Source organism: Clostridium sp. FP1 (assembly GCF_011065975.2).
GTDB lineage: Bacteria > Bacillota > Clostridia > Clostridiales > Clostridiaceae > Clostridium_AD > Clostridium_AD tagluense.
In genome coordinates, this window is sequence record NZ_JAAMNJ020000001.1 from 2,446,858 (window position 1) to 2,677,543 (window position 230,686).

201 protein-coding genes, 1 tRNA gene, 1 rRNA gene, 3 pseudogenes, 3 riboswitches and 3 other annotated features (2 of these 212 running past the window's edge) are annotated in these 230,686 nt (G+C 30.8%); of the genes and pseudogenes, 161 read left to right on the plus strand and 45 right to left on the minus strand.

What is annotated here, in order from left to right; translation table 11 throughout:
* From aroC to G9F70_RS11810, 4 genes are all read left to right on the plus strand, one after another.
* A protein-coding gene (aroC, locus tag G9F70_RS11790) for a chorismate synthase (protein ID WP_164946861.1) crosses the window boundary here: on the plus strand, positions 1-404 show its end. Its footprint begins 667 nt before the window's first position; only the last 404 of its 1,071 coding nucleotides appear in the window; its start codon lies off the left edge, out of view; its stop codon occupies positions 402-404.
* Between the two features lie 58 nt (positions 405-462).
* A complete protein-coding gene (locus G9F70_RS11800) occupies positions 463-1,245 on the plus strand; it encodes a chorismate mutase (RefSeq protein ID WP_164946860.1) in 783 nt (260 codons plus the stop codon).
* A gap of 11 nt (positions 1,246-1,256) precedes the next feature.
* Positions 1,257-1,682, plus strand: a complete 426-nt coding sequence (gene aroQ / locus G9F70_RS11805; RefSeq protein ID WP_164946859.1) for a type II 3-dehydroquinate dehydratase — start codon at positions 1,257-1,259, stop codon at positions 1,680-1,682.
* Positions 1,683-1,744: 62 nt separating this feature from the next.
* Complete coding sequence (locus G9F70_RS11810) at positions 1,745-2,605, plus strand: mechanosensitive ion channel domain-containing protein (protein WP_164946858.1); 861 nt, start codon at positions 1,745-1,747, stop codon at positions 2,603-2,605.
* A 136-nt stretch (positions 2,606-2,741) separates the two neighbouring features.
* Here G9F70_RS11810 and G9F70_RS11815 read toward each other — a convergent pair whose 3' ends face one another.
* Complete coding sequence (locus G9F70_RS11815) at positions 2,742-2,978, minus strand: hypothetical protein (protein WP_224617533.1); 237 nt, start codon at positions 2,976-2,978, stop codon at positions 2,742-2,744.
* Positions 2,979-3,031: 53 nt separating this feature from the next.
* Positions 3,032-3,847 (minus strand): transposase, encoded by an 816-nt coding sequence (locus G9F70_RS11820; RefSeq protein ID WP_224617534.1) that lies wholly within the window; start codon positions 3,845-3,847, stop codon positions 3,032-3,034.
* A gap of 576 nt (positions 3,848-4,423) precedes the next feature.
* Here G9F70_RS11820 and arcA point away from each other — a divergent pair.
* The 11 genes from arcA to G9F70_RS11875 all read left to right on the plus strand — a co-directional run bounded on the left by arcA (position 4,424) and on the right by G9F70_RS11875 (position 14,772).
* A complete protein-coding gene (arcA, locus tag G9F70_RS11825) occupies positions 4,424-5,647 on the plus strand; it encodes an arginine deiminase (RefSeq protein WP_224617425.1) in 1,224 nt (407 codons plus the stop codon).
* Positions 5,648-5,680: 33 nt separating this feature from the next.
* Positions 5,681-6,682: an ornithine carbamoyltransferase gene (gene argF / locus G9F70_RS11830; protein ID WP_224617794.1), complete on the plus strand. Its 1,002-nt coding sequence runs from the start codon at positions 5,681-5,683 to the stop codon at positions 6,680-6,682.
* A gap of 102 nt (positions 6,683-6,784) precedes the next feature.
* Positions 6,785-8,197, plus strand: a complete 1,413-nt coding sequence (locus tag G9F70_RS11835) for a basic amino acid/polyamine antiporter (protein WP_164948039.1) — start codon at positions 6,785-6,787, stop codon at positions 8,195-8,197.
* A gap of 84 nt (positions 8,198-8,281) precedes the next feature.
* Complete coding sequence (arcC, locus tag G9F70_RS11840; RefSeq protein WP_224617535.1) at positions 8,282-9,232, plus strand: carbamate kinase; 951 nt, start codon at positions 8,282-8,284, stop codon at positions 9,230-9,232.
* Positions 9,233-9,387: 155 nt separating this feature from the next.
* A riboswitch (cobalamin riboswitch) is annotated at positions 9,388-9,568 on the plus strand.
* Positions 9,569-9,729: 161 nt separating this feature from the next.
* Positions 9,730-10,290, plus strand: a complete 561-nt coding sequence (cobU, locus tag G9F70_RS11845) for a bifunctional adenosylcobinamide kinase/adenosylcobinamide-phosphate guanylyltransferase (protein WP_164947997.1) — start codon at positions 9,730-9,732, stop codon at positions 10,288-10,290.
* 80 nt (positions 10,291-10,370) lie between these two features.
* Positions 10,371-11,318: an ABC transporter substrate-binding protein gene (locus tag G9F70_RS11850; protein ID WP_164947996.1), complete on the plus strand. Its 948-nt coding sequence runs from the start codon at positions 10,371-10,373 to the stop codon at positions 11,316-11,318.
* A gap of 16 nt (positions 11,319-11,334) precedes the next feature.
* Complete coding sequence (locus G9F70_RS11855; protein WP_164947995.1) at positions 11,335-12,387, plus strand: FecCD family ABC transporter permease; 1,053 nt, start codon at positions 11,335-11,337, stop codon at positions 12,385-12,387.
* 1 nt (position 12,388) lies between these two features.
* Positions 12,389-13,153: a heme ABC transporter ATP-binding protein gene (locus G9F70_RS11860; RefSeq protein ID WP_164947994.1), complete on the plus strand. Its 765-nt coding sequence runs from the start codon at positions 12,389-12,391 to the stop codon at positions 13,151-13,153.
* Positions 13,154-13,275: 122 nt separating this feature from the next.
* The gene (locus tag G9F70_RS11865; RefSeq protein WP_164947993.1) at positions 13,276-13,668 is read left to right on the plus strand and encodes a bacteriohemerythrin; all 393 of its coding nucleotides are present in this window, start codon (positions 13,276-13,278) and stop codon (positions 13,666-13,668) included.
* Between the two features lie 242 nt (positions 13,669-13,910).
* Entirely contained in the window at positions 13,911-14,333 is a 423-nt protein-coding gene (locus G9F70_RS11870) for a MarR family winged helix-turn-helix transcriptional regulator (protein ID WP_164947992.1), read from the plus strand.
* A gap of 82 nt (positions 14,334-14,415) precedes the next feature.
* Complete coding sequence (locus G9F70_RS11875) at positions 14,416-14,772, plus strand: carboxymuconolactone decarboxylase family protein (RefSeq protein ID WP_164947991.1); 357 nt, start codon at positions 14,416-14,418, stop codon at positions 14,770-14,772.
* A 274-nt stretch (positions 14,773-15,046) separates the two neighbouring features.
* Here G9F70_RS11875 and tnpA (G9F70_RS11880) read toward each other — a convergent pair whose 3' ends face one another.
* Entirely contained in the window at positions 15,047-15,520 is a 474-nt protein-coding gene (tnpA, locus tag G9F70_RS11880; protein ID WP_224617364.1) for an IS200/IS605 family transposase, read from the minus strand.
* A gap of 63 nt (positions 15,521-15,583) precedes the next feature.
* Here tnpA (G9F70_RS11880) and lpdA point away from each other — a divergent pair, with 63 nt between their 5' ends.
* The 11 genes and pseudogenes from lpdA to hisE all read left to right on the plus strand — a co-directional run bounded on the left by lpdA (position 15,584) and on the right by hisE (position 24,482).
* Complete coding sequence (gene lpdA, locus G9F70_RS11885) at positions 15,584-17,293, plus strand: dihydrolipoyl dehydrogenase (RefSeq protein WP_164947772.1); 1,710 nt, start codon at positions 15,584-15,586, stop codon at positions 17,291-17,293.
* Between the two features lie 185 nt (positions 17,294-17,478).
* A complete protein-coding gene (gene pdxS, locus G9F70_RS11890; RefSeq protein WP_164947773.1) occupies positions 17,479-18,348 on the plus strand; it encodes a pyridoxal 5'-phosphate synthase lyase subunit PdxS in 870 nt (289 codons plus the stop codon).
* A gap of 2 nt (positions 18,349-18,350) precedes the next feature.
* Positions 18,351-18,917, plus strand: a complete 567-nt coding sequence (pdxT, locus tag G9F70_RS11895; RefSeq protein WP_164947774.1) for a pyridoxal 5'-phosphate synthase glutaminase subunit PdxT — start codon at positions 18,351-18,353, stop codon at positions 18,915-18,917.
* A gap of 444 nt (positions 18,918-19,361) precedes the next feature.
* Positions 19,362-19,889 (plus strand): annotated as a pseudogene (locus G9F70_RS11900) (histidinol dehydrogenase); the annotation flags it as partial.
* Complete coding sequence (gene hisC, locus G9F70_RS11905) at positions 19,886-20,947, plus strand: histidinol-phosphate transaminase (RefSeq protein WP_164947776.1); 1,062 nt, start codon at positions 19,886-19,888, stop codon at positions 20,945-20,947. The pseudogene G9F70_RS11900 and the gene hisC, both read left to right, overlap by 4 nt.
* Positions 20,948-20,986: 39 nt before the next feature.
* The gene (gene hisB, locus G9F70_RS11910) at positions 20,987-21,583 is read left to right on the plus strand and encodes an imidazoleglycerol-phosphate dehydratase HisB (RefSeq protein ID WP_164947777.1); all 597 of its coding nucleotides are present in this window, start codon (positions 20,987-20,989) and stop codon (positions 21,581-21,583) included.
* Positions 21,584-21,593: 10 nt separating this feature from the next.
* Positions 21,594-22,196, plus strand: a complete 603-nt coding sequence (gene hisH / locus G9F70_RS11915; RefSeq protein WP_164947778.1) for an imidazole glycerol phosphate synthase subunit HisH — start codon at positions 21,594-21,596, stop codon at positions 22,194-22,196.
* Positions 22,196-22,927, plus strand: coding sequence for a 1-(5-phosphoribosyl)-5-[(5-phosphoribosylamino)methylideneamino]imidazole-4-carboxamide isomerase (hisA, locus tag G9F70_RS11920; RefSeq protein WP_164947779.1), 732 nt, complete (start codon positions 22,196-22,198; stop codon positions 22,925-22,927). The genes hisH and hisA overlap by 1 nt, the downstream gene beginning before the upstream one ends.
* The gene (hisF, locus tag G9F70_RS11925; protein ID WP_164947780.1) at positions 22,917-23,678 is read left to right on the plus strand and encodes an imidazole glycerol phosphate synthase subunit HisF; all 762 of its coding nucleotides are present in this window, start codon (positions 22,917-22,919) and stop codon (positions 23,676-23,678) included. The genes hisA and hisF overlap by 11 nt, the downstream gene beginning before the upstream one ends.
* A 79-nt stretch (positions 23,679-23,757) precedes the next feature.
* A complete protein-coding gene (gene hisI / locus G9F70_RS11930) occupies positions 23,758-24,087 on the plus strand; it encodes a phosphoribosyl-AMP cyclohydrolase (protein WP_164947781.1) in 330 nt (109 codons plus the stop codon).
* Between the two features lie 59 nt (positions 24,088-24,146).
* Positions 24,147-24,482: a phosphoribosyl-ATP diphosphatase gene (gene hisE / locus G9F70_RS11935; protein WP_164947782.1), complete on the plus strand. Its 336-nt coding sequence runs from the start codon at positions 24,147-24,149 to the stop codon at positions 24,480-24,482.
* 65 nt (positions 24,483-24,547) lie between these two features.
* Here the strand turns inward: hisE and G9F70_RS11940 are convergent, their stop codons facing one another.
* A complete protein-coding gene (locus tag G9F70_RS11940) occupies positions 24,548-24,835 on the minus strand; it encodes an RNA polymerase sigma factor (RefSeq protein ID WP_164947783.1) in 288 nt (95 codons plus the stop codon).
* A gap of 307 nt (positions 24,836-25,142) precedes the next feature.
* Here G9F70_RS11940 and htpG point away from each other — a divergent pair, with 307 nt between their 5' ends.
* The 7 genes and pseudogenes from htpG (at position 25,143) to G9F70_RS11980 (ending at position 32,223) form a co-directional block, all read left to right on the plus strand.
* The gene (gene htpG / locus G9F70_RS11945; protein WP_164947784.1) at positions 25,143-27,023 is read left to right on the plus strand and encodes a molecular chaperone HtpG; all 1,881 of its coding nucleotides are present in this window, start codon (positions 25,143-25,145) and stop codon (positions 27,021-27,023) included.
* A gap of 305 nt (positions 27,024-27,328) precedes the next feature.
* Positions 27,329-27,582, plus strand: a pseudogene (locus G9F70_RS11955) (HAD family hydrolase); the annotation flags it as partial.
* A 720-nt stretch (positions 27,583-28,302) separates the two neighbouring features.
* Positions 28,303-30,024, plus strand: coding sequence for a ribosomal protection-like ABC-F family protein (gene abc-f, locus G9F70_RS11960; protein WP_164947785.1), 1,722 nt, complete (start codon positions 28,303-28,305; stop codon positions 30,022-30,024).
* A complete protein-coding gene (locus G9F70_RS11965) occupies positions 30,021-30,194 on the plus strand; it encodes a hypothetical protein (protein WP_164947786.1) in 174 nt (57 codons plus the stop codon). The genes abc-f and G9F70_RS11965 overlap by 4 nt, the downstream gene beginning before the upstream one ends.
* A 148-nt stretch (positions 30,195-30,342) precedes the next feature.
* Positions 30,343-31,566 (plus strand): transposase, encoded by a 1,224-nt coding sequence (locus tag G9F70_RS11970; protein WP_224617359.1) that lies wholly within the window; start codon positions 30,343-30,345, stop codon positions 31,564-31,566.
* Positions 31,535-31,789, plus strand: coding sequence for a hypothetical protein (locus G9F70_RS11975; RefSeq protein WP_224617360.1), 255 nt, complete (start codon positions 31,535-31,537; stop codon positions 31,787-31,789). The genes G9F70_RS11970 and G9F70_RS11975 overlap by 32 nt, the downstream gene beginning before the upstream one ends.
* A 101-nt stretch (positions 31,790-31,890) precedes the next feature.
* The gene (locus G9F70_RS11980) at positions 31,891-32,223 is read left to right on the plus strand and encodes an FMN-binding protein (RefSeq protein WP_224617540.1); all 333 of its coding nucleotides are present in this window, start codon (positions 31,891-31,893) and stop codon (positions 32,221-32,223) included.
* Positions 32,224-32,236: 13 nt separating this feature from the next.
* On the opposite strand, the gene G9F70_RS11985 is transcribed toward G9F70_RS11980, so the two are convergent.
* Entirely contained in the window at positions 32,237-32,566 is a 330-nt protein-coding gene (locus G9F70_RS11985) for a winged helix-turn-helix transcriptional regulator (RefSeq protein WP_164947924.1), read from the minus strand.
* Between the two features lie 251 nt (positions 32,567-32,817).
* Here G9F70_RS11985 and G9F70_RS11990 point away from each other — a divergent pair, with 251 nt between their 5' ends.
* Together G9F70_RS11990 and G9F70_RS11995 are read left to right on the plus strand one after the other, a co-directional pair.
* Positions 32,818-33,102, plus strand: coding sequence for a putative quinol monooxygenase (locus G9F70_RS11990; RefSeq protein WP_164947932.1), 285 nt, complete (start codon positions 32,818-32,820; stop codon positions 33,100-33,102).
* Between the two features lie 16 nt (positions 33,103-33,118).
* Positions 33,119-33,754 carry a flavodoxin family protein gene (locus G9F70_RS11995; protein WP_164947925.1) on the plus strand — a complete coding sequence of 212 codons (636 nt, stop codon included), beginning with the start codon at positions 33,119-33,121 and terminating at the stop codon, positions 33,752-33,754.
* Positions 33,755-33,865: 111 nt separating this feature from the next.
* On the opposite strand, the gene G9F70_RS12000 is transcribed toward G9F70_RS11995, so the two are convergent.
* Entirely contained in the window at positions 33,866-35,014 is a 1,149-nt protein-coding gene (locus tag G9F70_RS12000; RefSeq protein ID WP_164947926.1) for a double-cubane-cluster-containing anaerobic reductase, read from the minus strand.
* Between the two features lie 389 nt (positions 35,015-35,403).
* Between G9F70_RS12000 and G9F70_RS12005 the strand changes: the two genes are divergently transcribed.
* From G9F70_RS12005 to G9F70_RS27000, 4 genes are all read left to right on the plus strand, one after another.
* Entirely contained in the window at positions 35,404-36,267 is an 864-nt protein-coding gene (locus G9F70_RS12005; protein WP_164947927.1) for a response regulator, read from the plus strand.
* The gene (locus tag G9F70_RS12010) at positions 36,258-36,716 is read left to right on the plus strand and encodes a chemotaxis protein CheX (protein WP_164947928.1); all 459 of its coding nucleotides are present in this window, start codon (positions 36,258-36,260) and stop codon (positions 36,714-36,716) included. Before G9F70_RS12005 ends, G9F70_RS12010 begins: the two co-directional genes overlap by 10 nt.
* A 368-nt stretch (positions 36,717-37,084) precedes the next feature.
* A complete protein-coding gene (locus tag G9F70_RS12015) occupies positions 37,085-38,860 on the plus strand; it encodes a methyl-accepting chemotaxis protein (RefSeq protein WP_164947929.1) in 1,776 nt (591 codons plus the stop codon).
* Positions 38,861-38,942: 82 nt separating this feature from the next.
* A complete protein-coding gene (locus G9F70_RS27000) occupies positions 38,943-39,077 on the plus strand; it encodes a hypothetical protein (protein WP_263484306.1) in 135 nt (44 codons plus the stop codon).
* A 32-nt stretch (positions 39,078-39,109) separates the two neighbouring features.
* On the opposite strand, the gene hydE is transcribed toward G9F70_RS27000, so the two are convergent.
* Positions 39,110-40,165, minus strand: a complete 1,056-nt coding sequence (gene hydE, locus G9F70_RS12020; RefSeq protein WP_164947930.1) for a [FeFe] hydrogenase H-cluster radical SAM maturase HydE — start codon at positions 40,163-40,165, stop codon at positions 39,110-39,112.
* 326 nt (positions 40,166-40,491) lie between these two features.
* On the opposite strand from hydE, the gene G9F70_RS12025 reads away from it, so the two are divergent.
* The 3 genes from G9F70_RS12025 (at position 40,492) to G9F70_RS12035 (ending at position 43,503) form a co-directional block, all read left to right on the plus strand.
* A complete protein-coding gene (locus tag G9F70_RS12025) occupies positions 40,492-40,722 on the plus strand; it encodes a glutaredoxin family protein (protein ID WP_164947931.1) in 231 nt (76 codons plus the stop codon).
* 450 nt (positions 40,723-41,172) lie between these two features.
* Positions 41,173-42,705 (plus strand): 16S ribosomal RNA (locus tag G9F70_RS12030).
* A 300-nt stretch (positions 42,706-43,005) separates the two neighbouring features.
* Entirely contained in the window at positions 43,006-43,503 is a 498-nt protein-coding gene (locus G9F70_RS12035) for a dihydrofolate reductase (protein WP_164946366.1), read from the plus strand.
* A gap of 71 nt (positions 43,504-43,574) precedes the next feature.
* Here the strand turns inward: G9F70_RS12035 and G9F70_RS12040 are convergent, their stop codons facing one another.
* A complete protein-coding gene (locus G9F70_RS12040) occupies positions 43,575-44,192 on the minus strand; it encodes a cell wall hydrolase (RefSeq protein WP_411956001.1) in 618 nt (205 codons plus the stop codon).
* A 153-nt stretch (positions 44,193-44,345) separates the two neighbouring features.
* Positions 44,346-44,473: riboswitch (cyclic di-AMP (ydaO/yuaA leader) on the minus strand.
* A 233-nt stretch (positions 44,474-44,706) separates the two neighbouring features.
* Here G9F70_RS12040 and G9F70_RS12045 point away from each other — a divergent pair.
* The 7 genes from G9F70_RS12045 to G9F70_RS12070 all read left to right on the plus strand — a co-directional run bounded on the left by G9F70_RS12045 (position 44,707) and on the right by G9F70_RS12070 (position 49,569).
* Complete coding sequence (locus tag G9F70_RS12045; RefSeq protein WP_202882645.1) at positions 44,707-45,321, plus strand: FAD-dependent oxidoreductase; 615 nt, start codon at positions 44,707-44,709, stop codon at positions 45,319-45,321.
* Positions 45,322-45,358: 37 nt separating this feature from the next.
* Positions 45,359-45,979 (plus strand): FAD-dependent oxidoreductase, encoded by a 621-nt coding sequence (locus tag G9F70_RS27305; protein ID WP_318011015.1) that lies wholly within the window; start codon positions 45,359-45,361, stop codon positions 45,977-45,979.
* 53 nt (positions 45,980-46,032) lie between these two features.
* Positions 46,033-46,482, plus strand: coding sequence for a MarR family winged helix-turn-helix transcriptional regulator (locus G9F70_RS12055; protein ID WP_202882647.1), 450 nt, complete (start codon positions 46,033-46,035; stop codon positions 46,480-46,482).
* Positions 46,483-46,533: 51 nt separating this feature from the next.
* Entirely contained in the window at positions 46,534-46,827 is a 294-nt protein-coding gene (locus tag G9F70_RS27010) for a hypothetical protein (RefSeq protein ID WP_263484307.1), read from the plus strand.
* On the plus strand, positions 46,803-46,871 hold the full coding sequence (locus tag G9F70_RS27495; protein ID WP_411956018.1) for a hypothetical protein: 69 nt from the start codon (positions 46,803-46,805) through the stop codon (positions 46,869-46,871). The genes G9F70_RS27010 and G9F70_RS27495 overlap by 25 nt, the downstream gene beginning before the upstream one ends.
* A 168-nt stretch (positions 46,872-47,039) precedes the next feature.
* Positions 47,040-47,180: a hypothetical protein gene (locus tag G9F70_RS12065; RefSeq protein ID WP_164946368.1), complete on the plus strand. Its 141-nt coding sequence runs from the start codon at positions 47,040-47,042 to the stop codon at positions 47,178-47,180.
* 391 nt (positions 47,181-47,571) lie between these two features.
* Positions 47,572-49,569 carry a methyl-accepting chemotaxis protein gene (locus G9F70_RS12070; RefSeq protein ID WP_164946369.1) on the plus strand — a complete coding sequence of 666 codons (1,998 nt, stop codon included), beginning with the start codon at positions 47,572-47,574 and terminating at the stop codon, positions 49,567-49,569.
* A gap of 150 nt (positions 49,570-49,719) precedes the next feature.
* Here the strand turns inward: G9F70_RS12070 and G9F70_RS12075 are convergent, their stop codons facing one another.
* The 3 genes from G9F70_RS12075 to G9F70_RS12085 form a co-directional block, all read right to left on the minus strand.
* Entirely contained in the window at positions 49,720-50,007 is a 288-nt protein-coding gene (locus G9F70_RS12075) for an ABC transporter substrate-binding protein (RefSeq protein ID WP_164946370.1), read from the minus strand.
* Between the two features lie 93 nt (positions 50,008-50,100).
* Entirely contained in the window at positions 50,101-50,613 is a 513-nt protein-coding gene (locus tag G9F70_RS12080) for a tryptophan transporter (RefSeq protein ID WP_164946371.1), read from the minus strand.
* Positions 50,614-50,747: 134 nt separating this feature from the next.
* Positions 50,748-50,996: a binding site (T-box leader), on the minus strand.
* Between the two features lie 90 nt (positions 50,997-51,086).
* Entirely contained in the window at positions 51,087-51,671 is a 585-nt protein-coding gene (locus G9F70_RS12085; protein WP_224617541.1) for a hypothetical protein, read from the minus strand.
* 42 nt (positions 51,672-51,713) lie between these two features.
* Here G9F70_RS12085 and G9F70_RS12090 point away from each other — a divergent pair, with 42 nt between their 5' ends.
* Both G9F70_RS12090 and G9F70_RS12095 read left to right on the plus strand, forming a co-directional pair.
* Complete coding sequence (locus G9F70_RS12090) at positions 51,714-51,986, plus strand: hypothetical protein (protein WP_164946373.1); 273 nt, start codon at positions 51,714-51,716, stop codon at positions 51,984-51,986.
* A 239-nt stretch (positions 51,987-52,225) separates the two neighbouring features.
* Positions 52,226-52,645, plus strand: coding sequence for a hypothetical protein (locus G9F70_RS12095; protein ID WP_164946374.1), 420 nt, complete (start codon positions 52,226-52,228; stop codon positions 52,643-52,645).
* Between the two features lie 117 nt (positions 52,646-52,762).
* Here the strand turns inward: G9F70_RS12095 and G9F70_RS12100 are convergent, their stop codons facing one another.
* Positions 52,763-54,019 (minus strand): ammonium transporter, encoded by a 1,257-nt coding sequence (locus G9F70_RS12100; RefSeq protein WP_164946375.1) that lies wholly within the window; start codon positions 54,017-54,019, stop codon positions 52,763-52,765.
* A gap of 403 nt (positions 54,020-54,422) precedes the next feature.
* Positions 54,423-54,701, plus strand: a binding site (T-box leader).
* A 61-nt stretch (positions 54,702-54,762) separates the two neighbouring features.
* Here G9F70_RS12100 and tyrS point away from each other — a divergent pair.
* Positions 54,763-55,986, plus strand: coding sequence for a tyrosine--tRNA ligase (gene tyrS, locus G9F70_RS12105; RefSeq protein WP_164946376.1), 1,224 nt, complete (start codon positions 54,763-54,765; stop codon positions 55,984-55,986).
* Positions 55,987-56,150: 164 nt separating this feature from the next.
* Entirely contained in the window at positions 56,151-58,169 is a 2,019-nt protein-coding gene (locus tag G9F70_RS12110; RefSeq protein WP_164946377.1) for a methyl-accepting chemotaxis protein, read from the plus strand.
* Positions 58,170-58,325: 156 nt separating this feature from the next.
* Here the strand turns inward: G9F70_RS12110 and uvsE are convergent, their stop codons facing one another.
* Positions 58,326-59,288 carry a UV DNA damage repair endonuclease UvsE gene (gene uvsE / locus G9F70_RS12115; protein WP_164946378.1) on the minus strand — a complete coding sequence of 321 codons (963 nt, stop codon included), beginning with the start codon at positions 59,286-59,288 and terminating at the stop codon, positions 58,326-58,328.
* Positions 59,289-59,967: 679 nt separating this feature from the next.
* Here uvsE and G9F70_RS12120 point away from each other — a divergent pair.
* A complete protein-coding gene (locus tag G9F70_RS12120) occupies positions 59,968-60,189 on the plus strand; it encodes a YdbC family protein (protein ID WP_164946379.1) in 222 nt (73 codons plus the stop codon).
* Between the two features lie 445 nt (positions 60,190-60,634).
* Positions 60,635-63,217, plus strand: a complete 2,583-nt coding sequence (gene adhE / locus G9F70_RS12125) for a bifunctional acetaldehyde-CoA/alcohol dehydrogenase (RefSeq protein WP_164946380.1) — start codon at positions 60,635-60,637, stop codon at positions 63,215-63,217.
* Positions 63,218-63,392: 175 nt separating this feature from the next.
* Here the strand turns inward: adhE and G9F70_RS12130 are convergent, their stop codons facing one another.
* From G9F70_RS12130 to G9F70_RS12140, 3 genes are all read right to left on the minus strand, one after another.
* The gene (locus tag G9F70_RS12130) at positions 63,393-64,721 is read right to left on the minus strand and encodes a sensor histidine kinase (RefSeq protein WP_202017972.1); all 1,329 of its coding nucleotides are present in this window, start codon (positions 64,719-64,721) and stop codon (positions 63,393-63,395) included.
* A gap of 166 nt (positions 64,722-64,887) precedes the next feature.
* Positions 64,888-65,571: a response regulator transcription factor gene (locus G9F70_RS12135; protein WP_164946381.1), complete on the minus strand. Its 684-nt coding sequence runs from the start codon at positions 65,569-65,571 to the stop codon at positions 64,888-64,890.
* A 200-nt stretch (positions 65,572-65,771) separates the two neighbouring features.
* Positions 65,772-66,233: a DUF4342 domain-containing protein gene (locus tag G9F70_RS12140; protein ID WP_164946382.1), complete on the minus strand. Its 462-nt coding sequence runs from the start codon at positions 66,231-66,233 to the stop codon at positions 65,772-65,774.
* 175 nt (positions 66,234-66,408) lie between these two features.
* Here G9F70_RS12140 and G9F70_RS12145 point away from each other — a divergent pair, with 175 nt between their 5' ends.
* From G9F70_RS12145 to G9F70_RS12155, 3 genes are all read left to right on the plus strand, one after another.
* Entirely contained in the window at positions 66,409-67,470 is a 1,062-nt protein-coding gene (locus G9F70_RS12145) for a CdaR family transcriptional regulator (protein WP_164946383.1), read from the plus strand.
* A gap of 160 nt (positions 67,471-67,630) precedes the next feature.
* Positions 67,631-68,881 (plus strand): GntP family permease, encoded by a 1,251-nt coding sequence (locus G9F70_RS12150; protein WP_164946384.1) that lies wholly within the window; start codon positions 67,631-67,633, stop codon positions 68,879-68,881.
* 79 nt (positions 68,882-68,960) lie between these two features.
* On the plus strand, positions 68,961-70,094 hold the full coding sequence (locus tag G9F70_RS12155) for a glycerate kinase (protein ID WP_164946385.1): 1,134 nt from the start codon (positions 68,961-68,963) through the stop codon (positions 70,092-70,094).
* A 100-nt stretch (positions 70,095-70,194) separates the two neighbouring features.
* Here the strand turns inward: G9F70_RS12155 and G9F70_RS12160 are convergent, their stop codons facing one another.
* The gene (locus tag G9F70_RS12160; RefSeq protein WP_164946386.1) at positions 70,195-70,767 is read right to left on the minus strand and encodes a DNA-3-methyladenine glycosylase I; all 573 of its coding nucleotides are present in this window, start codon (positions 70,765-70,767) and stop codon (positions 70,195-70,197) included.
* Between the two features lie 418 nt (positions 70,768-71,185).
* Here G9F70_RS12160 and G9F70_RS12165 point away from each other — a divergent pair, with 418 nt between their 5' ends.
* The 3 genes from G9F70_RS12165 to G9F70_RS12175 all read left to right on the plus strand — a co-directional run bounded on the left by G9F70_RS12165 (position 71,186) and on the right by G9F70_RS12175 (position 74,003).
* On the plus strand, positions 71,186-71,557 hold the full coding sequence (locus G9F70_RS12165) for a hypothetical protein (RefSeq protein ID WP_164946387.1): 372 nt from the start codon (positions 71,186-71,188) through the stop codon (positions 71,555-71,557).
* A gap of 210 nt (positions 71,558-71,767) precedes the next feature.
* Positions 71,768-73,213, plus strand: coding sequence for a DEAD/DEAH box helicase (locus G9F70_RS12170; protein WP_164946388.1), 1,446 nt, complete (start codon positions 71,768-71,770; stop codon positions 73,211-73,213).
* A gap of 463 nt (positions 73,214-73,676) precedes the next feature.
* Positions 73,677-74,003 carry a hypothetical protein gene (locus G9F70_RS12175; protein ID WP_125000585.1) on the plus strand — a complete coding sequence of 109 codons (327 nt, stop codon included), beginning with the start codon at positions 73,677-73,679 and terminating at the stop codon, positions 74,001-74,003.
* A gap of 74 nt (positions 74,004-74,077) precedes the next feature.
* Here the strand turns inward: G9F70_RS12175 and G9F70_RS12180 are convergent, their stop codons facing one another.
* Positions 74,078-74,776, minus strand: coding sequence for a cyclic nucleotide-binding domain-containing protein (locus tag G9F70_RS12180; RefSeq protein ID WP_164946389.1), 699 nt, complete (start codon positions 74,774-74,776; stop codon positions 74,078-74,080).
* 191 nt (positions 74,777-74,967) lie between these two features.
* Between G9F70_RS12180 and G9F70_RS12185 the strand changes: the two genes are divergently transcribed.
* The 8 genes from G9F70_RS12185 to G9F70_RS12220 all read left to right on the plus strand — a co-directional run bounded on the left by G9F70_RS12185 (position 74,968) and on the right by G9F70_RS12220 (position 81,745).
* A complete protein-coding gene (locus tag G9F70_RS12185) occupies positions 74,968-75,390 on the plus strand; it encodes a DMT family transporter (protein WP_164946390.1) in 423 nt (140 codons plus the stop codon).
* 16 nt (positions 75,391-75,406) lie between these two features.
* On the plus strand, positions 75,407-75,859 hold the full coding sequence (locus G9F70_RS12190; RefSeq protein ID WP_164946391.1) for a DMT family transporter: 453 nt from the start codon (positions 75,407-75,409) through the stop codon (positions 75,857-75,859).
* A 146-nt stretch (positions 75,860-76,005) separates the two neighbouring features.
* A complete protein-coding gene (locus G9F70_RS12195; RefSeq protein ID WP_164946392.1) occupies positions 76,006-77,208 on the plus strand; it encodes a MerR family transcriptional regulator in 1,203 nt (400 codons plus the stop codon).
* 122 nt (positions 77,209-77,330) lie between these two features.
* On the plus strand, positions 77,331-78,515 hold the full coding sequence (locus tag G9F70_RS12200; protein WP_164946393.1) for a DegT/DnrJ/EryC1/StrS family aminotransferase: 1,185 nt from the start codon (positions 77,331-77,333) through the stop codon (positions 78,513-78,515).
* 33 nt (positions 78,516-78,548) lie between these two features.
* Positions 78,549-79,670, plus strand: a complete 1,122-nt coding sequence (locus G9F70_RS12205; RefSeq protein ID WP_164946394.1) for a DegT/DnrJ/EryC1/StrS family aminotransferase — start codon at positions 78,549-78,551, stop codon at positions 79,668-79,670.
* Positions 79,671-80,097: 427 nt separating this feature from the next.
* Positions 80,098-80,802, plus strand: a complete 705-nt coding sequence (locus G9F70_RS12210; protein ID WP_164946395.1) for an epoxyqueuosine reductase — start codon at positions 80,098-80,100, stop codon at positions 80,800-80,802.
* Between the two features lie 111 nt (positions 80,803-80,913).
* On the plus strand, positions 80,914-81,120 hold the full coding sequence (locus G9F70_RS12215) for a hypothetical protein (protein WP_164946396.1): 207 nt from the start codon (positions 80,914-80,916) through the stop codon (positions 81,118-81,120).
* 346 nt (positions 81,121-81,466) lie between these two features.
* Positions 81,467-81,745 carry a CD3324 family protein gene (locus G9F70_RS12220; protein ID WP_164946397.1) on the plus strand — a complete coding sequence of 93 codons (279 nt, stop codon included), beginning with the start codon at positions 81,467-81,469 and terminating at the stop codon, positions 81,743-81,745.
* Between the two features lie 193 nt (positions 81,746-81,938).
* Here G9F70_RS12220 and G9F70_RS12225 read toward each other — a convergent pair whose 3' ends face one another.
* On the minus strand, positions 81,939-82,121 hold the full coding sequence (locus G9F70_RS12225; RefSeq protein ID WP_164946398.1) for a hypothetical protein: 183 nt from the start codon (positions 82,119-82,121) through the stop codon (positions 81,939-81,941).
* A 343-nt stretch (positions 82,122-82,464) separates the two neighbouring features.
* On the opposite strand from G9F70_RS12225, the gene G9F70_RS12230 reads away from it, so the two are divergent.
* The 13 genes from G9F70_RS12230 to G9F70_RS12290 all read left to right on the plus strand — a co-directional run bounded on the left by G9F70_RS12230 (position 82,465) and on the right by G9F70_RS12290 (position 99,537).
* Positions 82,465-82,776: a PadR family transcriptional regulator gene (locus G9F70_RS12230; RefSeq protein ID WP_164946399.1), complete on the plus strand. Its 312-nt coding sequence runs from the start codon at positions 82,465-82,467 to the stop codon at positions 82,774-82,776.
* Positions 82,777-82,792: 16 nt separating this feature from the next.
* Positions 82,793-83,386: an HAAS signaling domain-containing protein gene (locus G9F70_RS12235; protein WP_164946400.1), complete on the plus strand. Its 594-nt coding sequence runs from the start codon at positions 82,793-82,795 to the stop codon at positions 83,384-83,386.
* A complete protein-coding gene (locus G9F70_RS12240; protein WP_164946401.1) occupies positions 83,373-84,326 on the plus strand; it encodes a DUF4097 family beta strand repeat-containing protein in 954 nt (317 codons plus the stop codon). Before G9F70_RS12235 ends, G9F70_RS12240 begins: the two co-directional genes overlap by 14 nt.
* 153 nt (positions 84,327-84,479) lie before the next feature.
* Positions 84,480-86,000, plus strand: coding sequence for a hypothetical protein (locus G9F70_RS12245; RefSeq protein WP_164946402.1), 1,521 nt, complete (start codon positions 84,480-84,482; stop codon positions 85,998-86,000).
* 202 nt (positions 86,001-86,202) lie between these two features.
* A complete protein-coding gene (locus G9F70_RS12250) occupies positions 86,203-87,936 on the plus strand; it encodes a S8 family peptidase (RefSeq protein WP_164946403.1) in 1,734 nt (577 codons plus the stop codon).
* A 121-nt stretch (positions 87,937-88,057) separates the two neighbouring features.
* Complete coding sequence (locus tag G9F70_RS12255) at positions 88,058-89,230, plus strand: MalY/PatB family protein (RefSeq protein WP_164946404.1); 1,173 nt, start codon at positions 88,058-88,060, stop codon at positions 89,228-89,230.
* Positions 89,231-89,273: 43 nt separating this feature from the next.
* Positions 89,274-90,281: a Wadjet anti-phage system protein JetD domain-containing protein gene (locus tag G9F70_RS12260; protein ID WP_164946405.1), complete on the plus strand. Its 1,008-nt coding sequence runs from the start codon at positions 89,274-89,276 to the stop codon at positions 90,279-90,281.
* A gap of 26 nt (positions 90,282-90,307) precedes the next feature.
* Positions 90,308-91,924, plus strand: a complete 1,617-nt coding sequence (locus G9F70_RS12265) for a hypothetical protein (protein WP_164946406.1) — start codon at positions 90,308-90,310, stop codon at positions 91,922-91,924.
* A 12-nt stretch (positions 91,925-91,936) separates the two neighbouring features.
* Positions 91,937-92,653: a DUF6063 family protein gene (locus G9F70_RS12270; protein ID WP_164946407.1), complete on the plus strand. Its 717-nt coding sequence runs from the start codon at positions 91,937-91,939 to the stop codon at positions 92,651-92,653.
* Positions 92,646-97,046, plus strand: a complete 4,401-nt coding sequence (locus G9F70_RS12275) for a hypothetical protein (RefSeq protein ID WP_164946408.1) — start codon at positions 92,646-92,648, stop codon at positions 97,044-97,046. The genes G9F70_RS12270 and G9F70_RS12275 overlap by 8 nt, the downstream gene beginning before the upstream one ends.
* A 170-nt stretch (positions 97,047-97,216) precedes the next feature.
* Positions 97,217-98,212 carry a S66 peptidase family protein gene (locus G9F70_RS12280; protein ID WP_164946409.1) on the plus strand — a complete coding sequence of 332 codons (996 nt, stop codon included), beginning with the start codon at positions 97,217-97,219 and terminating at the stop codon, positions 98,210-98,212.
* Between the two features lie 48 nt (positions 98,213-98,260).
* Entirely contained in the window at positions 98,261-99,076 is an 816-nt protein-coding gene (locus G9F70_RS12285; RefSeq protein WP_164946410.1) for a class I SAM-dependent methyltransferase, read from the plus strand.
* A gap of 236 nt (positions 99,077-99,312) precedes the next feature.
* Positions 99,313-99,537, plus strand: coding sequence for a hypothetical protein (locus tag G9F70_RS12290; protein ID WP_164946411.1), 225 nt, complete (start codon positions 99,313-99,315; stop codon positions 99,535-99,537).
* Positions 99,538-99,571: 34 nt separating this feature from the next.
* Here G9F70_RS12290 and G9F70_RS12295 read toward each other — a convergent pair whose 3' ends face one another.
* On the minus strand, positions 99,572-99,982 hold the full coding sequence (locus G9F70_RS12295; protein WP_164946412.1) for a hypothetical protein: 411 nt from the start codon (positions 99,980-99,982) through the stop codon (positions 99,572-99,574).
* Positions 99,983-100,133: 151 nt separating this feature from the next.
* Between G9F70_RS12295 and G9F70_RS12300 the strand changes: the two genes are divergently transcribed.
* From G9F70_RS12300 to G9F70_RS12355, 12 genes are all read left to right on the plus strand, one after another.
* Positions 100,134-100,415, plus strand: coding sequence for a hypothetical protein (locus G9F70_RS12300; RefSeq protein WP_164946413.1), 282 nt, complete (start codon positions 100,134-100,136; stop codon positions 100,413-100,415).
* A gap of 494 nt (positions 100,416-100,909) precedes the next feature.
* Positions 100,910-101,944, plus strand: coding sequence for a hypothetical protein (locus G9F70_RS12305; protein WP_164946414.1), 1,035 nt, complete (start codon positions 100,910-100,912; stop codon positions 101,942-101,944).
* A 39-nt stretch (positions 101,945-101,983) separates the two neighbouring features.
* Positions 101,984-103,156 (plus strand): hypothetical protein, encoded by a 1,173-nt coding sequence (locus tag G9F70_RS12310; RefSeq protein ID WP_164946415.1) that lies wholly within the window; start codon positions 101,984-101,986, stop codon positions 103,154-103,156.
* 12 nt (positions 103,157-103,168) lie between these two features.
* Positions 103,169-105,856, plus strand: a complete 2,688-nt coding sequence (locus G9F70_RS12315; RefSeq protein WP_164946416.1) for a hypothetical protein — start codon at positions 103,169-103,171, stop codon at positions 105,854-105,856.
* A 31-nt stretch (positions 105,857-105,887) separates the two neighbouring features.
* On the plus strand, positions 105,888-106,853 hold the full coding sequence (locus G9F70_RS12320; protein WP_164946417.1) for a hypothetical protein: 966 nt from the start codon (positions 105,888-105,890) through the stop codon (positions 106,851-106,853).
* 44 nt (positions 106,854-106,897) lie between these two features.
* On the plus strand, positions 106,898-108,664 hold the full coding sequence (locus G9F70_RS12325; protein ID WP_164946418.1) for a vWA domain-containing protein: 1,767 nt from the start codon (positions 106,898-106,900) through the stop codon (positions 108,662-108,664).
* 44 nt (positions 108,665-108,708) lie between these two features.
* Positions 108,709-112,113 carry a tubulin-like doman-containing protein gene (locus tag G9F70_RS12330; RefSeq protein ID WP_164946419.1) on the plus strand — a complete coding sequence of 1,135 codons (3,405 nt, stop codon included), beginning with the start codon at positions 108,709-108,711 and terminating at the stop codon, positions 112,111-112,113.
* 42 nt (positions 112,114-112,155) lie between these two features.
* A complete protein-coding gene (locus tag G9F70_RS12335) occupies positions 112,156-114,501 on the plus strand; it encodes a hypothetical protein (protein WP_164946420.1) in 2,346 nt (781 codons plus the stop codon).
* A gap of 21 nt (positions 114,502-114,522) precedes the next feature.
* Positions 114,523-115,797, plus strand: coding sequence for a vWA domain-containing protein (locus G9F70_RS12340; RefSeq protein ID WP_164946421.1), 1,275 nt, complete (start codon positions 114,523-114,525; stop codon positions 115,795-115,797).
* An 82-nt stretch (positions 115,798-115,879) separates the two neighbouring features.
* Positions 115,880-116,518 (plus strand): hypothetical protein, encoded by a 639-nt coding sequence (locus tag G9F70_RS12345; protein WP_164946422.1) that lies wholly within the window; start codon positions 115,880-115,882, stop codon positions 116,516-116,518.
* A 67-nt stretch (positions 116,519-116,585) separates the two neighbouring features.
* Positions 116,586-117,866, plus strand: a complete 1,281-nt coding sequence (locus G9F70_RS12350; protein WP_164946423.1) for a TRAFAC clade GTPase domain-containing protein — start codon at positions 116,586-116,588, stop codon at positions 117,864-117,866.
* 4 nt (positions 117,867-117,870) lie between these two features.
* Positions 117,871-119,631 carry a hypothetical protein gene (locus G9F70_RS12355; protein ID WP_164946424.1) on the plus strand — a complete coding sequence of 587 codons (1,761 nt, stop codon included), beginning with the start codon at positions 117,871-117,873 and terminating at the stop codon, positions 119,629-119,631.
* A gap of 107 nt (positions 119,632-119,738) precedes the next feature.
* Here the strand turns inward: G9F70_RS12355 and G9F70_RS12360 are convergent, their stop codons facing one another.
* Positions 119,739-123,299, minus strand: a complete 3,561-nt coding sequence (locus G9F70_RS12360) for a S8 family serine peptidase (protein WP_164946425.1) — start codon at positions 123,297-123,299, stop codon at positions 119,739-119,741.
* A gap of 224 nt (positions 123,300-123,523) precedes the next feature.
* Between G9F70_RS12360 and G9F70_RS12365 the strand changes: the two genes are divergently transcribed.
* The gene (locus G9F70_RS12365; RefSeq protein WP_164946426.1) at positions 123,524-123,982 is read left to right on the plus strand and encodes a GNAT family N-acetyltransferase; all 459 of its coding nucleotides are present in this window, start codon (positions 123,524-123,526) and stop codon (positions 123,980-123,982) included.
* Between the two features lie 15 nt (positions 123,983-123,997).
* Here the strand turns inward: G9F70_RS12365 and G9F70_RS12370 are convergent, their stop codons facing one another.
* Positions 123,998-125,389 carry a transposase gene (locus G9F70_RS12370; protein ID WP_224617544.1) on the minus strand — a complete coding sequence of 464 codons (1,392 nt, stop codon included), beginning with the start codon at positions 125,387-125,389 and terminating at the stop codon, positions 123,998-124,000.
* A 396-nt stretch (positions 125,390-125,785) separates the two neighbouring features.
* The gene (pdaA, locus tag G9F70_RS12375; RefSeq protein ID WP_224617546.1) at positions 125,786-126,700 is read right to left on the minus strand and encodes a delta-lactam-biosynthetic de-N-acetylase; all 915 of its coding nucleotides are present in this window, start codon (positions 126,698-126,700) and stop codon (positions 125,786-125,788) included.
* A gap of 208 nt (positions 126,701-126,908) precedes the next feature.
* Here pdaA and G9F70_RS12380 point away from each other — a divergent pair, with 208 nt between their 5' ends.
* Together G9F70_RS12380 and yfcE are read left to right on the plus strand one after the other, a co-directional pair.
* Complete coding sequence (locus G9F70_RS12380; RefSeq protein ID WP_164947086.1) at positions 126,909-128,411, plus strand: LexA family protein; 1,503 nt, start codon at positions 126,909-126,911, stop codon at positions 128,409-128,411.
* Positions 128,412-128,435: 24 nt separating this feature from the next.
* Positions 128,436-128,978: a phosphodiesterase gene (gene yfcE, locus G9F70_RS12385; protein ID WP_164947085.1), complete on the plus strand. Its 543-nt coding sequence runs from the start codon at positions 128,436-128,438 to the stop codon at positions 128,976-128,978.
* 58 nt (positions 128,979-129,036) lie between these two features.
* On the opposite strand, the gene G9F70_RS12390 is transcribed toward yfcE, so the two are convergent.
* Positions 129,037-130,275, minus strand: a complete 1,239-nt coding sequence (locus tag G9F70_RS12390; RefSeq protein WP_164947084.1) for an MDR family MFS transporter — start codon at positions 130,273-130,275, stop codon at positions 129,037-129,039.
* 171 nt (positions 130,276-130,446) lie between these two features.
* Complete coding sequence (locus G9F70_RS12395; protein WP_164951122.1) at positions 130,447-131,265, minus strand: hypothetical protein; 819 nt, start codon at positions 131,263-131,265, stop codon at positions 130,447-130,449.
* Positions 131,266-131,598: 333 nt separating this feature from the next.
* Between G9F70_RS12395 and G9F70_RS12400 the strand changes: the two genes are divergently transcribed.
* Complete coding sequence (locus G9F70_RS12400) at positions 131,599-132,456, plus strand: DegV family protein (RefSeq protein WP_164947082.1); 858 nt, start codon at positions 131,599-131,601, stop codon at positions 132,454-132,456.
* Positions 132,457-132,512: 56 nt separating this feature from the next.
* On the opposite strand, the gene G9F70_RS12405 is transcribed toward G9F70_RS12400, so the two are convergent.
* Complete coding sequence (locus G9F70_RS12405) at positions 132,513-133,406, minus strand: FUSC family protein (RefSeq protein WP_164947081.1); 894 nt, start codon at positions 133,404-133,406, stop codon at positions 132,513-132,515.
* Positions 133,407-134,081: 675 nt separating this feature from the next.
* Between G9F70_RS12405 and G9F70_RS12410 the strand changes: the two genes are divergently transcribed.
* Entirely contained in the window at positions 134,082-135,128 is a 1,047-nt protein-coding gene (locus G9F70_RS12410; RefSeq protein WP_164947080.1) for a carbamoyl phosphate synthase small subunit, read from the plus strand.
* Between the two features lie 102 nt (positions 135,129-135,230).
* Positions 135,231-138,437, plus strand: a complete 3,207-nt coding sequence (gene carB / locus G9F70_RS12415; protein WP_164947079.1) for a carbamoyl-phosphate synthase large subunit — start codon at positions 135,231-135,233, stop codon at positions 138,435-138,437.
* A 93-nt stretch (positions 138,438-138,530) separates the two neighbouring features.
* Here the strand turns inward: carB and G9F70_RS12420 are convergent, their stop codons facing one another.
* A complete protein-coding gene (locus G9F70_RS12420; protein WP_164947078.1) occupies positions 138,531-139,241 on the minus strand; it encodes a 4'-phosphopantetheinyl transferase family protein in 711 nt (236 codons plus the stop codon).
* A gap of 314 nt (positions 139,242-139,555) precedes the next feature.
* On the opposite strand from G9F70_RS12420, the gene G9F70_RS12425 reads away from it, so the two are divergent.
* From G9F70_RS12425 to G9F70_RS12460, 8 genes are all read left to right on the plus strand, one after another.
* The gene (locus tag G9F70_RS12425; RefSeq protein ID WP_164947077.1) at positions 139,556-147,067 is read left to right on the plus strand and encodes a non-ribosomal peptide synthetase; all 7,512 of its coding nucleotides are present in this window, start codon (positions 139,556-139,558) and stop codon (positions 147,065-147,067) included.
* Between the two features lie 558 nt (positions 147,068-147,625).
* Positions 147,626-148,417: an ABC transporter substrate-binding protein gene (locus G9F70_RS12430; protein ID WP_164947076.1), complete on the plus strand. Its 792-nt coding sequence runs from the start codon at positions 147,626-147,628 to the stop codon at positions 148,415-148,417.
* A gap of 14 nt (positions 148,418-148,431) precedes the next feature.
* Entirely contained in the window at positions 148,432-149,079 is a 648-nt protein-coding gene (locus tag G9F70_RS12435) for an amino acid ABC transporter permease (RefSeq protein WP_125000735.1), read from the plus strand.
* Between the two features lie 15 nt (positions 149,080-149,094).
* Positions 149,095-149,826 carry an amino acid ABC transporter ATP-binding protein gene (locus G9F70_RS12440; RefSeq protein WP_125000738.1) on the plus strand — a complete coding sequence of 244 codons (732 nt, stop codon included), beginning with the start codon at positions 149,095-149,097 and terminating at the stop codon, positions 149,824-149,826.
* Positions 149,827-149,890: 64 nt separating this feature from the next.
* Complete coding sequence (locus G9F70_RS12445; protein WP_164947087.1) at positions 149,891-151,093, plus strand: argininosuccinate synthase; 1,203 nt, start codon at positions 149,891-149,893, stop codon at positions 151,091-151,093.
* Positions 151,094-151,135: 42 nt separating this feature from the next.
* A complete protein-coding gene (gene argH / locus G9F70_RS12450) occupies positions 151,136-152,452 on the plus strand; it encodes an argininosuccinate lyase (protein WP_164947074.1) in 1,317 nt (438 codons plus the stop codon).
* 368 nt (positions 152,453-152,820) lie between these two features.
* Complete coding sequence (locus G9F70_RS12455) at positions 152,821-153,174, plus strand: response regulator (RefSeq protein WP_164947073.1); 354 nt, start codon at positions 152,821-152,823, stop codon at positions 153,172-153,174.
* 16 nt (positions 153,175-153,190) lie between these two features.
* On the plus strand, positions 153,191-153,586 hold the full coding sequence (locus tag G9F70_RS12460) for a response regulator (protein ID WP_164947072.1): 396 nt from the start codon (positions 153,191-153,193) through the stop codon (positions 153,584-153,586).
* A gap of 194 nt (positions 153,587-153,780) precedes the next feature.
* On the opposite strand, the gene G9F70_RS12465 is transcribed toward G9F70_RS12460, so the two are convergent.
* Positions 153,781-154,905 carry a hybrid sensor histidine kinase/response regulator gene (locus G9F70_RS12465; protein ID WP_164947071.1) on the minus strand — a complete coding sequence of 375 codons (1,125 nt, stop codon included), beginning with the start codon at positions 154,903-154,905 and terminating at the stop codon, positions 153,781-153,783.
* A 242-nt stretch (positions 154,906-155,147) separates the two neighbouring features.
* Entirely contained in the window at positions 155,148-156,008 is an 861-nt protein-coding gene (locus tag G9F70_RS12470) for an SDR family oxidoreductase (RefSeq protein ID WP_164947070.1), read from the minus strand.
* 298 nt (positions 156,009-156,306) lie between these two features.
* On the opposite strand from G9F70_RS12470, the gene G9F70_RS12475 reads away from it, so the two are divergent.
* On the plus strand, positions 156,307-161,145 hold the full coding sequence (locus G9F70_RS12475; protein WP_164947069.1) for a S8 family serine peptidase: 4,839 nt from the start codon (positions 156,307-156,309) through the stop codon (positions 161,143-161,145).
* Positions 161,146-161,265: 120 nt separating this feature from the next.
* On the opposite strand, the gene G9F70_RS12480 is transcribed toward G9F70_RS12475, so the two are convergent.
* On the minus strand, positions 161,266-162,276 hold the full coding sequence (locus G9F70_RS12480) for a patatin-like phospholipase family protein (protein ID WP_164947068.1): 1,011 nt from the start codon (positions 162,274-162,276) through the stop codon (positions 161,266-161,268).
* A 136-nt stretch (positions 162,277-162,412) separates the two neighbouring features.
* Between G9F70_RS12480 and G9F70_RS12485 the strand changes: the two genes are divergently transcribed.
* The 11 genes from G9F70_RS12485 (at position 162,413) to G9F70_RS12535 (ending at position 175,309) form a co-directional block, all read left to right on the plus strand.
* Positions 162,413-162,712 (plus strand): hypothetical protein, encoded by a 300-nt coding sequence (locus G9F70_RS12485; protein WP_164947067.1) that lies wholly within the window; start codon positions 162,413-162,415, stop codon positions 162,710-162,712.
* Positions 162,713-162,789: 77 nt separating this feature from the next.
* Positions 162,790-162,897, plus strand: a riboswitch (TPP riboswitch).
* Between the two features lie 133 nt (positions 162,898-163,030).
* Positions 163,031-163,321, plus strand: coding sequence for an MTH1187 family thiamine-binding protein (locus G9F70_RS12490; RefSeq protein WP_164947066.1), 291 nt, complete (start codon positions 163,031-163,033; stop codon positions 163,319-163,321).
* Positions 163,293-164,069, plus strand: a complete 777-nt coding sequence (locus G9F70_RS12495) for an ABC transporter permease (protein WP_164947065.1) — start codon at positions 163,293-163,295, stop codon at positions 164,067-164,069. Before G9F70_RS12490 ends, G9F70_RS12495 begins: the two co-directional genes overlap by 29 nt.
* Positions 164,070-164,106: 37 nt before the next feature.
* Positions 164,107-165,111, plus strand: a complete 1,005-nt coding sequence (locus tag G9F70_RS12500; protein WP_125000768.1) for an ABC transporter substrate-binding protein — start codon at positions 164,107-164,109, stop codon at positions 165,109-165,111.
* Positions 165,092-165,847, plus strand: a complete 756-nt coding sequence (locus G9F70_RS12505) for an ABC transporter ATP-binding protein (RefSeq protein ID WP_164947064.1) — start codon at positions 165,092-165,094, stop codon at positions 165,845-165,847. The genes G9F70_RS12500 and G9F70_RS12505 overlap by 20 nt, the downstream gene beginning before the upstream one ends.
* A 213-nt stretch (positions 165,848-166,060) precedes the next feature.
* Positions 166,061-167,818 carry a helicase-related protein gene (locus tag G9F70_RS12510; protein ID WP_164947063.1) on the plus strand — a complete coding sequence of 586 codons (1,758 nt, stop codon included), beginning with the start codon at positions 166,061-166,063 and terminating at the stop codon, positions 167,816-167,818.
* 167 nt (positions 167,819-167,985) lie between these two features.
* Positions 167,986-168,168: an alpha/beta-type small acid-soluble spore protein gene (locus G9F70_RS12515; RefSeq protein ID WP_164947062.1), complete on the plus strand. Its 183-nt coding sequence runs from the start codon at positions 167,986-167,988 to the stop codon at positions 168,166-168,168.
* Between the two features lie 164 nt (positions 168,169-168,332).
* Positions 168,333-168,407, plus strand: a tRNA-Glu gene (locus G9F70_RS12520).
* 1,091 nt (positions 168,408-169,498) lie between these two features.
* Positions 169,499-170,047: a hypothetical protein gene (locus G9F70_RS12525; RefSeq protein WP_164947984.1), complete on the plus strand. Its 549-nt coding sequence runs from the start codon at positions 169,499-169,501 to the stop codon at positions 170,045-170,047.
* A 118-nt stretch (positions 170,048-170,165) separates the two neighbouring features.
* A complete protein-coding gene (locus G9F70_RS12530; protein ID WP_164947983.1) occupies positions 170,166-170,639 on the plus strand; it encodes a hypothetical protein in 474 nt (157 codons plus the stop codon).
* 398 nt (positions 170,640-171,037) lie between these two features.
* Entirely contained in the window at positions 171,038-175,309 is a 4,272-nt protein-coding gene (locus tag G9F70_RS12535) for a hypothetical protein (protein ID WP_164947982.1), read from the plus strand.
* 490 nt (positions 175,310-175,799) lie between these two features.
* On the opposite strand, the gene G9F70_RS12540 is transcribed toward G9F70_RS12535, so the two are convergent.
* From G9F70_RS12540 to G9F70_RS12555, 4 genes are all read right to left on the minus strand, one after another.
* Positions 175,800-176,993: an IS91 family transposase gene (locus G9F70_RS12540; RefSeq protein ID WP_224617502.1), complete on the minus strand. Its 1,194-nt coding sequence runs from the start codon at positions 176,991-176,993 to the stop codon at positions 175,800-175,802.
* Positions 176,986-177,834, minus strand: a complete 849-nt coding sequence (locus tag G9F70_RS12545) for a site-specific integrase (protein WP_220322476.1) — start codon at positions 177,832-177,834, stop codon at positions 176,986-176,988. The genes G9F70_RS12540 and G9F70_RS12545 overlap by 8 nt, the downstream gene beginning before the upstream one ends.
* 1,115 nt (positions 177,835-178,949) lie before the next feature.
* A complete protein-coding gene (locus tag G9F70_RS12550; protein WP_164947545.1) occupies positions 178,950-180,110 on the minus strand; it encodes an IS91 family transposase in 1,161 nt (386 codons plus the stop codon).
* Entirely contained in the window at positions 180,103-180,978 is an 876-nt protein-coding gene (locus tag G9F70_RS12555) for a tyrosine-type recombinase/integrase (protein ID WP_164947544.1), read from the minus strand. Before G9F70_RS12555 ends, G9F70_RS12550 begins: the two co-directional genes overlap by 8 nt.
* 297 nt (positions 180,979-181,275) lie before the next feature.
* Between G9F70_RS12555 and G9F70_RS12560 the strand changes: the two genes are divergently transcribed.
* A complete protein-coding gene (locus tag G9F70_RS12560; protein WP_164947543.1) occupies positions 181,276-182,088 on the plus strand; it encodes a creatininase family protein in 813 nt (270 codons plus the stop codon).
* Between the two features lie 81 nt (positions 182,089-182,169).
* On the opposite strand, the gene G9F70_RS12565 is transcribed toward G9F70_RS12560, so the two are convergent.
* Positions 182,170-182,748: an L-2-amino-thiazoline-4-carboxylic acid hydrolase gene (locus G9F70_RS12565; protein WP_164947542.1), complete on the minus strand. Its 579-nt coding sequence runs from the start codon at positions 182,746-182,748 to the stop codon at positions 182,170-182,172.
* Between the two features lie 1,028 nt (positions 182,749-183,776).
* Between G9F70_RS12565 and G9F70_RS12570 the strand changes: the two genes are divergently transcribed.
* The 6 genes and pseudogenes from G9F70_RS12570 to G9F70_RS12595 all read left to right on the plus strand — a co-directional run bounded on the left by G9F70_RS12570 (position 183,777) and on the right by G9F70_RS12595 (position 188,668).
* A complete protein-coding gene (locus tag G9F70_RS12570) occupies positions 183,777-184,292 on the plus strand; it encodes a 2'-5' RNA ligase family protein (protein WP_164947541.1) in 516 nt (171 codons plus the stop codon).
* A gap of 133 nt (positions 184,293-184,425) precedes the next feature.
* Positions 184,426-184,689 carry a hypothetical protein gene (locus G9F70_RS12575; protein WP_164947540.1) on the plus strand — a complete coding sequence of 88 codons (264 nt, stop codon included), beginning with the start codon at positions 184,426-184,428 and terminating at the stop codon, positions 184,687-184,689.
* A 590-nt stretch (positions 184,690-185,279) separates the two neighbouring features.
* Positions 185,280-186,314 (plus strand): two pore domain potassium channel family protein, encoded by a 1,035-nt coding sequence (locus G9F70_RS12580; RefSeq protein WP_164947539.1) that lies wholly within the window; start codon positions 185,280-185,282, stop codon positions 186,312-186,314.
* A gap of 519 nt (positions 186,315-186,833) precedes the next feature.
* A pseudogene (locus G9F70_RS12585) lies at positions 186,834-186,917 on the plus strand (peptide deformylase); the annotation flags it as partial.
* Positions 186,918-187,098: 181 nt separating this feature from the next.
* Positions 187,099-187,359, plus strand: a complete 261-nt coding sequence (locus G9F70_RS12590; RefSeq protein ID WP_164947538.1) for a hypothetical protein — start codon at positions 187,099-187,101, stop codon at positions 187,357-187,359.
* A gap of 202 nt (positions 187,360-187,561) precedes the next feature.
* Positions 187,562-188,668, plus strand: a complete 1,107-nt coding sequence (locus tag G9F70_RS12595; protein WP_164947537.1) for an alkaline phosphatase family protein — start codon at positions 187,562-187,564, stop codon at positions 188,666-188,668.
* 463 nt (positions 188,669-189,131) lie between these two features.
* On the opposite strand, the gene G9F70_RS12600 is transcribed toward G9F70_RS12595, so the two are convergent.
* The 6 genes from G9F70_RS12600 to G9F70_RS12625 all read right to left on the minus strand — a co-directional run bounded on the left by G9F70_RS12600 (position 189,132) and on the right by G9F70_RS12625 (position 197,252).
* Positions 189,132-190,931 (minus strand): ABC transporter ATP-binding protein, encoded by a 1,800-nt coding sequence (locus G9F70_RS12600; RefSeq protein WP_164947536.1) that lies wholly within the window; start codon positions 190,929-190,931, stop codon positions 189,132-189,134.
* Positions 190,870-192,624 (minus strand): ABC transporter ATP-binding protein, encoded by a 1,755-nt coding sequence (locus G9F70_RS12605; RefSeq protein WP_164947535.1) that lies wholly within the window; start codon positions 192,622-192,624, stop codon positions 190,870-190,872. Before G9F70_RS12605 ends, G9F70_RS12600 begins: the two co-directional genes overlap by 62 nt.
* 33 nt (positions 192,625-192,657) lie before the next feature.
* Complete coding sequence (locus tag G9F70_RS12610; RefSeq protein WP_224617548.1) at positions 192,658-193,680, minus strand: LacI family DNA-binding transcriptional regulator; 1,023 nt, start codon at positions 193,678-193,680, stop codon at positions 192,658-192,660.
* 203 nt (positions 193,681-193,883) lie between these two features.
* A complete protein-coding gene (locus G9F70_RS12615) occupies positions 193,884-194,414 on the minus strand; it encodes an amidase domain-containing protein (RefSeq protein ID WP_164947534.1) in 531 nt (176 codons plus the stop codon).
* 73 nt (positions 194,415-194,487) lie between these two features.
* Complete coding sequence (locus tag G9F70_RS12620; RefSeq protein WP_164947533.1) at positions 194,488-195,822, minus strand: metallopeptidase TldD-related protein; 1,335 nt, start codon at positions 195,820-195,822, stop codon at positions 194,488-194,490.
* Positions 195,822-197,252, minus strand: a complete 1,431-nt coding sequence (locus tag G9F70_RS12625) for a TldD/PmbA family protein (RefSeq protein ID WP_164947532.1) — start codon at positions 197,250-197,252, stop codon at positions 195,822-195,824. The genes G9F70_RS12620 and G9F70_RS12625 overlap by 1 nt, the downstream gene beginning before the upstream one ends.
* A 344-nt stretch (positions 197,253-197,596) precedes the next feature.
* Positions 197,597-197,851 (plus strand) — a binding site (T-box leader).
* Between the two features lie 209 nt (positions 197,852-198,060).
* On the opposite strand from G9F70_RS12625, the gene G9F70_RS12630 reads away from it, so the two are divergent.
* The gene (locus tag G9F70_RS12630) at positions 198,061-198,867 is read left to right on the plus strand and encodes a class I SAM-dependent methyltransferase (RefSeq protein ID WP_164947531.1); all 807 of its coding nucleotides are present in this window, start codon (positions 198,061-198,063) and stop codon (positions 198,865-198,867) included.
* Between the two features lie 257 nt (positions 198,868-199,124).
* On the opposite strand, the gene G9F70_RS12635 is transcribed toward G9F70_RS12630, so the two are convergent.
* Positions 199,125-200,093: a sensor histidine kinase gene (locus tag G9F70_RS12635; protein WP_224617549.1), complete on the minus strand. Its 969-nt coding sequence runs from the start codon at positions 200,091-200,093 to the stop codon at positions 199,125-199,127.
* 264 nt (positions 200,094-200,357) lie between these two features.
* On the opposite strand from G9F70_RS12635, the gene G9F70_RS12640 reads away from it, so the two are divergent.
* The 4 genes from G9F70_RS12640 to G9F70_RS12655 all read left to right on the plus strand — a co-directional run bounded on the left by G9F70_RS12640 (position 200,358) and on the right by G9F70_RS12655 (position 203,454).
* A complete protein-coding gene (locus G9F70_RS12640) occupies positions 200,358-200,945 on the plus strand; it encodes a DUF6431 domain-containing protein (protein WP_224617393.1) in 588 nt (195 codons plus the stop codon).
* A 106-nt stretch (positions 200,946-201,051) separates the two neighbouring features.
* Positions 201,052-202,311 carry a DDE-type integrase/transposase/recombinase gene (locus tag G9F70_RS12645; RefSeq protein ID WP_220323210.1) on the plus strand — a complete coding sequence of 420 codons (1,260 nt, stop codon included), beginning with the start codon at positions 201,052-201,054 and terminating at the stop codon, positions 202,309-202,311.
* The gene (locus G9F70_RS12650; protein ID WP_164948101.1) at positions 202,304-203,107 is read left to right on the plus strand and encodes an ExeA family protein; all 804 of its coding nucleotides are present in this window, start codon (positions 202,304-202,306) and stop codon (positions 203,105-203,107) included. Before G9F70_RS12645 ends, G9F70_RS12650 begins: the two co-directional genes overlap by 8 nt.
* Positions 203,108-203,136: 29 nt before the next feature.
* A complete protein-coding gene (locus G9F70_RS12655) occupies positions 203,137-203,454 on the plus strand; it encodes a DUF6618 family protein (protein ID WP_164948100.1) in 318 nt (105 codons plus the stop codon).
* A 161-nt stretch (positions 203,455-203,615) separates the two neighbouring features.
* On the opposite strand, the gene G9F70_RS12660 is transcribed toward G9F70_RS12655, so the two are convergent.
* The 3 genes from G9F70_RS12660 to G9F70_RS12670 all read right to left on the minus strand — a co-directional run bounded on the left by G9F70_RS12660 (position 203,616) and on the right by G9F70_RS12670 (position 205,311).
* Positions 203,616-204,053 (minus strand): hypothetical protein, encoded by a 438-nt coding sequence (locus G9F70_RS12660; protein WP_164947831.1) that lies wholly within the window; start codon positions 204,051-204,053, stop codon positions 203,616-203,618.
* A complete protein-coding gene (locus G9F70_RS12665) occupies positions 204,044-204,703 on the minus strand; it encodes a response regulator transcription factor (RefSeq protein WP_164947832.1) in 660 nt (219 codons plus the stop codon). Before G9F70_RS12665 ends, G9F70_RS12660 begins: the two co-directional genes overlap by 10 nt.
* 95 nt (positions 204,704-204,798) lie before the next feature.
* A complete protein-coding gene (locus G9F70_RS12670; protein WP_164947833.1) occupies positions 204,799-205,311 on the minus strand; it encodes a NisI/SpaI family lantibiotic immunity lipoprotein in 513 nt (170 codons plus the stop codon).
* A gap of 651 nt (positions 205,312-205,962) precedes the next feature.
* On the opposite strand from G9F70_RS12670, the gene G9F70_RS12675 reads away from it, so the two are divergent.
* The 29 genes from G9F70_RS12675 to G9F70_RS12815 form a co-directional block, all read left to right on the plus strand.
* The gene (locus tag G9F70_RS12675) at positions 205,963-206,856 is read left to right on the plus strand and encodes a hypothetical protein (RefSeq protein WP_164947834.1); all 894 of its coding nucleotides are present in this window, start codon (positions 205,963-205,965) and stop codon (positions 206,854-206,856) included.
* Positions 206,857-207,347: 491 nt separating this feature from the next.
* Complete coding sequence (gene rsgA / locus G9F70_RS12680) at positions 207,348-208,439, plus strand: ribosome small subunit-dependent GTPase A (protein WP_164947835.1); 1,092 nt, start codon at positions 207,348-207,350, stop codon at positions 208,437-208,439.
* Positions 208,433-209,416, plus strand: a complete 984-nt coding sequence (locus tag G9F70_RS12685) for a phosphotransferase enzyme family protein (protein ID WP_164947836.1) — start codon at positions 208,433-208,435, stop codon at positions 209,414-209,416. Before rsgA ends, G9F70_RS12685 begins: the two co-directional genes overlap by 7 nt.
* Before the next feature lie 501 nt (positions 209,417-209,917).
* The gene (locus tag G9F70_RS12690) at positions 209,918-210,130 is read left to right on the plus strand and encodes a hypothetical protein (RefSeq protein ID WP_164947837.1); all 213 of its coding nucleotides are present in this window, start codon (positions 209,918-209,920) and stop codon (positions 210,128-210,130) included.
* Between the two features lie 844 nt (positions 210,131-210,974).
* Positions 210,975-211,481: a DUF2500 family protein gene (locus G9F70_RS12695; RefSeq protein WP_164947838.1), complete on the plus strand. Its 507-nt coding sequence runs from the start codon at positions 210,975-210,977 to the stop codon at positions 211,479-211,481.
* A gap of 411 nt (positions 211,482-211,892) precedes the next feature.
* Positions 211,893-212,765: a carbon-nitrogen hydrolase family protein gene (locus G9F70_RS12700; protein WP_263484314.1), complete on the plus strand. Its 873-nt coding sequence runs from the start codon at positions 211,893-211,895 to the stop codon at positions 212,763-212,765.
* A gap of 245 nt (positions 212,766-213,010) precedes the next feature.
* Positions 213,011-213,637: an HD domain-containing protein gene (locus tag G9F70_RS12705; RefSeq protein WP_164947839.1), complete on the plus strand. Its 627-nt coding sequence runs from the start codon at positions 213,011-213,013 to the stop codon at positions 213,635-213,637.
* A 752-nt stretch (positions 213,638-214,389) separates the two neighbouring features.
* Positions 214,390-214,650: a TfoX/Sxy family protein gene (locus G9F70_RS12710; RefSeq protein WP_164947840.1), complete on the plus strand. Its 261-nt coding sequence runs from the start codon at positions 214,390-214,392 to the stop codon at positions 214,648-214,650.
* A 27-nt stretch (positions 214,651-214,677) separates the two neighbouring features.
* Positions 214,678-214,962, plus strand: a complete 285-nt coding sequence (locus G9F70_RS12715) for a hypothetical protein (protein ID WP_224617551.1) — start codon at positions 214,678-214,680, stop codon at positions 214,960-214,962.
* A gap of 51 nt (positions 214,963-215,013) precedes the next feature.
* Positions 215,014-215,184: a hypothetical protein gene (locus tag G9F70_RS12720; protein WP_224617552.1), complete on the plus strand. Its 171-nt coding sequence runs from the start codon at positions 215,014-215,016 to the stop codon at positions 215,182-215,184.
* An 83-nt stretch (positions 215,185-215,267) separates the two neighbouring features.
* The gene (locus G9F70_RS12725; protein ID WP_164947841.1) at positions 215,268-215,771 is read left to right on the plus strand and encodes a kinase; all 504 of its coding nucleotides are present in this window, start codon (positions 215,268-215,270) and stop codon (positions 215,769-215,771) included.
* A gap of 87 nt (positions 215,772-215,858) precedes the next feature.
* Positions 215,859-216,017, plus strand: a complete 159-nt coding sequence (locus G9F70_RS12730) for a hypothetical protein (RefSeq protein WP_411956002.1) — start codon at positions 215,859-215,861, stop codon at positions 216,015-216,017.
* A gap of 282 nt (positions 216,018-216,299) precedes the next feature.
* On the plus strand, positions 216,300-216,842 hold the full coding sequence (locus G9F70_RS12735) for a chloramphenicol phosphotransferase CPT family protein (RefSeq protein WP_164947842.1): 543 nt from the start codon (positions 216,300-216,302) through the stop codon (positions 216,840-216,842).
* Positions 216,833-217,015, plus strand: coding sequence for a hypothetical protein (locus G9F70_RS12740; RefSeq protein ID WP_164947843.1), 183 nt, complete (start codon positions 216,833-216,835; stop codon positions 217,013-217,015). Before G9F70_RS12735 ends, G9F70_RS12740 begins: the two co-directional genes overlap by 10 nt.
* A 245-nt stretch (positions 217,016-217,260) precedes the next feature.
* The gene (gene tnpA, locus G9F70_RS12745) at positions 217,261-217,587 is read left to right on the plus strand and encodes an IS66 family insertion sequence element accessory protein TnpA (RefSeq protein ID WP_164948085.1); all 327 of its coding nucleotides are present in this window, start codon (positions 217,261-217,263) and stop codon (positions 217,585-217,587) included.
* Positions 217,581-217,931, plus strand: a complete 351-nt coding sequence (gene tnpB, locus G9F70_RS12750) for an IS66 family insertion sequence element accessory protein TnpB (RefSeq protein ID WP_164948086.1) — start codon at positions 217,581-217,583, stop codon at positions 217,929-217,931. The genes tnpA (G9F70_RS12745) and tnpB overlap by 7 nt, the downstream gene beginning before the upstream one ends.
* A gap of 88 nt (positions 217,932-218,019) precedes the next feature.
* Positions 218,020-219,648 (plus strand): IS66 family transposase, encoded by a 1,629-nt coding sequence (gene tnpC / locus G9F70_RS12755; protein ID WP_164948087.1) that lies wholly within the window; start codon positions 218,020-218,022, stop codon positions 219,646-219,648.
* Positions 219,649-219,805: 157 nt separating this feature from the next.
* Positions 219,806-220,339, plus strand: coding sequence for a GNAT family N-acetyltransferase (locus tag G9F70_RS12760; RefSeq protein WP_164948061.1), 534 nt, complete (start codon positions 219,806-219,808; stop codon positions 220,337-220,339).
* A gap of 207 nt (positions 220,340-220,546) precedes the next feature.
* Complete coding sequence (locus tag G9F70_RS12765; RefSeq protein WP_164948060.1) at positions 220,547-220,690, plus strand: hypothetical protein; 144 nt, start codon at positions 220,547-220,549, stop codon at positions 220,688-220,690.
* A gap of 55 nt (positions 220,691-220,745) precedes the next feature.
* Positions 220,746-221,054, plus strand: coding sequence for a DUF2268 domain-containing putative Zn-dependent protease (locus G9F70_RS12770; RefSeq protein WP_164948059.1), 309 nt, complete (start codon positions 220,746-220,748; stop codon positions 221,052-221,054).
* A gap of 467 nt (positions 221,055-221,521) precedes the next feature.
* The gene (locus G9F70_RS12775) at positions 221,522-222,190 is read left to right on the plus strand and encodes a class I SAM-dependent methyltransferase (RefSeq protein WP_164948058.1); all 669 of its coding nucleotides are present in this window, start codon (positions 221,522-221,524) and stop codon (positions 222,188-222,190) included.
* Between the two features lie 246 nt (positions 222,191-222,436).
* Positions 222,437-222,793, plus strand: coding sequence for a DUF2500 family protein (locus G9F70_RS12780; protein WP_164948057.1), 357 nt, complete (start codon positions 222,437-222,439; stop codon positions 222,791-222,793).
* A gap of 502 nt (positions 222,794-223,295) precedes the next feature.
* Entirely contained in the window at positions 223,296-224,687 is a 1,392-nt protein-coding gene (locus G9F70_RS12785) for a transposase (protein WP_164948120.1), read from the plus strand.
* Positions 224,688-224,814: 127 nt separating this feature from the next.
* Positions 224,815-225,576, plus strand: coding sequence for a GNAT family N-acetyltransferase (locus tag G9F70_RS12790; RefSeq protein ID WP_164947273.1), 762 nt, complete (start codon positions 224,815-224,817; stop codon positions 225,574-225,576).
* A gap of 366 nt (positions 225,577-225,942) precedes the next feature.
* Complete coding sequence (locus tag G9F70_RS12795) at positions 225,943-226,485, plus strand: chloramphenicol phosphotransferase CPT family protein (RefSeq protein ID WP_164947274.1); 543 nt, start codon at positions 225,943-225,945, stop codon at positions 226,483-226,485.
* A gap of 213 nt (positions 226,486-226,698) precedes the next feature.
* Complete coding sequence (locus tag G9F70_RS12800; RefSeq protein ID WP_164947275.1) at positions 226,699-227,256, plus strand: GNAT family N-acetyltransferase; 558 nt, start codon at positions 226,699-226,701, stop codon at positions 227,254-227,256.
* A 334-nt stretch (positions 227,257-227,590) separates the two neighbouring features.
* Positions 227,591-228,124, plus strand: coding sequence for a GNAT family N-acetyltransferase (locus G9F70_RS12805; RefSeq protein WP_164947276.1), 534 nt, complete (start codon positions 227,591-227,593; stop codon positions 228,122-228,124).
* 694 nt (positions 228,125-228,818) lie between these two features.
* Positions 228,819-229,646 (plus strand): sugar phosphate isomerase/epimerase family protein, encoded by an 828-nt coding sequence (locus tag G9F70_RS12810; protein ID WP_164947277.1) that lies wholly within the window; start codon positions 228,819-228,821, stop codon positions 229,644-229,646.
* A 683-nt stretch (positions 229,647-230,329) separates the two neighbouring features.
* Positions 230,330-230,686, plus strand: partial view of an MFS transporter gene (locus tag G9F70_RS12815; protein WP_318011016.1) — the beginning only. The gene runs 678 nt beyond the window's last position; 357 of the gene's 1,035 nt are visible here — the first part of the coding sequence; the start codon lies at positions 230,330-230,332; its stop codon lies off the right edge, out of view.

Below are 230,686 nucleotides of genomic sequence, written 5' to 3' on the forward strand. Positions count from 1 at the left end.
GTGGACTTGGCGAACCATTTTTTGATTCTATAGAGAGTAATTTAGCTCAATTACTATTTTCTGTTCCAGCAGTAAAGGGTGTAGAATTTGGTAGTGGCTTTGATATAACGAAGCTTCGAGGAAGTAAGGCTAATGATCTGCCTTACATGAATAAAGGCGGTGTTGCAACGAAAACTAACAATAATGGTGGAATAAATGGAGGCATTTCTAATGGGATGCCCATAGTATTTAGAGTTGCAATGAAACCAACTCCTTCCATAGCTAAGCTTCAAAGTACTATTGATATGGACACCTTCGAGGATTCAGAAGTATCGATTACAGGTAGGCATGACCCTTGTATAGTTTTAAGAGCACTACCAGTAATTGAAGCCTGCGCTGCAATGAGCATTTTAGATTTTATATAATATTACAGCTTCGTCGAGGATAAGTAGTGCGAAGGTGATGATTTAAGGATGTGGTTTAATGAGTAATGTAGATAATTTTGATATAAATGATTTGAGAAATGAAATTGATAAAATCGATGCGAGCCTTCTCTCCCTATTTGAAAATCGTATGGAGTTAGTTCTAAAGATAGGTGAATATAAAAAGAAAAACAATATGGAAATTTTAAATGGAGCTAGAGAAGAAGCGGTTATAAAGAAGAACTTAGATCTAGTTAAAAATAGTAATTTACATTTAGAAGTAGAGGAATTCTTTAAAGCTGTTATGGAAATAAGCAGAGGCCTTCAAAACAAAAATCACAGGAGGAAAAATATAGTTTTAATTGGGATGCCTGGATCAGGTAAAAGTACAATTGGGGAAATACTTGCAGAAAAATTAGGCATGAGTTTCCTAGACATAGACACATACATTGAAAAGAGTACAAATCTTAAGATTACTGAAATATTTAAAAATGGGGAGGATTTGTTCAGAGACATAGAAGCTAAGGCAGTTTTGGAAGTATCAGAAAGAGTCCCAGCAGTTATTTCAACTGGTGGTGGGGTAATTAAGAGATATGATAATATTAAAAGTCTTAAGAAAAATGGAATTATAATTTACATCAATCGACCTATTAAAAACATAGTAGGGGATATAGAGGTTAAGACTCGTCCTTTACTTTCAAAGGATCCATCTCAGCTTTACTTAATCTTTGAGGAGAGAGGGCCCTTGTATAAAAAATATTGTGATTATGAAATTATGAATATTAGTAACACTTATGATGTAGTTAATAATATTATAGAGATATATGCAGAAAATAATAAATAAGAGGTGCGGTTATGAAGGTATTAATAATTAATGGTCCGAACTTAAACTTTCTTGGAATAAGGGAAAGGGGCGTGTACGGAAACACAACTTACGAAGAAATGTGTAGTTATCTCTATAAAGAGGCTAAAAAACTTCAGGTTCCTATTGATATTGTTCAAAGCAATATCGAAGGTGAAATAATAAACTTCATACAGGATGCTTACGATAAGTACGATGGAATAATCATTAATGCTGGAGCATACACCCATTATAGCATTGCAATATTTGATGCTATAAAATCAGTTTCTATAAATACTATAGAGGTTCATCTTAGTAATATCTATGCAAGGGAAGAATTTAGACAAAAATCAGTAACTGCGCCAGCCTGCATAGGCCAAATTTGTGGCTTTGGTAAATATGGTTACGTTATGGCTTTAAACGCTTTATTACAAAAATAGTGACAATGGACTAACTTGAATTCTGTGTATAGTTAAAATTATTATAAAGGAGGGGAAAGCCTATGGCTGGATTTTTATTGGAGATTGGTTTGAAGTTTCAAACTGTTAGTGTTTTGATAAGGCTAATAATAACTTTAGCATTAATAATTATATTTCATTTAGTTAAAAAAGGTATCTGCTCATTTGTTGATAAATCCAAGTTTTACTCTAAGGATATAATAAAATATAAAAAGACAACTTCATTATTTATAAATATTTTATCAGTTATGGTCATTATACCAATATGGATGTATGAGTCTAAAGATATACTGACTTTTTTGGGGATTTTCTCAGCTGGGCTAGCCTTTGCCTTTCGTGATGTTGTAGCTAGTTTTCTAGGGTGGGTAATAATTAATACTCAAAAGCCTTTTGCAATTGGTGATAGAATAAAGATCGGGAAAAGTCTTGGTGACGTATTAGCAGTGGATTGGTTTTATACCACTATAATTGAAGTTATTGAAAATGACAACAAAACTTATGGACAAAGTACGGGAAGAATTACCCATATACCAAACATAATACTGCTCACTGAAGAACTTATAAATGAGACTAACTCCTTCCCGTTTACTTGGAATGAGATTGAAATAAACCTTAGCCTTAGCAGCAATCGGAAAAAAGCTAAAGAGATATTAGTAACTATTGCTAATGATAAAGTGGGAGATATAGAACAAGAAGCAAAGGAGGCACTAAGTATAGCCTCAAAAACTCTTCCAATTTATTATGAAAACCTTTCTCACACAATATACACTTCTATAGAAGAGGGAAGAGTGTGTTTAAGTTTAAGGTTTATTTGCAAGGCGCGAAATTTTAGAAATTTAGAACATGCCATAGTAGAGGATATTTTAGATGAGTTTTCTAAAAATGAAGATATAGAATTATTATAATTAAAGGTCAGTGGCGCTATCTAGCTACGAACCTTTAATTCTGCTTGTATATTATTATTGTTAATAATACATATTCAAAGAACAAAATCTCCCTACGGTCGAGTATTAAAGTGATGCTCCATTAAATAGTGTAGCATCACCTCTTAATTATCATATCCGAATCACATTTTATACACATAACAATAGGGCTACCACTCTTCTTGTCAAATTCCTCAGGTGTATAACATTCAAACGCAACAAATTCAGGTACTTCTTCTTCATATCCACACTTCTTACATTTAAAAAGTATCATTTTATCGGGTTTCCCTATATCAAATGGTATCTTCTTTTCATTATATAGGAAACAGCTTGCGGAAGCCGCTGTGGATAACATTTATACTCGACCGTAGGGAGAATTTGTTCTTCATTTTAATTTTAAAAATCTTTTTAATACGTTCCCATATCATAAATATACCCATACTTTCTGTGCCAAATTTGGAATAACTCCATTAGCTGACCGCATTTTGAACATTTTCCAGGATCTTTAGAAAAATTAATAATCATTAATTCTCTATACTTCATTTTTCTTATTTCCTTTTTCCAATTTATTTTTAGTGTGCACTGAATTGCTTTAAGACCACTTTTTATGTATTGCAATAAGCCAAAACATTTTCTAATCTTTATACTTATACTTCCAGCATATACTCCGTATAATCTAACCATCTTAAAATATTTAGGCGAGATATGCATTAATAGCTTGCCTATAAACACTTGTGCTGTAACTGTTTCTTCTACTCTCTCATTAGTTTCATGGCTCTTATACCAAAACGTTACATTTTTCCCATCATAGCTAAGTATTCTATATTCTGCTATCGCAGGTCTTGCTAAGTATCTACCTATATATCTTGCTGCACCTCTTGCACTTTTCATTCTTGATTTGGCATTTATATAAAAACCATTAGGATAATCTTTGAACATTTTTAAGTACTCTGCTTTTTTCTCTGGGTTTTTACTAATCATATAATTTATTAATTTGTACTGCCATACCTTTCTAAAATACTCATAGTCGAAGAATTCCATATCCTTAACTTCATTACCCCTTGTTTTTATTTCTGGAACCAATGCATGCACATGTGGGTTAAACCCTATGTTCCTTCCAAATGTATGCACTACAGAAATGGTTTTATAAGCAATTGTAGCCCAGATGACCATCTCTACATATCTAAAATTATTTACCACAGGTATTTTAAATGATTCAGCCACGAAGGAAAATGGCGATAATTGTATTACTACTAAATCCGGACCAGAAAAATAGATAGATGAAAAAAATGTATGTAAATGATCATGAATAATAAAAACAAATTTTTATTATAACTTTTTTTAAGAATTTTCAGATAAAATATTATGTACAATTTGTTAATAAAAAATATTATCAATGATTTTAATTCAATATAATGGAACAAAATGAGTTAACATACAGACGCATACTTAATAACATAACCCTATTCAAGTTTTGACAAGATAATATTATGCATTTAGAGGTATAAACATTCAAAAAAAAAATTTGTGAATATTTATACTCTATTTTTTCTTTTATACATGATAAGTTAGAACATCGTGAATATATATACAAACATTGCTAAATTCTTAGTTTGCAAACGTTAACATACAGAGTATTCTAGAGAAAAGCAGAGCTTAGTGCAAGAATCAAGTGCTAAATTAATAGTTATGCTGATAAGGAAGATATATATGCATTTATGGCAAAATACTCTATTTTACTAATAAAATCCTACCCATTATAATGATGGCATCAACAAAAACAAAGGGGAGGCAGTTTGAATGAAATCATTTATAAATGTAACTTCTGAAATAGGAAAACTTAATAAAGTAATGCTACATAGACCTGGGAGAGAGATAGAAAACTTAGTACCGGAGCTTCTTGAAAGATTACTTTTTGATGATATTCCTTATTTAGAAGTAGCAAGAAAAGAGCATGATATATTTGCAAAAATATTAAAAGAAAATGATGTGGAGGTTCTTTATTTAGAAGAACTTGCTACTGAGGCCTTAAATGATGATAAAGTAAAAAAAATATTTATACAACAGTTTTTACAAGAAAGCCATATTAGTAATAAAGAGATATACGAATCCCTTTATACATATTTAATATCAAAGCCTACAAGCGAAATGATTGATATACTTATGGCTGGAGTTAGAAAAAATGAGATAGATGTTAAGGGAATGCATTCGCTTAGAGGATTAATATCAAATCAATATCCTTTCTACTTAGACCCTATGCCTAATCTTTACTTTACAAGAGATCCAGGTGCTTCAATTGGAAATGGTATTACAATAAATACTATGCAAACTGAAGCTAGAAGGCGCGAGACATTGTTCCTTAAATTTATTCATGAATATCATAAATCTTTTAAACAATATGAAGTACCACTTTGGTACGACAGAAACCTTCCTAATAATATTGAAGGTGGGGACGAGCTTGTATTATCTGCCACAACTCTTGCAGTAGGATGTAGTCAAAGAACTTCACCTGAGGCTATAGAAGTGGTAGCAAAGAATTTGTTTGCGAAACATGCTTCTTTCGAAAAAGTATTAGTGTTGGAGATTCCAGCTTGTAGAGCATTTATGCATCTTGATACTGTATTTACTATGGTTGACTATGATAAATTTACAATACATCCAGCTATAGAAGGACCCCTTAATGTTTTTGAAATTACAAAAGGTGTTAATGGAGAATTGCATATTAAACAATCGAAAGATGTACTGGGAAATATATTAAAATCTGCATTAAAGGTACCTTCAGTTGAATTAATAAGATGCGGTGGTGGTGACTCTATTATAGCAGCAAGAGAACAATGGAATGATGGATCAAACACTCTCGCTATTGCACCAGGGAAGGTTATAACTTATGAACGAAATTATGTTACAAATGAAATTTTATCAAAACGTGGTATAACGGTCTTAACAATGCCAAGTGCTGAACTTTCGAGAGGAAGAGGCGGTCCAAGATGTATGAGTATGCCTCTAAATAGAGATAACTTATAAAAACAAAAAATAACAAAATATTAGGAGGAATTTATTATGTTTAACTTAAGAAACAGAAACTTTTTAACTTTGATGGACTTTACTCCAAAGGAAATAAACTACTTTTTAGATTTAGCTAGAGATTTAAAAAGAGCTAAGTATGCAGGTACAGAACAGCAGACATTAAAAGGTAAAAACATTGCGCTAATATTTGAAAAAACTTCTACAAGAACAAGATGTGCTTTTGAAGTAGGTGCACTAGACCAAGGGGCACATGTAACTTATCTTGGACCTACAGGAACTCAAATTGGTAAAAAGGAATCTGTAGCAGATACAGCAAGAGTTCTTGGAAGAATGTATGATGGAATAGAATATAGAGGATATGGACAAGAAGTAGTAGAAGAATTAGCTAAATATGCAGGAGTGCCAGTTTGGAATGGGCTGACTACTGAAGATCACCCTACTCAAATTCTTGCTGACTTTTTAACTATTAAAGAACATTTTTCTAAACCATTAAATGAAATCAAATTTGTTTATGCTGGTGATGGAAGAAATAATATGGCAAATGCCCTTATGATAGGAGCTGCCAAGATGGGTATGGACTTTAGAATAGTTGCTCCAAATTCATTGTTTCCTGAAGATGCACTAGTTAATAAATGTAGAGAAGTAGCCAGTGGTACAGGAGCAAAAATCACTATTACGAGTGATGTAGCGCAGGGAGTAAAAGATGCAGATGTTATATACACTGACGTTTGGGTATCAATGGGAGAAGCAGATGAAGTTTGGGAACAAAGGATTAGTATATTAAAACCATATCAAGTTAATAAAGAAATGATGAAATTAACCGGTAATAAAGATACTAAATTTATGCACTGTCTGCCAGCATATCATGATTTAAAAACTGGAGTTGGTAGAGAGGTATTTAAAAAATTTGGAATGAATGGTGTTGAAGTTACAGATGAAGTATTTGAAAGTGAGGCTTCAATGGTATTTGATGAAGCAGAAAACAGAATGCATACAATCAAAGCAGTTATGGTTGCTACACTTGGAAACTAGCCTAAAATAATTTATAAATATAAAGTTAATTGGTGAGGGTAATATTATTGCCCTCACCAATTTAAAATATAGCTACTGTAGTAAGCGAAAGGAGATTACAAAATGGAAAAGGATAATGATAAAAAATTAGGCTTGTCTCTACTAGTCGCTCTTGGAGTTGGATCCATGATTGGTGGAGGAATATTTAATAGTCCAACTGATCTTATAGGTAAGGCAAACCCTCAAGCAACAATTATTGCTTGGATAATTGGTGGACTTGGTGTAGCATTTTTAGCACTAGTATTTCAATTGCTTGCAAATAAAAGACCAGAGCTTACAGGTGGAATATTTACTTATGCAAAAGAAGGCTTTGGAGAATTTGTTGGGTTCAATTCAGCCTGGGGATATTGGTTAAGTGCTTGGCTTGGAAATGTTGCATTTTTTATTCTTATATTTAAAACTTTTAATAGTTTAGTCGGTGACGTGAAACCTATAGTATCATTTATATTAGCATCAGCACTATTATGGGTAATTCATTATGTACAAATGCGTGGAGTTAAAAGCGCTGGAATAATAAACGCAATTGCCACAGTTGCAAAACTCATTCCATTATTAATGGTAATTGTATTTGGGCTGGCAATATTCAAATCTGGAACTTTCAATGTAGAAAATTGGAAAACAGTGTTAGCGGCCACTGGAAATTCTACTACATTGTTCTTGCAAGTTAAAGGCGCAATGGGTACAATTTTGTGGTGTTTTATTGGTATTGAAGCTGCAACAGTACTATCTGAGAGGGCAAAATCTCAAAAGATTGTTGGAACGGCTACAATAATAAGTTTAATTATAACTTTAGTTCTTTACATACTGGTTTCAACAACAGCTATGGGAGTAATTCCAGCTGAAACTCTTATTAATTCAGCCACACCTTTAGCAGATATGCTATCCCTTACTGTACTTGGCAGTTTTGGAGCTATAATTGTTAAAGTTGGTTTAATAATTTCACTTGTAGGCTGCTTAATTAGCTGGGTTATGCTTGCAGCGGAAATTCCTTATGTTGCGGCAAAAGGTGGCACAATGCCGAAATGGTTTATGAAACAAAATGACAATGGTGCTGCAATAAATTCATTACTACTAACTGATGCATTAACTCAAATATTTTTACTTTCGCTACTTTTACCAGTACTTCAGTCTGCCTATGGTAATGTATTTTTAATTTCTACAACCTGTATTTTAATTCCATATTTACTTTCATCATTATATGCAGTTAAGGTTTCATTAGCAGATGGTCTAGGAGCTAAAGATAAGATAGTTTCTATATTAGCTTGTGTCTATTCGATATATGTGATTTATGCAGTAGGAATAAATTATCTAGGAGCAGCAGTAATACTGTATGCAGTTGGTATATTTGTATTTATAAAGGCTAAGAAAGAAAAGAACGAACCTATTAGTTCAAATGAGAAAATAGCAATGGCTGCGATTATTGTAGTGGCAATCTTAATGATTATACTGCTATCAATTGGTAAAATTAAACTTTAGGTGTAATTTCAATAAAATCTTATAAAATATAAAAGCTGTTAAATAAAATATATTTACTAGCTTAACATAAAAGGAGAGATAAATATGGCAAGAATAGTAATAGCACTTGGTGGAAATGCCCTTCAAGCAAATCCTAAGGATACTACAGCAGAAGCGCAGTTAGTAACTGCAAGACAAACTTCTGGAGCTATTGTAGATTTAATTGAAGAGGGGCATGAGGTAATTGTTGCTCATGGTAATGGACCTCAAGTAGGTCAACTTATAGCTACTTATGAAGCAGCCGCTTCAATGAATGAAAATAGCCCAATAATGCCTTTTCCTGAATGTGGAGCTATGAGTCAAGGTTATATAGGTTATCATCTACAACAAAGCATTAGGGCAGAGATGAGAAAAAGAGGGATAAATAAGGAAGTCGCAACAGTAGTTACTCAAGTAATAGTAGACCCTAATGATCAAGGATTTAAGAATCCAACTAAACCAGTAGGTTCTTTCTTTACAGAGCAGCAAGCGAAGAAACTAATGACTGAAAAAGGATATATAATGAAGGAAGATTCAAATAGAGGCTGGAGACGTGTAGTGGCTTCACCACTTCCAATGGCCATAGTTGAAGAACCTATTATAAAAACATTAGTTGAAGCTGGACATGTTGTTATAACTGTTGGTGGAGGTGGTATACCTGTAATTGACACAGGAAATGGAACACTTGAAGGAGTACCAGCAGTAATAGATAAGGATTTTGCTTCTTGTAAAATAGCAGAATTATTAAATGCTGATGCATTGGTTGTACTTACAGCAGTTGAACAGGTTGCTATTAACTTTGGAAGGCCTAATCAAAAGAATCTTTCAAGTATAACAGTAAAAGAAGCTAAAACTTATATCGAAGAAGGACATTTTGCTCCTGGTTCAATGCTTCCTAAAATAAAAGCAGCTCTTAGCTTTGTTGAAGCAAAAGAAGGTAGAAAAGCAATTATAACATCCCTTGAGAAAGCTAGGGAAGCGATAGGTGGAACAGCTGGAACAGTAATAATAAATTAATAGTGTTTAAATGTAAGTCATAAGCTGAAAATGCTTATGACTTATATTTAACTTTTTTGACGGTTTTATAACCAGTTTAAGTTGATGCAAAGGTATAATGAGTTTCTATTGCTTTAATATTTTTTTGATGTTACAATTATTATTGTAAATTTATAAATTAAATATTAGCTATAGGTGCTCTGTAACAAGGGGTAAAAGGAAAAGTGGTTAAAGACCACTGCAGCCCGCCGCTACTGTATTAGAGGATGAAATCCAAAAAACCATTGGGAAACTGAGAAGGTTGGAGAGTAAGATGACGCTAAAGCCAGTAAACCTGCCTAAATGCTCACGATTTTAGTCTTCGGGGGGAGGATGAAAGATGCATAATTTAACAATAATATTGGGTAATCCAATAGGTGAAAAAAATTAATTGCATTATTCCACATCCATGAGGTGTGGTTTTTTTATTTGCTATTTTTTTACTTATGGATTTATCACTAAATTAATAAGGAGATAATATGAAAAACATTGTACTTGTAACAGGTGGTGCAAGGAGCGGGAAAAGTACCTATGCAGAGAAGTTAGCTAAAGAAGAAAAGGCGGGTGTACTTTATATCGCAACTTCAATTCCATTTGATGATGAAATGAAGGATAGAGTGAAAAAGCATAAAGAAAGAAGACCATCTAATTGGCATACTTTTGAAGGCTATAAGAATTTAAAACAGGTATTTTATAATGAAGAAATACACTTTGATACGATTTTATTAGATTGTATAACAATAATGGTTACAAATCTTATGTTTGATATTTCAGGGGATAAATTTGATGATCTTAATGCTGAGGCTATAGATAGTATGGAAAAAGAAATTCTACAAGAAGTAGCTGATTTTCTTTGCGAAGCTGAAAAAAGTACAAAAACAGTAATTATTGTAACTAATGAAATTGGAGCAGGAATTGTACCAGAATATAAAATGGCAAGGGTCTTTCGCGATATTGCAGGTAGAGTAAATCAGTATATAGCATCCAGGGCGCAGAGCGTTCACTTGGTGGTTTGTGGAATTCCAATTAAAATTAAATAAGTAATTATAAAATCAAAATTTATGGAGGCTAAACAATTAATAATTGTTTAGTGCCCCTAAGGAATACTAGGAGGAAATTTATGTTTAAGAAAAAAAGTATAATAAATATAGTTTTAGCTATTTTTGTTTGTTTTGCGTTTAGTGCATGTGGTAACAAGGGTGCAAGCAACAAGGAGCCGAATATTACTAAAAAGGAAGCTGTAGGTGTGGTATATCCTATAAAAGTAGTAGATTCATATAATAGAACAGTTACCATTGAAAAAGAACCTAAAAGAATTATTACAATTGCACCAAATATAACAGAGGGAGTATATGCCCTTGGCAAAGGTGGAAATCTAGTTGGTAGAAGTGATTACGATGATTATCCAACTGAGACCCTTAAGGTATCCTCTGTTGGTAGTTTATTAAAACCCAATATAGAGAAAATTGTTGAATTAAAACCTGATGTAGTTATTGCATCAACTCATTTTGATAAGGCCGTTGTTAAAAAATTAGAAACTCTTAATATAAAAGTTATAGTACTTTATGGTGAAGAAAGTTTTGCTGGTGTATATGATACAATGTCAAAGCTTGGACAGGTTGTAAATGCTAGTGGAAAAGCACAGTCAATAATATCAGATATGAAAAAGAAGGTTGCAGATATAACGAGTAAGGTAGCAAATGCTAAGAAGCCAGCAGTTTATTATGTAGCAGGTTTCGGTAAAAGTGGAGATTTCACTGCAGGGAAAGATACCTTTATAGGTAATATGATAGAAATAGCTGGTGGTAAAAACGCTGCAGATGATGCAATTGGTTGGAAATACAGTGTAGAAAAGCTTGTAGAAAAGAATCCTGATGTGCTAATATGTTCTAAGTTCTTTGATACAAAAAAAGGTATAGAAGCTACTAATGGTTACAAAGATTTGAAAGCAGTTAAAAATGGGAAATTATTGGAGATTGATGAAAATACTATTGTTAGGCAGGGACCAAGACTTGCAGAGGGGCTAGAATCAATGGCTAAACTAATACATCCTGAACTTTTCAAATAAAAGGGGTTGCACTACCATGACATTTATAGAAAATAAGAGTTATTATAAAAGAGTTTTTACAGTAGGGGTATTTTTACTTATAATTGTGATGATTGCTGCGGCAAATTTCGGAGTGGCAGATATTTCTTTTAAACAGACAGCTTTAATTATAATAAGTAAAATTCCAATAGTAAATAACTTTGTATCCACAGATGGAATTAAGTCCACATCAATAACCATATTATTGAATTTAAGACTCCCTAGAATACTTTTAGCTTGTTTAGTAGGATCAGCACTTTCAGTGGTTGGTACTTCTTTTCAAGGGATTTTTAAGAATCCAATGGCGGACCCATTTGTTTTAGGAGTTTCGTCAGGAGCAGCACTTGGAGCCACTATAACCATGGTTTTTCTTAAAGAAACTCATTTTTTTGGAATGAGCATGGTAGCATTAACTGCGTTTATAGGAGCTATAATAACTACTTTTTTAGTTTATAATATTGCGAGAGTTGGTACAAAAGTTCCAGTGGCCACACTTCTTCTCGCAGGTATTGCTATGAATTATTTATTATCTTCTATAATTTCATTAATGATGACCTTTAACAGCGATAATATTGAACAAATAGTTATGTGGACCATGGGTAGTTTTTCTACAGCAGGTTGGAATGAGGTGATTCTACTATCTATAGTAGTAGTTCCCTCAATATTGTTTATATCTACATTTTCAAGAGATCTTAATATCATGCTCCTTGGTGAAGATAGTGCAAGAAGTCTTGGTATAGATGTAAATGGATTTAAAAAGTACATATTTGTAATAAGTACACTAATGGTGGCAGCAGTTGTATCTGTAAGTGGAATAATTGGATTTGTAGGACTTATAGTGCCTCATGCTATTAGAATGATTTTTGGATCTGATAATAGAGTAGTTATACCATTTTCTGCACTTGGAGGAGCTATATTTTTAATAATTTGTGATACGCTTGCAAGGGTAGTAGTGCCTCCGTCTGAAATACCAGTCGGAATTATAACCTCAATTTTTGGAGTTCCATTTTTTATATATCTATTATATAGAACAAAGAAGAAGGCGGTATAAATTGATAGAGATAAATAACGTATGCTTTTCCTTTGAAAAGGAAGTATTAAAGAATATTAATGTAAATATTGAAAGAGGAAAATTTTATACCATCCTAGGACCAAATGGATCAGGTAAAACTACTCTTTTAAGGATACTATCAAAATCTCTCCCTATGGAAAAAGGTGAGATTTATATTGATGAAGTGGATTTAACCCAAATAAAACCAAAGGTGCTAGCAAAGGAAATGGCTGTAGTGCCACAAAGCACAGAAATTGAATTTGATTTTTCAGTACAAGATATAGTTCTTATGGGAAGAACTCCTCATATTTCTAGATTTTGCTCAGAAAGTGAAAAAGACATAAAAATAGCTATGAATGCTATGAAAATAACCAACACTTGGGAGCTTAGAAATAAAAGCATAAATGCGCTTAGTGGTGGAGAAAAACAACGAGTTGTTGTGGCAAGAGCAATTGCTCAAGAAACAGGAATAATTCTTCTAGATGAGCCTATTTCTCACCTAGACATTCATCACCAAATTGAAATAATGAATCAATTAAAAGAACTAAATCAAAATAAAAACATAACGATTATTGCAGTGCTTCATGATTTGAATTTAGCAGCTGCATATTGTGATCATATGATACTAATGCATAATTGCGGAGTCTACAAAGATGGAATCCCAGAGGAAGTATTAACTGAAGATATAATTAAAAAAGTTTATGGATTAGATGTCTATATAACCAAAAATCCTAAAACAGGAAAAACTTTTATTATGCCTTTTTAATATAAAAACAGTATGTAAAAATATAAATCAATATGGAAATTATTGTTGTAAAACGAATTTAAATAAAGTAATATAAGTTATGAGAGTAAATTACAATCAATTTAATTGGAGGAGATTAATAAATGTTTGAAATGAAAGAAAAATATAAAACCGGTATTCTACTTATTGATACCGAGCATGAAAAACTTTTTGAAATAGGTGAAAGAGCCTATCAATTATTAAAAAGTCCATATAATATGGATAAATATGATAAAATAGTGGAAGTAATTGAAGAACTAAAAGCGTATACAGTTTATCATTTTAAAGATGAAGAAAAGTATATGGAGAGTATAAATTATAAAAGATTATTCACTCAAAAAATAGACCATGCAAATTTTATTAAAAAAATATATGAAGTAAATTTAAGTAAAGTTGATGAAAATCAAGATGAGGCTATAATGAAAATATTAACTTTTTTAAATGATTGGCTGATTAATCATATATTAGAGAAAGATTTACTTATACCAGGAAGATAGAAATTTTTAAAGATATTTACAATGTTATAATGAATTTAAAAAAGAGAATCAATAATTGATTCTCTTTTTTGTACATCAAAATATCATAATTTAAAATTTTAATATTTTGTAAGGTATACATTAAGAAAAAAAATATATAAGAAAAGTTATTATGTCAAAGGTATATATAAATTGATAAAAAATAATAAATCTTATATAATAATACTAAGAGAATATTCGATTATAAAAAGTAGGAGGCTATAATGTTTGATATTGAATCATGTGTGTGTTTTATAAATAACAAGACATCTAAAAAAATGGCGGATATGTTTAATGAAAGATTAATTCCGTTTGGTGTAACCAGAGTTCAGTGGATGGCCATGTATTATCTATTAAAATACGGAGATATGAATCAAAAGGACTTAGGAGAAAGAATGGACATTAAAGAGTCTACTGTGGCTAGGCTTTTAGATAGAATGGAAACAGAGGATTTAATTGTAAGAACTCAAGCCAAGGAAGATAGAAGAATTAAATATATTAAACTTACCCAAAAGGGTAGGGAGAAAATTGAAGAGCTTTTAGAAGAAGGGAAAAAAATGAGCGAGTTTTTTTCAAAGGGAATTACAGAAGAAGAAACGGAAGTATTTAAAAGAGTGCTCCAAAAATTCATGAAAAATATTAGTTAAATTTTTATCAGGTGTATTGCAATTGCTTCAAATACTTGCTATACTAATCATTAGTATAACAAGTATTAGAGGAGGTAATATTATGGCTAAAAATGTTAGAGAAATGTTAAATGATTTTATGGGTGGTTTAGAAACAGTAGGACAAACTAATGGAGAACATGTAGGGGCATTTATGAACTTACTTGGTACTACATATAAACCAGGTGCGTTAGATACAAAGACTAAGGAATTAATCAGCATCGGTATTGGCACCTACAGCCGCTGTGAATACTGCATAGTATTCCATGTTTATAAAGCATTTGAGGCAGGTGCAACAGCAGAAGAAATAATGGAAGCAGCTATGGTTTCGGTTGCCTTTGGTGGTGGGCCTTCAATGGCTTATAGTGTAACTTTACTTAAGGATTCTATTGAAGAATTCAAAAACGATTTTAATAAATAACATAAACAAAGCAGCTATGATGCAGGATTAATAAGGCACGTTAGCTGCTTTATTTATTATAGTTAAAAGGAGTGAAAAAAATGAATATAGAGGTTAAGATAGAAAAATCTATAAATAAAAATAATGAAACAAAAATAACTAAAATTTTAGTCAGGACCACCCGTATAACGGGTGGCTTGTTCTAGCCCTATAAGGGCATGTTACTGGCTACGTCTAAAGACATACTGAAAGTTCTGCCAACCGCATACCTTTACATACAACCCCTAAAGGGGTATTATTTTTTGTATTTATTTACTGGCTCACCCGTAAACGGGTCCATATATTCTTTTAAACTTATCTGCTCACATACAATATCTTCTTGAAGTTGGTTTTTTATATATTCTTCTATTGCATTTTTGTTTCTTCCTACTGTATCTACATAATATCCTTTACACCAAAATTGTCTATTCCCATACTTATACTTCAAATTTGCATGTCTATCAAATATCATCAATGAACTTTTACCTTTTAAATATCCCATAAATTGTGACACACTTAATTTGGGTGGTATACTTACAAGCATATGTATATGATCCTTGCATGCGTTTGCTTCTAATATTTCTACACCCTTATATTCACATAGCTTTCTCAATATTTGTCCTATGTCTGATTTTATTTTCCCATATATTATTTGTCTTCTATATTTGGGTGCAAAGACAATATGGTATTTACAATTCCATTTACTATGTGCTAAACTTTGATTGTCCATTTGGATTTTTCCCCTTTGACTTGGTTGTGGTTGGCAAACCTACTTCCATTTTATCAAAGGGGGTTGTTTTTTTCTACATATAGCTATAAGCTTTTTAGAACCACAGGCATAGCCCGTGGTATTCTTTCATTAAAAAAAGTAGGAGACTGTGTCAAGGTAAATGATGAGATATTCGAAGTGGAAAGCGGAAAGGGTGTTAGTACTGTTACTTCGAAAGTACAGGGAATTATTGAGAGCATTAATGTAGAGGAAGGAGATTCAGTTAGTGTAGGTAAGGTATTAGCGCAAATAAATGGAGAACAAGCCGCCAAAACGGGAAATACTAACCCTAAAACATTTAACTACTTTCAAAATTTAATTAAGCCAGCAAAACTCGGAATGGAAAGTGATATTACAATAATTGGTGGTGGGCCAGGAGGATATGTAGCTGCAATTCAAGCTGCTAAATTAGGCGCAAAGGTTATATTGATAGAAAAAGAGAAACTGGGTGGAACTTGTTTAAACTGGGGATGCATCCCTACTAAAACACTGGTTAGATCTGCGCAGGTTTTCGATACACTGAAAAGGGCTGAGGAATTTGGATGTTATGCTGAAAACATTGGAATTAGAATGGAAAAGGTTATTGATAGAAAAAATAAAGTTGTTGCAGAACTGGTTCAAGGTATTCAGTATTTAATGAATAAAAACAATATAAAGATTATAAATGGAACTGCTGAAATTGTTGATAAGGAAACTATACTAGCCAAAAGTACTACACAAGAAATTACTATTAAAACAAAAAATATTATTATTGCTACAGGTTCAAAATCATCAGTAGTACCTATTGTGGGTATTGAAAATAAAAATGTAATTGATAGCAATGATGCCTTGTCGCTTATGGAAGTTCCAAAGAAACTGGTAATTGTAGGTGGCGGGGTCATTGGTATGGAGTTTGCCTATATTTATGCTAGCTTTGGTGCGGAGGTTTCAGTGGTGGAATTTATGAATCAATGCCTTATAAGCTGTGATGAAGATATATGCGAAGAAAATAAAAAAAGTGCAGCAAAAAAAGGAATTAAGATATATACTACTGCAAAGGTAGAAGAAATTTGTGAAGCTGAGAATAATGAATGCATAGTTCATTTTATACAAGACGGTAAAGATAAATATATATCAGCAAATAAAGTGCTTTTATCTGTAGGAAGAACTCCGTATATAGAGGGACTTGGATTAGAAAGGGCAGGAATAGAATTAAACAATAATAAAAAAGGAATTAAGGTTAATTCGAAAATGCAGACTAATGTTTCAAATATATATGCTATTGGAGATGTAACAAATATTATATTACTTGCTCATGCGGCCTCTCACCAAGGAGTTGTAGCTGCAAAAAATATAATGGGTAAGCCTTGTGATATGGATTATACAGTAGTTCCTAGCGCAATTTTCACAGAACCTGAAATTGCCATGGTGGGTATAGGGGAAAAAGCAGCAAAGCTTCAGGGAATAGAAGTAGAAGTAGGCAAATTCTCATTTTCAGCTAATGGAAAAGCACTATCCTATGGAGAAAGCGATGGCTTTATTAAAATTATAAGGGATAAAAATACACAGAGATTAATTGGTGCAAGTATTGTTGGGCTGCATGCTACAGATTTAATTGCAGAGCTTACTCTAGCCATTAAAAATAACTTAAGTGCAGAAGCAATAACTGAAACTATACATGCTCATCCTACTACATCGGAGGTAATTCACGAAGTTGCCCTGTCTTTAGAAGGTGGGGCCATCCATTTTGCATAATAATGGAATTAACTGGCATAATAATACCATTAATTTTTGACAATTGGTACAATCTGATTGCTTGTATTTAGGCCTTTAGGGAGGGATTGATAATCACTCTATTTAAAGTGTATGGGTACATTTTGAATATATCATAGACATATGTTATACTTTGCCTTATAAATAATATTTAGGGAGGTTTTATTATGGAAAGATATGAACTTAATAAAAATTTGGCTCAAATGTTAAAAGGCGGAGTAATTATGGACGTGGTGAATGTGGAGCAGGCAATAATTGCAGAAAGGGCTGGCGCTTGCGCTGTAATGGCACTAGAACGAGTTCCTTCAGATATTAGAAAGCAAGGTGGCGTGGCTAGAATGTCTGACCCTAAAATGATTAAAGAAATAAAGGCAGCGGTAACTATTCCAGTAATGGCTAAAGGTAGGATAGGCCATTTTGTTGAAGCGCAAATTCTGCAGGAAATAGGAGTAGATTTTATAGATGAAAGTGAAGTTTTGACTCCAGCAGATGAACAATATCATATAAATAAGAGTGATTTTAAGGTTCCTTATGTTTGTGGAGCGAGAAATTTAGGAGAGGCACTAAGGAGAATTTCTGAAGGTGCTGCAATGATAAGAACAAAAGGTGAAGCCGGCACAGGAAATGTAGTAGAAGCTGTTAGGCACATGAGATGTATTATGGATGATATTAGAAAAGTGAAAAATGCTCCAAAAGAAGAGTTAATGACTCTAGCTAAAGACATGGGAGCACCAATTCATTTAATCCAATATGTATGGGAAAATGGTAAACTTCCTGTAGTAAATTTTGCAGCAGGTGGAATAGCAACGCCAGCGGATGCAGCACTCATGATGCAACTTGGCGCAGAAGGAGTTTTTGTAGGTTCAGGAATTTTTAAAGCAGAGAATCCTGAAGCGGTAGCAAAAGCTATAGTACTCGCAACCACCTATTACAATGATCCTAAGGTTATAGCAGAAGTTTCAGAAAATCTAGGACAAGCAATGGATGGACTAGAATTAAGTGAAATTAAAGAGAGATATTCGGAAAGAGGCTGGTAAGATTGAAAATTGGAGTTTTAGCACTTCAAGGTGGTGTGATAGAGCATATAAACCACATAAACCACCTTGGACATGAAGGCGTAGAGATTAAGAAACTTGAAGATTTTAAAGATTTACGAGGAATCATTTTACCCGGTGGCGAGAGCACAACCATTGGAAAACTTTTAAGGGAAAGAAATATGTTTATATTTTTAAGAGAAAAAATCATTTCAGGATTTCCAGTGTGGGGAACTTGTGCGGGAATGATACTACTTGCTAAACATATTGAGGAATCTTCCAGTGGTCATCTTAAAGTTATGGATATAAAGGTAAAAAGAAATGCTTACGGTAGCCAACTTGCTAGTTTTAAAAAAAATGTTATAATCAATGAGATTTCAAGTGAGCCAATACCATTAATTTTTATTAGAGCACCATTAATTACAGAAGTTTTTGAGGATGTTAAAACAATATGTACTGTTGATGATAAAATTGTAGCAGCAAAACAAAATAATATGTTTGCTACAGCTTTCCACCCAGAACTTACTGATAACTTAGAAGTTCATAGATATTTCGTAAATATGTGCAAATAAAACTGAATAGAAATCCATAAAAACATAAGTTAATCTGTAGTTTCTACTATATTATTAACTAAATTGTTTAAAAAAACTATCACCCTAAGAGTAAAGTCTCAGGGTGATAGTTTTTTTTATAAGACATTACAAGTAAAATAATTGGTTGACTTGTACCATGAAAGATGATATTATCTTATTAGTTTAGCGCGGTAACGTGATGCAGTGATGAATTAAAGCGGGAGGAGCAAGATTTTGAATAATTGGAAAAGAAATATACCTGAAGGTTCAAGAGATATACTTTTTGAGGATTGCAATAATAAAATTAAGATTATAAATGAAAAAAGAAAAAATCAGCAATTTGATAGATAAGGTTCAACAATACGTAGATAGGAATGAGGTGACGGCATCATGATGAAAATTACAGAAGCAAATAGTAATGAAGGAAAAGAATACATAGAATTTCTAAAAAAAAGAGCAGAACATGATGTGCTTGCCTCTGCAATGCTTATAACCACCTCAAGAGAACTTGCAGACAAGGTGGTGTGCGAGCTCGGAGTTCAGATAAAAGCTATGATCCGGAAAGATATTATAAGTGAATCTTTGGAAAGATATGGAGTTATCTTAATTGTCCAAAATATAAAAGAGGCCATAGATTTAGCCAATAAAATTGCACCAGAACATCTTGAAGTCTTGCTAGACAATCCATTTGATTTTTTAGGGGATATAAAAAATGCAGGATCCATATTCTTAGGTAGGTATTCCCCAGAACCACTTGGGGACTATATTGCGGGTCCCAATTATGTTCTGCCAACCAGTGGTAGCGCAAGATTCTTTTCTCCCTTATCTGTAGATGATTTTATAAAGAAATCAAGTTATATATATTATACCAAGGAGGCATTAAGTGAGGTTGCGGATAAGGTAATAAAACTTACAGAGGTTGAAGGCTTAACAGCTCATGGAAATTCTATAAAAGTGAGGTTAGAATTATGATACAAGATTATTTTAGAAGTGATTTAAGTGATTTTAAATCATATAAAGTCAGTAAGAATGATTATAAACTTAGGATGGATGCCAATGAGTGTTTTACTAACTTTCCTCACGAGATAAGGATGAAAATAGCTTGGGCAATAGAGGAATGTATTTTTAATAGATATCCAGATGCAGGTGCATCTATGGTATGTGACCTCTATGCACAATATGCAAATGTGAAAAGTATTAATGTTATGGCTGGAAATGGTTCAGACGAGTGTATACAAATCATTGCAAATACTTTTCTAAATACTGGGGATAAGGTAGCGGTCCAAAGTCCTGATTTTTCAATGTATAGCTTATATACTAGAGTTGCAGGAGGAATTCCAATTGAAGTTCCACTTGGCGATGAATTTAAATTGGATGTAGATGCTTTTATTTCAATTGTTAATAAAGAAAAGGTTAAAATCGTATTTTTATCTAACCCCAATAATCCTACAGGGGGCATTATTAAAAGAGATGATATTATTAAAATAATAGAAGGATGCAGGTGTATTGTAGTAATAGATGAGGCTTACTTTGAATTTTACGGTGAAACTATAGTAGATAAAATCTGCGCCTATGAAAATTTAATTGTACTTAGAACCTGTTCTAAAATTGGACTTGCTGCAATAAGACTGGGATTTTTGATTACAAGTCCTATTCTAATGGGGGAACTTAAAAAAGTAAAACCACCCTATAATGTGAATGCAATTTCGCAGTGTATTGCTTGTGTTATTTTAAAAGATTCGGAAATAATATATAAGAATGTGGAACGTATACTTGTAGAAAGAAAGTACTTATGGCAAAAATTGAGCAATATTAATGGGATTAAACTCTATAATGCACAAGCTAATTTTATATTAATTGGAGTTGAAAATGCACAAATAATGAAACAAAGACTTTTAGATGCTGGAATAAATATAAGAAGTTTTACAGCTATTACACTGCAAAATTGTTTAAGAATAACAATAGGAAGCAGAGAAGAAAACGAATGCTTATTAAGAAATATTTCCCAGGAAAATATAGGCAATATATAAACTTTAAATAGATTTCTATTTGTAATAATTGAAGGAGCGATGTATGTGATTTCAAGACAAGCAAAAATTGGGAGAGAAAGTAGTGAAACAAAAATTGATATAAGTATAAACCTAGATGGATCTGGGAAGTATGAATGTAACACAGGCATAGGTTTCTTTGATCATATGTTATGTCTTTTTGCAAAACATGGACTTTTGGATTTATATGTGGCAGTAGCAGGGGATTTAAATGTGGATTCTCATCATACAATTGAAGATGTAGGTATTGTACTTGGTAGCGTCATAAAAGAGGCAATGAAGGGCAAAGAGGGAATAAAAAGATATGGAACCAGTTTTATACCTATGGATGAAACATTGGCTACAGTGTCGCTGGATTTGAGCGGCAGAGCATACCTTGTATTTGAAGGGGATTTTACTGTTGACCTAATTGGGAGTTTTGATACAGAGATGGTTGAGGAGTTTTTTAGAGCCGTTGCAGTAAATGCTGGAATTACACTTCATGCAAGAGTACTTTATGGTAAAAATAATCATCATATGGTGGAAGCACTATTCAAAGCTTTTGGAAAAGCGCTAAGTGAAGCCTTAACCTATGACGATCGAATAAAAGGCGTACTTTCTACAAAAGGATGTCTATAAGGAGGAATACATGATAGCCATAGTGGATTACGGTGTGGGAAATTTGAAAAGTGTTCAAAATGCGCTTAAAGCAATAAATATTCCTTCCATAATATCTTCAGATAAGGAGGAAATCGCAAAGAGTAGAAGCATTATTGTTCCAGGTGTAGGTGCCTTTCCCGATGCAATGAAAAATCTAAGGGATAAGGGACTAGATGTAGTAATAAAAAGAGCGGCAGAAACAGGAAAACCAATACTTGGCATATGCCTTGGTATGCAACTTTTCTTTGAGGAAAGTGAAGAAATTGAAAGGTGCACGGGACTAGGACTTTTAAAAGGAACCGTTAAAAAACTAGAAGGTTCTATAAAAATTTCTCATATGGGTTGGAATGATTTATCTTTTGAAACTTATACAGCACTTCTGGAAGGTGTGGTAGAGCATAGTTATGTATATTTTGTTCATTCTTATTATGCACAAGTCGGAGAAGATAATATAGTAAACGCATATACTATGTATGAAAAAAAGATACCTGCAATTGTAAGTAAGGGAAATATATTTGGACTGCAGTTCCATCCAGAGAAAAGCGGAGAGGCTGGAATGAAATTACTTAAAAACTTTGGAGGGATAGTGTAATGAAGATATTTCCTGCTATAGACGTGAAAAATGGAAAGTGTGTTAGGCTTTATCAGGGTGAATTTTCTTCATCGGAGGTAGTGGGGGAAGATCCACTGCAAACAGCCTTAAGCTTTGTAGAACAGGGAGCAGAATATATACATATGGTAGATTTGGATGGAGCTCTAAGTGGAACTATTGGAAATGCAAATAGTATAAATAAAGTTATAAAAAATATAAATATCCCTATACAGTTAGGTGGAGGGATAAGAAGTTTGGATGCTATTGAGATACTTTTAGAAAAGGGTTTAAATAGAGTAATATTGGGTACTGCAGCTTTGAACAATCCGTCACTAGTAAAAGAAGCAGTAAAAAAATTCGGAGATAAAATTGCCATTGGCATTGATGCAAGAGATGGGTATGTAGCAGTGGAGGGTTGGAAAACCGGTAGTAAAATAGAATACATAGATTTTGCAAAACAAATGGAAAACATAGGAGTAAAAACTATCATTTTTACAGATATAAGTAGGGATGGCACTTTGACTGGACCTAATTTAGAAGCAATAGGGAAGCTAAATGACGAGGTGTCTTGTAATATTATTGCCTCTGGTGGTATGAAAGGCATTGAAGATATAAAAAAGCTTGCGAAGATGAATATGTATGGAGCAATTATAGGAAAAGCACTTTACAGCGGAAATATATCTCTAGCAGAAGCAATCACTGAGGGAAGGGGGATGCCCTATGCTTACTAAGAGAATCATTCCTTGCCTAGATGTAACTATGGGAAGGGTAATGAAGGGGATCAATTTTATAAATTTAACAGATGTAGGAGACCCTGTAGAAATTGCAGAATTTTATAACAGTGAAGGGGCCGATGAAATTGTATTTCTAGATATAACAGCTACTCATGAGGGAAGAGAAACTATGCTTGATGTAGTGAGACGAACTGCTGAAAAGGTATTTATTCCCCTGACAGTAGGTGGAGGAATTAAGAGTATAGAGGATTTTAAAGAAACCCTTAGAGCTGGAGCAGATAAAATATCTATAAACTCCGCTGCGATTCGAAATCCGAAGCTTATTTACGATGCAGCAGCTAAATTTGGAAGCCAATGTGTTGTGGTTGCTATAGATGGGAAAAAGAATGAAGACAGGTTAGGATGGCATGTAGTCATAAATGGTGGGCGAATAAATACGGGCCTTGATGCAGTAACCTGGGCCCAAAAGGTAGAAAAGCTAGGGGCAGGAGAAATACTCTTAACCAGTATGGATTGCGATGGAACAAAAAAAGGCTATGATATAGAGTTCATAAATGCAATTACGAGCAGTGTAAATATTCCTGTGATTGCGTCAGGCGGATGTGGAAAAATAGAGGACTTTTATGAGGTTTTTGAAAAAAGTGGAGCAGATGCAGCTCTTGCAGCTTCACTGTTTCATTACAAAGAACTATATATAAAACAAGTAAAAGAATATCTTAAAAATAGTGGTGTAGAAATTAGAGTCTAGACGCATGAAAGTAAATTAGCATGCAGATTTGCTATTTATTTTAATGTGACTTGAAAAAATAAAGAAATGTGGTGAGCTTGTGAATGACATAGTTGAAATTCAATTTAATAATGGGCTAGTACCTGCAATAGTGCAGGAGTATATCACCGGAAAAGTTTTAATGCTTGCCTACATGAATGAGGAATCCTTCAAAAAAACTATTGAAACTGGAACAACTTGGTTCTTTAGTAGATCTAGAAAAAAGTTGTGGAACAAAGGAGAAACATCAGGACATTTTCAATATGTAAAAAACGTTAGCATTGATTGTGATGGAGATACAATTCTTATAATAGTAGAGCAAATTGGAGTAGCTTGCCATACTGGAAGTAAAACTTGTTTTTACAGGCAAATTTGGAATACTAAGGTATAGCCGGGTAGAAACAATATCAAAAATAAAGATGTTAAAATAAGCAGAGAAGGAGAATAAAAATGAATGAAATAAACGTAGTACAGGAACTTTATAAAATCATTGAAGAAAGAAAAGAAAATCCTAAAGAAGGCTCTTACACAAGTTATCTTTTCGAAGAAGGTTTGGATAAAATCCTTAAAAAAATAGGAGAGGAAAGTGCAGAAGTTTTAATTAGCAGTAAGAACAATGACCCTAAAGAAATAGTTTCAGAAATATCAGATTTATTATATCATACCTTAGTACTTATGGTGCTACAGGGTGTAAAAGTAGAGGATGTAGCTACCGAACTTGAAAAAAGACGGGAAAAGATATGCAATAAAAAACAAAAGAGAGAAGATATTGTAGGTATACACTAATATAATAATTTAAAAGGGAAGCCATTTTATTTTGGGATTCCCTTAAATTACATATTAATATTTATCTAATTTTTTCTTATTGCGTAGCTTTTCAAATAAGCAATAGCTTTATTTTTAGCAATTTGAAAAAGCCAAGTAGAAAATTTATATTCACTATTAAAAGTGTATAGTTTGTTATATGCGGAGATGAATACCTTCTGAGTCAAATCTTCTGAGGTTTCTGGGTTTCTAACCATGTTGTAAATATACCTTTGGATGCCTATCTCATATTGGTTAATTATAATTTCAAATGATTCTATATTTCTCATAAGTATAGATTTTACAATATCCTTATCCGTATTTATAACAATCACCTCTTTTTACATTTCAACTATATTACGTATGAATCTGTAAATAGTTACTTAAATTCTAATTTAATGAAAAATTAATACTTTATTTTTTAATTATTAGATTATTTTTGCATTATCATACTTAAACATGATAAAATATAGTGAATTGCATAAATCAATTGGGCGTTAATGGAAGGTTGAATAATGGAAATGGAAAATAGTATGTTGACAAACTATAAAAAAAGGTGTATTTTAATAGTATATTTAGCACTCGACAAGATGGAGTGCTAACAAATAAAAAATAGGATTGGTACGAAAGGGGATATTTTAATTGGAAAAGAAACAGTTTAAAACAGAGTCAAAAAGAATTCTGGATATGATGGTAAATTCAATATATACTCATAGAGATATTTTTTTAAGAGAACTTATTTCTAATTCAAGTGATGCTATTGATAAAATTTATTATAAGACATTAACAGATGAAACGCTAACTTTCGATAAAGAAAACTACTACATTACAATAGCAAGTGATAAGGAAAATAGGATATTAAAAATTTCTGATACAGGTATTGGAATGTCAGAAGATGAACTTAGTGATAACCTTGGAGTTATAGCTAAGAGTGGGTCTTTGGCATTTAAAAAAGAAAATGAAATAAAAGATGGGTATGATATAATTGGACAGTTTGGAGTAGGATTCTATTCTGCGTTTATGGTAGCTGATAATATTACAGTTATAAGTAAAGTTTTAGGTAGTGATGAGGCGCACAAGTGGGAATCTAATGGTGCAGATGGGTATACAATAGAACCTTGCACAAAAGACTCTGTTGGTACAGAAATTACACTTAAGATAAAAGAGAATACAGAAGATGAAAACTTTGATGAATATCTTGAAGAACACGGAATCAAATCCATTATAAAGAAATATTCTGATTTTATTAGATATCCAATTAAAATGGAGGTAAGTGAATCAAGACTTAAAGAAGGTAGTGAAACAGAACATGAGGACTTTACGATGGAAAAAACTGTAAATAGCATGGTTCCTATATGGAGAAAAAATAAAAGTGAACTTACAGATGAGGATTATAACAACTTTTATGCCGAAAAGCACTATGGTTTTGATAAACCAACAAAGCATATTCATATAAGTGTTGATGGAGCTATAAGTTATAACGCAATTTTGTATATTCCAGAAAAAACACCTTATGATTTCTATACAAAAGAATATGAAAAGGGCCTAGAGTTATATTCAAGCGGCGTCCTAATTATGAATAAGTGTGCAGATTTATTGCCTGATTATTTTAGTTTTGTAAAAGGAATAGTGGATTCAGAGGACTTGTCACTTAATATATCAAGAGAGGTATTACAACATGATAGACAGCTGAAACTTATTGCTAAAAACATAAAAACTAAAATTAAGGGTGAGTTAGACAATTTATTGAAAAATGAAAGAGAAAAATATGACGAATTCTATAAATCTTTCGGAAGACAATTAAAGTATGGTATTTATAGCGATTTTGGAAGTAATAAAGAAGTCTTACAAGACTTATTACTATTCTATTCATCAAAAGAGAAGAAAATGGTTACTTTAGATGAATATGTTTCTAGAATGCCAGAAGAACAGAAATACATTTATTATGCTGCGGGAGAATCAAACGAGAGAATAGAAAAATTACCACAAATTGAAATGGTATCAGATAAAGGATTTGAAATTCTATACTTTACGGATGATGTAGATGAATTTGCAATAAGAATGATAATGGCATATAAAGAAAAAGAGTTTAAATCTGTATCAAGTGGTGACTTAGGTATAGAAGTAGAAGAAAAAGAAGATGCTACTAAAACTGATGACAAAGAAAGTAAAGAATTATTTGAAAATATGAAAAAACTTTTATCAGATAAGGTTAAAGATGTTAGGGCATCAAAGAGACTTAAGAACTATCCAGTATGTTTATCAAATGATGGTGACCTTACAATAGAAATGGAAAAAGTATTAAATGCTATGCCTAACAGCGAAAATATAAAAGCAGACAAGGTTTTAGAAATAAATATAAACCATGATATGTTTAAAGCTCTTAAAGAGTCTTTTGAAAATGATAAAGATAAGTTTGGTTTGTATACTAATATATTATACAATCAAGCATTGCTTATCGAAGGATTGCCGATTAATGACCCAGTAGAATTTACAAACAATGTATGTAAGATAATGATATAATAAAGGTACCCTTTTCATGAAAATTAAAAGGGTGTTATGAGCTATAAATGGACATTAGTTCGTTTATAGCTCATTTTTGCATAATATGATTTATTAGGGTGCTAATTTTAGTTAACGACATTTCAGAAGGGAATTTACCTGCTTCTATAAGTGGGTATCCCATACTATACAAAAAAACTTCAGTGGGAGGATAACAGCTAACCATTCTAAAAATAAAACAAGCAGTCTGTAAAATATTGCCTGAAAAAAGTGGAATAAGCATTGGTTATTCAGTATTTCCTAGTGATGGAGTTACTTTTGAAGAAATGAATAAGGGCATAAGTAAGGGAAAAGCTATAAAAATACTTCGAGAAAAATTCAACATAAGTAAAAAAATACTATGGTTTTTGGAGATTATTATAACGATTTGACTATGTTTAAAGCAGCGCAGCATAGCTATGCTATGCAGAATGCTCCAGAAGATGTAAAGAAACATGCTAACTTTATTGCAGAAAGCAATAATGATGATGGAGTCTATAATGTAATAGCTTCATCACTAATGAAGTTAGAGTGTAGTTAGATTAAATTCTATTATGTAAAATAATGAAAAAACTATTTACAAAATGTAAAATCTGATATAAAATAATATTATAACAAAAAATTGTATAAAATAGCCAGTACAGGAGGTACTATTATGAATATATGTTTACCTATCGTGCCGGCATTAGTTAGTGGTACTTGCTCCGTACAAGGATAGCTTAAGTAAAAAAAATCTTAAGTTAATATCGGTTATACTTTGTCCGGAGCTGATTACCACAAATGGCCGATGCTGGAATATAATAAATTAAAGTGAATTTTTAAATCAATATATATTTTCACTGGATAGTTATGTCCATTTTTAGAAATCTGGATGTATATCTTTATTTTGTTATATTTAATTTAAGGCATCTTTATCTGGTAATTAAGTACGCTTTTGTGTTTGATGTTTTTTGTCATACTCAATTTTATTAGCGTGTAAATTTAGCTGCGGATGGCATAGCCATACCGCGGCTTTTTAATTTTATTTTATACAATTTTATGTTGTTAAAATTTAATTGATATTGGGCTATAGTTTTGTATTTCTAAATTAAGATTACAAAGCTATAAAGGGGAATGAATTTTCTAGAATTTGTTCCTTTCCAATAGATATGTAAGTTGGAATTTTATTTTCAGCTTGCATACCTATAAAAGACCGCAGGTGTTTTTACTTTGCGGTCTTTTTGTTTTACAAAAAAATATTATAAAAATGGAGGAGGAAAATATGAGTTTATTAGTATTTGAAAACATTAGGAAAGAGTATAAAAATCAAGGGGTGTTAAAGGATGTTAATCTAAGAATTGAAAGAGGCGAAAAAGTGGCACTTATTGGAGCAAATGGATCAGGAAAAACAACGCTACTTCGGATAGCGACTGGGCAAGAAAACTCTGATAGTGGAAAGGTAATTGTAGCGAAAAATATAAGAATGGCATATCTGTCACAAGACATGTTTGAAATAAGAGATGAAGAGCAAAGAAACACAGCATTGTATTATGAGAAAGTAATACAACTTGAAAATAAAATGCGGACAATTGAAAAAGATATGGGGTCAGTAATTTATAACAGCGAAAAATATCACCGGCTAATGAATAGTTATTCTATTGCTTTATCAGAATATGAGGCCGTAGATGGATATATCATTGAGAAGAAAATTACTAAGATTTTAATGGGGCTTGGATTAAGAAAAGAGGTTTTATCAATTCCTTTAATTAATTTAAGCGGAGGAGAAAAGATGAGAGTGCTTATTGCAAGAATGATATTAACGGAACCAGATTTAATTATATTAGATGAGCCAACTAATCATCTTGATATTAATGCACTAGAGTGGTTAGAAGAATTTCTTAAAAAGTTTGAAGGTGGAGTACTTTTTGTGTCCCATGACAGATATTTTTTAGAGGGTGTTTCAACAAGAATTGCTGAACTTCAGGAAGGAACTATAATAGAAAAAAGTTGCAGTTACTCGAATTTTATTCAGCAAAAAGACATTCTTAGAGCCTATGCGTTAAAGGAACAAAAAACTTTAAATTGGAAAATGAAAAATATAAATAGAGTAAATGATGAACTTAAAAACAAGGGGAAAATCAGAGCTGCTAAAAGTAGGAATAAGACAGTTGTTCGTATAAATGAAGAACTTAAGAAAGATATACAAATTTTAAAAGAAATGGAACATCTTAAGAGAGATGATGGAATAAAACTAAAGTTTAAGGAATTAAAGAAGGTTAGCAAAGATATAGTATGGGCAGAAGGATTAGAAAAATCATTTGGAGATGTTTCTTTATTTAATGGAGCTAATTTTCATATAAGAGGGGGAGAACGTATAGGAATAATTGGTGCCAATGGATGTGGTAAAACTACCTTGATTAGAATTATTTTAGGGGAGGATAGTGATTATAAGGGTTTTGTGAGAATTGGAGAATGGGTTAAGTATTCATATTTAAGTCAGGATATTAATTTTCAAGATGAAGAGAGAACTATAGTGGAGGAAATATTGTCTAGGAAAGAAATGAATCTCAATTTAGTAAGAGAACATCTAAGGCATTTTAAATTTTATGGAGAGGACTTATATAAGAAAATAAAAGTTTTAAGTGGTGGAGAAAAGCTAAGGCTATATTTATCTTGCATAATATTAGAAAATTCTGACTGTCTGATATTAGATGAACCAACTAATCATTTAGATATTCAGGCAAGAGAAGCCGTAGAAAAGGCTATTGTGGAATTTAAGGGGACAGTTATTGCTATATCTCATGATAGGTATTATCTAAATAACTGTGTTAACAGAATACTAGAAGTTACATCAGAAGGTAAGATTATTTCTTATAATGGAAATTATGACTTTTATAAAAATAGTAAAAAATTAAAGTTAGGGGCTGAATCAAGAGATATTAAATCAGTGGGACCAAATAGTAAAAACAAGGGAATATCAAAGCTCCCCCAAATTGTGAGGTGAAAAATAAAGATGATGCTACAAATACAGGGAATGTAGAAAATGAAATTATACAACTAGAAGAAAAAATCATTGAATTTGAGGGATCTATTGATAAAGATACTCCTAGTGAAAAGTATAGTGAATATTCTATAATGCTTGAAAAGGTTAGTAAGTTATACAGTATTTTATAAAATGGAAAAGAACTGCTTAAGCTGAGCAGTTCTTTTCCATTTTTAAACTTTGTTCTTATATAGGAAACAGCTTGCGGAAGCCGCTGTGGATAACATTCTAGCTAAAAGATATATAGAAAAAATCAGATAAATATGAGATGATTAAATCATGAGAAAAAATAAGATTACCATAAAACAAATATTTGAAGATAATTATTCAAAGTTTTGGAAATTGAATAAAGAAAAGTATCCTGAAAAGATGAGAGAACATATGAATATCGAAGTAATGAAAATGATAGGATGTGGAGATATTTCATTAGGTTTTGTTGCGTACATATGTTTAAAATGTCTGGAAGTATTTAAAATAGGATTTACATGTAAAAGTAGGTTTTGTAGTAAATGTGGTAAAAAATACATAAGCGAATGGGTAGAGAAACAAGTAAGTAAAATCTTGGATGTTCCACATAGGCATTGTGTTTTTACGATACCGACTGAGTACAGAAAATATTTTTTTTGGAATAGAGAGAGTCTGAAAGACCTGCAAGACATGGTATATGAGGTTATAAATGAGTTTGCAAATGGTGTAAACTATAAAAATAGAGAAGAATATAAAAAGAAGAAAAGAAGCAAAAAAGGTGGAGTGCTTTGGCAAAGTGGAATGATTGGCGTAGTGCATACTTTTGGAAGGAATATAGGGTTTAACCCACATGTGCATGCATTGGTTCCAGAAATAAAAACAAGGGATAATGAAGTTAAGGATATGGAATTCTTTGACTATAAATATTTTAGAAAAGTTTGGCAGTACAAATTAATAAATTATATGGTTAGTAAAAACCCAGATAAAAAAGCAGAGTACTTAAAAATGTTCAAAGATTATCCTAACGGATTTTACATAAATGCCAAATCAAGAATGAAAAGTGCAAGAGGTGCAGCAAGATATATCGGTAGATATTTAGCAAGACCTGCGATAGCAGAATATAGAATACTTAGCTATGATGGGAAAAATGTAACGTTTTGGTATAAGAGTCATGAAACTAATGAGAGAGTAGAAGAAACAGTTACGGCACAAGTGTTTATAGGCAGGTTACTAATGCATATATCGCCTAAATATTTTAAAATGGTTAGATTATATGGAGTATATGCTGGAAGTATAAGTATAAAGATTAGAAAATGTTTTGGTTTATTGCAATACATAAAAAGTGGGCTTAAAGCAATTCAGTACACATTAAAAATAAATTGGAAAAAGGAAATAAGAAAAATGAAGTATAGAGAATTAATGATTATTAATTTTTCTAAAGATCCAGGGAAATGTTCAAAATGCGGTCAGCTAATGGAGTTATTCCAAATTTGGCACAGAAAGTATGGGTATATTTATGATATGGGAACGTATTAAAAGGATTTTTAAAATTAAAATGGATGAAAGGGAGATACCATTTCAAACAGAGGGGCCCGATAAGATGATACTTTTTAAATGTAAGAAATGTGGGTATGAAGAAGAGGTACCAGAATTTGTTGCGTTTGAATGTTATACACCTGAGGAATTTGACAAGAAGAGTGGTAGTCCTATTGTTCTATGCCCAGAATGTGATGCAAATATGATAATTAAAGGACGATGAAATTATCATATTTGCTTGGCATAAGGGTTTTTACTCGACCGTAGGGAGATTTTGTTCTTACCCGTGGACTTAAATCGGGAGTAAACCTAGTTATTAATGATGTGAATTTGTTATCATTAAGTGATGGAATATACAATGGAAAATATAATGCTGGAAGATGGACAAATGAGATGAATATAACAATTAAAGGTCATAAAATAATTAAATTATATGTGGCTAAGGATGTTTCCATCCCAAAACCTGAGGTTACTAATGCTATGCTAAGTAAAGTTATAAAAAAACAAAATACTAATGTAGATGTTATTTCGGGGGCAATAGTAACTTCCAAAGCATATTTAAAGGCCATTGAAAATGCATTAAATAAATTAACACAGTTAATACATTTTAAAATTATAGCCTTCCTAAATAGGAGAGGCTATAATTTGTTTAACTAGTGTCCATTTGCAATTAATTTTCATTAGGAAAATATTTAATTGACCAATCTTGAATCATTTCTAAGGCTGGAAAAAGGTCTTCACCTATTTCAGTTAGTAGAAACTCAACTCTAGGTGGAACTTCAGCATAGATTATTTTCCTAATTAATCCATCTCGTTCTAATTCTCGTAATTTTTCATTAAGAACTTTTTGACTAACACCGCAAGTTATTCTTTGAAGTTCTAAAAATCTCTTTGGACCATCATTTAGGTGACATAAGATAACCGCTTTCCATTTACCACGAATTAATTCCACTCCAAGATCTATATTACAAACGTATTTTTTACCATTATATGTGATCATATATACACCTACCTATGAAAGATTTATGAGTTAAAAACATCATAAATAAGTACTATTATACACTATGGTGGTTATAGTATCAATTTGATTGGAAAAAAAATGTTGAAAATCTTTGTAAATGCAACAATTCATACCTTTTGGTAAGTTACCTTACAAATAAGTGCGTACTTGTTACATATATTTTCATAGCGTATACTATTTAGTGTAAGTGTAATTAATTTAGCAAAATACAAAGGAGTGTGGGAATTAAAATGATAACTATAGTTGCAAAAAATTCAATAAAACAAGGAAAAACAGAAGAATTTAAACTTTTAGCAGAAAAACTTATAAATGAAAGTAGAAAAGAAAGTGGGTGTATATCTTACAACTTATATGAGGATTCTAATAATTGTAATATATTAACCTTCATAGAAGAATGGGAAAATAGTGAAGCAATTAATCTTCATAATAACTCAGAACATTTTACTAGTATTGTCCCAAAATTTGGAGAGCTAAAGCAAAGCCAGTCAGAGGTCAATTTATATAAAAGGGTATAATTAGGAGGAATAATAAATGAAAGTTGTAGCATTTAACGGAAGTCCAAATAAAGAGGGAAATACTTATTATGCAATAAAAATGGTTTTAAGTGAACTTGAAAAAGAAGGAATAGAAACAGAAATCATTCATGTAGGTAACAAGTCAATTAGAGGATGTATTGCTTGTAATAAATGTGCAAAAAATAAAAATGAGAAATGTGTGCTTCCAGATGATGATGTTAATGATTGGATTCAAAAAATGAAGGGGGCAAATGGAATAATTTTAGGGTCCCCTGTGCATTATTCGTCCATGGGAGGAACTATGAAATCATTTTTAGATAGAGCTTTTTATGTTGCAGGTAATAATAATGGAATGTTAAGACATAAGGTTGGTGCATCTGTTGTTGCTGTAAGGCGTGCAGGCGGGATTCCAACTTTTAATCAGCTAAATAATTTTATTAATTATTCGGAAATGTTAATGCCAACTTCAAATTATTGGAATGTAATTAATGGCACAAGACCAGGAGATGCATTGCAAGATGAAGAAGGTGCTCAAATTATGAGAGTGCTTGGTAAAAATATGGCATGGCTTATGAAATTGGTTGAAAATGGAAAAGGAAATATTAAAGCACCAGAGAGAGAAGATAAAATATTCATGAATTTCATTCGTTAATATTCTATAATGATTGATGAGATTAGTAAGTTATATAGTATTTTATACAATTAAAAAGAACTGCTTTAGATATGAGCAGTTCTTTTTAATTTGTTTATATAAGTTTATAAATTATAGCATCTCAATAAATGCAGCAATTCTTGTTTTAAGTTGTCCTACATCATTTTGAGAATAATCTGTTTCTAAACTCATATATGGAGTATGTTTTTCTTCTTTCATAAATTTATTGATTGAATAACTTTCCACACTATAAGTATGACAGGCCTGTAGAATTACATCTATTACACCATCTACTTTATATTCATCTACTAAAGTTGAAAGAGATCTTATTCTGCCATCATTAGGACTCATACATGAACAAGGTATATTTAAATATTTTTTAGTAAGTGCATCTATTGGAGCTATACTTTCATCTACTAATTCTTGATTTGCTTTTATTCCTGTACAGTTTTCATAACAAACAACTACACCGTCATTTTCCTCTATGAGTTTAATGATTTTTTCAGTAGCCCCACCTAAAGGACAACCAGTAATTAATATCCTTTTTCTGCTTTCACTTACTTTTTTATTTCCATTTTCATAATCTTCTTTTATATCTTGGGTGAACTTTGTAAGCGTTTTTATGTGGGCTTCCTTATCTGTTTTAAATGTAGCCCCATATAACACTTGAAGCATTTCAGTTCCAGTAATAGGAGGTGGGCACATTTTCCCTAGTTCATAAAAAGCTATTAGTGCTTTTCTTTCTCTATTTCTAAGATTAATGGCTTCCTTAAGCCTTTCCTCCGTGATTTCTACTCCGAATTCACTTTCTAATCTCTCTTTAAATAAAATCATTTCATGTTTCCAAGCATTAAAGGCAGCCTCTCCCTTGTTAGTTTGCGGTAATTGCATTACGTGCATTGGTTTAATTTTTCCGAGATACTCATACATTTTTTTCTTTCCATCACAAGTAGTTTCTCCAACTATCATATCTGAAAAATAAAAATACGGACATTTATCTGTTAAACCAAAACCATAGCTTGATTTAATAAGTGGACATAAATTTTTTGGAAGATGTTTTTCGGCTTCAGCAATAGGCTCATCACTCATACTGCAAAGCGAAATAGGAATAGCACCTGCAGCCATAATAAGCTCCCAGGGACTGTATGTACAATAAGTTCCTACTATTTTTTTTCCACCATCTTTTAAATTTTTCACATCAACAAACCCTTTTTGTCTTGCTTCATTGAATTCATTAAATATTTTAGGCAAATCATTCATAGTGCGTAACCCTCCTTAAAACTTTCTAAAATTATTCCATAACACTTTAATTATAGAATTTCTATATTATGAAGTCTAATAGGATTTTTATATTGATTAACTATTATCTATTTGAAATAACTATAAAGAAGATTTTTTTTTGAGAAAACCCCATACTATTGTAGAAAGGTTTCGAAAATACTACTAAATGTGACTGTAAAAAAAATTCTAGATTAATTTAGAATATTAGGTAAATTGATGGTGAATATTTGTGGTTTTTCGTGTATAATGTAATTAAAATATTGATTTGCATTATAAAAAAATACATATTTAGTTAATTAAAAGTTAAATAGTATTTATATTCATTTTTTTTAATAAAATATATAATAAAAACAAAGGATGGTGTAAAAATGGGAAAAATTAAAATCGTGGTTGTAGATGATTCACCTTTTTCAATAAGTATCCTTACTGAAATTTTAACGGAAAAGGGTTTTGAGGTAATTGGAAATGCTAGTTCACTACAAGAAACAATAGAAGTGGTTGAAGATAAAAGGCCAGATTTGGTAACTATGGATATGACCATGCCAGGAACTGACGGATTAGAATGTACTAGAGCGATTCATAAAATAGACCCTAATATAAAAGTGATTATTGTTAGCTCAATGATGGATGATGAAATTGTAACGGAAGCTAGAGAAAATAAGGTGTCAGGATATGTTCAAAAACCTGTACAACCTGATGAAATTGCAACAGCGATACAAAGGGCTATGGTGGATGAAAAATTATTTGATGATTTAGAAGAAATATATTTTAATGTATTTAAAGAAGTATTTTCTGACAATATGAATAGAATAGTAAAAGAAGCTCCATCTTTTGAAAAAGAAGTTACAGTAAATGGAACGCAAGCGTCAAGAGGTATCTCTATTGTTGTGGGAGTAATAGGAAAATATTGTGGCAGTATGATTCTTGATTTATCTTATGAAACTGCTGAGGCTATGACTAAGTGTGCCTTGAAAAGAGAAATGAAGAACACGGAAGAATCCTTAGCTATGATGGGTGAATTCGCTAATATTATTTCAGGAAATGCTTGCTCCTTATTAAATCGTAAAAATAGTGTTTTTGGGTTTAGGGTAGCTCCACCAACTATATTTCACGGAACTTCCCTGAATGTATCTAGAACAATACTTGATGCTAAATCCATAATCGCACAAACGATTTTTGGAGAGATAAGTTTAAATGTAGGATTTAAAAGGGGGGCTAATGAATGGATGTAAATCTTGTAAATCCATTTATAGATTCATTTTTGAATGTAATGCCTCAGCTCGGGTTTAAAGAGATTAAAAAACAGGGAGTTAGTGTTAAAGGAAAAAGTATTAAAAGTTTAGGCGTAATGATTATCTTAGGTATAGTTGGGGATATTAAAGGAAATATTATTTATTCACTAACGGATGAAAGTGCAAAACAAATTGCATCAGTAATGATGATGGGTATGCCTGTTCATGAACTAGACGATATGGCACAAAGTGCTTTATCAGAGCTTTCAAATATGCTCACTGCAAATGCTAGTACCAATTTTGCTGAAAATGGAACAACTATTAACATTTCAACCCCAACATTAATGCATGGAAGCGATTTTGAAGCAAAGATGAATACTGATACAGTTTTATGTGTTAGCCTTCTTGTTGACAATATCCCAATTGAAATTAATATTGCCTTTGATTAATGTTCAATAATAATAATAATAGATGAAATTCATTAAAATATAGATAAAAGCATTGATATGCCTTTAATATAATATAAAACTGCGAATAATATTTGTTAGTAGAGAAGGGGTTTTTAAAAAGTAGAAATTATTCCTATTTTTAAAAAGCCCCTTATTTAGTTGGAATAGTTGACTAAATAAGTAGATTAGAGGGGGGGAGTGTTGAGTATGTAATATCTAGTATATAAAAATTATAAGCTAATAGCTAACGGATAAGGAATTATTTTACATATATAATTATGCGAGGAATAAACAAATACACAAAGAAAAAATGTAAAAATATTAATATAAATGAAAAAAACATACTAAAGAAATGGGAGTGATTTTAGATGAAAAAAATAGGTACTAAAATAATAGCTTTAAATATTTTAGTTGTACTATTCACAGCACTATTAATCGGAGGAATGGCAACCTATAGAATGTCACTGCTTAGTAAGAATACGGTTACAATAATTGATGTAACTGTTAGGAAAGATTATGATGAAAAAATTAAAAACGGAGTAGAAAATGTTATAACTATGTTAGAGGTGATTAATAAGAAATATGAGGGTGGAGAAATCACATTAGAAGCAGCTAAAAAACTTGGTGCTGATTTAACACGTGAAATGAAATATGGTGAAGGTGGATATTTTTGGATAGATACCGTTGAAGGAGTAAATGTGGTACTTCTTGGTGGGGAAGCTGAAGGTAAGAATAGATATGAGCTAAAGGACGTAAAAGGGAAATATATAATCAAAGAAATTATAGAAAATGGATTAAAAGACGGAGGCGGATATACAGATTATTGGTTTCCTAAAAAAGGGGAAGAAGTAGCATCTCCAAAGAGAGCATACAGTAAGGAATTTAAAGCTTTTAATTGGGTTATAGGTACAGGAAATTACGTTGATGATATGGACAAATTTATTGCAGGAGAAAAAGCGGGTTTGCAAAAAGCTTTTTATGAAAGTGTAATTAATTTTATGGTCTTAGTTATAGTTATTGTTGGATTATCTGTAATTATTTCATTTTATTTCAGTAAAAAAATATCTAATCCTATCTTGCTTATAAGTAAGCTAGTGAACAAGACAGCAAAACTTGATTTAGCTTATGACAAAAGTTATGAAGGAATTTTAAAATATAAGGATGAAACAGGAATTATTGCACAAGCCGTTGCTGATTTAAGGAGTGCACTCAGAGAAATCACTATTAATTTGCGAGATAACTCTCAGGAGGTTCTTCAATATTCAAAAGATATGGCTGTTGCTACGGATGAAACTGTCCAATCTATAGAAGCGGTATCCGTGGCAATTGAAGAGCTAGCAAAGGGAGCAACAAATCAAGTACAAGATGCACAAAGTGGTGCTAGTGACTTATCAAATCTTGCGGAAGAAATTAATACTGCTGTGAATAGTTCAGAGATTTTAAAGGGTTATTCTAATGAGACCAAATTAGTAAATGCAGAGGGATTAAAATCTATGAAAGTGCTTACTGAAAGATTTAAGGAAAGTAACAAGTCTAATGAAGAAGTAGTAGAAAATATATCCGTGCTCCAAAATAAATCAAATTCCATCGGAGAAATTATAAGCACTATACAAGCTGTAGCAGAACAAACAAATCTTTTGGCATTAAATGCTGCTATAGAAGCAGCTAGAGCTGGAGAAGCTGGGAAGGGATTTGCAGTAGTGGCTGATGAGGTAAGAAAACTTGCAGAAAAAACCGCAGAAGCTACTAATGAAATTACAACTATGATTGGTGAAATCCAAAGGGAAATTAGCAAAGTAACAACAAATATAAATAAGGGGGCAAATATTAATAAAGAAGCAAATTCATCCATGGAGTTGTCACAAAAATCTTTTGATAGTATTGAAAAATCTATTATTAATATGATTACTCAAATTGATACATTGGGTTGTAATATTAATAATGTAGATAAAAACAAAGATAGGGTATTACAATCTATAGAAGGAATGTCGGCAATATCAGAACAAACGGCAGCTTCAACGCAGGAAATATCTGCATCTATGGAAGAACAAACTAGCGCTATGGAAGAAATATCAAATACTGCTGAAAATCTTGAGAAGATTGTAGTTAAATTAGATAAAATAGTACAGAAGTTCAAACTATAATATGTAAAAATTTCAAATGTAAAAAGTATAGAATAAAAACTAGCCTTCTAGGATAATATAATCCTAGAAAGGGGAGTTTTTAATGCCAAATAAACCTACAAAAATGAATATACAGCATGATTTAAATAGGAGACATAATAAACCTGGAATTGTGGATGCAGAAGATGAACCAGTTAATAATAAGCCAATAAAAGATTCTAAAAAAACATTCCGTTAAAAAAGAGCCTAAGGCTCTTTTTTATTGTAGAATTATTCATTTTCATGTGCATTAGTAGACTTATTTCCTCTAAATCCATAATTAGTTGAAACTTTTCTTCCGATACTGGTAATCTTACCTGTTATGCAACTACGACAATGAGCGGGAGTATCACCAGTACATATTTTACCTGGATATAGAGCATATTGCTTTCTATATTCGCCTTCTGTAACATTAGGCATAACAACATTTGCACCACTTTGCAGGGCCATTAATCTTCCGTTTTTATTTAAGGACTCCATAGCCGTTGTTGCAGGTATATTAATGTCTGGTAGAAGCATACGAGTTATAGCCATAACTTTAAGTGCCATAGTTAACTCTTTACCCACAGCATTTGAAAGGGGTGTATCTTCATTTGGAATAAAAGGTCCTATGCCTAACATGTCAGCATCAATTTGTTTGAAAAATAGTATGTCATCTGCATAGGATTCTATAGTTTGGTTTGGGAGTCCAACCATAACACCTGTTCCAACTTCGAAACCTAGTTCTTTTAACATCTTCAGGCAATTTAGTCTGCTTTCATGACTCATACCTGGATCTAGCTTTTCATATAGTTCTTTGTCTGTTGTTTCAATCCTTAGAAGATATCTATCAGCACCAGCATCTCTAAAAGTCTTATATTCATCAAAAGTTTTTTCACCTATACTCAAAGTTAGGGCTAAATCTAAATTTTTTATTCGCTTTATTATTCTGACAATTCTATCACTATTGTAATAATCATCTTCACCACCTTGAAGGACTATGGTTTTATAGCCAAAGGACTTAGCTTTAGTGGCAAAGTCTAAAATTTGTTCTTCTGTTAATCTATACCTAATTATTTTTTTATTATCGTGGCGAAGTCCGCAGTAAAAACAATTGCGCTTACATATATTGGTGAATTCAATAAGACCTCTAAGGTGGACTTCATCACCTAAAAATTTTTTTCTAACTTCATCAGCCGCGTTAAATAGTTCTTGGTCTGCATCATTGCTCTTTAAAAGAGAGATGATTTCCTGTTTGTTTAATATATGCTGCGTTTTTGCTTTATTTATGATTTCTAATAACTTCATTATTATATGGCACCCCCTAGTATTCATCTGAGGAGAATAACAGTTATAAACTCTTATTTCCTTTCAGTTATCCTGAGTATGAAACAATTAACAATTGTTTTCCCTCCTAAGACATAGTGTTAGAACTATCATAGTATTATTGAAAATATATGTAAAGATAAAACAGAAAAAAATTATAATATATTATTAAATTTAGAAGCATACTAATAAAACAAATTAATAAATAATTATTATTGACTTAAGAAAAGAAAGATGTTATTATAAAATCATAGTTTAATTGCATACGATTTAAGTTATAGCAATTGAAAGTAAAGGAGAGATTATTTATGAATAAAGTTGAGATTTATACAAGTAGTGGTTGTGGATTTTGTCATATGGCTATGGAGTTTTTTAAAGAAAACAATATTGAATATATAGAGCACAATATTTCTGAAGATTTAGAAGCAAAAAAGGCACTTATAAAAAAAGGATATAGATCAGTACCAGTAATAAATATAAATGGAGAAGAAGTTATGGGTTTTGATAAGGAAAAAGTTGCTACTATGCTAAGTCTATAAAAGTAAAGGGCTGTAAGTTATAAAAAGAAGCTAAGACATTAGCTTCTTTTTCATTCTGAAATGTCGTTAAATCATCACCTGCGGTGCTGCATATTAACGACTTCAGAAGGAGATTTAGACTGCCACTGAAGTTTTCTTTTTATTATAGAATGTAACTTCCACTTAGAGAAGTGGGAGACTTTCCTTCTGAAATGTCGTTAAATATTTAAAAGTTAATAAAAATGTTGACATGTACAATGTATTCTGATAGAATACAAAGAGTAGTCACTCAGTGGCGAATGAATATTTTAAATTGGTCTTTGAAAATTAAACAGAGAAATAGGTAAAATAGCGAAATAACATTTCGCTTGACCAGTTAATTACTTTAGATAAAAAAAGTATGTAATGAGCTTGCTAACCAGCTTAACAGTTGGCGCAGATTATTCATTTCAAATAAAAAGTGTAAACTTTTAAATTGAGAGTTTGATCCTGGCTCAGGACGAACGCTGGCGGCGTGCCTAACACATGCAAGTCGAGCGATGAAACCCTTCGGGGTGGATTAGCGGCGGACGGGTGAGTAACACGTGGGTAACCTGCCTCAAAGAGGGGAATAGCCTCCCGAAAGGGAGATTAATACCGCATAATATGTTTTGGTCGCATGACCTTAACATCAAAGGATTTTTCTTTTAGAAGATTCCACTTTGAGATGGACCCGCGGCGCATTAGCTAGTTGGTGAGGTAACGGCCCACCAAGGCAACGATGCGTAGCCGACCTGAGAGGGTGATCGGCCACATTGGAACTGAGACACGGTCCAGACTCCTACGGGAGGCAGCAGTGGGGAATATTGCGCAATGGGGGAAACCCTGACGCAGCAACGCCGCGTGAATGATGAAGGCCTTCGGGTTGTAAAGTTCTGTCTTCTGGGACGATAATGACGGTACCAGAGGAGGAAGCCACGGCTAACTACGTGCCAGCAGCCGCGGTAATACGTAGGTGGCAAGCGTTGTCCGGATTTACTGGGCGTAAAGGATGCGTAGGCGGACATTTAAGTCAGATGTGAAATACCCGAGCTTAACTTGGGTGCTGCATTTGAAACTGGGTGTCTAGAGTGCAGGAGAGGTAAGTGGAATTCCTAGTGTAGCGGTGAAATGCGTAGAGATTAGGAAGAACACCAGTGGCGAAGGCGACTTACTGGACTGTAACTGACGCTGAGGCATGAAAGCGTGGGGAGCAAACAGGATTAGATACCCTGGTAGTCCACGCCGTAAACGATGAATACTAGGTGTCGGGGGTCGAACCTCGGTGCCGCAGTTAACACAATAAGTATTCCGCCTGGGGAGTACGATCGCAAGATTAAAACTCAAAGGAATTGACGGGGGCCCGCACAAGCAGCGGAGCATGTGGTTTAATTCGAAGCAACGCGAAGAACCTTACCTAGACTTGACATCCCCTGCATAACCCAGAGATGGGCGAAGTCCTTCGGGACAGGGTGACAGGTGGTGCATGGTTGTCGTCAGCTCGTGTCGTGAGATGTTGGGTTAAGTCCCGCAACGAGCGCAACCCTTATCATTAGTTGCTACCATTTAGTTGAGCACTCTAGTGAGACTGCCCGGGTTAACCGGGAGGAAGGTGGGGATGACGTCAAATCATCATGCCCCTTATGTCTAGGGCTACACACGTGCTACAATGGTGAGTACAAAGAGATGCAAGACCGCAAGGTGGAGCCAAACTCAAAAACTCATCCCAGTTCGGATTGTAGGCTGCAACTCGCCTACATGAAGCCGGAGTTGCTAGTAATCGCGAATCAGCATGTCGCGGTGAATACGTTCCCGGGCCTTGTACACACCGCCCGTCACACCATGAGAGTTGGTAACACCCGAAGTCCGTGAGGTAACCTAACACTAACGTGTTTATGGAGCCAGCGGCCGAAGGTGGGATTGATGATTGGGGTGAAGTCGTAACAAGGTAGCCGTAGGAGAACCTGCGGCTGGATCACCTCCTTTCTAGGGAGTAGATGCAAAGACTTCGGTCAATGCAACAAGAAGAATAATTAATTTTATTTTTCAAAATGTCTACTGTAATTACTCGTAACCTATTTTCTGTTTAATTTTGAGAGACTAATAGTCAAAAAAATAATAAGTATTTTAATCACTACGTAGTGTTTAGAATGCTTATTATTTTTTTGATTATCTTATTAATATTTTGTTATAATGATTATAGATAAAACTTTAGTGGGAGTGTAAATCTGCTTCTGAGGTGGTTAATATTTCAGCACAGCAGGTGATGATTTAAAGGAGGTACAAATGAATTTAATAGCAGCAGTTGATTTAAATTGGGGAATAGGATACAACACTAAATTGTTAGTGAAAATACCTGAAGATATGAAGTACTTCAAAGAAAAAACCCTTGGAAAAGTTATTGTAATGGGTAGGAATACACTTGAATCACTACCAGATAAAAAGCCATTAGAACAAAGAGTTAATATAGTGCTTACCAAAAACAGAAGTTATAACTGTGAAGGTGTTATTTTATGTTATTCCTTGGAGGAACTTTTTAAAGAATTGAAAAAGTATAATGAGGAAGATATATTCATTATAGGAGGTCAATCGATTTATGCTCAATTAATGCCACATTGTGATAAAGCATACATAACTAAGATATATAAGGAGTATGTACATAATAAAGTATTAGCAAATTTAGATAATAATAATCAATGGCAAAAAAAATCAACAAGTGAAAAACAACAATTTAAAGAGGATATATATTATACCTTTAATACATATATTAAAAAACTATTATAAAAGTATAAAAAAACAAACTTCCATAAAACAGTAGAAGTTTGTTTTTTTAGTTTGAAAATACTCAACATAAATTAATAAGCAAAGGTTAAGTTACCTTTAACAGCGGCTACGGTTTTTGAAGTTAACCACTTGTTCGTTACAGTATTTTCGAAAAAATACAAGGCTCCATTAGTTGGATCTGAACCTTTTAGTGATTCATAGGCTACCTTCGTTGCTATATCAGTTGGAGCTTTATTAATCATTCCATTCATTACTGGAGTAAATTGATAGTAGCCATTACTTTTTTCCTTAATTACTCCACTAATATTATTTGGAAACTGGGAACTTTGAACTCTATTTACCACTACAGCTCCTACAGAAAGCATAGTATCATAACTCTCGCCACCGGCTTCAGCATTGATTAGGCTAGCTAATAGCTCTACATCGCTATTTGAATAGGAAATAACTTTAGAAATATTAAGGGGTGTAGCTTTTCCAGTTGTTGAAGCAGTTGGAATTTTAAAGACATTCCCAGGATAAATATTATCATCCCACTTATCATTTGCAATTCTTAACTTATCTAAAGTTATATTATATTTTTTTGCTATGAAATATAAGGTGTCGCCGCGAACCACATTATGAGTATTAGTTGGAACAGCGAGTACTTGTCCAGAATATATGTTGTAGTTTGGTAATTTATTATTTTTCATTAAAAAATTAGTAGTTGTGTTATAAGCTTTGCTGATACCACCTAATGTATCACCTGATTTAACTGTATATGTAGCAGCATATACGGAGCTACTACTAACTAAAGCTAAGGCTAAAGCAAGCAGAGTAGTTTTTAATTTTAATTTAATAATAACGAGTCCTCCTTTATAAGCCTGCGAGGTTAGTTGACGGATTCGGGTTAAAGGCACCCTACTCTAAATAAGAGATTCACCCCATAAGAAATCCCCCGTTCTCCATTTAGGAGATTCGGCAATGCGATTCCTATATTGTAACATAAAACGACAAATTAATCGATGTTAAAAAATGGTCAAATTACAATATATGAGTATTTAATATTTTTAACAAAACTAAAATTAGGAGGCTAAGGTATCTTCAACAATATAAATATTATAGAATAAATATAGTTGACAAATTTATTCTATAATATATAATAATCTTATAAGATTAATCGAATACGATTTAATTTACAAATAGTCTATTTACTGGGGCGTTAGATTGAAAGAATATGATATTGCCATAATAGGAGCAGGTTCGGGTGGCTTAACTGCTGTATACACTGCAAAAGGATTTTCGAAAAAAGTTGTTTTAATTGATAAGAATAAGCCTGGCGGAGAGTGTACTTGGTATGGCTGCATCCCAAGTAAGGCTTTAATAAATATTGCAAAAGAAATACATGTAGCAAAGAAGTATTCAGATTTATTGGTTAATACTTCTGAGGTTTTAGAAAAAGTCAGAAAAGTAATTAATAATGTTTATGAGGAAGAAAGCCTTGAAGTTTTGAAAAGAGATGGCATTGATTATATTAATGGATTTGCAAAATTTATTGATAAAAATACTTTGAATGTTAATGGTGAAAAAATCAAGGCTAAGAAGATAATTATTTCCACTGGGTCATCACCAATGATGCCACTGATTGAGGGTTTAAAGGATATAAATTACCTTACAAATGAAAACATTTTCATAGAGGAAAGACTCCCAGAGAGTATAATTGTTTTAGGAGGAGGAGCTATAGGGGTAGAATTATCACAGGCTATGAATAGATTAGGCGTTAAAGTATCATTAGTAGAAATGGTGGATACTATTTTAAATAGAGAAGAACCAAACTTGTAGCTATCCTAGAGAGAAAGCTTATATTGAAAGAGTTAAGATATATACTTCCTATAAAGCAGAAAAGGTTTCAGAAAAAGATGGCAAAGTTTCTTTGTCTGTAGTTAAAGATGGAATCGTTGAAATTATAAATGCGGACAAAATCTTGGTATCCTTTGGTAGAGTTCCTAATATAAAGGGTTTAGACTTAGAAAAAGTTAGTATTAGATATAACCAAAAAGCGATAGAGATTAACCAGTACTTAGAAACAAGCACAAAAGGTATATTTGCAATAGGGGATGTTGCTGGTCCATATCTTTTCTCACATATGGCAAATGTGCAAGGAATTACAGCTGTGAAAAATGCATTGTTGCCTATAAAGAAGAAGATTGATTACGTACATGTAGCTTGGTGTACATTTTCAGAACCGGAACTTGCAAGGGCAGGATTAACAGAGCAGGAAGCTAGAGAAAAGTATGGTGATTTAATTAGGGTATATGAGCAAGATTATAAAAATTTAGATAGGGCAAAAACAAAAGAAGATGATGAAGGTCTTGTTAAGATAATAAATGTTATACATCCATATCCTACTTATGGAGAGATACTACTTAAGATAAGTAAAAAGGTTTATTTAGATAACATATTAAACAATCCTTTTGTAGAACTATTTAGGAGAAAATAGTTTTAAATATAAATTTAATACCACAATATTAAGACATGAAGGAAGTGAAGGTTATGGAGATAGATGATTTAAAATTAAGTAATCAGCTTTGTTTTAAAATATACTCTGTGTCTAAGGCTATGACTAGGTTATATAAACCAATACTCGATAGTTTAAATTTAACTTACCCACAATATTTGGTTATGCTAATTCTATGGGAACATGAAAAGATATCATTTAAAGATATAAGTAATAATTTAAAGATGAAAACAGGAACTTTGACTCCTATACTAAACAAATTAGAAAGCCAGGGACAGTTATGTAGAGTTAAGGATGAAGAGGATGAAAGAAAGGTTTATATTCATATCACTTCAAAGGGTGAAAAGCTTAAGTATGAAGCTTCTAATGTTCCCGGAGAAATTAGTTGTAGAGCACAAATTAGCATGGATGAATATGTGAAGTATATGAGGGAATTTGATGAACTATTGAAAAAATTAGATGAAATTGAGAATTATAGGTATTAGTAAAGAACTCATGGAATTGTAACGAGTTAAATTTAAAATATGATATAGGAGATGCTTAACGTGAAAATTTTAAGTGCAGTAATAGGCGTAATGGCAGTAATTGTAATTTACATGTTGGTAAAAAACAATTCAACTCCAAAGAATCTAGGGGTTAATAATGGGAAGTTAGCACAAATGCCAAGCAAACCAAATGCAGTCTCATCTGAAACAGAAGAAAAAGATAAGAAAGTTGAAGCATTAGATTTTAAAGGGAGTTTAAAGAATTCAAAGGATATGGTGATAAAAGCAAAAGACTTATTCAAATTAGATCAGCTTCAAGGATTGGATATTCTGATATGGGACTAAATAGAGAAAGATATAACAAGTTAAGAGAAGTTTATTATAAATAAAATTTAAATATTGTTGTATGTTAGAAAGTGAAGAAAGACGCCAAAGATAACAATCTAGGGTGTCCTTTTGATTTTTCATGAATGTTTTTTCTAATGTTGGAAATGCTATTAGTTAAACAAGTTATGGTATACCATCTTTGAGGAAAAAATGCAATAGGAGGTTTTATTTTGGATAATGAAAAGAACAAAGAAGTAAGAAAAGAAAAACAAAAGGAAGGTGGAAAAACTTTTATAAGCGAAGTTCAAGAATTTCATAAGCCAGAAGGGTATGAAGATGCTTTTAAAAAATATTATCCGCAGCAAAAATAAAGTTCTTAAATAAATATATATATAATCTTTTTTAACGACATTTCAGAAGGATAGCCTCCTACTTTTATAAGTGGGGGTCAGATACTACAATAAAAGGAAAACTCCAGAGGTCTACAAGGGGGTAATTCTCCTTCTGAAGTCGTTAATTGTAGCGACCCAGGAGATGATTTAATTTGCCCTCACATAAAAAGTGGGTGATTTGATTTTTAAACTAAAAAAATGATTAAATTAAATTTAAATAACAAAATATAAAGAATTGTTTGACAATAATACCTAATATATGATATAAATATAAAGATATCGAGTAAAAGAATGTAATTTTTTATAAAATAATAAGATATTAAAATGTATTTCAAATAAAAATGATACTTATGAAAAGGGGGACTCATCAATGAAATTAAGAGGTAAGTTTATTGCAATGTTCATAGCATTTGCGTTGATTCCTGTATTAACTGCAGGAGCAACAATAATGCTAATAATGCAAAACTCAAGTATGAAAGAAGCAAGGTCTAGTTTACAGCAGCAGGAACAATCTGCAATGACTTCAATTAGTGAATCTATATCATTAATAATTAAAAGTGGACAAGATATGTCTAATAACCCATCAATAAATAGTTATTTAAATATCTTGCAAACTGGAAAAACAGACTTGCAAATGAAAAATCAAATTGTAAATGGATTTAAATCAACCATGAAAACATATGGAATTTATGATAATATTCTACTCTTAGATAAGAATGGAACAATTATGATTAGTGCACTTGGAACCACAGATGGAAAGAGCTTAAGTAGTAGGGAATATTATGTGCGAATGAAAGAAGCAAAAAAAACGCAAATTTCTAAAGTTTTAAAAAGTTCTTCTAGTGGGAATAATATAGTTGTAGTATCTGTACCTATTTTAGATGCTAATAATGAAGTAAGGGGATCTATATTAACTTCAGTAGCATTAAGTGGCGTATCAAAAATAATAAATGGTATTAAGATAGGAGACACAGGAACCATATACATAATCGAAAGTGACGGAACGGCCGTAGCACATATAAATGAAAAGGAAATTCTGCAGAAGAATATACTTAAACTAGATATAGGTAAAGAAATCCTTAAAAATAAGCAAGGTATAGGACAATACACCTATAAGGGAGTTAATAAACTGCTAGCCTATGATACTAACAAGGAACTTGGTTGGACTTTTGTGGCAAATATACCAGTGAAGGAGCTTACTAAAACCGCTAGTCTTGTTATTATAGTGCTGGCGTGTATAATTTTGTTAACCATTATTATGGCTGCAACTATAGCTATAATAATAGCAAAAGGCATTTCAAAACCTATTGAAAAAGTTTCAGGAGCTATGAGTAAAATAGCTGAAGGGGACTTTACAATTACAGTAAATGAAAAAGGAAAAGATGAGATAGCCCAAATGTCAGGTAAACTAAATAAAACTTTAGTAAGCTTGAAAGAATCTATAAAGGGTGTAAAAGATACATCCAATGAAGTGGGAACATCGGCAGTGACACTTTCATCCACATCTAGGCAAATGACTAATGTAGCAAATGAAGTTGCATCTGCAATTCAAGAGGTGGCAAAAGGTGCTTCAGAGCAAGCTAGTGAAATTTCAGATGTAGTTAGTTTGCTTAATGATTTTACAAGACAACTAACATTAGTAGAGGATAAACTTATTAATGTAAACAATAAAGCTAATGACACACAAGTGAGGGCAATTAATGGTAAAGGTCAAATAGACAGTCTTGTAAATTCTATAAAGCAGATAAAAGCTTCTTTTGAAGTAGTGGTGAATAAGGTTACAGGACTTTCAGGTACAGTTTCAAAAATCGGTAATATAACTGATGTAATAAATGAAGTTTCAGAACAAACTAATCTTTTGGCTTTGAATGCAGCTATTGAGGCTGCTAGGGCAGGAGAACAAGGAAGAGGATTTGCAGTGGTTGCAGATGAAATCAGAAAGCTTGCAGAAGAATCTAAAAACTCTTCAGAAGAAATTTTAAATCTTGTTAAGTCAATATCAAAAGAAACAGATGACGTTATTGATACTACTGCTAGTGTTAATGAACTTATAACAAAGCAAGAAGGACTTGCTAGCGAAACTATAATATCTTTTGAGAATATTATAAATTCAGTAGTTGAAATAGCACCACTTATGGAAGAAACCAATGTATCCTTAAAAAGGGTAGATGATTCTAAAACAGTTGTAATAAATAAAATTGAAAATATATCAGCAGTAGCACAAGAAGTTTCAGCCTCCTCAGAACAAATTGCAGCCTCCTCAGAAGAAATGTTATCTTCCTGTGAAGAGGTAGCAGAGTTTGCAGCAAAGGTTGATGAGGCATCACAAAACTTGAAAAATAAAGTAGGCATCTTTAAGATAGAATAGAGAAATAATAATTAATATTATTTAATTATAGTAAAATATAATTAAATGTTTCAAAACAAAGAACCAAGCTCTAAATTAGAGCTTGGTTCTTTGGATTTTTATAAAGCCGGGCTGATCTCCACATATTTAAATTCAAATTCAGTAAAATGATTATACATTACTCTCAGCAGCATTCATAGTTATGCTTGCTTTTGAAATAAGTTCATCATATTCTTTGTTAATAAAACCTGTATTAAAAGTTTTAGTAGAACTGGTCCACATTTCTAAATAAGATAGAGGGGAATTGTAATCACCAACCCAGGCAGCTTGACTTATTTGATATTTTCCCTCATTTATATTTTTCATAAATAGAGGCCATTCTTCATATTGAATTTTAAACTCCACACCTAATATATCCTTATAACTTTTTTTCATGAACTCTCCAGATTCAATATCCATATAAGTTAGTTCCTAAAAATAAGGACATGGTTTTTCTAGTGTTATGTTAAGTCTCAAATTAATAGTTAATATTGCACCTTTACAGGTGATGATTTAATAGTTTATGAATTTACTCTTGATCGCTGGGTTGGTTATAATAAGCTTATGCAGGAAAAATCCCATAAGTGAATTAAGCACTGAAGTAGGAAGTACTATGGATACAAAGAGTATTAAAAAAGGTGCTGGTAAACCAAACAGAATAAGAGCTGAACCTAGAAAAACGCTTCCACTTATTACAGTTCCTAGAAAATAAATACATGTTAATTTAAGTGGAGAATTAGCATTGGAGTTTTTATATATAGCATATACAATTATTGAAGTTATCATTTTGTCTATAATATTAGGCAATTGACCACCAGGAAATGTGGTTGATAAGGCACATAAAACACCTGCCACTATTCCTGTAATAAAGGCAATTTTAAAATCTTTGGTTAAGATTACGGACAAAATCATAAATACCAATAAGAAATCTGGTTTTATTCCAAAGAATATACCTGGTGTAATTTGATGCAATATAAGACCTATTGCAAGGAAGAGTGAAGTTATTATAATTTTATTTGTTTTCATAAAAATTAGCTCCTTTTCAAAATAATTTAGATTTGTTGGTTTTGTTATCTTTTTAAAAGCAATTATCTTTCAGTGCATCAAATTAGACACCACCTTTCAATTTATTATTTAAACTAAAAAAAACCCCCGCCCTATATTAGGGCGAAGGATATTCGCTGTACCACCTAAATTATGCTACAAAAAACTGTGCATATTTAATCTTCAAGCACTAAAATGCTCTAGCCCTTTTAACAGTGGGCATCCGGTAACTACTACTCTCAAAATTTGATTTCGGGTTACTTCTAGCAGGTCCATTCACTAAAGTTATCAATACTGAGATCACACTATCCTCAGCTCTCTGGAATTGCATGGCTTTAACTACTCTTCCTGTTCTACGAATTTATAATATAATAGTGATTGTAGCATTAAAATAATTAAATGTAAATAGTAATTAAAAAAACTATTTATTTTAAAGTAATAATTTTGTACTAATATTATCTGTATTTATTAATAATGCTTATTAAAAGATTCATTCTTTCATGAATATCCAGCTCTATTTTATCGCGTTTATAATGAAAATCATTTGGATCTAACAAGTAACTATGAGTTATTCCAAAAAGTTTTTTATTTTCCAAGATTCCTTTATTTAGGATTTTTGAAAGCTTTTCAATATTAAAGTATTCCAACCTTAACTCTTCATTTTCATTTTCGGCGTAAACAGGTAAAGAAGTTAATATATTTTTGGTTACTTTGTACTGAGGTCTGTAAATATTGTGAGATTCATATTTTATGGGAGTTAACTCTGCTAATATTTTTTCTGTATTATCGTCTATTGAAAAATATCCTCCCCGGAAAGCTTCAATTGGTTCAATTCCTAATTTCGAAATATATTCGTAGCAGTGCTTTATAATAATTTTTTGTTCATCATAAGAGTAATTAGCTATTAAATCTTCATTTTTTTCTATGAATGGGCATAGCTTTTCTATAGATTCTGGTAAATTATTTGGATGAATATGAAGGCCAAATATAACTTTGTAATTTTTCTTTATATTCTCTATCAGATTTAGCTCATTCATCATTTCTGCAAAAAATGGAGTTATAAATAAAAGGGTATATATATATTGTTTAATGAACTAATAGGGTATTTAAAAGAGCATTCTATAATTTTAGATTTAACAGCAGATCCATATTTAACTAGTGCAAGTTCTCTTCAGATAAAGGCAGTAGAAGGTATGCCACATGGTACAGTGGATAAAAATGTTATTTACCCTGGTGATGATGAGTATAACACTGTGCCAAAGTGTTTACAATCACACAATCAAAGAACAGTAGTAAGCTGTAATGCCTGGCCGGGAGTTAAACCAGAGGCTTGCATGGATTTATACGGAAAATAACTTGTATATATTGTACAAAATCTTATAGGATATTCTACTGAGAATTTTGATTTATATAATAGTGATTATTTTAATAGAGCAATATATAGAGCAACTATTGAATGTTTTGAAAAACCATTGGATAACTATGGCAATGAAATGGAAAATGTAGTAATATAAGATGTAATAGTGATTATATGTTTTCAGTGTATAATAAAAACTGTGTGCATATAATTCTAACTTTTAAAAGAGGTGTTTCTATGTTGAAATTCACTATTATAATCATTTTAGGAATAATTTTAGCAGTAATTAGTGCTATATTTGTTATTAAAAACTTCTTAGTAGATTATAAGGGAAGTGAAAGTGGATTTAAAAATGTATGTAATATACTTTTAATGGTTGTCTCCTTAGTTTGCTCTTTAATAAGTGTATGGGAAAGCTTTGGTGTAAAAGAAATATTGCTTACATTAAAAAATCAATCTGGTATGTCAGAAGAAATGATACAAATGTTAAAAAAAACAGCAATAGAACAAACAAGTGGAGTTATCAAAGCACTTATACTGGGATATGTTTGTTTTATATTGGCCTATTTAGTATTTAAGACTATTCAGAAGGAAACGCAACTAGAATTTGATAAACCTAAGAGGAAATGGGACTGGAATAAAATTGACAAAAGTTAGAATCTGAAAATAACACGTAACAAATATTTAACTATATATGAATTTTAATGCTAAATTTTACTCGCCTCCTCTATATGCTATAGAGGAGGCGAGTTTTTGTTTTATTTAAAACTAATTCTATCCCTCAACGAAAAATTCATCTTCGTCACTATATAGAATTTCTTTTTTGCCAAGCAAGCTTATAATAGTACCAGTAATTTTTCCGAATATGAAAGCTACACATACAGTAACAATTATTCCAAGTAATTGAGTTCCAGCTTTTCCAGTTATAAATATTGCTACTATGCCTCCAAGGATTCCAGGCATTCCATGTAAATTATTAATTCCACAGGTATCAGTTCCCTTTATAAGTCTTTGTACCTTAGGAGCAATAATGCTGTAGCCAATTACACTAAGCGCTCCTGCAGCAATTCCTATAAGCATAGCATATCCTGGTGTTGTCTTATCACAAGTAGAGCCAATTGCAACTCCACCAGCAAGAGCAGCATTTGCTATGTCTTCTATCTCAAGTTTACCTCTGATTATTTTTGAGAATATGTATGTTGCCAGTGTTGCACCGCATAAGGCAAAAATTGTGTTTATTGCAGTTAATACAACTCTTTCTGGAGCTACTATAGCACTTGTAAATGAGGGCCAGAAAAGCCATAATACCATACTTCCAAGTAGACAAAGTTGGTTAGAGCTTGGATTATTTTCACAAGCAGCATCATCTTTAAATTTAGAAAAGGTATTTGATACAACTCCCAGTCCAAAATACGCACCAAAAGCATGTATAACAATTGAACCACCAGTATCAAGGAAACCCTTAAACATACCACTTTCAAGTATAAGCCATTCATTAAATATGTAAGCTGGTACGAACAATAATCCCATTATAATATATTGATCCATTTTTAAACGTCCAAGAGGAGCCCCAATTGCTATAAGCAAACTTGCAGCAGCAAATTCTGCAAATAGAAGTGTATCGATGCTTATGGTTGACATAGTGAAACCTTCTCCACCGAAACTTTTTATAATCATATACATTGGGATAGCTATACTTACTGCAAGAAATGTTGCAGTAATTGAAGTATAACCATGATTTCTTATGAAAACCATAAGAAAACCAAAACCAACAAGTAGCATTGCTAAAATATGAATAGAACGCTCATATTTTAACGTGTCAAAAATTGTACTGTTTTCTAGGGTAGTTTGGTGCATGGTACTACTCTCAGCATTAATTGCTGAGATACTGGTTGATACGTTATGATTTATGCTAGGTATCAAAATAAGAGCAGCTACTATAAAAAACAACAATAAAAATATTAGTAAACTCTTGTTTACAGTAGTTTTAGGCGCATTCTTAACCTTTTTTCTTGTGGATAATTCAATCATTAATTTTCCTCCATTAAATGTATTTTTTATTAAGCTACAAGTATATTTTGCAAAATGATTTATAGGATTCTAACTTGTAAAAATCAAGACAAAAATGTTGCAATTAGGACATTTTTGTCTTACTGAGGTATAATAACATTTTTCCACTTATAAGAAAAGTATGATTTGAGGCCTTAAGCCAATGATAACGTTTAAATATAGCCAATTCAGGAGATAAGCCTTTGTTTTCATATAATTGTTAAAAATATATTTTTTGCTATATTTTATAAAATTCATATAAAGTAAACTTACATTTATAGTAACAAAACAATGTAAAAATAGTTGCTTTTTCTGAAAACAAGTATTATAATTCTTATTAACATTTAAAATGTTATTTCATATTCTATATTAAGTAAATTAAAGAATAAAAGCTGTGATGAGAACCAGTAGTAAAACAGTTTCTTTTACAGAGAGCTCCCAAAGCTGAGAAGGAGCAAAGAATAGTATTATGAATACATCTCTGAGCTGCACACCAAATCCACTTAAGATTCACCTTTATGTGGTAGTAGGCTGTTGCCGGAACCCTTGCATCCGTTAAAGTGCTATAGTATAAGTGCTTATTTGCGCCGTACTTTAAGAGGTTAATGTGGCAACATATTAATAAATTGGGGTGGTAACACGGGATTTTACTCTCGTCCTCTAGATTTTCTAGAGGACGGGAGTTTTTTGTTTTTTTGAAATTTTTTAAAATAGGAGGAATTAAAATGATTAATATTGATGAACAAATTAAAATTATATCCAAAGGTACAACTGAAATAATTGATAAGGAGGAGCTAAGGCAAAAACTTATTAAAGCTGGGGAAAGTAACAGTCAGCTTATAGTTAAGCTTGGACTAGACCCTACCGCACCAGATATTCATTTAGGACATACAGTGGTTTTAAGAAAAGCGAGACAAATACAGGATTTAGGACATAGGGTAATTATAATTATTGGAGATTTTACTGGGATGATAGGAGATCCTTCAGGAAGATCAAAAACAAGAAAAGAGTTAACTCGGGAAGAAGTATTGATAAATGCTGAAACTTATAAAAAACAAATATTTAAAATACTTGATCCAGATAAAACGGAGGTTAAATTTAATAGTGAGTGGCTATCAAAATTGAATTTTAAAGATGTTATAGAATTAGCATCAAAATACACAGTAACTAGGATGCTAGAAAGGGAAGATTTTAAAAATAGATTTAAAGCACAGCAGTCAATTGCAATTCATGAGTTTATGTACCCCTTAATGCAAGGATATGATTCCATAGCAATAAAAGCAGATATTGAACTTGGTGGAACAGATCAACGGTTTAATATTTTAATGGGAAGAACCCTTCAAAAGGAATATGGTGAAGACAAGCAAGTTTCAATATTCATGCCTCTTTTAGAAGGAACAGATGGAACCTTAAAGATGAGTAAAAGTCTTGGAAATTACATTGGAATAAATGAAAACTGTAATAATATGTATAGTAAAGTTATGTCCATTCCAGATGAACTAATTATAAAATACTACGATTTGGTAACAGATACTCATCCAGATGAAGTACAAGAGATTGTGAGACAATTAGAAAGTGAAAAAATTAATCCAAGGGATATAAAGATGAAACTTTCTAAGGAGATTGTTGAATTATATCATGGAAAAGTAGCGTCTGATGAAGCCCAGGAGTATTTTAAAAAAGTATTTCAAAAGAAGGAGATTCCACAGAGCATTAAAGAAATAGAGGTTATAAAGAATTCTACTATGAATAAACAAAGTGCTATTTTAAAAATAATAACTGATATGGACTTTGCTAAAAGCAATAGGGAAGCAAGCCGTCTAATTCAGCAAGGAGCAGTGAAAATAAATGGAGAAAAAATATCCATAGATAATGTATTTGATTTAAGTGATGGAGATGTAATTCAATGTGGTAAAAGAAATTTTGTAAAAATTATTATAGTGAAATAAGGGCCACCACCTATGGTGGTTTTTATCTTTTTCAAGAAGTTACAAGGAGATTTTTTATTTTTGAGCAATTAAATTTAAATTCATTTATCTGAAAATAACTAAAGTTTTATCAATAAAGAACGAAATATAAGGTAAATTATATAAATTGAGGGGGAAATGTAAAAATGTTTAAAAATATTGTAAAAGAAAAAAGAAATCGCTCGAAATTGAGTTTTCAGATAACAATATTGCTTATATTGGTATCTTTTTTGCCAATTATGCTTATTTCTATAAGCACATATTATAGTTTATCTAACAATTTAAGCAGAGAGTTTGAAGGTGCCACCGTTAAAAGTGTAGAGAGAGTTAATGATGCAATCAATGCATTATACAATGAGAATTATGCATCTGTAGAAATGATTTCCAATGAAGTTAATACAAAAATGCTTAAAAGCAAAGGGGCTTATCCTGTAAATTTAATGAAGAATTTTGAGGTTTTTAAAAATTCTCATCCACAGGTGCTAAGTATATATGTAGGAACAACAGATAAAAAGACCTATCTTATTCCTAGAGTTGTGCTTAAAGATAATTATGATCCAACTAATAGAGAGTGGTACAAGGCTGCAGAGAGTAATGATGGTAAAATAATTGTTACTAATCCATATGTAGATTCTTTTACTGATAAGTATATAATGACTTTTACGAAGACTGTTAAGGATGATAAGAGTAGCTTAGTAGGAGTAGTAGCATTAGATGTAGCATTAGCTTCAATTTCTCAAACAGTTGCAAAAATCAAATTAGGGGATGATGGCTATGCTACTGTCATAGATAGTAAAGGAACAATTGTTGTACATAAAAACAATGAACTTATTGGGAAGAATTCCAAACAACAACAATGGGTAAAAACTATTATGGATTCAAAACAAAACTACTTTAACATAAAGGTTGATGGTATAGATTATATGGCATATAAAATTACTGATACTAATACAGGATTAATATCAGTAGGATTTATTCCCGTGGCAGAAAGAAGTAAAAAAATATTAGATGGTTTAACTGTGCCTGTAATTGTTTTATTAGTTTCCCTTGTGTTTGTGATTATTGTAGGAAAAAGGTTTGCAGGAAAAATCACAAAACCTATGAGTATTTTAATTGAAATATTAGGCAAGGTTAAAGAGGGTGATTTTACCAATAAAGTTCCTGAAATTATGAATACAAGTTTAGAGGTCGACGAAATTATACGCTCTGTAAATAATATGATGGAAGATATGATATTTGTTTTAGGAAATGTAGTAGATAGCACAAATAAAGTAAAGGATTCAGCAGAATCTCTTGCAGCAACCACTGAGCAATCCAATGCTGTTGGAGATGAAGTAGCAAGGGCTGTGCAGCAAATTGCAGAAGGGACTAATGAACAGGCTCAAATATTAGAAGAAAGCATTACCTATGCAAATACTTTAGGTGAAGAAGTGGATAAATCAACTATAAATGCTGAAAATATGATTAGTGCTTCTTTAGAAGTTAAACAATCAACAAAAGAGGGCCTTATAATTGTAAATAACCTAAAGATAGCATTTACAGAAAACATAAAGGCAAATAAATCAGTAGCGAGTAAAGTGGAAATATTAGTAGAAAACTCTAATAAAATTAGTGATATAACAGATAAGATAAAAGTTATAACAGAGCAAACAAATCTATTAGCATTAAACGCAAGCATTGAAGCTGCAAGAGCAGGAGAAGCAGGAAGAGGTTTTGCTGTGGTTGCAGATGAAGTAAGAAAACTTGCAGAACAATCTGCTGTTTCAGCTTTAGAAATTGATAAAGTTATTGTTGATATTAGTACAAGTGTACATGAATTACTCCAGGGAATTATGTATTCTACAGAATTAAATGATAAAACTAATAAAAGCGTAGAAGTAACAAATGAAACATTTATCAAAATTAAAAAATCCATAGAATTACTAGAGTGCAATATGGTGGATGTAAATAGTTCATTGCAAAACATTAACCAATATAAGGATATTTTAAGAGATAAACTTGGAAATGTAGCTTCAGTAGTAGAGGAAGCAGCTGCCACTACGCAAGAAGTAAGTGCATCTTCACATGAGCAATTAGCAGGAATTCAAGAAGTAGTTAAAGCAGCAGAAAACCTGAATTGTTTAGCAGATGATTTAAGAGAGAGTACTAACAAATTTAAAATTTAGAAATAGTATTGTTACAGTTTCAGATTTAAAACAAGTAAATTTAAATTCAATTATGGGAAAAATATTGAATTACTTAAACAAGTAGAATAAATTAATATAAATAAAAGGCTCAAAGAATATAAAAATTCTTTGAGCCTTTTATTTATATAATAAAGTTTAATTAAATTCTAAAGTACTAGTATCAAGCCAAGTCCATTCAGGCTTTAAAGTTTTAACATCATCTACAAGTTTGAATAATGCCAAATCAGCTAGTTTTGCCTCTAGCATTATATCTAAGTCAATTCCTAGTGGAATACACTTTTCAATAAACTCGATGAAAGCTTCTGGATCAATGTTATCAGCATGCTTTTTATCTTTTTCTCCAGTTTTTGGGCTCGAAAAATGTACTTTTACTGGTAGAAGTTCGTTTTCCCAAGTGGAGAATATATCTTTTAACATAGGTTCTAGGTCATCGCCACCGTTGTTGCAGTTATGATGATGTACATCTAGCACCATAGGTACATTTATTTCCTTGCATATGTTTAATACTTCTTTTGTAGTAAAGCTTTTGTCATCATTTTCAAACACTACTGATTTTGTTATTTCTTTTGGCAGATTATTATAATTCTTAAAGAATCTTTCCGTAGCAGCAAGTTTGCCACCTTCTTTACCTCCAATGTGTAATATCATTTTTCCTAAAGGATAATTAATATCTTGGAAAAGATTTGCATGGAACATAAGATTCTTTTCAGTAGATTTTATTACTTCTTCCTTAGAACTATTTATAACATTAGATTCATCAGGATGAGTATCAACTCTTAAATTATTATTGTTTATATAATTTCCAAGCCAATCAAAATCCATTTTTAAAATTCTTCTGAACTCCCAATCTGTAACTTCAGGATGAGTTGCTAGAGGTATTAAAGCGGAAGTTATCCTATAAAAGTGAACATCGTTTTTTACAGTGTATTCTAGAATTTTATACAAATCATTGACGTTTGATACCGCTACCTTTTGTAGTTTTTCAAGTTTATCTCTGTCCGTCGATTGTTTCGTATATGTAGAAAAAGTTACTGTGCTAGCAGAAGTTATTTTTGCTGCTTTTAAAGCAGTAGCCACGTAGCCTAATCTTATTTGCATAATATCACTCCTCATATAATATAGTTATACCAATAAATTAAATCATCATTTGCGCAAGCTTTTTTATTTTCAAAGCTGCAACATTAACGACTTCAGAATGAATGATATATTCCACCTAAAGTTTTATCCTTTTTAGAGTAATAGGCTCACTCATGGAAGATAGGGGGAACTCCTTCTGAAATGACGTTAAAACATTTCTACTAACTGATATTCTTTAATATATTCTAATTATTGCTCAATCATATTGAAATTTTAATATCCTTTAATAAGTATATTTTTATAATACTCCCCATAATGAAGTTAACTTATAAACATTGTAGGAAATATTTTAAGTCATGGCATAAAAATTACTAATAAAAGAGTTACTTATAAATCGCTATATAATAAAAGCTATAACAATATTTAAAATGTTTGTTAAAAACATCTTACTAAATAAATATAATACTTGAATAGATGTTAGAATAAACCCTTGTTTAATCATATCACATAACTATAGTGTGTGTAAAATAATATACAAATAATCAAATAAATATTTCTATAATTTCAATAGAATCATTGCAAAATATGAAATATAGAATGTAAAAAGGCTTTATTGCTATAAAATATCTAAATTATAGCTTTTTATGTGAAAATCATATAATATTAATGTAGTAGTTAAAATTATTAGTGGAGGTATAACATGGCAGATATAAAATACGAAATAAAAGAAACATTAGGAGAATTATCAGAATCTGGTAAAACATGGAGAAAAGAATTAAATCTTATAAGCTGGAATGATAAAGAGGCAAAATACGATATTAGAGATTGGTCTCCAGAACATGAAAAAATGGGAAAAGGGGTTACCTTATCTAAAGAAGAGCTTATAAAACTTAAAGCATTGCTTAATAAGATAAATTTGTAACAAGTATTAAGTTACATGGAAACAAGGTATGGTAATTTTGCCATCCCTTGTTTTTTTATATGGAAAATTGCAACGTCCTATCTGAAAGTAAACATAAAAGCTATATCGTTTAAAAAATAACATACTTTCATCCTTGTTTTGTATTAATAATGATAAAAGGCAGATAAAAAAAATGATGCAAACAAGCTTGTATTTGCCTATATGTAAAGGTTTGCAACCATCTAATGATTGCTAATGAATAATGAAATATGATAAAAATAATAAAATAAATGTTTACAATTATAAAAACATTGTGATATAATTAACACATAAACAAGGAGCAAACATTCAAAATAAAAAAATGTTTTAAATATTAAATAAAAAATTACTTCAAATCAATAAATAAAATATTATTATGCAAAGTTGACCATTAATGTAATCTATTATTATGAAAGAGGTGTAGCATATGAAAGTAACAAACGTAGAAGAATTAATGATTAGAATAAAAGAGGTTAGAAATGCTCAAAAGGAGTTTTCTACTTATACTCAAGAACAGGTAGATGAAATATTTAGACAAGCAGCAATGGCTGCAAATAATTCAAGAATTGATTTAGCAAAGATGGCAGTGGAAGAAACAGGTATGGGAATTGTAGAAGACAAGGTTATAAAAAACCATTTTGCTTCAGAATATATATATAATCAATATAAAGATGAAAAAACTTGTGGAATTATCGATACAGATAAATCCTTTGGTATTACAAAAATTGCAGAACCAATAGGAGTTGTAGCAGCTATTGTGCCAACTACAAATCCAACATCTACAGCAATATTTAAAGCTCTTATATCATTAAAAACTAGAAATGGTATCATTTTTTCTCCACATCCAAGAGGGAAAAAGTCTACTATTGCAGCAGCTAAAATAATACTAGATGCTGCAGTTAAAGCTGGCGCACCAAAAGGTATAATAGCCTGGATAGATGAACCTTCGGTAGAACTTTCGCAGATTGTTATGAGAGAAGCAGATATAATACTTGCAACAGGTGGACCAGGAATGGTTAAAGCTGCTTATTCATCAGGAAAACCAGCTATTGGAGTTGGTGCAGGAAATACACCTGCAATTATTGATGAAACAGCAGAAATTAAAATGGCTGTAAATTCAATTTTACTTTCTAAGAGCTTTGACAACGGAGTAATATGTGCTTCAGAGCAATCAGTATTAGTTATGGAAGAAATATATGATGAAGTTAGGAAAGAATTTTCTGAAAGAGGAGCTTATATTCTTAAAAAAGCAGAAGTAGATAAAGTAAGGAAAATAATTTTAACTAATGGATCATTAAATGCAAATATAGTAGGTCAATCTGCCTTTAAGATAGCAGAAATGGCAGGAGTTAAAGTTCCAGAAGAAACAAAGGTTATTATAGGAGAAGTTGAATCTGTAGAACTTGAAGAAGCATTTTCACACGAAAAATTATCTCCAGTACTTGCTATGTATAAGGTTAAAACTTTCGATGAAGCACTAGAAAAGGCAGAAAGACTTGTTGAACTTGGTGGCTTTGGTCATACATCATCATTGTACACTCACAGAACTAAGTCTACAGATAGAATAGCTAAGTTTGGTGCAACCATGAAAACAGGGAGAGTTATAGTAAATATGCCAGCAGCTCAAGGAGCTATAGGAGATTTATACAACTTTAAGCTAGCTCCTTCATTAACACTAGGGTGCGGTTCATGGGGTGGAAACTCCGTATCAGAAAACGTTGGAGTTAAGCATTTATTAAATGTGAAGAGTGTAGCTGAGAGGAGAGAAAATATGCTTTGGTTTAGAGTTCCAGAAAAAATTTATTTTAAATATGGTAGCCTAGGAGTAGCTTTAAAAGAATTAAAGGATATGAACAAGAAGAAAGCATTTATAGTAACTGATAAGATTCTTTATGACCTAGGATATGTAGATAAAGTTACTCATGTTTTGGAAGAAATTGGAGTAGAGTATAAGATATTCTATGACGTAGAACCAGATCCAACCATTGCTATAGCAAAAAAAGGTGCTGAAGAAATGGCAATATTTAAGCCAGATACAATTATAGCACTTGGTGGTGGATCGCCAATGGATGCAGCAAAAATCATGTGGGTAATGTATGAGCATCCAGAAGTAAGATTTGAAGATTTAGCTATGAGATTTATGGATATTAGAAAGAGAGTATATCCATTCCCTAAGATGGGTGAAAAAGCTATGATGATTTCTGTGCCAACTTCAGCAGGTACAGGTTCAGAAGTTACTCCATTTGCAGTAATTACTGATGAAAAAACAGGAGTTAAATATCCATTAGCTGATTATGAGTTAACTCCAGATATGGCTATAGTAGATGCAGAGCTTATGATGAATATGCCAAAGGGACTTACAGCAGCTTCCGGTATAGATGCTTTAACTCATGCTATAGAAGCTTATGTATCAGTACTTGCTTCAGAATATACTAATGGACTTGCTTTAGAATCAATGAGATTAATATTTAAGTATTTACCACAAGCTTACAATGAGGGTACCACTAATATAAAAGCAAGAGAAAAAATGGCTCATGCTTCAACAATGGCTGGTATGGCATTTGCTAATTCTTTCCTAGGAGTATGTCACTCAATGGCACACAAATTAGGAGCAGAGCATCATGTACCACACGGCATTGCTAATGCATTATTAATCAATGAGGTTATAAGATTCAACGCTGTAAATAACCCAACAAAACAAGCAGCATTCCCACAATATAAATATCCAAATGCTAAGTGGAGATATACAAGAATTGCTGACTATTTACAATTAGGTGGAAACACAGAAGATGAAAAAATAGAATTATTAATTAAAGCTATTGATGAACTAAAAGCTAAGATTAACATTCCTATGACAATAAGTGAAGCAGGAGTGTCTAAAGTGAAATTCTATGCTACATTAGACCATATGAGTGAGCAAGCTTTTGATGACCAATGTACAGGTGCGAATCCAAGATATCCATTAATCAGTGAACTTAAGCAAATGTATATAAATGTTTTTGAAAAATAAATCAGTTAATTTGATAAACTTTAAAATTTATCCTTGAGAAGTTTATTCAACTTATATACAAAAAAGCATCATTGCATGAAAATGCAATGATGCTTTTGAATTATTCAGCGTTTTTCTTATATTATGCTATAACGAAAAGTATATATAAGAAAAGATCCTAATTTCAAAAATATGATTATAGTTTATTTTCCATAGGAAGTCCAATCCTTATGGTTGTTCCAATTTCAGGTCTGCTTTCAACTATAATGGAGCCGTTATGCCTGCCAATAATCCATTTTGCTATAGATAAACCAAGTCCGGTTCCACCACTTTCTTTTGTTCTTGACTTATCACATCTATAAAATCTATTGAAAATATGGGGAAGATCTTCTTTAGAAATACCTATTCCTGTATCTATAATTTCAAGAATTAGATTCTTCTTTTTAATATAACTATTTAACACAATACGTCCACCGCTAGGGGTGTACTTTATGCTATTATCTATAAAAACTCTTAATGCTTGCTTAAGTAATTTTTTATCTGCATAAACAGAAACTTGCTGATTTACATCAGTTTTAATTTCATGTAAAGCATCAATTAGTTTTGTTTCCTTTATAATTTCATCTACTAATTCATTAATATAAAAACTAGTTTTTTCGATTTTTTGAGTGTTCTTATCACTTCTTGCAAGAAATAAAAGTTTTTCTACTAACTGCTGCATATCGCAGGCTTCACTCCTTATAGCAGTTATAGATTCCTCTAATACTTCTTTATCATCTTTTCCCCAGCGGTACAGCATATTTGCATAGCCTTGAATTACAGCTATTGGTGTTCGAAGCTCATGAGAAGCATCTGATACAAATTGGTTTTGCTGTTCATAGGAAGTTTGAATACCATCTAACATTTTATTAATAGTTTCAGCTAAATCTTTTAGCTCATCCTGGGAAACACTAACATTCAATCTGGTTTCTAAAGCATTAATTGAAATAGCTTTTGTGGTTTTTGTCATGTCTTTTATAGGTAGAAGCATTTTCTTACTGGCTTTAGAACCCACACCTAAGGTAAACATTAAAGAGAATATATTTACGAAAAAAATAATTAAAGAAAAAATGCCCCAATATTCATTTTCCTTTTTAAGGTCTTTAGAAAGCTGAAGATAAAAGATTTTATTATTTTGATCGAGTTTAGTAGTAATAAAAACAAGTTGTTGGTTTATTTCATTAATAACAGGGTAAGTTGAGGCATCTTTATGGAAATATATCTCGTTTTTATTCTTTTGGGTAGAATAAACAAGATTTTCACTTTTATCAAAAACATTAAAGGTTATGTACTCTATATTAGAAAAAATATTAATATTAAAGCTTTGAAGATCTTTGTCTAATTTAGCATAATTAACAGCTACTGAACTGTATCTAGTAAGTTCACCCTGAACTTCATGTAGTAGAAAAAATCTAAAGCCTATAATTAAAGCAACGCTTAATAGAAGCAGTGTAGTAGAAAAAATAAGTGTGTATACTGCAGTCATTTTAAAACTAATGGAAAATCTTAATCTTTTATGAATTTTGTAAATTAATTGCTTTAATAACTTTGGTATAAAACTCAATATGATTGATATTGCCTTGTAGAGAAATCGCAAGCATTGCGAAAGAAAACGAAAGTATTGTAACATAAACTTAGAGAAAAATTTTAAATTATTCATCTTTTAAAAGGTATCCCACCCCCCGAATAGTATAAATAAATTTCTTGTTGAATCTATCATCTATTTTACTTCTTAAATATCTAATGTAAACATCAACTACATTAGTATCACCCATATATTCATATCCCCATACTATATCAATAATTTTATTTCTTGTAAGTACAATATTTTTATTTTCAATTAGGTATTTAAGTAAATCGAATTCCGTTTTAGTTAGTTCAATAGAACTATTTTTAAAGCTAACCATATGGGCATCTAAGTCTATAGACAATTCGCTAGCAGATAATATATTAGTGCTTTCTTTAAATACAGGCACTTTTTTTAATGCTGTTCTTATTCTTGCTAGTAATTCTTCAATAGCAAAAGGCTTAGTCATATAGTCATCAGCGCCTATGTCAAGACCCATAACTTTATCCATTATCTCATCTTTAGCAGTAAGCATTATAATGGGAACTGCAGACACTTGTCTTAGGCGTCTTAATACTTCTAGCCCGTTTAAAGATGGTAGCATAACATCAAGAATTATTATATCAAAAGTTTCGTTAAGGGCTTTATCTAAACCCTCACGTCCGTCATGGCATTGATAAACGCTATACCCCTCATAAGTTAATTCTAATTCAAGAAATCGTGCTATTTTTATTTCATCCTCAATTATTAAAATTTTTTGTCCACTCATATATAATTTAACCCCCAAAATATATTATATTAGTCACCAAATTTTCGCACATAATAACATAGAGAAGTTATGTGCGAAAGTTGAGTTAATAACCATACTTTTATTATATATTACTTTATATATAATTGCAGACAATCAGATTTATATTTTTTTTATTATAAAAAAACAACCTACATAGATTAAATGTAGGTTATGAGGGGTTATTCACTTTTCATTTCTTCTGTGATTTTTGTAGTTACTTTATTAACAGCAATGGACATCTTATCAAAAATATTATTTACTTCTAAATCTTCATTGTTTTTCTTTTGAATTCTTATTTTATGGTTAGTTGCGAGGGCTAATATTAATGCTGTGATTACAATAGGTGTAGCTACTATAGTTATTATAACTCCTAGAGTTACACAGATATTTAATACTACAGCATCATCTTTTTTAACTATTATTTTTGTTTCGTTCCCTTTTTTAATAAGTTTTTTTACTTTCTTAAAGAATTTACTTTCGCTAGAAGGGATCTCGTCGGGTTTAATCTTATTTTGTTTTTCAAGATATACTAGTGCACAAAGAAGGTCTCCGTCATTTTGCTCTAAGGCGGCTTTAGCATCCTCATAACTTACATTAGCTCTTTTTCTTAACTCATCAATTTGTTCTAAATTTATTGACATTTAAACTCCTCCTAATTTTTATTTGGGTTGTGTAAGAATTATTTGTTTTCTATGTTTTTATTATATAATGTAAGTATTAAGGCATTATTAGTAGGAGATTAGAATTGCATTAGAAATTTCTTTCCATGAGATTAATAAGAGTGATATATTTAAAGTGAGAAATGGAGTGATATATATGATCACATTAACAGAACAGCAAGCACAAAGCATAGTAGATAGAATGATGAATGTAATACCATATAATGTTAATATTATGAATGAAAAGGGAATTATTATTGGAAGTGGAGACAAAAATAGATTATATAAGCTACATGAAGGAGCTATGGAAGCTATAGCTAAGAAAAATATGATTGAAATTTTGCAAGGTGGGTTAGACACAAAGCCAGGGGTAAATACGCCTATACTTTTTCAAAATAAAGTTGTTGGGGTTATAGGAATTACAGGTAAACCAGAAGAGGTTAAACCTTTTGTTGAACTAGTTAGAATAACTGCTGAACTTTTAGTGAATCAGGAGTATGTTCTATTTCAAAGAAAAATTAGTGAACAGTTAAAAGATGAGTTTTTATATGAATTAACCTATCGAAAAATCAACTATAATCAAGATTTTAAAGAACGAGGAGATGCTTTGGGAATCGATGTATCTATTCCTAGGGTGGCTGTGGTATTAACTTTTAATGAGAGTTGTATTGAAAAAGTAAAGGGTAACTTGTTGAATTTTATAAGGAGCGATGAGTTCTTTTTAAAACTTAACCCTTCAACTATTGTTATTTATATGTATTATGACAGTCTTGTTACTAAAAGATTAGAAAGGTTTTTATGCAAAAAAGAAGAGCATTACCTTGAGGTAGGGGTAGGGTTAAATGAAAGTGTTTTTGGCGTATCATTTAAACAAGCAAACACGGCCCTTGAAATTGGTAAAAAGCTTCAAGTAGAAAGAAAAATCCATCTATATAAAGATGTAGAATTTATTTCACTTATAGCAAGTTTTAAAGGGAATAGTCAGATGGAAAATATAATTGTAAAATTAGAAGCTGAGAATAAATTAGACTTATTAACAACACTGATTACATATATAAATATGAATGGGCAAGCAAACAAGACTGCTGAGGCACTTTATATTCATAGAAATACATTGAATTATAGGTTAGAAAAGGTTGAAGAGGTTACTGGGAAAAATCCCAAGAACTTAATTGATCTGTTTCAATTATATACTGCATATATTTTATCCGAGATTTAACGACATTTCAGAGGGATAGTCTCACACTTATATAAAATGGTGATGATTTAATTGTTCAAATGCACAAAAAATATGGAGTAAATCTTAAACAATTGCCTAATGTTTATATATTTGAATTCGTTTACAATATAGAAAAGGAACAAACAAAGGAGGAACAAATATGCAAATAACAGCATTAGGCGCAATTATCGCACTTATATTAGCAATTATTTTAATAATTAAAAAGGTTCATCCAGCATATGCACTTATATTAGGTGCATTAATTGGTGGGTTAGTAGGTGGAGCAGGACTAACAGACACTGTTAAAATTATGATTGAGGGTGCAAAAGGCATTATGCCAGCCATCTTAAGAATACTTACTGCTGGAGTTTTAGCAGGTGTGCTTATAGAATCAGGCGCTGCTGCAAAGATTGCAGAAACTATTGTAGATAAAATAGGAGAAAATAATTCTCTAGTAGCACTGGCACTAGCAACTTTAGTACTGACATCTGTAGGTGTTTTCGTAGATGTAGCAGTTATTACAGTAGCACCAATAGCAATGTCTATTGCTAGTCGTGCCAAATTGTCGAAAACATCCATACTTATTGCTATGATAGGAGGCGGAAAGGCAGGAAATATTATGTCCCCTAATCCTAATGCAATAGCTGCAGCAGATGCATTTAAAATACCCTTAACATCAGTTATGGCAGCAGGGATAGTGCCAGCAATATTTGGACTTATTGTTACATGCATAATAGCTAAAAAGCTAGTTAAAAAAGGAAGTTTTATTGCAGAAGATGAAGTCGCTTGTGCAGTTGAACAAAAACCAAGTTTTGGTTCAGCAATTGTGGGGCCAATAGTCGCGATAGTATTACTTTCTCTTAGACCATTATTTAAGATTAGCATAGATCCATTAATAGCGTTGCCAGTTGGAGGAGCTATAGGGGCCCTTGCCATGGGAAAAATAAAAAACTTAAATAAATACTCAGTTGTTGGATTAAGCAAAATGAGTGGAGTGGCTATTTTACTTATTGGTACAGGAACTCTTGCAGGAATTATAGCGAATTCTGGGTTAAAAGACGTAATTATTCAAGGACTTGTTGCTTCAGGACTTCCTGTATATGCATTAGCGCCAATAGCAGGAATATTAATGTCGGCGGCTACAGCTTCCACTACATCGGGTACTGCAGTAGCAAGTACAGTATTTGGTGGAACCATATTGGACCTTGGAGTTTCACCTCTTTCCGCAGCAGCAATGATTCATAGTGGAGCAACAGTTTTAGATCATCTCCCACATGGAAGTTTTTTTCATGCTACAGGTGGAAGTATATTTATGGATATGAAAGAAAGATTAAAACTTATACCCTATGAATCATTAGTTGGTTTAACTATGACTTTAGTGTCAACAGTGATATTTGGAATAATGCGTTAGAAAACTAAGTATTTATATTAATAATAAAATATATCTCAAGGCACAAATTATAGACTTACTTTGGAAAGGATAGATAAATATGAAATTTTTGTTAGCACCAGATTCCTTTAAGGAAAGTATGACAGCAAAAGAGGCAGCGGATGCTATGGAAAGAGGGATTAGAAAGGTTATTCCCTATGCAGAATGCATTAAGGTTCCAATGGCTGATGGTGGAGAAGGAACAGTACAGTCCCTTGTAGACGCAACAGAAGGTGAACTATATAAAGTGCTAGTTAAAGGGCCTCTTGGTGATGAAGTTGAGGCTACATTTGGAGTACTTGGAGATAAAAAAACAGCAGTAATTGAGATGGCTAGCGCTAGTGGTTTACACCTTGTGCCTAGGGGGAAAAGAAATCCTCTTTTAACTACAACTTATGGTACAGGACAATTAATTAAAGCTGCCCTAGATAAGGGCGTTAATCATTTGATCATAGGAATAGGTGGTAGTGCTACAAATGATGGCGGAGCAGGAATGATACAAGCACTTGGTGGAAAGCTGTTAACATTGGATAATGAAGAAATCAATTTAGGTGGCGGATATTTAAATCTTCTTCATAAGATAGACTTAGATGGACTAGATAAAAGACTTAAAGGTACTACGATTGAAGTAGCTTGTGATGTTACGAGCCCCTTAACAGGAAAAAATGGTGCGTCTTATATTTTTGGGCCGCAAAAGGGAGCCACTCTCGAAATGGTGAAAATTTTAGATGATAATTTAAGTCACTATGCAAAAATTATAAAACAGCAGTTAGGTATGGATATTGAAAGTATTCCTGGAGCGGGAGCTGCGGGTGGGCTAGGCGCAGGACTTCTTGCTTTCTTTCGTGCAGAACTTAAAAGGGGAATAGAATTGGTTACAGAACATACTAAACTTAAAGAAAAAATGCAATATACGGATTATGTGTTTACTGGAGAAGGAAGTATAGATGCACAAACACTTTATGGTAAAACACCCCTTGGAGTGGCCTTAATAGCAAAGGAATATAATATACCTGTTATAGCCTTTGCAGGACGTATAGGTGATGGAGTAGAGGCATTATATGAGCATGGAATAAATTCTATAATAGGCATATTATCAGAAGCTGACACAATTGAAAAAGCACTTAAAAAAGGTCCAGAAAATATTGAAAGAACTTGTGAAAATATAGCTAGAATTATCTTGCTTAATAAATAAGTTTTGTAATAACAAAATAGTTCTTAATAAGACACTAAGGTCTTATTAAGAACTATTTTACTGTTTTTATGTTAAGGAAAATCCCCTTCACTCTCAACTTTCAATTCGAAACTGTAGCCCCTTCAGTGTATCTAAAGCAGCTTTTGATATGGTCATTTATTATGCCTGTAGCTTGAAGATGAGCATAAGTTATAGTGGAACCTAAGAACTTAAAACCACGTTTTTTTAAATCCTTGCTAACCTTATCTGATAATTCAGAGGTTGCGGGCACATTTGCAATACTGTCCCAATGGTTAATTATAGGGCTATTATCCACGAAAGCCCATATGTAAGCGTCAAAGCTACCAAACTCCTCTTGGATTTTAATAAACATCACAGCATTATTTATGGAAGCTGCTATTTTAAGTTTATTCCTAATAATGCCTTTATTTTGAATAAGCTCAATAACTTTTTCATCATCGTATTGTGCTATTTTATTAAAATCAAAATCATCGTAGGCTTTTCTATAGTTTTCTCTTTTTCTAAGTATGGTAATCCAGCTGAGCCCTGCTTGAGCAGATTCAAGAATAAGAAATTCAAAATGTTTTCTATCTTCGTGGACTGGTACTCCCCATTCTTCATCATGGTATTTCATATACAGTGGATCATTTCCACACCAATCGCATCTATCCAATTTACTACACCTCTTTCAAAGGTTATTAATTTTACTATATATTTTAATTATAGCATTCATAAATTTATTTTAAAAGCTATGATTTATACATAGTTTTATGTTGAGGCTCCTGCTAAAAGAACAAGAATTAATGATCTAGTAAAATTCAATAATAATTATTAACAAATTCCTTTACTGTTGAATACAATATAATATATATCTTAGATTATACTTACCCATTAATAAAACTAATTATAAATTTATAATAAAGATCATCTCAACTATTAATCTGATCTATTAGTACATATATCAATGTATAAAACTTATATTAGCAATATATGTAAGTGATATATGTATCCATAAAATAATAAATAACTTATATATCAGTATTAATGTGTACTGTCTCATTTAAAATTTATACAAAAAGGAGTTTTATAAAATGAGTAGAGATGAAAAAGATTATAAACCAGATTGTTCAAATAATAATAACCAATGTGATTGTGATTTATGTCATACTATTAATGTAGATCCGATAGATATGGAAAAACACGGTGCTAAATTATTAACTGTAAGAATACAAGTAAATAACGTATGCTTTGGAAAACAAGTATGTGTTGCATGCATTATATATAATAATTGCCACAAAATACTCGCTTTTAGAGGTTTTTGTACAACGTTATGTAAAGATGATGGATGCAATGCATGTGGTACTATTCGCCGTAAATTAGTATTTGTACTTCCAGCCGATATTGAAGACCCTGAAGAATTAGACGTTCGTTGTGCAGCCAATTATATATATCCATGTGAGTAAAGCAATTATGTACCTATATAAAGGGATAGTGAGGGCATTCATTATCCCTTTTTTATTGAAACTAGGGATATGTAAATAAATAAATTTATCATATATTAAAATTTGTAATAGGAATTATGTGTCTAAGCATGGTATAATATAAACTTATGAGTTAAAAATATATTTAAGTTATGCTTAAAAATTATATATGAAACAAGAGAGGAAGTTAAAATGAGTAACATAAAATTTGAGGAATTTAGTATTAGTGAAGAAATATTAAAAGCAATTGTTAATTTAGGATATAAAAACCCTTCAGAGGTTCAAGCTGCAGTAATACCTATAGCTCTAAAAGGTAGGGATATAATAGTAAAATCACAAACAGGTAGCGGAAAAACAGCAGCTTTTGCTATTCCACTTTGTCAAAGTGCAGATATAGAGGAAACACAGCCTCAAGCACTAGTATTAACACCTACTAGAGAACTAGCACTTCAAGTAAGCCAAGATATAACACAAATAGGTAGGTATAAAAAAATTAGAGCTATAGCTGTTTTTGGTAAGCAACCTATAGCAATGCAAGTAAAACAGTTAAAACAAAGGGTGCACGTAGTAGTTGGTACTCCTGGAAGAACCCTAGATCATATTGAAAGAGGCACTATTAATCTAGCCAAAGTAAAATATTTAATATTAGACGAAGCAGATGAAATGCTTAGCATGGGATTTATAGAACAAGTAGAAGAGGTTATTAAGGCTGTTCCTAAAAATAGAGTTACTATGTTGTTTTCAGCTACAATACCAGAATCTATTGAAGCAATTTGTGTTAAATACATGGTAAATCCCGTTAAAATAGAAATAAACCCTGAAAATTTAACCGTTGATAAAATAGATCAAGTTTGCTATGAAGTAGAAGAAGATAAGAAATTCAGTGCGCTTAAGAGAATACTTTATATTGAGAGTCCAGATTCTTGCATAGTATTTTGCAGAACAAAAGAAAACGTTGATTCAATAACGGATCAAATGAAAAATCGTTATTATTCATGTATTAAGATACATGGAGGCATGCTTCAAAATGATAGATTAGATGCCATGGAAAGATTTAAAAAAGGTGAGTTTAGATTTTTAGTGGCAACAGACGTTGCTGCAAGAGGTATTGATGTGGAAAGCATAACTCATATTATAAATTATGATTTACCACTAGAAAAAGGTAACTATGTACATAGAATAGGTAGAACAGGACGTGCAGGAAAAAAAGGAAAAGCTATAACCTTTGCAACTCACTATGAAAATAAATTTTTACAAGCCATAGAACAGTATATTGGTATGGAGATACCTAAAACAGAAGTTCCAACAAAAGAAGAATCAGAACCGTTCAGGCAAGCATTTTACGAAAAACATGATGCTAAGCCTATTCTTAAAAAGACGAAAGCATCTAATTTTAGTAGTGATATAATGAAATTATATCTCAGTGCAGGTAAAAAGAAAAAAATAAGGACTGTAGATATTGTAGGAACTATTTGCAATATTGAAGGGGTTAGTTCTGAGGATATAGGCATTATAGATATTCAAGATAATTTCTCTCATGTAGATATTATGGGCGGAAAGGGCAAGTTAGTGTTAGAAGCCCTTAAAAATGGAACAATAAAGGGAAAAGCTATTAGAGTAGAGAAAGCAAATAAATAGTAATTGTTAGGTAGCTTTAGTGGATACTATAAACTAAAGTTTGTTTGATTAAATTAGAAGGACTAAGTGGGATACTTTTATTGGTGGATTGTAAAATTTTTACAGTTAATATAGAAAAGAGACTTACTGCAACTTAGTATAAAATATTAATCTGCAGTAAGTCTCTTTTATTAGTACTAGTAGCATGAGTAATACCACTAGGCAAGCCACATATTATAAAGAATATTAGGCATAATAAAATAAAAAAGTATAAAATAATGGCACACTGGAATATATTTTAATAAGTAGAGAATTATAAATTTGTTTATAAACATAATTTAAATATTCTTTAATATGTGTTAAAATATAAAAGTTGTGGGAAAGATTTAGTAAAGAGTGACTTTCTTAAAACAAACAAGTAGGTGATATTAAGTATATCAATGATAATAAATCATAATATTACCTGTTAAAAAGGAGAGCTAAAATGAAAACATTTCAAGAATTAGTTAATGAGACTTTAGAAGTTGAGGATTTAGAGGAATTAGAATCAGCAGCAGACTTATTTCAGTTTGGCATTGAAAAAGGTCATTATAATAAACGTCAAGCAGATCAATTTAACATTACATATTGGAAAATGAAAAATAAGTATTTAGCTTATGAAGTTGCAAAAGAAATAAAAGGTAATAAATTAGATATAATTAGTATGGTTACTAGCGCTCCAAACGAGATAAAAGAGAACAAAAGGGAACTTATCAACTATGTGAATGGGCGAGTTAAGGCACTAAAGGGTAAAATGAATGGTATGAAATAGCATTGCTATTTTGGAATAATAAAAAAAGGGTATCTATTGTTATAGGCGGATGAGCTTATAACAATAGATACCCTTTACTCATACAAATCACCTGCAAGCTTTTCCAATGCAGTTATATTTAAAATGACAATAGAATTTTTTTCTTTTTTTATTATGTTTTCATGGCATAATTTATTTATGGTTCTAATTAAATGTCTATAGCTTGTACCAAGTAAATCAGCCATTTCTGTAAACTTGTCTGTTATAATTCCACCATCTAAATTTGAATTCTGAGTATTTTCTGGTGTAATAGCAAGTAGATAACTTGATAATCTATTTTCTAGGGGATAAAGGATATTGATTGATGAGGCGATGGAGGAGCTAATAAACTTCTTGCCAAGGCTTGTACACATACATTTTAGAAAAGTAGAATCGTTAACAGCGTATTTTCTTATATTACTCATTGATATTCCAATGCACAAGCATTCATTTATTGCTTCAATATTTGAATTAGCTGTATCACAATCAATAAATTCTACATCTCCAATTATAATCATAGGTTTATATAATCTGAAAAGTAGAGATTTGCCATTTTTAAGTACTGTGTATACTTTTACTTTTCCTTCCACAAAAAAATGAAAATAGTCTATAGGTTCATTAGTTTTTACAAGGTGACTTCCTTTATCAAAGACATGTAACTCCATATATTTTTTCATATCTACACCAAAGAAACCTTCAATATTATATTTTTCTATGTAATTATCTAATTTAGTTTCATTATATATACGTTTCACTTAATTGGCCTCCTTGTAGTAATCTAGAAAGAAAAAAAATTCATAATGCATCTAAGTCTTATTATAATTGTTTATTTTAGTTTTGTATAATAAATTTAATGAAAATATGACATGTGTCCTATAGAACTAGAAATTTATATGTTAGTCTTATCAAAGAAGTTAACAAGCAATTAAAGAATGGAGGAAATTAAATGTATAAAGTATCTGCAGTATTAATAGGAATATTAATTGCTATAATGGTAACGTTTAACGGAGCTTTGGCAAACTATACAGATCAATATAGATCAATATTAATAATTCATATAGTGGGGCTTATTGCTGTAATTATTATTTTATTATTAAAAAAAGAGAAACTTAACCTTAAAAAAAATATCCCATTTTACTTATTTAGTGGGGGGTTAATAGGAGTTTTTGTGGTTTTTTTAAATAATTTATGTTTCAATTACCTTGGAGCTTCTTTAACACTATCCTTAGGGATTTTTGGGCAACTAGTATTAGCCTGCTTTATAGATCATTATGGACTATTTGGCCTCAATATTTATAAGTTTAACAAGAAAAAAATTATTGGATTTCTTATAATATTATCTGGTTTAGTAACAATGATAAAATATTAGATAGGGGAGGAAAAATATGTTATATATAATGTTAGCTGTTTTATGTGGTTGTATTACCATAATATCTATGATTATAAATTCACATCTAGCCAAAAAGATAGGGACGCTTCAAGGAACACTTATAAATTATATAGTAGGATTAACTACCACTATATTACTTATGATTATAGTGAAAAGCTCTGTAGGCCTGTCTTATAGTAGTTTTACTAAAATACCATGGTGGGCTCTTTTAGGTGGTTTACTTGGAGTAATAGTGGTTGCAAGTTCTAATATTGTGCTCCCTAAGATTCCCACAATATATACCACTTTGCTTATATTTATAGGTCAACTATTTACAGGGATACTCATTGATTATTTCAGAGTGGGTTTCATTTCAAAAGGTAAAATTATTGGTGGATTATTAATTCTCTTAGGATTATTATATAATTCTAATGTTGAAAAGAAAGAGCCGGATATAATAAAAAATTAAGGACAACTATTTTTACAGTTGTCCTTAATTTTTTTTTATTTTTTTCAAAAAAACTATTGCGCATGACGTAACGTAATGTGTTAATATACAATAGAAGGATAAATTCAAACATATTTAAGGTCTATGTTCCATAAGGGGTGATAACATTGAAAAATAATGAATCGCATTTTTTTACAATTGGTGAATTTGCAGAAAAAGCGGGTGTTACCTTAAGAACACTTAGATATTATGATAAAATTAGCTTAATGAAGCCTAGTTCTTACAGCGCAGTAGGGCATAGATTGTATAGTAATCAAGACTTTGCAAGGCTTCAACAAATTTTAACATTGAAATTTATTGGATTCTCTTTAGACGAAATTAAGAAAATAACTGAAAATGATGTTACTGATGAAAATTTTGTAAAATCCTTAGAAATACAAAAGAAAATTATGAAACAAAGAGCTGCACATACTTTCCTGGTAATAAAGGCTATTGATGAAGCCATTGACATGGAGAATAAGCAGAATGTAAGTTGGGATAAATTCACCAATATTATAAATGTAATTAATTCGGACAAAAGGTTAATTGAGCAATATGAAAATGCATCAAATTTAAGGGCCAGGATAAACATTCATGAGATGTTTAGTGTAAACAAATATGGATGGATGAGATGGTATTTTGATGAACTAAATCTACCTAAACAATGCACCATTCTTGAGCTTGGATGTGGTGATGCCAATTTGTGGGATAAAAATAAAGATAGAATTCCGAATGACCTAGATATTACGTTAAGTGATTTTTCAAGAGGAATGCTAAGTGATGCTAAGGCAAATTTAGGAAAAAAATCAGAGAATTTTAAGTTTCAAATTATAGACGCAGAGAATATACCTTATGATGATTGTAGCTTTGACGTTGTAATAGCAAACCATATGCTTTATCATGTAAACAACATTCAAAAGGCACTGTCAGAAATATGTAGGGTATTAAAGCCTGGTGGATATCTTTACTGCTCAACTGTTGGACAAAGTCATATGATGGAAATTAGAGATATTATGTCTAAGTTTAAATCAGAAACAATGGATATTAAAAGCTCAGATATTACTTCTAGATTTAGGCTAGAAAACGGTGCTGAAAAATTAAAAAAATGGTTTAATAATATAGAAATGAAAAGATATGAGGATAATTTAATTGTAACAGAGAAAGCACCTATTATTGATTATATGTTCTCAATGCCAGGGAATGTACGTGAAAGTTTTAATAATGAAAGACTTCAAGAACTCAATAAATATTTGAAAGATAAAATTACTACAGAAGGTGGAATTTACATAACTAAGGATACAGGCTTTTTTAAGGCACAAAAGAGTCTATAACCCCAATTTTCATTTATGCTATAATTTTTAACTATTGTTGGTTAATTATAAGATTTAAGTAAAAAATAAATTATAAATAGTTTAATTTAAAAATAAAATTTAATTTGAAGGGTAGGATATATATGAAAATCAAAAATATTCCTTTTTCACCACCAGACATAACAGAAGCAGAGAAAAAACTTGTAATGGAGGTTTTAGATTCAGGTTGGATTACAACAGGACCGAAGACCATGGAGTTTGAAGATAAAATCGCGAAATATTGTGATGCTAATAATGCAGTAGCGCTATCAAGTGCAACTGCGGGTTTAGAACTTATATTAAAGGTTTATGACATTTCAGAGGGTGATGAAGTTATTACAACACCTTATACTTATACAGCTACAGCAAGTGTAATAGTCCATAGAGGAATTAAACCAACTTTTGTAGATGTTAAAGAAGGTAGTTTTTTAATAGATGAGCAAAAAATGGCTATGGCAATTACGCCTAAAACAAAAGCAATAATCACTGTAGATTTTGCAGGGGTTCCTGTAGATTATGATGCTATAAAAGCAGTGCTAAAGGAAAAAAATAGAGAAGATATTATATTTATATCAGATTCAGCTCATTCCTTTGGAGCAACATATAAAGGTAAAAAAGTTGGAACGCAGGCTGATTTTCATGTTTACTCCTTCCATGCGGTGAAAAATTTAATAACAGCTGAAGGTGGAGCGATTACCTTTAATGATAATAATTTTAAGGGCAAGGAAGATTTAAAGAAAGAGCTTAAAATTAATTCTCTTCATGGTCAGTCAAAGGATGCTTTGTCTAAGATGAAAGCAGGAGCTTGGAAATATGATATTATTACAGATGGCTTTAAATGTAATATGACAGATATTAATGCAGCTATAGGGCTTGCACAACTTGCAAGATATGAAGGAATGCTCACAAAAAGAAGAGCTATTTTTGATATATATACCACAGCGCTTAGGACTAAACCTTGGGCCATAATTCCTTTTACAAAAGATGAAAATAGCGAAACTTCTTATCATCTATATGCACTAAGATTAAAAGGATTTACTGAGATGCAGCGGGATGAATTAATACAAAAAGTTGCGGAATTAGGTATAGCTACTAATGTTCATTTTACGCCTTTACCAATGTTTACACTTTATAAAAACCTTGGATATTCTATAGAGGATTATCCAAATGCATATAATCAGTATGCAAATGAAATAACACTTCCAGTATATTCAACACTTAAATTAGAAGATGCAGAGTATGTAATTAATGAAGTAATAAGATGTGCTGATGAGATAAAGGCTAAATAATAAAAATTTTTATATTAAAACGGAGGTTAAATAATGGAAGTTAAATTTTATACACCTACAAGAGAATATCACGAGAAAAAATCAGAATTCGACAATGCTGTTCTAGGACTTATGGAAAGAGGAGTATCAATGCTTGGCATCGAGGTAACTGACTTTGAAGAGGCAGTTAAAGAATTTACTGGAGCTAAATATGCAATTGGTGTTGCATCAGGAACAGATGGCTTAGTAATGGCTGCTGATATATTAGGTTTTAAAGATGGAAAAGAAGTAATAACATCACCATTTACTTTCCTCGCTTCTACATCTTGCATTGCAAAGCATAGAGCAAAACCTGTATTTGTAGATATTGATGAAGAAACCTTTAGCATAGATGCCAATAAAATAGAAGAAAAAATAACAAAGAATACAGCAGGAATTATTCCAATTCATTTATTTTCACAAATGGGTGATATGGATAAAATCATGGATATATCTAGTAGGAATAATCTAAGGGTTTTAGAAGATTCTGCAGAATCTTTCGGTATGAGATATAAAGGTAATGGATCAGAATACAAACATGCAGGTACTATAGGAGACTTTGGTGTGTTCTCATTCTTCCCTACTAAGACTCTAGGAGCTTATGGCGACGCAGGCATGATTGTAACTAATGATGAAAACTTAGCACGTATTACTAAGATGTACAGAGTTCATGGTGCATCTAGGAAGTATCATTATGATTTTATTGGGTATAATTCAAGATTGGATTCAATGCAAGCTGCTATATTACAAGTAAAAATAAAATATATAAATGAAGCAATTCAAAAAAGAGCTCAGATTGCAAAATTATATATAGATAGATTACAAGATTGTGAGTTTATTAAAATACCTAAAATTGAAGCAAATCAAAAACCAGTTTATTATGTATTTAACATATTGGCTGAAAAAAGAGATGAACTTTCAGAATACTTAAAAGCAAATGAAATAGGAACTAGCATTTATTATCCAATACCACTTCATCTTCAAAAATGCTTTGAATATTTAGGATACAAAAAAGGTGATTTCCCAGTAGCCGAAAGAACAGCAGATAATATCATTGCACTTCCTATATATCCAGAGATAACTGTGGAAGAAGTAGAATTTGTTTGCGAAACTATAAGGAAATTCTATAAAAAATAAGATAACCTTGCGTGCCTTGCAAACGAACTCTAAATCAAAGTTCAATTGTTTTTCGTTTCTTATTGCAAGTCACTCCGGGGAGTTTTCTATTCCATTAGTAGGTCTCATGGGGACATAACAATTATTAATGGTATCAGTCCTGGGTTGCTTAGGATATTTTTATTACATAAACAAAAAGAACATTCCATAATTAGTCTGACTAATTATGGAATGTTCTTTTGTTTTGAAAGGTATAAAATTAAATATATCTAAGTTATTAGAACTATAATTAGGTTGATATTAGAATTTGATGTAAGTATAATGAAACTAAGGTATAAATACCCTTGTAGTGTTTGTTGAGGTAGGATTGCAATCATTTAAGAAAACTTCACATTGGCCAGAAGAAATTAACCGTTGTGTGTAAATAATATGGGAGGAATGAAAATATATGGAGGATATAAGTTTTAGAATCAAAAATGAATTATTGAATAAAGGTGCTTCACTTGTTGGATTTGGGGATTTAAAGGATATACCATCCCATAAGCGAAGTGATATGAGATATGGGATATCCATAGCAGTAGCATTGAATCCTTCTATAATTAATAAAATTAAAAATGGTCCTACCCAAGAATATTATGAAGAATATAAAAGAGTTAATACTCATTTAGATGGTTTAGTTGAATATGCGGGAAAATTATTAAAGGATTTTGGATATAATGCAATTTTGAAAACAACATCTGAAGTAGTGCTAGAATCTAATTCGTACAGTACAATTCTACCACATAAAACAGTTGCTACGAGAGCAGGTCTAGGGTGGATTGGCAAAAGTGCGTTGCTAGTTACAGAAGAATTCGGCTCGGCCATTAGAATTTCATCTTTGTTAACAAATGCACCTTTAAATGTAGGTATACCAATAAATGAATCAAGATGTGGTGAATGTTGTATTTGCAAATTAGCATGTCCTGCAAAAGCGCCACTAGGTGAGAATTGGAACGTAAACAAGCAGAGAGGTTCATTTTTCAACGCTTTTGAATGCCACAGCCTAGCAAAAGAGAGAGCTGCCATGGTAGGAATAGATGCTACAATATGTGGAAAATGTATTGTAGTGTGTCCTTGGACTAGAGGATATTTAAAGAAACACGGATTTATGTAAGGATATATTGGTGACAAAATTATTTCAAGAATTATAGGACACTATTAGGCCATTTGTATAAAAGTAATGTATAATGGATTTACTATAAATAAAGCTCAAAAGGAGATAATCATGGATAATGAAATAAAAGAAATGTTAATACAAATGCAAAAGGATATCAAGGATATTAGTTTAAGACTGGAGAACGTTGAAAAGAATCAAAGCAATGTGGCAAATGCTGAACATAAAAATTGGCATATGTTAGCAGATAAGTTAGGGCAATATGATTCTATACTACATAAACTTTATGGAAAAAAGGGTTCTGACAAAGAAAAGTAGTAAGTCGAAAAAATACTATGTGCTTTTGCAATAATTTACAATCAAAGCTAAATATGATAAAATGTTAAAAAGAATATAAAATATAAGTTTATTATAAGGGGAGGTGTTATCATGAGTCTCTATATGTTTCATACATTTTTTAACTCTAGTGCAAATGCTCCAAGCAAAGACTACTAAAATTAAGTTATGTTTTGCTTGGAGCTTAATTTAAAAAACAATATGAATTAAGCTAAATAAAATTTATTAAACTAAAAAAAATAGACATAACTAACACATTGTGGCATTTTAAAGTGCCTAGGTAGTCTTTGCTTTTTTCCAAGTATCAAAATATGAGGAGGAGCAAGGAATGAGATATTCTAAAGCACAAAATGTGTTGCCAGAGGAGATAATAAAAATAATTCAAGAATATGTAGATGGGGAATACTTATATATCCCTAGAAAAAATGGAAATGAAAAAGCTTGGGGCGAGAAAAACGGAACAAGAAAGAGCCTTAAACATAGAAATGTTGAAATTTTTAATAAACACATTGAGGGAGCTAGTATTATAGAACTAGCTAATCAATATTATCTTTCAGAAAAAAGTATAAGAAGAATAGTAAGTCAAGAAAAAATATTATGTGCATAACAGTACTGTTATGTAATAAAATAAATGTAATTACAAGAAAGGATTTTATCATTTAGATAAAGTTCTTTTTTTTATATGCTTAAGTTTAATACAAAACTGTTTATGTGCTTTGGATAAAATGATTGATTTCTCTTATCGGAATAAAATAGTACAATAAGAGAATAAATATAGAGAAAAAAAACGACAAGTTTCATTACTTGTCGTTTTTTCTTGTAATTAATTTTAAATTCTTCATGTAGATTTTTATAGAAGACCTTACCTTGTAGACTTCTGCTGCTGTAAGTAATATCGGTGCTCCTAGTATAGATAAAAAATTAATAACGTCTGTACCTTCATGTGTAACTCCCTTAGCATATACGTAATTCTGGTTTAACAATATGCCGCCCACTATACAACCTATTATGGTTGAGGTTTTGTTAAATTTAATATCTTTTACTTTTGATTTAAAGATAGAATTATTAATAATATTTATTACGGCTTTTCTGGGGTGACTTAAATTTATTGTTTTTAATATAATAAAGACCCCCTAAAAATCTATACTAATTATATTATATGAAATTCAGTGTTAAGTGACATAGATATAATAAAAAAATAAAAGAAATATAATAAAAAGATGTACTAAGTATAAAAGGCTAATAAACTTTAATCAGTACCTTGCAATGAACAATAGCTTGTGTTATTATTTATTTAAGGAAAATAATTCAAAAGAAGGTGAATTAATGAATGTACAATTTAAAAAGGGCGTTCTTGAATTATGTGTATTATCCGTACTTGAAGGTAGAGATTGCTACGGATATGAGCTTGTAAATGAAATTTCACAAGATATAGATATATCAGAAGGAACCATATATCCTTTGCTTAGGCGATTAAAAAGTGATGGGTTTGTAACTACTTATCTTAAGGAATCACAAGAAGGACCACCAAGGAAGTATTACAGCATTACGCAGCTGGGTAAAAATACAAAAGAAGCGTTAAAAGATGAGTGGTTAGATTTTGTAATCACAGTTAGTAAAGTTTTAAAAATAGAATAATAATGGGGGCGAGAATATGAATAAAAATGAATTTATGAAAGAACTTTCAAGAAACTTAAATAATATTCCAGAAGAGGAAAAACAAGATATTTCAACGGATTATGATGAATATTTTGCAATAGGTATAGAACAAGGGAGAAGTGAAGAGAACATAGCATTATCGCTTGGAGAACCTAAGACTATTGCAAAACAGTTAAGAGCAAACTATATGATTGAGAAAGCACAAAACACAAAATCTTCAAGAAATATTGGTAGAGCTGTTATTGCAGCAGTTGGCTTAGGCTTTTTTAATATAATATTATTAGGACCCTTTATAGGTATTGTTGGAATACTTATAGGATTGTATGCAACAGCTTTTGGATTCACAATAGGGGGAATAGGGGTAGTTTTAGGGACATTTCTTAAACCCATATTTCCACAGTATATATCCATGGGTGTAAATTGGATAATAAGTATTGCAATTGGTATAGGTCTTAGTGCTGCAGGTTCTTTAATGTTTATAGGCTGTAAGCATCTAAGTAAATGCCTATATAAAGAGACTATTAAATATCTAAAGACAAATATCAAAATAATTAATGGTAAAGAGGAGCAAAACCATGAAAGAATTTAATGAGAAAAAGATTGTAAAGGGATTAGTAATTATAGTAATATGTTCAATACTACTAGGGGTATTAGGGTATGTACTTGAGTATAAATTTGGAATTATAAAATCTGGCGATGAAATAGAACAAAGTAATAATTCATCTAATGATAAATTTAATATTAATACTACAAAGGAATTTAGTAAAGAAAATATTAAAACTATAAATGTAGAAACAGTAAGCACAGATGTGAATATTATCACTACCAAAGGAGATAAAATAAAAATTAATTTTTATGGTAATACAAATTCAAAAAAAACAGCACCATATTTAAAAGCCAATATAAATGGAGGAAATTTAGATGTATTAATAAAATATCCTGTTGTTATTTCAATTGTAAATGGAAATGTAAAAGCAAAGTTAGATATATATATTCCGGAAAGCTATAAAAACAATTTAGAAATAGATACAACCTCAGGGGATGCTATTATAGGAAACCTGCAGTTAGATAAATTTAAATTTGATACAACATCAGGAGATGCTAAGATAAACGTATTAACAACTAATGAAACAATATTTGACAGCACATCTGGTGAAGTAAATGTAAAATCTCTATTAAGTAAGAAGAATGAATTTGATACAACTTCAGGAGATATAAAAATAGAAAATATTACAGGAGATATATTAGGCGGATCAGTTTCAGGCTCATTTAAGTTTAATTATAAAGACTTTGGAAATGATATTAATATAGACACTACTTCTGGAGATGTGGAATTAAAACTTCCTAAAAAATCAGAGTTTAAATTAGATTTTGATAGTACATCAGGTGATCTTAAAAATGATTTTCCTATAAAAATAACAGAAGAAACGGATAAGCATGAAATTAAAGGAACTGTTGGTAATGGAAATAAAACAATAAAAATAGATACAACCTCAGGTAATGCTATTCTTAATGCTTTTGGTGAGTAAAGGAACGGTGTAATAAAGTTAATATTATTACAATATACATGATAAAAACTGTTGCTATTTTGTAACTGAATTATACCTAATTTGTAAACATTCATAAAAACACATGAGATATAATTAATTTATAAACTAATTTATCTTAATGGAGGAATAAGTATGAAAAATAAGAAATTAACCCTATCAACCATAATATTAGGTTCACTTATTATTGCAGGATCTACAATAAGCGCTCAAGGTATTACATCGCCGAAACAACCAAATTATAAAATAGGTTCACCTATATCAATACCCGAACTAAAATTAAATAAAAATACTTATATTGCAGATTATAAGTATGTTGATATAACTTCCGATAATATAAAAGACAATGTAATTTTAATAGGAACAAAAACAAATAAGGATGATATATATTTCGAGAAATTAAATGTAATAGTTCAAAATGGAAAGACTAAAAAATTTATAAAATCATCCTTAGGAAAAGACAGCGGTGGATATGAGCCTACAATATTTTTAGGCGATTTTAATGGTGATAAAATGCCAGATATATTTGTAAAAATGCCAACCGGTGGAAGTGGCGGAATAATCGAATATTCTATTATTAATCTTAAGGGAAATAACACAAGCGTACTTTGGGATAGCGAAAAAAACAGCAGTGAAATAGATTTAACAGGTAAGTTTGAAGATAACTTTATGGCAAGTCTAAGTAGTAAAAGATTAAATAAAACCATTCAAATTGATTTATCGCCTAATAAAGACCAGTATATAGAATTAAATATATATGATAAAGATGGGAAATTGAAAGAAAATATTGAACCATGGATGAATGGATTTGGTGAACTAACCCCAGTAGACACGGATAAAGATGGGATATATGAACTAATTGGTTCTCAACGCATAGTGGGAACATGTAACGCAGATACACTTGGGTATCTACAATCAGAGTGGAAATGGGATGGCAAAAATATAAAATTAGAGGCTGATAAAGTGAAGTTCCAACGTATTTTCACTCAAACTGAGGGCGATGTTAATGGTGATGGGATAAAAGAGTTTATTAGCTTAACAGGCATTTCAGATCTTAATTTATCAGGTCTGTATGTAGATAATATATGTCTTGAGGTTTATGATTCTAAAACTAACAAAGCTACGCAAATTCCTGTTAGCAAAGACAATTCTGGATATACTCCAACAATGGTTGTAGCTGATTTAAATAATGATAAAGCTGAAGAAGTACTTATTAGTATACCAAGTGGCGGAAGTGGTGGTATGAAATCATTTAGTTTAATATCACTAAAAGATAATAAGGTTACTAATTTATTTGATCAAGAGAAGTTTAGCTGTGGTTTAGAATATGATGTTCAATTCAAAGATGACTTCAAAGTTGATGTTAATGTTAAAGAAAGTAATAAAACCTATTCATTAGATATAAGTAGTATGAAAGATGTATATATAGATTTAAATGTATACAGCAAAAATGGAAAGCTTATGCAGAACACTTCTGGTATGAGAAATCCAATAAGTAATGTTGAGGTTAAAGCTACTCCTGGTAAATATCAATTAATAAGTTCTCAAAGGGTAATTGGAACAAGTAATGCTGAAACACTTGGATATGTTAAGGGAACATGGGATATACAAAAGGATGGAGTTAAGCTTGTTAATGTTGAAGTTGTAAATCCTTAAGCATATAATATCTTAAAAAGGTTATTTGAAAAATTGAATATTTAAGAATATTCTAGAAGAAAATACTCTCCATATATAAGTGGGAGTATTTTTTTCTAAAGTCGCTAATGTTACAGCATGGAAGATGATGATTTATTAAATGCTATGTAAAGTGGCTAGGAAATACACACTAAATAGTGTATCGCAAAGGAGAGACCTATCAATGAAAAAGAAATACTTAATAGCAACAGTTATTTTCATAGCAATACCTCTATTTAGTTATAACAAGGTTAATGTAGTTAATGCGCAAGAATCAACAACAGCAATTACATTACAAGAGGGAAAGCTAGAGTTTCCACTTAACACAGCCAATACTACAAAATATACAGGAAAGGGAGTTAAAATAGCCATACTAGATTCAGGTATAGATATAAATCATGCTGATTTAAAAGGCAAAATAATAGGTGGTTATGATTTTGTAGAAAATAAACCTATATATATGGATGGCGATGATAGAAGAGGACACGGTACTCATGTAGCTGGAATTGCAGCAGCAAATGGGGAGATGAAGGGTATAGCATCGGAAGCTTCATTACTAATTTATCGTGTAGTTACAAAAGATAAAGAACAACACTACAAAAATATAGTAGAAGCTATGAAAAAAGCAGTACAGGATGGAGCACAAGTAATAAACATTTCATCTAGGGTAGATAGCTATACTCCTGGTGATGCTTTAGATATTGAAATAAAAAAAGCAAAGGAACAAGGTATTATTGTTGTAAAATCTAATGGAAATACTGGGCCTGAAATTTGGACAACATCTGATTTAGCATGCTCACCAGATGTTATATCTGTAGGAAATGCTACGCTACCGTCTAAACAACCTATATTTAAAGATGGAAATCAAGAAGTTTCATTAAAGATTGGAAATGGCACAATAATTTTTCCGGAAAAAGGTAAAATAAATTATGCGGGAAAATTCCCAGAACAAGGTAAGGTTACTTATTCAGGGAAAATATCTAAAGAAAATATAGAGAAAACTGACTTAAAAAAGAAGATAGTGATAATGAATACCACTAAGCAATATTTAAATGAAAAAGATGTGGAAATGACGGAACTAGTAACAAAACTTAAAGCTTCTGGAGCTTCAGGTCTAATTATAACTGGGATTGATAGTGATGATAATATTTGGTCCTTTTTATTTGAAGGACTACCTATTGCTTTTGTAAAGTCAAAAGACGTAGAAAGTTTTAATAATATAGTACATTCAAAAAATCCTGAATTAACTAATAAATTATATCAGGAAATATTTTTTGAAAGTTCAAGAGGACCTAGTAAAAATAATATGCTACTAAAACCAGATATTTCAGCACCAGGTACAAAAATATTAAGCACTACGCCATATTTAATAAATGATATTGGTTATATAAATAACACAGGTACAAGTATGGCAGCACCCTATATAACAGGAACAATAGCGCTTATAAAGCAAGCGCACAGTAATTGGGGATTTGATGAGATCAAAGCAGCTATAACAAATAATGCAAATATATTAAAGGATGAAAAAAATAAGTATATTTCACTTTTAAGTCAAGGGGCAGGGGTTGTAAATATAGAAAAAGCAATAAACTCAGATACCTTTATAATTTCTGATAATTTAAGTTTTCCTCTATTAACTAAAGGTGTAAAAGAAAAAACTTATGATATAAAATTAAAAAATTCATCAAATGAAACTAAGGAATATAATATATCAGTAGAAAAGTTTAGCGAGTTCAAAGGAATAGATATAAATATCCCTTCAACTATTAATGCTAAATCAGGTTCTTTGGAAAAAGTTTCAATGAATGTAAAAATAAATGAAACAACTCCAAAGGGAATTTATGAAGGTATATTATGGTTTAAAAATAATGAAGATGAAAAGCATGTACCTTTTATAATATTAGTAAACCAAAAATAATATATTCACACGAAAATATTTTACAATGGAGTTAAAATAGCATTATAATTATAAGTGGACTAGTATTATGAACCTACAAGTTAGAAAGTTGCTAAAATTATATATAAGAAAGAGGGATATTATGAAATACGATTTTGATAAAATAATAGATAGACGAAATACCGAGTCTGTAAAGTGGGACATATTAGAAGAAATATTTGAGGACAAAGATGTGATACCTATGTGGGTAGCAGACATGGATTTTGAGGTAGCCAAACCTATATCTGATGCTATAAAAAAGAGAATGGAGCATGCTATATATGGATACTCTACAAAAGGTAGCGGATATTATGATGCAGTTATAAATTGGATGAAAAAACGCCATAATTGGGATATAAAAAAGGAGTGGATAAGTTATACTCCAGGTATAGTTCCAGCACTAGGTCACATAGTAAGAACTTTTGCACAGCCAGGGGATGAAATTATTATTCAAACACCTGTATACCATCCTTTTTATAGTACAATAAAAAATAATGGATGCACCATAGTTAAAAATCCATTACAATATGAAAATGGTAGCTATAAAATGGATTTAGAGGATCTTAAAAAGAAAATTACTCCGAGAACGAGAATTCTTATTTTATGTAATCCGCATAATCCAGTAGGAAGAGTATGGTATAAAGAGGAGCTCATTGAGCTAGGACAAATATGTATAAAGAATAATATATTAATAGTTTCTGACGAAATACACTTTGATCTTATTTACAAAGGCAACTCTCATACAGTATTTGCATCTATTTCAGAAGAATTTGCACAAAATTCCATTATATGCACAGCACCAAGTAAAACGTTTAACTTGGCAGGACTCCAAGTGTCTAATGTGATCATTCCTAATGATAGGTTAAGAAGCTTGTTTAAGATAACTTTAGAAAATAACGCCGTAAGTGAAGTAAACACCTTTGCATCTACAGCATTAGTAGCAGCGTATAATGAAGGTGAAGAATGGCTTACGCAGCTTGTTGAATATTTAGAAGGAAACTTAAATTTCCTAATTAATTTTTTTGAAGAACATATACCTAAAATAAAAATAGTAAAACCACAAGGTACATACCTTGTTTGGCTGGATTGCTCAGAATTAAATATGACATCACAAGGACTTAAAGAGTTTTTTGTTAAGAAAGCTAAAGTTGGGTTTAATGATGGAATTATGTTTGGAGAAGAAGGAGAACAGTTCCAAAGAGTTAATATAGCTTGTCAAAGAAGCATATTAAAGGAAGCTCTGGAAAGAATAGATAGGGTTTATTTAGAGTGCTAGGCACATGTAAATGCTAGGTATCGGATTATATAAGGAGAAAACCATGAAGGATTTAAAAAACCTCAACAAAAAAAGAATAGATATTGATGAGTTGCAACAATATCTTAATATAAGCAATTATATGGAACTTGTAAGTATAGTAATAAACTTAATTAACGAGGAAGTAATATTACCTGTAAAAAGCAGCAAGTTAAATGGTAAAAAACCAGCTTTATATAATAGATATACGGTTGTAGAAGAGAAGGAAGATAATACCAAGTATACACAGGAATTATCATATAGTATTAATATTAAGCTGGACAAAACTTATTATATGAAAAACATTGATAAATATAAAGAAGACAGGAAATTTATTCTTTCTTTGAGTAAATTTCTTGATGAAAGGTTAAATTTACTTAAGACACAAGTAGCGGCTAATGAAAGAAGTTTTCAAATTTGGGAAAGAGAAAAGTTCCTTAACAGAGAAGGTGGAAAAAGGATACTGAAAAATCTTAATTTATCCGAAGAGTTTTTAAATATTTACGACACTACCCAGCCCCTTTCATATTATTCTTATAGCAAAAGCTCACCACAAAAGATTTTAATAATTGAAAACAAAGATACATTTTATAGCATGAGAAAACACCTCATAAAAGGTAGTAGCACAATATTTAGTGAAGAAATATCTACATTAATATATGGTGGAGGGAAAAATATATATAAGAGCTTTAGAGACTTTGAGCTTTGCGCTGAGCCCTACCTTTTACATAGGGATAATGAAATTTTATATCTTGGAGATTTGGATTATGAAGGAATCATAATCTATGAGGGAGTATATGAAATTTTCAAAGGGAATTTTAATATAAAATCCTTTGTTAAAGGATATGAATTTATGCTAGATAAATTTATTGAAGAAAACATAAGCTTACCAAATACAAAAGCAGGTCAAAATAGAAATATAAGTGGAGTATTTTTAAGGGAATTTACGCAGGAGTATAGAGATGTTATAATGAATATACTTAGCTCAAATAAGTATATCCCTCAGGAAATATTGAATATTGGAGATTTTTAGAAGGCTGAATAGGGGGAATTAAAAAAATGCGAGTAGATTTTCTTAAAGACTTTGATGTAAGAATGAAGAAAGTTGGAGCCTATGTTCTGCTTTGTAAAAATAGTATGTTTAAGAATGTATGGAAGAATTATGGCTTTGAAGAAACTCATGAATACATAAATTTAATTTTTGCAGTTATGCTTTACATAATGGAGGAGTCACTAAAGGATGAATACTGCACTATGGATAGCATAGGTAGCTTTATTGATGATGTTAATATGAAGTACTTTAAAAAGTCTCTAAGTTATGAAGAATGCAAGGAACTAGGGGAATTCATAGTAAATGTAGTTCTATGTGATGAAGGAAAGGCAATGTACTTTAAGGGCTTTGATTTTAAAGAAGTGGAATACACGGATATATATATAAGTTTTGTTTCTAATAAGATAGTTTATGTTGATGATGTGGTAAAGAGAACATCTTATTATTTAACAGATGATGGGTATTCACTGCTTTTATCTACTTTAGAAATAGAAAGCAATATGAAGCTCACCATACATGAAATGATATTTAAGCTTCATCTTGAAAAAGCTAATTATGATAAGGCTGTAGATGATGTTAAGAATATATTTAATCTTCTTAGAATACAGCTTCAAAAAATGCATGATGCTATACGCAGAATTAGGCAAAATGCTCTTAACTATTCTGTAGAAGAATATAGACAATTATTAGAAGGTAATATGGATTCTTTAAATACAACAAGAAAGAAATTTAATGAATATAGAAATATGGTTAACCTTAAAATACAAGAGATTAGAGAGCAGGATATTAACGTTAAAAAGCTTAGTGGCAAGGAACTAGAAAATCTGAAATTCTTAGGAATAATTGAGCAGTATCTTGGTCGCGCAATGGAAGAGCAGCAAAAGATATTAAACACTCATTTCGATTTTAAAAGTGTTTACTCAAAAGAATTAGAGGAAATGGCTTCAATGTCGCTTATAAAGAGATTTAATATAGGGATCGATATATATGACAAGATTATGGAGGACAGCTCAAAGCTGGATACTATAGACTACATTTTAAGGCCGTTATATAGAGCACCTATTACTAAAATATATAACCTTAATAAGTGCTTGCAGTATCAGAAAACCATAAAGGCAAAAGAACTTGAAGAAGATGAGGTAGTATCTTTTGAAGAAGGTCATTTTATACAGGAAAAAAGAGAAAAAGCAAGAGCAAAGCTAGCGAAATACAGAAGCTCCTTAAAAATGATTTTAGAATTTGCTAGCGAAAAAGAAGAAATATCTCTTAAAGAAATATCAGAAAAAATTAAAATGGATAGTAATAGTAAGGAAGTATTAATACCAACTGTTGAGATATTTAGAGAAATAATAATTGAACTTTTAAAGTATAAACATATTGATATAGCAGAGCTTAAAAAAGAAAAAGAAGAAACCATATCAGAAAAAGAAAAATTCGAATTTGAGTTAAATGAAACTATACTAGATTTAGTATGCGGTCAAATAGAACTTAGTGATATTAAAAATATTTATATTTCTAAAATAGTGGATAGTAAGGAAAAGATTAAGTTTTACGGACTTCCAAGTGATAAAGGTATAGTTAAAACTGTTATATGCTCAGATGTGTGTTTTAAAGTAGAAAGGTAGTGAGGACAAGTTATGTACAATATAGATGATATAAATACTAGCAACAAAATATTTTATTACTTGATTCAAAGTGGAGAACTTTCAGAGGAAAAGGAAAAAGATCTTTTTAGAATGTATTCTGAAAGTGAGCAGGTAATGAATTTAGTGAAAATACAAGGAGAAAACTCTGGCTGCAAGGTGGAAAAGTACAGTGGTGTTATATATCTTATGCCCAGCGAGGAAAACGATTTTTTAGGATATTCTAAAGGCGCGCTTAAAAAAGAACTTTGTAAGTCTAATTGCAATGATAAGGACTACTATTTATCACAGTTTGTAATACTTACTATGCTAGTCGAGTTTTATGGTTCTCAAGGTAGAACAAGTAAATCTAGAGACTTTTTAAAGGGTGGGGAGCTTTTAAACATAATAAGTAATAGATTAAAAGAGAGCATGGAAAAAGAAAATCTAGAAGAGCAGCAAATCAAAACTGGTATTGCCTATACTAATATTTTAGAACGTTTTGAAGCACTTAAAAGTTCGGACAAGCAAACTACTTCTAGAACCACTAAGGAAGGGTTTATATATACTATACTTAATTTTTTAGAAAATCAAGGACTTATAAATTATGTACAGGCGGATGATATGATAATTACTACCTCAAAGCTAGATAACTTTATGGATTGGAACATACTAAACAAAAACAACTACCAGAGGGTAGTTAAAGCTTTTGGAGGTGAAATTAATGAGTAAAATAAATGCTCTTAGAATTGTAAACTTTAGTTATAATAACAATTCTATGAAGATAGATGATGAGACGTTTGAGCTAGGTGGCGAGAGCACCCTTTTGAGCCTTAGAAATGGTGGGGGTAAGTCTGTAATGGTTCAGCTCATGATGGCCCCTTTTGTAAATAAGAGGTATAGGGATTTAAAAGATAGAACCTTTAAAAGTTATTTTACCTCATCATCACCAAGCTACATTTTAACAGAATGGGTGCTAGATGGTGGCACTTCGCATGTGCTTGTTGGTATGATGGTTAAAAAAAGGCTCATTTCCTCAGATGATGATTCTGGAGAAGATTTAGATATAGTAAGTTTTATACATGAGTATAGAGGGAATAGTAAATATGATATTTACAATTTTCCAGCAGTTGAAGTTGAAAAGAATATTAAGAAAATCAAAAGTTTTACTAACACTAAAGGGTTGCTGGAAGAGCTGAAAAAAGATAAGAACATAAACTTTAATTATTTTGATATGACCACGCCAGCGCAGACTAAGAATTATTTTGATAATTTAAGGCAGTATAAGATAAATAATAAAGAATGGGAAAGCATAATAAAGAAAATTAACATGAAAGAATCAGGGTTATCAGAGCTTTTTCAAGAAGCAAAAAATGTATCAGGGCTTGTGGAGAAATGGTTTATTAAAGCTGTAGAAGATAAGATTAATAAAGATGAAGACAAAATAAAGAATTTCAGTGAAATAGTTAAAAAATACATATATCAGTATAGATATAATCAGTCTAAAATAGAGAAAAAACAAGCTATAGAAGAGTTTAGAATCTGCGCAAGGGAAATATTGGCTGTTTCGGAAATTTTTATGGAGCATAAAATTCACAGTGAAAGTTTGAAAAATAAAATAGCTAATCTTATAAAATATTTAGAAGATAGTTTAAGTCTGGCGCAGCAAAACAAAGAGGAACTAGAGTTTAAAGTCTCACAAATAGAAGCATATATTAGGGATATTAAATATGAAAAGATATCATCAGAGGTATACGCACTTTGTGATAAGGCTAAAGATATAAGTGCAGATAAAGAAATAGCTATAGAAGAAGCCTTAAATATTAATGAAAAAATAAGTGATCTTGAAAAAGCGCAGCAGGTGCTAGAGTGCTCAAAGATATACGGGGAGTATGTTAAAGCCTCAAGAGATGTTCAGAAATATGAAAATAGAATAGATATTGCAAAGGAAAAGAATAAGGATCTACAGCCAGAAAGAGAGAATACAGGCTTTACTTTAAAGAAACATTATGAGAGCAAAGAAAAGGAAACCTCGAAGTTTTTACAAGAAAATCATGAAAATATAAGGACCACAAAAACAAATATAGATGAAGTTAAAAAGGAAATAGATGAACTTAATAAGGAACTTCAGCAAAAGAGCATGGTTAAAGGTGGACTTCAAAGTAATATAAATTCTTTTTCAAAGGAAGAAGAGAATTTTAATAATAGATATAAAAAAGCCTTTATAAGAAACTTAATGGGATATTGTAATGAAGATTTTATAAATAAGGAAACCCTATCATATAGTGAAAGTTCAACTAAAAAAGAAGAAATAATTACTAAGAGCAAAAAATTATATGAAGATAAATCTATTGAAATTAAGGCCAGGGAAAGAGAAAAAGAGGATGTTTCAAAAGAAATAAGTAATATAAATAATGAAATATCCAATATGAAAAATGAGAAAAACAAGCTACTTAAAGAAATAGAAAATAGAAAGAATATTATAAGATATATAGATGTAGATGAGAGTAGGCTCTTTGATAAAGAATATATAATAAATGAGTTTAATAGTAAAATTAGAATTTTAAAAGAAGAAGAAAATAAATTCATTATTAAATTAAATAAGTTGCAACAAGAGGAGAAAAAACTTCAAACGGGAAGAACACTAGAAATTCCAAAGGACATGGAAGAAAAGCTCCGCCTAAGAGATATAAATATAATCTATGGTATGGACTGGCTTAAGAAAAATAATTACAGTGAAGCGGAAAATATAAAATTCATAGAGGATAATCCATTTCTACCCTACTCCCTAATTATGGATCCAGAGGATTTAATAAAGCTTCAAAAAGAAGAGATAGGAGTGTTTACCTCCTATCCTATTCCTATAGTGAAAAGGGAGAGCTTAAAGAGTAAATCTAGTGGAAAAGTTAATAGTTTATGCAGCTTAGAGGATATCACATTTTATGTATCCTTTAACAATGGCCTTATAAATGAAGAAGAGCTAAAGAAATTATTGTGTGAAAAACAAGGTGAAATAACTTCATTAAAGGAAGCTTTAGCAAGGAAGATAAGTGACATTGAGTTTTATGAAAGAAATAGAAGTGAAGTTGAATTTTCTATATTGGATAAAGAAATTTACGAAAACTTAGAGAAACACTTGGAGTTAAAGGATGAAGAATTAATATCCAAGGAAAACACATTTAATATTCTTCGAGGTACCATAGAGGACATAAATAAAATTTTAGAAAAAACAAACAAGACAATAAGAATAGAGGAAAGTGAATTACAAAAACTAAAAAGGGAAATAGAAGATTTTAATTTTCTTTTAAAAAGTTATGAAAGATATACTTTTGATAAGAAAAAGCTAGATGACCTTTCTGAAAATATAACTCAACTGACTAATGATAAAAACATTAAAGAAAAGAATAAAATAGGCCTTGAAATTTCATTATCAAATATCCAAGATGGACTTAGAGATTTAAATGGAAAGCTTAAGAAAATTCAGGATAATTTCAACAAGTACAATCAATATAATCAAGGTGAAATTTTGCAAAAGGATATAGAAGACTTAGAAGCTAGATATGACAGCTTAACTAAGGAAATTTCCACAGATATTCAGCTTTTAGAAGATAGCCTCAAAGATGCAAATGAAAGATTTAGGCTAAAAGAAGAAGATTTAATAGCTAAAGGTAGTGAATATTCTTTAAATGAAATTCAATATAGGGAAGTAACCTATGATAGATTTAAAGAAGAAGAAATAAAAGGCCAGTTAAAGAATCTTAAAGGTGCTATAGCTAAAATCAATAATAAGATAAATGAGTTACAAATAGCTTTTGCAAAAGTTGATACCAATATAGAAAATCTTTATAAAAGAATAAGAGATGATTTTAATAAAGAAACTCCGAAAGCAAGAGAAGAAATATTGGATAGAGATTTTAATAAAAGAACCTTTGAGAAAAGTCATAAGTTAGAAGAAGTTAAAAAGGAAAAATTATTATTAGTAAACACTATAGAAAAACTTGAAAACAATTTATCTAATTTAGAAGAGTTTAAGGATTTCGTTATAACGCAGGAGCTTATAATAGATGTTGAAATTCAAGGGCTTAACAAATATAGCGGAGAGCTTAGGCGTGACTATAGAAATTCATTAGAGGAAGAAGCAAAGAAAAGTCTTGCATTAAGTAATGAAATAAATAGAGTATCAAGAAAACCATTATTTTTAAATGATGATTTCTTTAAAAAGTCCTTAGAAACTATTGAAAGAAGTATAGATAAGCCAGATATTGTAATAGAAAACTTGAACATAACACTAGATGCCCACAAGGCATTAATGGAAAAACTTCAAGCAGATATTGATTTAATAACTAGAGAAAAAGATAATGTAGCTCAAAGCATTTACGAATATGTACTAGAGGTGCATGCAAATATTGGGAAAATTGATAATAACTCCTCAATAAAAATAAAAGATAAATATGTAAAGATGCTAAGTATAAAGCTTCCAGAGTGGGAGTCAAACAGTGAACTTTATAGATTAAGAGTTAATGATTTTTTAGAAGCTCTTACTATAAAAGCACTTGTTAGACTTCAAAGCAATGAAAATATAGAAGACTTAATATCTAAGAGTATTAATACCCGTGACCTTTACAATGAAGTTGTATCTATAAGCAATATAGAGGTTAAATTGTATAAAATAGAAGAGGATAGACAAATTCAATTAGGGTGGAACGAAATTGCACTAAATTCAGGGGGAGAAGGCTTCCTTTCAGCCTTTGTAATATTGTCAAGCCTGCTATCATACATGAGACGCGACGAAACAGATATATTTGCAAGCAATGAAGATGGAAAAGTTCTCATAATGGACAATCCCTTTGCACAAACTAATGCAGAGCACTTATTAAAACCTCTTATGGATATAGCTAAGAAAAGTAATACGCAGCTTATTTGTTTGTCTGGACTCGGAGGGGAATCTGTATTAAATAGATTTGACAATATATACGTGCTGGATTTAATACCATCAAAGCTTAAAAGTGGGTTGAAATATTTAAAATCAGAGCATATAAAAGGGGAAGAATATATAGAAACCATTGTTGCTTCAAGATTTAAATTAGAAGAAGAAGTAGCCGTTGATCAAATGGAACTTTTTTAAAGAAACTGATTGAAATTAATTATTGACAATAATAATAGCAACCAATATAATGTAACAAATGGAAAATTTATAAATACTATGAAGAGAAGAGTAAGTTTTTAAACCTTTCGTCCTATAGTAGGATGAAAGGTTTTTTTGTATTGAATGAAATTAAAAGAGGTGGAATTATAATGGATAACATAATGAGATTAAAAAAAGGAGATTTGATTGGTATATTTTCACCATCATCACCTATAACTTGCACTTGTCCTAAAAGATTTGAAAGGGCAAAGGAATATTTAGAAAACAAGGGGTTTAAAATAGTTGAAGGAAAATCAACAGGAAAATGTGATTTTTATAGATCAGGAAGTATCAAAGAAAGGGCAGATGAATTAAACAGTCTAATTAGAAATGCTGATATAAAATGCATTATGGCTACTATAGGAGGTATGAATTCAAATTCAATTCTTCCCTATATAGATTATGAAGCATTTAAAAGAAATCCTAAAATAATAATAGGATATTCAGATGTTACTGCAATTTTACTTGGCATATATGCAAAAACAGGAATAAATACTTATTACGGACCTGCACTGGTAGCATCCTTTGGAGAACTGTCTCCTTTTGTTGATTGGACTTATAATTATTTTAAAGAAATTACTGTAGATGAAATAAAATTTCCTTATGCTTTAGAAGTTCCGAAATATTGGACAGATGAATGTATTAATTGGGAAACACAAGATATAGACAAAGAAAAAAGAGAAAACCAATGGATTACGGTTTACGGGGGTGATGTTAAGGGGAGAGTAATTGGCGGTAATTTAAATACAATACAAGGTATATGGGGTAGTGAATATATGCCAGCAATAGAAGAGGGGGATATACTTTTTATAGAGGATTCATTAAAAGATGCAGCAACAATAGAAAGAAGTTTTTCCTTTTTAGAAGTAAACGGTATTTTTGATAAAATATCTGGAATAATTCTTGGTAAACATGAATTATTCGATGATTTGAAAACGGGTAGAAAACCATATGAAATTCTTTTGGAAGTATTAGGTGATAGAAAAATGCCATTTATTGCAGAGTTTGATTGTTGTCATACACACCCTATGATAACTTTGCCCATAGGATGTGAAATAGAGCTTGATGCCACAAATAAAAAAGTAACTATTATTGCTGAATGGTAAAATGATATTTAAATACTTAGATAAATAGAATGTTAGGGGGAGTTTAGAATGAGTGATATAGTAAAAGGATATTATGATGAAAATGCACAATATGAATGGGAGAGATTAGACAATCCATATAGAAAAATAGAGTTTCTGAGCACACTTTATCTTATAAATAAGTACTTTCCTAAAGAAGGAATGCTTTGTGATATAGGATGTGGACCAGGAAGATATTCTATTGAAATGCTTAAAAAGGGTTATGATGTAACTTTATTTGAGTTATCAAGTGAAGAGCTTAAACTTGCTAAGGAAAAGATTAAATCAGAAGGATTAAAAGCAGAGGAATTTATTTGTGACACAGCATTAAATATTAATAGATTAGAAGATAAGAAGTTTAATGGAATGCTAATAATGGGACCAATGTATCATCTTTATAAAAAAGAAGATAGATTAAATGTTTTAAAGGAAGCTAAAAAGAAATTAACTGATGATGGAGTAGCATTGATTTCATACATTAACTCAATAGGGACTTTAAAAGCGGGACTTACCGAATTTTATGAGACTTTCGAGGAAATTGAAAATGTATATAACTATTTAGGAGAACAAGTATTTGATGAAACTAAAAGTTTTACGGAGGTATATTTTACAACGCCAGAAGCTGCATTAAGAGAACTAGAAGAAGCTGGTTTTCAAATTATAAGCTATGGTGGGGCAGAAAGCTTCTTAAGTGGGTTACATCTTCCACTTAAAAAGGTTTATGAAGAAAACAGAGCAGTATATGATAACTTCGTTAAGGTTGCTGTAGAGAAGTGTGAACTTCCACAATATAGAGATGCTACGGAGCATTTAAATATAGTTGTTGGGATTAAAAAAGAAAAATAGCAAAATAAATTAATGTTTATAGACTATAATATAAAAATAGTGAACTTTTTACTGAATATTTGCGTTAAAGGATTACTGGGAGTGATTATTATCCACTATAATTCTTTCTTTATATTCTATAGTCATCCTTAAAATGGGTTCTAAGATACTTATTATTTCGCAAATCATTATAGTTACCCTTACTCCTTGGATAATAATACCTGCAATAGCAATAAAAAAAGGGGAAGTAAAGTTTAATGGTGATTTCGAATAATGGACTAATTATACTGTTAGCAATAGTTATTCCTATCTTACTAATCCAAGGGGCATGGGTTTTTTATGATGCAAGAAGACGTAAAGAAAAATATTATTGGCTTTGGGGAATTTTTGCACTGATGGATACGCCAGGTAATCTGCTTATATATCTATTAGTGACACGAGTTTTATTAAATAATAAAAAGAGACATAGTTCTGACGCTTAAAATCAATATCGTCACTTGTCTTTTGTAAATGTTTTTAATTCAGTTTACTCCAGTCCCAACGATTCTTAACTTTCGCTTGGGCCTGTTTATGTTTTTTCGCCATTATCGTATATATAATCTGGTTAAAAATTAATGCAACATAGCCAACTATAAGAGAAATAATATTGGTAGTTTTTGATTTTGATATATTTTGTTTAATCATGGTAATTTCTTCCGCAGATATAACTTTGTCAGTATTAAGTCTTATTGCCAACCCATCAATACTGTGCGCCCCTAAAAGTGCAGATAGTGAGCAGAATAGTCCTACCACACCCAGAAGGATAAGCACTGAAATAATCAACCCACTGTCCGTAATCACAATTCCAACAATTATTTTTTTCACTATGAAGATAATAGTGAAAACCGACAAGATTACACCTAGTATAATATTAATAAATATAAACAAATAATCTCCTCCCTTAATTTTAGTTGAATAATATATTTACATATAAATTATAACATAATTTTAAAATTTTTCAAATTAAAAATGGATATTATTTCTAATAGCAAATAATAAATATTTTCAATAATAAAATGAACTTTTTCCTGAGGGAAGAATGGAAATATTAGAGTTTAATAAAGACTTGAAGTCAGAAGGAACCACCGTTTTTATATCCACTCATATTTTAAGTGATATAGAAATAATTTGTGACGAGGTAAGTATTTTGGACAAAGTTCTTTTAAACTTTAAATGGTTAGAAAGTGTTTCGATAAATGAAAATAAGGCCTCTATCTATGTTATAGAAAATTATTTTTATACAATAGCATTTTTAATTATCTGTAGCATACTCTTTATAATAGCTACTATTTTTAACATGAACAAAGTTGAGGTAATATAATTAAAAGCAGAGCAAAGAGAATACCTATTAATAATTGTTATTTTACCTAAAACAAAAAAGATATCAAAATAAGGGGGTATATATTATGCCAGATAAGGGTAAAAGCAAAGGTACTTCAACTAAGAATAAGGGCAAGAAAAGTGACAAAAAGGAACAAAAAAACAAAGGACCTAAAAAGTAAAAAAAATTCCTGAGCTCAAAGAGTTCAGGAGTTTTTTTCTTAGTGGTGAAACATAGGTAGAATTATATAAGAAATCTTTAGTAAAATACTAAAATTATCAGTAAATTTACAAAATATAAGAGAAAAATGGTTGTAATAAATCAATTTTAAAATCATAATTAATAAGAGGCTTAGTAAATAATATAATAACCACTAATTTATGGGTAATTGCATAAAAGCAGAATAAATCAGAGGAAATTGTAATCTACTGTAGAATATAGTTAAGTGGTAATATGTTTTAATAAAAGCATATGAAGGAGTTGAATCTAATAGCATGGAAATTAAGTATAAAGAAATTAATGATCTAAAAGAGGAGATAGAGATAATTCTTTCTATAAAAGATGAACTATCAAATGAAGAAATAAATAACTTTGTCGACTCCTTTCCTTCATTAACAGAAAAAGAAATAAGAGAAAAAATTGCTGAAATAACTAATAATAATGAATATTTAATAGAGGAAGTAAATATAGAAGAGCATTTTGAAGAAAACCCAATTAAGATACAAAAAAAAGCCTTTGAAAAATGCGAGATAACAGAGAGTGAAGAAATAAAAGAATACAGTGAAATAAAAGAAGAACAAGTCCAGCAAATAATAATAAATAAAATTCAAGAGAGTGAACCAGAAAATGAAAGACAAATAGAAACTGTAGAAGAATTAAATTCTACGTTAATAGATATAGCAGCTATAGTGGGGGAAGTTAAGCATAATCAATTGTGCTTGCAATGGCAATGGCCAGAAAAAGCAAATAAGATTAAGGTAGTTTATAGAGGAGATAGCTTTCCTAAAAGTGCTGAGGATTCATCGGCAGCTACTAGTGTAATAAAAAGAGAAAAAGATGAAAATACAGGAACATTTGTTATTGACAGGATATCAGAAGGGAATTATTATTTCACTATTTATGTTATGGCGGAAATGAATGATAAGGTTTTTTATTCACAAGGTAAACGTCGTCTTATTGTTAACAAAAAACCTATTGAAATATATTATAATTTGAAGATTAAAAGAAGTTTACTCGGCAAGATTAAGTCAGCAGAAATTATGTTTAGTATGGAAGAGGAGGGAGAAATCAAATTACCAGCTATTACGGTGATAGGTAAAAGAGGGAATATGCCGATTCAAAAATTAGATGGTGATGATATATATACTTTTAATGAGGTGGTAATAACTAAAAATAAGCCATCTGTTTTTGAATTTCCTGTAGAGTCTATAAAAAACAATATGTACATAAAGCTATTTGTGGTGAATGATAAAGAGAGTGTAAGATATAGGATAATATCTCCCGCTAGAGAAAAACTTTATTTTAAATAATTGTTATCTATTAGAGAGAATTGCTAGGAGGCATGAAATATGAGCTTATTAAAAAAATCTACTTATATATGTCCATTTTGTTTTACAGAACATAAATTAAGCGAAGTGAATTTTATATGTAAAAATGAACCAAATAAATGTGAAAATGCGAAAAGAGAAATTGTAATGGTTCCAGCTTCTAATGAGGGAAAAAATATTATGCCAAAGGATATGTTCTGTGATTCATGCGGGGAGAGCACAAATGTGAAGGTTTGTCCTACATGCAATGCAGAACTTCCCTACACTATAGGTGAATATAAAGACTTGATTTTTGCAGTAATAGGTGCTAAAGAAGCAGGGAAGAGCCATTATATTGCAGTGCTTATAGATAAAATAATGAACGAAATTGGTGCTGCATTTAATTGCAGTCTGCAAGCCATTAACGATGCTACAATAACAAGGTATCGCAATGATTTTTATTATCCGGTATTTAGAAGTAAAGAAATAATCAGGGTTACACATTCAGCTAAGACAGATGCAACAGTTAGTCAGCCGCTTATATATACTTTAGCCTTTAGAGAGACAAGTATCTTTGGTGGTCTTTTAAAAAGCAAGAGAATTAGTAATGTGGTTACAATAGCGTTTTTTGATACTGCAGGTGAGGATTTGAATGAAGAAGACACCATGAAGTCGGTAAATAAATATATATATAATTCTTCTGGTATTATTTTTTTATTAGATCCACTACAGCTTACTAATGTACGAGATTCTCTTCCAGAGGGAACCCAATTGCCAGAGCAGAATACTGAAATTGAAGATTTGCTTTCAAGAACAGCTAATCTTATAAGACGTGCAAAAGATAAGAAAATGACTCAACTTATAGATATACCAGTGGCAGTGGCATTTTCAAAAATGGATGCAGTAGAGTCCTTACTAGATTCATCTAGTTGTATTAATTACCCAAGTAAACATATAGGTTCAGGAAAATTCAATATTGCAGATTTTGAGGATGTAAATGGTTCAATGGAATCACTTGTAAGAAGTTGGGGTGGAGAAAATTTTGCAAATCAGCTTAGTTCAAATTTTAAGGAATTTGCTTATTTTGGGCTAACTGCTTTAGGATGTAGCCCTGATAGTAATAGTATTAAGAATTTAAGACCTAATAGAGTTGAAGATCCATTTTTATGGTTACTTTGGAAACATAAGCTTATAAAATCAGAAAAGAGAAAGTGAGGCTAATATTTTATGAAAATACAGCAATTGTATTATACCTCATGTAGAAAAGGTATTTCCTCTGGAATGGGTTTTCAAACCTATTCCGTATCTGAGGGGATTACAGAGGCTGAAAGAAAAGAAATAGAGAGTTACTGTATGTATATTCCACCGAGTAATCTTCCTAGTCAACCTACTAAAGACGAAATAGATATATTGTTTCCAACGGCCTTTTCCTATTTTATTCTTGAAAATGGGAAACAAGCAGTATGCCAAGCTAAATATACAGGAAAAGACTATAGTGGACGCTTTGGAAACTACTTTTGTCATGTTTTATTGTTTGAAAAGGGAGAGATGACCTTTCATCCTATACAGATATATGGCTCAGAGGTTTTTAAAAAGCAGCTAACCCAAGGTGAAGAAAATGTTCAGCAAATAGAATCTTTGCAAGTATTGCAGCAACTACCTTTAGGAAGATTTATCACATTAGAGAGCGTTTCGGAATTTCTAAAAGGAGCTTCTACTACAAAAAGGAGCAAAAGTTTTAAAAATATGATGAATGCAGTTATTGAGTATCATAAAGAACATAAGAAAATTATTTTTTGTGATACTAATGAAAATAATGTTTACTGGATAGCCGCTGCTCAAATGTGTCTTCCTTTAAAACTGTCTAAATTATTAACTTTTACTACTTATAGCAATGATTGCGAAAATACAAATTACACTATTTGTGGTACATCAGGAGAAGGAACTAAAATTAATTTTAAGGATTGTAATAATATTTATAAGTATAATGCATTTGATTTTATAAATGGATATAGTAGTGATTTTAATCATGACTTCAAATTTTCCAAATTAGCACAGGTAGGGCTTTCAATATCAAAAGACAGTTTGCTACCATTTATAGATTTTATAGATAAATTTGACTATGATGTGCTAGATGATGAAATTGATAATTGTCTATATCTTTACAATATGATAAAAAAAGGTATTGCAAAAATGGATACAGATAGCATAATAAAGGGAATAGACTTTGTTAATAACTATGCTTCTATAGAGACATTTAAGCAACTTTTTATACAGATAGAACCTATGCTTAAAAAAATAAGTGGAGAAGTAGATTTACATAGTGCAGAGGTTATTTCAAAATTTTTATTTAATATAGCACTTAAAACAAAAAATGAAATTTATATAAAAAATGCTTTTGAATTCTTTTTTAACGCTCTTTATTTTATGGTGGTAGATAGAGAAAATATTAAATTAGAAGAAATTATAGAATTACACGACAAAATAAGAGTAATAAATAGTAATAAGATAGATGAGTTTATAACTTATTCCTTTGATTCTTATAGATTAGATGAACTTTATACCTATATGGAAGGTGCAAAGGCAAGGCATGCTCAGTTTTATTTATATATACTTTTTGGAAATTTCGAATTTTACAGCTATAGGACATGCAATATTATAAGTTGGGAAAGCATAATTAAAAATACCGCATTAGTGAAATTTATTGATAGATGTGTTGATATTTTAACTTTTAATAAAGATGAAATGAAATATATAACTAAGTCTATTTACAAGAATGAGGAGTATTTCGCAAATTTTATGGTTATATGCCATAAAAATGCTTTAGGCAGTGGGGATAGTGAAAAAGAAAAAATAGTATTGCAACTTTTAAAGGAAGCAAAACAAGAGAATGATGAAGATTGGGAGTTGAAAATTAGAAATATTTTGAGTGAAATAGATGGTGGGGAAGAACTATTATTTAAATATTTTGTGTATGAACTTAATTATGAGCAAGACAAGAGTGAATATTTTTGGGATTATTGCGATTCCATTTTTAATAAAACACCTAGATATAAAAGAAAATATTTTTCCAAAGCTGCTATGGAATTCTTGAACAATTTAGAAAATAGTGTGGAGATTTCAAAGGAATCCTTTGAAATTCTTAAATTTATATTAAATAACTGCTTAAAAACTACTATAGATGAATCTTTATTATATAATTTAATTAGTAACTTTGAAAAGCAATTAGAAGCAGTATATCCAGAAAAAGAAATTGCAATAATTATTCCAGATATAAAGAATCTTAAAAGAATGGGAGATATTGTAACAAAGCCAGATATTACGGGGCTTGTTCATTTTGGAATGAATCTTCAGCAGGGAACGAATGTAATAAAAACAGTATGTGGAAAAGTTAAATTAGACTTTGATTATATGGACAGACATACATACAGAAAATATTTATCTTGGTATTTATCTAGTATATACATAAATGGAGTAAATGAAGATTTAAAAGTTGATTATCAAAGGATAACTGATGCTATTTGCCTAGGATTGTATGAAGAAATATATTATGAAGCACTTTTGAAAACCTTGGAAGCAATATTAAATGAGGAGAAAGTTTATAAAAAGTTTTTAAATGAAAACAAACTAGAAGGATATGAAGTGTTTTTTAATTTTATAATTTATGTTTTCAGAAATGTAGATGAGTTGTCAAAGTCTACAATTAATTATATTACTAATAAAACAATTAATATTTTAAGCAATAAGTCTACGCGTGAAATGAAGAAATATGAAGGTTATATGAGTTATCTGATGGGCTTAGTGAGAAATAAATCAATGATAAGTACTCCATGGGATAGTATATGTAAGAAAATTCATGGCAACAGAGAAATTTCCATAGTTCAAAGAGGAATAAATAAGTTAATCCATAAATAGAAAAACATAGTTACACTAAGGGGGACTGGGATTGGAGTTTTTTAATGATATAATGAGATTTCTTTACAAAGCAATAGTCTATCCTCTTAAGTTTATTTTCTTCAAAATTATATACTTTATAGAAAAAAATTTAATCAATGTGAATTTGTCAGATATATGTGAAGAATGTTATGAAAAAGTAACATTGCCCTATTATGTCTGTCCAGATTGCAACAACAGGTATGCTGCGCTGATGCCTACCTTTAAGCATATTTTTTATTTTAAGTGCAGTTGTGGTAATAACTTGCCACTAACTGCAATAAACGGAAAAAATAAGTTGAAAACCCTTTGTGGAAATTGTAAAAATGGAGTTAAAATGAATAAAGTGAAGAAAATATGTATACCAATTATTGGAACAAACTCATCCATAAAAGCAAATTTCACATACAATATGCTTGATACTATAGAATGGAAATTTGATAAATCACCTTTTAAAGCCTATGTATCAACACCAAAAGCTCAAAAGTTCTTCTTGGGAAAAAACAAAAAAAAACCTTTAAGACAAATTTATATTTTTAATACTAATGAGAGTGATTTGGCATTAAGTGATAATTTGAAAAAGTATAGATACTTTAACTATTATGATGGAATAGTATTTATATTTAGTGGTGAGGAGCTTGTAAATTTAGAGGGCGAAAATAATTTAACTTTAGATGGCATATTAGATATATTTATTTTAAATCTTCAAAAAAATTTTGGTCTTAAGCCTGGAGAAATAATTGATAAGCCAATAGCATTTATAACTAATAACCAGATTAAGAGCAAGTTTAATGGGTATATTGAAGAAAATTTTAAAGCTAAAATAGAAAATAATTTCAGTGATTATAGATTTTTTCTCCTAGATGATTTTAATTCCATAAAGCAAAGTGAAAATAAATCAAACTACCATGAAGCAGAAGTATTTCAATGGATTTTAGGCCAGGTGGATACTAAAATACATAAGAGTATTTGTAAATAGATTTTTTATTACATTGGACTTTGATTAAGAAGGAGTTGAGCAAAATGAATCATAATAAAAAAGTTAATAGATTAATAGCATTTATGATAGTGTTAACACTTCAAATATCCTGCACCTTAAGTGTTTTTGCTATGCCTAGTGCTGGAGTTTCAAATTTAGATGTGATTTTTGTTTTAGATGTTAGTGGATCAATGAAAACCAGTGATCCAGAGGAAATAAGAACAGAAGCTATTAAAATGTTTCTAGATATGTGTGGAACTTCGGGGAACAAAGTAGGTCTTGTGGCTTATTCAGATAATATTATTAGATTGCATAATTTAGCCGAAATGAACTCAGCGGATGACAAAGATAGTGTAAAGAGAATGACCACAAGCATACCCTTTGGACAAAAAACAGATACGGGGATGGGTATAAAAGAAGCTGTAAAACTTATGGAGAGCGGTCATGAAGACACTCATAAACCAATTATTATTCTTTTATCAGATGGTAAAAACGATCCACAGAGAAGTATGAGTGAGTCATTAAAGGATTTAAATGATGCCACAAATACTGCGAAAAGTAAGGAGTACCCTATATATACTATAGGCTTAAACTATGATGGTACTGTAGATAAGGCACAATTAGAAAGTATATCAAGTAAAACTAAGGGTAAAACTTATATAACTAATAAAGCAGAAGAACTTACACAGATATTAACGGATATTTATGCGGATAATTCAAAAATCAATATTCAAAGTGGTGGAAGTATCATAGCAAATGGTGGATTTCAAGAGGTAGAGTTAAATATACCCAATGATAATGTACTGGAAGCTAATGTGTCTATGCTATCGGATAAGCCTGTTTCCGTAAAATTAGTAAATCCAAAGGGCGTTGAGATATCTATTCCTTCTAAGGATATAATTTTCACTTCTTCGAGTAAGTATTCTATGTTAAAAATAGTAAAGCCGGTGCAAGGAGACTGGATAATCAAAGTCAAGGGAGTTAGTGGTGATAAAATAAATATTAGCTACATTTTTAATTATGATATTGAGCTAGAGGCTAAATTTAATCCAGTGGCACCTAAAATAGGCCAGATTATGAATATAGAAGCTTATTTTCTGGGCAATGGAAAAGTTATTGATGACAATGGGCTTTATAAAGATATGAAAGCTAAACTAATAGTTAAAAACTTGAAAAGCGGAGATATTAAAGAATTTCAGCTCCAAAATAGTAATCATTTATTTAATGGAAAATATACTCTGCAAGATAATGATAAATATGAGGTTAAGATAAGGGTGGATGGAAAGAGTTTTTATAGAGAAACTTCTCCTATGACAATTGGAGGAGGAACTACAGTAAAACCTTCTAATACGGCGGTGCAAAAAACAGATGAAAGCGATAATAAAAAAAATACAGTAGGTATTATTTTTGCAGTACTCGCTATCATTGCTTTAATTCTAACAGTGACAATGGGAATAGTGAAAAAGAAAAATAAAGCAGCAGGCTTTGGGCGGGTGATGTTTAAAATTAGAGATGAAAACACTAGTGAGGTATCAGCGCCTCAACATAGAAGTTTGCATACTTACAATGGGAAATTTAGCCTTTATGATGTACTTGGACTTAAAGAGGAATTTTCAGAGGTACAGGACTTGAAATTTCACTTTAAGAATGATGACAGCATTGAGATAGCAAATAATTCACAGTGCAGTATTCAAAAATCTGGTAGAGTTTTATCAAAGGATATTAAGACAAAGTTGTATAATGGTGAAAGAATAGTAGTAATTTTAAATAAATCATCTAAAAGTATAATTCTAGAGTTCTATAGTAACTAGTTTTTTAAGTTTAGAACTCAAAATTGAAAGCGAGGGAAATTAATATGAATGCAAATATAAGAGAGCATATACAGGAACTAAACGTAATGACTGGTGGGGGAATCATTAGTGATAAAATACGTGTAGATACCATTGAAAATCCTATGCTTATCATAGGACTTGGTGGTACGGGTATAGATGCAATGTTAAGATTAAAATATCAAATAAATAGAAGGTTTAAATTACCTGAAGATTCCTTAACAAAGGTAAGAAAAGAGAAGCCTGATAAAATAGAATTTTTAGGCTTTGAAACTAATATGCAAGAAAAAAATAAGAAGTACAAAGGCATTGGACTAGACCCTCAAAGTGAATTGGTTATGTTATCTAATGCAGAAATTGGAGCTATTTTAAGTGATAGAAAAGTTATGGACCCATGTATCTCAGAGTGGTTATCGCCGGAGCTTAATATATCAGATGGAATGAAAGGCGCTTGTGGGGTTAGGCAGGCTGGAAGGTTATTACTTTTCACAAAGATAAATGAAGTTGTTGAAAGTATAGAGAAAAAAATAAATACTATTATGAAGGATAGTAAGGAAAAGCTATATGTATTTATGCTTACAGGTATTTCAGGTGGAACAGGAAGTGGATGTTTTCTTGATATTGCATATATAGTTCGAGGAATAATGGAAAGAAAATTTGGTGGCTATGGCATAGATAGGGTAAATATTTTAGGATACTTGTTTACCCCGGATGTTAATATATCTAAGGGTCTTGGAATGCACGAGAGAAACTATATTATGAAAAATGGATATGCTGCATTAAAAGAATTAGATTATTTAATGAACATTTCAGAAAGGGGAGATAGATTTAAGCAGAAGTATAAAAGTGCTTTAGAAGTTGATTCTCAGGCTCCACCTTTTGATTTATGCCACTTGATTTCTGCTACAAATAAAGAGGGTAAACTATTAAGTAATGCTTATGATTACTGCATGAATGTCACGGCAGAAAACATAACGAATTTTATGGCTAGTGAGGAAAGACAAGCAGGACAGGAGTTTGCTATTCATGATTACATAAGCAACATTGAGCAAAACATTAAGAATATGGAAAAGCCTTATTCTGCAAATTATAAATATAACATTATAGGAGCATCCTCAGCAGTTTTACCTATTGAAGAAATAACTACTTATCTCGCATATAAAGTTTTTGAAAAGATGGATGTAATGTTTGAAAAATCACCAACAGAGCAGGATGTGGATCAATTTATTAGAATGGTAAAACTAGACAAAGATGCCGTAGAAGCAAGGTTTGAACGTGAAAATTTAGGTAGACAACCTATTTCAGGTTATAAAAACAGAGATAAGTATGAGTTTGCAAATGTTATAAAAAAAGAAGCAGTAAATATGGATGAAGAGCTTAGTGAATACTTAAGGGATATTTGTGATGAGTATCTGAAGGTGAAAAGACAATACCCTGGTGAAATATCTGTAGTATTAAATCAGCAGATAGATAGAATGTTTAAAGATGCATCTAAGGGCCCCTTCTATGCTTCAAAGATGTTATTTTCAAATGAAGGATTTAATATGGTGAAAACGCTAGAGATTATAAAAGAATCATTAATAGAAAAGCATAGAAGATTACCAGATAACATTAAAAACCTTAGAGAGGATGCACAAGATAAGTTTGATGCAGCGAAGAAGACTATTTTATTTACAAAAGAATCAAAGAAAAATGATTATATTGAAGCTAAAATAGAAGAGTACTATGCAAGGACAGAAGAAGAAAGAACTTTGAAGATGATAGAATTCTATCAGAATGCTATTGAAATTATAAGCAATTTAAACAATAAAATATATAAAGTTTACACTGAAATTTTAAATGAATTAAATAAGGTGCTTAAGGATGATGGTAATATTCTTGTTAAAGGTGAAGAAGTACAAGTTAATAGCGGGAAAACCTATTATTGGAATCTTATTAATGTACCAGATGTGGTAAAAACTATAGATAAGATGGTTTGTGATGAAGATACAAATGATTTAATAAGAAGATTTACAGATAAGCTTTTAGGGGAATCTCAAAAATGGATTGATGAGCAACATATGGATATAGTAGGTTCTATTTCAAACTTTGTATCAGAAGAATTTGGAGATATAATAACAAAATCTATGGAAGATTTTTTAATCATGAAGTATGGAGAAGAAAAATCTATTGAAAGATTAATTCAAACGGAAATTGCACCAAGACTAGATGAGGATGCAATACCCATATTTCAGCTTCAAGATGCAGGTGGCTCGCTAATTTTCCCATCTTGGAATATGGTGTCAGTTCCAGCTAAAACTCCAAGAATATATAAAGGAATTAAGGAATATAAAGAAAGCAGTACCTTAGGTCATTCTGTAAATATTAAGAGAAGCAAGGTATCAAATAAAATATTTTGGTTAAATACAGAAAATGGAGTGCCATTATATGCTTATACCTCAATAAGACAATATGAAAAAATTTATGAGGAATCCATTTTTACTAAAGAGGGAATAGGAAGACATCTTATTCAAACAAGAGAAACTAACTGGACATATTTACCATCACCTATTCCAGAAAAGTCTTGGGGAACTAGTTATCATAATGAAAGAGTCAAGAAATATAATAGTGAAATAAGACAGGTTTTTGATAAAGCTGTAAGTTATGGCTGTATAGAGCGAGTATCTGCGATAACAAATTCACAGTATAAAGTTGTTGTCACTAAGGAATTTAATATAGAGAAATTCTTATTAAACTATGATTTAGCTATTGAAGAGGGAAAAACCCCCAATATGGCTGAAATAAGGAAATGTATTGGAGAACTTAGAAAATTAATGCAGAATAAATTAGAAAATATTGAGGACTATGATTTGCAAATGTATTATATTTTTGATAGTAGAGATGAAGAAGTTGCAAAGGAAAATTTAATAAGAAGTCCAAGATTAATTCAACTTTTAAATTCTGAGATAGAAAAATATGAAGCTATAGAGCAGCAGATAAATAAGCTTGGAAGCAATATTTACGATAACGATAAAAAAACCAAATTATTAGATAACTTTATTCAAGCTATGTATACAGAAACTATTTGTAAAAAAGGTATTGTGTATATGTATGATAAGGATGCAGATGAAAGGACAGAAATAGAGCCTTTTGTTAATCTAATGAAGCAAAAGCAATACGCTGAATTCTCAATTTATAATAAGTATTGTGAAATCGATGAAAAGCATAGGAATGTTATTGAAGCTAAATCAGATAAAAGATTAGCGGATTTATCTATAGAAGAGGGAACAACTACATTGTACAGTAGAATAAAATGCATGATAGAAAATTATAGTAAGGCTATTGAAGAGTTAGACTACAGAAGGTATGAAATAGAGAATGGACAGGATATGTATAGTTTCTATGTTAATACTTATGATAAACTTAAAGAGATTAGGGTGAATTTAGAATAGCTTAAAATTCAACTCTTAATGCCAAAAGGTGGTGAGTTTAAAATGGAAAATATCTTGAAAGAATATGCACAGGGATATTGTTTAAGCACTGATAATACTGTATACAGAGAAGATGAACAGAAAATTGCCAGCAGTCCAGTGGTTTTTGTTTTTATTGGAGATAAGAGTAATGAAGGATTAAAGTCTGTATATGAGGATGTAAATAAAAAATGGGATAACAGTAAAGGCATAATGTTTTTTAATGTATACCATAAAGAAAAATTTGAAGCTGAAAATGTTTTTAATTTTAAGGTGGAAGTTGATGGTATAGATATAGAAGATAAAAAAAACCTTAGATATGATATAAGTGATAATTTTTATAAAGGTGAGAATGGACTTATAGCTCTAAATGAAGAAATAATGAAGATGAAAAACAAGCTTTTAGATTGTGGTAAGCTTTTTAGCTCCTTCGAGAGGGTAAATATTTCTGTGGTAAGTAGGGCTGATGATGCTATGAATATTTTAGTGGCGGAAATAAGTTTATTAATAAAAAGTAAGCTTTCACAGCATTTTAGAATTGTTTTAGCAGATTTCTATGGCTTACTCCTAGAAAAAAACCAGAAGGACGCATTTTTTGATGCTGCCTTAGCCTTTAGCTTTTTTAAGGAGCTTTCATATATGCAAAAAAGTGATTTCACTTTTAAAGAAGATATAGAGGTTTTTGGAAGTGACAGAAAGCTACCAGTTATTAGCGAAAATAAACCTATATTTGATTTAGTATATTTGCTTAGCGATACTAATGAAAAAGGTATAATTTCTAGTGGAAGCCTGCAAGATAATTACGAAATTATTTCCTATATAAATCTTATAAAAAACAGAAATGTGAAAATAGATACTTATTATGATATGGAAAATCAATATTATGATAATGCTAGGTTTAAAAAGAATATTTCAAAGGAGAATGGGAGTTTTACTTTGGTTACTGCAGGACTTGCAAAAATCAAAAGGCCTAATAATACAGTTGCTCTAATGGCTATAAACCAATTTTATGATGAGCTAATAAATAGAATAAAGCAGTATTCAAATAAAAACAAAGAGAATCTGCTAAGAGTTTTTATGTTAGATGATGAAAATTTAGCTTTAAAAGCTAGTGGTATGCTACCCAACGGAAAAGGGGTAGAGGACATGAGGGGGCTTATGACTATAAGTTCCAATATTTCTATTTCAAAACTTGCAAAACTTACATTAAGGGAAGCTGAAGGAATGCTTTATGGGAATAGTTGTGAGCATTTCTTCAACGATAATTTTGAAAAAGCTATTGGTGAAAAATTAAAAAACATAAGTCTTAACAAGGAAATACGGGGCATTGTCAAACTTTTAATGGAAGATAAGAGATATGGGTTATATGGCACATATAGTTTAACGAACCCAGTGGAAGCGTTGCAAGACATAAGGCTTAAATGTATGGACATAGATAAAAGTATTGAAGCTATAAATCAGGAAATCAATGAAATCTATAGTAAAAGGGTCCAGGTGCCTTCGCTTTTCAAAAGCTTATTTTCTTCAAATGTTGTTTTAGCTGATATTAAAAAAGACTTATTTAAAGGAGTCTATGGAAATAAGCTGTACATACTAAAACTTAAGATAGCTCAAGGTATCCTGAGATTAAGCGAAGATATTATTATTAGTGTTCATGAAGAACTTGAGGAAAAAATTGATTATATTGAAAGTATAAGGGAGTGTATTGAGGATTATACAAATAATGATATTAAAGAGCAGAATGAATATATAGCACAAAACATAAAAGAATATTACACGCTTATAGTTAAGAAAATAGTAAATAAATTATCAGAGAGCTATGGCGAAGATTTTTATTTTAAGGAAAATTTTTTAGGGGATATAAATCAGTCTATAAATGATAAAGAAAAATTTATTAAAAAACTATGTGAGGTTTGCACTAAATACATTTTATGCGAAGCTGAGTTCTCAAAATCCTTTGAGGATGAGTTAAATGAAAGGGCTAATGTATCTATAGAGCTTACAGATAATAGTGTATTATCCAAAGATGAATTGTATAAAAGGCTCTACGGTATATTAGAGGAAAACTCCACTGTAAAAGCTTATATTATGAATTATAATGTAAATAAATACGAGGAAAAATATTTTTTTGGTGATTATAGTAGCGATTTTATTAAATATGCATTCAATGTAGATAGAGAGGGTAGAAGTTACAATATAGGTTATGTTCATGAAAAAAGAGCTAGTGGTATAGAAAAGCTTAATTTAATGGGGGGATTTACTTTAGGAGATGTAATGTATATTAAAAACGCTGCAAGATATTATCATTCTTGCATAGATAATGAGTATAAGCTTCATAGAATAGATGCATCATTACTTCCAGATGTTTAGTTTGAAGAAGGGGGATTTTTTGTGAAGGATAAGAGAATTAACGGACTGATGATTTTCATGAGTGGAGCAGGTGGTATTTTAGGATTTATATTTAGTGAACTATTATTAAATGCTTATAAATATACCCTTCCTCAAAGTATACTCATGGGATTATATTTTGGAATTATAGCTTTCTTTGCAGGGCTTATGTGTATTATTGCAGAGGTTATCCATCCAAGACTCAATGGTTATAATTGGAAAAATAATTATTCTAAAACTTCTTTAAAGTTCTTAGTACCGTGCACATTTGTGCTTTTATTTATAGTTGGTGCATTATTTCAATTTATTTATGGGTTTGATGTTAACAATAAAAAAGTTAATGATATATTGCTTTTAATCGATACTTCGGAAAGTATGAAAAGTACAGATCCCAATAATGATAGATTTGAGGCAACGAAAAATCTTATTAAAAACATGAATGAAGAAAAAAGATTCTCTATTTACACCTTTGATAATAAAGTTTTAGAAATATTTCCAATGACTAAAGCTACAGAAAAAACTAAACAAGCGGCTTTAGAAAAGCTAGAATCTCTAAAAGCGCCTAGGGGTCAAACAAATATGAAGGCTGCATTAGATACTGCTTTAAAAGAAATACAAAGCACAAAGCAAGTTGATAGGAATGCTATTGTATTATTGTTATCTGATGGAGAGGATAGTTTTGATTTAAATGAAAAATTTGATGAAGTTATAAAACCTTTTCAGGATAATAAAATTTCCGTTTATACGGTAGGAATGGCTAAGGATAATAATTTAAAAATGCTAAAAAAAATATCGAGTGTAACTAACGGAAATTATTACAGTGTTTCTGAAAGTAAAAATTTAAAGGACATTTTCAGCAAAATCTATAAATATAGAGATCAAAGGTTACTCGTAGATAAAAGAAACGGCTTATTTGATAGTATTAAATTTTATGCAATAATGAGAATAATATTTATAACCCTTATAGGAGCTGTTATTTCAACAGCAATAAGTTTTATGTTTGATAATAAATATCTTCTAAAGGGATTTATTATAGGTGGACTAGTAGGAGGGGTAACCGCAGGAATTATTTTAGAATTAGGGTTTAAATTTATACCTTGGGCTGGAACTTTTTATAGGTTAATTGCAGCTGTAATGCTAACAACTATATTTACTTTATTCTCAGTACCTGTAGATGTAAAAGACAAAAAAAATGGATTTTTTAAAGCTGTGAATTCAAAAATAAATTATGATTCATATTCAAAGAATGCAAAAGGCAGTAATACATTTGGTGAATAGAAGTTTATAATAGCTTTGTGTGTAGAAAATTTTGCTTAGGCATTTGAAAATGAATGTACCTTATATAGATAGGAGTTTTGCTATGAATATGAGAGATTTAGAAAGCTTAGAACAAGGCATAAAATCAGTAAAATGTGAAATAGAAAAAGAAAAATTTGTTATAAAATGGCAGTGGGCCTCTGGCTATGATATAGTCTATATTTTTAAGTCTAAAGCCTTAGATGAGATAGGTATAGAAGCTATAACTAAGGAAAATGTAAAGATATTTACTAGAGAAGAGTATAGAGAGTTTAATGGTTATGTTGAGAGTATAAGGGAGATTGACCAATACAAATTTATGATTTTTAAAGCGGAGGAAATTAATGAGAAGCTTATCCTTGTAAAACAACAGGATGGAGAAAATGAAGTAATTGTTTGTACAGGAAAGCCTGATATTTTTTATAAGATTATAGAGTATAAGCCTTTATTTAGTAAAAATAAAAAAGTAAAGATGAAAATAATTTGTGATGCACCTTTTAAAAAAGATGTACTATGTTATGTGAAAAAACAGGGGAACTATCCCGAAAGTCAGGATGATGGAATTAAATTTGATTTTATAGGAGACTTTCATCCAGGGGTAAATGAAATGCCGAGTATAGAAATTAGCAGGGATGAATTTGTTAAGATTTTCATAAAGGATGTTAATAGGTATGGAAGCGCATATAATCTGAGAGAAAAGTAAGAGTGAGTTCATTGATAGCTATAAAAGGGAGGTGAGTACCTGATGGTTTTTATAAATCAGGTATTGTATGGGTATTTTTGATATTTTAGCACTAGGTAAAAAAAATAAAGCAGATAAAAATTATAATTTAAAGAGATCTAAAGAAAAACGTAATACAGATGATATTAAATGTCCATTTTGTTTTAAAACTTTTAATAATGAGGATGTTCATTTTAGGGTAAGTCATGATCAGGATGGAGATCCAGAGTATGAAAAACAGATTGATGAGATTTTAAATGAATATAATAGAAGGATTGGTAAAGCTACCTTAGGAGAGATAAATGCTATTATTAGAGCAGTAGATTTGCCAGAAAAAAACAAGACCAAGGTTGATAATGCGATTATTGAAGTAAGAGATAATTATGATAAGGTTACACAGGAGAGATTGTGTCCATATTGTCATAATGTGCTCCCTATAACTTCAGGTAGAGGGGATACAAAAATAATTTCAGTGGTAGGAGCTTCTCAAGCGGGGAAGTCTGTTTATATGTCTTGTCTTTTATATTATCTTGAACGCCAAATTGCGGAAAAGTTTAAAGCAGCAGTTATTCCTGGAAGCTCAGAGTATAATGAAGATATAAAGCAGAACCAGAGGATAATATTTGAATTTAATAAAATGTTAGAACCTACCCCAAAGCAACATATAGATCCATTAATTGAAACTTTTAAGTTTAAGGATGAATCTAAAAAGCCAATAACTTTTGTGTTTTATGATGTGCCAGGAGAAGGTATGACGGATAAGGATTATATAGACAAGCACGGAGAACATATTCAAAATTCTGACGGTATTATATTTCTTATAGACCCATTACAAATGAGGGCATTAAGGAAAAAAATAAATTTAGCAAATGGATCAAAAGGAGATTTTACAGATAAATATCAAGAACCTAAAGAAATTCTTGTGTATTTATTCGAAAATTTTATATCTAAGCAGGAAAAAACTATAACAGATATACCTACAGCAGTAGTGGTTACTAAAAGTGATATGCTAGTTAGTTTAAATGATGAAGAATATATAAGTGCCAGTAGTAACGTATTTAGAAATTGTAATCATGAGGGCATTTTTAATCTAAATGAATTTGAAAATATTGATGGAGAAATAAGAAGGTTTTTAACTAAAGTAGACACACCTTTTAAAGGTGCTATGGATGCATATTTTAAAAATGTAGGCTATTTTGCAGTGTCTTCTTTAGGGTGTAACCCAGAAAACTCTAAAATCAATGACAATTTTACTATATCCCCTTTAAGAATAGAAGAGCCTTTTTTATGGCTTTTATATAAGATGGGTTATATTAAAGAAGGAAGGTAATAGTATGATTCAGCAACATTATTATACAAGGGAGAAAAAAGGATTATTCAGTGATACCCCAGGATATGATACTATTTCCAAAAGCAAGGGTTTAAAAGATAAGTTAATAAAAGAGGTGCTTCATAACTATTGTTTTTATGAAGCACCTTTTGAACTAATAGAGGAAGAAGATTTAAATAAATATCCCCAGGCACTTATGTGTTTTAATATACCATCTAGAGAAATGGTAATTGGATGTTCAAGCTTTGCTGGCAAAGATTATACAGGTCAAAGAAATAGATATTTCACTCATAATTATGTAGTAAGTCAGGTGGAGAAGGAGTTTTATATCAGAAATCCTGAAAGAATTTTTCATGCGGAATTTAAAATGCCGATTTTTGAATTACATGGGGGTGATAATAAGCGAGGTGAAACTTTTTTAGATGAATTAACTGACATACCTATGGATAAGCAGAGTCATGAATTTTTCAAAAGGGATAAGTTTTTCAAGGAATTAGGTATACAAGAGATTATGTATAAGAAGCTTTTAAGTGCGTGTTTTGATTCTGTTTTAAATAATAGAAAAATATATATAGTGCTGAAAGTGCCAGCGCAGCAGTTATCAAAATACTCAAAACAGCTAATGGAGTATATATATATAGGTCTTCCATACCTAGTTAGAAGAAATTTCGGGTTTATAACTTATGCGAAAGATTCAAAAATCAAGGAGTTTATAAATCTTCAGTTTGTGGCTAAGGGTGGGGTAAGGAAAGCTGATGTAGCGCAATCTCTTGCATATGTTTTTGATTTTCAAGAGGAAAAACATTTAAATGTAATGAAACTTAAAAATGAAAATGATTATTTGAATTTTATTTGGAATAACCTAGATAAGCCGAAAGTATTAAATGAGTTTTTAAAAAAAGTTGATAAATATATTAAAGAAAATCAGCAGGGTCAAGGACTTAGTTTAGAAGAATATAATGGAATGTTCGCAGCGAGTGTCCAAGAAAACTTAAAATATAAGGTAATAAAATCTGAAGAAAGCAATATAGTTCAAATTGAAAAAATAAAAATCCAAGAGCCTAAAGGTAAAGAAATTGAGATGAATATCTTAGAAGATATAGATATATCGAAAATATCTAAGAGGCAAATAAAGAGCTTTATTATGGAAGAAAAGTATAAAAATAATGGTACATATATGATGGTATATTATCTTCAGAGAATACTTGCGAGTAAGGTAGATAGGGAAATAAGTTTTAATGAAAGAAAGATTTGTGAGTTGTCCCTTGAAAAGCTTACAGAGGGCTATGAAGTGTCTCCCATACTTTTGAAAGTAAAAGAGAGAATACAATATTTTTATGAAAAGGAAATTTCAAGAGAAACTTTTAGAAAAATTATGGTTGGTTTTATAGAGTGTAATTTTCATAATACATTGGACTACATTTCTGAAAAAGAAGATGCTTTCGCTAAAGGAGTTTATATAAATTATAACTTTAAGCAGCTCTTTAATTATTTACTCGGCCATGGTGGGATAGCGAAGGCTCGAGATTATATATTATGGGCAGTTAATGATTTTTCGAAATTAAAGGAAAAAGAATTGAGTTTTAGCTTTTTTGAAGCTTTGAAAAGTTATATAGAAAATAAGGATAATGATTTCTTTAAAGATAAAAATTTTAGAAGGCAAATATTGCAAGGTGATAATGAGTCTATAATAGGTAGGATTAAGGATTTAGAGTTAGATATGTGTGGGGGAATAAAAAAAATTATATTAAGACTTAAAAGGTAGTGTTAACACTATTATGGTATCAATTGAGTTAGTTTGATTTAATCATACAACTAAATTAAATATAAAAAGATAGTCTTCATAAGATGAAGACTATCTTTTTATTGTTTTTAGCGGAATACGGATAGTATATTACTTGTCACGTTACCTGCTCTATCTACAGCTTTAACTTCAATATAATTCATTCCTGCATGAAGTTTTACTTCTGTTTCAAAGTGAGCTGTTTTAGCGTAAATATCTGCAGTTGTAGATATTTCATTTCCATTAACAAACAATTTAAATCCAAAGTTATTGTCAGAAACTTCACAGTTGAGTTTAAAAGTGTCAACATTTTTTGCTACATTTATTTGTTTATCTTTGCCAGATATATCAATGCCTTTAATAGCTAACTTAGGAGCAAGTAAATCACAATAAAGATTCAATGAATAGTCGAACTTGTTACCTTTTTCATCTGCTGCTGTTACTGAAACTTTATTTTGGCCATTTTGTAGGTTTAGTTCTTTCTTGAAAGTTAAGTCTGAATTTATAGTAACGTCGGTGCCTTGTATTTTAAAGAATTTAACTCCAGTTGATAAATCTCCACTTAAAGTAGGAGTCGCAGAATTATAGAAACTACCTTCTCTTTTAACTCCGGTAAAGTTAACATATAATTTATCATTTTTAACAATTACATTTGTACTCACTTCTTCAAGTTTAGTATCTTTTATATCATAAGCTTGTACAGTTATTTGATGCTTGCCAGGAGCTAAGTTTTCAAATTTATAAGATAATGTTTCAATATTTTTTGCGGAAACTTCACCATCAACTAAAATATTGAAATATCTCATGTCGGAAACAAGTTTAGAATCTCCTGAATATGATAATTCAAAATTACCTGAAGGGAATACTGTGCTCGCTTTAGGCGAAGTTATTGTAAGGGGTTGTACTTCTACCTTTGTTGAATATTCATAGGTGTTTTTAGCATAATCAGTACTATAAATTGTGAGATTGTTATTACCACTTTGTAGATCTAAATTTACGTAGTAGTTTCCATCGGCATCTTGTGCTAATTTCATAGAGGTACTTCCATTTTTATCTGTAATATATGTTCCATTTTTCATAATTTTAAAATCTTTTATTCCAGATAATTTATCTGTTGCCTTGAATTTTAAAACATATTTTCTTGAATTTACTTTACTTTGCGAAGTCAATGCTGCAGTAGGAAGAGTTGAATCAACTTTAATTGGTAATTTCATAGTTTGATAATTTGTAGTAGTAGAATCAATTGATGCTTTAACTTCAAAATAATATTGCCCATCTTTAACTATTTCATATTTTCCACTAACTGGATTATAACTAGTTAAATCCCATATCCATGGCGATTCTTCTTTGTAGTTATCATCTTGTAATTTATTAGCAGGGTCTGCTTTCCATAAATCTTTAGCTAAATCTTTTTCAACACCTAGCCTCCTGACTAAATTTCCTTTTTCATCTACTACATTAACAAGCATAGTTTTAGCATTCCTGAGTAATTTTATTTTTGGTGTTACACTTACTTTTCCATTTGCTGTAGTTACAGCGATTAATTTTTCATCAACTATTGGTAATTTGCTTTTTTCATCTTCACCAACTACTCCTAAAAGATTTTCATCCTCATTTTCAGTTAAGCTATATACTCCAGTTCCTTTTAGATGAGAGCCTTCATCCCAAAGTGGCTTGTCCATGATTAAAGATTCATTCCATTCACCATAGAATCCCATATATGGAACGCCAAGTGTCGCTGAATCTTTAGAACTAGGTTCAAAGGTTAAAAATCCTTCTACAAATGCTCCTTTAGTTGTGCTTTCAGGTATATTTAGTGTAACCTTAAGCTCCACTACTGATCCGGCAGGTACAACGACTTTATCCTTATCAAAGGAAACTGTAGCTCCTTTTAGAATTATGTCTTTTGCTTCATCACTCTTATCTGATAGTACTACATTTGGAGTCTTAACAGTATAGGTTTCTTCCTTATTTCCATAATTCTTAAATTTCAAAGTGAATTGTTTTGTAAGTCCATTAATTTGTTTTAATGCAGCAGTAGATTCATTGGCTTCATTTACAACAATTACATTGGTTTTAACAGCAGCAGCTACATCTACAAGACCAGCACCTTGTCTTCTTGGAGAAAATGGAATCGAATCTTTGTCAGAAGAGGGATCAATTTGAGGTTTTGCTGTATTTATAACAAGTTGCTTTGCGAGTTCTGCTTTTTCTTTTGGAGATAACTTGTCTAATTTTAATTCTTTCATATGTTGTAGAACTAATGCCATAATACCAGCGGTATGTGGGGATGCCATAGAGGTTCCTGACATATATTTATACTCATTATTATTGGCTGTTGAACGAATATCTCCACCGGGAGCAGTAACTTGAGGTTTAAATTCCAAATTTGGAGTAGGACCCCAAGATGTAAAATCAGACATTTCTCCAGCGGTAGGATTTTTTATGCTTACTTTCTTATCTTGGAATTTAATTTTAGTGCCAGTTTTTATTGAAGCTAATAGTTTAGACCCATCCTCATTAGTTACAAATATTGAAGGAATTTTCACAATAGGGTCAGTAGACATGCTAATATATCCTTTTTCACCATCTTTATTGTATATAATTGTTGCTACAGCACCTGCAGTTTGAGCATTTACTTTCTTTTCTATAAAAGTATTAGAGCCCCTTTTGACAAGTGCAATTTTACCTTTTAAATCTTTGCCTTTAAAATCCTCAGGAGTTCCAAGACTACAATCAACTAGTTCGTATTCACCTTTTAAGATTCCAATTGGACTAACCTCTGATGTTGAATATGCTATATCCTTATACTCAGTACCAACTTTATATGATAGGGCAGAGTTTACAAGCATACTATTATTAATAGATGCTACACTTAGTGCTTCTTTTGCAGTAGATGGAGCGCCAACTACGGATGTATCAACTATATCAGAAACTTTGTCAGGAGATGTTGAGTATGCAGAGTTTCCAGCTGAAACTACTACAACTACACCTTTTTCTTCAGCTTCTTTTATAGCCTTTTGTATAGGTGCGCTATTTTCTACAAAACCTGAATCGGAACCAAGGCTCATATTTATTACATCTGCGCCAAGTTTTACAGAATCCTCTATAGCTTCAACTACATCTTCATCATTACAGCTTGGATAATCGGGATCGTTAGAGAAGACTTTCATTGCAAGTAATTGCGCTTCAGGTGCAACTCCTTGAATTGCTTCAAATTTTGAAACCTCAGTAGAATTTCCGTTTGCAGCTACTATACCAGCTACGTGCATTCCATGCATGCTACCTTCGTCAATTATGTTTTGATTTTTATCAGCATAATTATATCCATAAGGAACTTTATCAGTAAAATACTTTCCTTTTCCTTGTGGACTTTTATTTTTAATCTTAGCTTTTGATGGATCAGTAAGTTTCATATCTTTATGTCTATAATCAATACCACTATCAATTATAGAGATTACCATGCCTTCTCCTTTATATTTAGAAACCTGCCATTCGTTTAATACATTGGTTAAATCTTTTGATGATGTCATAGTTGGTTTATACCCAGCTCCATCACTGATACCTTTTGCATTAACATTAAACATATAAATGTTTGAAGCTAAAATGCTCACTGTAAGAACTAGACTCAATAGTTTTTTTCTGTTCATTATTTAGTCCCCCTTTAAATATACAATATTTATTATATATTATCATAATAATGCAAAAAAGGAAATAAAAATAATATTTCCGAGAAAAAAATTGCAATTAACAGATTTTTTATTATACTTAATATTAAGTCAAAAGGGTTGAAATCTTAACTAAATTACATTAAGATTTAGATATAAAAAATTTCAACTAAATTATATAAATGAAGCAAAGGAGAAGGAGAACCATGAATTGGGAAATGAAAAAGTTTACTGAACTAAGCGGTGAAGAAGTATATGAAATTTTAAAACTTAGAAATGAAGTGTTTGTTATAGAGCAGCAATGTATTTATGAGGAGTGTGATGGTAAAGATAAAAAATCTTATCATTTATTTGCAAAAGAAAATGGAGAAATCCTTGCGTACTTAAGAATTTTAGAAAAGGGCATTTCTTATAACGAGATATCTATAGGAAGGGTCTTAACTGATAAAAAATATCGTGGTAAAGGATTAGCAAAGCAAATGATGCTAAGAGCAATAGAATTTATCGTAAATCATTTAAATGAAAAAACAATTAGAATTTCTGCACAAGAGTATTTATTGAATTTTTATTCAAGTCTGGGGTTTGTAAAGGTTAGTGACTCAAACTTCGCAGGACAAGAATGCCTGAAAACCCTTATGAATAAATACTTGTGTAGCTTAAAATAGCATTAATATTTGATTTTAAGCTACTTTTTTAACACTGAATTTCTCAGCAAAATGTTTAGGTAGTTTTAAAATAAAATTATCAATAAATCTATCTATTTGCTCGCCAGTTAAAAACAATAGATCCTGTAGAACTTCTTTTAAAATATCGAGAATAACTCTTAAAACTTCTGAGAAATTTACATCTTGAAGCTCGTCATGGATAAGAAAAAACAGTTCGCCCATGGTGCGTTCATCCTTATTATTTCTATTTTCTACAGCTAGCATAATATATCTGGTCATCACAATTGTAGTATGTGCAATCATTGAATCATAAGAAAGACCTTGAAATTCTTTTCCAAGATTTAGATAAGATTTACATATTTTAAAGAAAACTTCAATACTCCATCGTTTTCCGTAAAGAGCAATAATCTGTTCTTCTGTTAAGCTTAAATCAGTACAAATGAATCCAATCCACTTCTTTCTATCATTGCGGTCCCGAACAAAAACTAGTTTTACATCCAATTTATTATCAGCGGAATCATAAATTTGTGCCATTACTGATAAAAGATATTTTGATCTTCCTGGTCGTTTTTTCCTTGATTTATATATCTGGGATAATGTTTTTCTTTCACCGTTAAAAATATATTTTATTTTGGTAGTATTTTTAAGCCTACCTACAGTATGTAAGTTAAGTTTAAGTATTTTCATTATTGTAGAAGGATAAGAAAACCAACTATCAAACAATACATGTTTTGCAGGGACACCAGCCTTTACAATAGTTTTAAGCATATCAATCATAACATCTGTAGACTTTGAAATCGCTTGCTTTCTACGTTTATAGGCAATCGAATTTCTATTTAAGCCGTCCTTCATTTCACAAAACCTATTCTTTTCTTTCTCAGAACTTTGTAGATTAAACGAAAGAGGAACGAATGTATTGCCATCAGTCCATCCAGCTGTAAGCATTCTAAAACCTTTTTTATATTTAGCACCTTTGCTTGCGTGATCAAAAACGTTAGAAAGTAATTCAACTTTTTTACTTCTAGTTCTACCGTAAAATGAATCATCAACAATAATTGCATTCATGCGATCCTCTGAAGTTAGATTTCTTAAATGTGTTTCTATAACAGTTCCAGAGAGTCGTAGCAAAAATGTTTGCCAATTTATGTACATAGAATTTAAAAATCTATACACAGTATCTTTTCCGAATTTAGGTTCATCACTTTTAGTTTGATAATTCATATACATACTCTTACCAGTGTAAACTAACTGCAATAGATAGCAAAAAATATCATGGACACATGTCCCTTTTTCTTTATAGCAATTTGATTTTTTTAAAGCGTTAATAACCTTGAATTTTTTAACAAAACTTATGATGGATTTCATAAAGTCATTTTCATTTTCACTAATTTGTGGTATATTAGTCATATAAATAAGTCCTCCTAATTTTGATATTTATTGTATTTGTAGTTACTTACATTATATCATTTTTAGGAGGATTTTTCTACTTATTAATGCCTTTAAACCTTGATACAGCAAGTGTCTATGCCAGTTTTATATGTGCGAAGTTTGAGTTAGTGATGTGTATTTAGAAGATGATATTCCACATGTAGAAATGTTATATAAAAACAATTAATTATAGATTTCAAGAGATTGGCTTTTGGAGTTTATGGAAAAGTAAAGAAAGTGAATAGAAATCCACCGATTATTTTTAAAAAAGAAAACTTCAGTGGGATTATAAATCTCCTTCTGAAGTTTTTAATATTAAAGCTCTTGGAATAACGCTTCATCAGCGAAGGTAATTTGTAACACCTTCAGTGATGATTAATGTTTTGAAGGCAATTCATCTAGTGTTTTCAGCTCATATCCTTGACTTTTCCATTGTGTAATTACATCATCTAATATTTCGGCATTGGTTTTTGATACTGCGTGTAGTAACATAATTCCACCATTGTGAGTTCTTTGCATAATACGTTTTTTTGCATTTTCATGGGAGGGTTGTTTATCAGTAAGCCAATCCATATAAGCAAAACTCCAAAATATGGTTTTATAACCATAATTTTGAGTATATTGTAAGGATAGCTCACTATATTTGCCCATAGGAGGTCTAAAATATTTAGATATTTTTTTTCCTGTAACATTCTCAAATTCAGCCTCTACATCAGATAACTCTCTATTGAATTTTTCCACGTCTACTATTGAAGCCATTGAAGGATGGTGATTACTGTGGTTGCATACTAAGTGCCCTTCATCTACCATTCTTTTAATTAATTCTGGGTTAGAAGTAATATAGGGTTTTACAACAAAAAAAGCTGCTTTCACATTATGTTTTTTTAAAACATCTAGAATAGGAGCAGTATAACCAGCTTCATATCCCTCATCAAAAGTTAAATACAGTGTCTTTTTTGATGTGTCTCCTAAATAATAACACTCATAATTTGATATAATTTTAATAGTTTCTTTAGGTCCTTCAGGTGGCGTATTGTCATTGCGGGGCTGGAAATACCAATTATATTCTTTAGTACTTAAACCATTGAGCGCAATATTATTACTAAAGACGTTTTTGAAAAATTTTATTAGGTCAGCTGTTTTTGAATTATCCTTGTTATGATAGTTAATATATTCATTTTTAGAGTCTATAATTGAGCTACATCTTAATTCTTTGCTATAAACAGCAGTTGATAAACAGGTAACTGTAAGCATCGAAGAAATAATAATACTCAATATTCTTGATTTCACACTAATCACCCCTAGTTCTCATCCTATTTAGAAAAGTTTTTAAATTGTTCTACAACTTAGTATGCTCAGTAGATGCTTGTATATATTCAAAATTTATAAAAAATTTAATAAAATCATTATTATAGTATAAGCAATTATAGAAAAACCATACTTTTAGGCTCTAATTAAGGTATAATATTACTATGTTTACAACAGTGGAGGTGACGAAATGGAATTAACTTTAGAGCAACAAAGGATGATTCATAGCAAACCCTCAAGATATAGCACAATTAGAGGGATTCAAGGTTCAGGTAAGACAACTGCATCTATTTATAGAAGTCTTTATTTAAAAAACAATTATTGTTTATATGAAGAGGATAAAATATTAATGTTAGCTTCTAAGGATGAAGATATAAATTATATTGAAGACATATATAACAAAGTAGAAAAAGAAACTAGATTAGATTATTTAACTCTATTTTCTAATAGTGAAAGAAAATTTCATGTGATTACATTAGAAAGCATTTTACATAGATATTTTTTAGAATATAAAAGTAAATATAAATTAAAAAATGAGCAACTAATAGGTAATGATAAAAAAAATAGCATTATGAAAAACTGCATATTGGACATTAAAAATATTTATCCAAGTCTAAGGATATTACATGCGAGTTATGTTGAATTTTTTATTGAAGAAGTAAAGTGGATGAAAAGTTGTAATTATTTAAAAATTGATGCCTATTTGCAATGCAATAGAACAGGAAGAAAATGTGAAAAAGGACAAGGACCACAAAAAATTCCTAAAAATTCTACTGCTAGAAAAGCAATATTTCAGCTTATGCTTACATATAATGAGAAGCTTAGGTCAGAGAATTTAGTTGATAATGAAGATATTAATATATATGCTCTACTAATGGCGGAGACTGTTGCACGTGGTAAGTATTGTCATATTATAGTTGATAAAAGTAATGATTTAACTAAGGTGCAGTTAGATTTTATTAATGCATTATTTAAAGAAAAATCTTATTCTAACATGATGTTTCTTGTTGATATAGATATGATTCACAATACTAATTCTTGGATGATAAAAGGCAAAAGAGTTAATTCTAAACCTCTAGGAGAAAAGGCAAAAATACATTTATTTAAAAATAATTATAAAACACAAGAAATCCTTCAAAGAAAACAGTTGGAGATAAAGGACAAAAATTTAGATATCAAATCATTGGAGAATTTTCAATTTTGTGATTTAAGGCATAGCAGATCCTATAAATTCATGAGGGATTATAGTAGAATATCAGATATTCTATTAAATGATGAAAACGGTGATTATGAGTATATAAATGAAGAATTATTAGAACTACCTGTATATAGTGATATAGCAGCAGGTGAACCTATACTTATTAATTCTGAAATAGAAGGTAAATTTTATCTTCCAAAGTATTGGTTAAAGGGAGTGAAAAATGCCTTTATTTTAAAGGTTAAAGGTGACAGTATGATTGGGGCAAACATTAATCATGGAGATTATGTAATAATAAGACAAGAACATGCTGCAAATAATAAAGATATTGTAGCTGTTGATATAGGTGGTAACGCTACTTTAAAGAGGCTTTCTATAAACAAAGATAGAGTATTACTTATGCCAGAAAATGAAAAATATAAGCCTATTGTAATAGATAGCGAAGATACATACATTATAGGCACAGCTATAGGTATTATAAAGCACAAAAATTAATTTTATGGAAGGAGTCAAGTAGAAATGAAAATATTTTTTATTTCCGACATACATGGTTCGCTTTTCTTTTTAAAAAAGGCATTAAAACGTTATAGAGAAGAAGGCGCCAGCTATATAGTAATGCTAGGAGATGCATTATATCATGGACCAAGAAATCCATTGCCCGAGGAGTACAAACCTCAGGAAGTAGCAAATCTATTAAATGAATATAAAGATAAGATAATAGCTGTTAGAGGAAACTGTGATAGTGAAGTAGATCAAATGCTCATAGAGTATCCTATGATGGCTGATTATTCTATAATATTATACAATAACAGAAGATTATTTTTGACACATGGACACATATATAATGAAGATAATATGCCAAATTTAAGTGAAAATGATGTTTTAGTACACGGTCACACACATCTCCCAGTAGCTAAAAAACATAATAGAATATATGTATTAAATCCAGGATCACTATCATTACCTAAGGAAAACAACCCTAATTCTTATGCAATACTTCAAGATGATTTATTCCAAATAAAAGATTTAGAGGGAACTGTTATAAAAGAAATAAAATTATAAAAAATAATGCCCAAGGATATATTGGGCATTAATGTTTTTGTATAAGTCTAGGGTAAAACTATGCTTCTTTTTTCTTTTCGTTTAAATATAGTAAATACATACAAGTAGAAGCCAAGATGCCAAAGAAAAACACAAGAAGCCATGCGGAGTTTACTTCCCTATTTTTAATAAATAAGCTCATCATAAAGGGACCAATCGCAAAGCCTGCACCAGTAATTAGTGGTATAACTGAATTAAATCTACCTCTGTGTGACATTGGTGTATGATTTGCAATATACACTCCAGAATTAGTGGCAGATAGTATTTCACCAATTGTCCATACAATTGTAGAGATTACAAATACCGTAAATGTTTTTGCTAAAAATAGCATTCCAAAACCTATAGAGAAAAATAAACCAGCTAGGGCTATATTAAATATAGGTCTAAGTTTTTTTGTTACAGCAGCTATAATTGTGGTCATAGTAACTACTACTACTCCATTAATAGCCATTATAGAGCCATAAAGTTTTGGACCCTCAGCACTAAAAAGTTTGTCCATTTGCATTGGGGTAATGAAGCCAAATTGAGAATACATGAATGAATAAATCATTGAAATTGTAGCAAAAGCTATAAGATAAGGTCTTTTTAATAGCACATTTAGTAAGCTACCTTCTTCGGCCTTTTCATTTTCGTTATAAAAATCATTAATTACTTTATCTTCTGTGATTGTCTTAGCGGGAAGGGTCTCTTCTACAAATACAGCAACTAGTATTAATGACAGTATAGTTGTAGCTGCATCTCCTAAAAATAAAATTTTCAAATAATGATTGTATAAAAAACCTGCAATCAGTGGTCCAAGGGAAAAGCCTATATTAATTCCTAAATATAAAAGAGAGTATGCGGATTTTCTATTTTCTGTATTTGTTAAATCTGCCATCATAGCACTATTTGCTGGTTGGACAGCTCCTCCAAAAAAGGATGAAAGAATTAGTAGATATGGTATTATTATAGATTTACCCAGAAAGGCACAAGGGATAAGGCATAGTGCTGCCAAACCTTGAAAAATAATAATGATTTTTTTTCTGCCAATATGATCTGATAATTTTCCACCTATTAGTGAGCCAGGTATTGAAGATAAGGCTGACATCATTAAAAATAAACCTACAGTTTTAAGTCCAAGACCCATGCTTTTAGTAAGAAATAGTGTTAGAAATGGATGAACAAAACTACCCATACTGTTAATAATTCTAGCGAAAAATACAATATAAATACTCCTAGGTAAGCCAGAATAAGTTTTTAAAATATTCGAATTTCTCATTAGTTCCCCCTTACTTTTTCCATTTTACAATTTGTAGTAATTTTAAAATGCAGTCAATTACATTTTACTAAAATTTTATAAAGATTTCCAGTAAAAATATTTTTTTAAAAAATAAAAGGATAGCCCTTAGGCTATCCTTAGTCTGTTATTATAAAAATTTACATTTTTCGTTTATTTCCTAAGAAAAAAGCTGAATTTATCTGTTTCATCAACTGAAATAGATAAATTTCGTTTATGAAGTATATTATTATATTCTTGAATTTGACCATCACATACATTAGCATATTCAGTCTTACCATCTTCTAACCAACCCATAAACACATAAGCGTGGGAAGGTACACCAGGTTTTCCGGACACATCTGTGGTGAAACATATATCTCCTTTTTTTAATTTAGTAAGATCAGTATTTTTTTTCCAATCCATTGAAGTTAAATCTGTTACCAACTGTTTAACAGTAGACGTGTCTACAGGGATAGCAATGTCGTTGGATCTTAAAATTTCTGACAAGAGATATACAGTAACGCCTGTTTTAGTTCCTTTGTTTAAGGCGATGGCTTTTTTTAGTGTGGAGGTTCTATTTGCTTCTACATCTAAATATCCATAAATCTTATCTTGGGATGTAATAGATTTAGCGTCATTATCAGCAGTACTTTCTGTAGTTGTTTTCTTGGTAGCGACGTCTGTTTTTGACTTCATGAAAGAGGTGTTCATTAATATAGAAAACACAACTATAGCAGCTATAACCATAAAAAGTCCTAAAACAATTATATTGTTTTTAAATTCATTTTTATCTGCTAGTTCATGCATTTCTTTTATGTATTTTTGGCCTTCCGCATGATCCTTTAATTGATTCATTTCACTAGATTTAGTTTTATGCTTTTCTAAATTGTTGTTTGAATACAAACTATTTATACTTTCATTAGTTTCTTTTTCTGTTTGTTTATTTTTATCTTTATCCATATTTTCCTGCTTGCAAATATAGGTAGCCATACGATTTAACCTATATTTTTGCAGCACCTCCCCTTGATCTTTATATTAGTTATATTAAAGATTTTATTTTAATAGTTGTTTATTTCAAAAGAAACAGTTAATAAAGTTATTCATATCACCTACTTTTTCACTTTATAATTATACCATATGAGGAGGCATTTTAGTGCTATTTGCAAGAGTTTAAAATAATTTAATATTTTGTGAAATATATTACAGTTATTGTGGGTATAAATTTAATATAATTATGATTTATATTATTCATAGCTTCTAGGGTATTGTTTAGCATAAGAATATAGTATAATATATTTAATAATGAACAAGTGGGGGTGGACAATGACCGTAAAAATAATAACGGATAGTACCTCGTATATAAGCGAGGAGTTAATAAAAAAATATGATATTTCTATAACTTCACTAACTGTTATTTTTGAAAATGAGGAGTTTAAAGAAATCAATATTAAAAACGAAACTTTTTATGAAAAACTGCATGAGAGCACAAGTATTCCCACTTCATCACAACCATCATTAGAGGAAATGTACAGCATCCTAGAAAAAAATGTAAAAAATAATAATGAAGTTGTTGGTGTTTTTCTATCTTCAGAAATGAGTGGAACCTATTCGAATGCATGCCTTGCAAAAAATATGATACTTGAGAGTTATCCAAATGCATTAATACAGATTATAGATTCAAGATCTAATTGTATGCAACTTGGATTTGCAGCATTAACGGGGGCGATTGCAGCACAAAATGGAAAATCAATAGCTGAAGTAGCTTGCAACGTAAAAGACAATATAAAAAGAAGTAGATTTCTGTTTATACCTGATACTTTAGAGTATCTAAAAAAGGGTGGCAGAATAGGTGGTGCAAGTGCATTGCTAGGTACTATTTTTCAAATTAAACCCATTCTCACTGTAGTAGATGGGAAAACAGAATTGTTTAATAAAGTACGGACTAAAAAACGTGCCATACAAACTATGATTGATAAATTTATTGAAGATATAAGCGCTCATGGACTTGGCGAAGTTATGATACATCACATAAATGATGTAGAAGGGGCACAAGCTTTTGCAAAAACAATTGAAGAATGTATAGGTAAAAAAGTAGATATAGCTCCAATTGGGCCTGTAATAGGAACTCATGTTGGACCTGGTGCATTAGGTATTGTTTATTATACAAAGACAGATTTATAAAATAACAAGCAAAGCCATGCTGTGAATTCGCAGTATGGCTTTGCTTATTAAATAACTCAATATTCTTCTGAGTAAAGTTCTCTTAAAATAGTTAGTGTTTCAAGTAAATGCTGAACATGAAAGTTAAATACTATGTTTATATCGTTATTTATGTAAGATGTACTAAGTATATCTTCATGGAACAATTCATTTATGTTAAAGCGGTTACTTTCATTAAAATAGCAATTACAAGGCGAATTTGTGAATGTTATAGAATTTAATATAACTAGATGATTATAAGCAGTTTTTGAAGTATCTATAACTTTATTAATTTTGTTAACATGTTGTTTTTCAGCACCTTCACTTTGTATTTCACTTAAGTAGGAGTCTAATGATTTTTCCAATTTGGATATTTGAAGGTTTAAGCCAGAAATATTAATATCTCCATTAAAATTAAATACATCTTTAGATGTTATAAAAATATTATGAATTAAAAATTTTCCGTCTTTATGCAAGTTATCTAAAAATTTAGGATGGAATATAAGATAGTTTACTAAAACTGATACAAATATACCAACAAAAGTTTCTATAACTCTATTGGAACTATAAACTAGCGGAGTGCCTTGTTTAAGATTCGTCATTATTGCTAAAAAAACTACACATGCAATGATAATAGAATTTTTTCTATTAAGAAGGTTCAAAAAATAAATTACAAATATTATGCCTATACCGATAAGAAATACGTTATTAGGACTTATAAGTGCGAATATTAATCCCCAAATCGCACCTATGATAGTACCAATCATCCTATTTTTACCTGTAGTAAAAGAATTGTGTACAGTGCTTTGCATTGTTATTACTGCAGCTATACATGCATAAAAGGGATTTTGGTTATGAAAAAACCTTAATATAATTATGCATAAAAAAACTGAAATTGCAGTTTTAATATTTCTCATTCCTATTTTTTGCATACTGTTGCCTCCTAGTCAAACCACACCTTTAGTCTTGAAATATGGTTAAATTCTTGTAAATAATTTTAAACACATCTTATATTTTACCAAATTCCAACTAATTTGCAACTAAAAATTATATTTATGCATTGACAAATTGCAAAATCTAAATTAAACTAAGAAGAAATTATAAATTATATATATAAAAAGAAGTACACTTTTAAGTTAGTCCTGTGAGGCTAGGAAGGAGTATAGATTATTATGACATGTTTTTTTTGCGTAGAAAAATTTAAATTTAGTACTATTAAATATAACACAGTTGGTAATATTTGCAATAAAACTGTAAGTATATTTTCTATTTCGTTAATAAATATAATCAATATATTAATAAGGATAACAAAAAGATTATTTAAATAGTCTCTTTGTTATCCTTTATTTTGTTTAAAAAAATGGTTTTAGTTGATAAGTATATTTTAAGGTGAATAATTATTACAATAAATGAATAAAAAAACAAGAAAAATATTGCTTTATCATGATAATTAACATATAATTAATAAAAATAAACTAGCAATACCAATAAAAATAATTAAAAATACGGCATATAAGAAGAAAAAATATTATACATAAAAATTGTATAAATATTCATTAGTGAGTTTTGACGTTTTAAAAAATGATTTTTATGTAGGAGGATTTAAGATGAAAGGTAAATTGATTTTAGAGAATGGAATAATATTTGAGGGTAATATATTTGGGTATTTAGAGGAAAGTGTGGGGGAAGTAGTTTTTAATACAGGTATGACTGGATATGAAGAAATCTTAACGGATCCATCTTATTATGGTCAGATAGTAACTATGACATATCCGCTCATTGGAAATTACGGAATTAATTTAGAAGATGTAGAGTCGAAGTCACCCAAGGTCAAGGGCTTTATTGTTAGAGAAAAATGTGATAACCCTAATAACTTTAGATGTGAAATGGATTTAGAGGGATATTTTAAGCAAAATAAAATAATGGGCCTAGAAGGTATTGATACAAGAGCATTAACAAAAATACTTAGAAATAAGGGAACTATGAAAGGTATTATTACTACGAAGGAATTATCGCAAAGTGAAATAAAGCAAAAGCTTGTGGCATTTAATAACACTGATGCTATAATGAAGGTTACTACAAAAGAACCTTATGTTATTTACGGCACGGGGCCTCATGTGGCTGTTTTGGACTTTGGAATAAAAGAAAATATTCTGAGATCATTTATGCAAAGAAATTGCAAATTAACAGTATTTCCTGCGGATACATCTGCGAAAGAAATATTAAAGGTTAATCCGGATTTGATATTTTTATCAAATGGCCCTGGAGACCCAGAAGATTTAAAGGGTGTAATTAAGGTGCTAAAAGAAATTATAGGTAAAAAACCTATAGTTGGAATTTGCCTAGGACATCAACTTTTAGCTTTAGCCCTTGGTGGTAAAACCGAAAAACTTAAATTTGGTCATAGAGGATGTAATCATCCTGTTAAAGATATACAAGAAAATAAGGTGTATATTACATCACAAAACCACGGATATTATGTAAGCGTACTCCCAGAAGAAATGGAAGTTACGCATGTAAGCGTAAATGATGGAACTATAGAAGGTATGAAACATAAGAATATGCCAATATCCTCTGTGCAGTTCCATCCGGAAGCTTGTCCTGGACCTAAGGATATAGATGCAATTTTCGATAAATTCCTTTCGATAATCTAAGTTAGTATTGAGAATTGCAAGTATAAGAGTAAAATACAAAGTAGATGAAATTTGGGATATACAAATAGAATTAAACAAAAGATAATATAGAGGAGGATTTATATGCCATTAGATAAAAGCATAAAAAAAGTATTAGTAGTTGGGTCGGGGCCCATAATAATAGGGCAAGCTGCTGAATTTGATTATTCTGGAACGCAAGCTTGTCAAGCATTAAAAGAGGAAGGCATAGAAGTTGTGCTTGTAAATAGTAATCCGGCAACAATAATGACAGATAAAGAGGTTGCGGACATTGTTTATATAGAACCGCTGACTATAGAGTTTTTAGAGAAAATTATTGAAAAAGAAAGACCGGATAGCATGCTTTCTGGTATGGGTGGGCAAACAGCCTTGAATTTAGCTGTAGAATTATCTGATAATGGCATTTTAGATAAATATAATGTGAGAGTAATCGGTACATCTATAGAAGCTATAAAAAAAGGTGAGGATAGAGAAATATTTAGAAATCTTATGCAGGAAATTAACCAGCCAGTTGTAGAAAGTGAAATTGTTACAGAAATAGAAGATGGAGTGCGCTTTGCTAGCGAAATAGGCTATCCTGTAATTGTAAGACCGGCTTATACGTTAGGTGGAAGTGGTGGTGGAATTGCCGAAAGCGAGGAAGAACTGATTGAAATATTAGAACTTGGATTACAATTAAGTTCTATAAGGCAGGTGCTTCTAGAAAAGAGTATTAAAGGCTGGAAAGAGATAGAATATGAAGTGATGAGAGACAAACGTGGTAATTGTATCTGCGTATGTAATATGGAAAATATAGACCCTGTAGGGATACATACCGGAGATAGTATTGTTGTAGCACCGAGTCAAACTCTTTCTGATAAAGAATACCAAATGCTTAGAAGTGCATCCATAGACATTATAAACAATGTAGGAATAGAAGGTGGATGCAATGTTCAACTTGCTCTACATCCCAAAAGCTTTGAGTATGCAGTTATAGAGATTAATCCAAGGGTAAGTAGATCCTCCGCTCTAGCCTCTAAGGCTACGGGATATCCCATTGCAAAAGTAGCAGCGAAAATAGCTCTAGGATATGCACTAGATGAGATAGAAAATGCAGTTACACAAAAAACCTATGCTTGTTTTGAACCTTCTCTAGACTATGTGGTAGTTAAAATTCCTAAGTGGCCTTTTGACAAGTTTCAAGATGCAAATAGAGTTTTAGGCACAAAGATGATGGCTACAGGGGAAATAATGGCAATTGGAAGTAATTTTGAAGCAGCTTTATTAAAAGGAATTCGCTCTTTAGAAATCGGAAAATATTCATTGCAAGATGACTCCTTAGCACAAAAAAGTTTGCAAGAATTGAAGGATAATGTAATGGCCCCTGATGATGAGAGAATATTTCATTTAGCTGAAATGCTTAGACGCGATTATATGGTGGAAAAGGTTGCGGAAATTACAGGTATGGATAAATTCTTTGTAAATAAAATTAAGTGGATAGTAGATGAAGAGGAAAAGATAAAAAAATCTGACCTAGGAGATATTAATAAAGAGTGGTTGCAATTATTAAAGAAAAAGGGATTTTCAGATAAGGGAATTTCAGATTTATTAGGGGTTAAACCAAACGTGATCTATGAACTGAGAAATATATGGAACATTAAGCCTGTTTATAAGATGGTAGATACCTGCGGAGGGGAATTTGAGGCTTTGTCCCCGTATTACTATTCAACTTATGATGAATATGATGAGGTTGAGGTAAGTGATAAAAGGAAAGTTATGGTAATAGGTTCAGGTCCTATAAGAATAGGACAAGGTATTGAGTTTGATTACGCATCTGTTCATAGTGTAATTGCTCTTAGAAAGCTAGGAATCGAGACTATAATAGTAAATAACAATCCAGAAACTGTAAGTACAGACTTTAATATTTCAGATAAATTATATTTTGAACCATTAACAGAAGAAGAAGTATTGAATATTGTAGAAAAAGAAAAACCAGATGGAGTTATTCTTCAATTTGGGGGTCAAACCGCTATTAATCTTGCTGAATTCTTAAAAGGGAAAAATATACCTATATATGGAACTAAGCCTGAACAAATAGATGCGGCGGAAGATAGAGAAAAATTCGATGCATTACTAGAAAAATTGGATATAAATAGACCGAAGGGAAAAGCGGTTTGGAATTTAGAAGAGGGGTTAAAAGAGACTAAAATCATAGGCTATCCGGTTTTGGTTAGACCATCCTATGTATTGGGTGGTCAGGGAATGGAAATAACTTATGGAGAAGAGGAACTGGAGCATTATTTAGTGAATGCCTTTGAGAAGGATAAGAAAAATCCAGTTTTAATAGATAGATATTTATTAGGTAGAGAAATAGAAGTTGATGCTATTTGTGATGGGGAAGAAATATTAATACCAGGTATTATGGAACATTTGGAGAGGGCGGGAGTTCACTCCGGGGATAGTATAACAATATATCCAAGCCAAAACATATCGGAGACTATAAAAGAAAAAATATTAGAATATACGAGGAAAATAGCAATAGGTCTTAAAGTAATGGGTATGATCAATATTCAGTTTATAGAATTTAAAAATGAATTATATATAATAGAAGTTAATCCAAGAGCTAGTCGTACAGTTCCATATATTAGTAAGGTTAGCAAAGTACCCATAGTAGAATTGGCAACAAGAGTTATGCTAGGAGAAAAACTAGCGGATTTAGGGTACGGTACCGGAGTTTACAAAGAGCCGAAATTAGTGTCAGTTAAGGTTCCAGTATTCTCAACTCAGAAACTTCCAGAGGTTGAGGTGTGCGTAGGACCGGAAATGAGGTCCACAGGAGAGGTGCTAGGAATAGGAAGAAATTTTGAAGAGGCTTTGTATAAAGGCTTTGTAGCTTCTGGAATGAAATTTAAAAAAGAAAGTGGGGTTATCTTGGCCACAATAAACCCGCAGGACTATAAAGAGTTTATATATATAGCTAAAGGTTTTAGCGAATTAAATTATAAATTTATAGCAACCAAGGGCACTGCTAAGCTATTAAAAGATAATGGTATTGAAGCCTTAGAGGTTAAAAAAATCACAGAAGGAAAGCCTGATATAATTGATGTAATAAAGAGTAGACAGGTTGATTTAGTAATAAATACTCCTACTAAAGGAAATGATTCCAAAACAGACGGCTTTAGGATTAGAAGGACGGCTATTGAGAATAACGTTTTAGTTGTTACTTCATTAGATACTGCAAAAGCAATAGTAGAACTTATGAAGAAAAAGATTGTGAGTGCAAATCTAGAAGTGTTTAATATTGTAGATTAGTGAAAAAGTAGTTGTTAATAAAATGCGTAACAGGTAAAGCAATGCCTGTTACGTGTTTTTTTTATTGTGAATATTAAGTTGTTAATTAAAGAATTATAATGTAATTCCGGCAAACAAGAGCTTTTTATATAACATCTCATAATTCATAAAATTAATTTTGGAGGTAAAGTCATTATTTTCAGAACATACAGCTAACTTATAGTTTTTATCAATTGTATATGTTTTAAAATATACTTCGCTTGCAGAATTGCTTTCATTTTTTATAGAAATATTATATTCCGTATCAAATAATATAGAAAATGAATCTAAAGGCGTTGCTAGACCTGTTCCCGTCATTTTTATATAGCTTTCTTTTAATGTCCATAATTTATAAAAGCATTCAAGTCTTTTTTGTTTTTTTTGAGATAATAACCAATTATATTCATCATAGTTAAACGATATTTTAGCTATATCAATGTAATTAATTGGACATATTTGCTCAATATCAATGCCTATAGGTTTATTATCTATAATAGCAATAACCCAATTACCAGAATGAGATACACTAAAATGAAAATCCTTATTGTCTTTCAATTTAGGTTTACCATAAATATTATATTCGTATTTTATTTCTTTGTTGAAAATTTGTAATTTGTTACATATAATACTTCTAATTAATATATCGGCAATTAGCGTTCTTATTTTATCATCACTATTTTTAAATTTATTTATTTTTGTCTTTTTAGCATCATCAATAAGCGATAAAAAATTATCGTATAATCCCACATTTAATTTATTAATAATATTAACGGAATATATATCCATGCATATCTGACCTCCATATGTTTTTCAGCCTTTAAAGAAATAAAAACAACTAATGCTATTTTTGAATGGATGCTTAATAATATACTTGGGAAATTAACAGTATACACCAATATACCAATAATATCCACGAGCGCATTATTTCTATTTCTAAAAGCAGAGAATTAAAAAGAGAGAGTGTTGACATAATAGGTACAATAATGTAAAATATCTAATTGTATCTTAAAATATTACAAATTTTCATATTACAGTATATATGTTTGGCAACAAATATACAAATAACGAATGTTATTTGTATACAATTTTGGAGGCGCTTTATGATTAATATTAATAAAAAGCATGAGATAACTCATCCACAAAAAAGAATATGGTACAATGAACTATTATTTCCTCACACATCAATGCATAATATTGTACGTAAAATTAATATAGACAAAAAATTTAATATTCTCCTACTTGAGAAAGCAATAAATTTAATTATTGAAAAAAATGATTCATTAAGATTAAATTTTTGTGAAAATAATGGACAACCATATCAATATGTAAAGCCTTATGAATTTGTTGATATTCCATTTCTAGATTTTAGTCATTATGATGATAAAGACATTGAAAAAAAATTTAAGGAATTTTGTGAAATAGAATCTAAAAAAAATTTATATGAAGAAAATAAATTATTATTTAAATTCTTTATATATAAAATCAACGATGAAAAAATGGGATTATTTTTCGTTATACATCATATTATCTTAGATGGTATGTCTGTAAATCTAATACTTAGGCAAATTAATGATATCTGCGAAAAATTAAATAAAGGAGACCTTATAACAAATGATGTTGAAAATTCTTATATAGACTTTGTAAATTATGAAAAAAAATATTTGGCTTCAAATGAATTTGTAAAAAACAAACATTTTTGGAATGAAAAATTCTCAAGTTTAAACGAGAATTCTTTATATGTAAATTCAAAAAACATTCAAGGGAAAATCAAAAGATTTATATTAAAGAATGACACTTCAAAAAAACTTAAAATCTTTTTAAATGAACATAAAATATCTTTGAATAGATTTTTAATTTCTGTTTCTGCTATATATATTAATAAAATACTTGAGGAAAAAGATATAACATTGGCTGTGGCAACTTTTAATAGAAGTAATGAAGGACAAAAAAACACAATGGGGATGTTTACTGGAACAATGCCTTTAAGAATAAACATAGCTAATAATATTAGCTATGATGAATTTTTGAATAGTATCAACACTGAGCTTAATAGTTGTTACAGCAATCAAAAATATCCTTATGATTTATTGGTTCAAGATTTGAAACTAAAGAAAAAAGGATTTGATTCCCTATTTAAACTTTGTGTAAATTATTATGTATTTGACAGCGGGAGTACTTCTAAAATAAGTATTGAAAATGAAGTATTTCCTCAAGATTCTTTAAATGTTCCTCTTCACATACTTGCTAAGGAATTTGTGAAAAATGAGGACATCGAGTTTGAAATTAATTATAGAATAAAGGATTATACTGAAAAAGAAATTATGACAATGTTTCAATGTATGGAAATAATTATTAATCAAATAATCATTAATTCAAATATAAAACTTTCTGAAATACAAATAATTTCAAAAGAAGATAAAATTAAAATATTAAAGGAATTTAATAATACAGAAATGGATTATCCCAAACACAAAACGGTAAAAGAATTATTTGAAGAAACCAGTATAACATTAGAAGAGAAAATTGCAATTGTATCAAATGGTAACCATCTAACTTACAAAGAATTAAACGAAAGAGCAAATCAAATTGCTAATTTATTAAGAAAAAAAGGAATAATAAGAAACACTATAGTTCCCATACTATGTGATAGAAGTGCAGAGACGATAATTGGAATATTGGGCATTATAAAAAGTGGGGGTGCATACCTTCCAATAGATGAAGATTATCCAGAGGCAAGAATACAATATATGATTGAAGATAGTAGCAGTAAAATACTATTAATTAAAAAACATCACTTAGGTAAAGCGATTTTCGCAAAAACAAATATAGAATTATTAGATTTAAATAGCGAAAAAACATTTAAAGAAAGCAAACAAAATCTTGAAAATATAAACTCACCTGAGGATTTAGCATATCTGATATATACATCAGGGTCCACAGGAAACCCTAAAGGAGTGTGTATAGAAAATAGAGGGTTGGTAAATCTTGCTTATAACCCAAGTTATATTGAACTCCAAAAGCATGATAAAATTCTTCAATCAGGTTCACTATCTTTTGATGCTTCAGTGTTTCAAGTTTGGATTGCTTTATTAAATGGTGTGACCTTACATTTAGAAGATGAAAATTTAATGATTGATGATGATGCTCTAGAAAATTATATTAGCAAAAATGAAATAACAATGATGCTTATGCCAACACCGCTATTTAATCAATATAGTCGAAATAATATAGAATTATTTAAAAATTTGAAGGGCTTAATAGTAGGCGGAGATGTTTTGTCAAGCAAACAAGTAAGTAAGATAACAAGGACATATAAAAATTTAAAAATTTTTAATGCCTATGGTCCAACAGAAAACTCAGTAATTTCTACAATATATGAAGTGGTAGGTGAATGGGATGAAAACAAGGTTGTACCAATAGGTAAATCAATATCCAATTCAACCGCCTACATAATGAATAAAAATAACAACTTGCTTCCCATAGGAGTATCAGGAGAATTGTGTCTAGGTGGGGATGGAATAGCAAAAGAATATTTAAATAGAGAAAAACTTACAAAAGAAAAATTCATAGAAAACCCTTATGTAAAGGGCAAAATAATATATAAGACGGGTGACATTGCAAGAAGGTTACCAGATGGAAATATAGATTTTATAGGAAGAATGGATCACCAAGTGAAAATTAGGGGTTTTAGAATAGAACTTGAAGAAATAGAAGCACGATTGTTAAAACATTCAAAATTAAAAGAAGCTACAGTAGTAGATAAAGATGATGAAAATGGAAATAAATATTTGTGCGGATATTTTGTTAGTGAAGAAACAATTTCTTCTAAGGAATTAAAGGAATTTTTAAAAAAAGAACTCCCCTTATATATGATTCCATCATATATAACGCAACTTGAAAAAATGCCTATTAATTGCAATGGAAAAGTTGATAGAAAAGCACTTCCTCTTCCTATCTTATCACAGAGTGATGTAGAATTTATTAAACCTAGAAATGAAATGGAAGAAAAACTTGCAAATATTTGGTGCAAAATATTCAATACTAAAAAAATCAGCATAAAAGATAATTTTTTTGAATTAGGAGGACATTCTTTAATTGCTGTAAATTTAGTTTCGAAAATTAATAAAGAGATTAAGCTGAAAATTAGTGCATCAGATATATTTGCTATGCCTTGCATAGAAGAATTAGCAGAATATTTAAATGAAATGGCAGTAAAACCTAAAGACTTTTTTGAAAATAGTAACAATTCAAACTTTAAAGGAATAGAAAAAGCTGATGAAACCGATTATTATGAAGCATCAGCAGTTCAAAAAAGAATGTATGCAGTAAACCAAATGGATATAGGCAGTACAAACTATAATATGACTTTTGCATATTTAATTAAAGGTCAATTTGATAAATGTCGCTTTGAAAAAGCTCTTTGTGAATTAATAAATAGACATGAAGCATTAAGAACAAGCTTTCATATAATTAAGGGTGATGTATTCCAAAAGATAGATGATACAGTAGATTTAAAAGTTGAATGTACAAAAACCAATGAAAACTTTGATATAAATGAATGTGACACTTATAAATTTTTAAAACCATTTGATTTAAGCAAAAGCCCTCTTATTAGAGCTGCAATTGTTGAGTTTTGTGATGTAGTTATGCTAACCATTGATATGCATCATATTATTTCTGACGGCGTTTCAATAGGCATAATAATAAAAGAATTATCTGCCTTATATAACGGAGAAAAACTTGAAAATACAAAAGTTCAATATAAAGATTTTTCAAATTGGCAAAACAAATCCTATGAAAATGGATTATTAGGAACTCAAGAAAAATACTGGACTGACAAGTTCAGAGGGGAACTGCCTGTGGTTAACATATCTTCGAATTATAAAAAACGTTCCACTGGAAATTTTGAAGGAACTTCTTTAAAATTTGGAATAGACAAGACTATATCCAGTGGAATAAATAAGATTATAAACAGTTTAGGCGTAACAAAGTTTATGTTCTATACAGCAGCATATAATGTGCTTCTATATAAATATAGTGGACAAGAAGATTTAATCATAGGAACTCCAGTTGCTGGAAGAACACACGAAGATTTAAAAAATACAGTAGGTATGTTTGTAAATACACTGCCCTTAAGAAATAAATTAAATGCTAATATGAATTTCAGAAATTTCTTAAGCGAAGTAAAGTTAAATTCTATAAAGGCATTCGAAAATCAAGATTATGACCTTAAAAATATTATTGAAAAATTAGAAATAAATAAATCATCTATTTTTGATGTGATTTTTTCATTTCAAAATTTAGCCATTGACGCTTTAAATTTTGAAAATACAGAAATAGCAAGTTATGAAGTAAAGAATAAAACATCAAAATTTGATATTTCCATGATACTTAAAGAAAATAATGAAAAAGTATCAGGTGTAATAGAATATCAAACATCGTTATACAACAAAAAAACAATGGAGAACTTTTCAAAACATTATCAAAATATTTTAAGAGAAGTGCTTAATGCATTAGATACCCCTATTGGTAAAATTGATATTTTATCTAAAAATGAGAAAGATTTAATAATTAATAAGTTCAATGATACAAAACGTCAATATCTAAATAACATTACTATTAAAGAGTTATTTGAACAAATTGTAGCAAAATCACAAGAAAAAGTGGCACTTGTATCTAATGGAAAAGAGCTTACCTATAGAGAATTAAATGAAAAGGCAAATCAGTTAGCACATTTGTTGAGAAATAAAGGTGTAACTACGGATAGCATAGTACCGGTAATATGTGACCGAAGTATAGTCGCTATAATATCAATGATAGCTGTAATAAAGGCTGGTGGAGCATATCTTCCAGTTGACGAAGAGTATCCAGAATCTAGAATAAAATATATGCTTTGTGATTGTAATTGTAGTATAGTAATTGGTAAAGAAGAACATTTTGAAAATTTTAATTTATATGAACTTAATTTAGAGCTAATTAAGTTTCAAAGTGAAGAAATTCAAAAGGAAAGTTTAATGAATTTAAAAACAATAAATACTTATAAAGATTTAGCATATGTAATCTATACATCAGGTTCAACAGGAAAACCTAAAGGAGTATGTATAGAAAATAGAAGTTTGATAAAGGTTGTTAATAATCCAAATTATATTGAAATTCAAGAGTGTGATAAAATTTTACAATCAGGTTCACTATCTTTTGATGCTTCAGTATTTCAAATATGGATTGCATTATTAAATGGTGCATCATTACATGTTGAAAATAAAACTTTAATAATTGATGAGGCCGCATTAGAAACTTATATTAATGAAAATAAAATAACAATAATGCTTATGCCAACACCACTATTTAATCAATATAGTCAAAATAACATAGAACTATTTAAAAACTTAAGATATTTACTAGTTGGTGGAGATGTTCTGTCAAGTAAGCAAGTAAGTAAAATAACCAAAGTATATAAAAGCTTGAAGCTTTTAAATGCATATGGCCCAACAGAAAACTCAGTAATTTCTACAGTGTATGAAGTTGTGGGCGAATGGGATGAAAATAAGGCTGTACCAATAGGTAAACCGGTATCAAATTCAACAGCATATATAATTGATAAGAATAATAAATTACTTCCAATGGGAGTACCAGGTGAGCTGTGTGTAGGTGGAGATGGAGTAGCAAGAGAATATTTAAATAGAAAAGAACTTACAAAAGATAAATTCATAGAAAATCCTTATGTAAAAGGAGAAAAAATATATAAAACAGGTGATTTTGCAAAGTGGTTACCAGATGGAAATATAGATTTTATGGGAAGAATTGATTATCAAGTAAAAATCAGAGGTTTCAGAGTAGAACTTGGAGAAATAGAAGCGCAATTATTAAAACATTCAAAAATAAAAGAAGTAGCAGTAATAGATAAAATAGATGAGAACGGAAACAAATATTTATGCGGATATATTGTTAGTGAAGAGAAAATTTCTTCGAAAGAATTGAAGGCATTTTTGAAAAAGGAACTTCCAACATATATGATTCCGACATATATAATGCAACTTGAAAATATGCCTATTAATTTAAATGGAAAAGTTGATAAAAAAGCCCTACCTATTCCTGATTTATCTAATATAGATGCAGAATATATAGCACCAAGAAATGATATTGATGAAAAAATTTCAATAGTATGGAGTGAAATATTAGGGATAAAAAAAATAAGTATTAATTCAAATTTTTTTGATGTTGGGGGTAATTCTCTAAAAGCTATTTCAGTAGTTTCGAAATTATCAAAAGAGTTTATTATCGCGATAAATGATATATTTAAATATCCGACTATACAAGAATTAGCTTCGAACATTAAAAATAAAAAAGAGAAGTTACTTTTGAAAAACAAAGAGGTTCAAGATATGATTGCCGTTATGAAACTTGATGATAATGTAATGCCTCAATCTATAAAACTTATATACGATTCATATATAGAAGACATACAAAAATATGAAAAATTAAATCTAAATTCTGAAATATCCTACAAAAATATTTTGCTTACAGGTGCCACGGGATATGTAGGTATAAATATTTTAAAGGAACTTATATTTAGTACAAATAGTACAATACATTTATTGTTAAGAGGAATAAATACTATGGAAGCTGAAAAAAGAATTACACTGAAAACTGATTTCTATTTTGGAAAAGAATTCTATCTAAGGTATAAGCATAGAATAAATATCTTAACAGGCAATATATCCGATGAATATTTAGGAATGGATAATTATACTTATGATAAGCTTTGTATGGAAATAGATTGTATAATTAATTCTGCTGCTAATGTAAAGCACTATGGAAAATATGAGGATTCTTATGATGTAAATGTTCTAGGTACAAAACGACTTCTTGAGTTTGCTAAAAAAGGCGTAAGAAAAGATTTTAACCAAATATCTACTATGAGTGTTGCATATGGAAGCATTCCTAATACAAATTTAGTTATGTTTTCTGAATCAAATATTGACATAGGTCAAGAGTGTGACAATGTATATGTCCGCACAAAATTAGAGGCTGAAAAATTAGTAGAACAAGCGGGGAAAAACTTGTTAAATACTAAAATATTTAGAGTTGGAAATGTTACATTCAATTATGAAACTGGATTATTCCAAGAAAATATAAATGAAAATGCTTTTTATCAAAATATAAAATCTTTTATTAAACTTAATTGTGTGCCTAATATAAAAGGCAATACACTTGATTTTTGTTTTGTAGATCAGCTCTCTAAAGCAATTGTTCTTCTTTTTAATAAGAACAACTTAAATAATGAAGCTTTTCATTTAGAAAATCCTAATAAAGTTAGTACTAGTTACTTAGCGCAAGTATTAAAAATGAAATATGAAAATATCAAACTTAAAGATATAGAAGAATTTTTAGCCTACATTTCTTCAAAAGGTGAAGATGAAGAGTTAAGAGAATATGTTGATAATATTATGGTTCATTTTGGGTTACTTGATGATGATCAATTAACATCATTTATAACTGTTAGCGAAAGAACAGATTTTATTTTGAAAAAATTAGCCTTTGAATGGGGTAAACTAGATGAACTTGCTATAAAAAAAATGCTAGAGCATTGTGAAAAAGTTAAATTTTTATAAGTTGTAAGTTTTTTTAAAGTTGAGTTTTAAGGATGCTTTAATATTGAAGAGTAGTCAAAAAGCAATTATAAATAAAACACGTCACAGATAATTGAACCTGTGACGTGTTTTTTAATACGCATATTTAGCAGTGAAAGGTGTATTCTCCCAATACGCATTGCATCTGTAATATGCTTACACATTACAGGCGTAATACGTATTTGGAAATAGAAAAATTAGTAAGATGTTATTAAAATAACTTTAAAACATTTAAGTTCTTAAGTGATTAAAAACAACATTAATAATGGTGATCTATCATAACTAAAACTCAGTAAAATCAGCTAGTTTGGCAAGTTTTTATTAATTGCTATGCATAATTATTATATAAAATGAATAAATATAAAGAAAAAGTATTGCATTATTATAAAAATCGGTATATAATAAATAAAAACAAGGCAGACAAATCAATGAAATTGGTTGTAAAACGACTAAAATACAGATATAAGATAAGAAAATGCATTATACATAAAAATGTATAAATATCCACAAATGAATTATATAAATGGAGGAGTGGTACAAATGAAAAAAATCATGTCAATTGTATTAATGGTTACTATGGCAGGTTCATTACTTGTAGGATGCGGCCAAAAACAGGAAAAATTGAATTCTCTACAAGCAGTTCAAAAAGCAGGCACACTAACTATAGGAACAGATGATTCATATCCTCCAATGGAATTTAGAGATTCTAAAAACACCTTAGTAGGGTTTGATGTAGATTTGGCAAATGAAATAGGAAAAAAATTAGGAGTGAAAATAGAGTATACTACTACAGATTTTAATGGAATACTTTTAGCTCTTAACTCATCGAGATTTAATATTATACTTGCAGCTCTCAGTATTACGGATAAGAGAAAAGAAAGTATAGATTTCTCAGACAGTTATTTAATGGGTGGCCCGGTTATTGCTATAAAACAAGGGAATACATCAATAAAAAATTTGGAAGACTTAAAGGGTAAAACAGTAGCTTGTCAGCTAGGGTCTACAGGAGATGCTGCAGCCACTGCAATAAAGGGATTAAAAGAAATTAAAAAGTATGACAAAATTACAGAAGCTTTTCAAGAGTTATCATCTAAAAGAGTAGATGCAGTAGTTATGGATGCTCAAGTTGGTGGATATTATGTATCAAAGAAACCAGGCGAGTTTGTTGTTTTACAGGACAGAATTAGCGAAGAACCTATAGGAATTGGATTTAAGAAGGAAGATAAGGAATTAAAAGCAGCTGTGCAAAAGGCCCTTAATGAACTTAAATCAGATGGAACGCTCTCTAAGCTTTCACAAAAGTGGTTTGGATTTGACGCATATAAGAAATAATTAGGAGGACAATAATGGATATAAATATTTTAAAGGATATGTTTCCTGTGTTATTAAAAGGAAGTTTAATAACACTAGAACTCACTCTTATATCAGTAGTAGTTGGAAGTTTGATAGGCATGGTTACAGCCATATTAAAGCTTTCTAAAAATAAGCTAATGGGTACGGTAGCAGGGTTTTATACCTGGCTCTTTAGAGGAACACCTATGCTGCTTCAATTATGGTTTTTCTATTTTGGATTGCCTTTTGTAGGTATTAAGTTTACAGCCTTTCAAGCAGCAATAATAGGACTTAGTTTAAATTCAGGTGCTTACATGGCAGAAATAATAAGAGGTGGAATACTTTCAGTAGATAAAGGGCAGTTTGAAGCTTGCAAGTCCCTGGGGTTCACTTACTTTGATACTATGAAAAGAGTAGTATTACCTCAAACCTTTAAAATAATAATTCCATCTGTAGGTAATGAGTTTATAACAATGCTTAAGGATACATCTTTAGTAGCTACTATAACTATGGTGGAAGTTATGAGGTCGGCGCAGCTTTTATACGCATCAAGCTTTAGGCCGCTAGAAGCTTTCTTTATAGCAGGATGTTTATATCTTTTAATGACAACAATTTTTACTACAGCATTTTCATACTATGAAAAAAGACTGTCAGTATATTAATAGAGGTGATATGGAGTGTATATGATAGAAACTAAGAATTTAACTAAAAAATTCGGAAGCTTAACAGTATTTGAAGATTTAAATGTACAGGTTAAAAAAGGAGAAGTACTAGTTATAATAGGACCTTCTGGTTCGGGAAAAAGCACGTTTTTAAGATGTTTAAATCACCTTGAAAATCCTGATGGGGGAGAGGTTTTTATTGAAGGAGAAAAACTGGATGTAAAAAATAAAAAACATATGAGAAATACTATTGAAAAAGTAGGAATGGTATTCCAAAACTTTAATTTGTTTCATCATATGACTGTACTCCAAAATGTAATTGAGGCTCCAATTACTGTTAAGCGAGAAGCCCGCGAAGAAGTATTAAAAAGAGCCGCGGGAATTATTGAAAAAGTGGGTCTTAGTGAAAAACTAGAGAATTATCCATCAAAATTATCAGGAGGACAAAAGCAAAGAGTAGCTATAGCAAGAGCCCTAGCTATGAGACCTGACATAATGCTCTTTGATGAACCTACTTCATCCTTAGACCCAGAGCTGGTTGGAGAGGTTTTAGGAGTAATGAAAGATCTTGCAAAAGAAGGCATGACAATGGTGGTTGTAACCCATGAAATGGGGTTTGCAAAGGAAGTGGCAGATAGAGTCATTTTCATGGATGGAGGAAAAATAGTAGAAGAGGGAACTCCAGAAGAATTTTTTACTGCTCCTAAAGAGCAGCGAACTAAAGAGTTCCTAAATAAAATACTTTAGATTAAACCTAAGATATTAAAATATAAAAGCAAAATCGAAAGGGGATATAAAAATGGAAAAAATAATTAAAGATAAAGTGGTTTTAGCATATTCAGGAGGCCTGGATACCTCAATAATAATAGCTTGGCTTAAGGAAAATTATGATATGGATGTTATAGCAGCTTGCATTAATGTTGGCCAAGAGGACGATATGAAGGCAATTGAGAAAAAGGCGTTAAGCTCAGGGGCTAAGAAAATATATATTGAAAACGTAACAGCTGAATTTATAAAAGATTACGTATTTAAAGGGGTTAAGGCAAATGCTACATATGAAGGAAAATATTTGTTAGGTACAGCTTTTGCAAGACCATTAATAGCTAAAAAGCTTGTAGAAATTGCTCATAAAGAAGGGGCAAAATATATATGCCACGGATGTACTGGTAAGGGAAACGATCAAGTTAGATTTGAGGTAGGCATAGCAGCCATAGATCCTACAATAAAGATTATTGCTCCTTGGAGAATCTGGGATATAAAATCAAGAGAAGATGCTATAGATTACGCCAATGCTCGCGGTATAGAAATAGCAGTAACCAAAGAAAAAATATATTCAGTGGACCAAAACTTATGGCATGCAAGTCATGAAGGTGGAGATATTGAAGATTTTAAAAATGACCATAAAAGAGATATGTATCTTATGGTTACACCTCCAGAAAAAGCTAAAGATGAGGCTACATATGTAGATATATATTTTGAAAAGGGAATTGCGACAAAAGTAGACGGAATTGAATTAGAGCCAATAGATATCGTTTCAATATTAAACAAAATCGGTGGAGAAAATGGAATAGGTATTGTAGATTTAGTAGAAAATAGACTTGTAGGAATGAAGTCAAGAGGAATATATGAAACACCAGGTGGTACTGTTCTTTATGCAGCTCATAAAGAACTTGAGGAAATAACTATAGATAAAGATACATTGCACTTTAAATATCAAGTATCACAGAAATATGGAGAATTAGTTTATGATGGACTTTGGTTTAGCACTATGAGAGAAGCCCTTGATGCCTTTGTAGATAAGACTCAAGAAACCGTAACAGGTTCTGTTAAATTAAAGTTGTATAAAGGAAATATTATGGTAGCAAGTAAAGAATCGCCCAATGCACTATACGATGCAAGTATATCTTCTTTTGGTTCAAGTGTACTATATGATCATAAGGATGCAGAAGGATTTATAAACTTATTTTCATTGCCAAGTAAAATTAAGGCATACAAACATTTAAATAATATTTAAGCAAAATTACAAAATCTATAGAAGGCTTAGCGGGTGATATATATGAAACTTTGGGGTGGAAGATTTATTGAAAAAGAAAGCAGTCTTATGGAGGACTTTAATAGTTCTCTAAGCTTTGATAAAAGATTGTATTATGAAGATATTATGGGTAGTATAGCTCATGTTAAAATGCTTGCAAAATGTAGCATTTTAACTAATAAAGAGTGCGATACTATTGTTAATGGTTTAAATTCTATTCTATCAGATATTCAGGAAGGTAAATTAAAAATTGAAGGTGATTATGAAGATATTCACAGTTTTATGGAAATACAACTTACAAAGCTTGTAGGTGATGTTGGTAAAAAGCTTCATACAGCAAGAAGTCGAAATGATCAGGTTGCTGTGGATATGAGATTATATTCAAAACATAAAGCAAAGGAAGTTATTGAAAATCTAGGTGCTATTTTATCTACTATTAAAAAATTAGGAAATGATAATGCTGTTATAATGCCTGGTTATACACATCTGCAAAGAGCACAACCTGTAACCTTTAAACAGCATATTATGGCATACTATAATATGCTATCTAGGGATGTGAAAAGACTTATAAGCGCTATTGACATTATGGATGAAAATCCTCTTGGATGCTGCGCACTAGCAGGCACAACCTATGATACAGATAGAGATTTTACAACGGGAGAACTAGGTTTTAAAAAACCAGTAGATAATTTTATGGATGGGGTAAGTGATAGAGATTATCTATTAGAACTTTTATCATGTTTTTCTATAATAATGATGCACCTTAGTAGATTAAGTGAGGAGCTTATTTTATGGAGTAGTAAGGAATTTAATTTTATTGAAATTAGTGACGAATACTCTACTGGTAGCAGTATAATGCCACAAAAAAGAAATCCAGATGCAGCAGAACTTATAAGAGGGAAAACGGGGAGAGTATATGGAGATTTAATGAGCTTACTTACCACTATGAAAGGAATTCCACTGGCTTACAATAAGGATATGCAAGAAGATAAGGAGCCTTTCTTTGATGGAGCTTTCACAGTTTTAAAATCAATAAAGATTATGAATGGAATGCTAAATAGTCTTAAAATTAAAAAGGATAATATGTATAACGCAGTTAAAACAGGTTTTTTAAATGCTACGGAAGCTGCAGATTATCTTGTAAATAAGGGATTAGCATTTAGAGATGCTCATGGAGTTATAGGCGCTATTGTGTTACATTGTGAAAAGCAACATAAGGCTATAGAAAGTTTAACATTAGAGGAACTGAAGAGCTTTAGCGATTTATTTGCTCAAGATGTATATGAATTTATAGATTATGAGAATACTTTAAGTCGAGGCATAAAAAAAGAGATGAAATAAACGCTCTAAGGTTGTAATATAAGCTTTATAAATAAAAACACGCAACAGGTTCCCACACACCTGTTGCGTGTTTTTTGCTGAGGTTTTGGAAAGTAAAATAGCTACAATAACATAAAATTTGGATTGCCACTAAATTTTATGTTGTTGTAATTTAATATGATTCAATGAATAAACTGAATATTTTAAAAATTCAATAGATATATGTTTAACTATGTAGTATAATATGTTATAGTGTAAAATAGTGTAAAATAGTGTAATAAAGTGTAATACAGTACTAATTCCCAATAACTAAATTGTAGCTTTGATGTAAATGAATGAATTTTTTTACCGGTTGATATTATAATAAAGTTTTAGAGGAGATGAGTTTGGTGAAAAGAGTTTTGATTACAGACGATGCGATGTTTATGAGATTGGCATTGAAAACTATGCTTGAAAGAAACGGATTCGAAATAGTTGGAGAGGCTGAAAATGGAGAAATAGCTATTGAAAAATATAAACTTCTTAAACCGGATATTGTAACTCTTGATATTACAATGCCAGTTATGGATGGACTTGAGGCATTAAAACAGATAAAGGCCTTTGATAAGAGTGCAAAGGTTATGATGATTTCTGCAATGGGACAAGAAACAATTGTGAGAGATTCTGTGATTGCAGGTGCATTAGGCTTTGTAATAAAACCATTTATTGAAGAAACAATAGTAAAAGCTTTTAATAAATTTTGATAAAGAGGTGTTATAAATGAGAATATTAATAGCAGAGGATGACTTTACAAGTAGATTATTTATGAAAAAATTTCTTTCTAAATATGGAGAATGTGAAGTTGTTGTAGATGGCATAGAAGCCATTGATGCCTACTTAAATTCAATAAAAGATGAAAATATATATGACTTAATATGTCTTGACATTATGATGCCAAGACTTGATGGAATGAGGGCGCTTAAATCCATTAGAGATATTGAAAAACAAAAGGGCGTTGAAGAAGACAAAAAAGTAAAGATAATTATGACCACAGCATTAAATGATAAAGAAACCGTATTAAATGCTTATGATTCAGGCTGTGAAGCCTACGCATCAAAACCAATTGAAACAGATAAATTTATTGTTGTTATGAGAAACTTAGGCCTTATAGTATAGAGAAAAACTGTTGGAGGCGTTAGTAGTGAAGATTCTAACAAAAAATAGACCTAAAATTTTAGATTAATATAGCAAAATCAGAAGGTGTAGAATTTGAAACTCTATATAATAGGAAGGAGATAACTTGCGTTATCTCCTTCCTATTATTTAAATTTAAAATCTCAATTCCTGATTGGATATATTTTTTTCTATTCTTATATAAAAATATTTTCGCTAGGTATTGTGAATTTAAAGCAACTCCCTTGCCCCAGGGTGCTTATGGCCCAGATTTTGCCACTGTTTTTTTCTACTAACTCTTTACATAAAATTAATCCTAAACTTGTACCTGTTTCTCCCTCAGTTCCAACTGTGCCGTGCTTTATGTCAATTCGGAACAATTTGGAAAGAATACTGGGGTCCATTCCTACTCCAGTATCTGCAACTGAAACTTCTATAAAACCTGAATCTAAATAATTAGATGAAATTGTTATACATCCGCCTACATTTGTAAATTTTATTGCATTGGAAATTAAATTTCTCATTATAGTATGTATCATATCATAATCACAATTTATATTTTGTTTTGCTACGTCTATTTTCATAATGATTTTCTTTTGTGTAAAATTATATTTTAGTACTTCAACACAGTCTTTGACTAAATTTTGTAGTTCAAATTTCACAGGGGTAAAGGTCATAGTGCCTCTTTGTAAACTAGCCCAATCTAGTAAGTTTTCACATAATCTATATAAATTTATTGCTGTCTTATTCATATCTAATGCAAGCAGGGCTAACTCTTCTTTATCAAATTCTTCAATGGATTTGGAAAAAAAATCAGTTATTCCAATTAATCCATTAAAGGGTGATTTTAAATCATGTGCAATAATGGAAAAAAAATGATTCTTAGATATAATTGACTCCTCTAATTGTTTTTTTTGCTCCTTGATAATTTCCATAGATTCTTTTAATGCAAGGTGAATTTGAACTCTGGCTAATACTTCTTCCTTTTGAAAAGGTTTTGTAATAAAGTCTACTCCACCTGCCTTAAACCCACTTACCTTACTAGATATATCTGTAAGAGCACTAATGAATATAATTGGTATATTTTTTGTTTTTATACTTTTTTTTATTTCATAGCATAATTCTATTCCATTTAAACCAGGCATTATAATATCTAATAAAATAATATCTGGGGTATTTTCTAATAAGAAATTTAATGCTTCATATCCATTTCTAGCAATTGCAACTTTGTATCCTTTGCTATTTAAAATATCACTAATAATTTGTAAATTTAAAGAACTATCCTCCACAACTAAAATTAAAAATTGTTTTTGATTATTCATATTTACCCCCATTATAAATTCCACATTTATCTTACAATTAATTTTTATATTTAGATTATCAATATTTTTGATAGGTCATTACATCAAATTTTCAAGTGTAGTACAATATGTTTAAAAATATAGATTAATAACATAAATAACGCAACCACTTTCAGTTGAATGTGCAATAAATTTGCAAAAATAAAATGCTAAAAGAAAGAGGAGCAAATTAGAATAACAAATAGATAGTTATAACTAGTTTTTTAGTAGTTAAAATCTCTAAGACAATTTTTAATGCCATCTACAGTTTCGGGCAAATCAATACCATATTTTTTTAATTTATCATTACTTATTCGAAGGTCCCTTGGATGGTCATTATATCTATCAGTATCTTTTTCTAAATAATTATCTGCTTTATGACCTAATCCAATTTCTTTTAATATGAGCAATGCTATATCATAAGTGCTTAAATCATTCTCACTTCCTGTGTGATAAATGCCATAAGGAAAATCTAAAATTTTATGGAAATTTTCTATTAAATCATAAACATAAGTCATCCCTCTAAATTCATTTACGGGTAATTTTATTGTCTTATCTTTTAAAACAGAAGATACGACATTCCATAGAATATTAGAACTTACCCTGCAATTTTTTTCTGGAAATCCAAATAACCAACTAAATCTTAAAATCCATAGTTCATCAATAATTCCTTTTAATTCATCTTCAGATTGGAGTTTATGTTTTCCGTAAACTGTATTAGGCATTGGAATATGATTTTCATTATAGGGGCCTGATTCTAAATTACCATTAAAAATTTGTTCAGAACTTAAATATACTAATTTAGATTTTGTTAAACTACAAGCTTTAGCAATGTTAATTGAACCTTTAACATTTATTTCATATGATAGTTCTGGATTTCTTTCACACAAACCTGTGTCAGCAATGGCGGCAGTATGTATTACATAGTCAGGTTTAAAATTTCGAATTATTTCTAAACACTTGCTTTCATCTGTTATATCTAAGTCACTATGGGTTAATGGAAGTATATCGTATTTATTTTTATAATATGTATAGAACCTTGATGCAAAGAAACCATTAGCACCTGTTAATAATATCTTTTTCATTTAAATCACCTCGTTTTTTTCTTTATAACCATAATATCATAAATTTTGAATTGTGACTAAACTTATATGTATGTTAAGTTGTTACTTTACTTTTAAATTAATATATAAGCCAGGCTGTAATGACAAAATTTAATATTTCGATAGGTAATTAAAACAATGCTGATCCTGTTGTAAATTTAAAGAATATTTATAAAAATAAGAAAAAGTTTGAAAAAGCATATTATTTATGGTAATCTTAAATAGTTATATTTTACATAAAAAACAATTTATGTAATTAATATTTAATGGGGGGCTTAATATGAAGAAAAAAATTTATAAGCTGTTGACCGCATTTGTATTTCTAATCTTTGCCATAGGAGCATTCGCGATGAACGTTCCAAATGATGCAATGGCAACGACACTTGAGAAAGATCAAAAACATGAACTGCAAAGAGAGCCTTACAAGGAGGGAAATCTAGAGGAACAAAACGACTTAGATAAAATAGTAAGGGTTATAGTTCAGATGAAAGAAGAACCAGTGGTTAAAAATAAAAATACTACTGAATACTCGATTTTAAAAAATCAGCAGCCGGTTAAACAACAAGTTATGCTACTTGAAGGTGCAAATTTAAGACACTCATATGGATATCTTGTAAATGGATTCAGTATGGATATAAAGATAAGTGAAATACCAAAGATAGAAAAAATGTATGGAGTGAAAAGTGTTAGGGAAGTTACTGTGTATGAGCCATGCATGACCACAGCAAAAGAATTGACACAGGTATATCAAACTTGGGAAAATCTAAAAATTAAAGGTGAAGGAATGGTTGTAGCTGTAATAGACTCTGGTATAGATGTAAATCATAAAGATATGCGTCTAACTGATGAGTCCACAGCTGCATTGTCCAAAGAGGCTGTGGGTAAAACCATTATTGAAAAAGGATTAAAAGGGAAATATTTCACAACAAAAGTTCCTTACGCATATAATTATGCAGAGGATAGTGTGGATGTAAAAGATACAAAAGATAGTACAAGTCATGGTATGCATGTTGCAGGCATTGTAGGGGCAAACGGTAAAGCCGCGGATGTGGCAAAGACAGAGGCAATCCAAGGGGTAGCTCCTGAGTGTCAAATAATTGCCATGAAAGTCTTTGCGAATAAAGGAACGTCTACGGGAGCATCATCAGATGATATTGTTAAAGCAATAGAAGATTCAGTTAAATTGCGGGTAGATGTGATTAATATGAGTTTAGGATCCACAGGAGGATTTCAAACTGATGATGACGCAGAACAAATAGCTATAAAAAATGCTACAGATGCTGGTGTAGTTGTGGTTGTATCTGCAGGGAATTCTTATTATTCAACATACCCTAAGAGAATACCAGGACTCGTAGATATAGGGCTAGTTGGTACACCTGGTATTGCTAAGGATGCATTACAGGTTGCATCTTACGAAAATATAAAAATAACAACAGTAGGTTTTGAATATACATCTTTAAACGATTCTGGAAAAATGGTTTATTCAGTCAGCGAAGAAGCTGATCCAATAAAGGTCTTAAAAGATCCTAATGGGTATGAGTTAGTTTATTGTGAACAAGGAAACAAAGATGGAGACTATAGACCAGGTGAGTTAAAGGGGAAAATAGCTTTAATTGAAAAAACAGATGGAACCTATGGAGAAAGGAAGCTTAAAGCGCAAAAGGCAGGAGCCGTAGGGACTATTATTTATAGTACCGATGGTAACGAAGGATTGGTTAATGTTTCTGTAAAAGAAGGAGCTACAATACCTTGCGTTTATGTAGGACATGCTTCTGGAACAACTCTCAGAGAGTTAATATCTAAAGGATTAAAAATTAAATTTACTGGCGATATTATAGTGCAGAAAAACGGTGACGGCAATAGTATGTCAGGTTTTTCATCTTGGGGACCAGCCCCCAATTTAGAATTCAAACCACAAATAACAGGAATTGGTGGAAATATCAACTCCACATTAAATGATAATAAATATGGGCTTATGGGTGGTACCTCTATGTCATCACCACATGTAGCTGGAGGAGAAGCACTTATATTACAGGGAATAAAAGCAAATAAGAAAATATCACTAAAAGGTAGAGAATTAGTAGATTTTACGAAAAGCACATCTATAAATACTTCACTGCCTATTATGGACAAAAATCACAATGAAGTACCTTATTCGCCTAGAAGACAAGGGGCAGGATTAATTCAACTAAAAGATGCTATTGCTAATAGAGTTATTGCAAAAGGCAAAGATGGTAGCCTTATGTTAGCTTTAAAAGAAATAGCTAAGGAAAAATCCTTTGAAGTAATATTAAAGAATTATTCAAATGAAGATATAACTTATAATGTAAATTGTATCTCAGGAGTTTTAACTGAGGATAATAATAAACTAGATACTACAGGTAATACTACTTTTCCATTTGACGTAAAAATACAAGGTTCATCCTTAACTTTTGAAAAAGATGGGAACTATGTATTAGTGGATGGAACCTCAGCTATAAGGGTTCCATCAAATGGAAATACAACATTAACCTTCAAAATTACTCTTCCAGATAACTTTGCTACAGAGCAGTTTGTAGAAGGTTTTATAAGATTTGAATCTAGAGATAAAGAAACTATTCCTTCAGTAGGAATTCCTTTCATGGGATTCTATGGAAACTGGAGCAAGCCAATTGTAATTGATGCACCAGCATGGGAAGGGGAGGCATCAGTAACTAAAAAAAGTTTTCTTATAGAGTCAGCCACAGATGGACTTTACGTTTCAGGTTATACTGGTAAGGATGCAGAAGGAAATTACATTATAGATAAAGAAAAAATATTTATTTCTCCAAATGGCGATGGAAAGTTTGATAATGTAATTCCAGAATTATTTTTCTTTAGAAATGTAAAAACAGTAGAGGGAGATATAGAAAATAGTCTTGGCAAGGTTGTAAAAACTTTTACTGCAAAAGAGAATGTAAGAAAAGCTGAAGGGTTAGAAGGTGAAAAAGCTAAAGCAGCACGGTTACTTAATTTAAAATGGGACGGCAAACTTGATGATGGGAATATAGCACCAGATGGTCAATATAAATTTGTGGTAAAATCAACAGTTGATTTAAAAGGTTCACAGCCTCAACAGTATTATTTGCCAGTAAAAATTGATGGTACAGCACCAAAATTAGAGATTACTTCACCCAAAACTACGGAAACTAAAAAATATACAGTACAATTTAAAGCAGAGGACGAATTTTTAGGATTAGGTAAAGTGGTTGTTAATTTGAATGGTAAAGATATGGATAAAACATTAATAAAAAAAACAAACAATGTATTTAGTTGCGAAGTGGAATTAATTGACGGATATAACAAAATAAATGTATCTGCTTATGATTTAGGAGAAAATAAAATTATCAAAGAACTTATTATTAAGTTTGGTAATGTAGCACAAGACAAAGAGCCTCCAACAATAGAATTAGCTTCTAAACCAGGTTCTACTACAAGTGATTATATCTTCATGTGTAAGGTAACAGATGCGGGGTCTGGAGTAGCGTCAGTTTCTATTGCATTTAATGGAGAAAAAATAGACAGTTCATTAATTAGTAGAATTGGTGATATGTATAGCTACAAGACAATTTTAAAGACTGCAAATAATATAATAAAAGTAACAGCAGAAGACAATGAAAAAAATATAGCAAGTAAGGAATTTAATATTGGAGTTAAAGAAGATAAAGAAGGTCCAATTGTTGAATTATTATCACCGTCTATATCATCTACAAAAGAATATAAATTAAAATTCAAGATGATGGATGAATTATCTGATGTTGATTTTTACTTAGTATATTTTAATGATAAAATTATGAGTAGTTCAAGTATTAAAAAAGATGGAGACATTTATTCTTCTGATTTAGAATTGCTTCAAGGTGATAATATAATAAAAATAAGTGTATATGATAAATTAAACAATGTTACAAGAAAGAGTTTTATAATTAAAATGGGAGATCTATCTAAAGATAGTGTAGCTCCAAAAATTGAATTGAAATCATCTAATGTATCAAATGTAAGTAAGTATATATTTAGTGCTAATATTACGGATGATTTATCAGGTGTTTCTAAGGTTTCTATATTGTTAAATAATGTACAAATAAATAGTGCTAAAATTGTTAAAACTGGAGATGTTTATAGTTCAGAACTAGAATTAAAAGAAGGAGAAAACAAAATAAAAGTAGTGGCCACTGATATTGCAAAAAATGAAGCGACTAAAGAATTAAGTGTTAAATATGATAAAGGTAGTAGCGGAGAAGACAAAGAAGGCCCAAACGTTGAATTAGTTTCAGGAAAAAATTCAAATATAAGTAAATATAAATTACAATGCAAGATAACAGATCCATCAGGTATAAATTATGTAGCATATAAAGTAAATGGTATAAGAAAAAGTACAATAACTGGAAATGTAACTATTGATGGAGACATATATAGTTGTGACTTAGACTTAGTGCAAGGTGATAATAAAATTGAAGTAAGTGCTAAAGATAATAAGGATAATTATAGTTTTCCTGAGTTTATTGTGAAACACGAAACATCAATAGCTGATGTTATAGCACCAAAAATAGATTTAACTTCATCAGATAAATCAAGTTTAAGTAAGTATGCATTAAATATTAAGATTACCGATGAGTTATCCGGTGTAGCTAAGGTCTCTATGTGGTTAAATGATGTGGAAATAGCTAGTGCTCAAGTTATTAAAACTGGAGATGCCTATAGTACAGAGTTATACCTAAAAGAAGGAGAAAACAAAATAAAAGTGACAGCTACAGATAAGCAAGGAAATGTAAGTAATAAAGAATGTGTAATTATTTACACAAAAGGATTATCAATAAAATTGAAAAACAGTATTATTGATAATGGAGAAGCAAAAATATCATTTGAAGTGATAAACCCTACTGAAAAACCTGAAAGTATAACTTTGATTATCGGATTATTTGATAATTATAATAAGCTTATTTCATACAAAGTTGTAAATGGTCAGGTAGGTAAAAATGAGCAAATTATGTTATCAGAAAAAATACAATTAACACCAAATGGAACTCGTATAAAATGCTTTATATGGGACAGTCTTGAAGGTATGAAGCCATTTATAGATGCAACTGAAATAATTGTACATTAAGAGTGCTAAGACAATATAAAATTTTTGCAATTGCATAAAGTAAATTGATTAGAAAAACAGCCCTGTATAATGTATAGGAGCTGTTTTTCTTCTTTTAATTTCACAGATGAAACATATGCTTTATTTAGAAGAATTACTTCTAAGGAGTGAATGCTTTTTATAATTAACTTCCCAATTTTTAAGGAAATCATAGGCACAAACTTCACCAGAATCATATAAATCCATAATTTTTTTATTAGAAATATTAAAGTCTGTGGTTTTAATATCAAGAGTATTGATTTTTACAGTTCGTAGATAATCCATTTCTCTTATATGAATATCATCCTGTGCTTCTAACATAGTCTCAATAATTGAACTAGTGAAATTCAAAATATTTGTGATTTTATGTTCTCGGATTTCTTTGTTTCCTCCTAGCTTAAAACCAATGGTTGGCCACCTGGGGATGCCATTTACATCAAAAATCCAAACTGGGTAATTACTTAGAACCCCGCCATCAACAATGAAAGACTTTTTATTAGAATTTGCATCATTTAAATTTACAGGTTGAAAAAAATAGGGAATAGATATACTCATTCTAATTGCCAAACTTACTTCCAAATCATCAGGATTTATACCGTATTCAGCAATGTCTTCTGGCAATATTAGCATCTTCCCACGGCTAATATCCGTTGCTATAATATGAAGCTTGTATTTTCTTTTATACTTCTTATTATTTAAAAGAATCCCTTTTTCTTCTGGGATAATCAAGTCTCCAAAGGTTACTTTTTTTTCGTTTTTAAGCTGAAGTTTATTTAAAAGAGCTTCATCAATCCAGTTTTTCAAATAATCACCTTTAAAAATGCCTTTTTTAAATAGTAGATTGCAAGTATTAGATAATATAGGAATATTAAAATGACTTTTATCAGCAATTCTCTTGTAGTCAATTTGTATCATTAATTTTTTTATTTCTTCAGCGCAGTAACCCGCTGCAACTAGTGCAGCAACAATAGAACCAGCAGAGTTTCCTGAAATATTCTTCCACGCATACCCATTATCCTCAAATGTTTTTAAGGCACCTACAAGACCAATGCCTTTAACCCCACCACCTTCAAACACTACATCTGCAAATTTTCTCTTATTATAAATGTCCATATATAACACCCCTTTATGAGTAATATATGAACAAGTAGATTTCCATGACCTATATTATCGAAAATAAATTATATTTACACCCTTGTTTATGAAAAGAATATCATATATTATAATGATTTTATAAAAGAGGCAATCAATGAAAAATATAGAAGAATACACACCTTGTGAATTAGCTACATTAGCAACAGTAGTAGGGATTTTAATTGCTGAAAAGCTTAATGTTAATCAACAAAATGTAGTAGGAAATTTTTTAGTAGGTGTAGCACAGATCATTTTGATAATTGCAGCTCAAGCTCAAAATCTCCAAGCGCAGCAAAATACCCAATGTGGAGATAATGGGAAAAATGATACTAAGGGTAGCAATAAGGATTTGCAAAAACAAATAGACGAACTTAAAGAACATATCAAAAATTTTGAAAACAATATGAGCAATTAAGAAAAATCAATAATATCTTAAAATTCTTTGACATTAAAAGAAACTTAAGGTAATATGAATTTGTAAAGTAACTAAACATTAAAAATTAGGGGAGTCAATATTTTGTCTGAGAGGAAACATTTATGTTTCGACCCTTATAACCTGAATTGGGTAATGCCGGCGGAGGGAAAATATGATTTGCACTTAGTTTTAAATAAGACTTTATAACGGTGCAAAGTTATAGGATTAAAAAACCCTTCGTTCAATTAAGAGCTAAGGGTTTATTTTATTTTATTTTAATAATGCATCACCCTAGGTGATGACTAAGGAGGAATTTAAATGTCAGTTGTAAATGTAAGTCTTCAAGTTATACCAGTGGTGGCAGAGGAAAGAATCTACCCTGTGGTAGACAAGGTTATAGAGTATATTCAAGCTAGTGGAGTAAAATATGAGGTAGGACCAATGGAAACTACTATGGAGGGTGAACTAGATGAGCTTTTGGATATAGTAAAAATGGCTCAAGAAATTTGTGTAGAGCAAGGAGCGGCTAGAGTTGTTTCTATAGTAAAAATAGATTATAAAGCTGAAGGCGTGACTATGAATGAAAAAACATATAAATATAGAAAATAAACTCATTCCTGTATTTTTCCAATTAGTAATTCTTTTTATATGGCAGATAGCTATAGATAAGTGGAAGGTTCCACAGTACATATTGCCTTCACCAAAAGACATTATTATTACCTTAGTTAATATATTGCCTAGTATTACTAAACATATTTATGCAACATTATGTGAAGCCTTGATTGGATTCACAATATCAATTTTGCTCGCATTAATTTTAGCTATATTAATGGACAATGTAAAGCTTATCAAAAAATGCGTATATCCAATTTTAGTAGTATCTCAAACCATTCCTATTATTGCTTTAGCACCACTTTTTGTAATATGGTTTGGTTTTGGAACATTGCCTAAGATTATTGTGGTAGTACTAGTATGTTTTTTTCCTATAGTTATTAGTTTGATGGATGGTTTAGAATCAGTGGACATGGATATGATAAACCTTTTAAAGACCATGGGAGCTAGTAAGTTTAAAATTTTTACAATGGTAAAGCTACCAGCCTCTACTGTGAATTTTTTTTCAGGCCTTAGAATAGCTGCGACCTATAGCATTATGGGGGCAGTTATTGGAGAATGGCTAGGAGGAGATAAGGGCCTTGGGGTATATATGATTAGAGCTAAAAATTCATATGCCCTTGATAAAGTTTTTGCAGTAATTATAATTATTGTATTATTAAGCATGGGACTATTTGGGCTCTTGTATTTATTACAATATTTTTTTACTCCTTGGAGTAGAAATAAAGCAGATAAGAAAAACTAAACTTATATAATATTTTATTCTACTTGGAGGTAATAAAATGCTAAAGAAATCAATTTCATTATTATTAATAGCTTCAATGACTGCAGTTTTATTTGTAGGTTGTGGTACAAAAAAAGAAAGTGTAACTAAGGAAGAAACCTTAAAAAAGGTTACAGTTATTTTAGATTGGGTACCAAATACTAATCATACTGGATTATATGTAGCAAAAGACAATGGATATTTTAAAGAACAAGGACTTGATGTGGAGATCATCCAGCCTGCACAGGGAAGTACTTCAACTTTAATTGCTGCAGGTAAAGGAGATTTTGGTATAAGCTATCAAGAAGATGTAACTTATGCTAGAAGTGCTAAAGATCCACTTCCAATAAAGGCTATAGCTACAATAATTCAACACAACACTTCAGGATTTGCAGCACCTGTGGGGAAAAACATTAAGTCGCCCAAGGATTTTGAAGGTAAAACCTATGGTGGATGGGGATCTCCTTCCGAAACTGCAATATTAAAAGCCCTTATGAAAAAAGATAATGCGGATTTTTCAAAATTAAAGACAGTGGATGCAGGAGCAGAGGATTTCTTTGCTGTAACTAAGAAAAATATTGATTTTGAATGGATATTTTATGGATGGACAGGAATAGAAGCTAAGCTTAAAAATATTCCTATTGACTATATTGATATTGGAAAATTAAATAATGATTTAGACTATTATACTCCAGTAATTATAGCTAATGAAAATAAATTAAAAGAAAATCCAGAAATAGCAAAGAAATTTTTAAAAGCTGTTACAAAAGGATATGAATATTGTATGGAAAAACCTGAGGAAAGTGCTAAAATTTTATTGAAAAATGCACCAGAGACAGATAAAGCTCTTGCTATAGAGAGTCAAAAATATTTAAAGGGACAGTATAAAGCTGAAGCTAAAAGATGGGGTGAAATGAAAGAATCAGTTTGGAATAATTACACCAAATTTCTTTTAGACAGAAAGCTTATACAAAAAGATATGAAGGCAAGTGAGGCATTTACTAATGAGTACTTACCAAACTAGTAATGAAAAATTAAAGGTATCAAATATTAAAAAAACCTTTGGAAGTATGGATATAATAAATGATGTTTCCTTTTATGCCAGTGAAAATGAATTTATAAGTTTACTCGGACCAAGTGGCAGTGGTAAAAGTACTATTTTCAATATTATATCAGGTCTTTTACTTCAAGATTCAGGTGAAATTATAATTGACGGACGAGAATGCCATGGTAATATTGAAAAGGTAAGTTATATGCATCAAAAGGACTTGCTATTACCTTGGAAAAATATTGTGGACAATACTACACTTTCTCTTATAATAAAAGGGAAATCTAAAAAAGAGGCAAGGGCCGAGGTGCTTACTCATTTTAAAACTTTTGGACTCCAGGGCTTTGAATATAAATATCCATTTCAGCTTTCCGGAGGTATGAGGCAAAGAGCCGCATTACTTAGAACATATATGTCATCCTCGGATATTATGCTGCTAGATGAGCCTTTTGGTGCACTTGATGCAATTACTAGATCAAAGATGCACTATTGGCTAATAGACGTGATTAAAGAACTAAAAGCTACCATAATATTTATAACTCATGATATTGAGGAAGCAATATTTTTATCTGATAGAATATATGTATTATCAGATAAACCAGCAACTATAAAAAAAGAAATAATTGTTGATTTACCTAAAAATAGAACTGCGGATATAGTTACATCAGAAAAATTCAATGAAATAAAGAGAATTATTTTACAAACATTATAAGGAATCTTAAAAAACAACCCAATAAAACATCCACCTTAAAATAATTAAGTTGGGTGTTTTATCTTTATGTGCCTAAAAAAGGTATGAAAAATTAGTATTGTGATAAAATATAATATTAAGTCACATGGAGATAAATACTAAGTCAATATAAATCGCATTTTTGACTTGGTATTTATCTTCATGTTCCTAGCTACTGAATATTGGAGGAAAGAAATGAAAAAAGGAGCGCTAGAAAGAAATTTCATAAAACTAAAAAGTCAGTTTTCACAGATTAAAGAAATAGCAGTACACACTAAGTCAAATGCCTTGTGGGAACATGAAGCAGCGGTAAGAAAGAAATTAAAGGAACTAAAGGCGTTTAAGAGTGAAAATTTCAAAGACTATAAAAGGGTTTATGAAAATTATTCACAGTTACTGGAATATATATCAATAAGGCTTGTGGATGATTACAATAAGAAAAATAATACAAACTTTAATTTTGATATAATCTCAAAGAATAAGGGTGAAAGCTATTTAAAATCTGGAATTATAAGTGTATTAATAACTGAGCATATTCCTGAAATTATATCTAGTGAATTTGAACGTGTGTTTCCAACTAACCCTAAAGATGAATATGAGGGAACAAGGAAATTCAAGAGAAAATTTTATCTCCATTTAGGTGAAACTAATACGGGAAAAACCTATAATGCCATGATGCGGCTTAAAGAGTCAACAAGTGGAATTTATCTTTCTCCACTAAGAATATTAGCACTTGAGAACTTCGAAAGATTAAATAGCCAAGGCGTAAAATGTAACCTTGCAACTGGAGAAGAAGAAATAAATATTGAAGATGCTGCGCACATTTGCTGTACTATAGAAAAATTAGATATAAGGGAGGAGTATGAAGTTGGTATTATAGATGAAATTCAAATGATCGATAATGACCAAAGGGGAGCTGCTTGGACTAGAGCTGTTTTAGCATTAAAAAGTAAAGAGATACACATTTGCGGAGCAATAAATGCAAAGGATTTGCTTATAGAAATAATAGAGGATTGCGGAGAGGAGTACGAGATTATTGAGTACAAAAGAGATGTCCCTCTTGTAATGGAAGATAACTCTTTTGTATATAAGAGTATTCAAGAAGGCGATGCACTTGTTACATTTTCAAAGAAGAAAGTGTTAGAACTAGCTTATCATTACTCGAATTTAGGTATAAAAGTAAGTTTAATCTATGGAGATTTGCCACCAGAGGTGAGAAAAAAACAGTACAATCAGTTTATTAACAAGGAAAGCACAATTTTAGTATCCACTGATGCCATAGGTATGGGGGTAAATCTTCCTATAAAAAGGATAGTATTTATGGATATTAAAAAGTTTGATGGTAATGAGATAAGATATTTAAATTCTCAAGAAGTTAAACAAATAGCGGGAAGAGCAGGTAGAAAAGGAATATATGAAGTTGGATATGTAGCATCTTATGGTAACACTCAAGATTTTATAAGAGAAAGCTTAGATACAAAGGATAAAACTATTGAAGAAGCAGTAATAGGGCCAAGTGAGGCTATATTAAAGATCAGTTCTCTTTCCCTTAGAGAAAAATTAGCTTTATGGAGTACAAAAGAAGAAAAAACGCCTTTTTATAGAAAAATGGATATAAGCGAGTATTTGGTAGTATTAGATAATTTAAGGCATTATAAATTGGAGGAAAGAATTCAGTGGAGACTACTAAAAATTCCTTTTGATGTATCTAATGATAAAATGATGAATGCATTTTTAAGCTATGTGGATGAATTGTTCATAGCTAAAAAAGAGATTATCTCAAAACCACAGTGTCATTTAGAAGACCTTTATGAATTAGAACTTTACTACCAAAAAATAAATCTTTATTATTCATTTTCAAAAGTATGTAAATTGAATTTTGATGAACAATGGGTATATGCGAATAGGATAAAAGTTAGCGATGATATTAACAGCATATTAAAGAGCATATAAAATAAATATTAAAGTCACTGATTTTTCTAGGCAATAGCATTTAGAGGTAGATTGGTTTTGATATTCTCTTTTTGCCATTAATACCATTAAAATAAGGTTATAAAATTTATTAAATGTGTACATTATATTAGTACAACAAACAAAATGTTTAAAGGAGGTTACATAATATGCCATACAGAAGTTTAGTACCAGAATCAAAAGCAGGACTAAATAAATTCAAAATGGAAACTGCAAATCAGTTAGGAGTAAGCTTTACAGACTATAATGGTGACTTAACATCAAGACAATGTGGCTCAGTTGGTGGAGAAACGGTTAAAAAAATGGTAGAGCAATACGAAAGAAATTTATAAATTTAATTAAATAGGGTGTGCAGCAAAGTTGCATACCTTGTTTTTTTGTAGTAAATACAAAAAAATGCAATTTGAATTTATAATAATCAATTGATTATCTATTCAGTTTATCTATTTGACTTATGGTATATAAAAGGATATAATAAATCTCGTAGTGTTAATACGGCTCCTTGGTCAAGAGGTTAAGACGCCACCCTCTCACGGTGGATTCAGGGGTTCAATTCCCCTAGGAGTCACCAAAACATAAACGTTAATATAGCAGGCTTTACAGCAATGTAAAGCCTGCTATATTTTTGTTTCCCACAATTTTAACACATAAGTTTCAGAAAGGTTTAGAATGTATTGGGTAAATATATGGAGGGGCTAGTCATAACGATGACTTATGGATTGCTGTGTTTGAAATTGCTAAAAGATTGAATTTATCTATGAATATTCAAGAACTAAAAGCCATTTATGTAAATGGGTCATAACTTAGACAAAAAGCATCGGTTAGATATCGGTGTTTTTTTGTTGTTTCTTAATATTAAAGAAAAGTTAAGATGGATTGTTTAGTAAATAACGAGTTATTTTGGTTTATTATACAAATTTAGAAGGAATATGATAGAATGATGTAGAAATTATAAATGAGAGGTTTTACATCCATTAATTAACACCATAAGCAAATTAATTACTTTATATGCCTTCTAATTTAGATTGTACTTATTATAGATAATGCCTAAACTGTTGATTTTACTTAGTATGTAAATAAATGTTAGCATTTTTGCTCGTTTATAGGTAGAAAGATTGTTAGTAGAATGTTTTAGAAGTATTTATGAGTATTATGTCTAAAATGGGAAGTCAAAAAAATGTAAAACTTGATAGGTGTAGGGCATGATGTTAGTATAGAGAGAATTACTATATCTCATCTTACTACAAGAAGAAGTCTTAAAGAATTAGAAGAAAATCATATTAGGAATTTGTTTAATACATTAGCAGAACAGACAACATTGAGTAGTCATTTTAGTAAACATAATATTACATTTAAAAAGTATAAGGGAATTTTACAACATCTGCATTCATGGTACCATATTTCTGCGGCAAAGAGGGAGAAGGTATATTTCGCACGGTTTTTAACCAATTTATGCTTCTGTGGATTATTTCCAATGTCTTTTCTTTTTCCGTAATATCTCCAATAAATAAGTGTGCTTTTAACCTTTTTCTATCGGGTATACTTGCATCCTCAACATGATTTACTTTATATTCTTTCTCTGAAGAAATAGTGCAAGAAAAATATTATATAATCTTATTAAATGATACGTTGAATAATATTTTGATTTCTTTGGGATGTGGATTGATTACATCGGTCATTGTTACTATGTTATGTGAGCAAGCAAATGAAAGAGTAAATATTAAACAAAAAGAACTAATGAAGAGTAATATTTTAATGGATTTTACTGAATTAATAAATTTTTATTTTAATGATGGATTGGAGTGTATTAACTTAAAAGATATCTTAAATAATGATTTTGGGCTTGATGCAAATGTTAAAATAAATCAGTATATATTACTTGGAATAATGTTCTATAATGAAGATGAATTTCGTTATTTAAATAACTTACAAGGATATTCAAACAGTTTAAGTGAAACGATTAGAGAAAATAATATTAAAAAATTGTATGATGGATATTCAGAAATATTTGATGATGCATTAGGATGGGATTTTTCTATGGGACCATATTCAAATGAAAAGAAAGTTTTTAAAATATGTAATACATTGAAAAAACCTATATCAACAATAAATGCGGATAAAATATTAGAATTCGTTTTTGTATATTTGAATTACACTAAATATATAAAAGATTTTCAAAGGGTATTTAACTATATAAAAAGTGATGAATAAAGATATTTATATAAGATAATTTCAGTTCGAGAAGAAATTGTACAAGTATGACGTTTGTTTGAATAAATTACAGTTTAAAGGTTGAGTAATATAAATAGTAATTTAGGGGGTTGTTTCTATGCTAAATGTAAAAGATAAAGAAACTTTCCAGATAAGCATGGAAGATATTATTGGAGAATTAGAAAACTCCGAGTATAAGGAGAGATATGAAATATATGATACCTATCTTGGGCAAGATGCCGATAGATGGCGCAGAGGATATAAATCCAAATTTCAACAGTCGTTGGTAGATGATAATTTAATGTATTTTGCCTATATAAAGTTTTATGTAGGCGGGGAAAAAAAATATGCCTTGGTTGCCGGTAAAAGTGGTTCGTATACTGTTAATAATAGTTCCGGTTGTGATCTTGGTTTTTATTTATATCCACAAAAGGGCTCTGCAAAAAAATGGCTATACGACAATGAAAAGCAGTGGTGCCAAACGGAATTTCTGGTTATAGCAACTAATGTAGAAGAAAAAGAAAAAAGTTGCAAAGAGGCAGAGGCGATTGAAAAATATTTAGTGCGTACTTTCGGGCTTTTTGAGAGTTGATTAAACGAATGCCAAATTCCAATTTATCATTAAGTTGATTCACAAGCTCTTATATGAAGAACAAAGCCCAAAGGATCTAAGGGGTATAGTTAACGAATAAAGAGTAGTGGAAATGGCATATTAATTAAAGTTTTATTTTCGCACTAATTTGTTAATTAATAGTAGATTGCGAAAAAATAATTATTAAGTATAGATTATACAATATGTAGATAAATAGTAATTTGTCGAGCAGTACAAAATGAAGTGATTGCTCATTAAAGATGTCATAGATACACACGGATAATTGAAAAATCTATGTGTATGTCTATTTTGGAGAGAGGTAGAGAAAACTTTGATGAAATAGAAGAACAGTTTTTGCGATTAAACATAAAATTATGAGATTTACGAGGGGTGAGTTTATGAACTGGCAACATTTTCAAACATATAATGAAGCAGCAACTCGGGCGTTTGAAGCAATGTGTAATCAGTTGTTTGAGTTATGGATAAATAGAGAATATAAGGATACGAAGCAATCTTTTGTTGTAGTAAATGGAGCAGGCGGTGATGGTGGGGTAGAATCCTATGCTACTCTTGTAAATGGTCAAGAGGTTGGAGTGCAGGCTAAGTGGTTTCCAGATAGTATTACCACCTCTCAATTCAATCAGATAAAGAACTCTATCTTAACAGCATTAGAAGTTCATCCCAATTTGAAGGAATATATAGTATGTGTACCTAGAGATTTGTCAAATTTAAAAAAAGGTAAGGATGGGAAGGTTGTTCTGGAAACAGAATATTCCAAATGGGATAAAATTGTCACAGAGATTAAAAGTAACTGTCCAGAGATTGAAGTTATTCTTTGGGGTGACCATGATTTAGAAGGTAAGTTGCAATATGCAGAAGCTGCCGGGGTCCGACGATATTGGTTTGAAAAAGAAGAACTTACAAAAGAAGCCATACAGTATTCATTTGATAAACAAAAACTTGGCTGGATGGCTCAACGCTATATTCCCATTTTGCATAATCAGGGAACTATTCATAAAGACATAAACAGTTTCTTGGGTGATTCAGAAGAATGCATTTCTTTGTTAGGGGAATTAGAATGTATAGAAAAAGGTTATGGAACGCTTATAGCTGAGATTGGTATTTTATGTGACTTGCTATATGAAAAGCAGCTATATATTGCTAAAATTGAGGAACTACAGGAATTGTGTAGTAGAGTAAAACTCCAGTTGGTGGAATTGTCTAAGATTAAAAATAATTTTAAATATGAAAATAAATTAATGCAATGGAATGAGTACATTTTAACTTATGAAAAACTAGGGGACATAGAAGAGTGGCTGGATAAGTGTTCTCATGGAGATAGTTATCATCATTTTTGGGATGTAAAAAAGCTATTAGAAAAGATTCGTAACGTCAATATATTTGTGTTATTCGAAAAACTGAAACAGAGGTGCAATTTTGAAAAAATAATTATAATGGGCGAACAAGGAACAGGAAAAACACATGGGATTGCAAATGTGGTCGAAACGCAATTGGAGAGTTATTATAATGTCCCTATTTTGATCCAAGCAAAGAGTGTTTCACCCCAAGATGAATGGAAGGATATGATTATTAGTGTATTGGGGCTGTCCAAGGGGTGGAGTGAAGATGAATTATGGTCTGCCTTGGAAGCATTATCATATAGAAATGAAATAAATAATTCGTTATATGACATAGCGAAAAATAATATTCGTATTGTCCCTAAAGTTATGATTTGTATTGATGGAATAGACGAAATAAAGCCATATGCTCGTTGGAATGAGAGAATAAGTCAGGTGAATGCAATTACTGCTAGGCATCTGAGAATTAGGTTTTGTTTTACAGGACGGCCATATGCATTTGATCGAAGAGGGTTATTATCGAAACAAGATTTTAAAAGGGTTGTTTTAGCTGATGATGGAGATGTTCCGGTAAAAACGATATATGATAAGTATATTCAATATTATAATGTTGATGATGAGGGCGCAAAATGGCTTCGTTATGCTATAAGTACGCCGTATGCTTTGAAATTAGTGTGTGAGCTTTATGAAGGAAAACATATCGGGCAAATCGGAAAATCAGATGTTACAGTATCAAATATGTTACGAGAGAAATTTGATAAACTGAATCAAGAATTTAAAACTTTGGCAGGATTTGAGGAAAATACAAATGACCAAATTGTAAAAATAGTATTATTAAAAATCAATGAAGTATTTGACACTCAGAATGAGGTTACACGGACACGAATAAAATCAGTTTTGAGAGAATTGGACATTTATCAGTATTTAAATGAGCCGGGATTGGAAAAGTTATTAGATTTTTTAGAGAAATATTCTTTTTTGCAATCATATCAAAAATGTGCAAAAAGTTTCTTTGAAGAAAATGAAAGAATCTATATGTTAGGGACACAGCCTGTTTTTGATTATTTGAAGGCTCTCCGGTTATTTGAGAGGAGTGTATACTCGTATGATTTGGAACTGGATAGTCAAGTTTATGAGAATACCGGAGCACTGCAAATGTACTCGGTAATGGTTATGGATTGTTATGGGAAAACTTTGTGGGATAATAAATTTTGCCAGGAGCATTTGTATGAAGAAGATTTGTTTAGTGCTGTTGCTTTTGCTTTAGTAAACGTAAATGAAGATATTTCAGGTAAATATGCTGAATGGCTTAAAGAATTGATGAGTGGAAATGCTTATGCATTATCATTGACTGTTAATAAAATAATCTTTCACTTGGCCAGAGCAGTGAAGCATCCTTTGGGAAGTAGACTTCTTGACCAATGTTTAAGGGCATTTGACAAACCAGCTGATAGGGATATTATTTGGTCAATTCCTTCGAAATTAGAAGGAATTGATGATTCTACGTGGATTCGCTATGAAGATATAGAGTATTCAAATGAAACATACAAATTGGAGGATACGGATTGTTTTGATGGAATGCCCTTGATCTGGGTATGGGGATTAACTTCAGTTGATAATAGGCAAAGAACAATGATTCGTCAGGAAATCACAAAATGGGGAATTGCACAGCCAGAAGAATTCTATAAGCTATTTGAAAACTTTGCAGATATTAACGATATTCAAGCTAAGACGGACATTTTCGCAATAGCAATGGCAGTTACATATGTGTGTCGGAAAAATTATGCATATTTAAAATTAATATCTAAATGGATATATTGTAATATTTTTCAGTATGGTGAGATAAAAAGTATGCGTAACGCTGCGATTAGATATTATTCAAGAGCAATTATGGAATGTGCTTTTTCGGAAAGGATAATTGCTAATACACAGATTGACAAGTGCCGCCCGCCACATAGAACTGATTCCTCACTTTTACCCTTTGCCCCCGAAGCAACTGAAGGAACAAGGATGGGAGGCTATAAGATGATGGATTACGATTTGGCAAGATATGTTTTGTGTGATCCATTAAATCGAATGTTTTTTTTACATACAAACTATAAAAGTGAAATTGATAAAATTGTAAAGAAATATAGTAAGAAATATCAGTTGCCGAATTTAACAAGTGAGAAATGGATTTTAGGGACTGCTTTTGGATATGTAAAGGCCGCAGGCTGGTGTGAAGATATTTTTTATGGAAAACCAAATGGAGGGAAGCCAGGAGAAAAACTGGGTTTAGATATTGCAATAAGCAGGCAATTTAGATCAGCAACCCATGGAAGTATGAGTCAGATTATGACAATTACAGAAAAATACACATGGTGCGCAAAAATGGAATTGTTAGGGTATTTGGCAGATAGGTTACCTTATTACGGGTACGAAAGAGGCAATGATTATATAGAAGATTATGGGCAACTGGAAGACTATGTTAATCCCTATCAAGAGCTTTGTCAGATTGATGTAAATAAGGTAATGGAAGAAACAGATTGGATTTTGCCAGAAGAATTGACACCATCTATTAAAGGATGTGATTATAGTAAGGATGGTATTCAAAAATGGATTATTGAGTCGGCTATACCAAACTTTGAAAAGTGGATTAATATTCAACAGGGAGCAGTAACATTATTTGGATCACATTTTGTAAATAATGAAGCGCAGGGTGTTACAACCATGATGTGGATATCCTCTGGTCTTATACCTAAAGGTACAGCATCATCTCTTGTAAAGAAATTAAAAGATAAGGATTTTGCTTCGAAATTAATAAATGCTGAAGATATGCTTGCATATCCCACCTCAGATTGTTACGTTTCTCCTTTGGAGGTATGCTGGTTTGATTGGAAAGATGAACACGATTCAGATATAGTATATGGTAATAATGTATTGTATAAAAATGTAGCAAAATGTACATGTGATATACAGGAGAAAGGTGAAACGGAATATGAGATACCATCAAAAAAAGCAAGGAAAATGATGAGTATTGTAAGTGGAGATGGGTATCACTATTATAATGATGAAGGTTTTGAAATTGCAAGTTACATGGATGCAGGGGAACGTTATGGGGATAGCCAACATATGCTTCTTGCTAATGAGGACATCTTTATTTCTAAGGCTTCTGAATTGGGATTACAGCCAATTTGGATTGTAAGAGTATTAAAGGAAGTATCGGATAAAGCACGAGAGAAGTATGACTTCTTTATGGATAGAGATGAAACTTATTTAGTATGGAAAAACAGTCAACGATGGCAAACACGAAGAATTGAATGGGATGATTAGATAGGGATATGTCTCTACAAATGATCGAGGGGGTAAAAAGTCATTGATATTGTATCTGATATTTGATGTACTTGCTACCCCCTCATGTCAAATAGTAAGACTAAATAAATTCAGACTTAGGTGAAATAAGTTCTCTTTTAGCTCATCAAGTCGGCAAATTTCAATTTGTAGGGTTAAATTAACAAAATTTTAGACACAGTTATTTCGTATTTTGTATAGGTTTGGATTCAGATGTTGAGCCGATAAAAACTATCACCATAAGTATATACTTAAATGATGATAGCCACTAAAACTGCTCAATTTCTGAAACAAGCAAAAGAACGATGCCGCGTTTCCACTACTATGGAGATTCAATCTTTCCCCTCTTTCTGAAATTTGCTTTAACACTAAGATTAATCACTTTAATTTCCATAAATGTATCTTAAACTCTTCTAAATTTTGATTATTTTCTAAAAATAGACGTACTTTCCCCCTCCCCAAAATAAACACTCTACGAGACGCTATTCCATTTTTTTTCACAAGGTGGAGAAAAATTTTGGCGATTCAACTTCTCTTTTATAATCATTTTACCTTTACCACAGCAAGAACATGTATTTATATCTATTCCTGTCATCTTTAAAAGAAGCTCCGCTGCACTTAACTTAACATCTGAATTTTCACCTTTACTTTGTACTGCACCTGTAAGTTCTTTGCACTTTTGAAGTTTAGTTGACCTATTTCTATTGCTTAATATCCCATAGTGTCTAATTTTTACAAATTTTCTTGGTAGAACATGCATGAGAAATCTTCTAATAAATTCATCTACCGCAAGAGTCATAAATTTTTCTTTATTATGGTCTTTATAATCTCTCCACTTAAATGTTACATATCCATTTTCTAAATTTACAATTCGATGATTAGATATCGCTACTCTATGAGTGTATCTGCCAAGGTATTCAAGTACGTACTCCGCACTCCCGAAAGGGGGTTTGCAGTATACAACCCATTCTTTTTTATATAACTTACCTACAAAGCTTTGGAATATGTGTTTTTCTGTTAATTCCTCAATTCCAGTAGTATATTTAAGAGCATTACTATAATAAGCTTTTTTAAGATAAAATAAGAATTTTCCTCTAAATATTCTTGATAAAACTTTCACTGGAATAAAAAAATTCTTTTTAGAATTTATCCATTTTGTACCATCAAAAGTTAAACCACCACTTGGAACTATACAATGCATGTGAGGGTGATTCATTAAGTTTTGACCCCACGTATGTAAAATTGACATAAATCCAATTTCGGCTCCTAAATATTTTTTATCTCTTGAAAGTTCAAATAATGTTTCTGAAACAGCATTAAAGAGGATAGAATACATTTCCTTTTGGTTTGTAAGAGTTATATAGTTAAGTTCTTGAGGTATAGTGAAAACTACATGAAAATACCCTACGGGTAATAAATCCTCTTTTCTTTTTTCAAGCCATCTTTCCTTTGCTAAAGTTTGGCATTTAGGACAATGTCTGTTTCGGCAGGAATTATAAGAAACTCTAATATGCCCACATTCATCACATTCATCTATATGACCACCAAGCTCTTCTGTTCTACAAGCTTCAATATCAATCATAGTTTTCAAAATGTGCAGCGGAAGCTGATGATTTCTCCTATATTCATCGCCATACTGATTAAATATATCTTGAATCTCAATCATCTTTTTCTCCTAAGAGCACATCCAATGGACTCTTTATATTAAGTAAATCCATTCTTCTAAGATGTAAATAAATAGTGGTAGTAGTTATTCTGGTATGTCCTAAAAGTCTTTGAATGTAGCAGATATCTGTACCAGCATCCAATAAGTGAGTTGCAAAGCTATGACGAAGCGTATGGACAGTTGCATGCTTAGTGATTTTAGTTTTTTTTATAGATTTCTCGAGCATTTTCTGAACACTACGTGGACTTATAGAATCTGTACGACCCTTTCCAGAAAATAAATATTCCGTAGGATGATATTTTATCCAATACTCTCTAAGGATTTCTAAATTTGCTTTTGACAACAATGAATATCTATCTTTTTTACCCTTGCCCTCTCTAATTAATATTTGCATGTTTTTACTATCAATATCCGTTATTTTTAAATTGCAAACTTCACTAACCCTTAAGCCTGCGGAGTAAACCGTCATGAGAATTGCCTTATGCTTAAGGTTTTCAGTAACATCAAAGATAGACTTAACCTCATCTGGGGATAATACAGCAGGTAATTTTGATGGTTCTTTCATCCTTGCGATTTTGTCCGAATTCCAGTATCTATTCAGAGTTTTAGTATAAAAAAATTTAAGGCTTGAATTAATATAATTAACTGTTCCTTCACTTAATTTCTTTATAATGATACAATAATGTAGATATTCACAAATTTCTTTTTCACCTAAATACTTTGGTGATTTGTTGTAAAATTTAGCAAAGTTACTAACGTGATTAATATAGCTTTTTATAGTCGTTGGACTATAACCCCTTAGTTCCATATCCATTTTCATTTTTTCTCTTAATTCTGACATAAATAATAACACTTCCTTATTTTTTATTTCGACAATAAAAGTTTATAGGAAGTGTGTATTATAATAAAGAAGTATCTTAGTAAATAGGATACTTCTTTATATTTTATTTATGTAAAAATTAAATTAAGCGCATTAGTACTCGTCTGCCACCGTTTTTAGCGGTTTAGTTCTATTCATAAAGTTCGTCATAGATAACTGTAAGGTTACTAAATAAATTACATAAACTGGAAAGAATGTGGACATACCCACTAGGCTAATAATGCTCAGTCGAAAAAATGAATAACTTGGATATGTCGAACTAGTAAATAAGGTTGCATTAAACATAATTTAGAGATTGTTGGAACATTTTCGGACATTCTTGTGGTTCAGTTGACATGCCATACTTTTGAATATTCAAAAGTATATTGGAAAAAATACTGCGTGGGAAATTGCTTATCATGATAAAAAATATATAAAAGATATGAAACAAAGATTAATAGATGCTGGATTAGATGTGACAAATATAAAATTTATAAGTGATAGAGTTGTTTCCTATAAGCTTCAAAAATAAGTTAGTGATTTTTTAGAGTAATCAAATTTATAGTCAAATTATCTAGAACCATGTCTGAGTCTTTGCCAAAAGGAGATATAGATTGAAAAACACTACCTTTTGAAAAAATCACAAATGTTCTGCATAATGAATTAAATAGGGTGGTTGAGAGCGTATCTAAATTTAGTAATTAATATATTATTTATTGAATAAATAGATTTAGAGTGAGAAAGAAAATGAAAAATACGAAATTAGGTAAGATTAGAAATTATAAAACAAAGCATTTTTAACTTCCCATTATTCTTAGCGAATTATACGAAGTTAGGCGCGAAAAAAAGCTCAAACCCTAGATAAGAGTCTGAGTGTAAAAAAATATAGAAGTACGCCTAACTTTGGATAATTAAAATAGCACGAAACCGCGGTAGTATAATTAGAACTTATGGGGATTGAATAAACCTACCCTTACTTAACTTAATGGATTAATTGAGGATATAGTTAAAATTAAAGTGATAAACATATAAAAACACCATTACAGCTAGATATATAGACATAGTTTCCCCCTCCCCATAATAGCAAACTCTTAATATTATGCAGTTTGTAAGGAGGTAGGAGGAGATTTGGAAAATAAAGTATGACGGCTAAGTTTGTCCGAACCACATCGTGGGCACTTGGATATATCTCTTCCAGTGATCTTTTGGATTAATTGGAGTGTTGATATTTTTTCTTTAAGTAAAATAGGTGTATTAGTAAGGTGTTTGCAAAGCTTAAGTTTGGTAGTTTTGTTTCGATTTCCTAGTAAACCATAGTGTCTTATTTTCATAAATCCACTTGGAAGTATATGAATTAGAAACCTACGGATAAACTCATCAGCAGAAACAGTCATTAACTTACATTTGCTACTATCTTTGTAATCGCGCCATTTGAATGTAACATTGCCATTTTCAATATTAACGATACGATTATTTGATATAGCAACTCTGTGAGTATATCTACCTAAATATTCGACTACACATGCAGCTTCTTTAAAAGGTGGTTTGCAGTAAACAATCCACTCTTTAGAATATACAGAGGAAAGTAGGTTTTCAAATTCATTATCATTACAAAGATATTGTTGACTACCATGAAATTCAAGCTTATTTTGGGAGTATAATTGTTTGAGATAATATAAAAATTTGCCTCTGAATTTGCGAGATAGCACTTTAACAGGGATGAAAAACTTCTTTCTGCTATTTATCCATTTTCCTATTGAAGATAATCCTCCACCGGGTACAATACAATGAATATGAGGATGGTGCATAAGGTTTTGTCCCCAAGTATGTAAAATAGATGTGAATCCAAGCGTTGCACCCAGATATTTTTTGTCAGATGCTAATTCTGTAAGAGTTTCAGCGACAGCTTTAAATAAAATAGTATAAAGCTCCTTTTGATTTTGATATACTATCAAATTTATGGTATCTGGAATGCTAAATACCACATGAAAGTATCCAACGTCAAGTAAATTACTTTTTTGATTATCAATCCAACGTTCCTTAGCAAGACTTTGACATTTAGGACAGTGTCTATTGCGACAAGGGTTATAAGAAATTTGAGTATTGCCACAGCTTTCACAATTATCTATGTGACCGCCTAACTGGGCAGTCCTACACTTTTCAATTGCAGACATAGCTTTGAGTTGGGCAAGCGTAAGCTTATGTTTTTCACGATATTCTGTGCCATATTGTTGAAAAATATCTTGGACCTCAATCATTGTTCTTCTCCATTTTTTTGTTTGATTTTTTTAACATGTCGAGGGGACTTTTTACATTTAAGGATTCAATCTTTACCATATGTAAATAAAAACAGGTTGTACTAATATCGGAATGACCAAGAAGCTGTTTAATATGAAATATGCTTGTTCCAGACTCAAGTAGGTGGGTAGCAAAACTGTGCCTCATAGAATGGACCGTAACTGATTTAGTTATATTTGCTTTATTAATGTATTTGTGAAATATATTCTGTACTGATCTAGGATTAATATGCGTGCCGGTATTTATTCTGCTATAAAAAAGCCATTCTTTAGGATGGTATGATTTCCAGTAATCTCTTAGTATTTCTAGATTATCTTGTGAAAGTAATGCATATCTATCTTTGGAGCCTTTACCATTGCGTATAAATAGTTGCATTTTATTACTATCAATATCTGAAACTTTTAGACAAGAGACTTCGCTAAGTCTTAATCCGGCACCGTAAATAGTCATTAAGATGCATTTATCTCTTAAATTATCACAGGCATTAAAGAGGCTTTGAATTTCTTCTTGAGTAAGAATATTGGGGAATTTACGATGTCTACGGTGACGAGGTATTTGTTTGCAGTTTAAATTAGTATTTAAGGTTACACCATACAAAAAACGAAGCCCACTATTATAGGAATTAACACTTCCAGAGGCAAGTTTTTTTTCAGTTGTAAGGAAGTGAAGAAATTCTCTAATGTCTTTTTCATTAAGTTCAGTTGCGGGTTTATCAAAGTGATTTTGAAATATTTTGCATTTGGTATAGTACTCATCCTGAGTATGTTTGCTTAAACCTCGGAGTTCTACATCAAACATTAACTTTTCTAAAACTTGTTCTTTTGTCATAAATAAAACATCTCCTTTAAAACTATAATTCTTTCCATTTTAAAGGGTATATATACCAAAAACTGATATACTTAGATTATCAGCTCTGGAGAAATTAAAGAAACTATGTTTTGAATACCACCGCGCTAGCGGTTTAGTGCTATTCTTATAATGGGAAGTCCAAAAGATATGAAGGCCTTGATAGGGTTAGGGCATATTACCAATATCTGAAGACATTTCTCAGTTAAAGAGTTGTGTCAAACTTGTATAAAAGTGTGAACTTAATAATATTTATAAACTGTAAAGGAGAGATTTTTTATGATTAATGAAATTTTTAAAGACACAATGGCAAATATGAAGTGGACTGAAATACAAAATTACGTTGATAAAAATGCACTTGTCTTATTGCCCATAGGAGTAATTGAAGAGCATGGCCCGCAATTATGTTTAGGAACAGATATTTACACTGCTCATATATACTGCCTCACCATAAAAGAAAAACTTGAAGCAAAGGGACATATAGTTGTTATTGCCCCACCCTTTTATTGGGGTGTTTGCAAATCAACAGGTGGCTTTATAGGTTCTTTCCATGTACGAAAAGAGACTGCGAAAGCATTAATTTCAGATATTTTATTATCACTGTCAGAGTTTGGTTTCAACAATGTTTTTGGTGTTAATACACATGGAGATATTGAGCATAACATTGCGATAATAGAAGCATTTAGGGAAGCCCATGAGCAACTTCATATCAATGCTTGTTATGCTTTTGATGAGGGTAGGTTTCCGCACTTTGGACTAAAGTTGGACGAACCCTATTTATGCCCGATAAAACCACAAACAATTAATGTAAGTAAGGCAGAAGTCTCTGATGTGCATGGTGGAGATATTGAAACAGCCATGATATATGAGTTCTATCCAACTCTGGTTGATGTTGAAAAAGCAAAGTCTTTACCTCCGATTACCTTAGATGACAGCAGTGGTGAAGCGTGGTTGTTCGGCGGTCACATAAAAGAACTTTCATCCCAAGGCTATTTAGGTTCTCCTGCTGATTTTGAATATGTTGAAGTTCAAAAAAATGTTGATGATTATGCTTATAGAATATCTGAAGCAATACTAAGACGAATAGTATAGGCATAATACGAAGTGCATACATTAAGGGTTATGCTACCCTAACCCTTAAAAATGTTCATACTTTAATAGTATTAGAGAGTATTAGTCCTTATTGACCTTCATAGTTATTAGGTATTCACAACAATCATCACCTTGCATGAATGTTTTATTATGTTTACATGATATATTTGGGTTAATACCTTTTGCATAATAAGGGTCTCCATAACAGTGAAGGTAGTACATAATGTTTTCAACACCAAGTTCTCTTGCGACCTTTGATACTAAACACCCTTCACACCTTAAAACTGCTTCAGATTGACTTTTACAAACAAGTTTTCCTTTACCAAAGATTTTTAAAAAATCATCAAGAGTATCGCCTGTATTTGCAGACATATCCTGACCACGCTTTAATGCATCATTTGCGGTGTGTTCTTTAAGAATTTCTATCACTTTATCCCCATACAGTTCTTTAAGTTTTTCAATAATCATAACTGTATTTTCCATATACATTTTAAGTGGTTCTTTCCAATCGACATTGATTTCCTGAATTGATTTAACAACATCATCGCCCAAAGCAGTTGTCAAATGTTCAACTATTTTTGTTGCTCGTTCCACCTGAAAATTGTACAGTTCATGACAAAAAAGACTTTTAACTTCATTCTCAATAATATGATTCTCCATAACTAATCCTCCTATAATCTGTATTTATTAGATTGTAACATATTAAAAAGTCAAATCACAGACTGGTAATACATGGATTTTTATGGTATAATGTATATATAGAAAATAAGTTTGCTACTCTAATTTTTTCAAACAAAGAGTGGTTCATTTTATGGGAAATAAGGTAAAACTCTCGCTACTTATTTAACTGCCCATTATTATTATAATGCAAAGAGAAGTTATTACGGTTTTTCCATTTATTTTCCCACATAAGTGTTAGAAAGCTTTAGAATGTTATAAACTGTTATACCCTTGGAGGGGTTGATATACATAAGTTATAGCAGATTGCAGAAAGTTATAAAAGGCAATTTAACGACTCAGGGGTTCAATTCCCCTAGGAGTCACCAAAACATAAACGTTGATATAGCAGGCTTTACAGTAATGTAAAGCCTGCTATATTTTTGTTTCCCACAATTTTAACACATAAGTTTCAGAAAGGTTTAGAATGTTATAAAATGATATATGCTTAAAAGGTCGATATGCATAAGATACAGCATAATAAAGAAAGTTATAGAAAGCAATTGATCGAACTTACTAAGGATTTGTGAAATTAGTTTTATGGAGCAGAAGTGCTCTAAATCTTTCATTAAATAATTTAAAAAGATTAAGTTTATTTGTTAAATAGATTTGCTTGGACAAAAAACATCGGTTAGGTATCGGTGTTTTTTTGTTGTTTCATAATATTAAAGAAAAGTTAAGATGGATTGTTTAGTAAATAACGAGTTATTTTGATTTATTATACAAATTTAGAAGGAATATGATAGAAGGATGCAGAAAGATTGTTAGTAGAATGGTTTAGAAGTATTTATGAGTATTATGGCTATAATGGGAAGTCCCAAAAATGTGAAATACTTTATAAGTGTAGGGCATATCAGATATATCTGAAGACATTTCTCACTTAAAGAGTTATGTCAAATTTGTAATCTAATGTGACATATGAAAGATGTAAAACAACTCAATAAATAGTAATTTGTAGAGGAGATGTGAGTATGAAAACAAGAACTATTATGATTTTTACTGAATTTAAAAATATTGATGTTATTAATGATATCCGTAAAAAATATGACCCATTGGAAGAGTTAGTATTGCCACATATTACTTTGGTCTTTCCTTTTAATAGTGAGTTGACTAATGAGGAATTAAATTTGTATTTAAAAGATTGTTTAAGCGCCATACAACCATTTAAAGTTGAATTAGAAGGGTTCAGTATGCAGGAAGATAAATATGAAAATTATTTGTTTTTAAATATAGTACAAGGTATGAATGTTATTAAAAACATTCATGATATGCTATATAAAGACAAACTAAAGCAATTTGGTATGGCTTATGATTATGTTCCACACATGACAGTTGGAAAAGTATCTTCTAAGGCGTTGCTTGATAAAGCATTTTATGATGTGAATAAATGTAATGATAAATTTAGCACTGTGGTCAAAAAAATATCAGTTGAAATGATTGGTGAGCATGATGAATCAATTATCATAATAGAGCATGAACTAAATTGACAAATTCCAATTTGTAGAGTTGATGTAAAATAAATTTAGATTCAGTTCTGTCGTATCTTCCATAGATTGTTCAGTTATCGCAAAACTATGATTAATGAACAATTGATTAGGGTAAATTAAGGAGGATTAATTAATGAAATATATAACAACATTTATACTTTTGTTAATAGGTTTTATATTTGGAAAGTTATTGCTGAAACAGTCAAATAAGAATTATGATTTAAATTTACTCATACTTGCTGTTGTTTTCTTTGTTCTTGGTTCAAAAACAGAAGTGTTTAGAAGCAATGATTTTGATTATAATATTATGCTTTCAAATATAGTACCACCTTTTATTTTAGGGGTTTTAATAAGAAGGTATATAAACAACCATTTATATAAAAAATATAAAGTTTAGGTTGTTTCTGAATATTCCACAACTATTAAAACCGAATAATCCCATTAAAATACCGTATTATTCAATTTTGTAATTTTACGGTGTTTTTATGTCGTACTTCAAAAATATTGGTCGGTAATTTGAGAATTACACGACATAGCTATTGAAATTGAAAGTACAAATAAATGTCTTTGAAAACTGAATAATACGGTATTTAGAAATAAAGATATTTGCCATAATAGCTAAAATAGCGTTGTTCAAACATAAAAACAATGGTATGATTTCTACATAATGTAACTATAAAATACATATTATGTCTATAATGGGCAGCTGAAAAGGAGTTGAATAATATAGAATTCAAGGAAATCGAGCAGAAAATAACTGAATTAATTATCGTAAAAGGAATAGATGGAATAAGCAGAAATCAACCAAATTCTCCAGTATGTACTACTCTTGGTCTTGAATCTCAGTTGTAAATAGGTAATGTTTGAAATTTAATGTTTAGTTTTATAGGCTTTATTTATTTTTTTATAAATATATAGAGGGATTGATTAGCAATATTCTGTGGATATATATCAAAATGCAATGATTGCATTATTAGGAGGGATATTATGCAGATATGGTGGTATACAATAGTGATAAGCATATTTGCTATAGTAGCCGTATTTTTATTTATAGTGTCTTTAACTGTAATATATAAATACGAGATTGCATCATTAAAAGAATTTTTAAAAAATATTATTAACACATTCTTTAAAAAGAAATCTGCAATTATTTTTAGTTTTTCACTTCTAATATTTATATTAGCTATTATCAAAAATATAGTAAAAAGTAATTTCAATGTTATGTATATATTAGTGTCAATTTTAATGCTATTTATTTTTTTAGTTATATTCATGGTAGTTTTGCTAAAGTATCATACATGGTTTTCAGATGATTTCATAATGGATGAAAAGTTAAATGTTATTAGAAATATTTGTTTGGGATTACCTATATTCCATATATATTTTATTTTTATACTCTTTAATACAAAAACAAATTTAAACAAATATATTGTTCTATGTTTTATCTTTGTTATTATCCTACAAATGATAGTTGTTTTGTTGTTAATAAGTTTTGGTATTAAAAAAAGTATATTAGATAAAAAAGCAATAATGCCTAAGAGAAAAGGATTAAGTGTCCTAGAAACAAAGATTTTAATTATAATTACCTGGTTCGTAATTATATATATTAATGCTATTGCAATGATATATATTACAATTAAATTGGATCCAGAGGCCTTTAATTTTCATGGGATTATTAATTCAACATACTTCGCGTTGGTTACCATATTAACTATCGGTTTTGGAGATAAACTTCCAACGGACTCTTTAGGGAAAATTGTTGTATGTATAATTGCTTCACTAAGTGCATATCTGTTGATAGTTGGGGTTGCAGGAATACTAGGTGATAGTAATGGTATTTATGATAAATTAAATAATAAAGAATTAGATAACTCATTATTAGAAATAGCGTTAGATTCAACTGAAATAATTAAAGATAAAGATCTAAAAACCAAACAAATTAATGAGTGGTATAAGCTATATGCCAAAGGAGCTATAACAAAGCGTGAATATAAGAAAAAGAAAAGATTATTACTAAAATGATAATTTGAACTAATGGATACTTTTTAAAAGATATGTCTATAATTCGCTATGGTGGTGATGAACATGTCTTTTAAAATTACGTGGGAACCCTATGTTATTTTCACTTTTATAGCATTTATACCTTGAGTCACCTAAAGCCTTTTTTTTATTTGTCTTGATTTGCTGTTATCAAAATTAAAGTTAGTTAATAGTTTTAATAATGTCTATAATGTGCAGTTTGGTGCGGAGTATTAAAATATATAGCTTTACCTTTCCGAATACACTATTGTAGAAAGGATGTTGCCCATGGAGATAACTCAATGAATTCAGAGATCATTCTGTCAAAGTATCTTAAAGAAGATGATTTAATTTTGCCACCATCTTTGACTGAAACTCAAATATTAAACTTAATTGATGAGTATATTGATTCACTACTAGTTAATATTAATGTATTGAGGAAAATTATTACTTTCCCTGCAGGTCACGGTTTAAACATATCTGATAAAATAAGGTTACACGCTAAGAGAAAAGCTAACGATGAGGAAGAAAAAGCAAGTGTTTACTGGATTTATAGCACAAATAATTCAACATGAAATGGATCATTTTGAAGGTATAATAATCTAATTGAATAATTAAAATATGAAGTAATTACTAGCCTAGAGGTCATTGAGAGCCATGTGAGTTTGATAAGTGAGGTTTTGCTCTGATCATTAATTAATAATGATTAAGGCTACTGTTATTTAGAAGCATAGTATATACTTGATTTGAAGAGAAATAGATATTAAAAAAGAAGGAGAGCGAAAAAATGGAACAGTTTTTTAAAGCAATAGATGAAAAAATAAGAAAGTCAGGATATCCTGGAGAATTCAGTGGCGAAGAAATCTACGCTGAAATAAGTGATAGGGCCGAGGATCAAGAAGAAGGAAGTTACTTATTCATGAAGAAGCAAAATGATGATATCATGTTCGAATACAGAGTGGATATTTTAGAGGACAATATTAATTTAGCAACCCTCACGATACATACACCAGAGAGAAAGTACTTTATTGATTTTGATGCTGAATAGATAGACGTATTGGGGATGAAGATGAAAATGGTGATTTTGAAGCAAAAAATTATTTTAATATCTACTGGGTTTACTAATAGGGGTATAAAGATAATGGGAAAGAGAACGCTTGTTTATAATCAAGCTTATTTATATATAATGGCACATTTGGAATCAGTTAGAACAAAATGCAAAATCTGAAGAAGACGATTGGAGGCACTTTATGGACATAAAACATCCAGACTATAATAATTCTATCGTGAATTTGGCTTGCTCAGTACTGAAACATTATGGAGCAGAAAACCATCATGAAACTTTAACAATATTTGATAACTATTTAAAGAAAAATCATAAAAATGTTGTGGTCATGTTATTAGATGGTCTAGGCGTAGATGCCTTAGAAAACCATCTTGATAAAGGAAGTTTTTTGAGAAGGCATTTTGTGTCAGAAATATCTACAGTGTTTCCACCCACCACAACTGCGGCAACAACTTCTATTGAAAGTGGATTGACGCCTAAGGAACATGGGTGGCTTGGCTGGAGTTTATATTTTAGCGAAATAGGTAAGATTGTGAATGCTTTTATTAACACGCTGGGAGATAGTGATGAAAAAGCTGCTGATTATCATGTGGCTGGAAAAATAATCCCTTATAAAAGCGTATATGATATTATCAATGAAACTGGTAATGCTACAGCTTACAGTGTATCACCTTTTGGCACCAATAAAGTTTCATCACATATTGAAATGTTTGAAGAGGTAGAAAGACTTTGTAATCTTGCTGGAAACAAGTATATTTATGCATACTTCCCACAACCTGATGCTGCTATGCATGAATATGGCTGCTATAGTAGTGAAGTAACTTCATGGGTGAAAGAACTAAATGAGGGAGTAGAAAAAACGTGCCAGGTGCTAAAGGATACTATTGTTATTGTAACCGCAGACCATGGGCATATTAATTTGAACTATAGGTTTGTTAGCGAACATCCTCATCTTTTAAAGATGTTAGTAAGAGCAATTTCTATTGAAAGTAGAGCCACCTGTTTTTATGTAAAAGAGGAGTTTAGAGAAATGTTTAAAGAGGAATTTTACAAAGCCTTTGGCAAGGATTTTTTATTGTTTTCCAAAGCGGAAGTCTTAGAAGGAAATTTATTTGGAGAGGGTCAAGCCCATAGAAAATTTGAGGAGTTTATTGGTGATTTTTTGGCAGTTGCCATTGGGGACCAAGGCATTGCCTACAGTCCTAAATCAAAACGGTTCTTATCAAATCATGCAGGAATGACCAAGCAGGAGATGATGGTACCATTTATTGTGGTTGAGAGTCATGCTTAGTTCGCATCTTTCATAACGGACGACACAAACAACTGTTAGAATTACTAAAGTAATGGAGTAATTCTGTGTTTTTATATATTCTTCAACTACCCATTATTCTTAATAATGCCAAGAGAAGTTATTACGATTTTTTCATTTATTTTTCCACATAAGTGTTAGAAAGGTTTAGAATGTTATACCCTTGGAAGGCCTGATATACATAAGTTATAGCAGATTTCAGAAAGTTATAAAAGTCAAATTAACGACTCAGGGGTTCAATTCCCCTCGGAGTCACCAAATGTTGATATAGCAAGCCTTACAGAGATGTAAATCTTGCTATATTTTTTATTTTACCACACTAAAAAGTAAAAAATTAGTACAGCAGTAAATTCCCATACTAATTTCTAATTAGATATACACTTTAAAGTTATTTACACAAATCTATAAACATTCTCTAAAGTAGCATTTTCATACCGCTTTTATATTAGTTTGCAATCTTTGTATCATCTTGTATCATATCTTTATAATATCCACCACTTAGCATAAGTTCATGGTGATTTCCTACTTCTATAATTTCTCCATGTTTTAGCACCACTATTTTATCTGCATTTCGTATGGTTGATAACCTATGTGCAATAATAAGTGTGGTCCTATCTTGAGCCATTTCTTCAATTACCTTTTGTATTAGCTTTTCAGTATGTGTATCTATGTTGGCTGTAGCTTCATCTAATATAAATATGGATGGTGAATGAGCGAGAGCTCTAGAAAATGATAAAAGCTGCTTCTGCCCTGATGAAAAAGTTGCGCCTCTTTCCATAACAGGTGAGTGTATTCCCCCGGTCAGTCCATTTACAAAGTCTAAGGCACAGGTAGTTTTAAGGGACTTGGTTAATATTTTTTCACTTATATTATCATTTAATATAACATTAGATTTTATATCTCCTGAAAATAAAAATACATCTTGAAGCACAACGGATATAGCTTTTCTTAAGTCCCTTTTTTTTATATCATTAATGTTAATTCCATCTATTAGTATCTCACCTTTTTGAATTTTATAAAATCCACTTATGAGGCTTATTATCGTAGTTTTCCCAGCACCAGTTTCTCCTATAAAAGCAACAGTTTCTCCCTTTTTAACTTTAAAACAAAGATTCTTTAATGTCCAATCTGAATTATTATAGGAAAACCATACATTCTTAAATTCTATATCTCCCTGTAAATTTTCAATGCTCCTGCCCTCATCTAAATCTTCAAGAGAATCTTCCTCATCTAGGAGTTCAAAAATCCGTTCTGCAGAAACCAAAGCAGATTGGATAGTAGTATAGTTATCCGCAAGATCAGAAATTGGATTAAAAAATTGTTTTATATAGGTTGTAAAAGCGAAAAGCACACCTATCTCTATAGTATGATTTGCAATTTTGCTCATGGAATACCATAGTATAATTGCTACTGCAAGGTTTTGGAAAACATCCGCTGCGGGTCTTAATATACTGTTCATCCTAACTTGAAATAATGTGCTTTTTAAATACTCGCCATTTAATTTTAGAAACTCATTATTTTTTTCTTTTTCACCTGTGAATATTTGTATGATTTTCATTCCTGAAATGTTCTCAGCCATAAATCCATTAATTCTGCCTATTAGACTTTTCATTTTTGAAAAATTATTCTTAATCTTATTTTTCAAAAGAAAAATAATAAAAAACATCATAGGAACCACAGAAAATGATATAAGAGCTAATTTTACATCAAGGGCAAGCATAACATATACTATCCCTATAAGTAAGAAAACATCTTTAAATAGACTAATAATTACATCAGTATACATTTCACTTAGTGCTTCCACATCATTTGTGGCTCTAGTTATGAGTCTTCCTGAGGAAGTTTTATCAAGATAGGATAGTGGAAGAAATTGTATTGTTCTAAATACTCTTCTTCTTAAATTTCTCATAATCTCCTGACCAGCTTTATTTATTAAATTAACTTGCGCAAAAGAAGATAACCCACCAATAGCAACAACAGCAAAATATAATAGCCCCATAGATGTTATAGAATAGATACCCTTTTGTGATATTCTCTTTATTAAAAAATCATCAATAACAAGCTTTAATATATATGGTTTTAAAAGTTCTGCTGCATTTACAATCATTACACATAATGCAGCTAGAATTATCTTATTAAGGTATGGTTTTGTTAAGGATAAGAGTATTTTAATACTATTGATTTTATGAAACTTCCCACTCTGATTTTTTTTCAATCTCTTCATGTTGAGATTTGTAGGTTTCATAATATAGGCCTCCCTTCTTTATGAGTTCATTATGAGTTCCATTTTCGCATATATTGCCTTCATCTAAGACTATAATAAAATCAGCGTCTTTTATTGTAGAAATTCTATGTGCAACAATTATTGTGGTTTTTCCACCTCTGCACTTTTTTATATTTTTAAGTAACTTAGATTCAGTAATAGTGTCCACAGCCGATAGTGAGTCATCTAAAATTAGTATTGACGGATCACGAATTATGGCCCTTGCTATAGAAATACGTTGTTTTTCACCACCTGATAAATTAACACCGCGTTCGGAAAGGTTGGTATCAAAGCCCTTGGGGAAATCCATAATGCTTTCATATATAGAACTTATAATCGCAGCCTTTTCAATTTGGTCATCTGTGTATATGTCCTTGAAAAATTTTATATTTTCTTTAATAGATGCTGAAAACAAGAAGTTGTCTTGGGGCACATACCCAATGCTACTTCTAAGTGTTGCAAGGTTATAGTCATTTATGTCTACTGAGTCAATAAATATTTCTTCTGGTGATGGCATATAAAGCTTTAATAATAAGTTTACTAGGGTGGTTTTCCCCGAACCGGTTTTTCCTGTGATTCCAATGGTATAGCCCTTAGGTATTTTAAGGTTAATGTTTTGCAAAGCATTTCTGGCAGAACCTGTATAAGAAAAGCTCAGATTCTTGAATTCTATTTCACCCTCAATATTAGTACTTATCATTTTCTCTCCATCGCAAATTTCGGGGTTTACATTAAATATTTCATCTAATCTTTTTATTGAAGCAATACCTCTTTGAACTATATTTATAACTCTTCCAATGGAAATTATAGGTCTCATAATCATGGTCAAATATCCATTAAAGGCGATAAAATCACCAAGAGTTATGCCTCCATTTAATACCATATTTCCACCTATGATAAGGTTCATAACAAAGCTTATACTAAAAGAAATCTCAATTACAGGGGAGAGCGAGGCAGATACTTTTACCATACTAATGTTAGAGTCCATCATTGCATCATTTAATATCTCAAACTTCTTAGACTCAGCTTCTTCCTGAACGTAAGACTTTATTACTCTAATTCCATATATATTTTCTTGAACTCTGCCAGATATAGATGCAAAGTTCTCTTGAACAACTCTAAATCGCTTTTGAACTAGTCCTCCTATTTTTAGCATGAAAAATATGATAAAGGGAATTGGCATTAGTATCATTAAAGTAAATTTTAGATTCATAATCTTTGACATGGAATATACAGAAACGCTACAGATAGCAATGCCATTTATTATCATGGCTGTTGCTGGCCCCAAAGTCATTCTTACAGCAGAAATATCATTTATAGCGTAAGCGATTAAATCTCCGGTTTTCCTTTTGTTATAAAACTCTGGAGACAGTTTTTGAAAATGACTATATAATTTTTCACGAAGATGACATTCAAGATTTCTACCATTTACTACAATTAGATTTCTCCATGCATAAGTACTTATAAAAGTGCCCGTAGTAATTAAAAGTATGTATATTATTTTGATTTTCACAAGACTTAAATTAAAATTAGACCTTCCTAATATATCAATGGTATCACCTAGAACTCTAGGGAAAAACGACTGAATATAAGATGTTAAAAACATAAATAGAATGCCAATAATATATGATATTTTGTGCTTTTTAATAAAATCTACTATTATGCTCTTTCCCATTTAATTCTCTCCTTTACAAATTTTAATTAATCATCACCTGGAATGCTGAAACGTGGTTAAGGTTTTAACAGATTCTCTTGAAATTAAAGTGCTGTTTATAGTTATGCATTCACAAGGTTTATCAGGGTTATTAATCCTTTTCAAAAGGAGCTCCACTGCTATTTCACAGGAATATTCAATGTTTAAATCTAAAGTTGTAAGGGGAGGCATAGTTAGCGATGCCATTTCAGTATTGCCACTACTAATAATAGAAATATCCTCTGGAACTTTGATTCCTTTTTTATAAAGGAGATTAATTAATTTCACGGCTATAAAGTCTCCTTGGCATATAATTGCTGAGGGCCTATGTTTATCTTTTAGTAAGTTCATAACTGAGGCTTCAAAATTTTCTTCGAAATTTTCTTCAATATAAGTAAAGAATTCACTTTGAATAGGTATTTCATAGTCTTCAAGAGCTGAAGTTATTCCAAGTACCTTTTCTTTATTCCGAAACAAAATACTGCGCCTTCCTAAAAAACCAATATCCACATGTCCTTTTTTAATTAAATACTCGCATTGCTTATATCCACCATTATTATAATTAAACCAAACACTGTCAACATCGCAAGAGGGAGAATATCCTGTATAAAAAATGTAATTTTTAATTTTGTCTTTTAGAAAACCAACGTAGTTATCATCAAATTTCCCAATGAAAATTAGACCGTTAAAATTATTCTCTTTTAATAATTTAAATGGAAGTTGCATCTTATCTTGGTTATTTTTATCGACAAATTCTGTGTGATAAGATATATCCTTATTTTGAAGAGCGCGTTCAATTCCCTGTATCATATAAGTAAAATTACTATTATCTTGGATAAGAGGTCTTTGATGAAGTACCAAAATCTTATAAGTATTTTTGTTTATAGATTTTTTATATCCCATTTCTTTTGCTTTAAGTGTGATTTTTTCTCTTAATTCTTCTCCAACTCCATTTTTGCCTGATAGCGCTCTGCTCACAGATATTGCTGAGATATCTAAAGCCGATGCTATATCTGCTATTGTAGTTTTATTAATCAAACAATTCACCTCCAAATTTATGCTATACTACTATTATAAGTACTATTAAGTTAAAATACAACGTTTAAAACAAATATATTTAACGTTATAATATTGAATTTATAACGTTGGTTTGAAATTTACATAAAAAAATAACAAGTCATTATGCTAGCATTTTTGGCTTGTTATTTTTTATGTGTATCTAAAGTATAAAATTATTATTTTTACAAACTTATTTTAAAAAAATGAACACGCTTTGCTGGCCAAGAATTTTTATAATATATATCTAAGGCCTCAAAAGAATGATGAGAAACTAAAGGCTGCCCATATCTAAAAGAGGTAATAATAGCTGAGTGAAATATATTTCCATTATTACCTTCGAAAAATATCAAATCGCCTAATTCAAGCAAATTAGTATCATATATTTCAAGACCCTTAATTGCGGTGGCACTAGATTGCTCATTAACCTTTAATGTCCAATAAAGGGAATGTGCTACAGTCCAGGTCACAGACCAGGTGTCATCCTTTGTACTTAAGGTATTAGCCTTGTTGTACCACCAAGGATGTGAGCCATTATAAATCATAGGTGCTCCACCAGCTAGTAGACACTGAGATATAAAATTTGCACAATCCCCACTTGTCTCATTATCAATAAGAGGGAAGTACCTAAAGCTAGGGTTTGGATGTAGTGCATAGGTCCTTGCATAATTAACAGCATTTATTCTAGAATACTTACTTGTTTTAAAAAATTCCATATTACGCTCCATAAAATTACTATTATTAAATTCTATGATAAAGCTGCTGTTAATGTTCATAAAAAGCAAAGTTTTATGCTATTCCAGCTACACTTACATCTAATAGTTTAACAATTTTAGGTCCTATAAAGTTATTATCCTTTTGCATTTCTTTTGATAAATACATTTGCTTTTGAAGTTTTTTAATATTACCTGACACGGAACCACCTGTAACTGGGGTAGTGGTTGTACCATCAAAGACCCAGCCTAGCCTAATTTCTCCAGCAAAATCGCCTGTTAAAGTGTCCATTTGGAAGTCGGAAAAAGCTATTATTTCTAGGTATGGATCCATTTTAAAATCTGCTATTGAATGTTTTCCACCTTCAATAATAAAGTTTGATATATTGCCTGTAGGCTCTATATTTAAATAATGGCAATGACGCAAATCTCCATGATATCTGTTTAAAACACCACTATTAAATATCTTAACAGAATTCACAGGAAAACCATTAGAATCATAAGGGGAAGAGTTTGTTGAGTTTTTCATAAAAGGATCTAAAGTAAGAGTTATTAAATCACCCTGTGCATCATCACCTTGAATGTTCTCACCAAGTTTTGCAGTAGACATTCTATTGTATACAGTCTTAGCAGAAGCTTGTGACACGTAATAGCTTAATAGTTCTATTACTGGAGTTCCATTAAGTAATACGTTGTACTTTTCAAGTGCTGGAGTAGGGGATGCAATTGCTTTTTCTTTGCTAATAATAAGCATCTCTTTTACTTTTTCATCTATCAAATCATAATCCATATCTGAAAAATCTAGGTGCGTGTACAGTTCGATTTCTTCAGTATCTTCCTTCCAATTGGTTATAAATTCAATTTCCCCCTTATATGTGGTGAAAGATACATCTATTCCAGTAGAACTTACAATACGTGTATAAACTTTATTAAGGAAGATTTCAGAAGAATTTATACCTCCTTTATCACAAGTATCTGAATTGTAGATTGCATCAGTTAGTGTAGGAAGCCATTCGCTCAGTGGCTTCTCAGAAAAATTACTTGTTATTTCCTGCTGAACTTTATTAGAAGGTTCAACCAAAGGATAATATTTGTTTTTTATAAAGCTTGCTGCAAAGGAAACTTCTTCAATAACCTGAAGGATTTCTTCATCACTCATAGTAGGATGAATTATAGCTGAAGAGGAGCCTGTATACATTACGTCTTCTTCCTTGAAGTTTTTATATATTGTTATATTAAAATTATGAACATCTTTAGCTCTATACATATCTAATCCTTTTTTTACAAAGAAAAGTTCATTTGCAGTTATTTTATTTTCTATTATTTTAAAACCATCCATTTTAATACTATCTTTTTCTAAACTATTCAATTTTACAGATTCAGCAATTAGTTTTTTTATTCTTTCTATCATTATCCTAACCTCACTTTTGCTTTGATATATGGGCCACCATCTGAAACCTTAACCCATTCCTTATAACCTTTGCCACAAGCACCAGAACCAGAAAGTTCCACGGTTTCTGATAGCATAGATATGGATTTTAAAACATCTGGCACATATCCTGTCATAATTACAGGAGAGATTATTTTACCCGTTAATCTTCCATCTTTAATCTCACTACCTTGAAGTATCATACATTGGATTCCCCAATTCTTAGGGTCTTCCATGCCACTCATGGTACCGTCTAAAATGTACCCGTGTTTGATAGACGCTATCATATCTTCTAAAGTATCATTTCCCGCAGTAAAGAAGGTATTAGTCATTCTTGCATAAGCTTTTCTTTCAAAAGATTCTCTTTTACCATTACCGGTAGGTGTAGTTCCTAGCTTAAGAGCCGATAATATATCAGAAATTCCAGTTTTAAGTTGACCTTTTTCTATAACAATAGTATCTGTTCCAAGGACTCCTTCATCATCAAACAAATAAGAAGACATATTACTAGCAGCTGCAGCGCCGTCATGCATTGTAACTAATTCTGATGCCACGCTTTTACCTAGATATTCCATAGATTTTGCTCTTTTTTTGACGAACATGTCCATTTCTACTCCATGGCCAAAAGCTTCATGAGCAATTAACCCTGATATTTCAGGAGAACATATTACTTCATATTCGCCTGGTATTACGCTCATCGCATCTAAAAGTTTTATACTAGTATCTATCACTTTTTCTATGTTATTTTCCATTTCATCAATTAATTCTACTGCCTTTAAACCAGAGAAAGATGCATGGGCGTATTTAGTATTTTCATCTCTACGGACTATACTTACCAAATATCCTTCGCTCCATATATATGATTGTTCTAGTTCTTTATTATTAGAAATAAATATTTTTGACACGTGAACCTCATGATAAGTTACCTTAAAATCTACAAGTAAATCTGAATAACTTAAAGCAGAATCTTTAATAGAACACATTTTTTCTATTTTTTCTTTTGACGTTAAACTTGAAGGAAGAGTAGTGACTTCACCTAAAAACTGATCTTTGATTAAAGCTTCCTCTATTAATTCATAAGTATTTATGGTTATTGAGGCATTTTTTAGTCTTTCAAGAGTTTTGGCCATTTTTAAGTGTATTTCATCCACTATAGTATTTAAGTTATTTTCATTGATTTCATTAAAAGAAAACTCAGAATAGTTTATACCGTTATGAACCCTTATAACAAAACCACGTTCACACCAGTGTGAGTCGCTTAAATCTATACCAGTTTTTTGTACGTTATATATTTTGCCTTTAGTATCTGTGCCTAAGATTGATACATATTTATAGTTTTCAGAAAGAAGGTTTACTATTTTTTTCAAAATAGGTTTTTGATTCATTAAAAAACTCGACATTGAAACTTTCATTAAATTATCCCCCCATATTTCTTTTAGTGTATTGGCAATTATTAATTGCCCTATACCTCTGCACAAGTATATTTTAGTAATAAATTAGTACATTACAATTTACATGATTTTGTAAACGTTTTGTAATGATAATTATATACTAAGTTTATCAGTAAATCCATAAAATAGAAACAACAAATAATTGTTAAGTCGGAAAATTACAAAAATAGCTTAACTGGAATTATGTTGAAAATTTGAGCAGTTAAGTGTTGGTGAAAAACAAGTTTTCATATTTTTTAATTTTTCTATTGATTTTAAATTTATGTTGTACTATAATGTAAAATAATACAAAAAAAACAATATAAGCAATTGCGATGATAAGAAGAGTAATTAAATGACTTCTTTTAAAGAGAGCTCCCGTAGCTGAAATGGAGCAAAGAATCATTTAGTGAAACAAGCCTTTGAGCTTCACTCCGAATCTTTCTAAAGGGGAGGCAGTGACGTATGTTCACGTTATAGAACTAAAGTATAAGTATAAATAATACCGTACTTGAAGAGGTTAACATGGTAACATATTAACGAACTAGGGTGGCACCGCGAATATTACTCTCGTCCCTAAGATTATAAAATCTTGGGGGTGAGAGTTTTTTTGCTTATTTCTATATATTAACAATTAATCAAGCGGAAGTTGTCCTGTATGAACTTGATAAATAAAGAAGCAATGAAATACTGTAATAATAACGTAGAAATAGGTAGACTTTAAAGATGTATTTGTAAATTAGAGTATAAGAGAACAAAATTAAATAAATAAAAAAAGGGGTGCATGCAAATGGATAACATTTCAAAGGAAATCATTGAAAATTATGTAGATTTTGAAGAAGAAAATAGACTAAAAGATGATTTTGGAAGATTTGAAAAAGAATACACACAAAAATTAATTTTAGAAAACTGTAAAAATAAAGATATTGAAATTTATGATATTGGAGGAGCAACTGGTCCATATTCATTTTGGCTCGTGGATTTGGGCTATAATGTACATTTAATTGATATTACACCAAAACATATTGAAATCGCTAATAAAGAAGCTATGAATCATAAACCACTAATAAGTTGCATTGTTGCAGATGCAAGAAAATTACCTTTTAAAGATAATTCAGCAGATTTAGTAATGCTTCATGGACCTTTATATCATCTAGCAGACAAAAATGATAGAATAAATGTTCTAAAAGAAGCCTATAGAGTCTTAAAAAAAGAAGGAAAACTTCTTGCATTTACAATAACAAGATACGCAGGCATGAATTATGGACTATCTGAAAGTTTGATTTTTGATGACATCTATTTTTCAGTTATTAAAAATGAAATTTTAACAGGAGTAAGTGATAATAATCCGCCTAAAATAAAATCATTTTTAAAAGCGTATTTTCACTTGCCAGAAGAAATAGAACAAGAGTTAGTAGAAAGTGGTTTTAAAGTAGAAAAAACAGTTGGAATACTAGGAACTGCTTGGAATATTAGAGATTTGGGTAAATGTCTAGATAATCCAATAAAGAAAGAAAGGCTAATGGAAATTGCAAAACTTATGGAAAATCAGCCAGTATTGAGTCCAAGAATGATGAGTATAGGAAAAAAACAATAATTAATAAGCAATAAAAAAAGAAAAAGAAAAAGGCACATACTATAAATGAAATGGAGAATAATTGTAGGATAGTTAATGAATCATAATTGAAGTACACTTATTATTTATATATCAATTATTACTTGTTAGCCCCCACTTATAATATAATCTACCCTATAGAGGAGTGGGGGCTTTTCTTCTGAAATATTATTAAAAACACTGATTTTTCAGTATTTTCATTCTAAACTTATGTTTTTTTTGCAAAAGCCGCCATTATCCTATTTGCAAATTGGAATCTCTATTGTTATCTCTGCACCACCAGTGACAGATGAGTTACCGATATGGAGGCTTCCACCATGAAGGTTTACAAATGATTGGGTAATGTACAAACCTATCCCAAAATGAATTTTCGATGTTCGGCTACTATCGCCCATATAAAATTGTTTTGTGGCAGATTTGATATCCTCCCTTGAAAGACCTTTACCACTGTCTGTTGTAATGAAGTGGATTTCATTATCCAAAGATTTCACTTCAAAATAAATTTTTCCGCTATTAGGGGAATAATCCACCGCATTTGAAATGACATTCATAATGGCACGGTAAAGCAGAGACTTATCAACCATAATTGACCTAGGAAGATCAGTTTTAGTAAATTCAATTTTAAGTTCCTTGGTATTTGCAAGTGCTTCAAGCTGATCGTGAATTATATTAATAAAATTTTCGGAATCTATCTTTTCTGGTTGCAAGAAAAGAGCTTTTTCTGAATTTGAAATTTCAATCAATGTTTTAATATACTTCTGGATTTGCCCAGTATTTTTTAAAATATAATCAGTATATTCTTGCTGCTCCTTATTTAATCTTGAATCAAACAGTAATTCAGCATTTCCACTGATAATGGTTAATGGGGTTTTAAGGTCGTGGGCAAGAGCGGAAATCTGCTCTTTCTTTGCTTGTTCAAGATTCCATTGCTGCTTCAAAGACTTATTTAATTCTGTTTTCATCTCCGATATTGATAAAAGCACATCATTGAATTCTTTGATTCCTGAATATTTTATGTCAAAGTTCAAATCCTGTTCCTTAATTTTTTCAGTAGCTTGCAAAAGGGGCCTTAGATGTTTATTTAGATTCTTTGCATAAATAGTGGTAATGATTAAAACAATGGAAAAATATAAGATTATAAAGGTTACAATCATAATGGTTTCCGGAGATAGAAAATGTTGATTTAAAAAATCAGACCTGTAGCTCATTTTGTAGTGCGTCAAAATATAGCTTTATGAAACTGCATTCCTAAGTCAAATTATAACTATAATACTAATAATTATCTAGTTATTAATTGCTTTTTTAATAAGCACATTATTTCTATTACAAAAGCTCCTAATGACTTGACATCATCAGGAGCTTATTTTATGATTATTATTAAAATTAGAGAAAGGAAAAGGAAGAACCCCAAGCCGACCAAAGCAAAAGTTCTTCCCTTAAGATAAGAGCAATAGCTCTTACAACTAATTATTATGATAAGATTATTTTCACAACTATGCAAGTGTTATAAGCAAATTTCTTTTAAAAATGAGATAAATATTTTTGATGAGCATATGAAAACGTTGAATATAGCGGCGTTGGTATGCCCAGTTTGTGGAGCTAAACATGCGTTATCTCCATTTGCATCTTACAACCGCCATCTTGTGACTTATAATAATAATAATAATAATAATACTGCTCAAGATAATATAATCATCATTTCTAGATATATTTGTTCATCATGTAAACGTACCCACGCCCTCCTACCTTCGGTAATTGTGCCGTATATGTCATTTAGTTTTAAATTCACCGTTTACCTCATCCATGACTATCTTGTACATAAATATCACTCGGTGGAAGCTATGTGCGAACATTATGGCATTGCTATATCTACATTCTATCGAATTTTAAAGAAGTTTAAAGAACATAAACAGATATGGCTTGGACTTTTAGAGGACAAGCTCATTTCAAACTTAAGTTTTGTGCAGCATATCATAAATAGTTCCTTTGATAAACTTGAGGACTTCATAATACAATTTTTCAAGCAAAATGGTTCATCGTTTTTTCAAGGAACGTCATAGTTTAGCTATAAGCATATATTTTTAATTTTAATTTAGGCAGACCACTTAATACGATAATGGTCATTGAAATACCTATATGATAACATTTTTCTAGAGGTGATAATAAATGAATAACAAAGAAATAATCGAAATAGCATCTATTAGATTAGCACTAATAGCCCCTGCTATAAATAATACTTTTACTGAGCAATCTAAAATCGCTTATTATAGACGTGTTTCTATTAACCCTGTAAAATTACCTAACGGTAATTCAGTTTTGTATAGCCCAGGAACACTTTCTAATTGGGAATCAGAATATAATAGATTTGGTTTTGATTCCCTCCTTCCGAAGACGCGTAGCGATATAGGTCAAACCAGAAAACTAAGTGATGTAGCCATAGAGCAGATATACAATTTAAAAAACAACTTTCCTAAAATTAATGCTACGCTTATATATTATAAACTCATCGAAGATGGCTTTATTAAAGAAAAGGATGTATCAATTTCAACAGTTCAGCGGTTTATAAAAAACAAGGACCTTAAATCTGCTAGATGTATCAACATGAAAGACAGAAAAGCTTTTGAAGAAGAGTTTGCAACTGGAATGTTTCAGGGAGACACATGCTACGGGCCATTTATAACTGAAAATGGTGAGCGTAGACGTACGTATGTAATTATGCTAATAGATGATAAGTCAAGGCTAATAGTAGGCGGTAGATTCTTTTACAATGATAATTCTTATAACTTTCAAAAAGTACTTAAAGAGGCGGTAGCCAGGTATGGAATTCCCAATAAGATTTACTTGGATAACGGTTCTCCCTACAAAAATGAGCAATTAAGCCTTATCTGCGGTTCCCTTGGAATAGTAGAACTTCACACAATGGTAAGAGACGGTGCATCAAAAGGGAAGGTAGAAAGGAATTTCAGGACATTAAAAAGCAGATGGCTAAATGCTTTAGACGTAGAATCCATTTCCTCCTTAGCGGAGCTAAATGATGAATTATTCACCTATATTAATAAGCATAACATAACTATTCATTCTTCTACAAAACAGCGTCCTATTGATAGATATAAGAGCGATTTAGCTCATGTAAAAGTAGCATCTGACAGTGAATGGATAGATAATTGTTTTATGAATCGCGTACAACGTAAAGTAAATAATGATGCAACTATAAGCATTGATAAAATATCTTATGATGTACCTATGCAATTTATAAAACAGAAGGTTGAAGTGCGGTATCTACCTGATGACATGGACAGTGCTTATATCTATTATGAAAAGATTAAATATAGCATTAGAAAAACAAACAAGGTTGAAAATGGTAAAACCAAACGTAAAAACCCACTTAATATAGATTATTCAAAGGATGGTGTTAAATATGTTTAAGCAGTTTTATGGTATGACCTTAAACCCTTTTGAAAAAGGTATTAAAGAAAAAGATGCATATATCTCAAGGGATTTAAAAGAAATGATATCAAGACTTGATTATCTTAATGAAACTAGAGGCATTGGATTATTTACGGCTTCGCCTGGATCAGGAAAAACTTTTGCTCTAAGATGTTTCGCGAAAAAAGTTAATCCAAATTTAACAAAGGTTATTTATCTTTGCTTTACTACCGTAACTACTGCTGAGTTTTATCGGCAGTTTTGTATCTCACTAGGACTCGAACCTTGCTCTCGCAAGTCAGACATGTTTAAAAATATAAAAGACTATATGGAAAACATGAGCAGTGATAAGGGTGTCCATTACATACTTGTATGGGATGAAGCACAGTATTTAAGTAATGATATATTGAAAGATTTAAAATTACTCATGAATTTTTCTATGGACTCAAAGGACTGTTTTTCACTGGTTTTAATAGGTCAACCTATACTTAATAATATCTTAGAAAAACAGATACATGAAGCATTAAAGCAAAGGATCATAATAAATTATGATTTTGAAGGGTTTTCAGAGACTGAGGCTGTAGAATACATTCATTCGAGACTATCACTAGCAAGTGCTTCTTCTGAAATAATTGATGGTAATGCCATTTTAGCTGCATACAGAAGTTGTACTGGTTCTATAAGACGTCTAAATATGATATTAACAAAGGCCTTAATAATAGGTGCACAGCACGAAAAAACGGTAATTGACACTGACACAATAATGGCTGCCGCCAATGAAATGTCGCTTCGTTAACCGTAGAATATTTTTTAGGAGGATTTTCTATGCCAATTAAATTTGAATGTACAATGAAAACAGGTAAAAAAATAGAAAGCTGGTCTGGGATGATAACTAAGTTAACTAAATTCGGAAGTCATTACGAGTTTAAGATTGAAAGTAGAAGTGGATTTATTGTAGTTATAGGCAAAACAAATTATGGTAATTTCGCTTGTATTCCTGATTATGATGTAGGATGTCATCTTTCTACCTTAAACGATTTGTTTTGGAACTCTGAACGCTTATGTGAAATTATGAACAAAGTAGATGCGATAACTGTGGCTCACGCCCTAGAATCTGTCGCTGAACATATTGATTTAAACTAACATACTTGAGTAGCTATTATTGCTACTCATTTTTTATATAAAAGTAGCCTGCCGGCTAAAAGAAATTATATTAATAAAATGATTTTTCCTTATTCATAAAGTGATTTTTTAGAGATAATCTGACGTAAATCACCTACTAATAATAGAAATAAAATGACGTTTCAATTAGTTATAATTTGACGTTTAACACTCATTTGAACATAGTATTGCAAAACACAAAAACCATCCTGCCTTTCAATAAAATAATAGCTTTTTTTACTACCACTTTTAGGGTAAGTACCCTTAGCATATTCTGTTGCACTCAGTAAGGTCTGACCTTCTAAATTTGTTTTTACAACTTTATATTTTTTATCGAAAACAGCAAATTTACATCCATAGGGTATCATATTATCTGTAATTTTTGGTGCTTTAGCAAGCAACGGTTTTGCTCGTCGTGCCAAATCCTCACTATAACTCGGTATAAGAATCACACCATTTCTTGTGCATAGATCTATAATTACCACATATAGTCCGACGAAAAGAATAAATGCAACTCCTAAAGTTAATAGATACTTAAAAAAGACTATCTTTAGGGTAAAAGCTTTTTTCTTTATTTCCATTTGTATCCTATCCCCCAAACAGTCTCAATGGGCAATAGTTCAAAAATAGCCAGCTTTGCCCTTATATTTTTAATATGTTCAGTAATAGCTGAACTATCGCTTTCACCATCATACCCATAAACGACTTCGTATATTTTATCCTTTGAAAAAACCTGTCCTTGATTTCTGGCAAGAAACTCGCAGATGTTATATTCACTTTTTGTTAAGGGGATTTTCTTATCATCCCCTAAAATTTCTTTACCGGCTAAATCAAACTTTACTCCAGATACGCAAAGAGTACTGCGTTTTTCACGGTTTTCCCGCCTTAAGTAAGCATTTACTCTAGCTCTTAATTCTCCCATGCCAAATGGTTTCGTAATGTAATCATCAGCACCAATCCCTAAACCATACATGATATCTATTTCAGTGGTCTTTGCGGTAAGAAAAATAATTGGACAGTCCACAATATCTCGAATATTTAGACAAAAAGTAAAGCCATCCATACCCGGCATCATAACATCCAGTAAAATCAAATCAAAGTTTATGAATTCGTTAGTTAAAATTTTTTCAGGATTTACAACTGTAGTTACTAAATGATTATCTTTTTGAAGAATATTTTTAATTAAAGCCAAAATATCTGGCTCATCATCAATAACCAAAATTTTTGCCATGTTCATCACTCCTTTCTGATGTCAATAAACAGTATAACGTCAAAATATTATCAAATCAACTTATATTATCCATAATTTTCATAACAAATTGTATTTTATTCTGAATAAGCCTCTTTTTCATATGTAATTGCTGTTTTATCAGTAAACCCTGTTATTGCCGGAATAGCTTTATAAAAGCTGTTATTGATTTGAACGGCAATGGCTTCTTTATTGTCCGTACCCTTTATTGAACAAACATTTTGAAAAGAAACAATAAACTTTGCATCTTTGGGAAGATTCTCCATCATATCCTTTATAGTTAACGTAGCAGATGAATAAATTTCTTCTTGCGAAAGTATACAATTTTTTTTATCAAGAACTACCACTCGGTCAATAATTCCGTTCCATCCCCCAATTTTAGATTGATTCAATGAAACATTTGAAATTTGATAGGTTACTTCCTTATAACTGATTTGAGTAGCATTCTTGGCATTAACTTTGCAAACAATTTTATCTTTAATTTCATAGGTTCTTACTTTTTTAATTATTATATCTTTTGCAAAATACCCTATTACTAGTGTACAAAATAAAACTGTGAACAAAGGTATCAATATTTTTTTTATCTTCATGATAATCTCTCCTTATTTATATGACTTTCTTTCTTTCGTTTGCTATAGTTTTATAATACTAGGTAATTATAATGATTTTATAAGGAGTTCAAAAATTTTTCTTCAGTATTTATAGTTTCATCCATGAATCTGTTTAAATAGTCTATTATAAGGCACTTCCTCTTTTTGAGTACAAAGTTTTTAAGCTACTATATATATTTTTCTTATGTCCTTATTGATTTAATATATTAGTAAATTAATAATACTTATAAATTTTCATCATATGCTTCAAAAAAACCATTCAATATAATAAAAGTTATATTGAATGGTTTTGTTTTTACTTTAAATCATGCTTTTTTACTGATTTTATATGTATTTTTTAAAGTTTTATGGTATACTTATAAAGTAAACATTATGTATACATGTATAAATATACTGTATACAAACGCATACTAATGTTTACAATAATGAATTTTATATAATATACTAAGCATTTTTCAATTATTGATATAAATAAATTATTGAACCCAAATATGCTAGCAATTATAGTGTTTATATAAATATTTTAGCAAGTGGTAGACGTATTCAAGTATAAATGGAATTTAGTTACAAAAAAGATTAAATTTATTCTATTAATCATAGAAAATACTGAACTAAGAGAGGACTTAAGAAATGGATGCAATATTAAGCGTAAGAATAAGTGATGAATTAAAACAAAAGTTTAACGAATTGGCCCAAAGTGAAGGTATAAATAATAAGGAACTCATGGAGCAAGTAGTTAAATACTACGAATTAAATAGAGCAAGAGAAGAAGACAGTAATATGTCCGAGGATATAAAGGAGTTACAAACAATAACCACTAGAATGGCGGATATATACATAAACATAGTAGAAAGAAATAATATTAAAGCCTTAGAAGTAAAAAATATTCATAGAAATGAGCTAGTAGATAAGAATAACGACCTTCAAAAACTAAAAGAAGAGATTACATTGTTAAAAGAAGAGAATAAAAAAATAAACGCTCTGGAAAAAGACCTATCTGATGCAAAGCATATAAGCAAAGACCTACAAGAAAGTATTAGGAGTTTAAAAACCCTTAATAATATGCAGGAGGAAAAAATTTCAAAACTAACAGAAACCAATGAAAAATATATTAAATACAAAGATGAAATTGTAAAGCTTAAAACAGAGCAGGATAAATCAACAAATGAATATATGAAATTAAAGAATGAGTTAGCAAATAAAAATGATGAAGAAGCTAGATTAATAAAACAGATAGATGAGTTAAAGCAAATAAACAAAAGTAAAATAGATGAACTTGAAATTAAAGCTAATCAAGATATTGAAATGCAGAGGGAAAGAACAAGTTTCCAAATGGAGAAAGAAATTTTAAAATTAAAAGAGGAACAACAATTAAAAATACAGAAATTGCAAGAAAGCTTTAATGATAGAATTAATAAATTATTAATAGAAAAAGAGGAAGTAGCGGAGAAATTTAAAAATATGATTATGCAAATGAATAAAAACAAAGATGAAACTGAACATATTGTTATTGAAAAGAAATAGGGGTAAGTAATATATTGTAAATATTCAAGTGTTAAGATTTTATTGTATTTTAATTAAACATATGTTATATTATGGTTAAAGTTTAACAGTAAACTGAGGCGAAAGGAGTGGATCTTTTTTTATGCAAAAGTTATATGAGGTGTTTTCGAAATAATTGCATATAGGTTCAAAAGGTTTTTAAAGAGTACTTAGTGTACCTTTTATTTGTTATGCCTATTGAACAACTTTGATTTAACCTTTCAGCCTTAATAGTTAGCATTAAATTGCACGGTACGGGTTAGCGTGTATTTTTTGTGCCCAAATATTAGGTATACCACAGTAGGTTAATCCTGCTGTGGTATTTTTATATACTTTTTTATGAAATGTTTTTCAATTTATAAGGTGAAGGTAATGCTAATTTATTCGAACCTTCATAGTAACTTTATCTCAAACTCACATTAAGCTTAAAATTCAGCAAACCAATTTTGGGGTGCAACAGAGAAGGAGATTTTATGAGTTTAGAAAAGTTAGGATGGAATACGTATTTTCAAAAAAAATTTGAACCCTATTTAGACAAAGGGTTTTGGGCCGCAAGAGTCATAAATCAGCACAAAGGGAACTATATTGTATGTTCTGAAGAAGGAAGTTTCAATGGTAAATTGAGCGGTAAGTTTATGTATAATGCAGATGTGAAAAAAGATTATCCAGCAGTTGGTGATTGGGTGGCAATTAAAATGGTTAATGATACTGAGGCTGTTATATACGCTGTATTACCAAGAAAAAGTTACTTTGCTCGTAAACTTGCTATATCAGGCGGAAGAAAAATGAAAAACGGTATACTGGTTGGAGGAAATATAGAAGAACAAATTATAGGTTCAAATATAGATACGGCATTTATTGTAAGTGGTCTAGATGATAATTTTAATATAGGTAGAATCGAAAGATATATTACCTTAGTTCGTAGTAGCGGAGTAACACCTGTTATACTCTTAAATAAATGTGACCTTTGTAATAATGTATCTGATTATATAGAAAAAATAGATGTCATTACTAAGGGTATAGCTGTTTATTCCATAAGTGTATTAAATAATATCAATATGGATATCTTTGATAAATTTTTATGTTGCAATGAGACAATAGTATTTCTTGGTTCCTCTGGAGTAGGTAAGTCTACTGTCATTAATTATCTTTTGGGTGGTGAAATACTAAAAACAAATACAATAAGTAGCTCTAATGGAAAAGGTAGGCATACCACAACGGGTTCTCAGCTTTTACAGCATAGCTCAGGCTGCACAATTATAGATACTCCAGGAATTCGTGAACTACAGCTATGGGCTGATGAAGATATACTTTCTGAAAGTTTTCAAGATATCTACTCTTTAACTGATCAATGTAGATACAGGGATTGTGCTCATGAAAAAGAAGATGGCTGTGCAATTAAGACAGCCCTTGAAGATGGAAAGTTAACTATTGAAAGATTCAATAGCTACAAAAGCCAATTGAATGAATTGAAGACTCTAAAAGATACTAGAAAATGCTATGACAACAGTAGAAAAAATAAATTAAATAAAATAAATAAGAAAAGAGGTTATGTTGAATGTTAAAATTAAAGTATTTGTTTAATAATAAAGATTTAGCCCATATGGTACTTAGTAATTGGGAAAGTGATAATGTAGATTCTGATTTATTAAATTATTATAGGATCTCATCAAATGCAGTTTATTGGTGTAGAAATCAAGGTAATACTTTTTTTCTTAGATTTGCATCTGCTGAAGAAAAATCCAAGGAAAGCATCCTTGCTGAACTTGATTTTTTAAGATTTTTAAGAAATAGTGGCTATCCTGCAGTAGACACTATATTATCTAAAGCTGGTAATGAACTTGAGGAAGTAAATACACCTTGGGGGATATACTATGCGGTTGCATTTAAGAAAGCATCTGGTAAACAATTAAGTGAAATCCCTTTGACAGATGATATTATCTTCGGATTAGGTAAATCATTAGGAAAATTGCATAAACTAAGCAGTGAATATAAACCAGTAAATAATAAACGTAATGACTGGAAAGAAAAAATAGACTGGATGGAAGCTGTATTATCAGCTTTTCCAGATGAAACAGCTGCTAAAAGTGAGCTCTATATGCTTAAAGATTACTTTTTAATGCTACTTACTACAAAAGAGAATTTTGGACTTATCCATTATGACTTTGAACCTGACAACGTATTTTATGATGAAGTTACGAAAAGCTATAACCCTATAGATTTTGATGATGCAATGTATCATTGGTATGCACTGGATATTCAAATATCAATAGACGAAATTACAGAAGATATGCTAGAAGAACAAGTAGAATCCGCAATAAATCAATTTATCAAAGGCTACCGCGGCGAGTATGATATTTCCGATGGTATGCTTAAATTATTACCTATATTCAGAAGATATAGTGATTTATATGGATATGTGCGATTGCTACAATCTGTAGAAGAAAAATGGAATAATGAACCTGAATGGATGGTAAACTTAAGAATTCGCCTAGAGAATTTATTAAATAAAAGAAAATGTACATTTACAAAGCCAATTTAATTACTAAGGTTTTATAAGGAAGTTGTTTTATATGTCATTTACAGAAGAATATTTTTTACGCATTGCCATTGAGTTGGCGAAAAAAGCACGTAAAAAATGGGCGAGGATATCTAAAATTGTATATAGTGTTCTCAATGCATGCTTCAACAGTTAAGTGGAGGGCGTCCAAAACCTTGCTGTGATAATATTTTAAATACAGGAAAAAGGAAAATCAAAGTAATTGGTCCACTTATCCCAGAAGAGAGGGTTCAGGTTTTTCAAAATTATAAATTTATAAAAAATAGCTTTAACAAAATTAAATCATTACCGTTCACCTTGGGTGGACGGTATTTTTTATATAGTTACGAGCTAGGATATTGTAAATAATTACATATTAAATTAATAATAGATGAAATATCATAAATAAATACACATAAAATTAAAATAATGGTATAATATGTTTACGGTATGGCAATTACTATTGCAAGAACAAATGTTCTTGCAATATAGAAAGAAGGTATTGTGATGATTGTAAATATATCAAAACATGAAAATGAATTAGCTGTATCATTCGATTATTCACAAGAAAGAATAGCTAAAGTTAAAAGTATAAAAGGGCATAAATGGAATTCAAATGATAAAACATGGAATATACCATTTACAGAAGATAATTTTGCAATGCTCAAAGGATTATTTGAAAATGAACAAAAAAATATTGATGTTGAAAATAATTGACGAAATAAAGAGCTATATAAACTTATGGAAGAAGAAATAAAATTCAAAGGATATACTTTTAAAACAAAAAAACTTATATGCCACATAAGATTTTCAAGTTTTACAAATAAAAACTTGGATGAAATAGTAAATTAAGCTATAAGATTTTTGTGCAATGAGGTATTAAGACAAAATAAGATTTTAGAATTAATGTCTAGACCAAAGAATGCTTATTCATGTTGTACAAGGAAAAGGTAAAAAAGATCGTTACACAGTTTTATCAGAAATTGCACTGGATCAACTTAGAAAATATTATAAGCTATATAAGCCTGAAACATTTCTGTTCCCAGGGCTGGAAATTTCATAGAAACAATGTTAATTTATGGACAAGCAGATGCATTCGCAAAAATCCTTAACCCAACATTAAATCCTACATGGATTTCTCATATATCAAAAGAACAAGAAAATGCTATCCGCAAATTGGCGTTAAAAATATGATTGAAATGAGTTCAGAAGAAATTTTCGCTATGATTGATTACTATTTATAATAACGAATAGTTTGATTAAATGGAATTAATACCAGAATATAGAGAGTTGCCACTTCCTATAACAAAAAACTCCCGTTCGTTTTGGCATTAATAGACTGCCAAAACACATTCACTCGCCAAGCGCGGTCGCGCTAGGGCTCAAGAACATCAGGAGTTATCGACGTTATACGTAATTCAGAACAAAAAATAATTGCTGATAGGTTATTGGATTTGGCCTGATTGAGACTTAGTTATAAAATATTGTGCATTAACTATTAAAATTATAAGTAAGAACAATAGTCTTTCTTAAAAAGTGATATCCTTGGGAGGAAAATTAAGTGAAAAACAGAATAAAACGTATATTTTTGTCAAGGGTAGTGGTAATAACCTCAATTTTATACAGTATAACAATATTGGTATACTTTGTATTTTTTTATGAAAAATTTGTGAATATTTATGGAGAGTATACTGAATTGCTCAAGTCTATGTATTATGACGAGCAAGTGAACCTTTCCATAGAGTCTTTTGCAGTTTGTTTAGTTGTTGCAATATTTATAGCATTAATATATGAAGAGATAGTATTGTATACTAAGCCTATTATTTCTGTTAATACTAGATTAAAGTCAAAAGAATCTGTTTTTCATAGTTGTAAAAACAATATGGGATTTTCGTCTGTTGTTTATGATTATACTTTAACTTTTGAAGCGGATAATGGGGTCGAACTAAGTTTTATTGTTACACCTAAACATTATATGATAATACTTGAAGGGAATAAGGGGATTTTGAATTATAAACAGGGAATATCAAATAGCTTTATATCTTTTCATATTACAGCAATAGAATAGTATTCTCATTTCATGTAGCAAAAACCAAATAATCCTCTAAAATACTTTACTACTCCTTATTTCTATCGCAGTTTTACGTCATCTTTTTCGTATAATATTCATCAATCGTAAATTTGTTATATTAGAAATAACTGGAGTAGTTTTTGCTCAAAGTGTATTGACTAAAACGACCTATAACAAAATGTTGCCATCTGCCTTGGCTGGTGGACTATTTTTATATAGTAGTGTGTAATATATGAGTAATAATCTATATATAGACTAGTTGTTTTCCCATCGACAAGGCAGATTCTCCAGCCCAAGTGCGGTTGCACTAAGGCTAGAAAACGTCGGCAACAAGAAACGTTAGGCGCCATCTTTACTAGAATATCATTAATTTCGGAGGTGTGTTTTATTGGCATTTTAAAAGTCGCATTGTTACAATTAATTCAAAATAGTGATTCAAAAGAGAATTTGAAAAAAGGATATGAATATTGTAGATTAGCAAAGAAAATGGGGGCTGATATTGCGTTATTCCCTGAAATGTGGAATAACGGATATTCCCTTCCTGAAACAATAGAAGAGGTCGAAAAGTGGAAAGAAGCAGCAATAGATCAAAATCACGAGTTTTTTACAAGCTTTAAAAATCTAGCAAGAGAACTTAACATGGCAATTGGGATAACCTATTTAGAGAGATGGAAAGGGTTACCTAGAAATACAATTTCTTTAATTGATAGGTTTGGTAATTCTTCACTTACATATGCGAAAGTACATACTTGCGATTTTTCCTCAGAAGCATTTTGCACACCTGGTGATAATTTTTACACTTGTGATTTGGATACTTCTGTTGGCAGTGTAAAAATTGGCGCGATGATATGTTATGATCGAGAATTTCCTGAAAGTGCAAGAATTTTAATGCTTAAAGGTGCTGAAGTAATCCTAATTCCTAATGCTTGTGAAATTGATGAAAATAGGAAGTGCCAGTTAAGAACAAGAGCTTATGAAAACATGGTAGGTGTCGCATTAACCAATTATGCTAAAGGCACTTGTAATGGACACTCTATGGCTTTTGATGTTGTTTCATTTCGCGAAATAATAAAAGGAAAAAAATGGATTTCAAGAAATACGCTGATTGTTGAGGCAGGGGAAGAAGAAGGAATATTTATGGCATGCTTTAACATCGACGAGCTAAGAGAATATAGGAAAAGTGAAGTTTGGGGGAATGCTTACCGTAAACCAAAAGCATATTCATTATTGATTTCTGAGGAAGTTGGTGAACCATTTAAGAGAAAAAATGCCAAACGCTAAAAAAAAGACGGCGCCTAACAAAATGTTGCCGCTCGCCTTGGCTAGAGAGTACCTTTATAAGGTATCGTTATATAATTAAGTATGTTTCAAACCAGGAAAAACATAAACCAACGCCAAGGCACATTTCTTCACCAAGCCCGTCGGGCTAAGGTTCAGGAACGTCGGCAACACGAAACGTTATATGCCATTCCTAAATTAGTTACTTAGTACTTATTAATAAATGTTATTAAAGGAGATGCACAATTATGATAAATCATTTGGGACAAGGTGTGCCAAGCCTAGAGGAGGCAAAATTACTATTACTAGAAGGACAAAAATTAAATCCTGGTCCTTGGATTGAGCATTCAATGAATGCAGGAAGAGCAGCAGAGTTGATAGCAAAAAATTGTAAAGGGTTAAACCCAGATGTTGCTTTAGTACTAGGAATGCTGCATGACATTGGTGTAAGATTTGGGGTTTCATATATGAAGCATATTTTACACGGCTATAATTTTGCTATGGAAAAGGGGTATTATAAACTAGCAAAAGTTTGTTTAACTCATTCATTTGAATGCCAAGATATAAGAACTTGTTTTGGAAGATGGGATTATTGTAGCGATGAAGAATACAGTTTTATTAAAAATTACATTGAGTCTACAGAATATAATGATTATGATAGATTGATACAATTATGTGATGCACTAGCATTACCAAGCGGGTTTTGCTTAATGGAAAAGAGAATGGTTGATGTAGCATTAAGGCATGGGATACATGGGCATATTATTAATAAATGGAGAGCAACTTTCAAAAACAAACAATATTTTGAAGAGAGGATGGGAAAATCAATATATAGTGTATTACCAGGTGTTATAGAAAACACTTTTGATTTATAAATGTGTATTCCTATTAAGCAAAGAAAGTATAAGATAAAATGTGAAATTCACAGACCGTGCATATATCAGAATTTTCAATTTAGAGGTAAGCGAAAATTTAATTTAGACGGAACGGCATATAACAAAATGTTGCCGTTCGCCTTGGCTGGAGAGTCCTTTGAGTAAAGACAAGCTATACATGCAAGTGCATATTTCAAACTTATAAAATCATAAACCATAGCCAAGGCACATTCCTTCACCAAGCGCATCGCGTTAAGGTTCAGGAACGTCGGCCAGAGCTGAAGCATGAATTTTGAAATATAGTAAATTCAATGGCTATATGGTTTTCAGATAAAAACTTTTTCGCAAACACTCTAAAATATACAAATTTTACGCGTTGACTCCCTTTAATATAATTCCATTTAAGGTTTGTTGTTGGAAATTAATATTCCATAATCATGAAATATATTGCATCTATTAACTTAAATAGTATCTATATGTATTATGGATTTATGTGCAATCCTTTATTATATCATAATAAGTACTACATGTGTTGGTTAAAGTAGGCTTTGCCAAAAAAATCTATAAAATTAAGTGAATTTTTCATACTTCAGCTCTGAACGTCGGCAACACGAAACGTTAGCAGAAAGAATGTTTTATCGGAAGTTTATGTTCCGTTACTAAAAAAGAGAATAGTGAGCATCTGTATAAAAATGCGACTTATGAACGATGTAAACAACTCAATAAATAGGAATTTGAAAGGAAATTTCATTATGGGAGAATTTTCAAAATTACCTAATATCGGAAAAGAAGTTGAAAGTCAGTTGAATAAAGCAGGTATATTTACTCATGATGAATTAAAAGATATTGGTGCAGAACAAGCGTGGCTGAAAATACAAGAAATTGATGCTTCTGCATGTATTCATAGACTGTTAGCACTGGAAGGTGCAATTCATGGTGTTAAGAAAACAGCGTTGCCACAGGAACGTAAAGCAGAACTAAAAAATTTTTATAATTGGCATAAAGGTAAATAGTAAATTTGTATAAAGAGGAGTATAAGTATGTACGTAAAAAAATTGGATGAAAATGATGAATTATTTTTGAAACAAAGAAGAGAAAAAATAAAAAGATTCCAAGAAAAAGGAGTATGCTTTTCATGTCAAAACTTTATTACGGGTAATATATTTCCAGATGATGGCTTAATTATTTATGAGGATGAATTGGTGCGATGTCAATTTGAAAAATTTCCAAGAGCAACGGGACAAACAATTACAGTTTCAAAGGAACATTATGAAGATATTTCTGAAATGCCACTTGATTTAGGTGTACAGATATTAAAAATATAAAATGTTACTATAAAATTACATAAAGAGATTTTAGGTGCACAAAAAGTATATATGTGTACTATATGTGATGGTAAAAGAAATCATTTGCATTTTCAGTTTTTCCCAAGGTTAAAGGGAGAAAAAATAGGTTATCAAAATTTTGTGAGAGAAGAAGTAATCCTAATGGCTTATCAAGAAACAGCAGCTATATATAGAAAAACTTTAAAAAATATCAAGTTATAAGCTATTATTTATACTAAATAAATTCCAACTTAAGGTTGAGTAATATAAATAGTAATTATTCAATTCAGAAGGGAACATATCAGATGGATGGAGTGGCAAAATTAATAATACTAAGAGGTAATTCTGGAAGTGGTAAGACTACTACAGGCAAGGCTTTACAAAGAAAATTTGGACATGGGACAATGCTAATTTCACAAGATGTCGTTAGAAGAGAAATGCTATTTGTGAAAGATGGAACTAATCCAGAAGCAAGTCAGTTATTATCGGAACTTGCAATATACGGAAAAAGCCATTGCAATATAGTAATTTTGGAAGGCATTTTAAATTCAAAGTGGTATAAAAAATTATTTGAAAATTTACTAAATAAATTTAACAACCAAATTTTTGCATATTACTTTGATATACCTTTTGAAGAAACTTTAAATCGTCATAAACAAAAGCCTAAAGCACATGAATTTGGAGAAAAGGAAATGAGAGAATGGTGGAATGAAAAAGATTTATTAGATATCATTCCTGAAATATGCCTGCATAAAGAATTAAGTTTAAATGAAATAGTGGATATAATATATCAAGATATTATAAAGTAAGTAATAAATTCCAAATTTGAAGAGGTGTTAAAATGAGAAGAGTGTCATAAGGGGCTATTAAAAAAAATAAAACCTTATGGATTTACTTTGTTTATTAAGAAATATGGAATTGAAGGGTTCCTTGATTGTTTAGAGAGAAACGAAAAAAAGGGAATTATATATCATAGAGAAGGAATAAATGGAGATTATGATGATTTTGATAATGTTGAGGATTTAATATCTTTTATTAAATCTGGAATTCGATAAATTCCAATTTGTTGAGTTGAAGTAACGTAATTTTAGCTTCAGTTATGTCGTATCCTTCGTATATTGGGATGCAATAGTAGGAATTGAGGAAATTAAAACTATCGAAAAAATAATCGTAAAAATATTCCATCTGCTAACAAAACACATTCTTTCGCCAAGCGCGGTCGCGCTAGGCGAAAGAACGTTGGGAGTTAGGAAAGTTATATGCTACTCCTACCTGAAATAAAATAAGCGTAGAATGATCTTTCTATTGAAAAATATAAATTAACGGGAGGAAAGGAAATGAATAGGGGGAAAATTATTTTTTTAAATGGAGTTTCAAGTGCAGGAAAGGGAACATTGTCAAATGAATTAGTTAAATTATTACCAGATTATTTCCACATGAGTATAGATGATTTTGATATTTTTATAGATAGAATGGAAGATAGAAAAAATAATCACTTAATACCTGTTGAAACAGGGTACTTTTTTCATCGTACAATTGCAATGTTTTCAGATAAAGGTGTTAATCTTATAGTTGATCATATTTTGCATGACAATTTTACTAAAGATGATTGCTTTCAAGTTTTATCAAATTATCCAGTTTTATTTGTCGGTGTGCATTGCTCTATAGAAGAATTGGAACGACGAGAAAAAGCCAGAGGTGATAGAACCATAGGACAGGCAAAGCAACAATTAGAATATGTACATAAGGACGAAATATATGATATAGAAATCAATACTTATTTTGAAAATACTGAAGAGTGTTCAAAGAAAGTTATTGAAGCATTGAATAATATTAACCATCCTACTGGTTGGTTATGTACGAGTAAAAAATGCAATTAAATAAGTATATAGCATTAAAAGAGAAAATTTTTTACTGTAATGATAATTTTAGTAGAAATTCAGTTTTTAGATTAGTTACAAATCAAAAATTTAGTGGCTACGGAACAGCATATAACAAAATGTTGCCATTCGCCTTGGCCGAAGAATCCTTTGAGAAGGGACAAACTATATAGGCAAGTGTATGTTTCGACCAAGAAAATCAAAATATACCGCCAAAGCACATTCCTTCACCAAGCCCGTCGGGCTAAGATTCAGGAACGCCTGACATTTCAGGTTTACCTGAAATTATCTTACGCAGTTAATGATTTTTAGCTATTTAAATATAACGAATAAGTGTAAGCGTAAAAGAATTGACGCCTAGATAGTTAAAGTTACCTTTGCTAAAATTACAGATAGTAAGAATAGGAGGTTATCTGTAATGGCAAAAAAAAATAATGATATAACCTGGAGAGGATTTTTAGAAAAGTTTTCTTCTTATGAAGGGACTGTAACCAGCTTTTGTAAAGAAAATAATATTAGCAAGAGTCAGTTCTACTATTATAAAAATAAATTTAAACAATCAAATAAGCCAACATTTCATGCTATAGCAATTAATAATGAAAAATCCAACCCCAAAGCAGTAAACAAAAGTGTAAAAGGATGTAGTGATATAAGAATCGAGATCGGTAAAATTAATATATTTATACCTGCAAATGAACTAGAACTATTATCAAATATACTTAAGGAACTAAGTAAATCATGCTAAATATTGATAAGGTTAACACTGTATATTTAGCTTGCGGCGTAACAGATTTAAGAAGAAGCATAGATGGATTATCAATGGTAGTACAAACAGACTTAAAATTAGACCCCTTTGAAAAAGCATTATTTGTGTTTTGCAATAAACAAATGAATAAGCTTAAAATACTACATTTTGATAATGGATTTTGGTTATATTATTATAGATTAGAAAAAAGTAGGTTTAAATGGCCAATGACAAAGGCGGAAGCCTTAAAAGTAAATATAGAAGAACTAGGTTGGCTACTAAAAGGTTATGAGGTAAGAACAACCTCAAAATTCAAGCCGATTAAGGAAAAAAACTACTATTAAAACCACATAAAAAAACCTCTTGACCCTTGATAAATCAAGGGTTTTCTGCTATAATATAAGTATAAAAACTTTAGAAGAGGTAATTGAAATGAATGACTTAAATATTGAAGAACAATTAGATTATAAAACAAAAAACATAATTTCTAAGATGGAAAAAGAGATAGAATTAAAGGATAAAGAAATTAGAGAGCTTAAAAATGAACTTTCATTTTTAAAAAATCAAGTTCTTAATAAGAATAAAAAAATATTCGGTAAGTCTAGCGAGCAGATGGATAGCAACCAAATATCTCTTTTTGACGAAGCAGAAAAGTTTTGTGATTCAAAAGTGGCGGAGCCAACCATTGAAGAAATAACATATAAGAGAAAAAAGGCCTCTTCTTATGTAGGAAAGAAAGATAATCTAGCTAATTTGGAAAGAGTAATTATCGAGCATAAATTGGACGAGGATAAGGCTAATTGCGATAAGTGCAATGGGCAATTTGTTGTTATAGGATCAAAATCAAAAGAAATTCTAAAATATAAACCAGCAGAGCTATATATAGAGGAACATGTAACCTATAGCTACGCTTGTAAATCCTGTGAAGAAGCTGAAGGTAAAGCAAATATAATTACTACAAAAGCGCCTAACAGCTTGCTATATAAAAGTATGGCATCTAACGAATTAATAAGCCATGTAATAAATCTTAAATATCAATATGCGCTACCGCTTTATAGACAGGAAACGTATTTTGATATGCTTGGTGCAAATCTTTCTAGGCAAACATTGTCCAATTGGATAATCGGTGCTGCAAAAGAGTTTGAACCTGTCTACGACATGATGAAGGAAGAACTATTAAAAAGCCATTATATCCAGGCTGATGAAACCACTGTAGTAGTTGTGGACTCTAAAGGAGAAGATTCCAAGGCTAAAAAATATATGTGGTTATACAAAACTGGTGAATATAAAGATCCAATTATTTTGTATGACTATCAAAAGACAAGATCAAGCTCCTGCCCTAAAGGATTTTTAAAGGGATTTTCTGGGATAATCCAAACAGATGGCTACGCCGGCTATAATTCTGTAGAGAATGTAAAAAGGCTGTACTGTTTGGCTCATATTAGGAGAAAATACTTTGATATAGTTACAAAGCTAGATAAAGAAGCCCTAAAAAATTCTCGAGCAGTTATAGGGTTTAATTTTTGCGAGCAACTTTATAAAATCGAAAAAGATTTAAGAGAGAACTATGCTGGTGAAGATGATTACTACGAAAAGCGCTATGAAACAAGACTTGAAAAATCAACACCAATTATTGAAGAATTTATAAAGTATGTGGATATAGAAATAAATAGTGCATTGCCAAGAAGTCCATTGGGCGCAGCCTTAGAATATAGCCGAAAGCTATTACCGAGCTTCAGAATTTTTTTAACTGATGGATCCTTAGAAATCGATAATAATGCATCCGAAAGATCAATAAAACCTTTCGTTATTGGTAGAAAAAACTGGCTTATGTGTAATACTCCTAAGGGAGCAAGAGCAAGTGCAACAATATATAGCGTAGTAGAAACGGCTAAGGCAAATGGGTTAGTGGTAGAAAAGTATTTAGTGTATTTAATGGATGTGTTGTGTAATTTAGAAAACAAGGATAACAATACGCTATTAAAATACATGCCTTGGTCCAAGGAATTACCTGAAACCGTAAAACTTCAAAATAGGAATCTTCATGGCAAAAAAGATTAAAATAAAATCCAGTAGAAAAGCACTTGCTGCTTACTACTGGATTTAGTTTATCAAAGAATTTCCTGAAAATACATACGGAGAATTTTTGACGCTTACGAATAAGTGACATTGGTTTTTATTATATAATTAATACTAATAATTAATTGGAGGGATTAAAATGTTATTTAATGATATAAAAACAGAAAGATTAGTTCTTAAAAATATAGCCATTGACGATAGAGATTTTATATTCAGTCAGTTTTCAGATGATGTAGTGAATAGATACCTATTTGATGCGGAGCCAGTAACTGATATGGAAGGTGCAGATGAAATCATTACATTTTATATACAGCCTGAATCACGATTGCAACACCGTTGGATTATCCTGCGGAAATCAGATGGCATGAAAATGGGAACATGTGGGTTTCATTGCTGGAATCAGAAAGATTGTAAGGTCGAAGTCGGTTATGACCTCAAAGAAGAATTCTGGGGAAATGGTTATATGCAAGAAGCAATGAAAGAAATCATCGCAATCGCTATGGACTCTATGCACATAAAGGAGATAAATGCATGTATTTATATTGAAAATCAAAGGTCAATCCGTCTTGCAGAAAACCTTGGTTTTGTTTTATCTGGTTCAAGGTATGAATTGTTTAGAGAGAAGGAATACTTGCATAATAGCTACTCGCTTTATATTCCCAAATTAATATAATCTATGGTTGATGTTAAGTTGCATAATTCATATATAGGTAATTAAATCATGAATGGATTAGTGTGTTTTGCACGTTATCGGAAATGGCAATGCTGGGGCAGTTCTTTGGAGCCTCCATATTTTGTTTTAGTAATATTCAAACTTACTGACTATGACATCATGCTTTTAACTGCGGACTAATAACAATCATATTAAAAGGAGAATGAAATGAAATTAGACATAATAGCGGTTTACGAAAATTTGGATGGCTACATTTTGGAGATGGAAAAAAAAAATGTAAATTGTGAAATGTTATGGGATAAATATGCCATTCAGCCTTACTGGGAGAAAATTAGTCATTGGGCAGTCTGATTGAAAACCAAAACCAATAAAGGATATATGTAAATTGAAACAGCAGATCAAATTAATGAAAAAAATAAATCTTAATGAGATTAAGGGTAAATTTATGCAAGTAGTGGATGCACTTCATAATTATGATGATGATCCTATCGTAATTGCAATCTATCCATTAGATGATGAAAATTGTATTGTTAAAGAACGGCAAAATGGTGTGGGGGGAGTTAATGTATTTGGTAATGTTTTAATAAATGTTAATCCTTTTGTTCAGGATTATATAGAATGGATTCCATATGTATTTGCTCATGAATATCATCATACTGTGTGGGGAATTACTGGCATGTGGTTCATGGAGGAGGGGGGACTGGAAGTTTCATAGAATCAATGTTAATTGATGGACAAGCAGATGCATTCGCAAAACTCCTTAACCCAACATTAAATCCTACATGGATTTCTCATATATCAAAAGAGCAAGAAAATGCTATCCGCAAATTGGCGTTAAAAATATGATTGAAATGAGTTCAGAAGAAATTTTCGCTATGAGTGATTACTGTTTATAATAACGAATAGTTGATTAAATGGGATTAATACCAGAATATAGAGAGTTGCCACTTCCTATAACAAAAAACTCCCGTTCGTTTTGGCATTAATAGACTGCCAAAACACATTCACTCGCCAAGCGCAGTCGCGCTAGGGCTCAATAAGGTCAGGAGTTAGCGACGTTATACGTAATTTTAGATAAGCAGAGTGACAGCTTAAAAATTTTTATAGTTGATTTTAGTAAATTTAATAGCTAATTTTTATGTAATAACTTGATTTTTTTATTAGAGAATGGAGGTTCAATTAATGGCAACATGGAATGAATTGTTTCTAAATGAAGAATTTATATCAGCATTACCACAGCCAGAAGTATATAAATTTATAAAAATTCTTGAGGGCATATTTACTGATAGAGCATTAACAATATGGGATTGTTGTTGTGGTGCTGGAAGGCATACTGTATTAATATCACAAATGGGACATAATGCATATGGCAGTGATATCTCTGAGAATGGAATTATTTATACTCAGAAATGGCTTGAAAAAAATGAACTAATGGCAAATCTTAAGGTAGCAGATATGACCGATAACCCATTTACAGGATTTAATTTTCATGGTGCTGTTTCTTGGGATGCTCTACACCATAACACCATTAGTAATATTAATAAGGCTGTAGACATTGTATATGAAAACCTTTGTGTTGATGGTATGTTCATGGTATCATTGCTTTCCACAAAATCAGGTAGGGCAGACCTTAGGGGAAAAGAAATAGAAAAAAACACTTTTGTTAGGGAAGACGGTCCTGAAGCAGGAGTTCCACACCACTATTTTGATGAACAAGGAATAAGAGACTTATTTAGAAAATGGAAAATTGTCAGTCTTGTAGATATTGCTACTACTTATATAGAAGAAAATATTCATCATTCAATTAATCCATTTCCATACACTAAATGGAATATTATTGTTCAAAAGTAGTACGTCTAAAACTATAAGCAGTTACATAAAATTTTTGTGTTGGTTAAGACGTAATATTAGTATAAATATAGGGAGAACAGACTCAGCTCAGAGTGTAGTGGCTAAAACTACGTCGCAAATACGAGACGTTATACGGAATTTAGAACAAGAAATTGATTGCTCATAAGTTATTGGTTTTGAACTAATTGAGACGTAGTAAAAAAATGAATTACTATCAAGACAAACACTATGAGAAGGAGTTACAATATGAATTCTACTGAAAAGTTTACTATGATATATCTTATGTTCGTTTTAGTTGGTATTCCAGTGCTTTTTTTCATACTAATTGTTTGGGGAATACCATGGATTATTAGGCAACTAACTTATGAGGTATGTACATATAAAACGATAATAATAGATGATAAAGCAGATGTAATTTTTAGTCAAGGACGTTATTTACTAAACTCCTCTATTATATACTTGTTATCTTTCAAGTTTGAAGATGAGGAAATAATACAATTTTCACTTCCGCGTAAAGAGTATAAGAAGCATCATATAGGCGATGTTGGAGAATTAACTTTTCAAGGAGCTAAATTTATTAGTTTTATAAAAATACAAGATTAATTTATTGCAAGCCGGAATAGGTCTTATTTAAAGTGTAGGAGTTAAAACTCCGTATAACAAAATGTCGCCGTTCGCCTTGGCTGGAGAGTCCTCTGAGTAAAGACAATCTATACATGCAAGTGCATATTTCAAACTTAGAAAATTATAAACCATAGCCAAGACACATTCCTTCACCAAGCGCGTCGCGCTAAGGTTCAGGAACATCGGCAATTCCGTTAACGATTCACGTAAATGCCCCAGCTAGCCGAGTCGGAGTCACTTCGGCAAGCCAGACGTTATACGGAATTTATAACAAAAAAAGTGATTGCTCACAGATTAGTGGAAATGGTCTTTTTAAGACGCAATTGTAGATTATAACTCAAACTTCGCACATAAAAACATGACTTAGACCATTGAAAAATCAAGGATCCACAGTGTTTTAATATAGAAAAATCCTCTCAAAAATGATATAATGTAAGTAGTGACAAATACAAAAATATCATATTTAGGAGGATTCATTCATATGAACAATATACCACAAAACAGTCAAAATGAAAATGATTTTATGAAGTCTATAATGAATTTTATTAAACAATTTAAGGTTATTAGTGCTTTAAAAAAAGCAAATTGTTATAAAGAAAAAGGTATATGTGTTCGTGATATTTTTTGCTATTTACTTCAGATTGTTTATACAGGCAAAAGCATGTATATGAGTTATCAAACTGAAAGTAATGCTCCTAAATTTGGTAAAGATGTAGTATACAGATTCTTAAATTCAATGTACATAAACTGGCAATCATTCTTGTTAAAATTATCAGGAACTATTATAAATGAGAGTTTAGTAAACCTTACTTCTGAAAAACGTATCAACGCAATAGTTGTTGATGATTCTTTTTATGGTAGACTTAGAAGCAAAAATGTTGAATTACTTTCTAATGTAAATGACCATGCAAGCAAAGGTCAAAAATATAAAAAAGGATTTAGAATGCTTACTCTTGGATGGACTGATGGTAATACATTTTTACCTATTTTATTTAACTTACAAAGTTCAGAAAAGCAAAAAAATAGATACTGCGAAATGAAAGAAGGTTTAAACAAGAACACAATTGCATATAAACGTAGAAAACAAGCAATATCAAAGTCTACAGATGTTATGATTGAAATGCTAGAAGCTACTGTAAAGGCTGGCATTCCAGCAAAACATGTATTATTTGATAGTTGGTTTTCTTATCCTGTTACCATAATTAGAATATTTAAGCTTAAGCTACATACTGTAGGTAGGCTTAAAAACACTACAAAAATAAAGTACATTTTTGAAGGTGAAAGAAAAACTTTAGCTCAGATATACAAAGAAAAAAGAAAACGTCCAGGGAAATCAAAATATCTTTTATCAGTAATGGCACAAATATATGATGCTAACAATAATACATTGGATGTAAAAATAGTATTTGTGCGTGACCGTAATAATAAAAAGAAATGGATAGCAATTATTTCTACTGATTTAAGCTTATCCGAGGAAGAAATTATAACACTTTACGGTAAACGTTGGAGCATTGAAGTTTTCTTTAAAGTATGCAAATCCTATTTGAATCTTGGAAAGGAATTTCAAGGTCTTTCTTATGATTCAATGATTGCACATACTTCAATTGTGATGGTTCGATATATGATGCTTGCTGTTGAAAACAGAAATAATAAGGATTCACGTACAATGGGAGAAATATTTTTTCTAGCTTTTGATGAGCTTAAAGATATTCAATTTTCAGAAGTATTAGAAATAATCTTCAACATTCTACAAGAAACGCTGCAAGAATTATTGTTTTTAACTGTGGCGCAAATAGATAGTTTTATTGCCGCTTTTATTATAAAACTACCTAAATATATTTCAAGGAAATTCACTGCTAAAAAGATAGCTTAAAATCAAATTTTATCACTGTTTTAAGCCATCTTACCATTGATTTACAAGGTGTTATAGCTGTTTTTTTCCTGCGAAGTATGAGATTATAACGAAAAAAATTATTAATATTCTATGTTAGGAGAATGATATGATTAAAATTGAAAAAAATAAGATTAATTATGAAAATCTGTTTAGCAGGTATAAGGATAATATCCCTGTTATATACTCATCATTGGAAGGACAGTATAATGGGGAACTATATGTTGATAATGAGGTTGAGAGTGAATATGCCTTTTTAGTAACCCCATTTGATTTTAGTTTTATAGCGGGCAATCCTAAGTCAGAAGGTGTTGCAGAGCAAATTCATCAATTATTATTTGATGAATTATTGAAAGGAATGGGACAAAAAGAGGCAATTGTATTTTGCCCAGATGAAGAGTGGTATTCTATATTGGATAAAGTATTTGATAGGCATAATGGAATTAAAGATGGAAGAAAAATATTTTCATTGAATTTAAAAAAATTTAACAAGTGTAAAAAAGAAATGAAGCATAATGATGAGGTGCGCACTGAAATCTTTTACGAGCATGAATGTGGATCTACTATAGATTATCCAGTTTGTCGTGTATTTAAAAATGATACTTGTGTTAGCTTTTGTTCAGCATTTATGCTGGGCAAAAACTATGCAGAATTGGATGTATCCACAGAAACTGAATTTCGTGGAAATGGATATGCAAAAATAGCTTCAATAACTTTAATTTCAGAACTTCTTGAAAAAGATATTATACCAAATTGGTGTACCTGGCCATACCGTATTGAATCACAGCTATTAGCAAAAACAATTGGATTTGACCCTAAACATGATGTACGAGCATATATATGGGTTGAAGAAGAATGTGGAGAATTATAAGAATAATCCATTCACAAAATAATACGCACTCTAAAATAAACACGCCCATATATCATCTGCCCACATTTGGAGTAAATGAAGATTATACTAGACCAGAAATTAGAGTGAAAAAGAGTGGTTATCACTATGTTATTTCAGAAAAAAGACAGGAGATCAAGATTTTAGAAGATTACTATTTAATAAACAGTTAGAACTTATTAATTTAATAAGTGAAGAGTTTTCACTATTGTTGAAAACAGAAATTGAAGTGATATTAAAAAAGTATCCCTTCAAAGATTAAATATACTTAAATTAGCGTGCTAAACATACGAGATTAAAAACTATAAGCAGTTGTTTGGAAAATATAGGTTAATAAGGAGATGAAAAATGAATCAAGGGAAAATCATTTTTCTAAATGGAGTTTCAAGTTCAGGAAAATCAACATTATCAAATGAATTGGTTAAAATGATGCCTAGCTATTTTCACATTAGTATAGATGATTTTGATATTTTTATAGATAGAATGGAAGATAGAAAAAATAATCACTTAATACCTGTTGAAACAGGGTACTTTTTTCATCGTACAATTGCAATGTTTTCAGATAAAGGTGTTAATCTTGTAGTAGATCATATTTTACATGATGATTTCACAAGAGAAGATTGCTTCAAGGTATTATCCGATTATCCAGTTTTATTTGTTGGTGTACATTGTCCTATGGAGGAACTAGACCGAAGGGAAAAAGCAAGGGAAGATAGAAATATCGGACAGGCTAAAGAACAGTTAGAGTATGTACATAAATCTGAAATCTACGACATAGAAATAAACACTTTCCTTGAGGGTGTTGACGAAAATTCAAATAAAGTTATTGAAGCGTTAAATAATGCAGAATATCATAATGGATGGTTGCATACAAGTAAAAATTTAAAATAAATGGATATTCATAAATGAGAAGAGTGTTTTAAAATAATTTTTTTTAGAATTTCAGTTTTTAAATTAGCTGTGTATCGTAAATGTAGTGGCTACGGGACGGCACATAATAAAATAGCTTAGAAGTTTTTGGACTTGGTTTTATTAAACGAAATAGTAAGATAATATGAATGAAAATTTTTTGTATTGAATGACTGAAAGCGGGAGGATACGGTAATGGAAATAAGATTTTTGCTTACTGAAAATATTAGTGAAAAAGAAAATAAAGAAGTAACGGAAATAAATAATATATGTTTTGCAGATGTTCCTGATGAAGATTGCGAACTAGATTTTGTTGATGTTAGTCTTGGAAAATTTCTTATGTATCATAATGATAAAGCAATTGGTAGTGTCGGCATACATAAAAGGAAAGCCGAATATGACAGAGAAGAGTATATTTTAGGTGGCTTTGGAGCTTTGGCAATATTGCCTCAATATAGAGGAAATGGATACGGAAAAGTGTTGGCAGAAAAAGCCATTGAAAAACTATATGAAATAAATTGTGATGTTGCATGTTTATGTGTTGACAGAAAACATAATGCCTATAAATTATATCAGGTATTAGGATATACATTTCTTCAGAGGGATGCATATTTTATTGATGCTCTTGGTAAAGAAAAAACAAATGATTCTGTTATGATATTAGAAATAAAGAATAATGAACTAGCAGATAAAATTTTATATACCAACTACAAATTTCATTACGGCAAAGGTAAAGGTAAAGGTTATTGGTAAAAGATACACATAAAGGTTCGTTTTTTATCTATTTTACAGAAAATTCATTTATTACGAAACAAGTATAAATATATGGAAAGTAGACTCAGCTTAAAGTGTAGTGGCTAAAACTACGTATAACAAAATACTCCCGTTCGCTGCGCACATTTGCCAGCCTAAGATAGGAGCTATCTAAAGCTGGCAAACGTCGGGAGTAAGAAATGTTGTGTGACATTTCAGGTTTACCTGAAATTATCTTACGCAGTTAATGATTTTTAGCTATTTAAATATAACGGATAAGTGACATTGGTTTTTATTATATAATTAATACTAATAATTAATTGGAGGGATTAGAATGTTATTTAATGATATAAAAACAGAAAGATTATTTCTTAAAAATATAGCTATTGACGATAGAAATTTTATATTCAGTCAGTTTTCAAATGATGTAGTGACTAGATACCTATTTGATAGGGAGCCAGTAACTGACATGGAAGGTGCAGATGAAATCATTACATTTTATATACAGCCTGAATCACGATTGCAACACCGTTGGATTATCGTGCGGAAATCAGATGGCATGAAAATGGGAACATGTGGGTTTCATTGCTGGAATCAGAAAGATTGTAAGATTGAAGTCGGTTATGACCTCAAAGAAGAATTCTGGGGAAATGGTTATATGCAAGAAGCAATGAAAGAGATCATCGCAATCGCTATGGACTCTATGCACATAAAAGAGATAAATGCATGTATTTATATTGAAAATCAAAGGTCAATCCGTCTTGCGGAAAGCCTTGGTTTTGTTTTATCTGGTTCAAGGTATGAATTGTTTAGAGAGAAGGAGTACTTACATAATAGATACTCGCTTTATATTCCCAAATTAATATAATCTATGGTTGCTATTAAGTTGCATAATTCATATATAGGCAAGTAAACTTACTCCCACCTCAGAGGTTGGAGCTTCGTGGATAATATCCTCTAATTAGGACAAATTCATCACGCTAACTGGGTAGAACCAAACCTTATTCATTAATGGAACCTTGAATACTTTACGCAGAGAAGGTATAGCTTGGTTATCGCTTTTTTTATATTCCCTCTCTGCAACCTTATATATTCAGTTTATCAAAGAACATTTATACATTATTATTATAACCAATCTTACAAAATAATCATTATAAATAGTATCGAACTATTTATAATGATGTGCTATTCATCACCCACTTAATATGTAGGTGAATTCCGCACAAAATCAGTTAAATCATGAATGGATTAGTGGAAATCCAACGCTATATAGAGAATGCAAGACCTGAAACATCACATAACAAAATGTTGCCGCCAGCCTTGGCTGGTGGACTATTTTTATGTAGCAACATGTAAAATCATTACTTATAATCTATATATAGGTTAGCACTTAACCCAATACCAAGGCATATTTCCCAGCCCAAGTGCGATCGCACTAGGGTTTGGAAACGTCGGCAACAAGAAACGTTAGAAGACATGCCACATTTATTAAAAATCACTTCTACCTATGAGTTTTATATGTAAACCATAAAATTACTTCAAAGTTAAAGGGGATGTTATTCATGAAGGAAAGGAACAGAGTTTTTTGTTCAACAGGAGTTATAACTGAGTATCCTTATCAATCTGATTACAAAATAATATTAGAAGATGGTCAAAAATTATCTGCTGATGGCCTTGAATTAGTTATGTACCCTAACTGGTATAGTGAAATTGAAACTATAACGGATAAGTTATATAAAAGTGGATTGAAATTTCCAGTAATACATGCTGATAAGGATATAGGCACGCTTATTACTGAATTAAATACTATTAATCACAGAAATGGAATTGATATATTAAAACTGAATTGTGAGGTTGCAAAAGAACTTAACGCAAAATTAATGGTTTTACATTTATGGGGTCTTCCTCTATCAGATGATAAATTTCAAAATAATATTATTGCATTTGAGGAATGTTTAAATATAGCTGATAAATATGGAATATGTTTAGCTGTGGAGACGGTACCGTGTAGAAAATCTGACCCAATAAGCAATTTGAAAAAACTTGTAGATGTATATCCTCAAACAAAAGTTGTATTGGATCTTAGAATGATATCTTACCATGATTTATTATGGAAGACTTTTGATACAGATTGGTTATGGGAGAAACAATGCATTACACATTTGCATATTCACGATTATAAAGGGAAAGCGTATTCAGTAGATTCATTAAAGAACTATCTTTTACCAGGAGATGGTGAGATAGATTTTATATGCTTATTTAATAAGTTAAAAGAAGTGAATTTTAAAGGCACGCTATCTCTTGAAAGCAAATCTCTTTTGGAAGATGGGACCGTTAATTTTACTGAAGTAAATAAATGCTTAAATTATTTAAAGAAAGCTCTCGATTAGGAAAATATAATAGGGTTAAAATAAATGAATCTTAAAATGAAAACACTAGTAGCTTTGGTGTAATAGGGCATATCTTCTAACAAAAAATTTCCATTTGGTGCGCACATCCCTTCACCGAGTGCAGTCACCGCCTACGAAAAAATGTTCTGATGGTCCGGTTCAGTGACGTTGGAAATATGAGACGTTAGTGGAAATGGCATATTAATTAAAGTTTTAGTTTCGCACTAATTTATTAATCAATACTAGCTTGTAAAAAAGTAATCAGTAAGGAGAAATTATATGATATGTAGATAAATTAAGTGTTATTCTTTAAATTTTCAATAAAATAAATTGATAATGCTTGAAGAAATTCTGAGGTGAAGTTGACTTTTATACAAAAATAAGTTTAGAGATATCAATGGATTAAGAGTTTTCGAGAGCATACAGTAATTAATAAGAGGTGATTAAGTGTATAATAAATATTTTAAAGAATCGAAGAATGAACATAGTTCAGTTCTAAGACTGCTTCCACAACGATTGGGAAATTCTATCTCGAAACAGTTGCCCCTTGAATTTCTTATTTTCCTAATTGGACAGCTAGTTTCGAGATTAGGTGACGCACTTTACACCTTTGCCATACCGTGGATTTCATATGAACTAACACATTCAGTTATTGTTATGGGCTCAATGTATGCAGTCAGTGTATTCCCATTGTGTTATTTGGTCCAATAATTGGCATGTTTGTTGATCACTGGGATCGTCGACGACTGATGATCTTCGCTGATGTAACACGAGCGATTCTAGTCGCTTTCGTTCCATTCATGCAAATGCTGGGCATCTTGCAACTTTGGCAACTCTATGTTGTATCATTTCTTTTGGCAGGGTTGTCATTACTTTTTGACGTGTCGGTTGTAGCTGTTATCCCCAATATAGTAGGCAATAAAAACCTTACTAAGGCAAATGCATCGTATCAATTAGTCAATCAAGCCGGTGATTTAATTGGTCCTATTCTTGCCGGTATTATGATAACCACTCTCGGAGGCTACCGTACGTTATGGTTT

Coding starts and splice junctions, on each gene's coding strand:
- G9F70_RS12285 (WP_164946410.1), top strand. CDS start 98,261: ATGAGTGATATAGTAAAAGGATATTATGATGAAAATGCACAATATGAA.
- G9F70_RS11865 (WP_164947993.1), top strand. CDS start 13,276: ATGTTTGAAATGAAAGAAAAATATAAAACCGGTATTCTACTTATTGAT.
- G9F70_RS12390 (WP_164947084.1), bottom strand. CDS start 130,275: ATGAGAAATTCGAATATTTTAAAAACTTATTCTGGCTTACCTAGGAGT.
- G9F70_RS12325 (WP_164946418.1), top strand. CDS start 106,898: ATGAATCATAATAAAAAAGTTAATAGATTAATAGCATTTATGATAGTG.
- G9F70_RS12365 (WP_164946426.1), top strand. CDS start 123,524: ATGAATTGGGAAATGAAAAAGTTTACTGAACTAAGCGGTGAAGAAGTA.
- G9F70_RS12570 (WP_164947541.1), top strand. CDS start 183,777: ATGAAAACAAGAACTATTATGATTTTTACTGAATTTAAAAATATTGAT.
- G9F70_RS12710 (WP_164947840.1), top strand. CDS start 214,390: ATGGGAGAATTTTCAAAATTACCTAATATCGGAAAAGAAGTTGAAAGT.
- G9F70_RS12300 (WP_164946413.1), top strand. CDS start 100,134: ATGGAAATATTAGAGTTTAATAAAGACTTGAAGTCAGAAGGAACCACC.
- aroQ (WP_164946859.1), top strand. CDS start 1,257: ATGAAGGTATTAATAATTAATGGTCCGAACTTAAACTTTCTTGGAATA.
- G9F70_RS12185 (WP_164946390.1), top strand. CDS start 74,968: ATGTATAAAGTATCTGCAGTATTAATAGGAATATTAATTGCTATAATG.
- G9F70_RS12675 (WP_164947834.1), top strand. CDS start 205,963: ATGGATGCAATATTAAGCGTAAGAATAAGTGATGAATTAAAACAAAAG.
- G9F70_RS11835 (WP_164948039.1), top strand. CDS start 6,785: ATGGAAAAGGATAATGATAAAAAATTAGGCTTGTCTCTACTAGTCGCT.
- G9F70_RS12430 (WP_164947076.1), top strand. CDS start 147,626: ATGAAAAAAATCATGTCAATTGTATTAATGGTTACTATGGCAGGTTCA.
- uvsE (WP_164946378.1), bottom strand. CDS start 59,288: ATGCAAATAAGATTAGGCTACGTGGCTACTGCTTTAAAAGCAGCAAAA.
- G9F70_RS12490 (WP_164947066.1), top strand. CDS start 163,031: ATGTCAGTTGTAAATGTAAGTCTTCAAGTTATACCAGTGGTGGCAGAG.
- G9F70_RS12215 (WP_164946396.1), top strand. CDS start 80,914: ATGGATAATGAAATAAAAGAAATGTTAATACAAATGCAAAAGGATATC.
- G9F70_RS12485 (WP_164947067.1), top strand. CDS start 162,413: ATGAAAAATATAGAAGAATACACACCTTGTGAATTAGCTACATTAGCA.
- G9F70_RS12740 (WP_164947843.1), top strand. CDS start 216,833: ATGCAATTAAATAAGTATATAGCATTAAAAGAGAAAATTTTTTACTGT.
- G9F70_RS12805 (WP_164947276.1), top strand. CDS start 227,591: ATGTTATTTAATGATATAAAAACAGAAAGATTATTTCTTAAAAATATA.
- G9F70_RS12240 (WP_164946401.1), top strand. CDS start 83,373: ATGAAAGAATTTAATGAGAAAAAGATTGTAAAGGGATTAGTAATTATA.
- G9F70_RS12425 (WP_164947077.1), top strand. CDS start 139,556: ATGATTAATATTAATAAAAAGCATGAGATAACTCATCCACAAAAAAGA.
- tnpC (WP_164948087.1), top strand. CDS start 218,020: ATGAATGACTTAAATATTGAAGAACAATTAGATTATAAAACAAAAAAC.
- G9F70_RS12095 (WP_164946374.1), top strand. CDS start 52,226: ATGTTGAAATTCACTATTATAATCATTTTAGGAATAATTTTAGCAGTA.
- hisF (WP_164947780.1), top strand. CDS start 22,917: ATGCTTACTAAGAGAATCATTCCTTGCCTAGATGTAACTATGGGAAGG.
- G9F70_RS12405 (WP_164947081.1), bottom strand. CDS start 133,406: ATGCAAAAAATAGGAATGAGAAATATTAAAACTGCAATTTCAGTTTTT.
- G9F70_RS12770 (WP_164948059.1), top strand. CDS start 220,746: ATGAAAAAAATAAATCTTAATGAGATTAAGGGTAAATTTATGCAAGTA.
- G9F70_RS12785 (WP_164948120.1), top strand. CDS start 223,296: ATGAACAATATACCACAAAACAGTCAAAATGAAAATGATTTTATGAAG.
- tnpA (WP_224617364.1), bottom strand. CDS start 15,520: ATGGACAATCAAAGTTTAGCACATAGTAAATGGAATTGTAAATACCAT.
- G9F70_RS11875 (WP_164947991.1), top strand. CDS start 14,416: ATGGCTAAAAATGTTAGAGAAATGTTAAATGATTTTATGGGTGGTTTA.
- G9F70_RS12540 (WP_224617502.1), bottom strand. CDS start 176,993: ATGATTGAGATTCAAGATATATTTAATCAGTATGGCGATGAATATAGG.
- G9F70_RS12155 (WP_164946385.1), top strand. CDS start 68,961: ATGAAATTTTTGTTAGCACCAGATTCCTTTAAGGAAAGTATGACAGCA.
- yfcE (WP_164947085.1), top strand. CDS start 128,436: ATGAAAATATTTTTTATTTCCGACATACATGGTTCGCTTTTCTTTTTA.
- G9F70_RS12465 (WP_164947071.1), bottom strand. CDS start 154,905: ATGAATAATCAAAAACAATTTTTAATTTTAGTTGTGGAGGATAGTTCT.
- G9F70_RS11990 (WP_164947932.1), top strand. CDS start 32,818: ATGATAACTATAGTTGCAAAAAATTCAATAAAACAAGGAAAAACAGAA.
- G9F70_RS12780 (WP_164948057.1), top strand. CDS start 222,437: ATGAATTCTACTGAAAAGTTTACTATGATATATCTTATGTTCGTTTTA.
- G9F70_RS12640 (WP_224617393.1), top strand. CDS start 200,358: ATGATAAGATTATTTTCACAACTATGCAAGTGTTATAAGCAAATTTCT.
- G9F70_RS12345 (WP_164946422.1), top strand. CDS start 115,880: ATGAATATGAGAGATTTAGAAAGCTTAGAACAAGGCATAAAATCAGTA.
- G9F70_RS12550 (WP_164947545.1), bottom strand. CDS start 180,110: ATGATTGAGGTCCAAGATATTTTTCAACAATATGGCACAGAATATCGT.
- hisH (WP_164947778.1), top strand. CDS start 21,594: ATGATAGCCATAGTGGATTACGGTGTGGGAAATTTGAAAAGTGTTCAA.
- G9F70_RS12605 (WP_164947535.1), bottom strand. CDS start 192,624: ATGGGAAAGAGCATAATAGTAGATTTTATTAAAAAGCACAAAATATCA.
- G9F70_RS12685 (WP_164947836.1), top strand. CDS start 208,433: ATGTTAAAATTAAAGTATTTGTTTAATAATAAAGATTTAGCCCATATG.
- G9F70_RS12120 (WP_164946379.1), top strand. CDS start 59,968: ATGGCAGATATAAAATACGAAATAAAAGAAACATTAGGAGAATTATCA.
- G9F70_RS12370 (WP_224617544.1), bottom strand. CDS start 125,389: ATGACTAATATACCACAAATTAGTGAAAATGAAAATGACTTTATGAAA.
- G9F70_RS12010 (WP_164947928.1), top strand. CDS start 36,258: ATGGATGTAAATCTTGTAAATCCATTTATAGATTCATTTTTGAATGTA.
- G9F70_RS12205 (WP_164946394.1), top strand. CDS start 78,549: ATGGAAGTTAAATTTTATACACCTACAAGAGAATATCACGAGAAAAAA.
- G9F70_RS12410 (WP_164947080.1), top strand. CDS start 134,082: ATGAAAGGTAAATTGATTTTAGAGAATGGAATAATATTTGAGGGTAAT.
- G9F70_RS12625 (WP_164947532.1), bottom strand. CDS start 197,252: ATGAAAGTTTCAATGTCGAGTTTTTTAATGAATCAAAAACCTATTTTG.
- hisA (WP_164947779.1), top strand. CDS start 22,196: ATGAAGATATTTCCTGCTATAGACGTGAAAAATGGAAAGTGTGTTAGG.
- G9F70_RS12245 (WP_164946402.1), top strand. CDS start 84,480: ATGAAAAATAAGAAATTAACCCTATCAACCATAATATTAGGTTCACTT.
- G9F70_RS12100 (WP_164946375.1), bottom strand. CDS start 54,019: ATGATTGAATTATCCACAAGAAAAAAGGTTAAGAATGCGCCTAAAACT.
- carB (WP_164947079.1), top strand. CDS start 135,231: ATGCCATTAGATAAAAGCATAAAAAAAGTATTAGTAGTTGGGTCGGGG.
- G9F70_RS12475 (WP_164947069.1), top strand. CDS start 156,307: ATGAAGAAAAAAATTTATAAGCTGTTGACCGCATTTGTATTTCTAATC.
- G9F70_RS12555 (WP_164947544.1), bottom strand. CDS start 180,978: ATGACAAAAGAACAAGTTTTAGAAAAGTTAATGTTTGATGTAGAACTC.
- G9F70_RS12535 (WP_164947982.1), top strand. CDS start 171,038: ATGAACTGGCAACATTTTCAAACATATAATGAAGCAGCAACTCGGGCG.
- G9F70_RS12630 (WP_164947531.1), top strand. CDS start 198,061: ATGGATAACATTTCAAAGGAAATCATTGAAAATTATGTAGATTTTGAA.
- G9F70_RS12310 (WP_164946415.1), top strand. CDS start 101,984: ATGAGCTTATTAAAAAAATCTACTTATATATGTCCATTTTGTTTTACA.
- G9F70_RS12080 (WP_164946371.1), bottom strand. CDS start 50,613: ATGAAAACAAATAAAATTATAATAACTTCACTCTTCCTTGCAATAGGT.
- arcA (WP_224617425.1), top strand. CDS start 4,424: ATGAAATCATTTATAAATGTAACTTCTGAAATAGGAAAACTTAATAAA.
- argH (WP_164947074.1), top strand. CDS start 151,136: ATGAAACTTTGGGGTGGAAGATTTATTGAAAAAGAAAGCAGTCTTATG.
- G9F70_RS12705 (WP_164947839.1), top strand. CDS start 213,011: ATGATAAATCATTTGGGACAAGGTGTGCCAAGCCTAGAGGAGGCAAAA.
- G9F70_RS12590 (WP_164947538.1), top strand. CDS start 187,099: ATGGAACAGTTTTTTAAAGCAATAGATGAAAAAATAAGAAAGTCAGGA.
- G9F70_RS12335 (WP_164946420.1), top strand. CDS start 112,156: ATGGAAAATATCTTGAAAGAATATGCACAGGGATATTGTTTAAGCACT.
- G9F70_RS12265 (WP_164946406.1), top strand. CDS start 90,308: ATGCGAGTAGATTTTCTTAAAGACTTTGATGTAAGAATGAAGAAAGTT.
- G9F70_RS11870 (WP_164947992.1), top strand. CDS start 13,911: ATGTTTGATATTGAATCATGTGTGTGTTTTATAAATAACAAGACATCT.
- G9F70_RS12305 (WP_164946414.1), top strand. CDS start 100,910: ATGGAAATTAAGTATAAAGAAATTAATGATCTAAAAGAGGAGATAGAG.
- G9F70_RS12355 (WP_164946424.1), top strand. CDS start 117,871: ATGATTCAGCAACATTATTATACAAGGGAGAAAAAAGGATTATTCAGT.
- G9F70_RS12360 (WP_164946425.1), bottom strand. CDS start 123,299: ATGAACAGAAAAAAACTATTGAGTCTAGTTCTTACAGTGAGCATTTTA.
- tnpA (WP_164948085.1), top strand. CDS start 217,261: ATGGCAAAAAAAAATAATGATATAACCTGGAGAGGATTTTTAGAAAAG.
- G9F70_RS12460 (WP_164947072.1), top strand. CDS start 153,191: ATGAGAATATTAATAGCAGAGGATGACTTTACAAGTAGATTATTTATG.
- pdxS (WP_164947773.1), top strand. CDS start 17,479: ATGGAAAGATATGAACTTAATAAAAATTTGGCTCAAATGTTAAAAGGC.
- G9F70_RS12025 (WP_164947931.1), top strand. CDS start 40,492: ATGAATAAAGTTGAGATTTATACAAGTAGTGGTTGTGGATTTTGTCAT.
- G9F70_RS12170 (WP_164946388.1), top strand. CDS start 71,768: ATGAGTAACATAAAATTTGAGGAATTTAGTATTAGTGAAGAAATATTA.
- hydE (WP_164947930.1), bottom strand. CDS start 40,165: ATGAAGTTATTAGAAATCATAAATAAAGCAAAAACGCAGCATATATTA.
- G9F70_RS12220 (WP_164946397.1), top strand. CDS start 81,467: ATGAGATATTCTAAAGCACAAAATGTGTTGCCAGAGGAGATAATAAAA.
- G9F70_RS12130 (WP_202017972.1), bottom strand. CDS start 64,721: ATGACTGCAGTATACACACTTATTTTTTCTACTACACTGCTTCTATTA.
- G9F70_RS12660 (WP_164947831.1), bottom strand. CDS start 204,053: ATGGAAATAAAGAAAAAAGCTTTTACCCTAAAGATAGTCTTTTTTAAG.
- G9F70_RS12070 (WP_164946369.1), top strand. CDS start 47,572: ATGAAATTAAGAGGTAAGTTTATTGCAATGTTCATAGCATTTGCGTTG.
- G9F70_RS12595 (WP_164947537.1), top strand. CDS start 187,562: ATGGACATAAAACATCCAGACTATAATAATTCTATCGTGAATTTGGCT.
- G9F70_RS12175 (WP_125000585.1), top strand. CDS start 73,677: ATGAAAACATTTCAAGAATTAGTTAATGAGACTTTAGAAGTTGAGGAT.
- G9F70_RS12495 (WP_164947065.1), top strand. CDS start 163,293: ATGAAAAAACATATAAATATAGAAAATAAACTCATTCCTGTATTTTTC.
- G9F70_RS11810 (WP_164946858.1), top strand. CDS start 1,745: ATGGCTGGATTTTTATTGGAGATTGGTTTGAAGTTTCAAACTGTTAGT.
- G9F70_RS12290 (WP_164946411.1), top strand. CDS start 99,313: ATGGTGATTTCGAATAATGGACTAATTATACTGTTAGCAATAGTTATT.
- G9F70_RS12665 (WP_164947832.1), bottom strand. CDS start 204,703: ATGGCAAAAATTTTGGTTATTGATGATGAGCCAGATATTTTGGCTTTA.
- G9F70_RS12330 (WP_164946419.1), top strand. CDS start 108,709: ATGAATGCAAATATAAGAGAGCATATACAGGAACTAAACGTAATGACT.
- G9F70_RS12620 (WP_164947533.1), bottom strand. CDS start 195,822: ATGATAGAAAGAATAAAAAAACTAATTGCTGAATCTGTAAAATTGAAT.
- G9F70_RS12075 (WP_164946370.1), bottom strand. CDS start 50,007: ATGGATATTGAATCTGGAGAGTTCATGAAAAAAAGTTATAAGGATATA.
- G9F70_RS12510 (WP_164947063.1), top strand. CDS start 166,061: ATGAAAAAAGGAGCGCTAGAAAGAAATTTCATAAAACTAAAAAGTCAG.
- G9F70_RS12135 (WP_164946381.1), bottom strand. CDS start 65,571: ATGAGTGGACAAAAAATTTTAATAATTGAGGATGAAATAAAAATAGCA.
- adhE (WP_164946380.1), top strand. CDS start 60,635: ATGAAAGTAACAAACGTAGAAGAATTAATGATTAGAATAAAAGAGGTT.
- G9F70_RS12470 (WP_164947070.1), bottom strand. CDS start 156,008: ATGAAAAAGATATTATTAACAGGTGCTAATGGTTTCTTTGCATCAAGG.
- abc-f (WP_164947785.1), top strand. CDS start 28,303: ATGAGTTTATTAGTATTTGAAAACATTAGGAAAGAGTATAAAAATCAA.
- G9F70_RS12055 (WP_202882647.1), top strand. CDS start 46,033: ATGGAGATAGATGATTTAAAATTAAGTAATCAGCTTTGTTTTAAAATA.
- G9F70_RS11800 (WP_164946860.1), top strand. CDS start 463: ATGAGTAATGTAGATAATTTTGATATAAATGATTTGAGAAATGAAATT.
- G9F70_RS11970 (WP_224617359.1), top strand. CDS start 30,343: ATGAGAAAAAATAAGATTACCATAAAACAAATATTTGAAGATAATTAT.
- G9F70_RS12725 (WP_164947841.1), top strand. CDS start 215,268: ATGGATGGAGTGGCAAAATTAATAATACTAAGAGGTAATTCTGGAAGT.
- G9F70_RS12790 (WP_164947273.1), top strand. CDS start 224,815: ATGATTAAAATTGAAAAAAATAAGATTAATTATGAAAATCTGTTTAGC.
- G9F70_RS12645 (WP_220323210.1), top strand. CDS start 201,052: ATGAATAACAAAGAAATAATCGAAATAGCATCTATTAGATTAGCACTA.
- cobU (WP_164947997.1), top strand. CDS start 9,730: ATGAAAAACATTGTACTTGTAACAGGTGGTGCAAGGAGCGGGAAAAGT.
- G9F70_RS12515 (WP_164947062.1), top strand. CDS start 167,986: ATGCCATACAGAAGTTTAGTACCAGAATCAAAAGCAGGACTAAATAAA.
- G9F70_RS12810 (WP_164947277.1), top strand. CDS start 228,819: ATGAAGGAAAGGAACAGAGTTTTTTGTTCAACAGGAGTTATAACTGAG.
- G9F70_RS12530 (WP_164947983.1), top strand. CDS start 170,166: ATGCTAAATGTAAAAGATAAAGAAACTTTCCAGATAAGCATGGAAGAT.
- G9F70_RS12255 (WP_164946404.1), top strand. CDS start 88,058: ATGAAATACGATTTTGATAAAATAATAGATAGACGAAATACCGAGTCT.
- G9F70_RS12140 (WP_164946382.1), bottom strand. CDS start 66,233: ATGTCAATAAATTTAGAACAAATTGATGAGTTAAGAAAAAGAGCTAAT.
- G9F70_RS12615 (WP_164947534.1), bottom strand. CDS start 194,414: ATGGAATTTTTTAAAACAAGTAAGTATTCTAGAATAAATGCTGTTAAT.
- G9F70_RS12435 (WP_125000735.1), top strand. CDS start 148,432: ATGGATATAAATATTTTAAAGGATATGTTTCCTGTGTTATTAAAAGGA.
- G9F70_RS12505 (WP_164947064.1), top strand. CDS start 165,092: ATGAGTACTTACCAAACTAGTAATGAAAAATTAAAGGTATCAAATATT.
- G9F70_RS12735 (WP_164947842.1), top strand. CDS start 216,300: ATGAATAGGGGGAAAATTATTTTTTTAAATGGAGTTTCAAGTGCAGGA.
- G9F70_RS12040 (WP_411956001.1), bottom strand. CDS start 44,192: ATGAAAAATAATAAATTACCAAACTACAACATATATTCTGGACAAGTA.
- G9F70_RS12210 (WP_164946395.1), top strand. CDS start 80,098: ATGGAGGATATAAGTTTTAGAATCAAAAATGAATTATTGAATAAAGGT.
- G9F70_RS12765 (WP_164948060.1), top strand. CDS start 220,547: ATGAAATTAGACATAATAGCGGTTTACGAAAATTTGGATGGCTACATT.
- G9F70_RS12165 (WP_164946387.1), top strand. CDS start 71,186: ATGAGTAGAGATGAAAAAGATTATAAACCAGATTGTTCAAATAATAAT.
- G9F70_RS12350 (WP_164946423.1), top strand. CDS start 116,586: ATGGGTATTTTTGATATTTTAGCACTAGGTAAAAAAAATAAAGCAGAT.
- G9F70_RS12035 (WP_164946366.1), top strand. CDS start 43,006: ATGAATTTAATAGCAGCAGTTGATTTAAATTGGGGAATAGGATACAAC.
- G9F70_RS12580 (WP_164947539.1), top strand. CDS start 185,280: ATGCAGATATGGTGGTATACAATAGTGATAAGCATATTTGCTATAGTA.
- G9F70_RS12715 (WP_224617551.1), top strand. CDS start 214,678: ATGTACGTAAAAAAATTGGATGAAAATGATGAATTATTTTTGAAACAA.
- G9F70_RS12760 (WP_164948061.1), top strand. CDS start 219,806: ATGTTATTTAATGATATAAAAACAGAAAGATTAGTTCTTAAAAATATA.
- G9F70_RS12275 (WP_164946408.1), top strand. CDS start 92,646: ATGAGTAAAATAAATGCTCTTAGAATTGTAAACTTTAGTTATAATAAC.
- G9F70_RS12395 (WP_164951122.1), bottom strand. CDS start 131,265: ATGGCTACCTATATTTGCAAGCAGGAAAATATGGATAAAGATAAAAAT.
- G9F70_RS12260 (WP_164946405.1), top strand. CDS start 89,274: ATGAAGGATTTAAAAAACCTCAACAAAAAAAGAATAGATATTGATGAG.
- G9F70_RS12145 (WP_164946383.1), top strand. CDS start 66,409: ATGATCACATTAACAGAACAGCAAGCACAAAGCATAGTAGATAGAATG.
- G9F70_RS12250 (WP_164946403.1), top strand. CDS start 86,203: ATGAAAAAGAAATACTTAATAGCAACAGTTATTTTCATAGCAATACCT.
- G9F70_RS12720 (WP_224617552.1), top strand. CDS start 215,014: ATGTGTACTATATGTGATGGTAAAAGAAATCATTTGCATTTTCAGTTT.
- G9F70_RS11850 (WP_164947996.1), top strand. CDS start 10,371: ATGTTTAAGAAAAAAAGTATAATAAATATAGTTTTAGCTATTTTTGTT.
- G9F70_RS11995 (WP_164947925.1), top strand. CDS start 33,119: ATGAAAGTTGTAGCATTTAACGGAAGTCCAAATAAAGAGGGAAATACT.
- G9F70_RS12650 (WP_164948101.1), top strand. CDS start 202,304: ATGTTTAAGCAGTTTTATGGTATGACCTTAAACCCTTTTGAAAAAGGT.
- hisB (WP_164947777.1), top strand. CDS start 20,987: ATGTATGTGATTTCAAGACAAGCAAAAATTGGGAGAGAAAGTAGTGAA.
- G9F70_RS12110 (WP_164946377.1), top strand. CDS start 56,151: ATGTTTAAAAATATTGTAAAAGAAAAAAGAAATCGCTCGAAATTGAGT.
- G9F70_RS12150 (WP_164946384.1), top strand. CDS start 67,631: ATGCAAATAACAGCATTAGGCGCAATTATCGCACTTATATTAGCAATT.
- G9F70_RS12230 (WP_164946399.1), top strand. CDS start 82,465: ATGAATGTACAATTTAAAAAGGGCGTTCTTGAATTATGTGTATTATCC.
- hisC (WP_164947776.1), top strand. CDS start 19,886: ATGATACAAGATTATTTTAGAAGTGATTTAAGTGATTTTAAATCATAT.
- tyrS (WP_164946376.1), top strand. CDS start 54,763: ATGATTAATATTGATGAACAAATTAAAATTATATCCAAAGGTACAACT.
- G9F70_RS12500 (WP_125000768.1), top strand. CDS start 164,107: ATGCTAAAGAAATCAATTTCATTATTATTAATAGCTTCAATGACTGCA.
- G9F70_RS12190 (WP_164946391.1), top strand. CDS start 75,407: ATGTTATATATAATGTTAGCTGTTTTATGTGGTTGTATTACCATAATA.
- G9F70_RS27010 (WP_263484307.1), top strand. CDS start 46,534: ATGCTTAACGTGAAAATTTTAAGTGCAGTAATAGGCGTAATGGCAGTA.
- G9F70_RS11975 (WP_224617360.1), top strand. CDS start 31,535: ATGGGTATATTTATGATATGGGAACGTATTAAAAGGATTTTTAAAATT.
- G9F70_RS12795 (WP_164947274.1), top strand. CDS start 225,943: ATGAATCAAGGGAAAATCATTTTTCTAAATGGAGTTTCAAGTTCAGGA.
- G9F70_RS12545 (WP_220322476.1), bottom strand. CDS start 177,834: ATGTCAGAATTAAGAGAAAAAATGAAAATGGATATGGAACTAAGGGGT.
- G9F70_RS12420 (WP_164947078.1), bottom strand. CDS start 139,241: ATGGATATATATTCCGTTAATATTATTAATAAATTAAATGTGGGATTA.
- G9F70_RS12655 (WP_164948100.1), top strand. CDS start 203,137: ATGCCAATTAAATTTGAATGTACAATGAAAACAGGTAAAAAAATAGAA.
- G9F70_RS11855 (WP_164947995.1), top strand. CDS start 11,335: ATGACATTTATAGAAAATAAGAGTTATTATAAAAGAGTTTTTACAGTA.
- G9F70_RS12235 (WP_164946400.1), top strand. CDS start 82,793: ATGAATAAAAATGAATTTATGAAAGAACTTTCAAGAAACTTAAATAAT.
- G9F70_RS12315 (WP_164946416.1), top strand. CDS start 103,169: ATGAAAATACAGCAATTGTATTATACCTCATGTAGAAAAGGTATTTCC.
- rsgA (WP_164947835.1), top strand. CDS start 207,348: ATGAGTTTAGAAAAGTTAGGATGGAATACGTATTTTCAAAAAAAATTT.
- G9F70_RS11985 (WP_164947924.1), bottom strand. CDS start 32,566: ATGATCACATATAATGGTAAAAAATACGTTTGTAATATAGATCTTGGA.
- G9F70_RS12085 (WP_224617541.1), bottom strand. CDS start 51,671: ATGATGAATGAGCTAAATCTGATAGAGAATATAAAGAAAAATTACAAA.
- G9F70_RS12670 (WP_164947833.1), bottom strand. CDS start 205,311: ATGAAGATAAAAAAAATATTGATACCTTTGTTCACAGTTTTATTTTGT.
- G9F70_RS12635 (WP_224617549.1), bottom strand. CDS start 200,093: ATGAGCTACAGGTCTGATTTTTTAAATCAACATTTTCTATCTCCGGAA.
- tnpB (WP_164948086.1), top strand. CDS start 217,581: ATGCTAAATATTGATAAGGTTAACACTGTATATTTAGCTTGCGGCGTA.
- arcC (WP_224617535.1), top strand. CDS start 8,282: ATGGCAAGAATAGTAATAGCACTTGGTGGAAATGCCCTTCAAGCAAAT.
- G9F70_RS11815 (WP_224617533.1), bottom strand. CDS start 2,978: ATGTTATCCACAGCGGCTTCCGCAAGCTGTTTCCTATATAATGAAAAG.
- G9F70_RS12600 (WP_164947536.1), bottom strand. CDS start 190,931: ATGAAACCTACAAATCTCAACATGAAGAGATTGAAAAAAAATCAGAGT.
- hisE (WP_164947782.1), top strand. CDS start 24,147: ATGAATGAAATAAACGTAGTACAGGAACTTTATAAAATCATTGAAGAA.
- G9F70_RS12380 (WP_164947086.1), top strand. CDS start 126,909: ATGGAATTAACTTTAGAGCAACAAAGGATGATTCATAGCAAACCCTCA.
- G9F70_RS12800 (WP_164947275.1), top strand. CDS start 226,699: ATGGAAATAAGATTTTTGCTTACTGAAAATATTAGTGAAAAAGAAAAT.
- G9F70_RS12000 (WP_164947926.1), bottom strand. CDS start 35,014: ATGAATGATTTGCCTAAAATATTTAATGAATTCAATGAAGCAAGACAA.
- G9F70_RS12015 (WP_164947929.1), top strand. CDS start 37,085: ATGAAAAAAATAGGTACTAAAATAATAGCTTTAAATATTTTAGTTGTA.
- G9F70_RS12005 (WP_164947927.1), top strand. CDS start 35,404: ATGGGAAAAATTAAAATCGTGGTTGTAGATGATTCACCTTTTTCAATA.
- G9F70_RS12565 (WP_164947542.1), bottom strand. CDS start 182,748: ATGGAGAATCATATTATTGAGAATGAAGTTAAAAGTCTTTTTTGTCAT.
- G9F70_RS12270 (WP_164946407.1), top strand. CDS start 91,937: ATGTACAATATAGATGATATAAATACTAGCAACAAAATATTTTATTAC.
- G9F70_RS12480 (WP_164947068.1), bottom strand. CDS start 162,276: ATGGACATTTATAATAAGAGAAAATTTGCAGATGTAGTGTTTGAAGGT.
- G9F70_RS12280 (WP_164946409.1), top strand. CDS start 97,217: ATGGATAACATAATGAGATTAAAAAAAGGAGATTTGATTGGTATATTT.
- G9F70_RS12775 (WP_164948058.1), top strand. CDS start 221,522: ATGGCAACATGGAATGAATTGTTTCTAAATGAAGAATTTATATCAGCA.
- G9F70_RS12575 (WP_164947540.1), top strand. CDS start 184,426: ATGAAATATATAACAACATTTATACTTTTGTTAATAGGTTTTATATTT.
- G9F70_RS27000 (WP_263484306.1), top strand. CDS start 38,943: ATGCCAAATAAACCTACAAAAATGAATATACAGCATGATTTAAATAGG.
- G9F70_RS12400 (WP_164947082.1), top strand. CDS start 131,599: ATGACCGTAAAAATAATAACGGATAGTACCTCGTATATAAGCGAGGAG.
- G9F70_RS12560 (WP_164947543.1), top strand. CDS start 181,276: ATGATTAATGAAATTTTTAAAGACACAATGGCAAATATGAAGTGGACT.
- G9F70_RS12200 (WP_164946393.1), top strand. CDS start 77,331: ATGAAAATCAAAAATATTCCTTTTTCACCACCAGACATAACAGAAGCA.